The organism is Streptomyces sp. NPDC028722, from assembly GCF_040637655.1.
Classification (GTDB): domain Bacteria; phylum Actinomycetota; class Actinomycetes; order Streptomycetales; family Streptomycetaceae; genus Streptomyces.
In genome coordinates this window covers 115,344-342,938 of the sequence record NZ_JBEZWU010000003.1, presented here as the reverse complement: position 1 = coordinate 342,938, position 227,595 = coordinate 115,344, and the positions used below count along the sequence as shown (strand labels likewise).

Here is a 227,595-nt window from a genome sequence, read left to right as displayed (position 1 = left end):
GTGCCGGTCACGGTGGAGACGGTCAGGATGGTGCCGGTACGAGCGCCGGTGGCCTCGGACACGACTCGTACGAGTGATTCCGGCGGGCGGTGGGTGATGGTTCCGAACCCGAGTTCGGTGACCGGCAGGAAGCCGTCGGCGGTCTCGGCGCCGAGGTCGGCCACGGTGACCGCGTCGGCGACGACCAGGGAGCCGACGGGCGCGCCGGGCGGGAAGCCGCCGCCGATCCCGGCCGAGACCACCAGGCCGTAGGGCCGGCCGGCCAGCGCGGCGGCGGTGAGGGCACCGGCGGTGGACGCGGCGGCGAGCGCCGGGCCGACCCCGGCGGCCAGCAGATCCCAGCCGGCGGCCGTACGGGACAGCACCGCGCCCGGCAGCCGTATCTCCTCGGCCGCGGGCAGCGCCCGGGCCACCGCGTCCCGCTCGACGGGGACCGCGGTGGCGACCAGGACCCGTACCGCCGTCGTGATCAGGCCTTCTTCAGCTTGAAGGACCAGACGCCCTCGTTCGACTTGCCGCCCATGCGGATGGACACCGTGTTGGTGTCGCCCTGGGTGCCGTACTGCGTGTTGAAGAAGGCGCTGCTCGGGATGGTCCGGTACGTCTCCTTGCTGGTGTCGGTGAACTGGCGGCCGTTCACCAGGAGGATCCAGCCGGCGTCCGCGATCTTCGGGTCGACGCCGACGCGGACGGTCTCGTCCTGGCCGACCTTGATCGACTCGACGTCGCCGGCCTTCTTGACGCACTTCGCCAGCGACTTGTCGTCGAGGGCCTTGCCGTCGTTGTAGCAGAGAGCCTCGGCGTTGACCGAGCTCCTGCCGACGGTGATCGTCGCGACGGGTGTCGGCTTGTCGCAGGCCGACAGGGCGAGCAGTCCGGCGGAAACGGCGCCGGCGGCGGCGACGGCGCGGCGGCGTCGCACAACGGATTGCAGCGTGGTCATGGCCGAAGGCTATCGGGCGCCCGTGGCCGACCGCCCACGCGGGGTGCGGCGTGCCCGGTTCGTTACGCCGGGCGTGCCCGCGGCCGGGCGGCCCGTGCCCGGATCGTCACGCCACCCGGCGTCCGGGTCCGACCGCCGTGCCGGGACCGTCACGCCACCTGGGCCCGGGCCCGGGTGCCGTGCCGGGCCGACGCCAGCAGCCCCCGCAGGGTGCTCAGCCAGCCGACGGCCACGAACGCGGCGCCGGTCAGCAGCCCCACCGTGCCGTTGAGCGGCATCACGATGCCGACCGCGCCGCCGAACACCCACGCCATCTGGAGCAGCGTCTCCGAGCGGGCGAACGCCGAGGTCCGCACCGCCTCCGGCACGTCCCGCTGGATCAGCGCGTCGAGTGCCAGCTTGGCCAGCGCCTGCGCGAACCCGGCGACCGCGGCGAGGCAGGCCACCAGGAACGCCCCGAAGAACACGGCGGCGATCACGGCGGCACCGACGACCACCGCGACCACGGTCACGATGATGATCTCCGGGGCGCGGGACTTCAGCCACGCCCCCACGGCCGTCCCCAGCGCGTTGCCCGTGCCCGCCGCGACCCCCACCACGCCCAGCGACACCGCCGCGCTCTCCCCGGTCAGCGGGTGCTCGCGCAGCAGGAACGCGAGGAAGAAGATCAGGAAGCCGGACAGGCAGCGCAGGCCGGCGTTGGCGCCGAGCGCGTGCGTGACGGCCGGCCCGACGGTCCGCAGCCCCGGCCGCTTCGGCGGGGTGCGGCACGAGCCGTGCCGATGCTCCTCGTCGGCCGCGAGCAGCGCCCTGCCCTCGCCCTTGGCCGAGTCGACCGTGGGCGGCAGGGAGAACGACAGGATCGTTCCGCCCACGAAGATCACGAAGGCGCCGTACAGCGGCCACGGGTCTCCTATGGCGTGCAGTCCCGCCGCGACCGGCGCGGCGGCACCCGTGGCCAGCAGCCCGGCGAGGGTCACCCGGGAGTTGGCCTTCACCAGCGAGAACCCGCGCGGCAGCAGCCGGGGCACGACGGCACTTCTGACCACGCCGTACGCCTTCGACGCCACCAGCACGCCCAGCGCCGCCGGATACAGCTCCAGGCTGCCGGTCGCCACCGCGCCCGAGATGATCAGCGCGAGCAGCGCCCGCGCGAGCATCGCCCCGGCCATCGCCGCCCGCCGCCCGTGCGGCAGCCGGTCCAGCAGGGGCCCGATGACGGGGGCGAGCACCGTGAACGGCGCCATCGTGATGGCGAGGTACAGCGCGACCCGCCCGCGCGCCTCGTCGGTGGGCACGGAGAAGAACACGGTGGAGGCGAGCGCGACGGTGATCATCACATCGCCGGCGCCGTTCACCGCGTGCAGTTCGATCAGCTTGCCCAGGCCCGACTCGCCGGCCCCGTGCGCGTGCGTCACCTTGCGGATGCCGCGCGCCGTACCGGTGACCGGAAGGTGCAGGGCACGCCCCACCGAGCGGACGGCACCTCCCACCCGGCCCGAACCGCCGCCCCGACCCTCTACCTTGTCCGCGGCTGCCACGACGTTCATAGTGCCCCGAGATCGGCATCGATAGTGCCCTCCGTACGCGTGTGGCGGCGTACAAGGCTCTGATCGGGGGCCGCCGGGGCTTCGGAACGGGGTCCCGCGACCCCCACTCGGCCGGGGCGGGTGGCCGGGTCGGGGAATCCACGAATCCCGCCCGGTGTAGCGTGCCTATCTCAGCCATAACGCAGAATGGATGGCAGAGGTGCGCCCGGGCGCGCGGATGCAGACGTCGATGCGGTCCCCTGGTCCGCTCCGTAGGCGAAACCGCCGGAGGCAGCCGCACTCGATGAGACGGCGTAGGAGAGAAGCGATACCTGTGAGCGCAGCGACCACGCGAAGCCGCACCCCCGACCGCCTGTGCGCCGAGGCCGTCGACCTCGCACGCGCCGCCGCCGAGGAGGCCGCCGCGCCCGGCGTGGTCGGTGAGCACAGCGGCGTGGTGTCCGAGGGCGACCGCGTTGTCACGCACTTCTTCGACTGCGAGGAGCTGGGCTACCGGGGCTGGCGCTGGGCCGTGACGGTGGCCCGCGCCTCCCGCGCCAAGGTCGTCACGCTCGACGAGGTCGTCCTGCTGCCCGGCCCCGACGCCCTCCTCGCCCCCGAGTGGGTGCCGTGGAGCGAGCGCCTGCGCCCCGGTGACCTCGGCCCCGGCGACCTGCTCCCCACCGACCAGGACGACCTGCGCCTGGAGCCCGGCTACACCGGCGAGGAGGAGCCGCTGCCCAGCGCGGCGGTCTCCGAGGAGATGCGGGAACTGGCCGAGGCGGAGGACGCCGACGTCACCCCCGGCACCCCCGCCGTCCAGCAGGCCGTTCCCGCCCGGGGGACGATCGCCGCCGTCGCCGAGGAACTCGGCATGCGCCGGGCCCGCGTCCTGTCCCGCTACGGCCTGCACAGCGCCGCCGACCGCTGGGAAGAGGCCTTCGGCCCCAAGACCCCCATGGCCCAGGCGGCCCCCGCCAGCTGCGTCAGCTGCGGCTTCCTCGTTCCCATCGGCGGCTCCCTCGGCCAGGCCTTCGGCGTCTGCGCCAACGAGTTCTCGCCGGCGGACGGCCACGTGGTCTCCCTCGCCTACGGCTGCGGCGGCCACTCCGAGGCGGCGGTCATGCCCAAGCCCCCGCAGCCCGCCGCGCCGGTCATCGACGAGACCCGCGTCGACCCCTTCCCGCTCCGCCCCGCCCGCGACTCCGGCTCCGTCCCGGACACCGGCGACGACGAGACGGCGGAACTCGGGCACTCCTGACCCACGGCCGCCGCCGGGCCGCCCCCTGACCGCAGGCACACCTCCGCCCACACGGTCTTCCTCGGCGACGGCCCCGGCGCCGTACCCCACCGCCGCGCCAGCGCGTCCACGAGCAGCAGCCCCCGGCCCGCGTCGGCATCCGGCGCGGGCCGCCCCGGCTCGGGCAGCCGGTCACCGCGCGTGTCGGTCACCTCGATACGGAGGGTGTCCCCGACGGCGTACAGCGTCAGCCGGAAGTCCCGGCCCGTGACCCGGCCGTGAGTGGCCGCGTTGGCGGCCAGCTCCGCCACGATCAGCGCCGCCGGGTCCAGCGGCAGCCCCCACGACCGCAGTTGCTCCGTCGCCAGCAGCCGGGCCAGCCGGGCCCCTCGGGGCGTGGGCGACAGCTGCACCGTGAAGTTCGGGATGGGGGTGGAGATTTGCTCGTTCACATCACTCAGAGTGGCTGCGCCTGCTACCTGTGAACAGTGACTACGCGGTTGCGTACGGTCACTGTCCATCGCTTGTCCGGGTGGGTCCGGGCTGTAGAGGAGGGGTGCGCTGTGAGCGAGGAAGAGGAGCCGGGGTGGGAGGTCGATCCCGATGACGAGTGGGGGCTCGCCGTCATCACCACGGTGGGGCGCCAGTTGAAACTGCGCCGCGAGGCGCGGGGGATGCGCGCGGGCGACTTCGGCAGGGCCGCGGGGTACGGCGAGGACATGGTGTACAAGATCGAGTCCGGCAAACGCATCCCCAGGCCGGAGTACCTCGACAAGGCCGACAGGATCCTCGACGCGGGCGGGCTGCTCGCCGCGATGAAGGAGGACGTGGAGAAGGTCCGCTATCCGAAGAAGGTCCGGGACTTGGCGGAGGTGGAAGCCAGGGCGGTCGAGTACGGGGTGTACGTCGGTCTCAGCGTTCACGGCCTGTTGCAGACACCGGAGCATGCCCGAGCCCTGTTCGAGGTGTCCCAGTCCGCCTACTCGGAGGCAGACCTCGAGAGGCTCGTAGCCGCTCGCATGGCGCGCAAGGCGATCTTCGAGCGAACTCCGGCTCCTGCGCTCAGTTTTGTGCAAGAGGAGGTGACGTTGTGCCGACAGGTGGGAGGCACAATGATGTGGCGTCAGCAGCTCGAACACCTGCTTGATGTTGCTCAACGCCGCAATGTCACCTTGCAGGTGATGCCGACCGACTCGGGAGCCCACCCCGGGCTGAGCGGCAAGATCGAGGTGCTGAAGTTCGGAGACGGAACGGCGGTGGGACGCTCCGACGGTGCGTTCAACGGCCGACCTACCTCTGACCCGAAACAGCTCCGCATTCTGGAGCTGCGATACGGCACTATCCGGGCGCAGGCGCTCTCCCCGCGGGAGTCGCTGGCCTTCATCGAGCACCTGCTGGGAGAGACATGATCCGCTGGTTCAAGAGCAGCTACAGCGACGGGCCTGAGGGTGACTCTTGCGTCGAAGTCGGCCTGGACTGGTTCAAGAGCAGCTACAGCAGCAGCAGCGAAGGCGACTCCTGCGTCGAGGTCGCCACCGCCCCCTCCACCATCCACATCCGCGACTCCAAGCAGACCGGCGGAGCCGTCCTCACCGTCGCGCCCGCGACCTGGACCGACTTCGTCCGGCACGCGGCCGCCCGCTGAACTAGCCCCGCGTCAGGGTGGTTTCGTGCGCCGTGCGCAACTCCGCCTCCGACGTGGCCAGTTCCAGGCGGAGGTGGGCCGCGCGGCCGCGCAGGGTCAGGGTCATGAGCTGGTTGCCGAACCACGGCCCGCCCTGCTTGCGCCACCTGACCGGAGGTCGCTCGCAGCGGCCGTGCCGGGCGAGGAGGCGTCCCAGCACGCGGGCCGGGGCGCTCCAGCCGAAGCGGAAGCCGACCCGCATCGACAGGGGCACGGAGTTGTGGACGGGTGAGCAGGTGAGCTGGACGACGGGGATGTTCGGGCCGTCGGTCGGCCAGGAGGCCCGGGCGAGGTAGCCGTGGTGCACGTCCCCGGAGAGCACGCACACGCTCGCGGGGGCGTCCGACGCGGTCCCGATCTCGGCGATCAGCGCGGCGAGGGAGGCGAAGGAGCGGGGGAAGGCGGCCCAGTGCTCCAGGTCGGCGCGGCGGCGCAGGTACTCGCCGAAGCGGGCCCAGCGCGCCCCGCGTTCCCCGGCGCACAGGGCGGCGTCCCAGTTCTCGGTGTCGTGCACGAGGTGCGGGAGCAGCCAGGGCAGGGAGGTGCCCAGGAGCAGGTGGTCGTACGCTCCCGGGTCGGACAGCACCTGTTCGCGCAGCCAGTCGGCCTCGCCGGGGGTGAGCATGGACCGGCGGTCCTCCTCCAGGACGCGGGCCGCCCGGGAGTCCACCATCACCACCCGGACCCGGCCGAAGTCGCGCCGGTAGCTGAAGCGGACCGCGGAGGGGTCGGCGTCGGCCCGTATCGCGAGGTCGCGCAGCGCGTCGGTGCCGTCAGGGGTGGCGCGTACGGCGGCGTAGGCGGGGTCCTCGGCCAGTTCGGCGGGGGAGAGGTTGCCGAGGTGCTGGTGGACCCAGTAGGACATCAGGCCGCTGAGGATCCGTTCCTGCCACCAGTCGGTGGCGCGCATGTCGGCGAGCCAGGCGGCGGAGGTGTTCCAGTCGTCCACGACGTCGTGGTCGTCGAAGATCATGAAGCTGGGCACGGTGGACAGCAGCCAGCGGATCTCCGGGTCGAGCCAGGACTCGTGGTAGAGGTGGCAGTACTCCTCGTAGTCCGTGACCTGGCTGCCGGGTGCCTGGTCCAGGTCGCGGCGGCCGGCCAGCCAGCGCCGGGTGTTCTCGGAGGTCTCGTCCGCGTACACCTGGTCGCCCAGCAGCAGCAGGACGTCGGGGCGCCGGGCGCCGGGATCGGCCGCCAGCCGGGTGGCGAGGGTGTCGAGGGCGTCCGGGCCGACCGGGTCGGTGCCGTCGGCCGGGGGCGCGGCCCAGCGGCATGACCCGAAGGTGACCCGGACGGCGTCGCCGGCGCCGGGTGCCCGGATCACCGAGGGCGGGAAGGGGGAGTCGGGCAGGGGCCACACCGCGGCGTCGTCCAGGAACACCTCGTACGACGGTGCGCCGTCCGGCCGCAGCCCGGTGACCGTGACGAGCGCGTAGTGGTGTCCGGCGACCTGGAAGGTGGGGGCCGTGCCGCCCGCGCCGTCCGAGCAGCGCACCCGCACCGTGCAGGGCCGGCTCGCCTCGACCCACACGGTCGCGCAGGAGTCGTCGGTGTACCTCAGCACTGGTCCCAGACGCAGTTCCGGCACGTGAGGGCCCTCCGGTCTCGCACTGTACGAATAGGAACGACCGTAGCGACCGTACAGGGCGCACCCGGCGGCGGTCGTCCCCCGGGTCAGGTCGTGCGTCTGGGTCCGCTCTGCGCGGGCACGTGGGAGGAGACCGCGACAGGGTCCGGCGGGACGGCCCCGGCGAGTGGCCAGGCGGGAGAGGCGGTCCATGGCCGAGCACGAGCAGGTGACGGAGACACGGGACACCCACGGCACGGTGCGGGAGGACGAGCTGCTGCGGGGTCTGGAGGTGGACGACCGGCAGCCGGAACGGCCGGTGCTCCTTGGAGCCGACGGCGGGCCGGTGGAGACCTGGCGGGAGAACCACCCCTACGACAGCAGGCTCGGCCGGCGCGAGTACGAGCGGACCAAGCGGATACTCCAGATAGAGCTGCTCAAACTCCAGCGCTGGGTGAAGGAGACGGGCCGGCGGGTCGTCGTGGTCTGCGAGGGCCGGGACGCGGCCGGCAAGGGCGGCACCATCAAGCGGATGACCGAGCGGCTCAACCCCCGCGGGGCGCGCGTGGTGGCGCTGGACAGGCCCACCGAGCGCGAGGCGGGACAGTGGTACTTCCAGCGGTACGTGACGCACCTCCCGGGCCGCGGCGAGATCGTCTTCTTCGACCGCTCCTGGTACAACCGGGCCGGGGTCGAACGGGTCATGGGTTTCTGCACGGACGCCGAGTACGAGCAGTTCCTCGCGCAGACCCCGATGTTCGAGCGGCTGCTCACCGACGACGGCATCCTGCTGGTGAAGTTCTGGTTCTCGGTGTCCCGCGCCGAGCAGCGCACCCGGTTCGCGATCCGCCAGGTCGACCCGGTGCGCCGCTGGAAGCTCTCGCCCACCGATCTGGCCTCCCTCGACCGCTGGGACGACTACACCGCGGCCAAGGTCGAGATGTTCCGGGCGACGGACACGGCACACGCGCCCTGGACGGTCGTGAAGAACAACGACAAGCGGCGGGGCCGGCTGGAAGCGATGCGCAGTCTGCTCGACCGCTTCGACTACCTCGCCAAGGACACCAAGGCGGTGGGCACCCCCGATCCGCTGATCGTCGGCGCGGCGGACACCCTGCTGGAGCCGGGCGAGGAACCCACGGCGCTGTCGCCGACACCGCTGGCCGGGCCCGGTAACGGCCCCGGGAACCATCCCGGCCCGCGGTGACGGCCGGCCGCTTCCACCACCACTGAGGAGACGCAGAGCATGGGGACGGTGGTCCACGTCCCGCAGACGCGGGACATGATCGGGGAGGAACTCTCCGGCGACGAGGCCTTCACCGCGCTGCGGCGCTACGGGGGCGTACGGCTGCTGCTCGACGCGTTCTCCCGGTTCCGCTACGCCGACGGTTTCACCAACGCGCGGGCCCTCGGCTTCCAGATCGTGCTGGGCATGGTGCCGCTCGTCATCGCGCTGGTCGGGCTCGCCACGGCCGCGCACACGGAGAGCGTGGGGCGCGTCATCGAGCTGACCCTGCGCGGGATCGTGCCGGGGGGCGGCTCGGACGTCATCCAGGACGCGCTGCGCGGCACCCGCCGCACCGCCGGCTCCGACCTGTGGGGCAAGGTCGCGCTCTGCCTGGGCCTGGCCTTCTCCGTCCTCAACCTCGCCTCGGCCATGGGCCAGGTCGAACGGGGCGCCAACCGCATCTACGGCATCGAACGGGACCGGCCCTTCCCCCGCAAGTACGGCAGGGCCGTGCTCCTCGCGTTCGCCGCCGGCGTGCCGATGGTCCTGGGCTTCCTCGTCCTCGTCGCGGGCGAGGCCGTCGGCGCCGCGACGACCGAGGCGCTGGGCATGCCCGCGCCCCCCGCGTGGTGGGGCGCCCTGGAGGTGCCCGTGGGCACGGCCCTCGCCTGGGTGGCGTCCGCCGTCATCCTGCGCTGGTCGCCGCGCCGGGACCAGCCCGGGTACACCTGGCTGGCGTTCGGTTCCGCCGTCCACCTGGTGCTGTGGGTCGTCGCGACCTGGCTGCTGGCCCTCTACGTCTCCCGGAGCGGCTCCTTCGGCGCCGTGTACGGGCCGCTGACCGCCTTCGTGGCCCTGCTGCTGTGGGCCAACCTCACGGCGGTCGCCCTGTTCCTGGGCATCGCGTTCGCCGCCCAGCTGGAAGCCGCGCGCGCCGGTCTGGGCCGTGCCGTCAACCCGGATCCAGGGCCGGGACCCTGACGCGGAGGCACGGCGGTGCGGAGGGGCGTTCCTCCTGGCCACCGGCGTTCCCGTGCCCGGGCGACCGGCCCCGGCCCCGCGCCCGCCCCGCCCCTTCGGTCTCCCGCCCGCCGGCGCTGTACCTTCGACCTCACGTCGACGAGGAGAGTGAACGTGAGCAAGTTCGTGCGGCCGGCGGCCGAGGGCGCCGACCCCTTCGGCACCGCCCGTCTGCGCCGCGGCGTTCTCGACGCCTGGGCGACCAGCCCCGCCCGGTTCCGTGAGGACGCCAACGCCGAGGAGGACCTCGTCCTGGGCGGCTACCGCGACCGGCTCGTGGTGGAGCTGGCCCAGAACGCCGCCGACGCCGCCGCCCGGGCGGGCGTGCCGGGGCGGCTGCGGCTCACCCTCCGCGACGGCGTGCTGGTGGCCGCGAACACCGGCGCGGCCCTGGACGCCGCCGGTGTCGAGTCGCTGTCCACGCTGCGGGCCTCCGCGAAGCGGGACGCCGGGAGCACGCACGGCGCCGTCGGCCGGTTCGGCGTCGGTTTCGCCGCCGTCCTCGCGGTGACGGACGAACCCGCGGTCGTGGGACGGCACGGCGGGGTGCGCTGGTCCCTCGCCGAGGCGCGGGAGCTGGCCGCCGGCACCGCCCGGCACAGCCCCGGACTCGGCGACGAGGTGCGGCGCCGCGACGGACACGTGCCGCTGCTGCGGCTGCCCTTCGCCGCCGAGGGCACGGCCCCGGACCCGTACGACACCGCCGTCATCCTGCCGCTGCGGGACGCCGCCGCGGCCGGTCTCGCCGAGCGGCTCCTCGACGCCGTCGACGACGCGCTGCTCCTCGCCCTGCCGGGCCTGGACGAGGTCGTGATCGAGGTGGACGCCGCGCCGGCCCGGACCCTGTGCCGGCGTGCCGAGGGCGCCCTCACCGTCGTGGAGGACTCCCGGGAGGGCGCGACGGCGTGGCGGACCGCGTCCGCGCACGGCCCGCTCACCCCCGACCTGCTCGCCGACCGGCCCGTGGAGGAACGGCTGCGGCCCCACTGGTCGGTGACCTGGGCGGTGCCCGCCGACGAGCAGGGGCGGCCGGTGCCGCCCCGCACGAGTGCCGTCCTGCACGCGCCGACCCCCAGCGACGAGCCGCTGGGGGTGCCCGCCCTGCTCATCGCCTCCTTCCCTCTCGACACCACCCGCCGGCACGCGGCACCCGGCCCCCTCACCGACTTCCTGGTGCAGCGCGCGGCCGACGTCTACACCGAACTCCTCGCCGGCTGGCGGCCGGTGACCGACGGGATCATCGGCCTCGTGCCCGGGCCGCTGGGCCGCGGCGAGCTGGACGGGGCGCTGCGGCAGGCGGTCCTGGAGCGGCTGCCGCGCACCGCCTTCCTGCCGCCGGCCGTCGAGCCGGACGGCGACGACGAACTGCCCGAGGCCCTGCGCCCCCGGGACGCCGAGATCGTGGAGGGCGCCGGGGCCGGCACCGTACGCGTCCTCGCCGAGGTGCTGCCCACGCTGCTGCCCGCCGGGCTGGAGCGGCGCGCCGAGCTGCGCACCCTCGGGGTCGCCCGGCTGCCGCTCGCCGATGCCGTCGACCGGCTCGCCGGTCTGGAGAAGGATCCCGACTGGTGGTGGCGGCTCTACGACAGCCTCGCCGGCATCGACCCCGACCGGCTCTCCGGCCTGCCGGTGCCCCTCGCGGACGGGCGTACGGCCGTCGGACCCCGGCAGGTCCTCCTGCCCACCCCCGACGCCGCCCTCGTCGACCCCGACGTCCTCGGGCGGCTCGGCCTGAAGGTCGCCCACGAGGACGCCGCGCACCCGCTGCTGGAGAAGCTGGGCGCGCTGCCCGCGTCGCCGCGCGCGGTGCTGACGACTCCGCAGGTGCGGGCCGCCGTGGCCGGTTCCCTGGACGAGGGTGGCGGGGCCGGCTGGGAGGAGGACGCGCCGGACGCCGAGGAACTGGCCGAGACCGTCCTCGCCCTGGTCCGCGACGCCGGGCTGGAGCCGGGCGACGAACCCTGGCTGGGTGCCCTGGCGCTGCCCGACGAGGACGGCGAACTCGCGCCCGCCGGTGAACTCGTTCTCCCCGGCAGTCCGTTCGCCCGGGTGATCCGGGAGGGCGAACTGGCCGCCGTGGACGCCGGACTGGCCGAGCGGTGGGGTGCGCAGCCGCTGGCCGCCTGCGGGGTGCTCGCCGACTTCGCGCTCGTGCGCGCCACCGACGTCGTCCTCGACCCGGACGAACTGGAGCCCCGCGAGGGCGACTACGCCGAAAGCGACGACCCCGGCCTGCTGGACGCCGTCGACGTGTGGTGCGAGGACATCCTCGACCGGTTCCCGGACAGCCCGGTGCCGCCGGTCGCCACCGAACTCGTCGCCGTGCGCGACCTGGACCTGGTGGACGACGCCCACTGGCCCGAGGCGCTGGCCCTGCTGGCCCGGCCGCCGCTGCGGGACGCCCTGACCCAGCCGGTGCGCGTCCTGCTGCCCGACGGCACCCACGAGGCCGTACGGCCGTACACCGCCTGGTGGCTGCGCGGGCACCCCGTCCTGGACGGGCGGCGCCCGGCCGGTCTGCTCGCCGCCGGCGGGGACCCGCTGCTGCGCGGGCTGTACGAAGAGGCCGACGCCACCGGGTTCGAGGACGAGCAGGTGCTGCGGGCGCTCGGCGTGCGCACCTCCGTCGGCGCGCTGCTGGACGAGCCCGGCGGCGCCGCCGAACTGCTGGACCGGCTCGCCGACCCGGACCGCCCGGTCACGGCCGCCCAACTGCACGGCCTGTACGGCGCGCTGGCGGACCTGGACCCCGAGCAGGTGACGCTGCCGGACGAGCTGCGGGCCGTGGTCGACGGACGGGTGGAGGTCGTGGACGCCGGTGCGGCCGTCGTGGTCGACTCCCCGGACCTGCTGCCGTTCACCGCCGGGGTGCCGCTGCTGCCGGTCCGGCCCGCGCGGGCCGCCGAGCTGGCCGAGCTGCTCCAGGTGCGGCGCCTGAGCGAGTCCGTCACCGGCGAGGTGCACTCGGAGGGGACCGAGCACGAGGTGCCCCGCCCGGTGCGGGTGCTGCTCGGGCCGCGGACGCCCGGCACCTACGTCGAGCACGGCGAACTCCTCGTGGACGGCGTCGAGATCGACTGGCGGCTCACCGACGACGGCGTACTGCACGCGGCCACGCTGGAGGGCGTCGCCGCGGGCCTGGCGTGGGCGGCGGGACAGTGGCCGCGGCGGTTCGAGGTGGCCGCGCTGCTGGAGGACCCGTCGCGGACGGAGGAACTGGCGCGGGACCGGTGGTTCGACTGACCGCGGCCGTGCGGGTCCCGAGGGTTCCCGACGGGCCGCTGGAAAAATCCGAGCAGTAGTACAACCTTTCACGATGTCCCCACGTCACATGTCCGGAGTCACACGACTCCCCCGATCTGAACGTGGGGACACCACATGCGCATCCGAGTCTCTGCCGCCGTCGTCGGCGGTGCTCTGGCCCTGTCCGCCCTCGCCGTGCCGGCCGCACAGGCCGACGGCAGCCAGGGCGACACCAAGATCACCAAGGTGGTCGTGGACGGTGACAACAAGGTGTCGATCGGCACCTCCAGCGCCGTCACCGTCAAGGTCAGCGTGACCGCCACGGACGCCTTGGGGATCAAGGGCGCCGACGAGTTCGACCTCTACGGCCCCGACAACGGGTACGCGACGACCGCCAAGCCCACCTGTGCCAAGGTGAACACCACCACCTCCACCTGCACCGCCTCGGTGACGATCGACCCGAAGACGGACTACCTCACCAACAAGAGCGCCGGCACCTGGTACGTGGACGCGTGGGTCGACGCCAACGACGAGGACTACATCTGGAAGGAGAAGGCCGGGTCCTTCTCCTTCCAGCGCGCCGCCAAGCTCACCGTCAACGCGGCCCCGGAACCGGTGACGAAGGGCAAGACCCTCACCGTCACCGGCGCCCTCACCCGCGCCAACTGGGAGTCGCTGAAGTACGGCGCCTACGGCTCGCAGGCCGTCAAGCTCCAGTACCGCAAGAGCGGCTCCAGCACGTACACCACGCTGAAGACGGTCACGGCGGACTCCGCGGGCAACCTGAGGACCACCACCACCGCCTCGGCCGACGGCTACTACCGCTACTCCTTCGCGGGCAGCTCGACCACGGCAGCGGTCAGCGCCGCCGGCGACTTCGTCGACGTGAAGTAGGCATCTGCGGCACGGTGACGGGCCCCCGGAGCGAGGTGCTCCCGGGGCCCGTCACCGTGAGGCGTGTCGTCTCAGGCCGGGAACCGCCGGTCCACCCACCGCCAGGCGAACTCCAGCAGTACCGCCGCCCCCGCCGCGACCCCCGCCGCCGTCCACGGCATCGGCACGCCGACCAGGTGGAGCGCGAAGAAGTCCCGCAGGGCCGGTACCACGAGGACGAGCACGAACGCCCCGCCCATCGCCGCCACCAGCGCCACCCGCCACCAGGTGTAGGGCCGCGCGATGATCGCCAGCACCCACAGGGAGACCAGGAACAGGGTCAGGGTGGCCGCGCTGGTCTCCGCCGCCAGGGCGCCCGGGCCGGTGTAGTGGTGGCGGGCGAGCAGGTACGTCACGAAGGTCGCTCCGCCGGCCACCACGCCGCCGGGGACCGCGTACCGCATCACCCGGCGCACGAAGTGGGGCTGTGCCCGCTCCTCGTTGGGTGCCAGGGCCAGGAAGAAGGCCGGCACGCCGATGGTGAGCGTGGAGAGCAGGGTCAGATGCCGGGGCAGGAAGGGGTACTGCACCTGCGCGCACACCACCAGCACCGCAAGCAGCACCGAGTAGACGGTCTTGACCAGGAACAGCGTCGCCACGCGCGTGATGTTGCCGATCACCCGGCGGCCCTCGGCGACCACCGAGGGCAGGCTCGCGAAGCTGTTGTCCAGCAGCACGATCTGGGCCACCGCCCGGGTGGCCTCCGAGCCCGAGCCCATGGCGACGCCGATGTCCGCGTCCTTCAGCGCCAGGACGTCGTTCACGCCGTCCCCGGTCATCGCGACCGTGTGCCCGCGCGACCGGAGCGCGCCGACCATGTCCCGTTTCCGGCGCGGGCCGACCCGCCCGAAGACGGTGCCCCGGTCCAGGGCCTCCGCCAGGGCCGGCCGGTCGTCGGGCAGCTGCCGCGCGTCCACCGCCGTACCGTTCAGGCCCACTCTCGCGGCGACCGCGCCGACCGACACCGCGTTGTCCCCGGAGACGACCTTCGTGCGGACGCCCTGCTCGGCGAAGTAGCGCAAGGTCTCGGCCGCGTCGGCGCGCAGCCGCTGTTCCAGCACGACGAGCGCGGTGGGGCGGGCGCCCCGGGCCGGCTCGGCGTCGTCCAGGTCACGGCTCGCCCGGGCCAGCAGCAGCACCCGCAGCCCTTGCTCGTTCAGCCGCCCGGTCTCGGCCAGGGCCGGGGCGCCGGGGCCGAGCAGGACGTCGGGGGCGCCCAGCAGCCAGGTGCTGACCTCGCCGTCGCCCTCGCTGAACGCGGCCCCGCTGTACTTGCGGGCCGAGGAGAACGGCAGCGACTCCACGCACCGCCACTCCTCGGTGTCGGGGCAGGCGTCGATGATCGCTCGCAGGGAGGCGTTGGGGCGCGGGTCGGACTCGCCGAGCGCGCCGAGGACCTTGAGTACGTACGTCTCGTCCGCGCCGTCCAGCGTCCGCAGCCCGCTGACGTTCATGCCGCCCTCGGTGAGCGTGCCGGTCTTGTCCAGGCAGACGGTGTCGACGCGGGCCAGCCCCTCGATGGCCGGCAGTTCCTGCACCAGGCACTGTCTGCGGCCCAGCCGGATGACGCCGACCGCGAAGGCCACGGAGGTGAGCAGCACCAGCCCCTCCGGGACCATCGGCACGATCCCGCCGACCGTGCGGGCGACGGCGTCCGCGAGGTCGTCGCTCTTGACGACGAGCTGGGTGACGACGAGTCCGAGGGCCGCGGGGACCATCATCCAGGTGACGTACCTGAGGATGGTGGAGATGCCGGTGCGCAGCTCGGAGTGGACGAGCGTGAACCGGGACGCCTCCTCGGCGAGCTGGGCGGCGTAGGCCTCGCGGCCGACCCGGGTCGCGGTGAAGGCGCCGCCGCCGGCGACCACGAAGCTGCCGGACATGACCCGGTCGCCGGGACGCTTGACCACCGGGTCGGCCTCGCCGGTGAGCAGCGACTCGTCGATCTCCAGGCCGTCCGCCTCCGCGCACACGCCGTCGACCACGACCCGGTCACCGGGGCCGATCTCGACGAGGTCGTCCAGGACGATCGCGCCGGTGCCCACTTCGGTCGCGGCCCCGTCCCGCCGTACCGTCGGCCGGGCCTCCCCGATCACCGCCAGCGAGTCCAGGGTCTGCTTCGCCCGCCACTCCTGCACGATGCCGATACCGGTGTTGGCGACGATCACGAAGCCGAAGAGGCTGTCCTGGAACGGCGCGACGCACAGCATGATCAGCCACAGGACGCCGATGATCGCGTTGAACCGGGTGAGGACGTTGGCCCGGACGATCTCCCGCAGCGACCGGCTGCCGCGCACCGGCACGTCGTTGACCTGCCCCCGGGCGACGCGTTCGGCGACCTCGGCCCCGGTCAGCCCGTCCGGCCGGCACACGGGCGCGGGGTGGGCGGGGTCGAGTTCCGCACCCGCGTCCATGGGGGTCATGTTCTCGACGGTACGTGCGGTCGTGTCCCGTCGCCCGCCGGACCGGGCGGGCCGGGCGGCTACCCGGCGGCCCGCTCGAGCGCCGCGTCCCGCCCGCGCACGTACCAGACGCCGATCAGGCCCAGGCCGCCGCCCGCCAGGCACGTCCACAGCCACCACAGGTGCCCGTGGTCCTCGAACCAGCCGTAGAAGGGCAGCTGGACGAGGAAGAGCACGAACCACACGATCGTGATGCCGGTGATGGTGGCGACCACGGGCCCCTCCAGGGGCTCCGGCGCTTCGTGCTGAGGGGTCCACTTGGCCATGGGGACAGCTTACGAGGCGGTGCGGACGCGGCGGCCGGCACGGAGGTGATCAGCGGACCCGATCAGTTCTACGCGCGGAGATAGCGATCTTCTCTCTCATACCTTCATACTGAAACCGTTTGTCTCTGACCACTTCCGCTCGTACGAAACTCCAACAGGGCTCGGGGGAACCCCGCTGGTGATGAGGTTGCGCATGTCCACCTCGGCCCCTGCCAAGGTCCCCACCCCCGAGAAGCCGGGCGGTGCGTCCGGCTTCGGTCCCCTCGACCGCTACTTCAAGATCTCCGAGCGCGGCAGCTCCGTCGCCCGTGAGGTCCGCGGTGGTCTCGCCACCTTCTTCGCGATGGCGTACATCATCGTGCTGAACCCGATCATCCTGGGCAGCGCGAAGGACATGTACGGCCACCACCTGGACAACGGCCAGCTGGTGACCGCCACGGCGCTGACGGCCGCGTTCACCACGCTGCTGATGGGCGTCATCGGCAACGTGCCGATCGCGCTCGCCGCGGGCCTCGGTGTGAACTCCGTCGTCGCGCTCCAGCTGGCACCCCGGATGTCCTGGCCGGACGCCATGGGCATGGTCGTCCTGGCCGGATTCGTGGTCATGCTGCTGGTCGCCACCGGTCTGCGCGAGCGGGTGATGAACGCCGTGCCGTTCGGCCTGCGCAAGGCGATCGCGATCGGCATCGGCCTGTTCATCATGCTGATCGGCCTGGTCGACTCCGGGTTCGTCACCCGGATGCCGGACGCGGCTCAGACCACCGTCCCGCTCCAGCTGGGCACCGGCGGTCACCTCACCGGCTGGCCGGTGCTGATCTTCATCCTGGGCGCGTTGCTCACCTTCGCGCTCATCGTCCGCAAGGTGCCGGGCGCCATCCTGATCTCGATCGTCGGCATGACCGTTCTCGCGGTCGTCATCAACGCGGTCGCCACCATCCCGTCCTGGGGCCTGACCGTCCCGAAGTGGCCGGGCAACCCGGTCTCCACGCCCGACTTCGGCCTGGTCGGCCAGGTCAGCCTGTTCGGCGGGTTCTCCAAGGTCGGCGTGCTGACCGGCATCCTCTTCGTCTTCACGGTCCTGCTGTCGTGCTTCTTCGACGCGATGGGCACGATCATGGGCATCAGCGACGAGGCCAAGCTGACCGACGCCCAGGGCTACATGCCCGGCATCAACAAGGTCCTCTTCGTGGACGGCCTCGCGGTCGCCGCGGGCGGTGCCAGCTCCTCCTCGGCCACCACGGCCTTCGTGGAGTCCACGGCCGGCGTCGGCGAGGGCGCCCGCACGGGCCTGGCGAACGTCGTCACGGGCGGCCTGTTCGCGGTGGCGCTGTTCCTCACCCCGATCGCCACGATGGTCCCCTCCCAGGCGGCCACCCCGGCGCTGATCGCGGTCGGCTTCCTGATCCTGTCGAACTCGGTCAAGGAGATCGACTGGGCCGACTACACGATCGCGATCCCGGCCTTCGTGACGATGCTGATGATGCCGTTCACGTACTCGATCACGAACGGCATCGGCATGGGCTTCATCACCTTCACGGTGCTGCGCCTGGCCGCCGGGCGGGCCCGGGAGATCCCGGTGGCGATGTACGTCGTCTCGGCCGTCTTCGCGTTCTACTACCTGATGCCGGCGCTGGGTCTCACCTGAGTGACCGCCTGCCTCAGGTGACCCCGTAGAACCTCTCCGTCTCCTCGACGGCGGCCCGGAACCGCTCGTCGAAGTCACCGCGAATGAGCGTCCGGACGACATAGTCCTGGACGCTCATTCCTCTTTTCGCCGCGTGGTGCCGGAGCCGCTCGAGCAGCTCCCCGTCTATCCGCAGGCTGAGCACGCTGGTCCCCATGCGTACGAGGGTCGCCACAGGCGGCCCGCCGGTGCGCCGCTTTCCACGACCGGCTCACCCGTACGGGTGATGGATACGCGCAGTGGCGGGCGTCACGGACGGCACGGCTGTTCCGAGTGGTCTTTAGCTAGAGTAATGAGTTACGCTAAAGAACATGCCGGACCTTACCCATGGCGACGACGCTGCCGCCGTGAACTCCCTGCGCTCCGCCGTGATGCGGCTGTCCCGTCGGCTCAAGCACCAACGGGTCGACGAGTCGCTGAGCCCCACCGAGATGTCGGTGCTCGGCACCCTCGCCCGCTGCGGCTCGGCCACCCCGGGCGAGCTGGCCCGCAAGGAGCACGTCCAGCCGCCGTCGATGACCCGCATCGTCGCGCTGCTGGAGGCCAAGGAGCTGGTCCGGCTGGAGCCGCACCCCGAGGACCGGCGGCAGAAGGTCGTCACCCAGACCGAGCAGGCCGAGGCCATGCTCGAGGAGAGCCGCCGCAAGCGCAACGCGTTCCTGGCAGGCCTGGTCGAGGGACTCGACGAGGACGAGTGGGCCGCCGTGCGCGCCGCCGCCCCCGTACTGGAGAAGCTCGCACATCTGTAAGCAAGCCACCGGAGGAGGCGAACCCTTTTGAGTACGGGATCCGGAGCACCTTCCGCCCCCGCACCGACCGCCACTACAACCCCAGCTCCCCGCGCGACGTCGATGTTCAGCTCCCTGAGGATCCGGAACTACCGCCTCTTCTTCATGGGCCAGGTCGTCTCCAACACGGGCACCTGGATGCAGCGCATCGCCCAGGACTGGCTGGTCCTCTCGCTCACCGGCTCCTCCGCGGCCGTCGGCATCACGACCGCCCTCCAGTTCCTGCCGATGCTGCTGTTCGGCCTCTACGGCGGCGTCCTCGTGGACCGCCTGCCCAAGCGGCCGACCCTGCTGGGCACCCAGTCCGCCATGGCCGTCACCGGTCTGGCACTGGCCGCGCTCACCCTCTCTGGCCATGTCCAGGTCTGGCACGTCTACGTCGCCGCGTTCGCCGTCGGCCTCGCCACCGTGCTCGACAACCCGGCCCGCCAGTCCTTCGTCTCCGAGATGGTCGGCCCCGACCAGCTCCAGAACGCGGTCAGCCTGAACTCCGCGAACTTCCAGTCCGCCCGGCTCGTCGGCCCCGCCGTCGCCGGCCTGATGATCACCGGCGTGGGCACCGGCTGGGCGTTCCTCGCCAACGGCCTGTCCTTCGCCGCGCCCCTCACCGGCCTGCTGCTGATGCGGGCCCGCGAGCTGCACGTGGTCCAGCGCGCGCCGCGCGGCAAGGGCCAGCTGCGCGAAGGGCTGGACTACGTCGCCAAGCGGCCGGAGCTGATCTGGCCGATCGTCCTGGTCGGCTTCATCGGCACGTTCGGCTTCAATTTCCCGGTGTGGCTGTCGGCCTACGCGGACGACGTCTTCCACGCCGGCGCCGGCGCCTACAGCCTCTTCAACACCCTGATGGCCGTCGGCTCCCTCGTCGGCGCCCTGCTGGCCGCCCGGCGCGGCACGGCCCGGCTGCGCGTCCTGATCGGCGCCGCGCTGGCGTTCGGCGCGCTGGAGACGGTGGCCTCGGTCGCCCCCCGGTACTGGCTGTTCGCACTGCTCATGGTGCCCATCGGCGTCTGCGGCCTGACGGTGAACGTCACCGCGAACACGGCGGTCCAGATGGCCACCGACCCGGCCATGCGCGGCCGGGTGATGGCCCTGTTCATGATGGTCTTCATGGGCGGTACGCCGCTCGGTGCGCCGGTCGTCGGCTGGATCACCGACACCTACGGCGCCCGGATCGGCTTCGCGGCCGGCGGTGTGGTGTCGGCCGTCGCGGCCGGCGCCGTCGGACTGGTCCTGTCCCGCATCGGCGGCCTGCGCCTGTCGGTGGGCTGGCACCACGGCCACCCCCGGGTCCGCTTCGTCCCGCGCGAGCGGGAACGGCTGGCGACGGCGGCCTGAGCGGACCGGGGACCCCGGGGGACGGCTGGGGGACCCCGGGGCCCTACAGGACCCGCCGGGCCAGCACCTGCCCCGGCCACGCGTCCTCACCGTAGGTGAAGGGCTCGGTCCGGATGAAGCCGTTGCGCTCGTAGTAGGCGACCAGCTTGCCGTCGTCGCCCGCGTAGCAGTCCACCCGCAGCAGGGAGACCCCCTCCGCCCGGGTCACCCGGGCCGCGTGCGCGAGGAGGGCGGACCCGGCGCCCTGCCCCTTGAAGCGGCGGTCGGAGGCGAACAGATTGATGTACCGCTCGGGTTCGTCGGCGGGTTCCAGGTAAGGGCTGGGGGCGTCGGTGAGGGTGAGGGTGGCGGCCGGGACGCCGTCCACCTCGGCCACGTACGGCCGGCCCTGGGTGGCGTACCGCTCGACCATGGCCACGGCCCGGGTATTCCCCGACCAGGGCTCGGTGCCCCACTGGCGGGTACGGCCCTGTGAGACCAGCCACTCCACGGAGCTGTCCAGCATGCCCAGGATCAGGGGGACGTCGTCGGGGCCGCCTTCGCGGATCGTGATCGGCATCGGATCATCATGCCTCCCGGAGTTTGGCATCGTGAAGACATGAGACTCTTCGCCGCCGTACTGCCCCCGGAGGACGTCACCGAGGAACTCGCCGTCGTGGCGGCCCGGTTGGGGGAACTGCCGGGTGCCGGCGGGCTGCGCTGGACCGGCCGCCCCGGCTGGCACCTCACCCTCGCCTTCTACGGCGAGGTCACCGACGACCTCGTACCCGCCCTGTTGGACCGCCTGGCCCGCGCCGCCCACCGTACGGCCCCCTTCGCCCTGAGCCTCGCGGGCGGCGGCCGGTTCGGGCAGGGCCGGGCGCTGTGGGCGGGCGTCCGGGGAGACGTGGAGGCCCTGCGGCTGCTGGCCGGACGGGCCGAGGCGGCGGCACGGAAGGCCGGGGTGCCGATGGGGGAGCACCGGCCCTACAAGGCCCATCTCACGCTGGCCCGCGGCCGGGAGGCGGTGGACGTACGGCCCTTCGTCACCGCGCTCGCGGAGTTCGCCGGCACCCCCTGGACGGTCGCGGACCTCGCCCTCGTGCGCAGCAGCCTGCCGAGGTCCGGCGTACCCGGCGAGCTGCCCCGCTACGAGGCGGTCGCCCGCTGGGCACTCGGCGCGGGCAGTTAGGCTCGACGGCGTGGACCCGAAGACGCGGAACCGGATCATGGCCGGTGTGCTGGTGCTGATGTTCGTGGTGGTGGCTTTGGCGGCGGCCGTCAAGTAGCGACCCCTGCGACCGCCGGGAGGCGGCGACCCCGCGGTGACCGCCCGGAGGCGATGGCCCCGCGGTGACCGCCGGGAGGCGGCGGCTGCCGGCCGTCCCAGGCCCCGCAGCCGCCGCCGATCCCCGTGCCCGCGCGGAGCGCCGGTGACTGCTACCGGGCGGATTCCCGTGCCCCGGCGATGCGCCGGTGACTGCTACCGGATGGATTGCCGTGCCCCGGCGGAGCGCGGTGACTGTTACCAGGCGAAGGCCTCCGGGGACGGCCCCGGGCCCGGGAAGATCTCGTCCAGGCCGGACAGCACGTCCTCGCTCAGCTCCAGCTCCACCGCCCGGAGCGCCGACTCCAGCTGCGCGGCCGTGCGCGGGCCGACGATCGGGCCGGTGACGCCGGGACGGGTCAGCAGCCAGGCCAGGGCGACCTCGCCCGGCTCCAGGCCGTGCTTGTCCAGCAGGTCCTCGTACGCCTGGATCCGCGCGCGGGCGGCCGGGTCCCCGAGGGTGTCCGAGGCCCGGCCGGAGCCGCGGCGACCGCCCTGGACCTCCTTCTTGAGGACCCCGCCCAGCAGGCCGCCGTGCAGCGGCGACCACGGGATGACGCCGAGGCCGTAGTCCTGCGCGGCCGGGATGACCTCCATCTCGGCCCGGCGCTCGTACAGGTTGTACAGGCACTGCTCACTGACCAGGCCGATGGTGCCGCCGCGGCGGGCGGCCGTCTCGTTGGCCTGGGCGATCTTGTACCCGGGGAAGTTGGAGGAACCCGCGTAGAGGATCTTGCCCTGCTGGACGAGGACGTCGACGGCCTGCCAGATCTCCTCGAACGGGGTGTTCCGGTCGATGTGGTGGAACTGGTACAGATCGATGTGGTCCGTCCGGAGCCGCTTCAGGCTGGCGTCCACCGCGCGCCGGATGTTCAGCGCGGAGAGCTTGTCCTGGTTGGGCCACACGGACGCGCCGTCCTGCCCCATGTTGCCGTACACCTTGGTGGCGATGACGACCTTGTCGCGCCGGTCACCGCCCTTGGCGAACCAGTTCCCGATGATGGACTCGGTCCGGCCCTTGTTCTCGCCCCACCCGTAGACGTTCGCGGTGTCGAAGAAGTTGATGCCCGCGTCCAGCGCCGCGTCCATGATCGCGTGACTGTCGGCTTCGTCCGTCTGCGGGCCGAAGTTCATCGTCCCGAGGACGAGCCGGCTGACCTTGAGTCCCGTGCGTCCGAGCTGTGTGTACCTCATGGTCCACCAGCCAACGACCTGGAGTGCGCTCCAGGCAAGCCCCCGAGTCGCGAGTCCGATGCCGCCGTCCGGGGGCACTCCTAGCCGCAGGGAAAGTCTTCGGTCCTGAGGACCAGGTCGACCACCGTGCCCGTGAGGTCGATGTCGGTGCCGAAGTCCACCCGCGTGCTGACCGCGTACTCGCCGTCCTTGGGGTCGGTGAAGACGTGGCAGCGCCCCTGGTAGGGGTCGGCGATGACGTACACGGGTACCCCGGCGACCGCGTAGGCGGTCTTCTTCGGGCCGTAGTCGTTGGCGGCCGTGCCCTGCGAGACGACCTCGGCGACGAACTCGACGTCCTGGTAGCGCCAGCGGCCCTCGTCGCTCCTCCCCGGCCGCCCACGGTCAGGTGCGGCCGCGCGGTTCAACGATGCGCACGGTGGCCGGGGAGCGCCGGAACCCGGTCAGGCCGTTTCGGCCGCGTACGGCTGTCCGACGCCCCACGCCTCCCACATCGCCCCCGCGAACGCCTCCGCGATCCGGTGTTCCCCGTGCGCGTTGGGATGGGTGCCGTCGTACGTGTCGGTGTGGATGTCGTACGCCTCCGGCGGCGAGGCCGACAGCAGGGGTGAGCGGGGTTCGTCCAGGTCGGCCACGGCCTTGGCGAGCAGTTCGTTGAACCGGACCACCTGCTCGGCGAAGGACGGGTCGGCCGCGGCCCGGACGTTCGGGATCACCGGCAGCAGCACCATGCGGATGCGCGGGTCGGCTTCACGGGCCGCGGTGACGAAGGCCCGTACGTTGTCCGCCGTCTGCTCGGCGTTGGTGTAGAAACCGAGATCGATCAGACCGAGGGAGACGAGGAGCACATCGGGGCGGTGGGTCCGCACGGCGTCGCCGATCAGCGGGACCATGTGCAGCCAGCCCTCGCCCCAGCCCGCCAGATGCGCGCGCGGGAAGTCGGGTTCGGCGTAGGCGAGGGACGTCGGGGCGTCGTCCTGTTTGTCGTACAGCGTCTCGCGCGGACCGACGAAGGTGAACGGGCCGCCGTGCGACGCGCACAGGTGCCGCCACAGCCGGTAACGCCACGTGTGGTCGCCCGCGCTCCCGATCGTCATGGAGTCGCCCACGGGCATGAACCTAAGCATCCGGTCATGATGGACGATCGCGGGAGCCCGCGGGATCCGGGGTGCGTGTGAGGCGGACCACGTCCCCCGAACACCCGCCGGTGATGGCAGGCTTGGGGCATGCGTCGATCGTTCGCCGTCCTCGCCGGGGTGCTGCTCGCCGGCGCCTGCGCGCTGCCCGCCTCCGCCGCCGACGGCCCCGGCGACCGGGGGTTCACCCTCAAGGACCCGCGGATCACCGAGTCCAGTGGACTCGCCGCCTCCCATCTGCACCCCGGCGTCTACTGGACGCACAACGACAGCGACGACGGGCCTTACCTCTACGCCGTCGACAGCGCCACCGGCAGGACCGTCGCCCGGATCACCCTGCGCGGCATCGGCTCCCCGCGCGACGTCGAGGCCGTCTCCATCGGGCCGCACAACGAGATCTACGCCGGTGACATCGGCGACAACTTCGGCGGCCGGTGGCCGTACGTGTGGATCTACAAGTTCCCCGAGCCGGAGCGGCTGACGGACCAGGCGGTCACGGCCACGCAGTACGTCGTGAAGTACGCGAACGGGCCCCGCGACGCCGAGTCGCTGCTCGTCCACCCGAAAACCGGGCGCGTCTACATCATCGACAAGAAGCAGGACGGCGGGCACCTGTACGAGGGCCCGGCCACCCTCTCCACCTCCGGCGCCAACGTCTTCCGGCCCGTCGCCGCCGTCGATCTGTGGGCCACCGACGCCGCGTTCTCCCCGGACGGCCGGCAGCTCGCCGTCCGCGGGTACTTCGGCGGCGTGTACTACGGCTTCGACCGCGGCCGGATCAAGCGCGCGGGCACCCTCGACGTGCCGTTGCAGGGGCAGGGCGAGTCGGTGTCGTACTCCGCCGACGGCACCAAGCTGATGTACGGCAGCGAGGGCGCCGACAGTGCCGTCCGGGCGGAGGACGCCCCGGCCCGCCCGGGCGCGAAGTCGCCGTCGGCGAACGGCGGTTCCGGCGCCTCGGAGGACAAAGGCGGCGGTGGGGGCATCAAGGTCGGCGCCGTGATCGTGGTGGTGGGACTGGCGGCCCTGTTCGGCCTGCGGCGGCTGCGGCGCGGCTGAACGCGGTGGGCGGAGGGAGAACAGCCCGTCCGGGTTCTCCTCCGCACGTCCATTTCCGCCTCCTCCGTGAGGTGGAGCAACACTGTTCCGCAGAGGGATCCGGTGACTTCCGCAACGCGAAATGCTGTTCGCGTCCCGGAAGTTGACGGAAAGGAACGGCTATCGTGCGGAAAGGACGCTTGGCGCCCATGCTTGCCGTGGGCGTCACGGCAACGCTGGTTCCCGCTCTCGCGCCGGCGCAGGCCTCCGCGGCGGAACCGCTGGGGAAGTACGAGCACCAGAAGCCCGCGTGGCACAGATGCGACGCGTCTGAGCCCGCTGCGTACCAGTGCGCGACGATCAAGGTCCCGCTCGACTACAGCCGCCCGGCCGGCAGGACGATCGAGCTGGCCATCTCCCGCTTGAAGACCGGCGTCCCGGGCAAGCGGCACGGCGCGCTCCTCTTCAACCCCGGCGGTCCCGGTGGCGAGGGCCTGGGCATGCCCCTCATGATGAAGGACGCACTGCCCAAGAAGGTCCGCGACCAGTACGACCTCATCGGGTTCGATCCGCGGGGCGTGGGGCGCAGCAGCCCGGTCACCTGCCGTCTCACGGAGACGGAGCAGAACTCCGAACACCCCTACAAGAGCGAGACCTTCAGCCACGACGTCAAGTGGGCCCGGACCGTCGCCGACAAGTGCCGTGCCCGCGACGGCGACAGGCTTCGGTACATCACCACCCGCAACACCGCCCGCGACATGGATGTCGTCCGCGCCGTCCTCGGCGAGAAGAAGATCTCCTACCTGGGTTACTCCTACGGCACGTACCTGGGCGCCGTCTACACCCAGCTGTTCCCCCGGCGCACCGACCGCTTCGTGCTGGACAGTGCGGTCGACCCGGCGCGTGTCTGGCGCGGCATGATCCAGATATGGGCGGAGGGCAGCGAGCCGGCGTTCACCCGCTGGACGAAGTGGACCGCGCAGCACCACCGCACCTACCAGCTCGGCACCACCCCGGCCCAGGTGCGGAAGACGTTCTGGGATCTGGTCGCCCGGGCCGACCGCACCCCCATCGACGACGGCGGCGCGAAGCTCACCGGTGACGACATCCGCGCAGGGCTGCGCGGTGCGTTCTTCAGCCCCAAGTACGCGGCCGAGGCGGTCGTCGAGCTCAAGAAGGCCGCCGACGGCCATGCGCCCTCCCGCCACGGCCTCCTCCCCGGCGGGCAGCAGGAGCCGCGCTGGTCCGCGGCCCACGCGGGTTCCAGGGCTGCCGCCGACTCCTCCGCCGCCCCTGCCTCCGCCGCCTCCGCCGCGCAGCCTCCGGCCGACAACGGCAGCGCTGCCTTCTGGAGCGTGGTCTGCGGCGACACCGGGGCCTGGCCGCGCGACCCGGAGCAGTACCGGCGTGACGCGATCCGGGACAAGGCCAGGTATCCGCTCTACGGCGACTTCGGTTCCAACATCACGCCCTGCGCGTTCTGGGACAAGCCGACCGAGCCCGTCACCGCCGTCCGCAACCACGTCGGCCTGCTCACCGTGCAGAACCAGTGGGACCCCCAGACGCCCCTGGCCAGCGGCCTGGGCATGCACCGCGCCCTGAGGGGATCGCGCATGGTGTACGTCAAGGGCGGCGAGGGCCACGGCGTCTACTCCATGGACCCGCGCTCCTGTGCCGACCGCACCGTCAACGCCTACCTGAGCACCGGGAGGCTCCCCGCACGGGACGTCACCTGCGCGGCGTCCGGGAGCCAGGGCCTCGGTGCGAAACCGCAGATCGTCCCGGCACCTCGCCCCACCCCCGGAGGCCCCCGCTTCTGACCCGCCGGTGCACACAGGGCGCCCGGTGTCCACCGGGCGCCCTTCCCCGTCAGACGCCCAGCGGGCACGGCAGGGCGGGGAGCCGATGGTTCGGGACACGGCGCACCGGCGCCAACCGGGGCGGCCGCACGGTCAGGCGGGCGGCTGTACCGGTACGCGTCGTAAGTCTTGACGTGCTCATGGTGGCTGAGTTTCCTGGGGGATGCGCGGCGTTGGGAGCGCTCCCATGATGTCCGGAGCCGCGCCTCCCGAGAGGAAGCAGACCCATGTTCCGCAGCTTACGAAGGGCGCTGTGCGCTGCCGCCGCCGCGCTCCTTCTGCCCCTGGCCGGGGCGTACACGGCACAGGCGTCCGGTCCGCCCACGGCCGCCGCCGCACCCGGCGCCGGGTACTGGCACACCAGCGGCCGGCAGATCCTCGACGCGGCCGGTCAGCCGGTACGCATCGCCGGGATCAACTGGTTCGGCTTCGAGACCGACAACCACGTGGTGCACGGTCTCTGGTCGCGCGACTACAAGAGCATGATCGACCAGATCAGGGCGACGGGCTACAACACCATCCGCCTGCCCTACAGCGACGACATCTTCAAGGCCGGCACGGTCGCGAACAGCATCGACTTCTCCGGCGGCAAGAACGCCGACCTCCAGGGACTCGACCCGCTCCACATCATGGACAAGCTCGTGGCGTACGCGGGGCAGGACGGCCTGAAGGTCATCCTCGACCGGCACCGCCCCGACTCCAGCGGCCAGTCCGCGCTCTGGTACACCGCGTCCGTGCCTGAGTCGACCTGGATCACCGACCTCAAGGCCCTCGCGAGCCGTTACCAGGGCCAGGACACCGTCATCGGGATCGACCTGCACAACGAGCCCCACGACCCCGCCTGCTGGGGCTGCGGCGACCAGGCCACCGACTGGCGCCTGGCGGCGCAGCGCGCCGGCAACGCCGTGCTGGGCGTCAACCCCAGCCTGCTGATCTTCGTGGAGGGCGTCCAGACCTACAACGGCGTCTCCGGCTGGTGGGGCGGCAATCTGATGGGTGTCGCCCAGTACCCGGTACAGCTCAGCGTGGCCGGCCGGGTCGTCTACTCGGCCCACGACTACGCCACCAGCGTCGCCCAGCAGAGCTGGTTCAGCGACCCGAGCTTCCCCGCCAACATGCCCGGCGTCTGGGACAAGTACTGGGGCTACATCTTCAAGCAGAACATCGCACCCGTGTGGGTGGGCGAGTTCGGCACCACGCTCCAGTCGACCGTCGACCAGAAGTGGCTGTCCGCGCTGGTGAGTTACCTGCGGCCGACCTCGACGTACGGCGCCGACTCCTTCCAGTGGACCTTCTGGTCGTGGAACCCGGACTCCGGTGACACGGGCGGCATCCTGAAGGACGACTGGGCGACCGTGGACACGGTGAAGGACGGGTACCTGGCGAGCGTCAAGGCACCGTCGTTCCCGAGCACCGGTGGCGGTGGCGGTGGCGGTGGCGGCGGGGGCGGCGCGGCCGCGTGCAGCGCCGCCTACACCGTCAGCAGCGACTGGGGCAGCGGCTTCAACGCCGACGTGAAGGTCACCGACACCGGCACGACCGCCCTGAAGTCCTGGACGGTGACGTGGAGCTGGAGCGGCTCCCAGAAGATCACGTCCATGTGGAACGCGAGCTACACCCAGTCCGCGTCCACGGTGACAGTGGTCAACGCCACCCACAACGGATCGGTCCCCGCGGGGGGTTCGGCGAGCTTCGGCTTCGGCGGAACGCCCGGGGGCGGCACGGCACCGTCGCTGACCTGCACGGCGACCTAAGACAGGGGCGCCCGGCGTGACACCGGGCGCCCTCATCCGGTCGACGGACAGGTCAGTTCGGGGCGTGTGCGGTTCGGGGAGCAGCCCACCAGGGCCAGGGACAGGAACGCGGGCCGTTCGAGGTAGAAGCCGAGCGACACGTCGCCGCCCGACCCCAGCCGTTCGACGGCGGCGGTGACGAGGGCGGCCCGGTGACCGGGGGCCCGGTACGCCTCGGACGCGAACCGGGCCGCGTACTCGGCCAGCCGGTCACCGAGCCAGACCGCGGCTGCCGATGGCTCCAGCCAGGTCCCCCGGACCAGCGAGCCCGGTTTGACCAGCCAGTACGCGGTCTCCAACGGGGGCAGGCCGGAGGCCGGGAACTCGGCGGCGGCCGTACGGTACCGCTCGATCAGCTCGGGGCTGCTGCCGGGCGGGGGCGGTTGGTGAGGGGGAGGCCGTCGCAGGGCCTCCCGGTCGAAGCGGGCCTTGGGCCCGGTCCAGAGGTAGGCGTGATGGTGCACGGGGTGTCCCACTCCGTGTGGAGGAGCCGGCCCCTGACGCGGCTGAGCCACGCGGGGACCGGCTGGTGGCTCAGACCGGCAGGCCGAACCGCGCCGGGTCGAGGCCGGCGGCGTCCAGCTCGGCCGAGGTGAAGCGCAACGGCTGCGCGTCGGGCCGCTTGCTGTCACCGAGGGCCCAGGCGTCCTCGCCGATACGGGCCAGGGTCACGCATGCCTCACCGTCCGGGTGAGTGCTTCCCCCGCACGCCCTCAAGAACGAGGCTCCGTCGAGGTCGAGCGCGTACAGGTCACTTCCGTTCACCATCGCTGCACCTTCCTGCTCCGCTGTGGGTGTGGCTTCGGGGATGACCGTAGGAGGGGGGCGCAACGCAAGGAGATGAATATTCTCGATTATTCGCGCGCGATCACTCTGGATGCATGGACATTCACTCAGAGGCACCGGAATGCTGGGCGCACGAACAAGGTTGGACCTGATCACCGAGCCCGCGGAGGTGGTGCGCTGCTGCATGGTGCGGGATGCTGCTTGGCACCACGCCGTACCGTGGGAGCAGTTCAAGACTGAGTTGCGCGGCGACGCATAGGGGCAAGAGCGGGTACCGGTGAGCACGGATTATCAGAGGGCGCGCGAGGAACTGGGGCGCAAGCTCAGGGAACTGCGAATCGAAAGCCCTGATGGCCGGCTCACCGGTACGGAACTGGGCCAGCGGCTGGGCTGGCCGCAGTCCAAGGTCAGCAAGCTGGAGAACGGCAGGCAGACCCCCACGGACGACGACCTACGAGCATGGACCGATGCCGTGGGGCAACCGGCCGCTTTCGGTGAACTCCGCGCCCGACTCAAGGGTTTCGAAAGCCATATCCGCTCCTGGCGGCGTCAGTTGGCGGCAGGTCACCGCCCGGTGCAGGAAACCTGGAATGCGCTCGTCGCGGAGTCCCGGGTCCTGCACATGTGGGAGAACAACGCCGTCAGCGGCATGCTTCAGACCGCCGAGTACGCCCGCTGCGTCTTTGAGCGCTACACGAATCTCCGTTCCTCGCCGCGGGACATGGACGAAGCGGTGAGGGCTCGGATGAAGCGGCAGGACTGGCTGTACCGACCCGGTAAACGACTCAACCTGCTCATGTGGGAGGGCGCCCTGTGCGCCCGGGTGTGTCCAGCGGAAGTTCTGGTTGCTCAACTGGACCGTCTGTCGGGCGTAGTCGGGATGGACACGGTGAACCTCGGCATCCTGCCTCTGGACGCAGAACTGCGCATCCCGCCGGGCAACCCTTTCTCCATGCTTGACGAGCGCTTGGTCGTGGTCGAGGACTGGCACGCCGAACTCTGGCTGGACGACGCAGAAACGATCGGCCTCTACCGTCGCGTCTGGGACACTCTCGCCGAGTCGGCCGTGTTCGGTGCCGAAGCCCAGCAGGTGATCGCCCGCGTCCGCCGGAGCATCAAGGTCTGAGGCGTACGGCCGTACGACGCCGTCGGTGGTCTCCCGCAGCGGCGCGGGTGCCGGGGCCGGAGCCCTGCCGGCACTCCTCGTCACGGAGGAACGCGAGCCGGTGGCCGGCGTCACGAGAACGCCTGGCCCAGCGGTGCCAGCGGGCGTCGTGGGGGTTCGGCAGTCGCCACACGTAGGGGCGGGGACGCGTACCTCCCGCGCAAAGGGTTACGACTGACGCAGAAACGGGTCGATCGCTGCCCAGGTCGCGTCCGGTGCCTCGAGGTGCGGCAGGTGTCCGGCCGCCTGGATCTGGATGAACCGCGCACCGGGGACCGCGTCGGCGACGGCTCGCCCGTACGCGGGTGTGACGATCCGGTCGCTTTCGCCCCACACCAGGAGCGTCGGGACGTTCACCGCACCGAGCCGTCCGAGCAGTGTCGGGTCGCTCATACCCGTACCGGCGACGACCGCCATGGTGTGACGGTTCGCCTGCTGGATCGCTCGCTGCTCGTCGGTGAACCGGGCCGGGTCCACGTACCCGCGCTCGGGGTCGTGCCAGGCGGCCTCCGCGAGCCCACGGGCGTCGAGAGCGAAGAAGTCCGCGACCGGCTCACCGGCGATGACCACGCCGACGCCGTCGATGTCGACCACGGCCCCGATCAGCCCGGCGTAACGCTCGTCGTGCGCTGCCTGCACCGCCATCTCCAGGGCGATCCAACCGCCGATCGAGGAGCCGATCAGCACGACGTCGTGTTCCTTGTGGTCGAGCAGCCGTGCGAGGTAGCCGGCCGCGAGGTCGGCGACGGAGGTGATGGAGTCGGGGCGCGGCGTGCCGTTCCAGCCGGGATGGGTCGGGGCGAACGCGTGCATGGAGGCTGCGAGATGTCCCACGATGGGCGCGACGGTCTGCGGACCGCCGCCGCCGTGCAGCACGAGCGCCGTACGCGACGCGGGGTCGCCGGCCTGGATGACAGGAAGGTCGTCGGGGAGGACGGTGTTCATGCTTACTCCTGCCTCAACATATTTATATAAGGGCATTGATAAGCTAGCACCATGACAACCGACCTGGAAGCCCTGGGGCAGGCGATCAAGCGGGCGCAGTACCGGAATCACCGCGCCGCTGATACGGCCCTGCGTGACATCGGGGTCAGCCTGGTGCAGTGGGACGCCCTACGCGCCATTGACCGGATGCCTGGCGCCTCCGGGCATGAACTCGCCGTCGCGACGTTCCAGAGTGACCAGGCGTTCGGCACGCTGGCGAGTCGGCTCGTCGCTCGTGGGCTCATCGCTCGGTCCGCAGGCCGCGGGCGCCGCTTGGAGCACACCCTCACCGAAACGGGGCGCACCACGCTGGCGGAGGGCCGACAACTGATGGCCGGCGTGCTGCGGGAGCTCTTCGCGCAACTCGACGAGGAGCAACGTCTGGCACTGCTCCAGACGCTGCTGGTCCTCACCGAGGACGCGTGACACGTCCGCCTCCGGTGGGCGCAGGGGAAACGTCCGCTTCGAGCCGCTGCTGGCCGGCCTCACGAGGCGGTGAGCGGGGTTCCCGGCTCACGCGGGGGCGTCGCCGACGCGGGTAGGGCCCGCTGTCCCGACTGAGGCTGGCTCGTTGGCACGTACTGGTTCGCCGTACCGGTCAGACGCGGGAGAGGCGGCGAGGCCGGCTGCTCGACACCCATGGGATGCGGCGCGGATGACACGCGAGGGGCGCCCGGTGATCACCGGGCGCCCCTCGTCGTCGTGAAGGTGACGGTTACAGCTTCTCGATGACGTAGTCGACGCACTTCGTCAGCGCCTCGACGTCCGCCGGGTCGATCGCCGGGAACATCGCGACGCGCAGCTGGTTGCGGCCCAGCTTGCGGTACGGCTCGGTGTCCACGATGCCGTTGGCGCGCAGCACCTTGGCGACGGCGGCGGCGTCGATCTCGTCGGAGAAGTCGATCGTGCCGATGACCTGCGAGCGCTCGGCCGGGTCCGTGACGAACGGGCTCGCGTACTTGGACTCCTCCGCCCAGCTGTACAGACGGGTCGAGGAGTCCTTCGTGCGGGCCGTGGACCAGGCGAGGCCGCCCTGGCCGTTGAGCCACTCCAACTGCTCGTTGAGCAGGAACAGCGTGGCGAGGGCCGGGGTGTTGTACGTCTGGTTCTTGCGGGAGTTGTCGATCGCCGTCGGGAGGCTGAAGAACTCCGGGATGTGACGGCCGGAGGCGTGGACGCGCTCGGCGCGCTCGATCGCGGCCGGGGAGAAGACGCCGATCCACAGGCCGCCGTCGGAGGCGAAGGACTTCTGCGGAGCGAAGTAGTAGACGTCCGTCTCGGCGATGTCGACCGGCAGGCCGCCCGCGCCGGAGGTGGCGTCGACCAGGACGAGGGCGCCCTCGTCGGCGCCGGCCACGCGCCGGATCGGCATGGCGACACCGGTGGAGGTCTCGTTGTGGGTGAGGCCGTAGACGTCCACGCCGGCTTCGGCCCGCGCCTCGGGGTGGGTGCCGGGGTCGGCGGCCACGACGGTGGGCTCGGCCAGCCAGGGGGCGAGCTTGGCCGCCTTGGCGAACTTGGAGGAGAACTCGCCGAAGGTCAGGTGCTGCGACTTGTTCTCGATCAGACCGTGGGTGGCGATGTCCCAGAAGGCGGTGGAGCCGCCGTTGCCGAGGACGACCTCGTAGCCCTCGGGGAGGGAGAACAGTTCGGAGATGCCCTCGCGGACCTTGCCGACCAGGTTCTTCACCGGCGCCTGCCGGTGCGAGGTGCCCAGCAGGGAGGTACCGGTGGCGGCGAGGGCGTCCAGCGCCTCCGTGCGCACCTTGGAGGGGCCCGCGCCGAAACGTCCGTCGGCGGGCTTGATGTCAGCGGGAATCTGGATGTCGGCCACGGCACGAGGTTAGCCCGTGGCCTGCACCGGGGGAGTGGCGTGTCCGTCGGATGAGACGAGTCGCACGCGACACGGACTTGTGAGGTTGTACGACGATACGGGTGGGGTTGTGGAAAAGAGGCGGTGACTGTGCGTGATCGGATGCATCCTGGACGCATGACAGATCTGGCGGATGAGCTGCGCGGGGCCGTCCGGGGCGAGGTCGGCTTCGACGCAGGCTCCCGGGCACTGGTGACCATGGACGCGTCCAACTACCGGCGCGTGCCCCTCGGGGTGGTGGCCCCCCGGGACGCCGACGACGTCGCCGCCGTGCTGGAGGTGTGCCGGACGCACGGGGTGCCGGTGGTGGCACGCGGCGGGGGCACGTCGATCGCCGGGCAGGCGACCGGCACGGGCGTGGTGCTGGACTTCACCCGGCACATGAACGGGCTGCTGGAGCTGGACCCGGGCGGCCGTACGGCCGTCGTGCAGCCGGGGCTCGTGCTCGACCGGCTCCAGGAGGCCGCCGCCCCGCACGGACTGCGCTTCGGCCCCGACCCGTCCACACACAGCCGCTGCACGCTCGGCGGGATGATCGCCAACAACTCCTGCGGCTCCCACTCGGTCGCCTGGGGAACGACCGCGGACAACGTACGGGAGCTGTCCGTCCTCACCGCGCGCGGGCAGCGGCTGCGGCCCGGCCGGGACTGGGCGGGCGCCCCCGACGGTCTGCGGGAGCTGGTGGCGGGCGAGCTGTCCCGGCTGCGCACGGGCTTCCCGGACCTGCCCCGCCGCATCTCCGGATACGCGCTGGACGCGCTGCTGCCCGAGCGGGGCGCGGACGTCGCCCGCTCCTTCTGCGGCTCCGAGGGCACCCTAGGCATCCTCACCGAGGCGGTGCTCGACCTGGTCGAGGTCCCGCGCGCACGTGCCCTGGCGGTCCTGTCGTACGCCGACGAGAGCGCCGCCGCCGAAGCCGCCGCGGGCCTGCTGCCGTACGGGCCGCTGACCGTGGAGGGCATGGCCGCCGACCTCGTTCCGCCCCGGGCCGGGCTCCCCCCTGGCGGTGCCTGGCTGTTCGTGGAGACCGGCGGCGAGACAGTGGCCGAGGCACACGCGCGTGCCCGGGAGATCGTGCGCGCCGCCGACGTCGTGGACGCCCTGGTCGTCACCGACCCGGCGGCCCAACGCACCCTGTGGCGCATCCGTGAGGACGCCGCCGGCACGGCCACCCGGATGCCGGACGGCACGGAGGCGTGGCCCGGCTGGGAGGACTGCGCGGTGCCGCCCGCCGGGCTCGGCGCCTACCTGCGCGACTTCCGCGCCCTGCTGACCGCCCACGGGCTGCGCGGCACGCCGTACGGCCACTTCGGCGACGGCTGCATCCACGTCCGCATCGACTTCGACCTGCTCACCGAGGCCGGTGTCGGACGCTTCCGCCGCTTCTCCGAGGAACTGGCCGACCTGGTGACACAGCACGGCGGCTCGCTGTCCGGGGAGCACGGGGACGGACAGGCCCGCGCGGAACTGCTGCCGCGGATGTACGGCGCGGAGACGGTCCGGCTCTTCGAACGCGCCAAGTCCCTCTGGGACCCGGACGACCTGCTCAACCCCGGCATCCTGGTCCGCCCCGCCCCGCTCGACAGCAACCTGCGCTTCTCCGTCCTGCCCCGCCGGCCGGTCGACGTGGCCTTCGGCTACCCGGCCGACGGCGGTGACTTCCGCGCGGCCGTCAGCCGCTGCGTCGGCGTCGCCAAGTGCCGTACGGCCTCCATGACCGGCCCCGCCGTCATGTGCCCGTCCTTCCGGGCCACCGGCGCGGAGGAGCACTCCACCCGCGGCCGGGCCCGCCTGCTGCACGAGATGCTCGCGGGCGAACTGATCACCGACGGCTGGCGGTCCACGGAGGTCCGGGACGCCCTCGACCTCTGCCTGTCCTGCAAGGGTTGCCGCTCGGACTGCCCGGTCGGCGTCGACATGGCGACCTACAAAGCGGAGTTCCTCCACCACCACTACGCCGGCCGCCGCCGCCCCGCCGCCCACCACAGCATGGGCCGGCTCCCCGAGTGGTTGCGCTGGGCCGCCCGCACCCGCACGGCCCCCCTGGTCAACGCGCTCGCCTCGATACGGCCGCTGGCGGCCCTCGGCAAACGGCTGGGCGGGATCGCGGCGGAACGGGAGATCCCCCGGCTGGCCGCACGGACGTTCACCGCGTGGTGGCGCCTCAGGAAGCCCACCCGGGGCACCGGGGACCTGGTCGTCCTCTGGCCGGACACCTTCACCGAGCACCTGACCCCGTCCGTCGGCCGGGCCGCCGTCCGCGTCCTGGAGGACGCCGGTCTGCGGGTGGCCCTCCCGCCGACGCTGCCACCACACCGGGGAGTCATCGGCGACGGCCGGACCAGGGCGGCGACCGCACTGCTCACGGCCCGCCGGGCCCGGGTCTGCTGCGGTCTGACCTACCTCTCCACCGGGCAGCTCGACCGCGCCCGCGCGGTGCTGCGCCGCACCCTGGACCTGATGGAACCGGTGCTGCGGGCCGGACTCCCGGTCGTCGTCCTGGAACCGAGCTGCGCCGCGGCCCTGCGCGGTGACCTCCCGGAACTCCTGCACGACGATCCGCGCGCCGCCCGGCTGGCCGCCGCGGTCCTCACCTTCGCCGAGGCGCTGGAGCGGCACGCCCCGCAGTGGACCCCGCCCGCCGTCGACCGCCCGGTGGCCGGCCAGACCCACTGCCACCAGCACGCGGTGCTCGGCGACACGGCCGACCGCCGGCTGCGCGCCGCCGCGGGCCTCACCGGCGACCTCAGCGGAGGCTGCTGCGGCCTCGCGGGCAACTTCGGTTTCGAGAAGGGCCACTTCGAGGTGTCCCGGGCCTGCGCGGAGGACCAGCTCCTGCCGGCCGTACGGACCGCGCCCGAGGGCACGGTGATCCTCACGGACGGCTTCTCCTGCCGGACCCAGCTGGACCAGCTCGCCGGAGTCCGGGGCAGACACCTCGCGGAGGTCCTGGCGGACGCACTGGAGAGAAGAACGGCGGAGTCCGAGCCGACGCCCTGACCGGCATACGGCCGGGCCGCCCGCCGGCCACCTGGTGCGGCCCGGCTGGGCTCGATCACCTGGGTTGTTTCGCCCGGGGTCGCTCGCCCGGGCTCGCTCGCCCCGGGGTCGGCCCGGGCGGCTCGGTCACCTGGTGGGGTCGGACGCGTGGCGTCACTGCCCCTCGACGGGGAGGGGCGGGAGTTTGCCCCGGGCTACCTGGGTGCGTACCGCGCCGATGCTTGCCGCGATGACCAGGGCGATCGCGGCGGCCTCCGTGGCGGACAGGGCCTGGCCGAGGATCAGGAAGCCGGCCGTGGCCGCGATCGCCGGTTCCAGGCTCATCAGGATGGCGAAGGTGGAGGCGGGCAGCCGGCGCAGGGCCAGGAGTTCGAGGGTGTACGGCAGGACCGAGGACAGCAGCGCCACCGCCGAGCCGAGGGCGATCGTGGTGGGGTTCAGCAGGCGGGTGCCCCCCTCGGCGATGCCGAGGGGGAGGAACAGCAGGGCCGCGACCGCCATGGCCAACGCCAGACCGTCCGCCTGGGGGAAACGGCGCCCCGTACGAGCGCTGAAGATGATGTAGGCCGCCCACATGGCGCCGGCGCCCAGGGCGAGGGCCACACCTGTGGGGTCCAGTTCGCCGAAGCCTCCGCCGCCGAGCAGGAAGACGCCCCCGAGGGCCAGGCCCGCCCAGAGCGCGTTGACGGCGCGGCGGGAGGCCAGGACGGACAGGGTGAGCGGGCCGAGGACCTCCAGGGTGACCGCCGGGCCCAGCGGGATGCGGGCGACCGCCGAGTAGAACAGCCCGTTCATCGCGCCCATCGTGACGCCGAAGACGATCACCGTCCCCCAGTCGGTGCGCGAGTGTCCGCGCAGCCGGGGCCGGCAGACCACCAGGAGGACGATCGCCGCCGCGAGCAGGCGCAGGGTCACCACACCCAGCGCGCCGGCCCTCGGCATCAGGGTCACCGCCAGCGCCCCGCCGAACTGCACCGAGATGCCGCCGGCCAGGACCAGCCCGACGGGGCCGAGCGTGCCGAGACGGCCCTGTCCCGGGGCGGGGGCGACCGGGGTCGGTGCGGCGGTGCTGGATCTGGCGGTCACGGGCGGTCCTGTGGCTCGGCTCGGGGCGCGGGTGCGTGCACGGAGGTGCATCGCGATGTACTTTCCCGTCCAGGGTAATGGACTTCGACAGGTGCGTGAACCTCTTTGGGAACTGTCCCGGATGCTGGGATCGGAGGCCGGGCCGCTGGGATCGGCTGCCCGGCGACCGAAGCCGGCTCTGATGCGGGCATCCATACCTATTTTCCCGCATATGCGGCACCATGCACGGCTCGCCCCTGCCCGGCACGGCGTTGTTCCGGCGGGGAGGGGCCTCAGCGCCGGGCCATGTAGACGTTCAGCGCCTTGTGCAGCAGGCGGTTCAGCGGAAAGTCCCACTCGCCGACGTACTCCACGGCCTCACCGCCCGCGCCCACCTTGAAGCGCAGCAGGCCGAGCAGGTGGTCGGACTCCTCCAGGGTGTCGGTGATGCCCCGGAAGTCGTAGACGTGGGCGCCGAGTTCATGGGCGTCGCACATCATGCGCCACTGCATGGCGTTGTTGGGCTGGACCTCGCGCTTACGGCTGGTGGAGGCGCCGTAGGAGTACCAGACATGGCTGCCGACGACCAGCATGGTGGCCGCGGCGAGCACGTCCCCGTCGTGGTGGGCGAGGTACAGCCGCATCCGGTCGGGGTGTTCCGCGGTGAGCGCGCGGAACATGCGCTCGAAGTACGGCAGCGGGCGCGGCAGGAACCGGTCGCGCCCGGCGGTCTCGGTGTACAGCTCGTGGAAGACCGGCAGGTCCTCCGCACCGCCCCGGACGACCTTCACGCCCGCCTTCTCGGCCTTCTTGATGTTGCGCCGCCACTGCTGGTTGAGCCCCCGCTGGATGTCCTCCAGCGGCCGTCCGGCGAACGGGACCTGGCACACGTACCGGGGCTGCCCGGCGGCGAAGCCGTCCTCGCCGCCCGGCTCGCTCTGCCGCCAGCCCATGCGGCGCAGCCGGTCGGCGAGATCGATGCCGGCGGGCTCCTCCGACGTCGCCGGCACATCGCGCAGCCGGTGCGCGTCCGGGTCGGTGATCGCCGCCTTCACCGCCTCGGGGCTCCACCGCCGGGTCACCACGGGCGGCCCCATCTTGACCGAGAAGGCGCCCCGGTTCCTGAGGTGGACCAGCATCGGTTCCAGCCAGCGTTCCAGGTCGGGCGTGTGCCAGTCGATGACCGGACCCTCGGGCAGATAGGCCAGGTACCGCTTCGTCCGGGGCAGCGGGCGCAGCAGCACCAGGCCGACCCCCACCAGTCGCCCGTCCGCCTCGAACCACCCCAGGCTCTCGGCCTGCCAGTCAGGCTTCACGTCTCCCCAGGACGGCACCTGCATATGGCTGGCCGAAGGGCGTCCCGCCACGAACGAGAGGTGTTCGGCGCGGGACACGGGGCGGACGGTGAGGCGCATGCGCGGGCTCCTTCGGTTCGGCTCTTCGCTCACTGTAGGAGCGCGTCGGCGCCGGCCCCGGTTGCGCTCGCCCACCTGGAGCACCGCCCGCGCCGCCGGGTGGCCGCGGCCGAATTCATGCAAGCATGCTTGATTGTTTCTGCTCCCGCTGCCATGCTCCCCCCATGTCCGATCCGACGCCCGTCTTCGCCGACCTGCGTGAGGAAAGCGAGCAACTCGACCTGCTGGTCGCCGAGTTGCCCGAGGAGCGGTGGGTGCTCGACACGCCCGCCCCACGCTGGACCATCGCCCATCAGATCGCCCACCTGCACTGGACGGACCGGGCCGCGCTGCTCGCCGTGACGGACGAGGACGGGTTCGCGAAGGTCCTCCGCACGGCCGTGACGTCACCCGACGCCTTCGTGGACGAGGCCGCCGAGGAGGGCGCCCGGCTACGGCCCGCCGACCTGCTGGCCCGTTGGCGGGAGGGCCGGGCCGCGCTCGACACGGCGCTGCGGGCCGCCCCCGGCGGCAGCCGCTTCCCCTGGTTCGGGCCACCCATGTCGGCCGCCTCTATGGCCACCGGTCGTCTTATGGAGACCTGGGCCCATGGGCAGGACGTGGCGGACGCCCTGGGTGTGGTCCGCACACCCACCGACCGGCTCCGGCATGTGGTCCGCATCGGGGTGCGAGCCCGGGACTTCGCCTTCGGTGCACGGGGGCTGCCCGTACCGGCGGAGGAGTTCCGCGTCGAGGTGACCGCACCGTCCGGACAGGTGTGGGCCTACGGGCCGCCGGACGCCGCCCAGCGCGTCACCGGCCCCGCCCTCGACCTCTGCCTCCTCGTCACCCAGCGCGCCCACCGCGCCGACCTCGCCCTGCGCGCCGAGGGTCCGGACGCCGACCGCTGGCTCGACATCGCCCAGGCCTTCGCGGGCCCCCCGGGCACGGGCCGCCCGCCGACACACCCCGACCGGTCCCACACCGCGCCCAGGGGTGCCGGCCGTTCCCCCGGTGCGTCCGGCCCTCGCCCGGACGAGGGGACGGCCCTGTGACCGTGTCCGACGGGTCCGAGCCGATGACTCCGGCCGTGCCCGGCGGGACCGGCCCGGTGGCGCCCCTGCGCGTCGGCAACTTCTCCGGCTTCTACGGCGACCGCTCCGCCGCCCTGCGCGAGATGCTCACCGGCGGCGACCTGGACGTCCTCACCGGTGACTACCTCGCCGAACTCACCATGCTCATCCTCGGCCGCGACCGCCTGAAGGACCCGGCCGCCGGGTACGCCCGCACCTTCCTGCACCGGCTGGAGGACTGCCTCGGCCTCGCCCACGAACGCGGGGTGCGGATCGTCACCAACGCGGGCGGCCTGAACCCGGCCGGACTCGCCGGGGAGATACGGAAGCTGGCGGACCGGCTCGGCATCCCGGTGCGGGTCGCCCATGTCGAGGGCGACGACCTGGGCGCGGCATACCCCGGGACGCTCGCCGCCCACGCCTACCTCGGCGGTTTCGGGATCGCCGCGTGTCTGCGGGCCGGCGCCGACATCGTGGTCACGGGCCGGGTGACCGACGCGGCGCTCGTCACCGGACCCGCCGCCGCCCACTTCGGCTGGCGACCGGGGGAGTACGACCGTCTCGCCGGTGCCGTCGTCGCCGGACACGTGCTGGAGTGCGGCACCCAGGCGACCGGCGGGAACTACGCCTTCTTCACGGAAGGCGACGTGCGCCGGCCCGGATTCCCGCTGGCCGAGATCCACGCCGACGGCACCGGCGTCGTCACCAAGCACCCCGGCACCGGCGGCTTCGTGGACGTGGGCACGGTCACCGCCCAGCTGCTCTACGAGACCGGCGGCGCCCGGTACGCCGGCCCCGACGTCACCGCCCGGCTGGACACCGTACGGCTCGTCCGGGAGGGGCCGGACCGGGTGCGGATCGAGGGTGTACGCGGCGAGGCGCCCCCGCCCACCCTCAAGGTCGGGCTCAACCGGCTCGGTGGCTTCCGCAACGAGGTCGTCTTCGTCCTCACCGGACTCGACATCGAGGCCAAGGCGGCCCTGGTGCGCGAGCAGCTCGCCGGCGTGCTCGCCGCGTCACCGCCGCAGGAGGTCCGGTGGGACCTGGTCCGCACCGACCGGGCCGACGCCGGCACCGAGGAGACGGCCAGCGCGCTGCTGCGGCTCGTCGTACGGGACCCGGACCAGCAGGTGGTCGGGCGGGGCCTGACCGGGGCCGCCGTGGAGCTGGCACTCGCCAGCTATCCCGGCTTCCACCTGCTGTCCCCACCCGGAAAGGGCGCCCCTTACGGGGTCTTCGAGGATGTGTACGTGCCCCATGGGGCCGTGGACCATGTGGCCGTCCTCCATGACGGGCGCCGGATCCCCGTGCCGCCGCCCCATCAGACGCGCCCCCTGGACGCCGTCCCGCCCCCGGCTCTCCCGGAGCCCCTCCCGCCCGGCCCGGTCCGGCGCGCGCCCCTCGGCCTGGTCGCCGGGGCCCGCAGCGGGGACAAGGGCGGCGACGCCAACGTGGGCGTGTGGGCGCGGACGGACGAGGCCTGGCGGTGGCTCGCGCACACGCTGACCACCGACCGCCTGCGCCGGCTGCTCCCCGAGGTCCAGGACCTGCCCGTCACCCGGCACGTGCTGCCGCACCTGCGCGCCGTGAACTTCGTCGTCGAGGGCGTCCTCGGCGCCGGCGTCGCCGCCCAGCACCGCTTCGACCCGCAGGCCAAGGCCCTCGGCGAATGGCTGCGCTCCCGCCACCTGGACATCCCGGAGACCCTGCTGTGACGGTTCTGCGAACGGCCCTCGACCCCACGGGACCCGACTACCGGGCCCACCGCGAGGCGATGCTCGCCAAGCTCGCCGACCTGGACGCCGAACACGCCAAGGCGCTCGCCGGCGGCGGCGAGAAGTACGTCCGGCGGCACCGGGAGCGCGGCAAGCTGCCGGCACGCGAGCGCATCGAACTGCTGCTGGACCCCGACACCCCGTTCCTGGAGCTGTCCCCGCTGGCCGCCTGGGGCAGCGACCACCCCGTCGGCGCCTCCCTGGTCACCGGCATCGGGGTGGTCGAGGGCGTGGAGTGCCTGATCACCGCCAACGACCCGACCGTACGCGGCGGCGCCAGCAACCCCTGGAGCCTGAAGAAGGCCCTGCGGGCGAACGACATCGCGCTCGCCAACCGGCTGCCCTGCGTCAGCCTGGTCGAGTCCGGCGGCGCCGACCTGCCCTCCCAGAAGGAGATTTTCATCCCCGGCGGCGCCGTCTTCCGGGACCTCACCCGGCTGTCTGCCGCCGGTATCCCGACGATCGCCGTCGTCTTCGGCAACTCCACCGCCGGCGGCGCCTACGTCCCCGGCATGTCCGACCACGTGATCATGGTCAGGGAACGGGCGAAGGTGTTCCTCGGCGGTCCGCCGCTGGTCAAGATGGCCACCGGTGAGGAGAGCGACGACGAGTCCCTGGGCGGCGCCGAGATGCACGCGCGCGTGTCCGGCCTCGCCGACCACTTCGCCCTGGACGAGCGGGACGCGCTGCGTCAGGCCCGGCGGGTCGTGGCCCGCCTCAACCACCGCAAGGCCCACCCGGACCCCGCCCCGGCCGAGCCGCCCCGCTACGACCCGGAGGAGCTGCTGGGCATCGTCCCCGGCGACCTGAAGGTGCCCTTCGACCCGCGCGAGGTCATCGCCCGGATCGTGGACGCCTCCGACTTCGACGAGTTCAAACCGCTGTACGGCACCAGCCTGGTCACCGGCTGGGCGGCCCTGCACGGCTACCCGATCGGCATCCTGGCCAACGCCCAGGGGGTGCTGTTCAGCGCCGAGTCCCAGAAGGCCGCCCAGTTCGTCCAGCTCGCCAACCAGCGCGACATCCCGCTGCTCTTCCTGCACAACACCACCGGCTACATGGTCGGCCGGGAGTACGAGCAGGGCGGGATCATCAAACACGGCGCGATGATGATCAACGCGGTCGCCAACAGCACGGTCCCGCACCTGTCGGTCCTCATGGGGGCGTCCTACGGTGCCGGGCACTACGGAATGTGCGGCCGGGCCTACGACCCCCGGTTCCTGTTCGCCTGGCCGAGCGCCAAGTCCGCCGTCATGGGCCCGCAGCAGCTCGCCGGCGTGCTGTCGATCGTCGCCCGGCAGTCGGCGGCGGCGAAGGGGCAGCCGTACGACGAGGACGCGGACGCGGCGCTGCGGGCCATGGTGGAGCAGCAGATCGAGGCGGAGTCGCTGCCCATGTTCCTGTCCGGGCGGCTGTACGACGACGGCGTCATCGACCCGCGGGACACCCGCACCGTCCTCGGCCTGTGTCTCTCCGCCCTGCACACCGCCCCCTACCAGGGCGTGCGTGGCGGCTTCGGCGTCTTCCGGATGTGAGGGATCCCGTGATTTCCAGTGTGCTCGTCGCCAACCGGGGCGAGATCGCCTGCCGCGTCTTCCGTACCTGCGCCGGACTCGGCATCCGCACGGTCGCCGTGCACTCGGACGCCGACGCGGACGCGCTGCACGCGCGCGTGGCCGACACGGCGGTACGGCTGCCGGGCGCGGCGCCCGCCGACACCTATCTGCGCGGCGACCTGATCGTGCGGGCGGCCCTGAGCGCCGGCGCGGACGCCGTGCACCCCGGGTACGGCTTCCTGTCGGAGAACGCCGGCTTCGCGCGCGCCGTCCACGACGCCGGCCTGACCTGGATCGGCCCGCCCCCGCAGGCCATCGAGGCCATGGCGTCCAAGACCCGCGCCAAGCGGCTGATGGGCCTCGCCCCCCTGGACGCGGACCGGGTCACCGGCGCCGACCTGCCCGTCCTGGTGAAGGCGGCGGCGGGCGGCGGGGGGCGCGGCATGCGGATCGTGCGCCGCGTGGAGGAGCTGCCGGCCGCGCTGGAGGGCGCACGCGCGGAGGCCGCGAGCGCCTTCGGGGACGGCGAGGTGTTCGTGGAGCCGTACCTGGAACACGGCCGCCATGTGGAGGTGCAGATCCTCGCCGACACCCACGGCACCGTGTGGCCGCTCGGCACCCGCGACTGCTCCCTCCAGCGCCGCCACCAGAAGGTGATCGAGGAGGCCCCGGCGCCGGCCCTGCCGGCCGCGCTCACCGAGGAGCTGTACGCGCTGGCGGTGCGCGCCGCGCGGTCCGTCTCCTACGTCGGCGCCGGCACGGTCGAGTTCCTGGTCGCCGACGGCCGCGCGCACTTCCTGGAGATGAACACCCGGCTCCAGGTCGAACACCCGGTCACGGAGGCGGTGTTCGGGCTGGACCTCGTCGCGGAGCAGATCCGGATCGCCGAGGGGCACGCCCTGGACACCGTGCCGCCACGCGCGAGCGGCCATGCCGTCGAGGCCCGCCTGTACGCCGAGGACCCCGCCCGCGACTGGACCCCCCAGACCGGCACCCTGCACCGCCTCGCCGTACCGGCCGGCGTCCGCCTGGACACCGGCTACACCGACGGCGACCCCATCGGCGTCCACTACGACCCGATGCTCGCCAAGGTCGTCGCCCACGCCCCCACCCGGGCCGAGGCGGTCCGCCGGCTGGCCGGCGCGCTGGAGCGGGCCTCCGTGCACGGCCCGGTCACCAACCGCGACCTGCTGGTGCGCTCCCTACGGCACGAGGAGTTCACGTCCGCCCGCATGGACACCGGCTTCTACGACCGCCACCTCGCCGCGCTGACCGCGTCCGCCCCCGACCCGTACGCCCCCCTGGCCGCCGCCCTCGCCGACGCCCACGGCCGCTCCCGCTTCGGCGGCTGGCGCAACGTGCCGTCTCAGCCCCAGACGAAGCGGTACCTAATGGGCGGCGAGGAGCACGAGGTCCGCTACCGGCACACCAGGCAGGGCCTCACGGCGGACGGGGTGGAGGTCGTGCACGCCGACGCCCGTCTGGTCGTCCTCGAAGTGGACGGCGTCCGGCGCCGGTTCGAGGTGTCCGTCCACGGCGACCAGGTCCACGTGAACGCCACCGCCCTCACCGCACTGCCCCGCTTCCCCGACCCCGCCGCCCGGCTCGCTCCCGGTTCCCTGCTCGCCCCGATGCCCGGCACGGTCGTACGCGTCGCCGACGGCCTCGCGGAGGGCGTGGCCGTCGAGGCGGGCCAGCCGCTGATCTGGCTGGAGGCGATGAAGATGCAGCACCGGATCTCCGCCCCGGCCACCGGAACGCTCACCGCCCTGCACGCCAGGCCGGGACAGCAGGTGGAGCCGGGCCTGTTGCTCGCCGTCGTCCGAGAATCCTAGGAGCGCCATGACTGCCGTCATCGAATCCGAAGAGCACCAGGCCCTGCGGTCCGCCGTCGCCGCCCTGGGCGGGCGCTACGGCCGCGACTACCTCACCCGGACCATCGCGGCGGGCCGCCACCCCACCGAACTGTGGTCCGAGGCCGGAAAACTCGGCTACCTCGGCGTCAACCTGCCCGAGGAGTACGGCGGCGGAGGCGGCGGCATCGCGGAACTGTCCATCGTGCTGGAGGAACTGGGAGCGGCGGGCTCGCCGCTGCTGATGCTCGTCGTCTCGCCCGCGATCTGCGGGACGGTGATCTCCCGCTTCGGCACGCGCGAACAGAAGCGGGCCTGGCTCCCCGGACTCGCCGACGGCACCCGCACCATGGCCTTCGGCATCACCGAACCCGACGCCGGATCCAATTCCCACCGCATCACCACCACCGCCCGCCGTGACGGCGCCGACTGGCTCCTGACCGGCCGCAAGGTGTTCGTCTCCGGCGTGGACCAGGCGGACGCGACGCTCATCGTGGGCCGCACCGAGGACGCCCGCACCGGCACCCTCAAACCCTGCCTGTTCATCGTCCCGCGCGACACCGCGGGGTTCGCGCGCCATCCGATCGACATGGAACTCACCGCCGCGGAGAAGCAGTTCGAGCTGGTCCTGGACGACGTACGGCTGCCCGCGGAGGCACTGGTCGGCGACGAGGACGCCGGACTGCTCCAGCTGTTCGCCGGGCTCAACCCCGAGCGGATCATGACGGCGGCGTTCGCGATCGGCATGGGCCGGTACGCACTCGCCAAGGCCGTCGCCTACGCCCGCGACCGCACCGTGTGGAAGTCGCCCATCGGCGCCCACCAGGCCGTCGCACACCCCCTGGCACAGGCGCACATCAGCCTGGAACTGGCCCGGCTGATGATGCAGAAGGCGGCCCGGCTGTACGACGCGGGCGACGACGCCGGCGCGGGCGAGGCCGCCAACATGGCCAAGTACGCGGCCGGCGAGGCGTGTGTGCAGGCCGTCGACCAGGCCGTGCACACCCTCGGCGGCAACGGGCTCACCCGGGAGTTCGGGCTCGCCTCCCTGATAACGGCCGCACGCGTGGCCCGTATCGCCCCGGTCAGCCGGGAGATGATCCTCAACTACGTCTCCCACCAGACCCTCGGCCTGCCCAAGTCGTACTAGGCGTCGTGGAGGAACCGTGTTCCGCAGCGAGTACCCAGACGTCCCGCCCGTCGACCTGCCCATCCACGACGCCGTCCTCGGCCGGGCCGCCGCCCACGGTGACCTTCCCGCCCTCGTCGACGGCATCGACGGCACCACCCTCACGTACGGGCAGGTGGACCGGCTCCACCGGCGCCTGGCCGCCGGGTTCGCCGAGGCGGGCGTGCGCAAGGGCGACGTCCTCGCCCTGCACAGCCCCAACACCCTCGCCTTCCCGACCGCGTTCTACGCGGCCACGCGCGCGGGTGCCACCGTCACCACCGCGCACCCGCTCGCCACCGCCGAGGAGTTCGCCGGGCAGCTCGGCGACAGCGCGGCCCGCTGGATCGTCACCGTCTCCCCGCTGCTGGAGACCGCCCGCCGCGCCGCCGGACTCGCCGGCGGCGTACGGGAGATCCTCGTGTGCGACAGCGCGCCCGGGCACCGTTCACTGACCGACCTGCTCGCCACGACCGCCCCCGGACCCCGCGTCGCCGTCGACCCGGCCGAGGACATCGCCGTGCTGCCGTACTCCTCCGGCACCACCGGCACCCCCAAGGGCGTCATGCTCACCCACCGGCAGATCGCCACCAACCTCGCCCAGCTGGAACCCGCCGTCCCGGCCGGCCCCGGCGACCGCATCCTCGCCGTCCTGCCGTTCTTCCACATCTACGGCCTGACCGCCCTGATGAACGCGCCCCTGCGCAACGGTGCCACCGTCGTCGTCCTGCCGCGCTTCGAACTGGAGACGTTCCTCGCGGCGATCGAGAAGCACCGCATCACCGGCCTGTACGTCGCCCCGCCGATCGTCCTCGCCCTCGCCAAGCACCCCGCCGTCACCCGCTACGACCTCTCCAGCCTGAAGCACGTCATCAGCGCCGCCGCCCCGCTGGACGCGCGGCTCGCCCTCGCCTGCGCCACCCGCCTCGGCCTGCCCCCGATCGGCCAGGCCTACGGCATGACGGAACTGTCACCCGGCACCCACGTCGTCCCCCTGGACCGGCTGCGCGAGGCCCCCGCGGGCACGGTCGGCAGGCTCATCGCCGGCACCGAGATGCGGATCGTCTCCCTGGACGACCCCGCCACGGACCTCGGCACCGGCGAAGCGGGCGAGATCCTGATCCGCGGACCCCAGGTGATGAAGGGCTACCTCGGCCGCCCCGACGCCACCGCCGCACTGATCGACGGCGACGGCTGGCTGCACACCGGGGACGTCGGGCACGTCGACGCGGACGGCTGGCTGTTCGTCGTGGACCGGGTGAAGGAACTCATCAAGTACAAGGGCTTCCAGGTGGCCCCCGCAGAACTGGAGGCCCTCCTGCTCACCCACCCCGGCATCGCCGACGCCGCCGTCGTCGGCGCCCGCACCGAGGACGGCAACGAGGTCCCGCACGCCTTCGTCGTCCGCCGCACCACCGCCGGCGACCTGAGCGAGAACGACGTCCTGCTGTACGTCGCCGAACGCGTCGCCCCCTACAAACGCGTCCGTCGCGTCACCTTCACCGGCACCGTCCCCCGCGCCGCCTCCGGCAAGATCCTGCGCCGGCAGCTCAGGGAGCACACATGAGCACACCGATCGGACGCACGCGCGCGCGTGGCGTCGACACCCTCAGCCTGGACGCCACCACCACCCGCAACGCCCTCTCGGCGCCCCTGGTGTCCGCCCTCGCCGAGGCCCTGGCCGACTGCGGCCGGGACCCCGACGTACGGGCCGTGGTCCTCACCCACACCGGTACGACGTTCTGCGCCGGCGCCGACCTGCGCGACCCGCCGCACCCCGACGCCCTGGTGGCCCTGCTCCGGCAGATCGTCGAACTGCCCAGACCGGTCGTCGCCCGCGTCACGGGACACGTCCGCGCCGGCGGCCTCGGCCTGCTCGCCGCCTGCGACATCGCCGTCTCCTCCACCGCGGCCACCTTCGCCTTCACCGAGGTACGCATCGGCGTCGCCCCCGCGGTGATCTCCCTGCCGGTGCTCCCGCGCACCGACCCCCGCGCCCTCGCCCGCCACTACCTCACCGGCGAACGCTTCGACCCCGCGGAGGCCGTCCGCACGGGCCTGCTCACCGCGTGCGCCGACGACGTGGACGACGCCCTCGCCCCCGTCCTGGACGGCCTGCGCCGCTCCTCCCCCGAGGCCCTGGCCGCGACCAAAGGGCTGCTCACGGCTAGGGTGCTGGAGACGTTCGACCGGGACGCGGCGGAGCTGACCGCGCTCTCGGCCCGGCTGTTCTCCTCCGCCCACGCCCGGGAGGGGATGACGGCCTTCCTGGAGAGACGGGACGCGGCATGGGTGGTGTGAGTACGACGGAACGCGAGCGCGTGCCCAAGCAGGACCGCAGCCGGGCCACCCGGCAGCGGCTGCTGGAAGCCGCCGTGGCCTGCCTCGCCGAGCACGGCTGGGCGGGCTCCACGGTCGCCGCCGTCGCCGAGCGGGCCGGTGTCTCCCGGGGCGCCGCCCAGCACCACTTCCCCACCCGCGAGGACCTGTTCACCGCCGCCGTCGAGTACGTCGCCGAAGAACGCTCCACCGCCCTCAGAGCCCTCTTCCCCGACGGCGCCGCCGACCGCCGCGCCGTCGTCGCCGCCCTCGTCGACCTCTACACCGGCCCCCTCTTCCGCGCCGCCCTGCACCTGTGGGTCGCCGCCTCCAACGAGGAGCAGCTGCGTGGCCGGGTGACCGAGCTGGAGGCCCGCGTCGGCCGCGAGACCCACCGCATCGCCGTCGACCTCCTCGGCGCCGACGAGACCCTTCCCGGCGTCCGCGAGAGCGTGCAGGGCCTCCTCGACATGGCCCGCGGTCTCGGCCTCGCCAACCTCCTCACCGACGACACCGCCCGCCGCCGGCGGGTGGTGGCCCAGTGGGGCGCCCTGCTGGACGAGAGCCTGGGCGCAGACGCGGGGTGAGGTCCGGTCCGACGGGCCCGGACGCACCTGCGGCGCCGGGGGTTACTCTTGGGCCCATGCCTCCGATGCTCGTCCGCCGCCGCCACGTGGACTACGTGCGCGTCACGAGCATGGGCTGTCGGCGCTTCTCCGCCTGACCCAGCCCCCTTCTCCCTTCCTTTTCCGGCACCCGGGGGCCGCTCTCCACCCCTCGGCGGCCACCCGTGCCCCGTACACCCTGCGGACGCACCATGACGATCCACCCGGCGACGGCGCACACCCCCGCGATCCCGTCGTACGACCAGCTCCCGATCATCGACCTGTCGGCGGCCGACCGCGGCCCCCAGGCCCGCGCCCTGCTCCACGCCCAGCTGCACAGCGCCGCCCACGACGTCGGCTTCTTCCAGCTCACCGGGCACGGCGTGACCCCGGCCGAGACCGACGCCCTGCTCACCGCCATGCGCGCCTTCTTCGCCCTCCCCGAGGCCGACCGGCTCGCCCTGGACAACGTCAACTCCCCGCACTTCCGCGGCTACACGCGTACCGGCGACGAGCGCACCGGCGGCTCCCGCGACTGGCGCGACCAGCTCGACATCGGCGCCGAACGCCCCGCCCGCGTCCCCGGCCCCGGCGAACCCCCGTACTGGTGGCTCCAGGGCCCCAACCAGTGGCCGGCCGCCCTGCCCGCGCTGCGCACGGCCGCCCTGGCCTGGATCGACCGGCTGAGCGCGGTCGCCGAGCGCCTGCTGCACGAACTGCTGACCGCCATCGGCGCCCCCGCCGGCTTCTACGACCCCGTCCTCGGCGCCCACGCCCACCCGCACCTCAAACTCGTCCGCTACCCCGGCAGCGCGGACGACGGCACCGGCCAGGGCGTCGGCGCCCACAAGGACTACGGCTTCCTCACCCTGCTCCTCCAGGACACCGTCGGCGGCCTCCAGGTGCAGCGCGAGGACGGCCGCTTCCACGACGTGCCGCCCATCGAGGGGGCCTTCGTCGTCAACCTCGGCGAACTCCTGGAGGTGGCGACCGACGGCTACCTCCTGGCCACGAACCACCGGGTCGTCAGCCCGCCCGGCGCCACCGAGCGGTTCTCCGTCCCGTTCTTCTACAACCCGCGCCTGGACGCGAAGGTCGAGCCGCTTCCCTTCCCGCACGCGTCGAAGGCCCCCGGTGTCACCGACGACCCGGCCAACCCGCTGCACGCCGAGTACGGCTACAACGAACTGAAGGGCAAGCTCAGGGCCCACCCGCTCGTCGCCGAACGGCACCACGCGGGCCTGCTGACACCGGCGTGACCCACCCTCCGCAGGACACGGAGCCGCACCGCCGGGCGGCTCCGCCCTCTAGCGGGTGGTGTCCGCGATATCCGCGTATCCCTCGATCTCCTGCGGGCCGCGCGGTCCCGGTCCCACATACCGGGCGGAGGGCCGCACCAGCCGCCCCGTGCGCTTCTGCTCCAGGATGTGCGCCGACCAGCCCGCGGTCCGCGCACACGTGAACATCGACGTGAACATGTGCGCCGGCACCTCGGCGAAGTCCAGCATGATCGCCGCCCAGAACTCCACGTTCGTGGCGAGCACCCGGTCCGGCCGGCGGTTGTGCAGCTCCTCCAGCGCGGCCTTCTCCAATGCCTCCGCGACCTCGAACCGCGGCGCCCCCAGCTCCCGTGCCGTACGCCGCAGCACGCGCGCCCGCGGGTCCTCGGCCCGGTACACCCGGTGCCCGAACCCCATCAGCCGCTCGCCGCGGTCCAGCGTCCGCCGGACGTACGCCGCCGCGTCCCCCGTCCGCTCGATCTCCTCGATCATGCCGAGCACCCGCGACGGCGCGCCGCCGTGCAGCGGCCCGGACATCGCGCCCACCGCGCCCGACAGCGCGGCGGCGACGTCCGCGCCGGTGGAGGCGATGACCCGGGCGGTGAAGGTGGAGGCGTTCATGCCGTGTTCGGCGGCGGACGTCCAGTACGCGTCCACGGCGGCGACGTGCTTCGGGTCCGGCTCCCCCCGCCACCGGATCATGAACCGTTCCACCACCGAGTGCGCCTTGTCGATCTCCCGCTGCGGCACCATCGGCAGCCCCTGCCCGCGCGCGGACTGGGCGACGTACGACAGGGCCATCACGGCGGCCCGCGCCAGGTCCGCCCGCGCCTGCCGCTCGTCGATGTCGAGCAGCGGCCGCAGCCCCCACACCGGAGCGAGCATGGCCAGCGCCGACTGCACGTCCACCCGGATGTCACCGGAGTGCACCGGGATCGGGAACGGCTCGGCGGGCGGCAGACCGGGGTTGAACGCGCCGTCGACCAGCAGTCCCCACACGTTCCCGAACGAGACGTGCCCGACCAGGTCCTCGATGTCGACGCCCCGGTAGCGCAGGGCGCCGCCCTCCTTGTCGGGTTCGGCGATCTCCGTCTCGAACGCGACGACTCCCTCGAGTCCGGGTACGAAGTCGGACATCTGGCGGCTCCTCGTGATGTGCGGCCGGCGGTCACCCCGGTGATGCCCCGATCGGCCGGTGGTCACCCGTGGTGAACCCAACCGCAAGGGGATCAGCACGATAGCTCCCGGTGCCGCACTTGGGGAGACCACACGACACCCGGTGCCATACCCGTTCGATACGGCAAGATGACCGGGTGACCGACCGCGACCCGTTCCTGGACCCCGTCCTCGATCCCGCCGCCATGCGCAAGCAGTACCGGGCCGACGGCCTCGCCGAGGAGGACCTCGCCACCCACCCCATGGACCAGTTCGCCCGCTGGTTCGAGGAAGCCGCCCGGGCGGCCGTCCACGGCACGCTCTACGAGGCCAACGCGATGGTCGTCTCCACCGTCGACCCGACGGGCCGGCCCAGCTCGCGCACGGTCCTGATGAAGCAGTACGACACCGACGGCTTCGTCTTCTACACCAACTACGACTCGCCCAAGGCCCGCGACCTCGCGCACAACCCGCGCGTCGGTGTGCTCTTCCCCTGGCATCCGCTGGCCCGCCAGGTGATCGTCACCGGCACCGCCCGCCGCACCGGCCGCGACGAGACCGCCGCCTACTTCCGCACCCGCCCGCACGGCTCCCAGCTGGGCGCCTGGGCCAGCACCCAGTCCGCGGTGATCGCCTCCCGCACCGAACTGGACACCGCCTACGCCGCGCTGGAGGCCCGCTACCCCGAGGGCGAACAGGTCCCGGTCCCGCCCCACTGGGGCGGCTTCCGGGTGGCGCCGGAGACCGTCGAGTTCTGGCAGGGCCGCGAGAACCGGCTGCACGACCGCCTGCGCTACGCCGCCCGGCCGGACGGCACCTGGCGCGTGGAACGCCTCAGCCCCTGACGTGAGCGGCACGGGGAACGCAGACGACCCGCGGGCTGGGTTCCTCAGGGAGGAGCCGGCCGGACGTAACCGGCAGCCCGCGGGTCGGGTGACTGCGTTGGATTGGCCGGCCGCGTGATGGACACGCCGGTCCGGCACCGCACTGGGTGTGGTGGCGGGCCGCTAGCCCGCAGCCACCTCGCGCGTCCGGGTTTCACTCATGTACCCGATCACCTCCTTTCCTACGTGGCTCCAGCGTAAGAATGCGGGCCCGGTGACTCAACTGTTTTTTCCGGCGTCTCGCGCGCCGGGGTGCGTGCACCAGGACCGGGCGACCTCCTGGGGCCGGGGGCCGGGATTTCCCCTGACAGGCGGGGGACACGGATGGTAGACGTGCTTGCGTGACCGGACTTCGGATCGTCGCCGTCGACGGCGACGACATGCTCGAACACTGGCGGTACGTCCACAACGCGGTCGTCCCGCCCGCCGCCCTGTCCCCGGAGGACGCCCGGCGGCGGTCGCAGTGGTACCGGCTGGCCAACGCCTACGTCGGGGACGTGGTCGTCGGATGTTCCACCGTGCGGCCCCCGACGGACCGGGGCGGCGTGGCGACCGTCATCGCGCGCGTGCTGCCCGCGTTCCGGGGGCGCGGATTCGGGACGGCGGTGTGGGAGGACGGGCGGGCACACGCGCGCGTGCTCGGCGCCGCCGTGATCGAGACGTGCGTGCTCGCGGCGAACACCGACGGGCTGCGGTTCGCCCTGCGGCACGGGTTCGTGGAGGTCGAGCGGTACGTGCTGGACGGGGAACGGGACGAGTGGGTGGATCTGCGGCTCCCGCCGGGCGGGACCGGGGATTGATTGCCGCAATCTTGTGGGAACAGGATGTGGGCTGTGTCACGTTCCAGTTGAATGAAGGCCAGTGAGCGGACCGAGCGCCGTACGTGCGCGGACGCAGCCTCCAGGGGGTCCAGGTGAGTGCTTCGCGGCGGAGTGGGACCACGGACGAGCTGGGGCCGGACGAGCCCGGTGAGCCCGGGGGGTCCGACCTGCTCGCCGCGCTGCTGGACGGCATGGACGCCGCGCTGTGCGCCTTCGACGCCGACGGCGTGGTGACCCACTGGAACCGGGAGGCCGAGCGGATCCTCGGCTGGACGGCCGGCGAGGCCGTCGGCCGGCACGGGTTCGCCGGCTGGGCGGTGCGCAGCGCCGACGCCGAGGACGTGCACGCCCGGCTGATGTCGGCGATGCGGGCGCCCGGGCGGCAGGTGCACGAGTTCGCGCTGGTGACCAAGGACGGCGGCCGGGTGCTGGTGCGGACCCAGTCCGCCGCCGTACGCGGACCCGACGGAAAACCCGCGGGCGTGTACTGCGCGTTCAGCGAGGTGCACGCGCAGATCGACCTGGAGCGGTCGATCGCGTTGAGCGAGGCCCTGTTCGAGACCGCGGCCTGGGGGGTCGTGCTCGTCGACGCCGACCTGCGGCCCGCCGTGGTGAACGCCCACGCGGCGCGGGCCCTGGGCGTGGGGCGCACGTCCGTGCTGGGGCGCCCGCTGGGCGAGTTGCTCGGGCGGGGCGTGGAGGAACTGGAGGCGGCGCTCACCCACGTGCTGGCCGAGGGCGCGCCGCCCGCGCCCGCCGACCTGTGGGTCGGTGTACGCACACCCGAGGGCGAGAAACGGCGCTGCTGGCGCAGCGGGTTCCTGCGGCTGGCGTCACCGCTCGCGGAGGAGCCGGTGCCGCTCGGCGTGGCCTGGCTGTTCCAGGACGTCACCGAGGCACGGCAGGGCGAGCAGGAGACCGCCCTGCTCCGGTTCCGGGCCAACCAGCTGCACCGGGCGGCCCGGGCCGCGGCCGAGTGCGAGGACCCGGCGGAGGCGGCGACCGTCCACCTGGACTTCGCCCTCGCCGGCTTCGCCGATCACGCGCTCATCGACCGGGTGGCGGGCACCCCGCGCGCGGACGGCGAGGGCGCGCCGGATCCGGTCCGGCTGGTCCGGACCGCCGCCACGCCCGCCGGAGCGCCGGGCCCGAGCGTGCCGACGGGCGCGGCGGGACTGCCCGTGCGGTACGGGGAGGGGCATCCGGCGCTCCAGTGCGTGGAGCGGGCCGGGATCGTGCGCGCGGACGCCGGGTCGGTGCCGGCGGCGCGGGCCCGGGAGTGGGCGCTGGAGCGGCGGTGGCCCGGTGACGCGGTGCACGCGCTGTGTGCGGTGCTGCGCAGCCGGGGGCGGACGCTGGGCGTGGTGACGTTCCTGCGCGGGGCCGGCCGGAACCGCTTCGAGCGGTCCGACACGGCCTACGCGGAGGACGTGGCCGTACGCATCGCGGCGGCCCTGGACCTGGCGGAGGCGCTGCGGGGACGGCCGCACGAGTAGGTTCCGGCTCAGCGGCGGTAGAAGATCCGGTCGCCGTACTCGTCCATCACCCGGCCGTTCCACTCGTGTCCGCCGTCGACGTTGCCGGAGCGCAGCAGCGGGGGTTCGATGCCGCGGTCGGCGAGGGCCGCGGCGGCGGTCGCCATGACCGCCTGCACGAGGGCCGTGGTGACGACCGTGGAGGCGGGGGCGAAGGGCGCCGGGATGGTGTCGAGGGTGAGTTCCGCGTCGCCGACGGCGATCTTCGAGTCGAGGACGATGTCGCAGTGGTCCTTCAGGAAGGTGCCGGAGGAGTGCCGGGACGTGGTGTCCGTGGCGTACGCGACGGAGGTGACGCCGATGACCTTCACACCGCGGGCGCGGGCGCCCTGGGCCATCTCCACGGGCAGGGCGTTGCGGCCGGAGAGGGAGATGATCAGGAGGGCGTCGCCGGCGCGGACCGGGGAGGTGCCGAGGACGGCGCTCGCCAGGCCGTCGACGCGTTCCAGGGCGGAGCCGAGGGTGGCGGGGGTGACGTCGACGCCGACGACACCCGGGACGGCGAGCAGGTTCATCAGGGCCAGGCCGCCCGCGCGGTAGACGACGTCCTGGGCGGCCAGGGAGGAGTGACCGGCGCCGAAGGCGAACAGGCGGCCGCCGGCCGCGACGGTGTCGGCGAGCAGGGTGCCGGCCGCGGTGATCGCCCCGGCCTCCTCGTCGCGGACCCGTTGCAGCAGGCCGACGGCGGCGTCGAAGAACAGGTCGGCAGGCGTGCCGTCGCTCATGCGGTGCCCCTTCGCAGCGTCTGTGTCGCGGATCACCGTGCGGTCTGGACCAGTGCGGTGTCAATACGGCCGACGGCGCCGGGTACCGGTGCCGGCCCCGGCCGGGCGGGCACCCGTTTCCGCGGCGCCGCACGCTTGTCAGTGGGATCCGGCAGAATTGGGTCCAGGGCCAGCGCACGCGTCGGGCTGCCGGCCGAGGTAATCGAGGGGCACGTATGTCCGGACTGATCGACACCACGGAGATGTATCTCCGCACCATCCTCGAACTCGAAGAGGAAGGCGTAGTCCCCATGCGCGCCCGCATCGCGGAGCGGCTGGACCAGAGCGGGCCCACGGTGAGCCAGACGGTGGCGCGGATGGAGCGCGACGGCCTGGTGTCCGTGGCCAGCGACCGGCACCTGGAGCTGACGGACGAGGGGCGCCGGCTGGCGACGCGCGTGATGCGCAAGCACCGGCTGGCCGAGTGCCTCCTGGTGGACGTGATCGGGCTGGAGTGGGAGCAGGTGCACGCGGAGGCCTGCCGCTGGGAGCACGTGATGAGCGAGGCGGTGGAGCGCCGCGTGCTGGAGCTGCTGCGGCACCCGACCGAGTCGCCGTACGGCAACCCCATCCCGGGCCTGGAGGAGCTGGGCGAGAAGGACGGGGCGGAGGCGTTCCTGGACGAGAGCATGGTGTCGCTGGCCGACCTGGACCCGGGTGCGGACGGCAAGACGGTCGTCGTGCGCCGCATCGGTGAGCCCATCCAGACGGACGCGCAGCTGATGTACACGCTGCGGCGGGCGGGTGTGCAGCCCGGTTCGGTGGTGAGCGTCACGGAGTCGCCCGGCGGGGTGCTGGTGGGCAGCGGCGGTGAGGCGGCCGAGCTGGCGGCGGACGTCGCCTCCCACGTGTTCGTGGCCAAGCGCTGAGACGGAGAGGCCCCGGCGCCGTGCGGCGCCGGGGCCCGACCTCCCCTGTGCTGACCCGGAGCCCCGAGCTCCCAGGGTCATTTCCCCTCGGACCGTTCTTCCCCGAGCGGTCCGCCTCCTGACAGAAGAGATCCCCTCGGCCGCGGCGATCATTCCTTGAGAGGTGTCACTCGAATGAGGGGTGTTGGCCGCAGAGACAGAATTTTCGAATAAGTATTCGATAGCCTGAAACAAGTGGACGACGAGGCAGGCGGAGCTGGGGGGTACCAGGCCGATGGCACGGCGTATCGACGTGACGGGGGCGGGCGGGGTGCGCCTGGCCGCCTGGGAGTTCGCGGACCCTCCGAAAGCGGATCCTCCGCCACCGGCGGGTGAGCCGGGCAAGGAAACGGAGTCTGGCGCTCCGGGTGTGCTGTTACTGCACGGCCTGATGGGCCGCGCCTCCCACTGGGCGGCCACCGCCCGCTGGCTCGCCGGGCGCCACCGCGCCGTGGCCCTCGACCAGCGCGGCCACGGCCGGAGCGACAAGCCCGCCCCGGCCGCCTACACCCGCGAGGCCTACGTCGAGGACGCCGAGGCCGCCGTCGAGCAGCTCGGCCTCGGCCCGGTCCTCCTCGTCGGCCACGCCATGGGCGCCCTCACCGCCTGGCAGCTCGCCGCCAAGCGTCCCGACCTGGTGCGCGGACTGATCATCTGCGACATGCGGGCCTCCGCGCTCGGCGCGGCCTCGCAGCGCGAATGGACCGACTGGTTCCGGACCTGGCCCCTGCCCTTCGCCAGCCTCGCCGACGTCCGCGCCTGGTTCGGCGAGCACGACCCCTGGGTGGAACGGCCGAACCCCGCGCGCGGCGCGTTCTACGCCGAGGTGATGCACGAGTGCGAGGACGGCTGGCGGCCGGTCTTCGAACCGGAGCAGATGCTCAGCTCCCGCGAGGCGTGGGTGTACGACGCCCACTGGGAGGAACTGGCCCAGGTCCGGTGCCCCGCGCTCGTCGTCCGCGGCCTCGACGGCGAACTGGGCCGCGCCGAGGCCCAGGAGATGGTCCGGGTCCTGCCCCGGGGCGCCTACGCCGAGGTGCCCGACGCCGGCCACCTCGCCCACTACGACCACCCGGAGTCCTGGCGCGCCGCGGTCGAACCCTTCCTCGGCCAGGTCCTCACCGGCTGACCCGCCGCGCCGCCCCCTACCCACAGGCAAGGACCGCGTATGAGCACCCAGGCCCAGGAGGGCTTCCTGAAGGGCTTCCACGCCGGCCGGCCGGCGGTGACCACCGAGGTGTTCGCCGCGGCCCGCGCCGCCGGGGCCCGCACCGGCTACGAGATCCTGCGGGACCGCGTCACCGGCCGCCGCCGGGTCCTGGACCTCGGCTGCGGCGACGGCCTGCTGCTGGAGCTGCTGGCCGGTACCCCGGGGCGTCGGCTCGCCGGAGTCGACCTCTCACCGCAGTCGCTGTCCCTGGCCCGCCGCCGTCCGGCGCTGTCCGCGGCGGCGCTGCTGGAGGCCCGGGCCCAGCGGCTCCCGTTCCGTACCGGCGCCTTCGACGCCTGCGTCTCGCACCTGGCGCTGATGCTGATGGCCGACCTGGACCAGGTCCTCGCCGAGCTGTCCCGGGTGCTGGCGCCGGGCGGCCTGCTGGCCTGCGCCATCGGGGCCGGCGGGGGCGGGACGGCGTACGAGCTGTTCGGCGAGCTGCTGCCGGAGGCGCTCGCCGGGGCGCCCGCCGGGCGCCGGATGCCGGCGCTGGGCGACCGCCGGGCCCGGGACCCCGAGGCGCTGGGCGCGCTGGTCACCGCGGCCGGTTTCACCGGCGAGCCGGAGTGGGAGACGGCGACGGTCGACATGAGCGGGCCGCCCGAGCGGGTGTGGAGGGCGCTGTCCGGCATGTACGACCTAGCCGCGCTGGACCCCGCGGCGCTGGCCGCGCTCGGGCGGACCTTCCACACCCGGGCCGTCGCCGTCACCGGCGAGGGCAAGGACCTGGACTGCCACTTCCGCCTACGCGTGCTGACGGCCCGACGCCCCTGACCCGCCCGGCCGGGCGGCTCCGACCCGGCCCGGCCCCCGACCGGCCGGGCGGCCCTGCCCCCGACCGGCCCGGAGGCCCTGACCCGGCCCGGTCGCGGCGTCCCTGACGTGTGATGGCCGCGGCGGCTCTGGCACGTCCTGGTCCACGCCGGCCGGGCAGCCCTGCCCCGGCCGGTCCCGGCCGGCCGGGTGGTTGCGGCGCTCCTGGCGCCGGGCGGTCGGGGCGATCTGGCACGGCCCGGTCCCGGCCGGCTCGGCGTCCTGACGCGGCCGGTCCGGGCCGGCCGGGCGGCTGCGACGCGGTCTCGGCGCTCCTGGCCCGGTGCGGTCGGGGCGGCTTTGGTACGGCGGGTTGCGGCGGCTCGAAGGGCCCGGTCCCGGCGGCTAGGCGGTTCTGGCACGGCACGGCCCTGGTCGGCTCGGCGGTTCTGGGTCGGGCCGGTCTCGGTCGGCTTGGCGTCCTGACGCGGCCGGTCCGGGTCGGCCCGGCGGTCCCGACGTGGGCCCGGCCTGGTCGGCGGTCCTGGTGCCGCACGGTCCCGGCCGCCGGCGCCGTGCCCTCCGGCGGGGCCGGGCGCCCCGCCGACGCCGCGGCTAGCGGTCCCGGCCGCACGCGTAGGTCAGCGGGGAGATCAGCTCCTCCGCGTCCGGCAGCCAGCGGTTCGCCGGGGTCGGCCGGCGGGCCCACTGCACGGCCCCCCGGGTGCCCACCCGGGTGGGCGGCGCGGCCACGTACGCGCCCTCGCCCAGCGCGGCCAGATCCAGGGACGACAGCGACCACCCCAGCTTCCGCACCAGGTCCGGCACCTTCGGGCCGGCCCCCGGCAGCACGAAGAAGTGCATCCGCCGGTCGGGAGTCAGCGTGACCGGCCCGAGCGTCAGCTCCATCCGCTCCATCCGGGCGAGGGCCAGGAAGCCCGTGCTCTCCGCAACGGACAGCGTGTCGAACGTCCGTCCGGTCGGCAGCAGGACCGACGCCGTCGGCTGCTGCTGCCACATCCGGCGCACGACGGTCGGGCTGCCGGTCGCCTGGGCCGCCCAGTCGGGGCGCGTGGGGTGCGCCCCCGGCGCAGGGCAGGAGAAGTCACGGCACGAGCAGTGCGGCACCCCGTCGACCGCTTCCAGCCAGCTGCCCGGGACCACGTCCCAGTGCCGCTCCTCGGCGTACCGTACGGCGGTCTCCAGCAGCGATTCCCCCCGCTGCTGCGGAACCTGACCGGCAGTCTGAGTGTCCTGGGCGTCCGCGATCGTCTCTTCCACGTTCCTCTCAACTCCCTCACCCATCCGGGGTTACGGCCGCGGCGCGCGCGGGGGAGGAGCACCGGTCCGCCGGTCGGGGCGCATGGGTGCACGTGCGGGGGCGCGCGGGAGGAAGCGGGGCGTGGGGTGGGTAGCCAAGGAGGGGGAGGGCAACCGTCGTTACCCCGGCAAACCGTACATGTCGTGCATTGACGGTATGTCAGCTGGGCAGTGATCTTCCCGGCCTGAACTTCACGCTCCAGGGGATCGCAACGCAGGGGGTAGCACATGGCCGCAAGGCCGCTCGTGGCGAGGCAGCCGAACGAACGCCTCCAGACACTCATCCAGGAAGCGGGGTGCTCGAACGCCGGGCTGGCCCGGCGGGTCAACATGTGCGGCGCCGAGCACGGTCTCGACCTGCGCTACGACAAGACGTCCGTGGCCCGCTGGCTGCGCGGCCAGCAGCCGCGGGGCCGGGCGCCGGCGATCATCGCCGAGGCGCTCGGGCGCAAGCTCGGCCGTACGGTCACGATCGACGAGATCGGCATGGCCAACGGCAAGAACCTCGCCTCGGGCGTCGGTCTCCAGTTCTCGCCGACGGTACTGGGAGCCATCGAGCAGGTCTGCGAGCTGTGGCGCAGCGACGTGGGGCGCCGGGACTTCCTGTCCGGCTCCTCCGTCGCCGCCTCCGCGCTGGTCGAACCCAGCCGCGACTGGCTGATCTCGGCGCCGGACGCCCAGGTCGCCCGGCAGGCGGGCCCGCGCGTGGGCCAGTCCGACGTCGCCGCCGTACGGGCCATGACCCGGTCGCTGACGGACCTCGACCACCAGTACGGCAGCGGGCACGTGCGCCCGGTCGTCGTGCACTACCTGAACAGCGTCGTCTCCGGACTGCTCGCGGGCTCCTACCGGGAGGCCGTCGGACGGGAACTCTTCGCCGCCGTCGCCCGGCTGACCGAACTGGCCGGGTACATGGCCGTCGACACCGGGCAACCGGGCCTGGCGCAGCGGTACTACATCCAGTCGCTGCGGCTCGCCCAGGCCGCCGGGGACCGCGGGTACGGCGGCTACGTACTCGCCGCGTCCATGAGCCACCTCGCCGCGCAGCTCGGGAACCCCCGGGAGATCGCCCAGTTGGCGCGGGCGGCGCAGGAGGGGACGCGCGGGCAGGTGACCCCGCGCGTGGAGGCGATGTTCCACGGGGCCGAGGCGCGCGGGCACGCCCTGCTCGGTGACGCGCGCGCGGCGCAGGCGTCCACCGGGCGGGCGGTCGCGGCGATGGAGCGGGCGGACGGCTCCCGCGACGACGACCCGGTGTGGATCCGGCACTTCGACGAGGCCTACCTCGCCGACGAGCTGGCGCACTGCCACCGTGACCTGGGACAGGCCGAGCAGGCGGCGCGGTACGCCGAGCAGTCGCTGGCCGGGCACCCCGAGTCCCGCGCCCGCCGGCGCGCCATCGGGTATGTGCTGCTGGCCACGGCCCAGGTGCAGCAGCGCGAGATCGAACAGGCCTGTGGCACGGGCATGAAGGCGGTCGAACTGCTGGAGACCCTGCGGTCCAATCGCGGCGCCGAGTACCTGGACGACCTCCAGCAGCGGCTGGAGCCGTTCCGGGACGAGGCGGTGGTGCGGGAGTTCGGGGCGCGCCTGGAACTTCCGCAGGCCGCGTGAACACCCGCCCGGCCAGGGGGTGAACGGACGGCGAACGGCGGCCGGGCGTGCGCCCGGTGCTGTGGGGCGCGCGCCGCGGGGCGTCGCTGTTACCGCCGTCACAGGAAAGGAGGTTGCGTCCTGAGCTGCGTGGCACCCGGCTCGGGGGACCCGGTAGCGTGAGCCGACGATTCACAAGGTCCCCCATTAGTAGGAGTCCCGGTGACGCAGAGTGGACAGGGCGAGGAGCCCTCGGCGCGGCCCGCGCGCGAAGGCATCGTGCTGCCCTCCGACGGAGGCGAGCCCCTGCTGCCGGGCGCGACCGGAACGCCCGCCCCCGCGGCCCCGGCCGGCGGCCGGGCGTGGGGCGGCGCCCGGAGCCCGGAGCAGCACGCACCCCAGCCGGGCCAGGGGCAGCCCCCGGCGGCCCCCCAGTGGGGCACCCCGGACGGGTCCGGCCCGCAGCCCCCGTCCGCCGGGAATCCGGGCCCGCTGCCCCCCGAGGGCGCCCCGGCCCCGTCGTACGGCGACCAGACCCCGTCCTACGGCGCCCAGCCGCCGTCGTACGGCCCCGGCGGCCAGCCACCGTCGTACGGCGCCCCGGCCGGCCCGGACGCGCAGTACTACGGCGGCCGGAGCGGCCCCGCCGGGCAGGGGGCGCAGCAGTACGGCGGCCAGGGCGATCCGGCCGGGCAGCAGTACGGCGGCCCGGACGGGCAGGGCGGGCAGTACGGCGGCCCGCAGAGCGGTGGCTACGGCGTGCCCCAGCAGCCCGCGTACGGCGCGCCCGACCCCTACGGGCAGCCCCAGCAGCCCGCGTACGGCGCGCCCGACCCCTACGGGCAGCCCCAGCAGCCCTCACAACCCCAGCAGCACCCCCAGTCCGCGCAGTACCCGCAGCAGTACCCGGCGCAGTCCGCGCCGGGCGCGCCGTTGCCGCCCGCCGTCCCGGGCGCCGGACATCCGGGCGCGGGAACCCCGCTGCCGCCCACGGCGGACGGTGCCACCCAGTACCTCCCGCCGGTGCCCGCCGCCCCCGCCGACGAGGGCGCCACCCAGTACCTCCCGCCCGTCCAGGCGGCCCCCGCGGACCAGGCCGCCACCCAGTACCTCCCGCCGGTGCCGGCCGAGTCGGCCGGTGAGCAGACGCGGTACCTCGGCCACGGGCCCCGGCCGGCGGCGCCCGCGCCCTCCGACGCGGAGGCCACGCAGTACATCCCGCCGTACGCCGGCCAGGCCCAGGCGGCCGACGGGGACCGGCAGCCGCCCGCCGAGTTCGACAACCTCTTCCGCGGCGGCCCGGCGGGCGACGACAGCCCGGCCGGGTCCACCCAGCAGCTCCCGCGCGTGCCCGACCCCCACCCCGGCCCGGCACAGGCCCCGTACCGCCCGGCGCAGCCGTCGTACGGACCCGAGGCGGACGACGAGGGCGGGCGGGGCCGGGGCCGGTCACGGCTGCCGCTGATCGCCGCCATAGGCATCGGCCTGATCGTGCTCGGTGTGGGCGCCGGCGCGCTGCTGAGCGGCGGGGGCGGCAAGGACGGGGGCACCGACGACAAGACGGCCGCCACGGCACCCCCCACCACCCAGGGCTCCGCCTCGCCCACCGTCGACCCCGCCCGGCAGCAGGCGGTCGACCTGGACAAGCTGCTCGCGGACAGCGGCAGCAGCCGTGCCTCGGTGATCCAGTCGGTGACCGACGTCCGGCGGTGCGACAACCTCGACCAGGCCGCCGCCGGTCTGCGGGACGCGGCCAAGCAGCGCGGCGGGCTGGTCACCCGGCTCGGCACGATCTCCGTCGACAAGCTGCCGGGCAGCGGCGACCTGACGGCCGCGCTGACCAGGGCCTGGCAGGCGTCCGCCGCGGCCGACAACCACTACGCGGCCTGGGCCGACCAGGCCAAGGGCCGCAAGATCTGCCACAAGGGCCACGCCCGCACCACGGGTGAGACCCTGGCCGGCAACCGGGAGAGCGGCACCGCCAGCGCGCAGAAGGCGAAGGCGGCGGCGCTGTGGAACACGATCGCGCGGAAGTACGGCCTGACCCAGCGCCAGCCCACCCAGCTGTGACCGGCGACGGGTCCCGGCCGCCGGGACCCGTCACGGCACGTCCGCGTGCTCCAGGGTCGACGTCATGTCGGTGATCCCGCGGTCGCCGCCGACGCCCTTGCGGGCCGCGACCAGCCTGCCGTCCCGCACGACCTGGAGGGTGACGTCGGCGTTGACCAGCCTCGGGAAGCCGACCGCGGCGAGCCTGCTCTCGTAGGGCCAGCGCAGGGTCGGGGTGAGGCCACCGGTGGAGACCCGCAGGCCGCCGCCGAGGGTGTGCCGCACGGTGTCGGCGCTCACCTCGCCGTCGCCGATCCGCTCCAGCGCGGCCCTGAGGACGGTGTAGGCGATCCAGGTGGTCTGCACACCGGCGTCCGCGGGGTCGATGCGGTTGTCGCCGAAGGCCTCCTCGTTGATCACCTTCTTCATCGGGGCCCACCGCGGGTCGGAGGCGACCGGGTACCAGCCGGTGATGTACGACCCCTCGTACGGCCCCGACGCCCCGCCGGTGGCGTCGATCACGGTCTGGTCGACGCTGCCCAGCACGGTCGCCGTGCGCACCCGCGGGAAGTCGTCGCGGGCCCGCCGGAAGGAGTCCATGAAGGTGTCGGTGCGGTCGCCGAGCGCGGGCACCACACAGCCCTTGCCCGCCGTGTCCCGGGTGGCGTACCGCAGCGCCCGCTCGGCCTGGCTTCCGTACTCGGTGGCGTCCTCCGCGGCCAGCTGGTCGCCGGCGTCGCGGTGTCCGCCCGCCCGCAGCCCCGAATCGAGCATCGCGGGCAGCTGGTCGCCGGCGATGCTGTCGGGGCGGACCAGGGCGACAGTGCCGCAGGCGTCCGCGAGGGCCTCGCCGAGACCGGCCAGGAGGGCGGGCTGGCCGCCGTTGACCGGATAGGACATGGAGCCGGTGAACTCGTCGTTGGTGACGCCGTACCCGCCGATGTAGGGGATGCCGGCGCCCTCCAGCGGAGCGAGGAAGGAGTCGCCGAACTGGCTGTAGGAGCCGACGACCGCGACCACGTTCTCGTCCACCGCGCGCCGCGCGCACTTCGCCGCGCCCACGCTGTCGTTGTGGTCGTTGCAGGTCAGCACCTGGAGCCTGCGGCCGTGGATGCCGCCGCGTGCGTTGACCCACCGGGCGTAGGCGCGGGCCATCGCCGGCATGCCGGGCTTGTTGGTCGCGTCGGTGTCCTGCGGTGCCCAGGTCATCACCTTGACCGGGCCGTCCCCGGAGCCCCCCGTGGCACCGGGGACGACCCCGCACGCGGCGGTGAGCGACGTACACAGGGCCACGGCGCCCGCCGCGAGGGCGGTGGCTCTGACGGCACGGGACGGTGCGGGAGGGAGGGTGCTGCGGGTGCGTCGCCTGCCGGTCATGCGCACACACGATTCCCTCACACCGCTAACCCGGAAGTGACCCGCGGTCGACAAAGGGTGACGACGGGATGAATTACGGGGGCCGGTGGGACCCGCGGCGCGCGGAACGTACGATCGATGACCGTGCAAGGTTCGGAGAACACTTCCCGTCGCGGCCGTCGCTCCTCCACCATGGGCGGCATGCCCTTGAACGACATGCCGTGGTGGCGGTGGCGCAGCAACGTGCGCTCGGCGCTGCACATGCTCTCCGACCCGGTGTTCCAGCGGGACGTCTGGCTGGCCGGCCTGGACGGCTTCGGTGACGTCACCGACGCCGTGTACCGGCTGGTGGAGGACACCTGGCTGGACAACTGGTCCGCGGAGAAATACGTCGGCACCGTCTTCCGCGACTCGCAGGAAGCGGCCCTCGTCGACACCGCCGTGCTGCGGGTGCTGCGCATCATGCACCAGGTCGGGCCGGACGCGCCGGTCGCCGCGTACCTGGAGCACGCCGGGTGGCCGGAGGCCGTGCGGGCGGCCCGCGACGCGCACGTGCGGATGTCGGTGAGCGACGGGGACGACCCGGAGTCGCCGCCGAAGAGCCTGGACGTCCTGCGCATCCAGACCCGGAGCGCGTAGCGCGGGTCCGGCTGGCGGACGGCCGGGGGCGGCGGGCCGCCGGTATGGGACCCTGTGGTGCATGAACGAGCAGTCCGCCTCCTCGGCCGCCGCGCCGGCCGACCAGTACGTCCTCACGCTCTCCTGCCCGGACAAGCAGGGCATCGTGCACGCCGTGTCCAGCTACCTGTTCATGACCGGCTGCAACATCGAGGACAGCCAGCAGTTCGGCGACCACGACACGGGTCTGTTCTTCATGCGCGTCCACTTCTCGGCCGAGGCGCCGGTGACGGTGGAGAAGCTGCGGGCGAGCTTCGCCGCGATCGGTGACTCCTTCCACATGGACTGGCAGATCCACCGGGCCGACCAGAAGATGCGGATCCTGCTGATGGTCAGCAAGTTCGGGCACTGCCTGAACGACCTGCTGTTCCGTGCGCGGACCGGGGCGCTGCCCGTGGACATCGTCGGCGTGGTGTCGAATCACACCGAGTTCCAGGAACTGGTGGGTTCGTACAACATCCCCTTCCACCACATCCCGGTGACGAAGGAGAACAAGGCGGAGGGCGAGGACAAGCTGCTCCGGATCGTCCGCGAGGAGAGCGTCGAACTCGTCGTCCTCGCCCGTTACATGCAGGTCCTCTCGGACGACCTCTGCAAGCAGCTCAGCGGGCGGATCATCAACATCCACCACTCCTTCCTGCCGAGCTTCAAGGGCGCGAAGCCCTACCACCAGGCGCACGCGCGGGGCGTGAAGCTGATCGGGGCGACGGCGCACTACGTCACCGCCGACCTCGACGAGGGGCCGATCATCGAGCAGGAGGTCGAGCGGGTCGGGCACGACGTGACGCCGGACCAGCTCGTGGCCGTAGGACGCGACGTGGAGTGCCAGGCGCTGGCGCGGGCCGTGAAGTGGCATGCCGAGCGCAGGATCCTGCTCAACGGCCGGCGGACGGTCGTCTTCGCCTAGGGCGCCGCGGTGGTCACTCGGCGACCGTGAAGTAGCGCGCGAACGCCGGTACGATCTCCGCCTCGCCGATCCTGCCGTCGCCGTCGGTGTCGAGGGCGGCGGCGACCTGCCGGGCGACCTCCTCCGGCACGTGCAGGACCCGCAGCACGCGCGCGGTGTCGGCGGTGCCCAGCCGGCCGTCGTCGTCGGCGCCGGCCACGGCCAGGGCCGCGTGCAGGAAGGGGCGGGCGATCTCGGCGAAGCGGCCGGGGTTGTCCCGCAGCCGCTTGACCGCCCCGGTGACGAACTCCTCGCGGGTGATGCGCTGGTCGCCGTCCCGGTCGGCGATGCCGGCCATGCCCTGCCAGAACGCCTCCGCGCCGGCGTACAGGGCCTGCCCCCGGTCGGAGCGGGCGGGCACGGTGAACTCGGCGAGCAGGGCCTTGGCCGCCGCGTTGAAGTCCGCGCGGTCGATGGAGCCGTTGCCGTCCTGGTCGAAGGTGGCGAACCGGGCGGCGATCCTGCGCTCGTACTCGGTGCTGACCATGTCTGTTCGGGCCGCCTTACGTGTGGGTCGTCCATGTGGGCCGCGCCTGTGGGTGGGGCCGGCCTGGCAGGGAGCGTACGACGCGGGTGGCCGCCGGGTAACGGGAAACCGGCAGTTGTGCCAGGACCGGGGGAATTCCGGGACAACGGTGCGGCCGAGTCACCCAGCCGTGCGGGCCGTTCAGGCGGAGAGGGGCCCGGCCTCGTCGGTGGTCGCCGTGTCGAGGTCGGGGCGCACGTCGAAGAGGCGGCGGACGCCGAGCGCGCCGAGGACGCGGTTGACGTGCGAGCCGTCCTCCGCGCCGCGGTCCGGCAGGATCAGCCGGAGCCGGCCCTGGCAGGAGCGGATCAGCCGGCGGGACGCGATGAGCACGCCGACCCCGCTGGAGTCGCAGAAGAAGACGTCGGAGAGGTCCACGACCAGGCTGTGGTGCCCCTCGGCGACGACGTCGTGCACCCGCTGGCGCAGCAACGGGGAGGTCATCAGGTCCAGCTCCCCGGAGACCCGGAGCACGGCCCACTCGCCCTGCTCGACGCCGGTCACGTTGAATGCCACGGCCCTGCCCCTCCGTTCGCCGGATCTCCCGGAACCGCCCGGAACCGGAAGCAGTTCCTACGTTTGCTTCGGGGCGGCTGCCCAGCGGCCGTTCCCTGAAACGCGAAGCGGTAAACGGCAGATGATCAACAGGAGGCTTGTTTCGGTCACCATCAATCATGTTCGATCAGAGTCGCACGCGGCGGGCGTGAAGGATGTGTGAAGAGGGCACTATCACCTGCGGTGCTCCGGGGGGCGCACATTGGCACAACAGGGCGTGCACTGTCGGACGTGCCGACTACATTCGGGACGGCAGGGACGACAGGCTGGTCGGGCCGGAGACGCGCGAGGGGAGGGGACGGCATGGCCGGGAAGGACGTACCACCCCGCTGGGACCGGAAGATGCAGCAGCGGCTCGCCCGCGGTGAGGCCGCGGCCCTCGGCGAGCTGTACGACCGGTTCGCCTCCCTCGTGCACGGCCTCGCCCACCGCGTCCTCGGCGCCGAGGAGGCCGCCGACGCCGTCACCCGCGAGGTCTTCACCCACGTCTGGGAACACCCCGAGACCTACGACCCCGGACAGGGGCCCCTGCGCACCTGGATCGCCGGCCTCACCCACCGGGCCGCCGTCCGGCGGCTGCGCGACCGGGAGGAACGGGACCGGTCGCGGCCCGAGGAACTGGAGAACACCGTCCGCCGTGCCTCGGTCGCCGCCCGCGCCGACTTCATCGTCCACTCCATGCCGGCCCCGCTGCGTGCCGCCCTGGACCTCGCCTACTCCCGGCGCCGCGACTACCGCCAGACCGCGGCCGACCTCGGCGTCACCGAGGAGGAGGCCCGCCGCCGGCTCCGCCTCGGCCTCCAGCTGCTGTCCACCGCGCACGACGCCGGGACACCGCCGGAACCCGGAGGTGCGGCGTGAGCGGCGCGGACCGGTCCGAGGCGCACGACGACCGCGCGGCGCGGGAGCGGCACGCGCGCGAGTCCGACGGCGAACAGCCTGACGACGGCACCGGCACCGGCGCCGACCCCGGACACCCGGTCCACGACGGCACGGACGCCGGGGGCGCCGCGGGGAGCACGTCGCCCGGCACCGGCGGTTCCGGGGGCGGTGCGGGGGACGCGCCGCACGGCACCGGCGCGCCCGGCCCCGCCCGGCGGCCCCGGATACCCACGCCCCGCGCCTCCGTCGAGGACAGCGGGGCCCGGCTGCCCGGCCTCACCGCCCCGGCGGACCACACCCCCGCGGACCACGTCCCCGCCCCGCCCGGCCTGTCGCACGGTGTCCTGAAGTCGCTCCTCGGCGCCTGGGCGCTGGCCGCCTGCTCGGCGGCGGAGACGGCGGCCGTCGAGGAACACCTGGGCGACTGCGGCGGCTGCGCCGACGAGGCCCGCCGGCTGCGCGAGGCGGTCGGCCTGCTGCACCAGCCGGAGAGCCTCGACCTGAACCCCGCACTGCGCACCCGCGTCCTGAAGAGCTGCCTGGGCCGCCGGCCGCCGCGCATCCCGGTGCCCGGCTGGGCCGTGCCCTACGACGCCGAGACCGCCCGCCTGGACGCGCTGCTCCAGGACTTCGGCGACGCGGAGTGGCACGCGCCGGTGCGGCTGCGCTGGTTCGACGACGACCGCCCGACGAGCCGCCGTACGACCGTCGCCGGAGTCATCGCGCACCTGCTGTCGGTCGACGGGCTGGTCGCGACGGCGCTCGGCCTGGAGGACCCGCTCCCCGCCGCGCCCGGGCGGGGCGCCAGCGCCGCCGGCCCGGCCGGGCGCACGGAGGCGTACTGGCGGGCCTCCCGCTTCCCGCCGACCCGTACGGTGCGCGGACCCTGGCGGGAGCAGAGCCACAGCCTGGTGCGGACGGTGTCCTTCACGGGCAGCCACGCCGGCGGACTGCCGGTGGCGTACGGCGACTTCACCCTGCCCCTGCGCGACGCGATGCTGGACCGCGCCTTCGAGTGCTGGGTGCACGCCGCGGACATCGCGGAGGCGGTGCACTACCCGTACGAGCCGCCGGCCCCGCACCACCTCAACCGGATGATCGACCTCGCGGCCCGGCTGCTGCCGGCGGTACTCGCCGGACGCCGCCGCGCGGGCCTGTCCGCACCGGGTGACCGGACACCCCACCTGGTCCCGGCCGGCGCCCCCGGACGCAGCCTGCGCCTGGAGATCGAGGGCGCGGGCGGCGGCGAGTGGCTGATCGCGCTCGACTCACCGGCGGCGGTGGGCTCCGCCGACCACGAGGTGGCCCATGTCGCCCTGGACGGCGTCGAGTTCTGCCACCTGGCCGCGGGCCACATCTCCCCCGAGGACGCCGCGGCGGGCCAGCACGGCGACCGCCGGGCGATCAGGGACGTACTCTTCGCCACGGCAAGCCTGAGCCGGATGTGACCGGAAGCAGTGGGAGAGACCGACATGAGCCGTCCGTCCGTCCGGCGAACTGTTCCGGCCTGCGCCGCCGTGGCCGCGTCGGTCCTGGCCCTCGCCTCCTGCAGCCAGGGTTCCGGCGGTCACGGTGCCGGTCGGTCCGCACCCTCGCCGCACACCACCACCCCCTCCCGGGAGGCGGGTTCCACGTCGGAGACCGCTCTGATGAAGCAGGCGACGTCCGTGGTGGCGGGCGTTCCCGGAGGCGTGCTCCTGGAGGGCGGCGCGGAGCGTGTCCGGGACGGCATCCATACCCGTCCGGTACTGGACGAGGCAAAGACCTACCGGCTCGTCCTGACCTGTCTCGGGCAGGGCGGTGCCCGGCTGACCGTCGGTCCCGCGACCACGGGTTCCGCGACCACCGGTGCCGGCATGGCGGTCCCCTGCGACCGGTCCGTGGTGCGGCGGCGGATCGGCGGCGACGGGCCGGTCCGTGTGGACGTCGTCGGCCTGAAGGGCGCCACGGGCGTTCTCGCCTGGCGGATCAACACCCTCTGACCGCCACGGCCGGGGTGGTCGGAGGCTGGGGCGAGCCAGAAGCTTTGGCCTTTGATGTTGCGGATCGTGGCGTGTCGGCATCACAGAGCGTTGATACCGGGTTGTGTCCATACCGCGACTTGTCACGGCCTGGAGTCGGGCGTCCGCTCCGGTACCTTGTGTGGGATGCGAGTGGCTGCGCGGACGAGCCGGGCCGGTGATGCCCCTGGGGCGATGCCGGGCCGCGCGGTGCGCGCCGCTGCTGGCGGGGCGGTCGGCCCTTCGGACGCCGCCTGTTCGACTCCCCGGCACGAGCGTCGCACAGTATGCCGCACGCGTACTCCTTCGCGCGGGAATATGCCCGAAGCGCTTGTTGGGGTGACTGTACGTCAACCATGCTGTCTCGCAAGGGAGTCACACAACGTGACCCCTGCTCTGGCCGTTGTCCTGGCCATGCAGAAAATGGCTACGATCGTGGCCCTCGTCGTGATCGCCGCCGCGGCTGACGCCGTGACGCGCGGCCGGCGCGGGGTCATGTGTCCGCCGGTTCGGATGGTGTGAGCGGTGCAGGTGCTTCAAGTGCAGCTGGAGATCCGGCCCGACCCCGCGGAGGTGGGACGGGCCAGGAAGTGGGCCCGCTCGCGGCTCGCCGGTTCGGGGATAACGGCCGACGAACCGCTGGCCGAGACCCTGATCCTGCTCGTCTCCGAGCTGGTGACCAACGCCGTCGTGCACACCGGCCGTCCGGCCGTGCTGCGCCTCTGCCTGCCGGGCCCGGTGGCCGGGAAGACCGCGTCGGCCACGGTGCGGGTGGAGGTGGCCGACACCAGTTCCCGCGCCCCCGTGCCCCGTTGCGTCGGCAGCGACGCCACCGGCGGCCGCGGCCTGGCCCTCGTGGACTGCCTCGCCGACCGCTGGGGCTGGAGCCCCGACGGTGCCGGGAAGAGCATCTGGTGCGAACTGGACCGCTGTTCCAAGCCCCGGGACAGCGCGGCGATGGCGTACGGGGGCGCACTGTCCGCGTACGACGGCTTCGCGTTCGAGGCGGTGTAGTCCGCCTGCGCGGTGGTGCGCCGGTGGTGCATCCGTGCGCGGGGTCGGCGCACAAGGCGCGGACGGCCCGCGGCCGTACCGGCGTTGACGTTCGCCGGCTCTCTGATCAGGCTGGTGTGCGTCGATTCGCCGCGAGGGGACGGCGAGGGCCCGGGTGACGGCGGCCCTCGTCGAGCGTGGGTCGCATCGGAGGGCGGCGCGCGCGGGACGCTGGGGGGCGCGCCGCCAACCACCCCCGTCAACCGCGTCCCGCCGCCCGAGCCTCCCCGACCGAGCCTCCCCGACCGCGCCTCCCCGGCTGCGTCCCGCCAACCGCGTCCCGCCAACCGCGTCCCGCCGCCCGCGCCTTCGCCCGCCCCTCGCTAACCGCACCCCGCCAACCGCGTCCCGCCGACCGCACCCCGTCAACCACGCATCGCCAACCGCCCCCGCCAACCGCACCTCCCCGCCCGCCCCTCGCTAACCGCACCCCGCCGACCGCGCCTCCCCGCCCCTCGCCGACCACACATCCCCGACCGCGCCCCGCCCCTCCGCACCCCCGCCGTCACGCGTGTGCCGGGCGTGGGCCGGCGTCCCAAGGGGCGCCGCCGGTGTCACCGGTGGCCTTCTCGGTGCCGCCGAACGCGAGCCGTCTCGTTTCTCCACAGGCTGTGGACAACTTTTCGCCGTTCGGCGGAGCAGTGCTCACGCCCGAGTGCCGCCCCCCGCCCGGAACGTCCGCCGGTACGCCGTCGGCGTCACCCCGAGCGTCTGCTGGAGGTGCTGCCGCATCGACTGGGCCGTGCCGAAGCCCGCCTCCCGCGCCACCTGGTCCATGGACAGACCGGTGGATTCCAGTAGATGCCGGGCGCGTTCCACGCGCTGCCGGGTGAGCCACTGGCCGGGGCTGACACCGACCTCCTCCCGGAAGCGGCGGGTGAACGTGCGTACCGACATGGCCTCCTGCCCGGCCATGTCCCGCAGCTGGATCGGTTCGTGCAGCCGGGCCAGCGCCCAGGCCCGGGCGGCGGTCGTCGTGGCCAGCTGCGGGTCGGGGACGGGGCGGTGGATGAACTGGGCCTGACCGCCGTCCCGGTGGGGCGGTACGACCGTGCTCCGGGCGACCTCGTTGGCGACGGCCGTGCCGAAGTCGCGGCGGACCATGTGCAGGCACAGGTCGATCCCGGCGGCCACGCCGGCCGAGGTCAGCACGTCACCGTCGTCGACGAACAGCACGTCCGCGTCCACCCGGATCCGCGGGAACAGCCGCTGGAGGTGTTCCGCGTGCGCCCAGTGCGTGGTCGCCGGGCGGCCGTCGAGGTAACCGGCGGCGGCGAGGACGTAGACGCCGGTGCAGATGGAGGCGAGCCGGGTGCCGGGGCGGACGCGGGCGAGGGCGGCGGCCAGGTCGTCGGTGAGCCGGCCCTCGTCGTGGACCGGGCCGAGTTCGTACGACGCGGGGACGATGACCGTGTCGGCCGTGGCCAGGGCCTCGGGGCCGTGGGCGACGTGCACGGCGAAGTCGGCGTCCGTCTCGACCGGGCCGGGCGGCCGTACGGAGCAGGTCACGACCTCGTACAGGTGTCGTCCCCGCGCGTCCCGCGGGCGGCCGAAGATCCGGTGCGGGATGCCGAGTTCGAAGGGCAGCAGGCCGTCCAGGGCCAGGACGGCGATCCGGTGCGGCCGGAATTCCCCTGTGGGTGTCATGGCCCGATCCTAGTGAAGGCTGTCCTCCGGGCCACTCGTTGCTCGCGCGCGGGGACCCGAGGCTGGGTGACGTGACTCGGACAAGCCCAGCCCCCGCCCCGGACGCCGTTCCCGCCCCGGACGCCGCGCCCGTCCCCGCCCCTGTCCAGGCCCCGCCCGCCCGGCACCACCGCGTGCACCGCGCCTGGTTCGTCGCCGCGGTCACCTTCGTCACGATCATCGGCGCGGCTGCCTTCCGCTCCCTGCCCGGCCTGCTCATCGACCCGCTGCACCAGGAGTTCGGCTGGTCGCGCGGCACGATCGGCGTGGCCGTCTCCCTGAATCTCGCGCTGTACGGCCTCACCGCGCCGTTCGCCGCCGCGCTGATGGACCGCTTCGGCATCCGGCGCGTGGTCGCCCTCGCGCTCCTCGTGATCGCGGCCGGCTCCGGGCTGACGGTGTGGATGACGGCGGCCTGGCAACTGTGGCTGTGCTGGGGACTGCTGGTCGGCCTCGGCACCGGCTCCATGGCACTGGCCTTCGCCGCGACCGTGACCAACCGCTGGTTCACCGAGCGGCGCGGCCTGGTCAGCGGCATCCTCACCGCGGCCTCCGCCTCCGGACAGCTGATCTTCCTGCCGCTGCTGTCCCGGATCGTCGAGCGGCACCACTGGCGTCCCGCCGCGGTGACCGTCGCCCTGGCCGCGCTCGCCGTGGTCCCCTTCGTCTGGCTGCTGCTGCGCGACCACCCGGCCGACGTCGGCGCGGCGCCGTACGGGGCGCGGGAGTCCGTGCCGAAGCCGCCGCCCGTCACCGGCGCCGCCCGCCGCACGCTCACCGTCCTGTCCGCCGCCGCCCGGACGGGCACCTTCTGGCTGCTCGCCGGCACCTTCGCGATCTGCGGAGCCTCCACCAACGGGCTGATCCAGACCCACTTCGTGCCCGCCGAGCACGACCACGGGATGCCCGTGACGACGGCGGCCTCGCTGCTCGCGGTGATCGGCGTGTTCGACGTCGTCGGCACGATCGCCTCCGGCTGGTTCACCGACCGCGTCGAACCGCGCCGCCTGCTCGCCGTCTACTACGCCCTGCGCGGCCTGTCGCTGCTCTTCCTGCCGATGCTGCTGGGCCCCGCCGTGCACCCGCCGATGCTCTTCTTCGTGGTCTTCTACGGCCTGGACTGGGTGGCCACCGTCCCGCCCACCCTGGCCCTGTGCCGCGAGCGGTTCGGCGAGGACAGCGCCATCGTCTTCGGCTGGGTCCTCGCCTCCCACCAGATCGGCGCGGCCCTCGTCGCCTACCTGGGCGGCCTCGCCCACGACGTCCTCGGCTCCTACGACCTGGTCTGGTACGCCTCCGGCACCCTGTGTGCGGCGGCCGCCCTCATGTCCCTGGTCATCCGCCGCGCCCCGGACGCCCGCACGGTCGCCGCGTGAGGGTGCCCGGCGGGGTCACCGCCGGGCGGAGAGGCTCTTGGCGACGGCCCGTGCGATCCGGCGCGCGTCGATCGCCAGCTCCCGCAGCATCCCGCTGATCGGGTTGGTGAAGCCGGTGAAGTACAGACCGGGCGCCTGCGCGGGCGTGCGGCCGCCGTGCACCACCGGCCGCCCGCGTTCGTCCAGCACCCCGAGATGCCCGACGAGCCCCTCCAGCGCGCGCACGTACCCGGTCGCCGCGATCACCGCGTCGGGCGTGATCCGGCTGCCGTCGGCGAGGACCACCTTCCCGTCGTCGAACGCCTCGACGGCGGCGACGATCTCCACCGTGCCCCGGCGTACGGCGTCGGTCAGGCCGACGTCCTGGACCGGGATCGCGCCCTGCCGCACCCTGCTGTACAGGCCGGTGTCGGGGCGCGGCAGCCCGTGCGCGGACAGGTCCGGGGTACTGATCCGGGTCACCGGTCCGGCGAGCCGGTCCACGAGCCGCACCGGCAGCCGCCGGACCAGTACGCCCGTGTACTGGGCGGCCCAGCCGAGGGTCGACCGGCGCAGGATGTGCGGCGCCGTGCGCACCGCCAGCCGCACCCGCGCGGCCCCGCCCTCCACCAGGTCGACGGCGATCTCCGCGCCGGTGTTGCCGATGCCGACGACGAGCACGTCCCGGCCGGCGTACGGCCCGGGGGCGCGGTACTCGCCCGCGTGCAGGAACTCCCCGGTGTACATCTCGCGGCCGGGCCAGTCGGGGACCCGCGGGGTGTGGTTGTAGCCGGTGGCGACGACCACCGCGGTGCCGGTCAGCTCCCGCCCGCCGGAGGCGTGCAGCAGCCAGCCGGTGCCGTCCCCGGTCCGCTCGACGCGGTGCACCTCCACCCCGGTGACGATCTCCAGCCGGTGGTGTTCGGCGTACTTCTCCAGGTAGCGCACCACGTTGTCCCGGGCCACCCAGCGCCCGAACCGGCGGGGGACGGCGAGGCCGGGCAGGGCGGACAGCCGCCGGGTGGTGTGCAGCCGCAGCCGGTCGTAGTGCCGGCGCCAGGAGGCGCCCACCTGGTCGGACTTCTCCAGCACCACGGCCCGTACGCCCCGCGCCCGCAGCGCGTGGGCGGCGGCCAGGCCGCCCGGACCCGCGCCGATGACGTAGACCGGGCGGTCGGCGGGGGTCGGCGAGAGGTGGGCGGGGGAGGGACGGGAGACGGCCATGAGCGGGAGCGTAATCACCCACCAGGTTGATGGGTCTCGGTCAAGACCGGAATCGGTTGCGACTTGATCACGAGGCCCGGTCCACGGCGGACCCGCAGCCGCCCGCAGGCCCCTGCGCCCCCCGCCTCAGCGCGCGGCCGGCGCCCTCACGGCCACAGCAGGCCCCTGCTCCAGCCGAACCCGGTGCTGCGGTACTCCAGCCGGACGTGCTGCCGTCGCGCGTCCCCCTGGAAGAACTCCACCGTCTCCGGGCGGACCCGGTACAGCGTCCAGGTCGGCGACGGCTCGTCCGGATTCTCCCGCGCCCTCTCCCACGCCGCCTCGGAGGCCTCCCGCAGCTCGGCCGCCGAGGACAGGTCCTCGCTCTGCCGCCCGGTCAGCGCGGCGGCCAGCGCGCCCGTGGAACGCGCGTGCAGATCGGCCTGGCTCTCCGGCGACGGCGCCGCCGCCACCGGCCCCCGCAGCCGCACCTGCCGCCCGAGCACCGGCCAGTAGAAGGTGAGGGCGGCGTACGGCCGGACGCTCAGGTCGCGGCCCTTGCGGCTCGTGGCGTGCGTGGCGAAGGACCAGCCGTCCGCGTCGGCGCCGTGCAGCATCACGATCCGCGCGTCCGGCCGGCCCTCCTCGTCCACGGTCGCCAGCGTCATGGTGTGCGGCTCCGGCTGCCCCGCCGCCACCGCCTCCGCGAACCAGTCCGTGAACAGGGTCAGCGGGGTGGGAGGTGCCGTGTCCGGATCGAAGGGGCGCAGCTCCGTCACCCCGGGGTCCCAGACGCGCAGCGAGCGGAGGAGTGCGTGGAGATCCTTTTGTGCCATGGGGCGAGTATCACCGGTGGGCGCGGTCTCACTCCCGCACGGCGCCACCGCCCCGGGGGGACCCCGCGGCGCGGGAACCCTAGAGCGTCGCCAGCCGTTCCGCCAGCAGCAGGGCGCCGATGCCCAGCATCGCCGCCCCGGAGGTGCGGGTCACCGCGCGCGCCGCCGCCGGGCGGGCGGCGAGCAGGGTGCGGGCGAGGACGCCGACGGTGAGATAGACGGCCGCGCAGCACGCCATGTGGAGCAGCCCGAGGGCCGCCGTCTGCGCGGGGACGGGGAGGTGGGCGCCCCGCAGGGTGAGGAACTGGGGAAGGACCGAGAGGTAGAGCAGCAGGCCCTTGGGGTTGAGGCCGCTGATCGTCGCGCCGCGCAGGAACGGCCGGCCGGCGGGCGGGGGCGCGCCGGCGGCGCCGGGGACCGCCGGGCGGCGCAGGACGCCCCAGCCCAGCCACAGCAGATAGCCGGCGCCGGCCACGGTCAGGGCCGTCAGCAGCCGGGGGGAGCCGGCCACCAGCACCGCGAGGCCGGCCGCCGCCAGCGCGGTGTGCAGGGCGTATCCGCAGACCAGGCCGGCCACCGCGCGCGGGACCGGGCTGCCGCGCAGGGCGCCCGCGATGACGTACGCCCAGTCGGCGCCCGGCACGCACACCAGCAGCAGGTCCACCACGAGGAAGGAGAGGAGCAGTCCCGAGTCCATGCCGGGGACATTAGGCGCGAATGGCCCGAAAGTGTTCCCGAAGTTTGCCCATGATCGCGCGATCTGAGCAAATATTTTCTTCATGGACGACGTAGACCGGAAAATCCTTGCCGAGCTGCAACAGGACGGGCGGCTGACCGTGACCGAGCTGGCCGCCCGGGTGCGGCTGAGCGTCTCGCCCTGCCACCGGCGGCTGCGGGAGCTGGAGCGGTCCGGTGCCATCCAGGGCTACCGCGCGGTGGTGGACGCGACGGCCCTCGGGCTGAACTTCGAGGCACTGGTCTTCGTGTCCATGCGGCAGGAGGACCGGGACACGGTCGCCGGGTTCGAGCGGGCGGTCGGTGAGCTGGAGCACGTGCTGGACGCCCAGCGGCTCTTCGGGGAGCCGGACTACCTGCTCCGGGTCGCCACCGCCGACCTGGCCGCCTTCCAGCGGCTGTACGACGAGCGGCTGGCGACCCTGCCGGGGGTGCAGCGGCTGACGTCGACGCTGGTGATGAAACACGTGGTGCGGGACCGGCCGTTGCCGGCATGACGAAACAGGCGGTGGTCCACCTCGGGTGGACCACCGCCTGCCGGACAGGACGTGGACGGGAAAAAGGGAGTGGGTGCTATTTGGTCGGCTTCCGGCCGGTCACACCCAGGTGTACCAACAGCGCCAGCGCGGGCTTGAGTTCGGCCGCCTTCACGCCCGAGGAGGGGCCCTTCTGGTGGCCCGCCACCGCCGCGAGCATCGCGACCAGCGCACCGGCCATCGCCGCCGGGCTGACGTCCTTGTCGACCCGGCCCTTGGACTGGAGTTCGGCGATGGAGCCGGCGAGGGAGGTGTTCACCGAGTTCAGGATCCTCGTGCGGATCTTGGAGAACCGTTTGTCCCCCTCGGCCGCGCCGAGGTCGATCACCCGCAGGATCGCGTCGTTGCGGCGCCAGAACTCCAGGAATCCGTCCACGAGTTCCTGGGCGGTCTGCCAGCCCGACCGGCCGGCCCAGGTGCGTCCCTCGAGCAGCTCGGTCAGTCCCGTGCTCTCGGCCGCCATCTGCTCGGCGACCTCCAGGACGGCGCCCTCGACATCCGGAAAGTACTGGTAGAAGGTCGCGGGCGACGTCCCCGCCTTCCGGGCGACATCGATGACCTTGACGTCCCGGTAGGGGGAGGAGCTGAGCATCTCGCTGAGGCAGTCGAGCAGCTTCTGCCGGGTCGCCTGCCCACGCCGGCCGGCCACGCGGCCGTCGACGGTACGCACTTGTCCTGTCATGTCGTCAGCTTACCGAGGGGCGATGGGAGCGCTATTCGGCCGACTGCAAATGGGGTGCGCGGGGTGATCGGGGAAGGTGTGCCTGGTCTGCGCGGTGCGCGCGGCCCGGTTACTTTGACCGCATGGCCGAAAACAGGGCATCCATGAACGAAGAGGTGTACGGGGAGGGCGTCCCCTGCTGGGTGGACGCCCAGCTGCCCGACGTGGCGGCCGGCAAGCGGTTCTACGGCGGCCTCTTCGGGTGGACCTTCGAGGAGGCGCACGGCTCCGGCGTGTGGGCGCGGCTGGACGGCGGCCTCGTCGCCTCGCTGGCCCCGAAGTCGGACGGCCGCATGCCCACCGTCTGGACCGTCTCCTTCGCCACCTCGGACGCGGAGGCTCTCGGCCGGCGGATCACGGCGGCCGGCGGGCAGGTGGTCATGGCCCCGTTCCCGGTGGGCGACCTGGGGACCGCCGCCCTGGCCGCCGACCCCGAGGGCGCGGTGTTCGGGCTGTGGCAGCCAGGCACCCACCGCGGGTTCGACCGGCGGCACGAGCCCGGCACCTTCGTCTGGGCCGAGCTGTACACCCGGGACACCGCCGGCGCCAACGCCTTCTACGGCGGCCTCTTCCACGACGCCCTGTTCGGCGGCGGCGAACCCGACTTCGGCCGCGCGGAGGTCACCGAGGTGTTCCCCGCCGAGATGCCCCCGCACTTCCTCACCCACTTCCGGGTCGCGGAGCTGGCGGAGGCCCTCGGGACCGTGGGGCGGCTCGGCGGACGGGTGCAGGCGCCACCCTTCGAGACGTCGTACGGACACGTGGCCGTCGTCACCGACAATCAGGGGGCGTCGTTCGCGCTGCTGGAGCGCTGACGCGTCCGCTTTGGTGTAAGACACCCCGATATCTGACCGGGTTCGCAACGAGCCGCCCGGCCAGGAAGAATCAGGGTGCGTGCCGCCACGGCGGTGCGGTGGTGAGACGCTGCACTTCGGTCGCGTACATATGTGGATGGCGCGGCTCGTACGGGGAGGTGGCAGGCAAGTGGTGGATCAGCTGACGCAGCACGATCCGCGGCGGATCGGGCCGTTCGAGGTGCTGGGCCGGCTGGGGGCCGGCGGCATGGGGCTGGTCTATCTCGCGCGCTCGGCGTCCGGCCGGCGCGTGGCGATCAAGACGGTGCGCACCGAGCTGGCCGAGGACCAGCTCTTCCGCGTCCGCTTCACCCGCGAGGTCGAGGCGGCCCGCGCGGTCTCCGGCTTCTACACCGCGGCCGTGGTCGACGCCGACCCGCGTGCCGCCGTGCCCTGGCTGGCCACCGCCTACGTGCCCGCGCCCTCGCTGGAAGAGATAGTGAACGAGTGCGGTCCCCTCCCGGCGCAGGCCGTGCGCTGGCTCGCGGCGGGCGTCGCCGAGGCCCTCCAGTCCATCCACGGGGCGGGCCTGGTCCACCGCGACCTCAAGCCGTCCAACGTCCTCGTCGTCGAGGACGGCCCCCGGGTGATCGACTTCGGTATCGCCTCCGGCGTCTCCAACACCCGGCTCACGATGACGAACGTCGCCGTCGGCACCCCCGCCTACATGTCCCCGGAGCAGGCCAAGGACTCCCGCAGCGTCACCGGCGCCAGCGACGTCTTCTCGCTCGGCTCCATGCTTGTCTTCGCGGCCACCGGCCACCCGCCCTTCCACGGCGCCAACCCGGTCGAGACCGTCTTCATGCTGCTGCGCGAGGGTCCCGACCTCACCGGTCTGCCGGACGAGCTGCGTCCGCTGATCGAGGTCTGCATGCAGATGGAGGCCACCGGCCGCCCCAGCCCCGCCGACCTCCAGGCGCAGCTCGCCCCGCACCTGTACGGCTCCGGCTCCGACGACAGCGGCACCGCCTCCGCCTGGCTCCCGGAGAAGGCGGTCGCGCTCATCGAGACCCGGCGCGGCGGCCGTACGGCCGTCAAGGCCGTCCCGGTCACCACCGGCGGCCCCCGCGGCGCCGGCCGGCCGGCCGTCCCCCCGCCGCCGCCCTACGACCCCCCGGTCCCGGCCCACGTGCCCACCCCGGCCGGCGCCCCCGACACCGGCCCGGTCCGGCTGGCCGGCGCCCAGGTGCCCATCGGTCCCGGCCCCCGGGTCGCCGACGCCCGCGCCGCCGCCGTCAAGGCGCCCCCGCCCGAGGCCGGGCTGGTGGCCGGCTGGTCCCGCCCCCGTCCCGGCGTGGCCGGCGCCGACCCCGCCGTACCGCCCGTGCCGCCGGCGCCCCCGGAGACGCCGGGCGGCTGGCGCCCCTGGCGGTTCCGCATGTCCAACGACGTCTGGGGCACCCCGTCGGTCGACGGCGACCTGGTGTACGTCACCTCCTTCGAGGTGCACGCCCTGGACGTGGCCACCGGCCGCCGCCGGTTCAAGACCCGGGACGTGGCCTGGTCCATGGCGGTGGCGGACGGCCGGGTCCACGCCTCCGACGGCCCCACCCTGTTCGCCCTGGACGCCCGCGAGGGCACCGACCTGTGGCGGTTGTCCACGGACGCCTGGGTGTACTCCCTGAACGCCGACCGCGGCACCGTCGTCACCGGCACCCGGGGCGGCGGCGCGCAGGCGTGGGACGCGTCCAACGGCCAGAAGCTGTGGGAGATCACCGGCTGCCAGACCGACTTCGAGTCTCCCGAGGCGGGCCCGGTCGTCCACGACGGCACCGTCTACGTGTGGCAGGACGCCCGGCTGCGCGCCCTGGAGGCCCGCACCGGCGAGGAACGCTGGTCGTACCCCATCGGCGACGCCGCCTCCTGCGGGGGTGTCCCGGTCCGTCTCGCCCCGGCCCCCGACGGCTGCGTCTACCTCTCCGCCGGCACCCGGGTCCTCGCCGTCGAGGCCGCGAGCGGCCTGGTCCGCTGGCACTTCGAGGCCCCCGCGGTCTTCCTGTGCCCGCCGGCGTACGCCCCGGGCCCGGCCGTCACCGGCGGCGGCGTCTACCTCGCCGACTACCTCGGCACGGTCTACGCCCTCGACGCCGCCGACGGCCGCGACCGCTGGCGCATCGCGACGGAGGGCCGCTCCTCGGTGGAACCCGTCCTGGTGGCCGCCGGGCACGTGCACGTCGGCAGCGGAAAGGGCCTGTACACCCTGGACGCGGTCACCGGCACGCCCAAGTGGCGCTTCCAGGCGGGCGGTGAGGTCGTGGGCGCGCCCGCCGTGGCGGAGGGCCGCATCCACTTCGGTTCCACCGACCACCTGCTGTACACCCTCAAGGCCGACGACGGCCGGCTGCGCTGGAAGCTCGCCACGGGCGGCGAGATCACCGGCTCGCCGGTCGTGCGGGACGGGGTGGTGTACGCGTGCAGCAAGGACCGGTGCGTGTACGCGCTGGACGCGGAGAAGGGCACGGGGACCGCGCGGACCGCATAGGGCGCGACGGCCGTCGCACCGGTGTGCACGGAAGGGATCCGGACGGCGGCCGTCCACGGCCGACGCTACCGCCGGCGTCCGGGACCCGCCAGGTGCGGCCGGTCCCGGACATGCCTCGGCCGCGACGGCTCCCCCTCCGCGCCGCCGCGGCCGATTCCCCCGTCGGATGAGAGGCCGGTCAGACCGTCTCGTCGGTGGCGTGGACGTTGTCCGTCGTGGCGGTGCCCGTGGGCTCGCCGGACAGCTTCAGCGGTTCGACGGTGGCGTGGACGTTCTTGACGGTGACGGGCTCGCTGGTGGCGTGCACGTTGTCGGTGGTGGCGACGCCGGTGGGCTCCCCCGTCGCGTGGACGTTGTCCGTGCTGGTCTGGTCGCTCATCTCGCTGGCTCCCCTGGCAGTGCTGTGCGATGAATAGGCGGGATCCGCCCGGCATCTTCCCCCGAGTGCTGTCGGGGGGATCCCGCTGGGCCGGTTCACCCTAGAGGGCCGGCCGCGTGCCGTACCGCCGGCCCCCCTCGTGCGACGGCTCGGCAAGGACGACAGTGCCGGACAGCGATAAACGAATGATGAACGTCTCTCTCCGGATCCCCGGCGCGGCGCGCGTCCCGGGGTGTGCGCGGGCCGTCCCTCAGGCCGCCGTCATCGGCTTGAGCAGGGTCCTGACGCGGTCCGCCTCCGGCGTGCCCAGTGCCTCGAAGATGCCGAGGGCCTCGCTCCAGCAGACCTGGGCGCGGTCCAGCTGGCCGATGCCGTTCAGGGCCTGGCCCAGCACCGTCAGGACGTTGCCGCACCGCCATTCCCCGCCGATGTCGCGGAGCACGGTCAGCGCCGACTCCGCGTTCACCGCGGCCTGGGCGGGGCGGTGCGCGGCGAGGTCGAGCTCGGCGAGGCGGAAGAGCGTCATGCCCTCCCACAGCCGCTGCCGGCTGTCCCGGAACACCTGTAGGGCCCGCTGGAGGCAGTCGGTGGCGTCGGCCAGCCGCCCGCTGTGGGTGAGCGCGAGGCCCAGCGCGTAGCGGCCGTTGGCGCCCTTGAGCGCATGCTCCATGTCGTCGTACATGGCGGTGCCCTGCCGTGCGAGTGCGACCGCACTGTCGGTCCGCCCGGTGGCCAGATGTATGCGGGACAGGTTGCACAGCGCGCTGGCCTCACCGGGGCGGTCCCGCAGGGCGCGGAAGTTGTCGATGGCGCGCTCGAAGTGCTCCTCGCCCACCTGGTGCCGGCTCTGGTACAGCGCGATGACGCCGCTGATGTTGGCCGCCCAGCAGCCGGTGAGCGGATCAGCGGTCTCCCGCGCCAGCCCTGTCGCCCGTTCCGCTTCCTCCAGTGCCACGTCGAACCGGCTCCCGGAGATGTGGTGCACGAACGCCAGCGTCGTGAGGGCCCGTCCCTCGCTCCGGCGGTCCCCGGCGTTGCGCGCGGCGTCCCGCAGCAGCTCCGCGACCGCCTCGTACTCCTTGGAGTTGGCGCCCGACTCGGCCAGGTCCACCGCGGCCCACAGGGCGTCGACCGCGCGGCGCAGCGTCCCCGGTCCGGCGGACTGCCGTACGCAGGCGAGGAGGGAGACGGCCTCCGAGTACAGCCAGTCCCGGGCCGCCCGCCGGTCCGGGAACCGCAGCCCGGCGTGCTCGGCGCGCTCGAGGTGGTCCACGAGGCGGTCACCGGGCCGTTCGATCAGATAGGCGTCGCCCGCCGTCGCCAGGTAGAAGTCCAGCAGCCGGGACAGGGCCGCCTCCCGTTCGCTCGCCGGCTGTTCGTCGCGCTCCGCGCAGGACCGGGCGTAGAGCCGGACCAGGTCGTGGAAGCGGTAGCGGCCGGGTGCCGCCGACTCCAGCAGGGACGTGTCCACCAGGGACTCCAGGAGGTCCTCGGTGTCGTCCGCGGGGAGGTCCAGGACCGCTGCCGCGGCCGCCAGGGAGAGGTCGGGGCCGTCGGCCAGGCCCAGCAGGCGGAACGCCCGGGCCTGGGCGGGTTCCAGCTGGCCGTAGCCCAGTTCGAAGGTGGCCTTCACGGCGAGGTCGCCGGCCTGGAGTTCGTCCAGGCGGCGGCGTTCGTCGGCGAGCTTGGCCGCCAGGACGGACACCGTCCAGGTGCGGCGGGCCGCCAGCCGGGAGGCGGCGATGCGGATCGCGAGGGGCAGGAAGCCGCAGGCGGCGACGACGTCCAGGGCGGCCTCGCGTTCCGCGGCGACCCGTTCCTCGCCGACGATCCGCGTGAAGAGGCACAGCGCCTCGTCGGGGGACATCACGTCCAGGTCGACCAGGTGGGCCCCGGCCAGGTCGAGCATGCGGACCCGGGAGGTGACCAGGGCGGCGCAGCCCTCCGTGCCGGGCAGCAGGGGCCTGACCTGGGCCGCGTCCTTGGCGTTGTCCAGCAGGACCAGGACCCGGCGGCCGTCCAGGACCGAGCGGTACAGGGCCGCCCGTTCGGCCAGGGAGTCGGGGATCGCCGAGTCGGCGGTGCCGAGGGCGCGCAGGAAGGAGCCGAGGACGGTCTCCGGTTCGGCGGGGCGGTGGCCCGCGCCCTGGAGGTCCGCGTACAGCTGGCCGTCGGGGAAGGCGGTGCGGGCCCGGTGGGCCACGTGGACCGCCAGGGTCGTCTTGCCGACACCGCCGATGCCGGCCAGCGCGGACACCGCCATCACCCGGCCCTCCGCCTCCGACGCCGAGGACAGCACCTCGCTCAGCTCCGACACGAACGCGGCCCGGCCGGTGAAGTCGGGCACGGACGCCGGGAGCTGGGCGGGGCGGACGGACACCGCGGCGGGCTCCGCGACGGGCGCCGAGGGCTCGGCGAGGGCCGGGTCCGCCCGGAGGATGCGCTGCTGGAGTTCGCGCAGGCCGGGGCGCGGGTCCACGCCGAGTTCCTCGGCCAGCAGGCGGCGGGTGTCGGCGTACACGGCGAGGGCCTCCGCCTGCCGGCCGCTGCGGTACAGGGCCAGCATCAGCAGCTCGCGCAGGCGTTCGCGCAGCGGATGGGCGGCGGTCAGCGCGGTCAGTTCCGAGACGGCCTCGGCGTGGCAGCCCTGTTCCAGGTCCATGTCCAGGCGCGCCTCCAGCAGGCCGAGGCGCCATTCCTCCAGCCGGGCCCGCTGGGCCTCGGCGTAGGGGCCGGGGACGCCCGCCAGCGGTTCGCCGTCCCAGAGCGCCAGCGCCTTGTTCAGCAGGGCGCGGGCGTGGAAGAGGTCTCCGGCGCCGCGGGCCTTCTCGGCCTCCGTCGCCAGGTCCTGCGCGACCGTCGCGTCCAGGGCGCCCTCGCGCAGCCCGCGCACGGCGTAGCCGCCGGACTCGCTGACCAGTACGTCGGGGTCCAGGCTCTTGCGCAGCCGGGACGCGTAGGTGCGGACCGCCGCCAGCGCCTGGGACGGCGGCTCGGACCCCCACAGCGCGTCGATCAGTTCCGCCGCCGTGGCGGTACGGCCTTCGCGCAGCAGGAGGGCGGCCAGCAGGGCGCGCTGCTGGGGGGAGCCCGTGCTGAGCGCCTCCTCGCCGCGCCAGGCCCGTACCGGGCCGAGCACGCCGAAGCGCAGCGGGGCCGCCTCCGCGGTGGTCACGGAGCCGGCGCGCCGCTGCTCGGGTACTCGCGGCCGACCGTCCATGCGTTCGTCCCCCTCGGCGTCACGGACAACCCCGTCAGTTTGCCTTGTTCCGGGGGGTTGCGTCAGCCGTGGGAGACGCCGATCACAGGTGACGGCTTCCGGTCCACAAGGCCCTCACACGGTCTTCGCATCCGGTCCGCCCGGCGGCCACCACTGACGTACCGTCAAAGGCGGCCGCCGGTGGCCGACATGGGGACTACGGGGTCTGCGGCCGGTCCGTCAGGTCCACCCGGATCGTCAGCAGGTCCGTGCCGAACGCCCGTACCGCCGTGCTGTTGAGGCGCGGCAGGGAGCGCAGTCGGGCCACGGCGTCGTCGTCGGGGAGGAGATGGGCGGTGCCGTGGTGCCAGCGGCCGGCGACGCGGACGCGGACGCGGGGGTCGGCCTCGATGTTGCGCACGTACTGCGACCTGCGGCCGAACTCCGAGACCAGCCAGAAGGAGTCGCCGATCCGGCGTCCGCCGACCGGGGTCGGCCGGGGCAGGCCGGACGTGCGGCCGGTGGTCTCCAGCAGGGTCTGGAACGGCAGGCGCCGGTTCAGCGGGTTGGCGACGTACCGCTGCAAGCGGGTCACGACGCGGTGCTTGAGATCGGCGCGGCCTGACATGTCCGACGGCTCTCCTGTTCTGCGCGGGCACGGGCCGCGCGCCGTGGGAACGCCCGGCCCGGCCCCGTGCGGGGCGTGTCACGCGCCGGCGGTCACGCGGCGCACGCCTGCCAGCGTCCCCCGCGGCACGGGCGAACGCAACGGGGGGAGCGGGACCGGCCCGCTCCGGCGCCGGCCCGGGTCCCGGAGGGGCGCGAGGGGGCAGCGGCACCGGCACGCCCCGGATGCCCGATTCCGACCGGTCGGTATGGACAGATGGGCCGGCGCCCGGTACAGATGCCCCATGCGTATCTCCGTCACGGTCTTCCTCACCGACGAGACCGTCACCCCCACCCGCCTCGCCCGTGAACTCGAGGCCCGCGGCTTCGCCGGCCTGTATCTCCCGGAGCACACCCACATCCCCGTGGAGCGCACCAGTCCGTACCCCGCCGGCGGTGAGCTGCCGCGCGAGTACGGCCGTACCCTCGATCCGTTCGTCGCCCTCGGCCAGGCCGCCGCCGTCACCGACCGCCTCGGCCTCGGCACCGGCATCACCCTGGTCGCCCAGCACGACCCGATCGGCCTCGCCAAGCAGATCGCCACCCTGGACCACCTGTCCGGCGGCCGGTTCACCCTCGGCCTCGGCTACGGCTGGAACGTGGAGGAGGCCGCCGACCACGGGGTGCGCTGGGGGACCCGGCGCGAGCTGGTCCGGGAGCGGATGGCGGTGATGCGCGCGCTGTGGACGCGGGAACCCACGGCGTACGAGGGGGAGTTCGCCGCTGTGCGGGCCAGCCTGGCCCACCCCAAGCCCGTCCAGGAGCCGCGCGGACCGGTCACCGGCCCCCGCACGCTGGTCGGCGGGGCCGCGGGGCCCAAGCTGTTCGCGCACATCGCCGAGTTCGCCGACGGCTGGCTGCCGATCGGCGGGCGCGGGCTCACCGAGGCGCTGCCCGTGCTGCGCTCGGTGTGGGCGGACGCGGGCCGCGACCCGGCCGCCCTCCAGATCGTCCCGTACGCCGTCCGGCCCACCCCCGGCAAGCTCGCCCACTACGCCGAGCTGGGCGTCGAGGAGGTCGTGGTCCAGTTGCCGCCCGCGGGGGAGGCGGAGGTGCTCCGGGCGCTCGACGAGTACGCGCCGCTGCTGTAGGTCCCGAGGGCCCCGTGGGGGTGATCAACGCGAACGTATGCTCAAGAGATGACGACTTCCGCGACCCCCGGAACCGGCCCCACCGAGAACTCCATGCGTCGCGCCCTCAAACGTGCCCGCGACGGCGTCGCCCTCGACGTGGCCGAGGCGGCGGTCCTGCTCCAGGCGCGCGGCGAGGCGCTCACCGGCCTCGCCGCGTCGGCCGCCCGCGTGCGGGACGCGGGTCTCGAGGCGGCGGGCAGGCCCGGCGTCATCACGTACTCGAAGAGCGTCTTCGTCCCCCTGACCCGGCTGTGCCGGGACAAGTGCCACTACTGCACCTTCGCGACCGTGCCGGGCCGGCTGCGCCGCGAAGGGCACGGGATGTTCATGTCCCCCGACGAGGTGCTGGACATCGCCCGCAAGGGCGCCGCCCTCGGCTGCAAGGAAGCCCTCATCACCCTCGGCGACAAACCCGAGGACCGGTGGCCGGAGGCGCGCGAATGGCTCGACGCGCACGGCTACGACGACACGATCGCCTACGTCCGCGCCGTCTCCATCCGCATCCTGGAGGAGACGGGCCTGCTGCCGCACCTCAACCCGGGCGTCATGAGCTGGACGGACTTCCAGCGGCTGAAGCCGGTCGCGCCGAGCATGGGCATGATGCTGGAGACGACGGCGACGCGGCTGTGGTCCGAGCCGGGCGGCCCGCACCACGGCTCCCCGGACAAGGAGCCGGCCGTACGGCTCCGGGTGCTGGAGGACGCCGGCCGCTCCTCCGTGCCCTTCACCTCCGGCCTGCTCATCGGCATCGGCGAGACCTACGAGGAGCGTGCGGAGTCCCTGTTCGCCCTGCGCAAGGTCGCCCGCGCCCACCACGGCATCCAGGAACTGATCATCCAGAACTTCCGCGCCAAGCCGGACACGGCGATGCGCGGCATGCCGGACGCCGAACTGGACGACCTCGTCGCCACCGTCGCCGTCGCCCGGCACATCATGGGCCCCACCGCGTGCCTCCAGGCCCCGCCGAACCTGGTCGACAGCGAGTACGAGCGGCTCATCGGGGCCGGCATCGACGACTGGGGCGGTGTCTCCCCGCTCACCATCGACCACGTCAACCCCGAACGCCCCTGGCCGCAGATCGAGGAGCTGGCGCGCAGGTCCCGGGCGGTGGGTTTCGAGCTGCGCGAACGGCTGTGCGTCTACCCGGAGTTCGTGCGCCGCGGCGAGCCCTGGCTGGACCCGCGGCTGCGCCCGCACGTCGACGCCCTCGCCGACCCGGCGACGGGCCTGGCCCGCCCCGACGCGGTCGTCGAGGGCCGCCCGTGGCAGGAGCCCGACGAGGTCTTCACGGCGACGGGCCGCACCGACCTGCACACGTCCATCGACAGCGAGGGCCGCACGGCCGACCGGCGCGGGGACTTCGACGAGGTCTACGGCGACTGGGAGGCCCTGCGCGAGGCGGCGGCCCCCGGCATGGTGCCGCAGCGCATCGACGCCGACGTGCGCGGAGCACTGCGCACCGCGGCCGACGACCCGACGCGCCTGACCGACGCCGAGGCCCTCGCCCTGTTCCACGCGGACGGCCCGGCGCTGGACGCGCTGTGCCGGGTGGCCGACGACGTCCGCAGGACGGTGAACGGCGACGACGTCACCTACATCGTCACCCGCAACATCAACTTCACCAACGTCTGCTACACCGGCTGCCGGTTCTGCGCCTTCGCGCAGCGCCGCACGGACGCGGACGCGTACACCCTCTCGCTGGAGCAGGTGGCGGACCGCGCGCAGCAGGCGTGGGACGTCGGCGCGGTCGAGGTCTGCATGCAGGGCGGCATCCACCCGGACCTGCCGGGCACGGCGTACTTCGACATCGCCAGGGCGGTGAAGGAACGCGTCCCCGGCATGCACGTGCACGCCTTCTCCCCGATGGAGGTCGTCAACGGCGCGAGCCGGACGGGGCTGTCGGTGCGCGAGTGGCTGACCGCGGCGAAGGAGGCCGGTCTGGACTCCGTCCCCGGTACCGCGGCCGAGATCCTGGACGACGAGGTCCGCTGGGTGCTGACCAAGGGCAAGCTGCCCACGGCCACCTGGATCGAGGTGATCACTACGGCGCACGAGCTGGGCATCCGCTCGTCGTCCACCATGATGTACGGGCATGTGGACCAGCCCCGCCACTGGCTCGGCCACCTGCGCACCCTGGCCGGGATCCAGCGGGAGACGGGCGGCTTCACGGAGTTCGTGACGTTGCCCTTCATCCACACGAACGCGCCCGTCTACCTGGCGGGCATCGCCCGCCCGGGCCCGACGACGCGGGACAACCGGGCGGTGACCGCGATGGCCCGCCTGCTGCTGCACCCGTGGATCCCCAACATCCAGACGAGCTGGGTGAAGCTGGGCACGGAGGGGGCGGCGGAGATGCTGCGCTCCGGCGCGAACGACCTGGGCGGCACGCTCATGGAGGAGACCATCTCCCGGATGGCGGGCTCCTCCTACGGCTCGTACAAGTCGGTCCGCGACCTGGTGGCGGTGGCGGAGGCGGCCGGCCGGCCGGCGAAACCGCGCACCACCCTGTACGGCGAGGTCCCCGGGGAGCGGCAGCGGGCGGCCGAGGCGTCCGACGGGCACCTGCCGGAACTGCTGCCCGTCCTGGACTGAGTACGATGATCCGACCCCCGATCCCAGAAGGGGCCCCGTAGCGGAGGAGATGCGTACCCGTGGCTGCCCTACTGCCCTCGTGGGCCTGGGTCACCGGTCTGACGGCGGGGGCGACCGCGGTCGTCATCGCCCTCGCCGTGCAGGCGGACCACGCGCCGCATCCCACGGCAGCGGCCCGGCCCGGCCCCTCGGCGTCGGCGAGCGCCCACGCCTCCCCGACCCCGAAGGCACCGGCCGCGCCCGCCCTGCCGGACGCGTCCGGCGAGGGCCGCCGGATCGTCTACTCGCTCGGCGCGAAGCGGGTGTGGCTGGTCGACGCGACCGGCCGGGCCGGCCGCACCTTCCCGGTGTGGCCGGGCACGGTCGACCCTCGGCCCGGCCGCTACTCGGTCACCCTGCGCACCCAGTCCCTCAAGGGCTCGGACGGCGTGGAGATCGAGCACGTCATGTACTTCACCAAGGCGTCCGGCGTGAACATCGCCTTCTCCAACGCCCTGGACGGCGCCTCGCCGCCGCCCGCGAACGGCCAGAAGCTGGGCGGCATACGCATGCACAAGGAGGACGGCGCCGCGCTGTGGGCCTTCGGCGACCAGGGCACCAGGGTCGCGGTCGTCAACTAGCGTCCGGCCGCCCGTCGCCGGGCAGGTGGTTGACGATGAGGGCGACCCCGCTGATCAGGAACACCCGCGTCGCCGCGTCCAGTCCGTTCCAGCTCTTCGACTGCCACATGGCGAACCACTCGCCGCCGATCGCGATGAACCCGGCACCGAAGAGCAGCAGCAGCATCAGCAGCCCGTAGGTGGACACGCGCCGCGCGAGACCGTGCCGCCCCCGCGCCCAGAGGTACGTGCCCCACACCAGGAGGACGGCCGCCACCGTCTCCCACGCGATGATCAGGACGTAGGCGGTGTCCTGGAGGCCGGTGCTCGTGATGGCCCGCCACATCAGGGCGTCGTCCCGGAATGTCGTGTCCATCGCCAATACATGCCGTACGAACTGCTGGTTCGTGCCGAAGTCGGTGATGTTCCCGACGGCCACCAGGGCGATGTACAGGGCGAGGATGCCGGTCACGATGCCGGCCGCGGTACTGGCGGTGCGCGAGGGGCGCGCGGTCATGTCCATGGCTGGCATCTTGCCCGACCGCGGGCGGCTCACGTGGGGGTGCCGCGATCCCCGCGCACGGAATGCGCCACCCCGCGCCGCCCCCGTCCCCTTCGGCCCGCTTCGCCCCGCTGAACGCACCGTCCCCGGTCGATTACAGTGCCTAGCGTCGTACGGATGGACGGTGCCGTGAGGAGGCCTGGTGGGTGCGACGTCCGGCGCCGTCTGGGGCCGTGCCGAACAGCAGGACTTCCGCAGCAGGGTGCGCGGCACCCTCCTCGGCACCGCCGTGGGCGACGCGCTGGGCGGCCCGGCGGACGCGCTGTCCCTGGACGAGATCCGGGCGGCCTACGGCCCCGAGGGGCTGCTCGACCTCGCCTTCGGACACGGGCGGCGGGGCACGGTCACCCACCACACCCAGCTGACCCTGTTCACCGTCGACGGGCTGATACGCGCCCAGGTGCGCCGTGACACCGGCACCTGGCACCCGCCGACCGACCTGCACCGGGCGTACCGGCGCTGGGCCGCCACCCAGACCGACTGGGGGCCCGACGAACGCCGCCAGGACGACGGGTGGCTGGCCCGCGAGGAGTGGCTCTACGCCCGCCGCGAGCCGACCCGGGCGCTGCTCATCGGGTTCGGCGACGCCGCCATGGGCACGTTGGAGCGGCCCAAGAACCCCGGTGAACTCGGGCCGGAGGCCGTCGCCCGGTCGACGCCGTTCGGACTGCTGGTCGGCTGGGAACCGCAGCTCGTCGTCCAGTTGGCGGTGGAGTGCGCGGCCCAGAGCCACGGCCACGCCCTCGCATGTCTGTCGGCGGGCGCGTACGCCGTGATCGTGCACGGGCTGGCCCGGGGCGAGAGCCTGGACGGCGCCGTACGGGGAGCCCTCGGCCTGCTCGCCGCCCGCCCCGGCCACCAGCCGGTCACGGACGCCCTCCGGCACGCCCTCGGCGCCGTACGGCAGGGCGTCCCGGGCCCGGACCGGGTGGAGGAGCTGGCCGGGGACGGCACGGCGGACGGGCTGCTGGCCGCGGCCGTGTACTGCGCGCTGGTCGGGGAGGACGTACGGCACGGGCTGTGCCTGGCGGTGAACCAGAGCGGCCCCTCGGCCGCCGCGGGCGCCCTGACCGGTGGCCTCCTCGGCGCCCTGCACGGCGAGACGGCCCTCCCCCCGGCCTGGCTGGCCGAGCTGGAGGGCCGCCCGACGATGCTGGAACTCGCCGACGACTTCGCGATGGAGATGACCCAGGGCCCCGCCCTGCACGGGCCCGCCGGCTCGTCCCCGGGCTGGCTGGCCCGGTACCCGAGGGCGTGAGCCGGCCCCGTGCTCCCCGACGCGGCGGCACGCCCTACGGCGCCCCCACCACGTCGTCCCCCGCCGCGGCCGGCGCCGGCACCGCCGCCACCGCGTCCCCGTCCGTGTTGACCTTCTCGATGACGGCCAGCCGCTCCGGGGTGTCCTCCGGCTTCAGGTGGCCGATCAGGACGTACAGGACCAGGGAGACCGCCAGCGGCACCGAGACCTGGTACTGGAGCGGAACGCCGCCGTCGATGTTCCAGTTGACCGGGTAGTTGACCAGCCAGAAGGCCAGCAGGCCCGCCGCCCAGCCGGTGAGGGCCGCCGTCGGGCCGGAGCGGCGGAACGGGCGGAGCAGACCGAGCATCATCGGGATCGCGATCGGCCCCATCAGACCGGCCACCCACTTGATGACCACCGTGATGATGTCCTTGAACGCGGGCGAGTTGACCTGCGTGGCCACCGCCATGGACAGGCCGAGGAAGACGACCGTGGTCACCCGGGCCGCGACCAGCCCCGACCGCTCGCCCCACGCCCGTGCCCGCGCCGACAGCACCGGCGCCACGTCCCGGGTGAACACCGCCGAGATCGCGTTGGCGTCGGAGGAGCACATGGCCATGGTGTGCGAGAAGAAACCGACGATGACCAGGCCCAGCAGGCCGTGCGGCAGCAGCTGTTCGGTCATCAGCGCGTAGGAGTCGGAGCCGTCCGGCTTCCGCGCGTGGACCAGCAGCGGGGACATCCACATCGGGAAGAACAGGACCACCGGCCAGACCAGCCACAGGATCGCCGACAGCCGGGCCGAGCGCTCGGCCTCGCGCGCGCTGCCCGTCGCCATGTAGCGCTGGGCCTGGTTGAGCATGCCGCCGTTGTACTCGAAGAGCTTGATGAACAGGAACGCCAGCAGGAACACCGTGGTGTACGGGCCGATCAGCGGCTTGCCGTGGCCGTGCAGGGCCGGCTGGTCCCAGGCGTCGAGGAAGCCGATGTGCCGGTCGCCGAGCTTCATCACGACCGCGACGAACATGGAGACACCGGCCATCAACTGGATGACGAACTGGCCGAGTTCGGTCAGCGCGTCCGCCCACAGCCCGCCGATCGTGCAGTAGACCGCCGTGATGGCGCCGGTGATCAGGATGCCCTGGTTCAGCGACACGCCCGTGAACACCGACAGCAGGGTGGAGATCGCCGCCCACTTCGCGCCGACGTCCACGATCTTCAGCAGCATGCCGGACCAGGCGAGCGCCTGCTGGGTGCGCAGGTCGTACCGGTTCTTCAGGTACTCGAGGGGCGAAGCCACATGAAGCCGGGAGCGCAGCCGGTTGACCCGCGGCGCGAACAGTTTCGAGCCGATGGCGATGCCGAACGCGATGGGGAAGGACCAGGTGACGAACGAGGTGACGCCGTAGGTGTAGGCGATGCCCGCGTACCCGGTGAACATCACCGCGCTGTAGCCCGACATGTGGTGCGAGATGCCGGACAGCCACCAGGGCATCCTGCCGCCGGCCGTGAAGAAGTCCGAGACGTTGTCCACGCGTTTGTGCGACCAGACACCGATCGCGACCATCACGCCGAAGTAGCCGATGAGCACGGCCCAGTCGAGACTGTTCATGTGCCCGATCGTGGGTCCGAGCACATGAACACGACAAGCGAGCGGTCGGTCAAGTCGAGGTAAAATCGTCCGCGATATTGACCTGAGTTCACTCACATGAACGCAATGGGGGCAGTCCAGCCCGGAAACGCCAACGGCCCGGCACCGCGCCACCACGGCGCGGGCCGGACCGCTCACGAGCGACCGCGGGACCTGGGTTCAGGCAGGCGGACGGACCCCTGCGCGGCCCACCGCCCCGGCCCTCACGGCCTCTTCAGCTCGTCCGGACACGGCGTACCGCGCGGCAGCTGATACGGCGCGGCCAGCCGGTACGTCCCGGTGTGCGGCGCCAGCAACACCGTCCACCGGTCCCCGTTCGCGTCCTCCGGCGTCTGCATCAGACACCCGTCGACGTTGCGGTACGTCTTCGGTGCGTCCGGGGACGGCTGCGGCGGCCGCACACTCTTGCCGTGCTCGTCGACGACGCTCAGCCACGGCGAGTACGGGATCCGGATCAGGATCCGCCCCGCCCTGCGCACCTCCAGCGTCATCTCCCCCTGCTCGGCCCGGTCCACCACCGCGTTCGGCTCGGCCAGCGGCGCCGGATCGGTCACCTTGAACAGCTGCCAGTTGGCGTCGCCCCAGACCTGCTCCAGATACGGCATCCCGCGCCGCAGCAGCTCCCGCTCGCGCTCACCGCCGTCCCCGTCCGGGTTGTCCCGGGGCAGCACCACGAAGTGGACGGCCCACCGCTGGAGCCACTCGTGGTAGTTCGCCGAGTTGAGCGTGTCGTCGTAGAAGAGCGGGTTGCGCTCCATGTCGGCCTGCCGGTTCCAGCCGCGGGCCAGGTTCACGTACGGGGCGAGGGCCGAGGCCTCGCGGTGGGAGCGGGCCGGGACCACCTCGACGCGGCCCTTCTCGGCGCCCGCCTTCTGCAACTCGTGGACCAGCGGCGCCAGCTCCCGCGCCCAGGACGCGGCCGGCGTCGTGTGGATGATGTCGTCCACCGTCTTGAAACCGAGCCAGCCGGTGAAGCCGAGCAGCGCGAGCACGGTCAGGTACCACGGACGCGACTTGCGCACCGTGTACGGCAGCACGGCGATCAGCGTCGCACCCGCGAACAGCATCGGCAGCCGGGAGATGTTCGACCCGATCTGCGAGTTGATCAGCCACACCAGGACGACACCGAGGCTGTAGACCGCCGCCGTCAGCCGGACGGTCACCCACTCCTTCGGCGCCAGGAACAGGCACAGCAGGCCGTACAGCAGCGGCAGGATCACCGAGCCGATGGCCATCGGCTGGGTGCCGGAGAACGGGAACAGCCAGGCCGACACCGCGACCACCGCCGTCGGCGCGAGCCCCAGCGCCCACGCGCCCGGCCGTCGCTTCTGGAGGAACAGCGCCGCCGCGACCAGACCCACGAACAGCCCCGCGACCGGCGACGCCATCGTGGCGAGCGCGGCCAGCGGGGCGGCGACCAGCGCCTTCGCCCAGCGTTTGAACCGCCACCGGTGCGGCCAGCAGAACACGGCCGCGACCGCGCCGAGCGCGAACATCATGCCGAGCCCGAAGGTGACCCGCCCGGAGATCGCGTTGCACAGGAACGCGACGACCCCGGCGAGCGAGGCCCACAACGGGTTCCGCACCCCCCGGCTGCGGATCAGCACCAGCGTCAGCAGACCCGCCGACACCGTCCCCGCGATCATCATCGTCGTACGGACACCGAGGACCGACATCAGATACGGCGACACCACGCTGTACGACACCGGGTGCATGCCCCCGTACCAGGCGAGGTTGTACGCCGAGTCCGGGTGCCGGCCGACGAACTCCGCCCAGGCGTCCTGCGCCGCGAGATCGCCACCACTGTTCGCGAACGTGAAGAACCAGATGATGTGCAGCACACCCGACAGCGCGGTGAGCGACAGCACCGGGTGCCGCAGCATCCGCTGCCTGAGGGCCTCGACGGCACCGGACGGGGTCCTCCCCGCCTGCGCCCCGGCGGCGGACCCGCCCGCGACGGTCGGCTCCGCACCGGGCGGCTGCGCGCCGGGCGTCTCCGCGTCAGTCGCCGGCCGGCGTATTCGCGGCCCGGGCCCCGGGCCCGGATCGGTGCTGTCGGCGCGTGTCGGCTCCACTGTGGCCACCTGAAGGCACTCCCCGTGTCCCGTCTTCTGTTCTCGGCCGCTTTCCACGGTGGTCCCGGCCGCTTCCCGTCCAGTTCGCCGTCGTGTCCCCCGACCGGCGGCCTGCCCCGATTCGCGACGCTAGCACGCACCCCGCCACGGGGCTCCCGGGCGGGGCTCCGTCGACGGGGTGCGGGCCGGGCCGGCCGGTACGGGTCAGCCGATACGGGTCAGCTTCGCGCCGAGTCCGGGCTCGGCCAGGTTCTTCGCCAGGGCCACCGGAACCTTCACCGCACCGGCCGAGCCGTCCCCGACGGTGAGCGAACCGACCTGGGTGCCGGCCTTCGCGGTGTGCGGCACCGTACCCGAGGTGAAGGACAGGCTCACCTTCAGACCCGACCAGCCGACGGCGGAGACGTCCCTGGTGACCACCACCGGGGTACGGCCGCCGAGCTGGTCGTCCACGTAACCGACCACGTCGCCCTTCTTCAGGATCCTCGACGGGGTCAGCGCCTTCTGGGCGGCGAGCAGCGCGGTCTTGCTGACCTCGTTCGCCGTGGTGAGGATCGGCGGCTTCTGCTGGTCCAGTATGGCGCCGACGACGGTGACCGTCTGCCCGCCGACCTGCTTGCGCGAGGCGAACAGCAGGTTGCCGCCGGCCGCGGTGGTGGTGCCGGTCTTGATGCCGATCGCGCCGATCCGGTACGGCAGCTCGTTGTAGTTGGGCCAGTTGTGGCCGGAGGGGTCCGTCCAGCTGGCCGCGCTGGTGATGTCGACCAGCGCCGGCACCTTCACGACCGCGCGGCCCAGCTTCACCTGGTCCTGGGCCGTCGAGACGGTCGTCTCCTTCAGCCCCGAGGGATCGGTGTACGTCGTCCCGGTCATCCCCAGCTGCCTGGCGGTGGCGTTCATCTTCTTGACGAACGCCGCCTCCGAACCCGCGTCCCAGCGCGCGAGCAGCCGGGCGACGTTGTTGGCGGAGGGGATCATGACGGCCGACAGGGCCTGCTTCTCGGTGAGGTGGTCGCCGGCCTTGACGGTGTTCAGCGTCGACTCACCGTCCTTGTCGTAGCCGCCCTCCTTCTCCGCCTTCGCGTCGACCTTGATCTTCGGACCTTCCTGCCCCCGCTTCAGCGGGTGGTCCCTGAGCACGATGTAGGCCGTCATCGTCTTGGCGACCGAGCCGATGGCCACGGGCGTCTGCTTGCCGAAGTGGCCCATCGTGCCGACGCCGTCCACGTCCACCCAGCCCTGGCCCTCGCCGGGCCAGGGCAGCCGCAGCGCGTCACCGTCGAACGTGTAGCCGTCCTCGGCGGTCAGCGCGAGCGCGGGGGGCGGCAGCGGGCGGAACGCCTGCACCACCGCGACCACGATCACCAGGAGCAGGACCAGGGGCGTCCAGATCTTCACCCGGCGCACCAGGGTACGGACCGGGGTCTCCGGGGGCGGCGGCGTGTTCGTCAGTTCCGCCAGCAGATCCAGCGGGGGCTTCGGCGGCAGGGGCTGCTGAGTGGTCCGCTCGGGGCCGACCTGGGGGACTGTGGTGGTGGCGTCGGAGGCGGCGGTGGGGGCCGGAGCGGCTGCCTCGGGGGCCGTGGCGGGTGCGTTCGCCTTGGCGGCCGGGCGCATGTCGTCCCGCAGCGCGACGAACTTGCTGGTGCGCTCGGACTCCGACTCCGGGGGCTTCGGCTTGCCGCCGAGCTTGAGCATGGTCGTCGGCTGATCGACGGCGGGCTTCTTCGGCCGTACGGCCTTGAAGACGGCGGTCGCCTGATCGAGACCCCCGGCCCCGGCCTCGCCTCCTGCCTCGGCTTCGCCGTCGGCCGGCTCCGATTTCCCACCCGCACCACCCGCGCGGCTCTCGTCGTCGGCTGCGGGTGGCCCCTGCGGGTCCTCCCCGCCGTCGGCGGCCTCGGGCTCGTCGTCGGCGGTGACGGCTTCCGACTCGCCTTCGACGCCGAGGGAGCTTGGCTCGTCCTTGGCGTCGGTAACTGCGGGCTCGCCCTTGGTGGCGGCGGCCTTGGGCTCGTCCTCGGCGTCGCTGGCTGCGGGCCCGGCGTCGGCGGGCTTGGCCTTGGCGGCGGCGGCTTCCGGCCTGTCCTCGGAGTCGGTGGCGTCGTCGTCGGCGGCGTCGGTGGTCTTCGGCTCGTCCTTGGCGGCGCTCGTCGCCGGCCCGTCCTCCGTGCCGGCGGAGACGGCGACGGCGGCCTTCGGCTTCGTTCCGGTGCTGTCCGCCTCGGCCACGTCTTCCGTGGCACCGGCCCGCACGCCGACGGCGTCGGCATCCGCGGCCTCGCCCTTCGAGGCGCTCCTGCTCGCGCCGGCCTGCGCCTTGGCGCCGGGCCGAGCCGTCGTGCCGGCCGTGCCCTCCGTGCGGGTCTTGGGGACGGTGACTTCGGCGTCCGGGGCAGCCTTCGCCTCGGCGGTTCCGGTGGCTTCGGGGGCCGTACCGGTCTTCGCGGCGGTCTTCGCCCGCGACGCGGCCTTCGAGGGCGCCTTGGAAGGGGCCTTCGCGCCGGCCCGGCGCTTCGGGATGGCCTTCGCTTCCGCGTCGGCCTTGGCGCCCGACCGGTCCCCGGCGCCCGCCTCGGCGTCCGCGCCAGCCTTCGCGCCCGCGGCCGTACCCGCGCCCGCGGCCGCGCCTGCGGCGGTCCCGGCCTCCGGGGCGCCCGCCTGCTTGCCCGTGGGGGCCCCGGAGACCGTGTCCTGCCCCCCGGCGCTCGCCGGCAGGCTCTCCGTGCTGGTGGGGTCCGGCTCGGCCGGAGCCGGGGACTTCACGGGGGTGGCGGGGCTGGGCTTCGGGGTCTCGGCGCCGCGGACCCATGCCGACACCGCCGTGCGGAGGTCGTTGTCCTCGTCCGGGGTCGTCGAGGACTCGGCTTCGGGTTCCGCCGGGTCGGTGCCCGCGGTCGGCCGTGCGCCCCGTATCGACAGGACCTTCGTCGCCGTGTCCACCCGGCTGCCGCCGGAGGAATCCTTTTCGCGGGACACCGCGACGCGCGGATCACGCGCCTCGGGAACCGAACCCGCACTCCCCGACGTCGGTTCCGCCGACGACTCGCGCTGCTTCGACCTGTCGGGGGACTCGCCCGCCACCGATGCCTCCTCCATGCGCCGCACGCCCACGGGCGCGCCCTGTCCGAACCATGTACCAGTGTCCTGTGTGAGGACTTGGCCCCTGCGGTAGACGAGAACGACATACGTGCCGGTTCCCTCACGAACCGGTCACGCGCCCTCGACAGACCAATGTGAGAGGGGTCACCCTGTCATTCATCCACGCGGGGAGGCATGGATGGGCAGGAGCCGCAGAACACTTCCGGAGGAGCTTCTGTTGCTCGCACTGGACCCGGCCACGGGTACCACTGCGCAGCCGCAGTCGCTCGACCTCGGTCTGGCCGGTGCACAGCTAGTGGAGCTGGCGCTGGCCGGACGGATAGCCCCAGACGGGGATCGTATCGCCGTGGTGGTACCACGGCCGACAGGAGATCCGACCTTGGACTGCGCGTTGGAGTTGCTGCGAAGGCGTGGCGCTCCGGTACGTGCCGTCCACTGGATCGGCGGGCCACGCCTGGGGCTCCGCCAGACCTACCTCTCGTATCTGGAGAGGTGCGGCATGGTCCATGCCGTGGCCGGCCAGATGTGCGGGGTGCTGCCGACGACGCGTTATCAGGCGACCGACAACGAGATCAGCCGGGAGATCCGAGCCCGGCTGGATTCCGCGATCCGCACCGGCGTACCGCCGGACCCGCGGACCGCGGCGCTCGCCGCGCTGGCGCACGCCGTCGGGCTCGGCAAGCACCTGTATCCGGGGAACGAGGGACGCTCGTCCCGGTCCCGGCTGCGGGACCTGATCCGCCACGACCCCATGGGCGGACTGGTCGCACACGCCGTGATGGACGTGCAGAACGGTGCGGGCGCGCAGCCGCGCCGTGGCCCGACGGCCCCGCCCGGCCGGCAGGCCGCGCCCGGCGTCCGGTCCGCGCCGGAACCCGCACACGGGGTTCCGATGCAGCCGCGCCACGGATCCATGGCGCGTGCCGTGGCCCACTGAGCCGTGACTCCGGTTCCTCCAGACCCGGTTCGGGAGCCGCTGGTCCGAGCGGGGCGGTGAGACCCTTGTGGTCCGCCGCCCCGCTCGGCTGTGTCCGGGTTTCCGCGACGGCACCCCGTGCGCCGCATATCCCTTGTTTCCCAGCGACGGAAAGCGCCTTGGTGGCAGTCTGCTGAACAGCAGATACGGAAAGTCAAGCAACAGGCAGGCAGCCGGAGGTGCACGTCCCGTGGCGTCCAATGTCAATCCCACCGTCAGGCGGCGCCGACTGGGCCAGGAGCTGCGCAGGCTCCGTGAGCTCAAGGGCATGACGGCCGAAGAGGTCGCGGAGCGGCTGCTCGTGTCGCAGTCGAAGATCAGCCGGCTGGAGAACGGCCGCAGGAGCATCAGCCAGCGCGACGTGCGCGATCTGTGCGGGGTGTACGAGGTCGAGGACCAGCGGATCGTCGACTCGCTGATGGAGATGGCCCGGGACTCGCGGCAGCAGGGCTGGTGGCACACCTTCGGGGACATCCCGTACAGCGTGTACATCGGCCTGGAGACCGACGCGGAGTCGCTGCGGGTGTACGAACCCCAGCTCGTCACGGGCCTGTTGCAGACCCGCGCCTACGCCGAGGCGCTGGTGCAGGGGGCGTTGCCGGAGACGTCGACGGCGGAGATCGACAAGCGCGTCGAGGTGCGGATGCGCCGACAGGAACGTATCACCGCGGAGAACAACCCCCTGCGGCTGTGGGTGGTGCTGGACGAGGCCGCCCTGCGCCGGGTCGTGGGCAGCAGGCTGGTGATGCGGGAGCAGCTGGAGCACCTGATGGAGATGTCCCAGCTGCCGCACGTCACCGTGCAGGTGCTGCCCTTCGAGGTGGGCGCGCATCCGGGGCTCAACGGCCAGTACGCGATCCTGGAGTTCGCCGACGCGGCCGACTCCAGCGTGGTGTACCTGGAGGGCGTCACGAGCGACCTGTACCTGGAGAAGGCGCAGGACGTGCAGAAGTACGCCGTGATGTACGAACATCTGCGGGCACAGTCCCTCAATGTGGAAGCTTCCCGGCAGTACATCGCGAAGGTGGCGAAAGGGTACGCCGACTGAGGCCTTCCCTGTGAAGGCGCCGGATCGTACACCACCGGTCCACTCCAGTGGAAGAGTTGCCCGGAATATGCCATCCGGTCGAGTGAACGGCTCCTCCGGCGGCGGCAGTTGCCCGGTAGCGTCGATCACGCCAAGCAGCCGACATGGTTGGCGTGAACCGCACTACCGCAACTCGCAACAGGAGTGGACATGGCACTGATTCAGGGCGCTTCGGAGACGTGGATGAAGTCTTCGTATTCCGCGGGCAACGGCGCGTGCGTCGAGGTCAAGTCGCCCACCGCCGCCGAACTCGCCGTCCGCGACTCCAAGGACCTCCAGGGCCCGGTCCTGGCGTTCCCTGCCACCGCGTGGAACGCCTTCGTGGCCTCCGTCAAGGCGTGAGGGGTTCTCCCTGACCCTGACCCGACAACTGCACAGCTCAAGAGCCCCAACAGCACCGAAGCAGCACGAGCGCCAAAGCATCACAGCACCACCAGCACCACCAGCGTCACCGGAAGAGCCCTCTCGACCAGTCGCCGTCCTAGCCGAGAGGGCTCACGCCTTTCCCCGCAGGCTCACAGGGTCCACAGGCTCCGCACGGACTCCGCCCCTCGTACGGGGCCCGGTGCGGCTCAGCTCACCGGGAAGGCGACGTCGCAGACCGGATCGTCGGCCCCCGCCGCCTCCCAGTCCGCGAAGTACACCTCCCGGCAGGGCCCCGCGATCCGCAGCCCCTGCCCGGCGACCCACCGCTCCACCGCCTCGAACGCGGCCAGGATCTGCGGATGCGCCACCTGCGCCTTGGTGACCCGGGTGCGAGCCAGCCGGGCCGCCGGCTGCACCCGCACCCCCGTCTCCAGGGCCCGCCCGTGCCGCCCGGCCCACGCCCGGGCCGCCACCTCGTCCGCCACGGGCACGCAGCACTCTGCCGGTCCGTCGCTGTCCATCGACACCTCGGAGTGGTAGACCACGAACGGCGGCCCGGTGACGCCGCCGCACTCCCGCGCGGCGCCCTCCAGCCGCCCCAGCGACGTCCCGATCCAGGTCGGCAGCTCGTCCGCCAGCGTGTGCCGCGACTCGGTGATCAGCACCTGCTCCGGCACGTCCACGGTCTCGATCACGAACTTGTCGTACATCTCGGAGTTCCTCCCCGACAGCCGTCCACGGAGGTACTCGGCGAGGGTCCGCTGCCCGGCCAGCCGGGCCTCCACGTCCGCCCAGTAGGCGCCGAGCGACTCGGCGGCCCGAACGCCCTCCGCCCCGGTCACCTCGGCGATCCGGGCGAGCGGCATGTCCAGCCGCCGTAGCAGGGCCACCAGCCGCGCGTGTTCCACCTGGCCGGCGCGGTAGTAGCGGTAGCCACTGGCCTCGTCGACGTGGGCCGGGGCCAGCAGGCCCAGCCGGTCGTACAGCCGCAGCGCCTTGGCCGACAGCCGGGCCCGCGCGGCGAACGCACCGATGCCGAGCAGTTCCTCGTCCACGCCGCGGGCCTCCTCGCTCACCGGCTCGGCCGACGGGGCGCCCGAGCCGGTGCCGGGGCCCCGAGCGTGCTCGGCCCTTCCGGACGTCGCGCGCTCGCGCCCCGTCACCGACGGGCCCCGACGGCTCCCTCACTCCTCCGTCACCGGGCGGTTCCGTTCCGCCCGGCACGCAGGACGCTCGTCCCTGCCCCTGGGGCAAGGTCAAGCCGTGCTCAGCCGAGCTGCGCCTCGATCGCGGCGGTGACGGCGTCCGAGTCCGGCTCGGTCTGCGGCGAGAACCGCGCGACGACCTGGCCGTCCCGCCCGATCAGGAACTTCTCGAAGTTCCAGCGGATGTCCCCGCTGTGCCCCTCGGCATCGGCGAAACCGACCAGCCGCTCGTACAGCGGGTGCCGGCCCGCGCCGTTCACGTCCACCTTCTCGGTCAGCGGGAAGGTCACGCCGTACGTCGCCGAGCAGAACTCCGCGATCTCCTCGGCGCTGCCGGGCTCCTGCCCGAGGAACTGGTTGCAGGGCACGCCCAGCACGGTGAAGCCCCGCTCGGCGTACCGCTCCTGGAGCTTCTCCAGCCCCGTGTACTGCGGGGTCAGCCCGCACTTCGAGGCCACGTTCACGATGAGCACGGCCTTGCCCGCGAACCGCGGCAGATCGGCGGAGCCACCCTGGAGGGCCCCGATCTCGACGTCCAGCACGGAGCTGTTGTGGTCAGTAGTCGTCATGGGCGGATGCTAGCCCCTGCGCTACGGCCGCCCGTCACTCTCCTGCGCCCGAGCGGGAGCCGGAGCCGGGACCGAGTCCGGAGCCGGGGCGGGAGCCGGAGCGGGAGCCGGGACCGAGACCGGAGCCGGGGCCGGAGCCGGGACGGCCTGGTCCTTGGCCTCCCGGGTCACACCGCGGTCGGCGTCGATCTTCTGCGCGGCCCGGTCGAAGTACCGCAGCAGTTCCACCGGGAACGGCATCACTAGCGTGGAGTTCTTCTCGGCGGCCACCTCGACGACGGTCTGCAACAGCCGCAACTGCATCGCCTCGGGAGTGTCCGACATGATCCGGGACGCGTTGGCGAGCTGCTGCGCGGCCTGGAACTCACCGTCCGCGGTGATGACCCGGGCCCGCCGCTCCCGCTCGGCCTCGGCCTGCCGCGACATGGACCGCTTGAGCGACTCCGGCAGCTGTACGTCCTTGATCTCGACCCGGTCGATGTGGACACCCCACCCGGCGGCCGGGCTGTCGATCATCAGGGCCAGCCCCTCGTGCAGCCGCTCCCGGTCACTGAGCAGGTCGTCCAGGTCGCTCTTGCCGATGATGGACCGCAGGGAGGACTGGGCGACCTGCCCGACCGCGAAGACGTAATCCTGCACCTCGATGGCCGCGCGCACCGGGTCGGTGACCCGGAAGTAGACGACGGCGTCGACCTTCACCGACACGTTGTCCCGGGTGATGCCCTCCTGCGTCGGCACGGGCATCGTCACGATCTGCACGTTCACCTTGCGCATCCGGTCGGCGAACGGGATCAGGAAGGTGATGCCGGGCTGCCGGTGGCTCGGCAGCGCCTTCCCCCAGCGGAACACCACCCCGCGCTCCACCTGGTTGACGACCCGCATGCCGCCCCTCAGCACGAGCAGCAGAACCCCGACCACGACCACCACTGCCACGACGGTGCCTTCCACGGCACTCCCCTCTCCGACGCGATCCGGACAACGGGAAGGACACCGCGACGGGGGCCGGTGGATCCGGCCCGGGCGTCAGGAAAGCGTCAAGAACGACGGCCTGATCCCCGCCGCCGTGTGATCCGGAGAGGCGGTCGTGCCCCGGCCACCATCGACCCGGGTGACCCCGGCGACGGGCACGCCGAACGGGCCGCCGGACGGCCTGGAGTCCGGCCCACGGTTCCCCCGGGACCCCGCCCCTGGCCCCGCACGTGGCCGGCGACCCCACGGCCGGCGTCCTTCTGTCGGCCGAGGTGAGGGAGACCGGCTACCGCGAGACCCTGTCCGGCGCGTGCGGCACGGAGGCACGGAGCGTCTCGGCACAGCAGCGCGTCGCCGTCCCGGGCGCCTCCCCGCAGACCTCGCACACCGGGTCAGGTCTGGGGTGCGCCGTCCGGCCGGACGTCGGCGAACTCCCACCAGGCGAGCGGCAGCCAGTCACCGTTGACGAAGCCGTCGACGGACCCACCGGTGCCTCGTATGGTCACCGGGGTTCCTGCCGGATAACTGGTGCCGGACAGCCCTGACACCGGGACGAGCAGCTTGCCGAGACGTGGCGTCAAGGTTCTTGATCCTCTCCGAACCGTACGGGAACAGGACTTCGCAGCCCTTAGGTGCAAATCATCTCATCATGCGCCAGTCTGGAATATGAGGAAGCACACAGAAGGCCGACCGAGCTGCATGGATCGAGCCCGTTTCCGCGATGGACGGCGAGGTTCTCCCGCCCGCCGGTCCCCTGCGTGATCGAGCAAACACACGTAGTGGAGGTGCTCGACGATGAGGGCTGTTGTGTACAAGGGACCGTTCGAGGTAGCGGTCGAGCAGGTGGAGGATCCCCGGATCCAGCACCCGAACGATGTGATCGTACGCGTGACGTCGACCGCCATCTGCGGCTCCGACCTGCACATGTACGAGGGCCGCACCGCCGCCGAGGCCGGGATCGTCTTCGGCCACGAGAACCTGGGGGTCATCGAGGAGGTCGGTGAGGGGGTGACGACGCTGAGCCGTGGGGACCGGGTCGTCATGCCGTTCAACGTCGCGTGCGGCTTCTGCAAGAACTGCACGGCGGGCTTCACCGGCTTCTGCGTGACCGTGAACCCGGGCTTCGCCGGTGGCGCCTACGGCTATGTGGCGATGGGCCCCTACATGGGAGGGCAAGCGGAGTACGTACGCGTGCCCTACGCCGACTTCAACTGTCTGAAACTCCCCGAGGGCACCGAGAAGGAGACCGACTTCGTCCTGCTCGCCGACATCTTCCCCACCGGCTACCACGGCAACGAACTGGCCGACGTGCGCCCCGGCGAGAGCGTCGCCGTCTACGGCGGCGGCCCGGTCGGACTGATGGCCGCCTACTCGGCGATCCTGCGGGGAGCGAGCAAGGTGTTCGTGGTCGACCGGGTGACCGAGCGGCTGCAGAAGGCCGAGGAGATCGGCGCCATACCGATCAACTTCACCGAGGGCAATCCGGTCGAGCAGATCCATGAGCAGACCGCGGGCGAAGGCACGGACAAGGGCATCGACGCCGTCGGCTACCAGGCCCAGGCGGGCGGCGAGGGCCGCGAGGAGCCGGCGACCGTGCTGAACTCACTGGTGGCGACGGTCCGGGCGACGGGCGCTCTGGGCGTGCCGGGCCTGTATGTGCCCCGCGACCCGGGCGGACCGGACGAGCAGTCGAAGCAGGGCATGCTGATGGTCGCCATCGGCCGCCTGTTTGAAAAAGGACTGCGCGTGGGCACCGGCCAGTGCAACGTCAAGCGCTACAACCGGCAACTGCGTGACCTGATCATCGAGGGCCGTGCGCAGCCCAGCTTCGTCGTGTCCCACGAACTGCCCCTGGAACAGGCGCCGACGGCCTACGAGAAGTTCGACAAGCGAGTGGAGGGCTACACCAAGGTCGTTCTCCACCCACAGGCGTAAGGGCAACCCATCGACGGCCGACGCCGGCACCCGGGAGCCGGTGACGGCACGCGAGTGGCACAGACCGGAAACGGCGGAGGGCCGGTCCGGGAGGAACTCCTCCCGGACCGGCCCTCCGCCACCTCCGACCCTTGGCCGGCTACGTGAACCCTTGGCCGGCTACGTGCCCCGACCGGATTCGAACCCTCCGTACCTGAACACGCCTGCCGCCACCCTCAGTCGACGTCCACCCGGCCGTCCTTCGGCTTCGGCTCCTTGCGGGCAGCCAGCTGAAGCAGACCGCCGTCCTCGCTCTCCTCGGAGCGGCGGCCGTCGGAGTCGTGACCGTTCAGGTTCTGTCGGACCGAGTCGAGGATCGTCAGACCCTGGGACACCAGGCCGGCGGCGATCTCGCCGAGACCGTCAGCGCCGTTGAGGACGTTGACGTTGGCGCCGGCGAGGCCACCGGCGGCCTCCTTGACGATCTGCGGGAGCTGGTCGATCAGCATCCGGTCGAGCGCGACCCGGTCGTACGAGGCCGCCGCCTCCGCCTGGATCTTCATCCGCTGCGCCTCGGCGGCCGCGAGGATCCGGACTCGCTCGGCCTCGGCCTCGGCGGGCTTCACGATCTCGGCCACCAACTGCTGCTGACGCAGCTTGGCCTGACGCAGGGCCAGCTCCGTCTGGGCGGCGAGCACCTCCTGCTGGGCGTCCGCCTGCGCCAGCGGTCCGGCCTGCGCGGCCTTCGCCTGGGCGCGGTCCACCTCGGCCGAGTACTCGGCCCTGACGATGGCGGTCTGCCGGGCGTACTCGGCCTGCTCACGGGCCGCCGCCTGCTCCGCCTGCGCCGCGGCCTGGGTGGCCTGCGCCTGGGCGATCTGGGCCTGCCGCTGGATGGCCGCCTTGTGCGGCGCCGACATCGCGTCGATGTAGCCGGTGTCGCCGTCGTCGATCGACTGGATCTGAAGGGAGTCGACGGTCAGGCCGATCTTCGCCATCTCGGTCTTGGAGGTGTCCAGGACCTCCGCGGCGAGCTTCTGCCGCTCGGTGACGATCTCCTCGACCGTCATCGAGCCGATGATGGCCCGCAGATGGCCGGCGAAGATCCGGCCGGTGAGCACCGACATCTGCTCCTGGTCGGAGAGGAACCGCTGGCCCGCGTTGATGATGCTCTCGTGATCGTTGCCGACCTTGAAGGCGATGACCGCGCGGACGTGCAACGCGATGCCCTGTCTGGTCACGCAGGTCTCGGTGACCTCGGACTCGCACATGGACAGGGTGAGGAACCGGACCTTGCGGAAAACCGGGAGCACGAACTTGCCGTGGCCCGTCACCACGCGAAACGGCGCACCCCCGAGGCCCCGCCTGCCTCCCGAGATCAACATCGCCTCGTCGGGGGCGGGGACGCGGTATCCGAACATGCCTGTACTCCTCAGTCGGCGTCGGCGATGTCCTCGCCGAGCGCGTCCAATGGATCCACCCACTCGATGACGCCGACCTCACGGCATCCACGCGATTCGATCACGAGTACGGTCGCGCCCGCGGACAGGGGGTTGTCCGACCAGGCGAGGAAGGTCTCGGAGCCGCCCCTGACCCGCACCAGGATCTCGCCGGGGCCCGCGGATCCGCGAGTCCCGATGAGCACCTTCCCGGTGCAGCCGACCACGGCCTCGTCCTGTGGCATCACCGGCGGCCCTCCTCGTCCTGACCCCATGATTCCGACGATAGCCCCAGCCCGGCCGGGACCCAACGGCCAGGAGGCCCCGCTCTGCATCACCGGAACGAACGCGCCCCCGGGCCATGCCGACGCCGCGCGCGAGGCACCCGGTCCGGCGCCGACTGCACGACCGCCCACCCGTCACCCGCACCCTCACCCGGCTGACGCCTCAGGACCGAGAGAGAACCTGTGGACCTGCCCGGCGAGGACGATCGCGGCGATCGATCCAGGCGCGCCGCCGCGCGTTGACGTCGCCGACGGTGCGCCGCCTCACCAGGACCACGGCCCGGGACCGCCACGTGCCGGGACATCCGCGCGGTGAGCACGCCCGGCCGGTAGTGTGTGCCACGAGCGGCCGGGTACTCGGGTGCACCACCGGGAGGGGCGCCCCGCAGGGACCGAGGCCGTCACGGCTCGACGGCTGCGGGCACCCGTCGTCCCCCATCCCTCCTGCGAGGCCTCCGATGAGCCGTCTCTTCTCGCCGCTCACCCTCCGCGGCACGACCTTCCCGAATCGGGCCTGGGTGGCCCCCATGTGCCAGTACAGCTCGGTCGACGGCTATCCGCAGGACTGGCATCTGGTCCATCTCGGCTCCCTGGCACGCGGCGGATCAGGCCTGGTCATGCAGGAGGCGACGGCAGTGGAACCTGAGGGCCGGATCACCCCCTCCGACGCCGGCATCTGGGACGACGGGCAGGCCGCCGCGTACAAGCGGATCACCGACTTCGTCCACGGGCAGGGGGCCATTGCCGGCATCCAGATCTCCCATGCCGGCCGCAAGGCGTCGACGGCACCACCCTGGGAGGGTGACGTGTACGTCGAACCTGAGGCCGGAGGATGGCAGACGGTGGGACCGTCACCGCTGCCGTTCGGCGACTGGCCGGCCCCACGGGAGCTCGGCGCGGGCGACATCCGCGATCTGGTCCGGGCCTTCGGCGAGGCCGCCGCGCGGGCGCTGTCCGCCGGCTTCGAGGTCCTGGAGATCCACGCCGCGCACGGCTATCTGCTGCACCAGTTCCTGTCACCCCTGTCCAACCACCGCGGCGACGAGTACGGAGGCGATCTCGACGGGCGCAGCCGTTTCCTCGTCCAGGTCACCGACGCCGTACGGGCGCAGTGGCCGGAGGACCGCCCGCTGTTCGTACGCTTCTCGGCCACGGACTGGGCCGACGGCGGCTGGACCCCGGAGGAGACGGTCGAACTGTCGCGGCACCTGGTGGGCCACGGCGTCGATCTGGTGGACGTCACCAGCGGCGGGCTCGTCCACAACGCCCGTATCGAAGTGGAGCCCGGCTACCAGGTGCCCTTCGCCCGAGCCGTCCGCGAGGGCGCGGCCCTGCCCGTCTCCGCGGTCGGCCTGATCACCGCACCGGAGCAGGCCGACCAGATCCTCGTGGACCGCTCGGCCGACGCGATCATGCTCGCGCGCGAACTGCTGCGCAACCCGACCTGGCCGCTCCGCGCGGCCCGCGTGCTCGGTGACGACGTCCCGTGGCCGAAGCAGTACCAGCGTGGCCGCCCGCGTCATCGCTGAGGCCGCGGTCACGCGAGCACCCGGGAATTCGGCACGAGGCAAGGAGGTTTCCTCCGATATGAGCGATCCATGCGGCAATGCCGCCTTTCTGGCACCCCGGAGCGAGTCGATGCGTGCGCTGCTCGCGGCCGACCGTGCCGGCACGCTCCAGCAGATATCCGCCCTGAGCCGTGAGTTCGAAGGGATCGTCGAGGCGAACGCACTGGTGGCCATTGACGACGAGCACGACCCGGAGGGGGCGAGCACGGCTTTCGAGCGGGCGCACGTCGCCGCCCTGCTGTCCCGGGCGAGCGAGCATCTGAACGATCTCGACCACGCCCTGGAGCGGTTGGAGAGAGGCGACTACGGCCGCTGCGAGCAATGCGGTGAGCCGATCCCGACGGAACGCCTCGAAGTTCGCCCGGCGGCGAAAACCTGCGTGCGCTGCGCGTCCGTGGCCCGTCGAAGCGCGCACAGTTGAGGGCGAGACATGTCGTACGTGGGCGGCAAGCACGAAGAACGACAGCGCGATGATCCTGGCCCATGCCGCCCTGTAGCGGTCCGGTCGCTCACGCATCGCTCACGAGCTGCCGGCTGCTGAGAAGCGCGTGGGTCAGATCGGGCCGAGGTCGATCTTCACCGAGTTCCAGAAGCGCGGCGCGCTAAACTTCCACGCCGCCGTACGCCTCAACGGTCCGGCGGGACCCGGGACGCTCCCGCCCGCCTGGGCCACGGTCGACCTCTCACGGACGCGATACTCGCCGCCGCCACGCACTCCTACACCTCGGTGTTGGTGCCGGTCGTCGAGGAACAGCCCGCTCGTACTTTTCGATGGGGCCGACAGCTCGATGTCCGGCCGGTGAAGGCCTTCGGTGACCGCTCCGACATCACCGAACAGGCAGTTGCCTCGTATGTGGCCAAGTACGCGACCAAGGCCGCAGAGAACACCGGCACCCTGGACCGCCGCATCGGCGAACTCGCCGAACTCGACCGCCACCAAGTCCCCGACCACACCCGGCGGCTCATCACCGCGTGCCGCGACCTGGACAGCCTGGCAGGAGTCCGTCTACGTCTTCACCACCCGCACCGGCCGCCCGGTCGAGCTGCGCAACCTCTACCGCTTCTTCACCCGCGTCACCCAGTCCGCCGGTCTCCGCGTCATCCGCCTCCACGACGCTCGCCACGGCACGGCCACGCTCCTGACGGCGGCCGGAGTCGCGCCCCGTGTCGTGATCGAGATCCTCGGGCACTCCCAGACCAGCATCACCATGGACGTCTACACACACGTCGTCCAGGACACCCAGCGCGAGGCCATGAGTGACATGGACCGGCTGCTGCGGAGGCGCCTCGGTCGCCAGTGACCACCGGTGTTGATGGCAGAAGCCCCGAACCTGATAGGTGCGGGGCCTTCTGCAGGTGCACCCGCCTCTGCTGGGGCGAAGCTGATGACTATGACTGTGTGTCCTGCGAGGTGCCTTCGGAGCCCCGCGCGCGACTGACCATTTCCTGTGCAAACTCGCGGTAGCGCGCCACCTCCTCGTCGAACTCTGAGTTGTCCATGTCCAAGCCCGAAGCTGGCCCAGGCAGCCGCGCAAGCTCGCGCAGGGTCGGCTCGTAGTCCGGAGCGAGGCCCTTATGACATGTGCTACAGAGGGTGACGAGATTTTCCTCGGCTGTCGGGCCGGCCATTCGCCAGGGCACCAGGTGGTGCACATGCAGCTCGATGTCCGTGTAATCGCTAGGTCTGCGACCACACACCACGCACCGAAAACCGTCACGCTTGATGACTTGCATCCATAGCTTCTTGCTGGGAGCCCGACGCTCAACCGCATCGTCCGAAAGGTGCTGAGTACCGAGATACCCGAATCCGCCCACCTCGATGGAGCCGTCATGCATGCACTCCGAGGGTGCGATCACATCGGGCAGGTGGTCTTCAGCAACTTGCTTGGCGACCAGAGCGTTCCCGCCGATCCGCAGATAGACCGCGAGGCTGGCGTCATCATGCACGGAGACCCAGTCCCGTCCCATCGCGGACCAGGCTTCGGCGACACCTGCGGGATTAACGAGGCTGGCGGCCCGTATCTCCCAGCGCGGGTTCCGTTCGGAGAACCCAACCCAGTAAGTCTGTGCCCCCCAGAATGGGCGCCCACGGCGATTGGCTCCGAGGGTGAGGGCGTAGTAGTCACCTGCGGGCTCAAACGTCTTCATGGTGCGAAGCACCTGCAACAGTTTTGTCCTAGCAGGGCTCTGCTCGTCTGTCATGGCATGACTGTGGCACGCAGGACTGACACAAACCCTGCTCGTCGAGCCCCTACATACTGGAATACGTCAGATGACGCCGTAGCTGGCCTTCGTGCCATCCGTTGGCATGACAACCGCTACGGCGCTGACTCCGTCGCGGTGGCCGGAGTCGCGCCCGTGTCGTGATGGAGATCCTCGGGCGCTCCCAGATCAGCATCACCATGGACGTTTACACGCACGTCGTCCAGGACACGCAGCGCGAAGCCATGAGCCACATGGACCGCCGGCTGAGGAGGCGCCCCGGTCGTCAGTGATCGCCGCCGTTGATGTCAGACCTGGATGTCAAAGAGCACCTACGGAGATCCGTAGGTGCTCTTTTGCCTGGTGCCCCCGGCAGGATTCGAACCTGCGACACCCGCTTTAGGAGTTCGCTCCGCCAGCTCAGTGGCCTAGTTCTCGTCGCTCAGACCTCGCCAGCGAGGTGCACGAAGGCTTTCCGGGGTACGGCGAAGTGCACGCTTGTTGCCGTCAACGACTGCCGTCAGTGCGTCGCCGACTGGGGAGTGAAGACACCCCTGACGTCGCCCGACGTCTCTGACCTAACTTGAAGTATAAAGTTTTTTCAGTTTTTCGGCCACAGCAGCATGAGCGTCCCAAATGCTGTCGCCGTAACCCTCCAGCACCTCTTGAGCCGGTATTACTCTAGGCCCGTCAGGGAATAGTTCGCGAGACATCGATTCAGTGACGAGCTCATTGAGCTCATCATCAAACAGCAATTCATTCAAGCGCCACACCTCCGCAGCCTCCGACTGTAGGCGAGAGCACAACTCTTCCGCTGCGCTTGAGTCTCTGTCGCCCTCGTGACTCCGGTGCCATCTCGCAAGCGCATCTGCCGCCGCCCTCAGCTTGTTAAGCGTTCCATAGACGTCAGATAGGACTTGTATCTCGAAGTTCTTTTTTCCTTCAAGGAAAGCCTTGCTCGTTTCATATTCCCTTGCTTCTCTCTCTCGCGCGTTCTGTCGCTTCTCGGCGAGGGAAGAATTGAGCTGCGCAAGAGCTGCACCGAATACAAATGATGCAACTGGCCATACGGTGTCGAAGTGCGGCATGCCAGTAGGGTACTTGTGTCAGCGCACACATCGGGCTGTTTTGGCCGATGTCATCAGGGCGCGAGGTGACTGAGTGGAACCCGTAATTGTAATCCTAACGTTGGGCAGGGCCCTTAAGATCCGAACTCCAATAAGTACCGTTCGTGATGATTTGCACCAGAGGCGGCTGGAAGGCGGCAAAGAGTGCGTCGCACACGCGACGAAAACCGGCCCTGCCTTATGCGCCGCCGGGGTCGGGCCTCTCCGCAGTGGTGGCGAGTCGTGGGAGCCTTGGCATGATGACTGGCGCACGGAATTAGGGGTTCATCCCGCCGGCTCAGTGGCCTAGTTCTCGTGGCTCAGACCTCGCCGGCGAAGTGCACGAAGGCTCACCGACGTTCGGCGAAGTGCACGCTTGTTGCCGTCAACGACTGCCGTCAGCGCGTCGCCGACTGGGGAGTGAGGACCTCTTGGCGCCACCGCCACACCACCGCGGCGGCCGAGGCCGATCGGCCGCCGCCATAGACGGCCCTAGGGCACGACCGACAGGTTTTACACGTAGCAAGCGCCGACCTACCTCAACTTTTCCGCTGGCCGACGTCCGGTGCCCCATGGATGCCCCATCTAGATACCGAGGGGATCACCGCAGGCATTCTAAGCATCGAAGCTGCGGCGACATGGCGGCTCGGACGTCGCCCTTAGTGAAGAAGCGACGTCGGGCCCGAGCGACCTCACAGGATCGACGTGGATGCAGAGCTGGTCTGTGTTGGAACGGTGGCCGATGGTGTTGTCGGCCGCTGAGGGCCACCCTGCGGCGGCCCACGGGCGACCCGACAGCCCAGGGCCTTCGGCCTCCGCGCTTCGCCCAGTCCCCACTGGCGTCGTGGGTGTCAACTCCACTGCCACTGGTAGAATTTGGGGCGACATCGGGCCCCATCACCGGGAAGGGGCAGCCTGTGCGGACGCCGAGTCCTGCCGCCGTACGGGTGCTAGGTCACTCACATGCGGACCGGCAGGAGCGGAAGACCCAAGCGTAACGAGAGGTTCATCCCCTCTCTTGGGGTGAAGCCGTTGAGTGCGGCCGGGACTTCGCCAGCCCGAACCCGACAGGTCATCTTTCGCAGGCGGTGGCGAAAGGTCTTCCGTGCCCCAGAACGTTGATGACGCCGCAGGCGCTGTCGACCACCCTGCGTACCTCTTCCACTACACGACCGAAGAGGGTCAGCGCAGGATCCTTGAGAGTCGACTCCTGCTTCCTTCCCTCCGGAGTAAGAACTCGAAGGACGCCCGACACGGAGACGGCCAGTACCTGACGGACATCGCCCCAGGTAGCCTGACCGGCTCCCACCTGTCCCAGGCTCTCGTGCGGATACCGTACTGTGCAGCCAAGTTCACTCACTTCATCCAGATCGAGACGACCGGACTGACAGTACGCTTTGGACGGGCCCATGTGTACGTGGTACCCGGAACCGATCCGCTCGACCTGACGGGACGGATCAAGGACTGGGGAATGAATTAACATGCGTTACCTCAAGGTTGCTTGGCATCACACATCTCCCGATGACCCAGTGATTATCTGGAGTGAAATCGGCGAGGACGGTTACGAGGTCCGCAAGGTGGAGCAATTTGCGGACGGGCGTTTGGGCTACGCAGATGCCAGCACTTCGGTAGGGGGTAGCGAGCTAGGTGAATTCCCTGTCCCCGAAGTGGCCACCATCGCGCAGCAAAAGGAATTCTCGCCAGAAACAATCAGCGCAAAAGCATTCGCGAGAAAATGGATTGCCGCCCGCAGCCCGAAGATGAAGAGCGCGAAAAGCAGCAATCGCGCAAAAGTTCGCTTGCGGACCAGCAAGGGTGCATCTAAGCGAAATCTCACTGTGCTCAAAACGCGTAGAGGATGGTCGGTTATGGCTGCTGGAAGTCGCAGGGTTATCGTCACGCTAAAGACGCGTGACGCCGCCCTTGAATGGGCAAGGGAAGCGCTGCGCACCACAAAATCATCATCAACGCGTATCGCAGTCACTGGCGAAAAGGTATCCAACGTAGCCCGTGAACGGAAGAAGTGATCGCCTGCCTTGGTCGCCTCGGCAGCAGGCGGGGCGGCACCCGTTCCGCATGCCGCCCTTCTGGTGTGCCTGGCCAGGCAGGCAGAGGCCGTAACTGGAATGAACCAGCGTAACTCGCTTTGCAGGTTTGTCCGGGCCGGTCAGGGGCTGATCCGGGGCCGTTCATCCTTGTTCAGCGCAGTACCCCGGAGCGGGGCGCGTACTTCAGTGAACGAGGGTGGACGGGGCTGAACGAGACGGAAACTGAGACGGACTCACCGCGCCTCATCAGGCACGATGGGTCGTCTCCGGGGCGAGTCGGCTCGTGAAACCGGCGTCACGGAGACGCTCGTAAGCCGCCTCGACGTCCCTCGGAGTCTCCTGCTCGATCATGAACCCCTGGCGGGGGTAGATCATGAGTCGTTGCTGAGCGCCGACCAGCATGTCCACCACAAGCCGTGGGTCCCTAATCGAGTCGACGTAGTCGCGGAACCCCATAAGAGTGGACGTGCTCACCCATTCGACGGTGGGCCACAGCTTGCGTGCCGTCGCGTACGCGCGCCGTTCCTCGTAGGGCTTGCTGACCAAGAGGACGGATGAAACAGGCACCTGTCGCTCTTCGAGAAGCGCGCGAGAGAACCGGATGTTCTCGCCGGTGTTCCGGGCCCTTGGCTCGACAAGGATGGCGGCAGCCGGCACCCCCAGCTCGACAGCGCGCTCGCGGTAGTGCTCAGCCTCACCGCGAGGCATCCGTTCCTGCGTCGTTCTGCTGGTCGCCCCGGTGAAGACGATGAGCGGCGCCATGCCACGGTGGAAGAGGTCCGCCGTGGTGTCGGCCACCCCGAGATCATGGCTCCCTAGGCCGATGGCTACCGAACACGGACGCACTTCGTGCCCCATCTGCTGGAAGTCCCAGAGACGCTGAGCGTCCGACCAGGACTGCTGCGAGATCACTTCCCTGTTCCGCCTTCCGCCGCCGAGTCTGGAACCTTGAAGTCGTACGTCCATGAGAAGCGCGTCGCCGCATGCACGCCCAAAGCAAATTCGACCACCGTGCCATCGGCCGTGAAGGTCGTTCGGTGTAGCTCTACGACCCACTCGCCGGGCGCAAGCTGCAAGAGCTGCACTTCGTCAGTGGTGGGGACCCGGGCAAACAGCGTCTCTCGCATGTGATCGATCTCGTAGCCCGCGTCGTACAGCACGCGGAACCCGCCGCCCTTGCCGGCCGGGCCCGGTTTGGGATCGACAATGCGCGTTCCCTCAACGTGCTCCGGCCGATAGTAGCTGGTCAGGGTGTGTGTGGGCTGCGTTCCTTCCTTGACCAGCCGCGCGCGGGCGTAGACGTCAGCTCCTTCGGGGAGGCCGTGCGCCGCCGCTGCTGCTGGTGGCGCCGGAACCTTGCTGACTGTCTGCGTCTGCTCATTACGCCGGTAGGAGCGGCCGGACGCGACCCGGTCGGCGATGAAGGCGACCTCGTCGCCATCCCTCCACTTGGCTTTGTCGTAACGCTCGATGCCGAGCCGCTTGAGCGGCGGTCTGTCGCGTACGACCGTGCCGTGCCCACGGGAAGACGTCACTAGCCCCTCGGCTTCCAGTGCCTTATATGCCGCGTGAACGGTGGACTTCGAGCCTTCGCCAGCCTCCACCAAGTCTCTGATCTGCGGCAACTGTTCACCCGGTGCGTATCCACCGGACCGAATCTTCTCCGCAATCCGATCCGCAAGCTCTCGCCACTTCGGTGCCATGCAGAACCTCCCGTCGACAGCGACCAGTGAAGCACAGTCCCAGGACTGTTGACTGTCCTGGGACTGCGTGCCATTCTCTTCCCAGGCCGCTCGCAGTCCTAGGACAGCGAGATGGGAGGTTCCTCTTTTGGTTGCCTTCCACGTCGGCTAGGGGTCCGGGACAGAGCGGGCCGAGGGCGCACCCGACCCTTTGCACTCGGGAGGGCTTAGACCGAAAGGTCATGTCTCCATACGCCTGAAACGGGAGCTCGTGTTCCCGAAGGAGACGCCGCACGAAAACGACCACAGCAGTGTTTGCCCGCTGCGGCCGGTTGCCTCCGTTGCTCGTCTCGTACGAGCAGCGCTGAGGGGAGCCGGAACAGGCCGGACCGGAACCGAGGGAGACCCTCGTGCCGAAGTACAGCTTCACCGCCGAGAAGCTCACCGACACCCTGACCCGTGGGGAGACCACGAGCGCGAGCGGCACGTTGAACGCGCCTTCGCCGCAGGCCGCCAAGAAGGCGGTAGAGCGCAGCTTGCGCAGCAGGGGATACGAGCCGACCGGCGACATCACGATCACCCAAAAGTAGACACATCTGCCTGTCCCACCGACACCCGATGAACGGCGCGCGCCCCCGGAGGTGCAACTCCGGGGGCGCTGTTCGGGCCGTTTCCACCTGCTAGGGAGACCACGACCCATGAACCACATCGTCACTGTTCAGGACGCTGTTACCGCGTTCGCCGAGTGGCTGGAGCCGACGGCCGCGGAGCTGGACGCCATCGAGCAGGAGATGCCGCTGATCCTGGCGGACGTCGACCTGGTCGACGCGCAGATCATCACCCTGGACCGCACCCCGTCCGAGCTGGACGCCCGCCGTATCCGCCGGGCCCGCCGTCGGGTGCTGGCGGAGCGGGCGGCCCTCGCCAACCGCACGGGCACGGTGAGCCTGCCCGGGGGTGCCGCATGAGTACGACGACCGGACGAGACCTGGCGGCCGCGCACGCCGAGGTGAAAGCGGAGATCGCACGGACCGACGGCAAGACCAGTCTTCTGCTGGCGTTCGTCGGCGCAGTCCTGGCCGGCGCCTGGAGCGTCGGTCACGACCTGCCCCTGAACTGGCCGGCCCGGATTGCGGGCGGTGCCGGCATGGTGGTGCTGCTGGTCGCGGCCGGGCTGCTGCTGCGCTCGGTCCGCCCGAACCTGCGCGGCCGGCACGGCTTCCCCTTGTGGGCCACGCTGACGGCCGAGGAGATCAGCGACGCCGTCACCCGGGACTTGGCCGCCGACATCGCCGGGCTGTCCCGCCTCGCGGTCGCCAAGTTCACCTGCCTGCGCCGCGCCGTCGACCTCACCCTGGCCGGCGGAGCACTGCTCATCCTCGCCGTCCTGATCACGGTCGGGGGTGCGCTGTGACGCTGGACGAACTCACCGTGCCGCTGCGGGCCCTGCGGCTGCTGGCCGTCGACTTCCCGCACCTGCCCGCCCCCGACGTGGACGTGTCACCCCTCTACCCGGAGTGGTTGCGGCTGTCCTTCCACGACACCTCGTGCGAGAGCCTCGCCGCGTTCGAGCAGTGGCGCACCGCGCTGCGGATCACCCCGGGCGCGGTCGACTCCTGCACCCAGAGCGACGGACGCACCCGCGTACTGAAGGCCGATGGCCTGTTCGCTGGTGCCGTCATCGTCCTGACCGCCTACGCCCATGAACCGGCCACCGACCGTGCCTCGGCCGGACAGGCGGGAGGTGCCCGGTGAAGGCGAAGACCGTTCTGCCGGCCGTCGCGATGACGGCCGTGTCCATGGTCCTCACCCTGGCCGTGGTCGTGATGTGGCTGGGCACGGCGATGCCGTGGCCCGTCGCCCTGATCGTCGGTGTGGGCATCGACGGGGGGTGGCTGGCCACCCTCGCCTACGAACGGCGGCTGGCGGCGCAGGGCGACCACAGCCGCGCGGTGACCGCCGTCGGATGGTGCTTCGGCACGCTGGCGACCGGCGTCCTCATCGCCCACGCGCTCACCGTCGACCAGTCCACGGGGGCGTGGCTGGCGGTGGCGTGGCTGCCGGTCGCGGCCAAGGCCCTGTGGCTGGTGCACGGGCTGTGGGAGCGCACCGCGCTCACCGCGTCCGCCTTGGGAGCGATCCGGGGTATTCAGCAGGAAGCGCGGGATGAGGCGGCCGTGGCCCGGGCCCGACTACGGGCGCAGGCGGCCACCGAGGAGACCCGGCTGACGGCCGTGACGGGCGCCGGGGCCCGCGTCGCCCGCGTCCAGGCACGCACCGCCCGCACCTTGTCGGAGGCGTGGTCGACGCTGGAGACGGCGCGGGACGGCGAGGGCACCGGCAGGGCCCTGGCCAGCGTGACGGCCCCCGTCACACCCGGCGTCACACCCTGCTGGGACCTGCCCGTGTGGGGGCCCACCGAACCGGTCGCGGCCCCGGCCCTGGAGGCGGGTCCGCAGCTGACCGACGCGGCCCTTGAGGCGTTGGTGGATGAGATCCGGAACAGCCGGACGCCCGCTCTGTCCTACCGGGAGATGGCGGCACGCTTCCGCGCGGCCGGCCACTCCGCCTCCGAGGTCCGCCTCCGCGCCGCATGGAAGCGCGTGGCGTGACGCGGTGCCGCCGGTTCCCCGACGGCGCCCGGCTCCGCTCAGCCCAAGACGCCCCACCAGCGCAGTGCACGCACGATCGCCAACACGACGAGCAGGGCCGTGAACGCGGCCTCCGCCGCATGCCGGCGCGAGCAGAACAGGCGGGGTATCCGCCGTCCGCTCTCCGGTAGCGGTCCCTCGCACTTCAGACACGTGCGGCCTTTGGCTTCTTGGGCGCCCTGCGCCCGATGTCCCCCACCCATGCGGGCGACCCTAACGCGCCCGCTCAAAGGCCGCTGCGCCCGTCGCATCCCACCAATCAGCCCCCGAGGAGGGCCTGACATGGGCAACCCCGACACCCGTCGCCTGGACAAGGCGATCCAGCAGACCCAGCGCAAGCTGGAAGCGGTCATGAACCGCGAGATGTGGCCCCTGGACAGCCGCGAGCGCCGCGCCGTCCTCGGCGCGGTGGCCGGCGGTTCCTACCAGATCGTGCGGGGCAACAGCCCCGCACGGGCGGAACGGCAGATCGACACCGCCTGGCAGTCCGCGCAGACCCGGCTGACCGCCGAGATCACCGCCTTGCAGAGCGAACGCGCCCGCCTCGTCACCGAGTCCGCCAAGGCCAAGGCCGCGAAGAAGTCCGGCGGGTGGTGGTGACCATGGCCGTCCCCGAGACGCCTCCCGGCGAGTGCCCGCAGTGCTGGCGGCACGCCTACGACTCCCGCAACGCACACCGCCACCTCGGCCCGCGCGAGGACTGCCCGGAGTGCGTGGACCACATGCGCAACGGCTGCCCCTACCTCGTCCCCGGCAAGCGGTCCCGCTGGTGGTGACCGCGCGCCCGATCCGCGCCGGCACCTAACCCCACATCCCACCCGCGTGGCCCGGTGACTCTCCCCATGGCGGATCGAGCCCCGGGCCCGCACACCCCCGCCCCTACCCCATGGGGCAGTCAGGAGTACCCCGCCATGAGCGGAAACGTCGTCCCCCTGCACAAGACCCCCGACCCCGACCCGGCCCCCGTGACCACCCTGACCGTGGTCCCCGACCCGCCCGCCGCGCCTCCCGTCCCGTTGTGGGTGCGCTCGGGCCGGGCCGTCCGCACGGCCCTCACGCACGAGACCACCCGCAGCACCGGCCGCGCGGTGGCCCGGCACTCCCTCTACGTCTACGGCGGCGCGAGGATCTTGACCCGCCGCGCGTGGGATGGCCGGACCGCCGCCCGCTACGAACGCATGCTCCGCACGGCGGAAGCCGCGGGGAACCTGGAGGCGGCCGCCGAGTGGGAGGAACGCGGGCAGCGCTTCCGCGAGGCCCGCCACCGCCGCCGCATGGACCTGCTGCACTCCCCGCTGGACGCGGCCAAGGGCGCGGCCGTCAGTGCCGGCATGGGCATCGGCGGCCTGGTCGTCCTCGGCATCGCCATGGCCGTGGCCACGAAGGACCCCACCGACGTCGTCACCCCGCTCATGGCGGTCGTCAAGTTCATCAACCTGATGATCACCATCGTACGAGTGGTGTGGGGACCGGCGCTCACCATCGGCCCGTTCCTGGCCCTGCTGGCCCTGTGGTCGGTCGGCGCCCACCAGAAGGCCGCACCGCAGTGGGCGCTGCCCGCCAGCGTCCGGACCGGTGAGGGAGAGCCCATCACCCCGTCCATCGTGGTCAAGGCCCTGCGCGACCTTGGCATCCCCGCCCTTCGCAACGCCATCAAGGAGATGGGCGACGCGGGCGCGTCGATGCTCGGGCCGATCCGGATCGCCGGATGCGGTGTCGAGGTGGACGTGACCCTGCCGTCCGGGGTGGCGACGAACGAGGTGCAGACGCGGCGCCGCAAGCTCGCCGAGAACCTGACCCGCCACGAGCACGAGGTGTTCATCACGATCCCCGAAGCGGCCCGCACGGTCAGGTTGTGGATCGCCGATTCCGGCGCCCTGGACGAGCCGATCGGCCCCTCGCCGCTGGTCACCGACCAGACGATGACCGCGAACTACAAGACCGGCAAGGCCCCGTGGGGGCAGGACCTGCGCGGGGACGCCGCCACGATCAGCCTGTATCAGCGCCACCTGCTGGTCACGGGTCTGTCCAACCAGGGCAAGACCGCCGCCCTGCGCGCGCTGGCCCTGTGGCTGGCGCTCGACCGCACGGTGCAGTTCTGGATCGCCGACCTCAAGGGCATCGGTGACTGGGCCATGTTCGACGGCATCGCGCAGGTGCTGATCGAGGGCCCCTCCGATGACCACGTCATCCAGGCGACCGAGATGGTCGAGGACGCGGTCGAGGAGATGAACCGGCGGATCGAAGAGCGGCGCCGCGACCCGAGCGCCGTGTTCGAGCCGCTGATCGTGCTGGTGGACGAAGCGCAGCTGGCGTTCATGTGCCCGGTCGTGGGCGAAGACAAGCGGCCCTACGGCGGCTCCAAGGCCACCTCCCGCTACTTCATGGCCGTCCGCAAGATTCACAACCAGGGCCGTGCGGTCGACGTCCTGATGTGGCAGGGCACCCAGGACCCCACCGACCAGAACCTTCCCAAGCTGGTCCGCGAGGGCGCCCACACCCGCGCATCCCTCGTGCTGGGCACAGAGTCACAGGCCCGGATGGCGCTGGGTGACAAGGCCGTCGACGGCGGCGCCGCCCCGCACCTGCTCAGGCAGGGACTCGACAAGGGAACCCTCGTGGTCGCCTCCGACGGCATCACGATCCCCGCCGGACAGGCATCCATCACGGTGCGGACCCACTTCATCGACGACGAGCCGGCCGCCGAGGTCGCCGACCGGGCCAAGGTCCTGCGCGACGGCGTCTCCACCCTGCGCGTGGTCGAGCAGGGCGAGGAGCGCGACGCGCTCGCCGACGTCGCCTCGGTCATCGGGGATGCGGCCCGGCTGCGGACCAACGAAGTCCTCAAGCGGCTGCACGCCCTGGACCCCAAGGTCTATGGCGACCAGTGGACCAACGACCGGCTCAAGGCACTGCTGGAGGAGCACGGCGAGGAGCCGAAGAAGTCGCACGGCGTCATGGTCGTCCACCGCGATCACGTCCTGCGAGCGCTCGCCAACCGTGATGCGGACGGTTCCACTTCCGCCGCCGAGTAGCGGGGAGGCACCCCCGTCCCGGCCGGGGAGGCGGGGAGAACTCCCCAACCCCCTCCCCGGGCCACCTCCCCCGCGTTGATCAGCGAAAACACCGATCCGGGGAGGCGGGGAGCCCACCTGCCCAGACCCCCGAAACACCCCTCTTCAGCACGCCCGGAAGGGTGTGTCTCTGCCTCCCCCGACATGCCTCGGAAGGGATTCCGCATGTACCCCGAACCCACCCGCCACGCCCCCGTGACGCGGGCCGTCGATGTCCACCAACCCGTCCCGCTCGCGCCCGCGCCGGTCGTCCACCCGGGCCCGGCCGTGGCCGTGCAGCCGCACGCGGCGCCGACGGTGGTGAGCATCGTCCTGCCCGACGGCCGCGTCATCACCGGCTACGCCGTGAGCCCCGTGCAGCCCGAACCCGTCCCGGCCAAACCGCCCGTCTCCCGCGCGGCCGTCAACGTCGCCCTCGGGGGCGTCGGGTTCCTCGCCGTGTGCGGCGGACTGCTGCTGCTGACCACGTTCATCGCCGCGCTCGCCGCGTTCATCCACCAGCTCGTCATCCTCGCCGCAGTCATCTTCGGCGGATGGATCGCCGTGCAGGTGTTCAGCACGAGCGGCCACCGGGGCGGGACCACGGTCAACATCCGCAAAGCCGTCATCAAGCGCAACCACTTCCACAGCTAGCTACGCCAAGGGCGGCCCCCTCGTCTCGCCAAAGTCGCGGGGCCGCCCTTGCTCAGCCAGCACCCGTTAAGGAACTGGAGACAACCAGCATGACCCAACCCACTGCCTTCCGGCGAGTGCCCGGCCGACGGCCGCGCCTGCTGGACCTGTTCTGCTGCCAGGGCGGCGCCGGCAAGGGCTACGACGACGCCGGGTTCGACGTGACCGGCGTCGACAAGAACCCCCAGCCCCGCTACCCCTTCCGGTTCATCCAGGCCGACGCCATCGCGTTCGTCCTGGAGCACGGCGCGCAGTTCGACTTCATCCACGCCTCCCCACCCTGCCAGCACGACACCGAATGCCAGCGCATCCAGAACAACGACCACCCTGACCTGATCGCCCCCACCCGCGCCGCACTGGAGACCACCGGGCGTCCGTGGGTGATGGAGAACGTGCGCGGGGCGGTGCCCAAGCTCCGCGCCCCGGTGATGCTGTGCGGGCAGATGTTCCACCTGGCCAACTACCGGCACCGGTTCTTCGAGACCGGCGGTGGCTTCACCCTCACCCAGCCGGACCACCCCGCCCACCTGGCGCCGCAGGCGAAGATGGGCCGCCCGGTCCCGCCCGGCCACTACGGGCAGTTCGTCGGCAACTTCTCCGGCGTCCCCCTCGCCCGCCGCGTGCTGGGGGTGCCTTGGATGAACCGCGACGGCATCCGCGAGTGCATCCCCCCGGCCTACGCACAGCACATCGGCCGCGCCGCCCTCGCCCAGCTCATCCCCGCGTGGGAGGTGGCGGCATGAGCACGCCCAGCCTCGTGGACACCGCCCTGAGCCTGGCCGCGTCCAGGGTGCCGGTGCTGCCGCTGCGGCGGGGCAAGATTCCGTTCGGCAACTGCCCCACCTGCGCCGGCAACGCGTGCGGCGGCCGGCCGAACATGAAGACCCCGGGCCCCTGCTCGTGCCCCGGCGTCTGCCACGCCTGGGCCGCCGCCACCACCGAGCGGTTCGTCATCACCTCGCCCCCGTGGTTGGCCGCGTGGGACCGGGCGGTGTGCGTCGGCTACCACCCCGGCGGCGCCGGACTGACCGTAGTCGACGTGGACGACGCCGACGCCATCGCCTGGGCCCGCACCGCCCTGCCCGCCACGCTCACCGTGCTGACGACGCGGGGAGAGCACTGGATCTACCGGGGCGCCATGATGTCCCGCAACGGGGTCCGGCCCGGCGTCGACATCAAGTCCCTTATGGCGTACGCGCGTTGGCTTGGAAACGGCACGGGCGTCATGGCCGCTCTCCCGGACGCTGTGCGCGCGCTGGCAGTAAAGGAACCGTCCACGGACCGCAGGGCGCCACACAGCCTTCCAGCGCCCCTGAGGGGCCATGGGGGCGACTGCCCGCACCGCACGCCGGCCTACCTGGAGCGTGGCATTGCCATGGCCGTGCAGCGCATCACCGACGCCCGCAGCGCCGTGCACGCCACGGTCTACCGGACGTTCCTCGCCGTGCTGTCCACGCACGGCCGGTGCGGCTGCCTCACCGACACCCATGTCGCCCGGCTGTTCACCGCCGCGCAGGCCAAGGGCGAGAGCCCGCGGCACTGCACCGACGCGTGGAACAACGCCCGCACCACGTTGGGACTGTGACCGTGTCCGACGACGAGAAGAACCCCGCACGCAAGGTCATCACCGAATACGCACAGTCCCACTTCCGGTACTTCCGCACCGTGGACGGGACCGTATACGCCCAGCGCACCGGCCACCCCGTGGCCCGCCCGATCCGCTCCCAGGGCACGACCGGCAGCCACCGGCAGGAACTCATGGTCGGCCTCTTCCGTGACGGGGTCGGCGTCTTCAACGGAACCGCCCTCAAGGAGGCACTGGACTTGATCGAGGCACTCGCCCTCACCGAGCAGGTACAGCCCACCCACATCCGCGTCGCCCCCGGATTCGACGGGGCCACCTGGCTCGACCTCGGCCGCGACGACGGCCGCTCCGTCCGCATCCACCCCACCGGCTGGGACATCCGCATCCCCGACCCCGAAGAGGTGTGCTGGCGGCGCACCCAGCTCACCGGGGAACTCCCGGTGCCCGCCAAGGACACCAACGGCAAGGGCATCGACCTGCTGATGCGGCTGTGCAACTTCGCCGACGCCCGCACCGAGGCCCTCGCCATCGCATGGCTCATCGGCTGCCTGGAGCCGTCCGTGCCCGTCCCCGCCCCCTTCCTCACCGGACCGCAGGGCGCGGGCAAGTCGACCGGTGGGCGGATGCTCGTGCGGATCATCGAGGGCATGACCGGCGACCTGCGCCGGGCGCCCAAGGACGAAGAGAACATGATCACGGCGGTTGCGGCCGGCTGGATCACCGCGCTGGACAACCTCTCCCACCTGCCCCCGGACCTGTCTGACCTCATGTGCTGCGTCATCACCGGGGCCGAGAGCATCAAGCGCGCGCTGTTCACCGACGGCGACGTGGTGCGCTCCCGCTACCGGCGGCCCATGCTGCTGACCGGCATCGACGTCGGCGTGATCCGCCCCGACCTCGCCGAACGGCTCCTCACCCTGCGCCTGGAGCGCCCCCGGGTGCGGCGCACCGAAGCGGAGCTGTGGGCGGAGTACGCCGAGATCCTGCCCGTCGTCCTCGGCTCCCTGCTCGACCTGACCGTGAAGGTCCGCGCGGTGCAGGCCGAGACCCCGACCGATCTGCGGATGGCCGACTTCGCGCACCTGTGCGCGCAGCTCGACGCGGCCACCGGATTCGGGACGCTGGAGGCGTACCGGGCCAGCCTGGACGACCTCAACGACGACGTGATCGAAGGCGACCTGCTGGCACAGACGGTCCTCAAGCGCGCCGAGGAACTGGCCCCGGGTGAGGACGTGCGGATGGCGTCGGCGGAGTGGCTGCACGCCCTCAGCACCCTCTACAGCGGCGAGGAATGCCGCCCCCTGCCCAAGGGCTGGCCCACCACCGGCAAGGTGCTGTCCGACCGGCTCAGGCGCATCCAGCCCACCCTTGCCGCGCGGGGCGTCCTGGTCGACTGGGGCCGCACCAGCGCCGCCCGCTACATCGAGATCACCCGCCAGGCCCCGCCCCCGCCGCCCGAGCAGCAGCCCGCGTTCTGACCGCCCCCGGGCGGGCGGACAAGCAAGAGGAGCACGCCTCGCCGGGCGGGGGTGCTCCTCTTGCTGTTCGGCGGCGCCAGCCGCCCTGCACAGGTCGCGCCGCGAAGCGGCTCGTTCTTCAAGCCCTGAGCGGACGTAAAAACCCACAGACACCACCCCTTTCCTTTTCCTAAGTAGGGAAGATCTGCGTCACTGCGTCACCACGGGCCCCATAGACGGCCGCTCACCTGCGGCGACAGCAGTGACGCAGACGGCAGGTCCTGCGTCATCCCGCGTCATCAACGTCACCCCGTGACGAGCGCCCGTGTCATCGGTGACACAGGGACCGCCCCGCTGCGTCACCAAAACCCGCAGGTCAGATGCCTGATTGACGCACGTGACGCGATGACGCAGAAATCCCCGCTTCGGACAGCACAGGTCACCCCGCCCCGAGGAGATCTCGCGTGAGCATCGCCGTGCCCCCGACCCCTCAAGCGCTCAAGGTCCCCGAGGTCATGACCGCCCTGCGCCTCAGCCGCAGCAAGGTCTACGACCTGATCCGTTCCAAGCAACTCCCGAGCTACACGTCTGGCCGCGCCCGCCGCATCCCGGTGGAGGCCGTCAACGAGTACATCCAGAACCGACTTGAGGAGAACGCAGCCTGATGGCAGCCCGGAAGAGAAACCCCAACGGCGCCGGCAGCATCTGGCAGCGCAAGGACGGCCGTTACGAAGCCCGTGTGTACGTCCCGCAGCCCGACGGCACCCGCAAGCGCAAGACGGTCTACGGCGCCACATGGGAGGAGTGCGACACCAAGCGCCAAGAGCTGGTGCGACGGGACCGTCAGGGCATCCCGACTCCTACCCGCTCCGCCAAGCTGTCCGAGTGGTTGCCGTACTGGCTCGCGCACTACGTCGAGCCGCGCCGGAAGCTCAGCACGTACGACAAGTACGAGACGCATGTGAGGCTCTACCTCGTGCCCCTGCTCGGAACCAAGCGGCTGGAGTCGTTGAGCGTCGCTGACGTGCGCCGGTTCATCACCCGCATGCAGAACGCCCATACGGCCGCCACCGCCAAAGAGGCACACCGCGTGCTCCGCACCGCGATCACGGCGGCTGTGCGCGAGGAACTGATCACCCGGAACGTCGCCTCACTCGTGGAGCCACCGCGAGTCAAGCAACGGGAGATCCGGCCGTGGTCCCTGGAAGAGACGCTGACCTTCCTGGAAGCCGCGCGACGAGACCCGTTGTACGCCGCGTTCGTGCTGGCCGTCGCCATGGGCCTGCGGCGCGGTGAGCTGGTGGGCCTGCGCTGGACGGACGTGGACCTGGACAACCGGGTGCTTCACGTCCGCCACCAGACCCAGCGACGCCGGGGCGAGCTGTACGACGACGACCCCAAGAGCCGTCGCAGCCGCGTAGTGCCGATGCCCGCACTGTGCCTCGCGCCGTTGCGCTGGCACCGGTTGCGGCAGCGCGAGGCGTTCAAGCGCACGGGCGTTGCCTGGTCGGAGAGTGGTTACGTCTTCGCCACCAGGAACGGGCGGCCGGTGGAGCCGCGGAACGTCTACCGATCGTTCACCAGGGTCGCGGCTGACGCCGGGCTGCGAGTGGTCCGGCTGCACGATGCCCGGCACGGCACCGCCACGCTGCTGACGGCGGCCGGCGTCGCCCCTCGGGTCATCATGGAGATCCTTGGCCACAGCCAAATCAGCATCACGATGGACGTCTACACGCACGTCGTGCAGGACACCCAGCGCGAGGCGATCAGTCACATGGACCGGCTGCTGAAGCGACGGCGGCCGGCCGCCTGAAAGACGACTGCCGTCAACGGGTGCCGTCAAAAGGCCCTGGACCGAGATCGGTCCGGGGCCTTTTGACTGGTGCCCCCGGCAGGATTCGAACCTGCGACACCCGCTTTAGGAGAGCGGTGCTCTATCCCCTGAGCTACGAAGGCGTGGGTGGGCGTCCTGGTGGGCGCTCGGTCCACAGGGTACCGGATCGGGGCCGGATGGGGTGGGGCTGGTTGATCAGGAGGGTGGGACGCGTCCTGTCCGGGCCCCTCTCAGGCCCGCGTTATCCGCACCCGGTAGTTCCCTTCCTCGTCCTTGCTCAGCACCTGCACCGTTATCCCGTGGCGCGGGTCCCTGAAGCTCTCGCCGGGGGTGAAGGGGGCGTCGGAGAGTTCCGCGTGGACATTGGGGTTGCGGGTGCAGCCGCCGCTGGAGCGGTGGCTGTCGTAGACGGTGACGGGGCCGCGGCCGGTGTCGACCGTGGCGTCGATCTTGTAGATCAGCAGGCCGGGACGGCACACCATCTCGTCGTTGCCGCCCTGTGCGCGTATCTCCAGCGCGTAGTCGCTGCGGGCGTCGACGGGCACGAGGATCAGCTTGCCGCCGCCCACTTTGTACAGCGGTGACAGGGTGTACTCGACGCTGCCCCGCGCCACCGCGCAGCCGACCTGGTTGTCGTCCAGCCAGCCCAGTTTCCACTTGTGCCAGCCGAGAAGGTCGTTGTCGGCGCCCCAGTCCTCGCTCATGATGTCCCAGTGCCCGACCGCGCCCCCGCCCTCCTGGGTGTACAGGTCGGGCAGTCCGAAGGTGTGGCCGTTCTCGTGCGGCAGCACCCGGAAGCCGGTGCGGGCGTAGGAGCCGGAGCCGTCGTCCTGTCGGGAGTAGACGAAGGACGCGTTGGCGACGCGGACGCCGTCGGCGACCGGGGCGTCGGCGTTCCCGGCGAAGGTCACGGACAGCACGGTGTCCAGGGCGGAGGGGCCGGCGTTGGGGGTGACGAGCACGTTCAGCAGGTCGTAGTCGCGGAAGTCGACCGTGGGATCGGCGGCGGCCACGATGTCCTGCACCAGACGCCGGTAGCCGGGGTCGAAGGGGGCGCCGCGCTCTATGCCGTACGCCCGGAAGGTCTTCGGCATCCGCAGCCAGCTGGTGACGGGGGTCTCGGGGCGGTAGTCGAGACGGCCGTACGACGCGGTGCGGAACCATTCCTGGGTCTGCGGGAAGAACTCGTGGAAGCGGTCCATGGCGCCGCCCTGGCCGGGTGCGTCGGGGAAGTCGACCATCAGGGTGAGGGCGTGGACCGTGCCGGTGGAGCGGGAGTAGCCGGTCGGGGTGGGCAGGCCTTCGGTCATCTGCACCCCCAGGCCGCCGTGGACCATGCACGGCAGCAGCGCGGAGGAGCGGCCCAGGGCGGCCGGCCCGGCGGTGGTGGGCGCCGTCAGATGTCCGGTCCCTGCCGAGGTGCTGACCGCGAGGGTCAGCACGGTCACCACGGCGAGGGCGGCCACACGGCGCGGGCGTATGCGGCGGCGGGGCGGCTGCGGCTGCATACATGGACCTTTCGCTCCACGGCAGCCGCGGGTTTCCGGCTGCACCCTTGCGATCACCCTGGAGCGGCGGGAGGCCGGGCGCGCGCTGGCGGAGCCGATCGTGGGAATGCCGGTCCGCAGAGGGGTGAAACCCGGGGGAGGGTGCGTGTGGCTCAGGTCACAGCATTTTCCGGGAAGGCGGGAAATAACCGGGGAGGCTCTCCCCGTTTAGCCCTGTGTCGGAGCGAAGCGGGGACCGGCTCCCCGGATCGGCCACCCGGCCCCGGCAGGCAACAACCGGTGCAACCACCGGTGACACAACGAACAGCGCCACAGCGACACAGCGGTACGAGAGCACCGGCTCGAACACCGACCCACGCATCAACTCAGGCCCCGCGCCTCAGATCTCAAGGAGTACACCGTGACGGCCACGACCGCCTCCACCGTGCGCAAGGTGTCCCGGCCCCGCGCCGACGCCCTGCGCAACCGGGAGCGGATCGTCACCGCCGCCCAGGAGATGTTCGTCGAGCACGGGCCGGATGTGCCGCTCGACGAGATCGCCCGCCGGGCCGGCGTCGGCAACGCCACGGTGTACCGGAACTTCCCCGACCGGGACGCCCTCGTCCGCGAGGTCGTCTGCACCGTGATGGACCGTACGGCCGAGGCGGCCGAGCGGGCCCTCGCGGAGACGGGGGACGCCTTCACCGCCCTGGAGCACTTCGTGCACACCGCCGCTGACGAGCGGATCAGTGCCCTGTGCCCCATGGTGGCGAGCACCTTCGACCAGCACCATCCCGACCTGGAGGCCTCCCGCAAGCGCATCGAGCAGCTCGTCGAGGAGGTCATGGGCCGGGCCGAGGCGGCCGGACAGCTCCGGTCCGACGTGGGGGTCGGCGATCTGCTGATCGTCGTGGCCCAGTTGAGCCGGCCCCCGGCCGGCACGGACTGCGTCCGTGGCGACCGCTTCGTCCACCGTCACCTGCAACTCTTCCTGGACGGCCTGCGGGCCCCCGCCCACTCCGCCCTGCCGGGCCAAGCCGTCAGCATCACCGAGCTGCGCAACTGCTGACGCGATCAACGATCAAGGATCAGCAATCAGCGATCAGCGATCACCGGGCGACGGTCGAAGCGATCGATGATCAGTGATCGGTGATCAGTGATTCGTGCTCAGTCCGACCGATCAGTTCGGCCCCCGACCACAGTCCACCCACCGCACCCCGCTGCACCGGAACGCACTCCACCGCACGCTCCCTTTTCTCGCTTCCGAGTTCACGGCTGCGTCCGCGCATCTCCGTTTTCTCGTCATTTTCCGTTTACAAGCCGTCTTTTCCGTCACGAAGTCCCGAAGTGGGTATCCCCATGTCAGAAACAGCCCTCAAGGCTCCCGGCCTCGCCGCCCCGCGCGGTGACGCCAACCGCTGGAAAGCGCTCGTCTTCATCGCGCTCGCCCAGCTGATGGTCGTCCTGGACGCCACCATCGTGAACATCGCCCTGCCCTCCGCCCAGCAGGACCTCGGCATATCCGACGGCAACAAGCAGTGGGTCGTCACGGCCTACGCCCTCGCCTTCGGCGGTCTGCTCCTCTTCGGTGGCCGCATCGCCGACCTGTGGGGCCGTAAGCGCGCCTTCGTGCTGGGGCTCGTCGGTTTCGCCGCCGCCTCCGCGCTCGGCGGTGCCGCCACCACCGGCGGGATGATGTTCGGCGCCCGCGCCCTCCAGGGTGCCTTCGGCGCGCTGCTCGCTCCGGCCGCGCTCTCCCTGCTGGCGGTGATGTTCACCGACGCCAAGGAGCGCGCCAAGGCGTTCGGCATCTACGGCGCCATTGCGGGCGGCGGCGGCGCCGTCGGCCTGATCCTGGGCGGTTTCCTCACCGAGTACCTGGACTGGCGCTGGACCTTCTTCGTGAACGTCCCGTTCGCCGTCGTCGCCGCGGCCGGTGCCTACTTCGTCATCCGGGAGCCGGAGGGCGGCCGTAACCGCTCCCCGCTCGACATCCCCGGCGTGATCCTCTCCACGCTCGGCCTGGTCGCCCTGGTGTACGGCTTCACCCGCGCCGCGTCCGACGGCTGGGGCGACAGCGTGACCGTCGCCATGTTCGTCGCGTCCGTGGTGCTGCTGGTGACGTTCGTGATCGTCGAGGCCCGGGTCAAGGCCCCGCTGCTGCCGCTGCGCGTGGTGACCGACCGCAACCGCGGCGGTATCTACCTCTCCCTCGGTCTCGCGATCATCGGCATGTTCGGCCTGTTCCTCTTCCTGACCTACTACCTCCAGATCGTGAAGGGCTACTCCCCGGTCAAGACCGGCTTCGCGTTCCTGCCGATGGTCGCCGGCATGATCACCGGTTCCACCCAGATCGGCACCCGGCTGATGACCCGCGTCCCGGCCCGCCTGCTGATGGGCCCGGGCTTCCTGGTCGCCGGTCTCGGCATGCTGCTGCTGACCCAGCTGGAGATCGGCTCCTCGTACGCCGGCCTGCTGCTGCCCGCGATCATGCTGCTCGGTCTCGGCATGGGTACGGCGTTCATGCCGGCGATGTCCCTGGCCACCCAGGGTGTCCAGGCCCGGGACGCCGGTGTGGCCTCCGCGATGGTCAACACCTCGCAGCAGGTCGGCGGCGCGATCGGCACCGCCCTGCTGAACACGATCGCCGCCTCGGCGACCACCTCGTACGTCCGGGACCACATCGCCGGTGCCGCGGCCAAGCCGCAGCAGGAGCTGGTGAAGCTCCAGGGCATGGTGCACGGCTACAGCACCGCGATCTGGTTCGCCGTCGGCATCCTGGGGCTCGCCTCCCTGATCGCCTTCACCTTCGTCAACGCGGGCCGTGCCGGTGGCACCGTCGTGGCCGCCGGTGAGGGCGCGGAGGACGAGCTACCGGTGCCGGTGATCGCCCACTGACGGCCCGCCGTCCGCACCCGCTTCGGTACGTGAGCTGTCCGCTCGGGTAAGTGAGCCGGCGGAGCCGGGGCGGGCGCGCGCCCGCGGCGTCGCGCTGACCCGTGCGGGGGTCAGCGGAGCCAGGGCAGGTCCGCACCCGTTCCGTCGGGCTGGAGGCCCTCGGCGACGATCTCCATGATCTCGCCGAGGGCCTTCTGCTGTTCGGGGGTCAGTCGTTCGAACAGCGCCTGCCGTACGGCGGTCACATGGCCCGGTGCGGTGCGCCGCAGCACCTCCTGGCCCTCGTCGGTGAGTACGGCGAACTGGCCGCGCTTGTCGGAGGGGCAGTCCTCACGCCGTACCCAGCCGTTCTTCTCCAGCCGGGCGATCGCGTGCGAGAGCCGGGAGCGGGTGATCTTGGCCTGCATGGCCAGCTCGGTCATCCGCAGCCGGCGGCGCGGTGCCTCGGCGAGGCCGACGAGGAGGCCGTAGTAGACGTGCGGCATGCCCGCGTCGCGCTGCAGCTGCCGGTCGAGGTGGTCCTCGAGCAGGGTGGTGGCGTGCAGGTACGCGCGCCAGACGCGCTGTTCCTCGTCGGTGAGCCAGCGGGGCGGTGCGGCGGTGTCCGGTGCCGTGTTCATGGGTCCACTGTACGAGTCGGCTGCTTGAAACTTGAACAAGTCGGGCGTAAAGTCGGTTCTGCGAGCTTGAGAGTTAAAGTATCTGGCTCGGGACCGCAGTCTCTGGACCACTGGGAGCCGCCGATATGTCCGCCATCACCCAGGAGCGCATGCCCGCCCTGTACCTCAGCCACGGCGCCCCGCCGCTCGCCGACGACCCCGTCTGGCCCGGCCAGCTCGCCGCCTGGGCCGCCGGCCTGCCCCGCCCCCGGGCCGTCCTCATGGTCTCCGCCCACTGGGAGGAGGCCCCGCTCGCCCTCGGCGCGGTCGAGACCGTCCCCCTGGTCTACGACTTCTGGGGCTTCCCGGAGCACTACTACCAGGTGCGGTACGCCGCCCCCGGCGCCCCCGCGCTCGCCGACTCCGTCCGCAAGCTGCTGCGCGCCCCCGGCATCCCCGTCCAGGACATCCCCGACCGCGGCCTCGACCACGGCGCCTACGTCCCCCTCGTCGAGATGTTCCCGGCCGCCGACATCCCCGTCCTCCAGATCTCCCTGCCCACCCTCGACCCGGTCCGCCTGATGGACATCGGCCGCAAACTCGCCCCGCTCCGCGACGAGGGCGTACTGATCGTCGGCTCCGGGTTCTTCACCCACAACCTCGCCGCCCTGCGGTACACCGGTCCGGGCGTGCCGAGCTGGTCCTCCGAGTTCGACGACTGGGGCAGGCGCGCCCTGGAGGCCCGCGACTGGGACGCCCTGCTCGACTTCCTCGACAAGGCCCCGGCCGGCCGCTACGCCCACCCGCGCACCGAACACTTCGCCCCGCTCTTCGTCACCATGGGCGCGGCGGAGGCGGGCGGCGAGCTGGACGCGCAGCAGTCGGTGATCGACGGCTTCTGGATGGGCATGGCGAAGCGGTCGGTGCAGTTCGGCTGAGTCCGGCCCCGCTACAGCCGCTTCTCGTACCAGGCCACGTCCCAGTAGCGGCCGAACTTGCGCCCGACCTCCTGGAAGGTGCCGACGCGCCGGAAACCGAAACGCTCGTGGAGCCGGACGGACGCCTCGTTGGGCTGGGCGATGCCCGCGTAGGCGCGGTGCACGTCCTCCCCGGCGAGGGCCTCGAACAGGGCGCCGTAGAGCAGCGTGCCGATCCCGCGCCGGCCGGACTCCGGGGCGACGTACACCGACGTCTCGACGGACGTCACGTACGCGGGCTTGGACCGGTGCGGGCCGGATGTGGCGTACCCCAGAATCCGCTGTGAGTCCGCGGCCGTGGCAACCAACAGCCGGTGCGGGCCGTCTTCCGGGTGGGAGAGCAGCCAGGGGCGGCGCTCCTCGGGGGTGAGGGCCACGGTGTCGAATGTGATCGCCGTCTCACGCACGTAAGAGTTGTAGATCGCCGTGAGGCTCTCCAGATCCCTCTCGATCCCCGGCCTGACCTGCACCTCAGCGGTCTCCGACGGCATCTCGCCCCCTCACGTGGTGGCACAGGGTACTGCATGATCAGAAAAATCGGGGGGCGGGTTGGGAATTCTGTCCGGATTCCAGTCGTTGTTTCCCACGGATGCAGGGCACTCGGAGAGAGTCCCGGAGACAGTCCTCGGAGTGCTGAGCGTTCACCAGAACCACCCGCCAGCCCACCACCGCAAGGGAGCACGCATGGCAACCCGTGCCGTCGCCCGTCGTAAGTCCGCCACTGGCGAGACGGCCGACTCGGCAAGCAGTGTTCGCGCTCATGGCGGCGAGATCGCAGACCGCGACCTGGTCGGCATGTACCTCGACGAGATCGCGCGCACGCCGCTGCTCGATGCCGCCAAGGAAGTCGATCTCTCCCAGACCATCGAGGCGGGTGTGTTCGCGAGCCAGGTCCTCGACGGCTCCGAGGAGACCAGGGCGGATGCCACCCGCGAGGAGCTTGAGGCACTGGTCGCCGAGGGAGAACGGGCCAAGGACGTCTTCATCCGCTCCAACCTCCGCCTGGTCGTCGCCGTCGCCCGGCGTTACCCGCGCAGCGGCCTGCCCCTGCTCGACCTGATCCAGGAGGGCAACGCGGGCCTGGTGCGCGCCGTCGAGAAGTTCGACTACCGCAAGGGCTTCAAGTTCTCGACGTACGCCACCTGGTGGATCCGCCAGGCGATCACCCGCTCCATAGCCGACCAGTCCCGCACGATCCGGCTCCCCGTCCACCTCGTGGAGGAGCTGGGCCGCATCCGCCGCGTCCAGCGCGAGTTCAACCGCGAGAACGGCCGCGACCCGGAGCCGGCCGAGATCGCCGCGGAGCTGGGCTCGACGCCCGAGCGCGTCATCGACGTCCTCGACTGGGCCCGCGACCCGGTGTCCCTCAACATGCCGGTGGACGACGAGGGCGAGACCCAGTTCGGCGACCTGCTGGAGGACACCTCGGCGGTCTCCCCCGAGCAGTCCGTCATGACCCTGCTGCGCAGCGAGGAACTCGACGACCTGATCGGCCGCCTGGACCAGCGCACGGCCTCCATCATCAAGATGCGGTACGGCATCGAGGACGGCCGTGAGCGCACCCTGACCGAGGTCGGCAAGGAGCACGGTCTGACCCGCGAACGCATCCGCCAGATCGAGAAGCACGCCCTCCTCGAACTGAAGAAGCTGGCCCGTGACACCGGGTTCGACGCGGCGGCGTAGCGGAGACGGCGGAGACACCGGGGGTCGTCGGCCCGGCGGACGCGGGGGTGTGGCGGCGCGCGGGCGTGGGGATGATCGTCGTGACCGCTGTCCGCCCGTGGCCGGTGTCCTTACCCGAACGGCGTGCGTCGGTGGGCAGCGTCCATCCGCGAACGCGGCGCTCCGTCCGTGACCGACGTCCGTCCGCGGACGCGGCGCGGCGGCACCGTCCGGCCGTGGCCGAAGGGGTCGTGCGTACCCGGCGTACGGCGCGGTGGGGTGCCGGCCGTACGCCGTCACGGCGAAAACGGCGTACCGGATGTACGGCTTCCGCGCGGCGCGCACGCCCGGTGGCGAAAGACGGCGCAAACATGGCGTGGTCCGATCGCTTCAACGGTGGAGCCCGAGGGAACAACCCATGCGGGCCCTTCAGCGGGCCTCAGGACCGCACTCCCCACCCCCACGGCACCACCTCCGGCTGACCCTGGCCGACCCCACGTGAACCACGTCCCGACGCAATCCCCCCCGGCGCCGGGACTTCCCCGCCGGGCTCCGGCGCCCTCCCCCCCCGGGCGTCCGGAGCCCGGCTTCTTCCTGTCCTCGCGGGGGAGTCCGGGGGCCCGTGGGTGGCCATCGGGCGGTCTGCCGGCTGGTCGTCAGGGCTGTGCCGGGTGCCCGGGCACTGGAACGGCGGTCCACCCCGTACCTGAACACCGGGGTGGACCGCCGGATGGCAGATTCTGTCACACAGGCATAAATTGCCGGGATGAGCACCACCCCTACCCCCGCCCACCAGCCGTTTTCCGCCTCCGCGCCGGTATCGCTCACCGAACGCCGCAAGGCCGAGACCCGGATGGAGATCGCCCGGGCGGCGGCGGCCCTCTTCGTCCAGCAGGGTTTGCGCGCGACCCGCGCGGAGGACATCGCCCAGGCCGCAGGCGTCGCACCGCGGACGTTCTACCGCTACTTCGCCACGAAGGAGGAGGCGGTGGCCCCGCTCTACGCGGCCGGCGCCCAGCGCTGGACCGAGGCGGTCCGCACGGCCCCGGCCGGCCTCGGCCTCCCGGACGCCCTGGAACACGCCGTCCGGCACACCCTCACGCCCGGCGTCGGCGTCTCGGCCGCGTCCTGGGAATGGGTCCGCACCCTCATCCGCCTGGCCGACACGAGCCCGGCCCTGCGCAAGGTCTGGGCCGAGGTCTGCCAGACATCGGAGCGGGCGCTGGCGGAGATCCTGACGTGGCGGGCACCGGCCGAGCCGGCGCCGGCCGAGCCGACGCCGGCTTCTCCGGGCGCGGGGGAGCGCGCCATGGGCCCGGTGGCGGTCACCGCGGATCTCCGGTTCGCCGCGGCCGTGGCCGGTTCCGCCGTCCGCGTGGCTGTGGAGTGCTGGGCGGCCACGGCGGCCCCGCCCGGTGGGCCCCAGGGCCCGGCGGCCCTCGCCCTGCGCCACCTGGCGGCCGCGCGGGACTTCGGCTGGGGCCGGGAGCGGCGGACGACGCGGTAGCGGCGCGAGGGCCGGCCGGTTCGGGCCGGCGGGAAGCGGCAGGGGGCGGCGCGGGGCGGGCCGGTGCCGGATTCAGGCGTGGCCGTGCGGGGCCGGGTCCGTGGCTCTGGTGAGGCGTTCGCCCAGTTCACGTACGCCGTCCACGAGGTCTGCCGGGCCCCGCACGGTGAACTCGCACCCGACCATGGCCAGCCGCACCGCCAGCCACTCGACGGGACCGCCGGTGGTGCCGCGCAGGACGCAGCCGCCCGTGCCGTCGTCCTCGATCGTCCCGGCCCACGCCGGTATCCGCGCGGAGACCTGCTCCGCCGGCGCGGCGAACCGCACGTCGAACGTGTACGTCTCCTGGTGCCGGTGGATGGACTGCCGCAGATACTCGGCGGCGCTCCCCGTCGGCAGTTCCCTCGGCGCGAACCGGACCCCGGTCGAGAACGGCCGGCTGACCCGGTCCACCCGGAACGTGCGCCAGTCCGCCCGGTCGAGGTCGTAGGCGACGAGGTACCAGCGCCGCCCGGTGGACACCAGCCGGTGCGGCTCGGTCAGCCGGTGGGACGCGCTGCCGTCCTTGTCGCGGTAGGCGAACCTCAGCCGTTCCCGCCCCGCCACGGTCGACGCCATCACGGTGAGTGTCTCCGGCGCGATGCTCGGCCCGTCTCCGCTGGTCAACAGCGTCGTCGCGGCCCCCAGTGTGGACACCCGGTGGCGCAGCCGGGCCGGCAGCACCTGTTCGAGCTTGGCCAGGGCCCGTACGGACGCCTCGTCCACCCCTGCCACGGCGTGGCCGGCGCCGGCCCGCAGTCCCACGGCGATCGCGACCGCCTCCTCGTCGTCCAGCACCAGCGGCGGCATGGCCTTGCCCGCCACCAGCCGGTACCCGCCGTCCGCGCCCTTCGTGGCCTGCACCGGATATCCCAGCTCGCGCAGCCGGTCGACATCCCGCCGCACGGTACGCCGGGACACGCGCAGCCGCTCGGCCAGCTCCCCGCCGGGCCACTCGCGGGGGGTCTGGAGGAGGGAGAGGAGCTGGAGCAGCCGTGCCGGGGTGTCGGTCGTCATGAGGACCAGGATGCCGTGGATATAGGACATGATCTGACCTAGTGGAGGTCTAACTTGCTCGCATGACCTCGATCGACCGCAACGCCGAGAAGATCCGCGGCACCGGCACCGGCACCGGCCCGCTCCCACCCACGCCTCCGGCGTCCGGTGACAGGACCCGCTGGCTGGCTCTGGCCATCGTCATGACCGCGGCCTTCATGGACCTGGTCGACGTGACGATCGTCAACATCGCCATCCCGTCCATCCAGCGCAGCGCCCACGCCTCGGTCAGCCAGATCCAGTGGATAACCGCCGGCTACGCCCTCGCGTTCGCCGCCGGCCTCATCACCGGCGGCCGGCTCGGTGACATCCACGGACGCAAGCGGCTGTTCCTGGTCGGCGTCGGCGGCTTCACCCTCGCCTCCGCCCTGTGCGGCTTCGCCGTGAACCCGGAGATGCTGGTCGCCTCCCGCATCCTCCAGGGCGGCATGGCGGCGCTGATGGTGCCGCAGGTGCTGTCGATCGTGCACGCCACCTTCCCGGCCCACGAACGCGGCAAGGTCTTCGGCCTGTTCGGCGCGATCGTCGGTCTCGGCGCGGTCTCCGGCCCGCTGCTGGGCGCGCTGCTGACGGAGTGGAACCTGTTCGGCCTGGAGTGGCGGCCCATCTTCCTCATCAACCTGCCGGTCGGCGTCGTCTCCTTCCTCCTCGGCCGCCGTTTCATCACGGAGTCGCGGGCGCCGAAGGCCCTGAAACTGGACCTGGTCGGCGTCGCCCTGGTCACGCTGGGCCTGCTGATGCTGCTGTACCCGCTCACCCGCGGGCGCGAGCTGGGCTGGCCGCTGTGGGGGTACGTGTGCATGGCCGGCGCCCTCGTCGTCTTCGCCGGGCTGGTGGCCTACGAGCGGCGCAAGGGAGCCCGGGACGGTTCCCCGCTGATCGAGCTGTCGCTGTTCCGCGTGAAGAGCTTCGCCGCCGGCATCGCCGTACAGACCGTCTTCGGCGTCGCGCTCGGCATCTTCTTCCTGGTCTGGACGCTCTACATGCAGATCGGCCTGGGCTGGAGCCCGCTGCGGGCCGGCCTGACCGGGGTGCCGTTCTCGATCGCCGTGTCGATGGCGGCCGGACTGTCGGTGCAGCAGCTCGTCCCGAGGTTCGGCCGCAAGGTGCTCCAGGCGGGCGCGCTGCTGATGGGCGCGGGCGTGCTGCTGTACCTGTGGGAGGCCCACCACTACGGCCTCGCCATCGCCTCCTGGCAGATGGCCCTGCCGCTGGTCGTGATGGGCGCGGGCATGGGGCTGATCGTCGCCCCGCTGACCGACGCGGTGCTCTCGGAGGTGCCGCGTGAGCACGCCGGTTCCGCCTCCGGGCTGATCAACACCGTGCAGCAGATGGGCAACGCGCTCGGACTGGGTCTGGTGTCGGTCGTGTTCTTCGGGGAGATCGGCGACCGGCTGACCCCGGACCGCGTCGGCCCGGCCTTCGTGCACGCCTTCCAGCACGCCCTGTGGTGGGTCGCCGGGATCATGGCCGTGATCTTCCTGCTGATGTCCGCCCTCCCCAAGCGCCCGGCGCAGCACCTGGAGGGCGCGGAGCCGGCGGCCGCCGAGGACGGCGCGGGGCAGGACGCGCCGGTGGCCGGGGCGGAGCCCGAGCTGGTGCCGTGACCCCGTAGGCCGCGGCGCCCCCATGGGGGAGGGGTGAGACACACGCGGCACACGCCCGTACGACGACAGGCCCGGCGCCGGAAAGGCGCCGGGCCTTGCGCTGCCCGTGGACGTCTCTCGCCGCCGCCCCCGCTCATGCCCATTCATGTCCACTCGTGCCCACCTTGCGCCCGTATCTGTTTACTTCCTCGAAATCCCGGCGTAGTCTCGGCTGAGAACCACACATTCGGGCATGGCATCGGAAGTGGCCGGACATCGAGGCGGAGGCAGACGGACATGTACGCACCGGAGCGGCAGCAGGAGATCCTCCGGCTCGCCCGTGACGGCGGCCGGGTCGACGTGCTGTCGCTGGCCGAGGAGTTCCAGGTCACCGCGGAAACGATCCGCCGCGACCTGAAGGCCCTCGACCGCGCCGGCCTCGTCCGCCGGGTGCACGGCGGCGCCATCCCGGCCGGCCGGCTCGACTTCGAACCGGACCTCGCCGAGCGCGAGACCACCGCCGCCGACGAGAAGGACCGCATCGCCAAGGCCGCCCTCGCCGAACTGCCGGCCGAGGGCACGATGATCCTGGACGCGGGGACGACGGTCGCCCGCCTGGCCGCGGCCCTCCCGCTGGAGGCCGACCTCACCGTCGTCACCCACTCCCTGCCCATCGCGGCCCGCCTCGCGGACCACCCCGGCCTCCAGCTCCACCTCATCGGGGGGCGCGTACGGCACCGCACACGCGCCGCCGTGGACGCCTGGGCGCTCCGCGCGTACGGCGAGATCCGCGCCGACGTCCTGTTCCTCGCCGCCAACGGCTTCTCCGCCGAGCACGGCCTGACCACCCCCGACCTCGCCGAGGCCGCGGTCAAGCGCGCGGCGATCGCCGCCGCCCGGCGCGTGGTGCTGCTGGCCGACTCCGCCAAGCACGGCCAGGAGCACTTCGCCCGCTTCGGGGGCCTGAGCGATGTGGACCTGCTGATCACCGACAGCGGGCTGAGCCCGGAAGACACCGCCGTCATCGAGCGCGGCGGCACGGAGGTAGTGCGCGCATGATCCTCACCGTCACCCCCAACCCGTCCCTCGACCGCACGTACGAGGTGCCCGCCCTGGAGCGCGGTGAGGTCATCCGCGCCACCGGTGAACGCATGGACCCCGGCGGCAAGGGCGTGAACGTCTCGCGCGCCGTCACCGCCGCCGGCCGGCGCACCGTCGCGGTCCTGCCCCTGGGGGGCGCGCCGGGCGCGCTCGTCGCCGAGCTGCTCGACGCGCAGGGCATCGAGGTCGCACCGGTCCCCGTCGCCGGCGCCACCCGCTCCAACATCGCGCTCGCCGAGGACAACGGCGTACTCACGAAGATCAACGCGCCGGGCCCGGACCTGTCGGCGGCGGAACAGGAACTGCTCCTGGAGACGGTCCGCGTCCAGTCGCGCGACGCCGACTGGATCGCGTGCTGCGGCAGCCTGCCCCGGGGGCTCACCCCCTCCTGGTACGCCGACGTCGTCACGCGGGCGCACGCCGGCGGCGCGCGCATCGCCCTGGACACCTCCGGGCCCGCGCTCCTGGAGGCGCTGCGCGCGCGGCCCGACGTGGTCAAGCCCAACGCCGAGGAGCTCGCGGAAGCGGTCGCCCGCCCCCTGGCGACCGTGGGCGACGCCCTCAAGGCGGCCGAGGAGGTGCGCGCGATGGGCGCGGGCGCCGTGCTCGCGAGCCTGGGCGCCGACGGCCAGCTGCTGGTGTCCGACGCCGGCTCGTGGTTCGGCAGCGCGCGCGTGTCCGCCGTCCGCAGCAACGTCGGCGCCGGTGACGCCTCCCTCGCCGGCTTCCTCATCGCCGGCGGCACCGGACCCGGCGCCCTCGCCTCCGCCGTCGCCCACGGCGCCGCCGCCGTCCAGCTCCCCGGCAGCGTGATGCCGGGCCCCGCCGACCTGGACCCCACAGCGGTGACGGTCACGGCCGACATCCCCCTCGACCGCGAACTGACGGAGCCGGCGCCATGACCCTTCTCCCCGCACCCACCCCGCCCCGCTCCCCCCACATCACCCCCGTCCCCACCACCGCCCACCCGTCCCCCCGGGCGGTACGCGTGCAGAGGAGCCCGCGATGAGCGACATGATCACCGCGGACCTGGTCGACCTCGACCTGTCCGCCGACACCAAGGAAGCGGCGGCCCGTGCCCTCGCCGAGCGCATGGCGGCCCAGGGCCGGGTGACCGACCTGGAGGGCTTCCTCGCCGACGTCGCCGCCCGCGAGGCCCAGATGCCGACCGGCCTCGACGGCGGCATCGGCATCCCGCACTGCCGCAGCACCCACGTCACCGAGCCGTCCCTCGCCTTCGGCCGCAGCGCCGCCGGTGTCGACTTCGGTGCCGCGGACGGCCCGGCCGACCTGATCTTCCTGATCGCGGCACCCGCCGGGGCCGACGACGCCCACCTGACGATCCTGTCCTCCCTCGCCCGGCAGCTGATGAACGCCGAGTTCACCACCGCGCTGCGGACGGCGGGCGCCCCGGAGACGGCCGCGGCGCTGATCCGCGGGGACGAGGTGCCGTCGGAGGAGACGGGCGCCGCACAGGACGCCGAGGGCACCGGCCCGAGCACCGGTGACGGCGGTGCCCAGGGCGCCGCCCAGCGCACCGCGGGCGCCTCCACAGACACCGCTGCGGCGCCGGCGGCGGCCTCCGCCGGCGCCGCAGCGGCCACCAGCACGGTACCCACCCCGCCCACACCCCCCGACAGCGGCGCCGACGAGCGTCCCTTCCGTATCGTCGCCGTCACCTCCTGCCCCACCGGTATCGCCCACACCTACATGGCGGCCGAGTCCCTGGAGAACGCGGGCCGTGCGGCGGGTGTGGAGCTGGTCGTCGAGACGCAGGGCTCGGCCGGCTTCACCCGGCTGGATCCGGCGGTGATCGCGGCGGCCGACGGCGTGATCTTCGCGCACGACGTCCCCGTACGCGACAAGGACCGCTTCGCGGGCAAGCCGACCGTCGACGTGGGCGTGAAGGCGGGCATCAACCGTCCCGCCGAACTCATCGCGGAGGCCCGCGAGAAGGCGGTGCGCGGCGAGGCGAGCGCCCCGGCGCACGCGTCGGCCGGTACGCCGGTCGAGCGCGCGGGCGACTCCACCGAGGGGTACGGCAGCAAGCTCCGCACGTGGCTGATGTCCGGCGTCAGCTACATGGTCCCGTTCGTCGCCGCGGGCGGTCTCCTCATCGCTCTGGGCTTCGCCATCGGCGGCTACGGCATCAAGAACGCGCCCTCGGTCATGAACCACTTCGTGTGGAGCCAGGCGGACAGCTGGGGTGCGCTGCTGTTCCAGATCGGCGGCGTGGCCTTCGGCTTCCTGGTCCCGGTCCTGGCCGGCTACATCGCCTACGGCATGGCGGACCGCCCCGGCCTGGTCCCCGGCTTCGTCGGCGGCATGATCGCCTCGACCATCAACGCCGGTTTCCTGGGCGGTCTGGCGGCCGGTCTCCTCGCCGGTGGCGTGGTGCTGGCGATCCAGAGGTACGACGTACCGGCGGCGCTGCGCGGCATCATGCCGGTGGTGGTGATCCCGCTGATCTCCACGGCGATCGTCGGCTTCCTGATGTTCGTCGTGATCGGCAAGCCCATCGCGACGGCCCAGAAGGCTCTCACCGGCTGGCTGGGCGGCCTCACCGGCACCAACGCCGTCCTGCTCGGCGCGCTGCTCGGCCTGATGATGTGCTTCGACCTGGGCGGGCCGGTCAACAAGGTCGCCTACACCTTCGCCACCGCCGGTATCGCCGTCGCCGACCCCAGCGCCTCCGCCATGCAGATCATGGCCGCGGTGATGGCGGCCGGCATGGTCCCGCCGCTGGCGATGGCCCTGGCCACCACCGTGCGCGGCAAGCTGTTCACCCGGACCGAGCGCGAGAACGGCAAGGCCGCCTGGGTCCTGGGCGCGTCGTTCATCACCGAGGGCGCGATCCCCTTCGCGGCGGCCGACCCGCTGCGGGTCATCCCGTCCGCCATGGTGGGCGGCGCGCTCACCGGTGCCCTGTCGATGGCCTTCGGTGCGACTCTGCGCGCCCCGCACGGCGGGATCTTCGTGGTCCCGCTGATCGGCAACCCGTTCCTGTACCTGGTGGCCGTCGCGGCCGGCGTCTGCGCCTCCACCGCCCTGGTCGTCGTCCTCAAGGGCATGCGCAAGCAGGCCCCCGAGCCCCCGGCCACCGACCCCGCCGCCGACCCGGCCACCGCACCGGAGGGGAGCAGGCAGCCGATAGCCGCCTGACCGCCGCACCACCGCGCGCGGCGCCTTGTCCCTTTAGTTCGCTGTGAGTTGTTCACGGCACCTGCGAGATACGTCACGGTCCGGGCCCGAAGTCCCGGACCGTGGTGTGTACTGGGATGCATGCCTGACCACGCCCCGACCCTCCAGCTGATCGGCGTGGCCGTCCTCGCTGTGGCGGCCGTCGCCTGGGCCGTCGTCCTGGTGCGTCTGCTCCGCCTGCTGCGCCGCACCGGCCCCCGGGCCACCGCCCGGCGCTCCACCGCCCGGCGCGGCCCCGCGCGGCTCCCGGCCCTGCCGCGTCAGACCCGGGTCGGCCCCCCGCTGGAGTCCGTCGAGCTGACACCCGCGGAACAGGACGCGTTCGCCGGCCTGGTGCGGCAACTCGCCGGCGGCTGACCGGGGGGCGGTTTCCGCCCCCGCCGCCGCTACCCCTGTCGCGCCGCGCGCCTCTCCATGGCCTCACGGGCCGCGTCCTCCGACATGTACACCTCGCACATGTGCCGCCCGTCGGGGGTCGCCGTGTGCTCGACCTCCCACAGCGAGAGCTCGGTGCCGTCCGGCAGCAGGAAGGCGTGCTCGTACAGCGTGTAGCTCAGCCCCGCCCGTCCGGCCCGGCCGGGCCGTCCGAAGGCCTGGGTGATCCCGTGAGCGGTCGCCGTCGCCAGCAGCGCCGCCGTGTCCGCGCCGGGCCGGTCGGCGTTCTCCGCGCGGCGCAGCAGCCGGCGGGCGTGGTCCGCCGAGTCACCGGAGGCGAACACGTGCCGGGGCTCGGGAACCGCCCACAGCCGCATCAGCGCGGGCAGCTCGAACTCCCGGGTGTCCGGCGGCATCCCCAGCCGTGCCGTGGCGGCCTGTAGCTCCTCCTCGTCGGCGTACACCTCGTGCTCCGGCGCGCTGCCGGGCATGGGGTTGTGCGCCAGCTCCCACAACGTCACCGCCGTGCCGTCGGCGAGCAGCCAGGTGTGGCGGTACGTCTCCCGGTGCAGCCCCGCGCTGTGGTACGCGGAGTGCAGCGAACTGTCGTGCGCCAGCGCGCAGTCCAGTCGCCGTATCACCTCGTCGGGCAGTTCGAAGGAGTTCAGGGCACGGCCGAGGAGTCGCGCGAGATGCTCCTCAGGAGACTCGGGCGACTCGGCTGGTTCGTACGCTGCGGTCTCGTACGGAACGCTCAAGGCATCTCCCGGCGTTGCTGCATGTCACCTTGTGGGTGCATACCGTAGCCCCTCGGTCGGACATCATGCCCGGGAACCCGGAAAACGTGCGCCGGGAAAACGCGCGGGCCGCGCGAAATGTTCCCGCGCGGCCCGTCGTACCGTCAAAAGCCGCCGGTCAGAGGGCACTCCCGGCGGTCCAGGCGCTCCATGACATGTTCCAGCCGTTGAGGCCGTTGTCGGGGGCGACCGTCGCGTCGGGGGAGTTCTTGACGATCACGACATCCCCGACGAGCGTGTTGTCGTAGAACCACTTGGCGGAGGTGTCGCCCTGTGCTCCCTGCACGTCCGCGAGCCCGACACAGCCGTGGCTGGTGCCCTCCCGGCCGAAGGGCGGGTTGCCCTTGTTGTACCAGTAGTTGCCGTGGATGAACGTCCCCGACGACGTCAGCCGCATCGCGTGCGGGACGTCCGCGATGTCGTACTCCCCGCCGAACCCGACCGTCGAGCCGTTCATGCGGGTCTGCACGAACTTCTCGGAGATCACCATCTGCCCGTTGTACGTCGTGTGCTGCGCGCTGCCCGCCGATATCGGCACCGACCTGAAGGTCTTGCCGTCCCGCACCACCGTCATGGTCTGCGTGCCGGCGTCGACCGTGGAGACCTGCGAGCGCCCGACGGTGAAGGAGACGTTCTTCTTCTGCACCCCGTAGACGCCCTTCGCGCCCTCGACCCCGTCCAGGTCGACCTTCATCGTGACCTTGGACCCGGCCTTCCAGTACTCCTGCGGCCTGAAGTCCAGGCGCCGGTCCCCGAACCAGTGCCCGACCACCTGCTGACCGCTGCTGGAGTTCACCGCGATGTGCGACTGCACGGCCTTCTTGTCGGTGATCGCCTTGTCGAAGGTGAACGACACCGGCATGCCCACGCCGACGGTCGTGCCGTTGTCCGGCGTGTAGGTGCCGATGAAGCTGTTCGACGTGGTGACGGTGGTGAAGATGGAGTTCGCCGCCGCCGTACGGCCCCGGGAGTCCTTCGCGGTCGCGGCTATCCGGTACTTCGTCCCGCGCTCCAGGTGCTCCTTCGGCTTCCAGCTGCCGCCGTCCGCCGATATCGCCCCCGGCACGGTCTGCCCCGACCCGGCCACGGTCATCTTCACGTCGGTCAGCCTGCCGTCGCTGACCTTCACCCCGGTGGCGTTGATGGACGCGCCGGTCGAGCCGTCCTTGGCCGATATCGCTATCTCCGCCGTCGACGTCTTCGGGGAGCCCTGGGTGCCCTTGCCGTCGTCGTCGCCGCCGTCGGCGCCACCGCAGGCGGTCAGGGTGAGGGCGCCGACCATCAGGGCGGCACAGGCCCCGAGTGCGCGCCGCGCTGCAATGTCCGGCGTTGTCACGGGCTGCTCCAGTTCGTGTGATGTGCGTGGTCCGTTCCAGTGCGTGGAGAAAGAGGGGACCGACGCCGGTCGAGGTTCCCTCCGGTCCTCATGAACGCCATCACGTGACAGAACCGCGACAAAACACCGCCGTCAGCCGCACCCCCCGCCCCGGCCGGCCCTCCTGCGAACCGGCACGCGGCGACCGCCCGCGCGGCGACCACCCGTGCCCTACGCCTGCCCGTACAGCTCCCCGTACGCCGGCCACCCCCCTCCCGGCCCGTCGACCGACTCGGCGGCGCGCACCGCCCGTACGATCGCGCGCGTCACCAGATCCGCGCCGGCGGCCAGGATGTCGTTGAGCGCCAGGGGATGCGCGTCGAGCGCTCGGGTGCCGGTCGCCAGCGCGAACACCGTGTCCCCGTCGTGCAGGAGGTGCACGGGCCGCACCGCGCGCGCGATCCCGTCGTGCGCCGTGCCGGCCAGCTTCTGCGCCTGCGCCTTGGAGAGGCCGGCGTCCGTCGCGACCACCGCCAGCGTCGTGTTGAGCGGCGCCGGCGCGTCCCGGCCGGCGATCTCGTCGAGACGCCGGCGCGCGGCCTCGTGCACACGCCGCTCCGGATACGCCACCCGTCCCTGGAACAACTCCCCGTACAGCACGCCCGTGTCGGGGTCCGCGACCGACCCGGCCGCGTTCACGACCACCAGCGCCGCCACGGTGACGCCCGAGCCGAGCACGGTGCTCGCGGTGCCCACCCCGCCCTTGAGCCGCCCCGCGACGGCGCCCGTGCCGGCGCCCACGCACCCCTGCGGCACCCGGGCGCCGGGCGGACAGGCCGCCGCGGCCTCCACCGCCGCGCGTCCCGTCGCCGCGTCCGGACGTGCCCGGAAGTCACCGCCGCGCCCCAGGTCGAAGACGCACGCGGCGGGCACCACCGGCACGACGTGTGCCGGATCCGTCCCCACCGGCACCCCACGCCGCTGTTCCTCCAGCCAGGCCATCACCCCGGAGGCCGCGTCGAGGCCGTACGCGCTGCCTCCGGTCAGCACGACGGCGTCGACCTTCCGCACCAGGTTGCGCGGGTCGAGCGCGTCGGTCTCCTTGGTGCCGGGGCCGCCGCCGCGCACGTCCACGGCGGCGACGGCACCGCCTTCGGGGGCGAGGACGACCGTGGTGCCGGTGAGCCAGCCGCCACCGCTGCGGGTCGCGTGCCCCACCCGCAGTCCGGCGACGTCGGTCAGTGCGTCAGCTGTCATGGACGCCAGTCTGGCCCAGCCCGTCTCCGTCGAGGAGTGACGGCGGGAACACCGCGCCCGGCCGCTCCGGCCGGAGCCGTACCCTGGTGGCATGAGCACCGCCCCCGAACCCGCGCCGCGTGACCCGAAGCCCGCGCTGGTCTTCGACGACCCGCTGGAGCAGCAGTCCTCGGACGACACCGACCGCGGGTGGGGCGAGCGACCGGACGGTGACAGCGCCGCCGACCTGAAGCGCTTCCTCGACGAGAAACCGCCCCACCACCTCTGAGCCGGCCGCGCGGGAACCGCTAGCGCTCGTGGTTCCCGGCGCCGCGCTGCGCCACCAGCGCGTCGCGGATCTCCTTGAGCACCTCCAGCTCGGACACCTGCACGACCTCCTTCGTGCCCTCCCGTGCCGCCCTGCGCGCCGCCTGCCGCGCGAGGTACTTCGACATGGGCAGCACCATCAGGAAGTACACCACCGCGGCGGTGGTCACGAAGGTGAGCGTGGCCCCGAGGACCGACCCCCACAGGATCGGCACGCCGCTCCTGACCGTGCCGTTCGCGCTCACCTCGCACGGGGCTTTCAGGCAGGAGCTGTAGTTGTCGAGATTCTGGGTGCCGATCGCTCCGACCAGCGGGTTGATGATTCCCTTCACCACCGCGTTGACGATGTTCGTGAAGGCCGCGCCGATCACGACCGCCACCGCCAGATCGACGACGTTGCCGCGCATCAGGAAGGCCTTGAAGCCGTGCCAGACGCTCGGTTCCCTCTTCGCGCTCACCTGGGGGACTCTCCTCGCATGCACAGGATGTGGAACAAAACCCTCCGCAACCTACGGCACGGTGCGGCCCTGGTGTCCAGTCCCGTAGCTTGATCGATACCCGCGACAGGAGGCCGCCGAGCACGCGGGCGAGCCGGGTCAGCACAGTGTCACCGCCAGGCGGGCCGTGGCGCTGGCGCCGGCCAGCCGGGCCGCCGTGGCCCGCGGCGCCGCCAGCACGACCAGGGCCCCGCTCCCGGCCGTGCCGTCCAGCGACTCCGGCACCTCGGTCACCCGCACACCGCGCGCGAGCACCCGGGCGCCGCCCCCGGCCGACGGGTCCTCGGCGGCGATGACGTCGACCCGGTCACCGGGCCGCAGGAGCCGCACCGTGGCGGCGTCGGCGATCCGCACGGGTGCCGCCACCATGTCCACCGCCGCGTGCCGTCGTACGGGTTCCGCCGGCCGGTGTCCGCGGGCGCGGTCGGTGCCGTGCGGTTCCGGTGCGGTCCGGGGGCCGGCGGCCACGAGTGCCGCCGCGGTCACCGCGAGGCCGGCCGCGACGGCCCTCCTGCGGTGCCGCACCAGCCGTTGCAGCTGGTACCGCCCGCCGCGCACGCGCACCGGATCGAATGCCGGCACCTCACGGGTCGCCGGGGCATCCGTGCCGAGCGGGAGCGGGGGCCGGAGCGGGGCCGGCAGCGCGGCGCGAGCGGGTGGGCGGGCAGGAGAGGAGCGGGAGCCCGGAAGAGGGGGCGGGGTGGACGCGTACGGGGTGGGCGAGGGCGAGGGCATGGGGATCACCGCCTGCGACGAGGAATTCGGCTTGCCCTGCCACGATGAGGCCTGGCGCCGGATCCCGCCGGAGTCGGTGGATCACCGGCCGACTGTGGACAACTCGCTCACTCGAACGGGCAGTTCCGCCCGCCGCCGCCCCCCCCGGCCTCCGCACGCCGCCCCAGCCGCCCCCCACGCGTCACGGCAGTTCGAACCCCGGGTCCATCCCGCCGAGCCCGGTCACGCACAGGCAGTCCCGCGCCCCGGTGTCCGGCAGTGCCGCCACCGCGTCGAACAGGACGCCGCGCAGCCGGTCCACGTTGGCCGCGAACACCCGCAGCACCTCCTCGTGGGAGACGCCCTCGCCGGTCTCGGCGCCCGCGTCGAGGTCGGTGACCAGGGTCAGCGACGTGTAGCACAGCTCCAGTTCCCGGGCGAGCGCCGCCTCGGGGTGGCCCGTCATGCCCACCACCGACCAGCCCTGTGCCTGGTGCCACAACGATTCCGCACGCGTGGAGAAGCGCGGTCCCTCGACCACCACCAGCGTGCCGCCGTCCACCGGCTCCCAGTCCTGTCCGCGCGCCGCCTTCAGCGCGGTCGCGCGCCCGGTGGGGCAGTACGGGTCGGCCATGGACACGTGCACCACGTTCGGCACGGTGCCGTCGGGCAGCGGCAGCCCGTCGAAGTACGTCTGCGCCCTGGACTTCGTACGGTCCACGAACTGGTCCGGGACGAGCAGGGTGCCGGGGCCGTACTCGGGGCGCAGACCGCCCACCGCGCAGGGGGCGAGAACCTGCCGGACACCCACCGAGCGCAGGGCCCACAGGTTGGCGCGGTAGTTGATGCGGTGCGGCGGCAGATGGTGGCCCCGGCCGTGCCGGGGCAGGAAGGCGACCCGCCGGCCGGCGATCTCGCCGAGGAAGAGGGAGTCGCTGGGCGCCCCGTAGGGGGTGTCGACCTGGACCTCGGTCACGTCCTCGAGGAACGAGTAGAAGCCCGAGCCGCCGATTACACCGATCTCTGCGTTCGCCATGACCAGCACACTAGCTGGCGGCTGACGCCTGGGGGAGCCGGTGCCGGAGAGCGCCGAAGACCCCGCCGTCGTACGACGGCAGGGTCCGGGTGAGAGGTCTCAGGCGGCGGAGCTGCTGGACGAGCCGGAGCCCGACGCGGACGAGCCGGCAGAGGACGACGTCGTCGACGAGGTCGCCTTCGAGTCGGACGACGAGCCCGACGACGGCTTCGACGCCGGCGCGCTGCTCGACGTGGAGCCCCGCGAGTCGTTGCGGTAGAAGCCGGAGCCCTTGAAGACGATGCCGACCGCGGAGAACACCTTCTTCAGGCGGCCCTGGCAGTTGGGGCACACGGTCAGAGCGTCATCGGTGAACTTCTGCACCGCCTCGAGGCCCTCGCCGCACTCGGTGCACTGGTACTGGTAGGTCGGCACTGTCTTCCTCCTGGCACTCTCACTCAATGAGTGCTAACGACGGTCCATAGTGACGTATTCCCGGGGATCAGTCCACCGTGACCGGCACGCGGTGACCGACGCCACGCGCGACCGTACGGTTGCGGGGCCGCGCGATCAGCCGTGAGCGCAGCGCCAGCAGGGTGATCAGCGCGAGTACGGTGCCGGCCATGGGCACCAGGAATCCCGCGCCGTCCCACAGCCGGTCCTCCAGCTGTCCGGCGACCGTCACGGCGGCGGCCTGGCCGAGCGCGACCGCGCCGGTCAGCCAGGTGAAGGCCTCCGTGCGGGCACCGGCCGGGACCAGGCCCTCGACCAGCGTGTAGCCCGTGATCAGCGCCGGTGCGATGCACATGCCGACCAGCAGGCCGAGCGCGGCGAGCAGCAGCACCGAGTGCGCCGTCCACAGGGCGGACGCGGCCAGCGCGAGCGCCGTGTAGCCGACGACCAGGCGCTTGTGGGGGGCCACCTTCCAGGCGATCGCGCCGCAGACGATGCCGGACAGCATGTTGCCGGTGGCGAAGGTGCCGTAGAGGACGCCGTTCAGGCCGGGCTCGCCGATCGACTCGGTGAACGCCGCGAGCGACACCTGCATGCCGCCGAAGACCGAGCCGATCCCCAGGAAGGTCACGACCAGCACGCGTACGCCGGGAATGCGCAGGGCGGAGACGTGCTGCACGCGCGCGTGCCCGTCGCCGCCGGTCACCGGTGGCTGCGTGCTCTTCCGGGCCGCGAACAGCAGGCCGCCGACGAGGGTCAGGGCGGCCTCCGTGACCAGGCCCGCCGCCGGTGCCACGGCCGTGCTCAGGGCGGTCGCCAGCAGGGGGCCGAAGACGAAGGTCAACTCGTCGGTGACCGACTCGAACGCCGCCGCGGTGGTCATCAGGGGCGAGTCCTGGAGCTTCACGCCCCAGCGGGCCCGCACCATCGGGCCGACCTGCGGCACCGAGGCGCCCGTCGGGACGGCCGCGAGGAACAGGGCCCACAGGGGTGCGTGCCCCAGGGCGAGTGCCGTCAGCGTCAGGCCGGCGAGGGTGTGCACCAGGACGCCGGGGATCAGCACGGCACGCTGTCCGTGGCGGTCCGCGAGACGGCCGCTGTAGGGCGCGAACAACGCCATGGAGACGCCGGTGGCGGCAGCGACGGCGCCCGCCGCGCCGTACGAGCCGGTGGTGTGCTGCACGAGCAGCACGATGGAGATGGTGAGCATCGCGAACGGCTGACGCGCCGCGAAGCCGGGGACCAGGAATGTCCAGGCGCCGCGGGTGCGCAGCAGCTGTCCGTATCCCGGGCGGGACGACGCCTGCGGGTTCTCCGCCGGCTCGCTGGTGACCGTGGACGCCACGGCCCGTGCCTTTCTTCCGCCTGGTAGCGCGCCCGTGCGGGGGCGCCGAGAGCTGTCCTCTTGCGCGGAACTGCGGTAGATACCGGGCCTCTGCGAAAGGGCGTTTCCGGCCGCCATACGGTCGCGCCAGCTCTGCATCAGGCAGAGTTGGTTCGATCAGTGCGCCTTTATCCTACAGGGATCATGTCCTTGTGCTCCTGTGAAAGAGAGCACCGTCGGGCATGTTCGCCTGTGTTTGGCGCGGGTGCGCCTCGTACGCGACGTGGCCGTAACGCGCTGCGCCGGCGCGTCACCGCCCGCCGTCCGTCTCCTCGATGCCCAGCCAGCTCGCCAGCTTGCCGCCGCGGGCGACCGCGCGCAGCCGGCGTTCGGCCGCGTCGCGGACCGGATCGGTGGCGACGACCAGCAGTTCGTCGCCCCGCCTGAGCACCGTCGAGGGCAGCGGAACGAACGACTTCTCCGCCCGCACCACGAGGGTGACGGCGGCGCCGGCCGGCAGCCGCAGCTCGTTGACCTCCACGCCGTGCATCCGTGAGCCCTCGGGGATCGAGACGGACAGCAGGTGCCCGCGCAGCCGCTCCAGGGGCGCCGACTCGATGCCGAGGTCGGAGGCCTCGCCCTGCTCGCCCAGGCGCAGGGTGCGCGCCAGCCACGGCAGGGTCGGTCCCTGGACGAGGGTGTAGACGACGACCAGCACGAAGACGATGTTGAAGATGCGGTGGCTGCCGGTGACGCCGTTCACCATGGGGATGGTCGCCAGGATGACGGGCACGGCGCCGCGCAGTCCGGCCCACGACATCAGGACCTGTTCCTGCCACGGCACCCGGAACGGGGCCAGGCTGGACACCACGCTCAGCGGCCGGGCCACCATGGTCAGGATCAGCCCGATGACCAGCGCGGGCCAGACGTCGTCGCCCAGCTCGTGCGGGGTGACCAGCAGGCCGAGCACGACGAACATGCCGATCTGGGCGATCCAGCCGAGCCCCTCGGCGAAGCCGCGCGTGGCGGGCCAGTGGGGGAGCTTGGCGTTGCCGAGCACCATGGAGGCCAGGTAGACGGCCAGGAAGCCGCTGCCGTGCGCCAGGGCGCCGGCGGCGTACGCCGTGACGGCGATCGCCAGCACGGCGATCGGGTAGAGGCCGGAGGCGGGCAGGGCCACGTGCTTGAGCCCCCAGGAGCCGAACCAGCCCACCGCGAGCCCCAGGACCGCGCCGATGGCCAGCTCCAGGAATATCTCGCCCAGCAGCACGTACCAGTGGTCGACCGGACCCGCGGTGGAGAAGGCGACGACGAGGATGACCACCGGGGCGTCGTTGAAGCCGGACTCCGCCTCCAGCGTGCCCGTCACGCGCGCGGGGAGCGGGATGCGCCGCAGTACGGAGAAGACCGCCGCCGCGTCCGTCGACGACACCACCGCCCCGATGATGAGCGCCTGCCGCCATTCCAGGCCGACCAGGTAGTGCGCGCCCGCCGCGGTGACCCCCACACTGACCGCGACTCCCGCCGTGGCCAGGACGGAGGCGGAGGGCAGGACGGGCCGGACCTCCTTCCACTTCGTGCCCAGGCCGCCCTCGGCGAGGATCACGACGAGGGCCGCGTACCCCATGACCTGGGTCACCTCGGCGCTGTTGAAGTGGATGTCGCCGATGCCGTCCTGGCCCATGAGGACGCCGATGCCGAGGTAGACGAGCAGGCTGGGGAGCCCGCTGCGCGAGGAGATCCGGACGGCCGCGACGGCGACCAGCAGGACGAGGGAGCACACGAGCAGGAGCTGGTTGAGGTGGTGAACAGTCAGCGGGCGTTCCTCCTCCGGGATGTCCGGTTACTTCGTTACCTTACCTAACTCTTGACGCTTTCTTGACGTTCCACAAGGCAAGATCGAACGCCCGTGCACGCCGGTTCCCGACTCCGCGTCAAGCGGCACATGGCCCTGCGCCTATGGTTGCTCCAGCGCTCATTCGAAGTCACAGCCCGACCTGCCGCTCGCGTTAGGACAGCAAGGACAGCGATGCCCCCCAACACCACCGCCACAACGGGTGACAAGCCCGCCAAGTCCGGCAGGAAGAAGGGGCGCAAAGCCCGACTCGTCGTGCTCTTGCTGGTTCTGGCCCTCATCGGAGGCATCGCCTACGGGGCGTACTGGTCGATCAGCACCGTCCGCGCCTCCTTCCCGCAGACCACGGGTTCGATCAGGCTCGAGGGCCTGTCCGGGCCGGTCGACGTCAGGCGGGACGGCCACGGCATCCCGCAGGTCTACGCCTCCTCCGACGAGGACCTGTTCATGGCGCAGGGCTATGTCCAGGCGCAGGACCGGTTCTACGAGATGGACGTGCGCCGGCACATGACCTCCGGCCGCCTGTCGGAGATGTTCGGCAAGGGCCAGGTCAAGAACGACGAGTTCCTGCGCACCCTCGGCTGGCACCGGATCGCCCAGCGGGAGTACGACACCAAGCTGTCGCCCGCCGCGAAGAAGTACCTCCGGGCATACGCCGAGGGCGTCAACGCCTACCTCAAGGGCAAGGACGGCGCGGATCTCTCCCTGGAGTACGCGGCCCTGGGGCTGACCAACGACTACACGCCGGAGAAGTGGACCCCGGTCGACTCCGTGGCCTGGCTGAAGGCGATGGCCTGGGACCTGCGCGGCAACATGCAGGACGAGATCGACCGCGCCCTGATGACCAGCCGTCTCGGCCCGCAGCAGATCCAGGAGCTGTACCCGCAGTACCCCTACGGCCGCCACAAGCCGATCGTGCAGGAAGGCCAGTACGACGAGCTGAGCAAGAGCTTCCAGCAGAGCGGCGGCACGGGCACCTCGCAGCCCACGGGCACGACGGGCACTACGGGTACCACAGGCACGACCGGCACCACGGGTACGACGGGTGCGACCGGCACGACCGGCACCACGGGTGCGAGCGGCACCACGGGCACGACGGGCACGACCGGTACCTCGGGCACCACGGGCACCACCACCGGCGCGAGCGGTTCCGGCCTCACGAGCCAGCTGGGCGGCCTCTACAACGTCCTGGACAACGTGCCCGCGGCGGTCGGCGTGAACGGTCAGGGCATCGGTTCGAACTCCTGGGTCGTCGCCGGGAAGTACACCGTCAGCAAGAAGCCCCTCCTCGCCAACGACCCGCACCTGTCGGCGTCCCTGCCGTCCGTCTGGTACCAGATGGGCCTGCACTGCCGGACCGTGTCGAGCAAGTGCCAGTACGACGTCGCCGGCTACACGTTTGCCGGGATGCCCGGTGTGATCATCGGCCACAACGCGAAGATCGCCTGGGGGCTGACCAACTCCGGCGTCGACGTCACCGACCTGTACCTGGAGAAGGTGACCGCGAACGGTTACCTGTACGACGGCAAGGTGCGGCCCTTCAAGACCCGCGAGGAGACCATCGAGGTCGCCGGCGGCCAGTCCAAGACGATCGTCGTCCGGCAGACCCAGGACGGCATGCCCCTGCTGTCCGACCGCGACGACGAACTCGTCCAGGTCGGCAGGAAGGCCGCCGTCAACACCGCCGCGCCCGACCGCGGCGACGGCTACGGCATCGCCCTGAGGTGGACCGCGCTCGACCCGGGCACCACCATGGACGCGGTGTTCGCCCTCGACAAGGCGTCGGACTGGAGCGAGTTCCGCTCGGCGGCGGCCCTGTTCGACGTGCCCTCGCAGAACCTGGTCTACGCCGACACGGACAACCACATCGGCTACACGCTGCCCGGCAAGATCCCCACGCGCTCCGCCGCGGACGACGGTTCCGTCCCGGCGCCCGGCTGGGAGTCGAAGTACCACTGGACCGGCTTCGTCAAGCAGGACGAGCTGCCCTACGAGTACGACCCCGCGCGCGGCTACATCGTCACCGCCAACCAGGCCGTCGTCGGCAAGGACGCGTACCCGTACACGCTCACCGCCGACTGGGGCTACGGCACCCGCAGCCAGCGCATCACCGACCTGATCGAGTCCAAGATCAAGGACGGCGGCAGGATCTCCACCGACGACATGCGGCAGATGCAGCTGGACAACAGCAGCGAGATCGCCAAGCTCCTGGTGCCCAAGCTGCTGAAGCTCGACCTGGACGACCCGGACGTCCGTGAGGCGCAGAAGCTGCTGGAGGGCTGGGACTACACCCAGGACGCCGACTCCGCCGCGGCCGCCTACTTCAACTCGGTGTGGCGCAACATCCTCAAGCTCGCCTTCGGCAACAAGCTCCCCAAGGAGCTGCGCGTCAAGGGGCAGTGCCTGTGGGTCGACAAGATCGACAGCACCGGCCCGGTGGACGACGACACCAAGGTCCGCGAGTGCGGCCAGCGTGACGCCGACCAGGCACAGCCGGATGGCGGCGACCGCTGGTACGAGGTCGTGCGCACCCTGATGGACAAGCCGGACAGCGACTGGTGGAAGACGCCCAGGTCGGGCACCCGCCCCGGCGCGGCCAACCGCGACCAGCTCTTCGCCCGCGCGATGATCGACGCCCGCTGGGAGCTGACCGCCAAGCTCGGCAAGGACATCGACACCTGGAGCTGGGGCCGGCTGCACCGCCTGTTCCTGAAGAACCAGACGCTCGGCACCGAGGGCCCCAAGGCCGTGCAGTACCTGCTCAACCGCGGCCCCTGGAAGCTCAGCGGCGGCGAGGCGGCGGTGAACGCGTCCGGCTGGAACGCCGCCGGCGGCTACAACGTCGTGTGGGTGCCGTCCATGCGGATGGTCGTCAACCTCGCCGACCTCGACAAATCCAAGTGGATCAACCTGACGGGTGCCTCCGGGCACGCCTTCAGCGCGCACTACACGGACCAGACGGGCATGTGGGCCAAGGGCGAACTGCTGCCCTGGTCGTTCTCGGACAAGGCGGTCGGCAGGAGCACGAGCGACACCCTCGTCCTGAAGCCGTGAGCCGCTGACGGCACCGCACGGGAAAAGGCCCTCCACGCGCGCGTGGAGGGCCTTTTCCCGTGCGCGAAGCCCGGTGGACCTGCGGGGCGCCGGTCAGGCGGGCGCGAAACGGTGTACGCCGCGAGGCGTCACCGCCGCGTGCACGGGCTTGTCGTGCGCCTCGGCCGGGACGCGCGCGACGATCTCCGTGTCGTACAGCAGCACCACGAGCCGGGGGCGGGCGCCCGCTCCCTCGAGACGGGCCAGCACCCGGTCGTACGAGCCTCCGCCGCGCCCCAGGCGCATCCCGCGCCCGTCCACCGCGAGTCCCGGCAGCAGGACGACGTCCGCGTCCGTCACGGCGTCCGGGCCGAGGCGCGCGCCGGACGGCTCGGACAGCGTCATCCGCCCGCCGTGCCGGACCCGCGCGAGGGAGTCCGGGCCGGTGTACTCGCCCCAGTCCAGATCGTTGTCGGGCAGCAGCACGGGGAGCAGCACGCGCACCCCGCGGGCGCGCAGCGCGTCCAGCAGCGCGAGGGTGCCCGGTTCGCCGCCCACGGAGACGTACGCCGCCACCGTGCGCCCGCCCGCCAGCTCGGGCAGCTCCAGCGCGCGTTCCGCCAGCGCCCGCCCCGCCGTGCGGACGTCATCCGCCGTCAACCTGTTCCTCACCGCGAGGATCTCCCGCCGCAACGTGGCCTTGTCAGGCTCGCCCGTACGTCCGCCGTGTTCCACTGGTCGTTCTCGCACCCTTCTCTTAATGCAGGCGATATGAGGGTCAACCAACCGGAGCCACAGATCTCCCACAAAGGCACCGGATATGGTTGCGGGCATGACTCAGTCCCACCCCAGGATCAGCAAGGCTGTCATCCCCGCGGCAGGCCTCGGCACCCGGTTCCTGCCGGCGACCAAGGCCACTCCCAAGGAGATGCTGCCGGTCGTAGACAAGCCGGCGATCCAGTATGTGGTCGAGGAGGCCGTGGCGGCGGGACTCGACGACGTCCTCATGGTCACCGGGCGCAACAAGCGCCCCCTGGAGGACCACTTCGACCGCAACTACGAGCTGGAGTCGGCGCTCGGCAAGAAGGGCGACGCCGAACGCCTCGCGAAGGTGCAGGAGTCCAGCGACCTGGCCACCATGCACTACGTGCGCCAGGGCGACCCCCGCGGGCTCGGGCACGCCGTGCTGTGCGCCGCCCCGCACGTCGGCCACGAGCCGTTCGCCGTCCTCCTCGGTGACGACCTCATCGACCCGCGGGACCCGCTGCTCCAGCGCATGATCGAGGTCCAGGAACGGCACGGCGGCAGCGTGATCGCCCTCATGGAGGTCGCGCCCGAGCAGATGCACCTGTACGGCTGCGCGGCCGTGGAGGCCACCGTCGACGGCGACGTGGTCAAGGTGACCGGACTGGTCGAGAAGCCGGACCCGGCGGACGCCCCGTCGAACTACGCGGTCATCGGCCGCTACGTCCTCGACCCGCACATCTTCGGCATACTGCGCACCACCGAGCCGGGCCGCGGCGGCGAGATCCAGCTGACCGACGCCCTCCAGCAGCTCGCCCAGGACGAGAAGGCCGGCGGCCCCGTGCACGGCGTCGTCTTCAAGGGCCGCCGCTATGACACCGGCGACCGTGGCGACTACCTCCGTGCCATTGTCAGACTCGCATGCGAACGTGAGGACCTGGGCCCGGACTTCCGGACCTGGCTCCGCAGTTACGTAGCCGAGGAGATGCAGCAGCCTTGACCAGCGCCGCGACCCGCCCCGCCGGCCCGGACGACCTGTGGTCGGTGGACGAGCACCTGGAGGACATCCTCTCCACCGTCCGCCCCCTGGAACCCATCGAGCTGCAACTGCTCGACGCCCAGGGCTGTGTCCTGGTCGAGGACGTCACGGTGCCGGTGTCCCTGCCGCCGTTCGACAACAGCTCCATGGACGGGTACGCGGTGCGGGTCGCGGACATCGCGGGCGCCGGCGAGGAGTTCCCCGCCGTCCTGGAGGTCGTCGGGGACGTCGCGGCGGGCGCGGCCGACCCGGTCCGGGTCGGCCCCGGGCAGGCCGCGCGCATCATGACCGGCGCGCCGCTGCCGCCCGGCGCCGAGACCGTCGTCCCCGTCGAGTGGACCGACGGAGGACTCGGCGAGGGCCCGGTGAGCGGCATGCGGTCACGCAGCCTGGCTCCCCAGGGCGCCGAGGGGCAGGTGTGCGTGTACCGGTCCGCCGCGGCACGCGCGCACGTACGCGCCAGGGGCAGCGACGTGAAGGCCGGTGACCTGGCCCTGGAGGCGGGCACGGTCCTCGGCCCGCCGCAGCTCGCCCTGCTCGCCGCGATCGGCCGCGGCACGGTCCGGGTGCGCCCGCGCCCGCGCGTGGTCGTCCTGTCCACCGGCAGCGAACTCGTCCAGCCCGGTGAGGAACTGGGCCCCGGCCAGATCCACGACTCCAACAGCTTCGCGCTCACCGCCGCCGCGCGGGACGCGGGCGCCATCGCCTACCGGGTCGGTGCCGTCGCCGACGACGCCGAGACCCTCCGCTCCACCATCGAGGACCAGCTGATCCGCGCGGACCTGCTGGTGACCACGGGCGGGGTGAGCGTCGGGGCGTACGACGTCGTCAAGGAGGCGCTGTCGTACGCCGCCGACGCGGACGAGGCGGGCAGCGGTGTGGAGTTCCGCAGGCTCGCCATGCAGCCCGGCAAGCCCCAGGGCTTCGGCTCCATCGGCCCCGACCACACCCCGCTGCTGGCCCTGCCCGGCAACCCGGTGTCGTCGTACGTCTCCTTCGAGCTGTTCGTCCGTCCCGCGATCCGCACGCTGTCGGGCCTCAAGGACATCCACCGGCCCCGCGCGCGGGCAGAGCTCACGGCGGACGAGGCGCTGCGCTCGCCCCGGGGGCGCCGCCAGTTCCTGCGCGGCGTCCACGCCGGCGGGAAGGTCAGCCCCGTGGGCGGCGCGGGCTCCCACCTGATCGCGGCGCTCGCGCGGGCGAACGCGCTGATCGTCGTGCCCGAGGACGTGGAGTCGGTGGAGCCCGGCACCGAGGTGGAGGTCGTCCTCCTCGGCTGACGCACGCGCGCGTGCCCGTCCACAGGTGGATCCTCGTCGGCTGCGCGTCCCGGCTTGGCGGTAGCGTGTCGGGCACAGCAGGCCCGCGCACCGCACCGCGCCGGGCCCGGACCGGGAGCGCCACACCATGACTGTGCCTTCCCGGGGGGAGACCCCCGGACGCCCTGTGCAGGACCGACTGACGCACATCGACGAGGCGGGCGCGGCCCGCATGGTCGACGTGTCCGGGAAGGACGTGACCGAGCGCACCGCCCGCGCCGGCGGCCGGGTCCTCGTCTCACCGCGCGTGGTCGAGTTGCTGCGAGGTGAGGGGATGCCCAAGGGGGACGCCCTCGCCACCGCCCGCATCGCGGGGATCATGGGCGCCAAGCGCACCCCCGATCTCATCCCGCTGTGCCACCCGTTGTCGGTGTCCGGTGTGAGACTGGACCTGTCGGTCGCGGACGACGCCGTGGAGATCCGGGCCACCGTGAGGACGACGGACCGCACGGGCGTCGAGATGGAGGCCCTCACCGCGGTGACGGTCGCCGCGCTCACCGTGATCGACATGGTCAAGGCGGTCGACAAGGGAGCGGTCATCACGGACGTACGGGTGGAGGAGAAGACGGGCGGCGCGTCGGGCGACTGGAGCCGGTCATGACCGGCGACGGCACGACCGGCGGGGCGCTGCGGGCGCCGTACGCCGCGCTGGTCGTCACCGCGTCCAACCGGGCCGCCGCCGGGGTCTACGAGGACAGGGGCGGCCCGCTGGTCGTGCAGGGCCTGGAGGGCTTCGGCTTCGCCGTGGACGGGCCGCGGGTGGTGCCCGACGGTGATCCGGTCGAGGCGGAACTGCGGGCGGCCGTGGAGGCCGGGTACGACGTGGTCGTCACCACCGGCGGTACGGGCGTCTCGCCCACCGACCGCACCCCCGAGGCGACCCGCGCGGTCATCGACCACGAGGTGCCGGGCATCGCGGAGGCCGTCCGCGCGTACGGGCGGGACAAGGTGCCCACCGCCGCGCTGTCCCGGGGACTCGCGGGCGTGGCCGGCGGAACGCTGATCGTCAACCTGCCCGGGTCCACCGGAGGGGTGCGGGACGGCCTCGCCGTCCTGGAGCCCCTCCTCGTGCACGCCGTCGACCAGATCCGCGGCGGTGACCACCCCAGACCCGGCAGCGGTGGGGGTGCGAGCTGAACAGCCCTGCCTGGCCCGCCGTGCTGGCGGACGGCGAGGTCGTCCTCCGGCCGATAAAGCTGCGCGACCAGCGGGTCTGGCGCGAGGTGAACCGGCGCAACCGCGACTGGCTGCGGCCCTGGGAGGCGACCATCCCGCCGCCCACGCCGAGCGGGCCGGTCGCGCACCGGCCGACCTACCGCCAGATGGTCCGGCATCTGCGGGCGGAGGCCGGCGCGGGCCGGATGCTGCCGTTCGTCATCGAGTACCAGGGGCGGCTCGTCGGACAGCTGACGGTCGCCGGGATCACCTGGGGGTCGATGTGTTCCGGACACGTCGGTTACTGGGTGGACCAGGGGGTGGCCGGCCGCGGGGTGATGCCGACGGCCGTCGCGCTCGCGGTGGACCACTGTTTCCGCACCGTCGGACTGCACCGCGTCGAGGTCTGCATTCGCCCCGAGAACCGGCCGAGCCGCCGGGTCGTGGAGAAACTCGGATTCCGCGAGGAGGGGGTCCGGCCGCGTTATCTGCACATCGACGGGGCCTGGCGCGACCACCTGGTCTTCGCGCTCACCGCGGAAGAGGTGCCCGACGGGCTGCTCAGCCGCTGGCACCGGGCGCGCTCGCGCGAGGCCCGGCGCGCCGAGGGCTCGGCCGGCGCCCCGGGGAATCCCGCCGAGCGCCCGAGGAATTGAATATGTGTTCGAAATTGATCGGGTGTTGACCGTTCGTGCGGCGCATAATTCGCGCCTACGGCGGTCCGCTGATCGCATCGGTCCCAAAAAATGCTGGAAATATCAGCCGGATCGTGCGACACACCGGCCCAATTGGCGGATGGCCCCACGCAAACCCCTCTACCGTGTGAGGCGTGAGCAGCAGCGGCCTCATCTACGCAGTCATTGTCGGGGCCTGGGCCGCCTACTTGGTGCCGATGTGGCTCCGTAGGCAGGACGAGCTGAACGAGGCCCGTCCGACGGAACGCTTCAGCACCGCCATCCGGCTGCTGTCCGGACGGGCGGGGATGGAGCGCCGGTACGCCAGGGACCTGCGGGCGCGCTCCACCCAGGAGGGGGAGCCGGACGCCGGCGATCCGGACGCGGTCACCGACTCGGTGGACGTCCGGGCCTTCGCCATGCCTCCGACCCGCCGTCAGACCGCCCCGGACGCCGGGCCCGAGACACCCGGCACCGCCGAACCGGCACGCGACCAGGCCGCCGGGCCGGCGGCCGGACCGGCGGCCGGACCGGCGGCCGGGCCTGGATCCGGCCACCCGCCCGGGATCCCGCCCCAGCGGGAGCCGGCCGTCCGGCGCGAACCCTCGGCACAGGCGGCCGAGGCGCGCGCCCGGCGCTCGAAGGTGCTCGCGCGCCGGCGGCGCACCACCGTGATGCTCTTCCTCGCCTTCACGCTCGGCGCGATCGTCGCCGCCGTCGGCGGGCTCGCCTTCCTGTGGGTGCCCGCCGTGCCGGCCGTGACGCTCAGCGGCTACATCGCCTATCTGCGGGCGCAGGAGCGCCGCCGGTTCGCCTACCAGATGGACCGCCGGCACGCCGAGGTGGCCGCCCAGCGCCTGCGCGAGCGCCAGCCGCGCCGCCGGGCCCCGCTCGACGCCGGCCCCGGCGCGGACCAGCCGGAGGAGGGTCCGGACAGCGGCACGGACACCGGCCTGTCCGCGCTCGCCGCGGACCGCCGTGCGCTCGTCGAGCAGACCGACCACGCCGAGTGGGTCGACCAGCAGCGGGAGCGGCAGCGCAGGCCCGGGCACGGGGACAGCTGGGACCCGGTGCCGGTTCCCCTGCCGACGTACGTCACCGCGCCGGTCGCTCCGCGCGCCACCTCCGACGTGGATCTGGGGGCGCCCGACACCTGGAGTTCGGCGCGCTCCAGCGCGGTCGCGCCGGAGCGCGAGGCGGGCCACGCGCCGCAGGGCGAAGCGGACGAGGCGGCCTCCGCGTCCGGGGAGAAGCCGGTGGCCGGCCGCAGCGACGTCCGCCGTGCGGCCTCCGCGCGCCGGGCGCGGGAACGCGGCCGTACGCCTCTCTTCGACCAGTACGACGAGGGTGGGCGCCCGCGCGCGGCCAACGAGTGACCCCGGCCGCCCGCACCCCTCCCGGCCCGCCCTGACCAGTCAGGGAGCGGATTTCCGGGCACCGCGATCGGGATGCTAGAGTTTCACTCGTTGCAAGGGCCTGTGGCGCAGTCCGGTAGCGCACCTCGTTCGCATCGAGGGGGCCAGGGGTTCGAATCCCCTCAGGTCCACGCACAACTGTCCCCGAGTCAGCTCGGGACGGTGAACGAAGATCCCGCCGATCATCACGATCGGCCGGGATCTTCGTCGTTTCACGGGCATGGCGCGTGGCCGGGTCCGCGCCGCCGGGGAAGCGGTGCGGGGGCGGGGCGGGACCCGGCGCGTGGATGGCTCACAGGCGCTTGGCGTAGCAGCGGCTGTCCTCGTAGTGGCGGTAGTAGCCGAACTTCACGCAGGGCTCGTAGCCGCTGGAGGTGTACAGCGCGATCGCCTCGGGCTGCTTGGTGCCCGTCTCCAGGACCATGCGCAGCCGGCCGGCCGCGCGGGCGTCCTCCTCCAGGGCCGCGAGGATGCGGCGGGCCAGGCCGCGGCCCCGCATGCCCTCGACGACGTACATGCGCTTGAGTTCGGCGTCGCCGTCCTCGTTGCCCTCCTCGTTGCGGTCCTGGCCGCGCCAGCCGCCGGTGGCCACGGGGCGGTCGTGCTCGTCGTACGCGATCAGGTACAGGCCCCGGGGCGGGTCGAAGTCGGCGGGGTCGAGGGCAGTGGCGTCGCCCCCGTCGCCGTAGCGCAGGTGGTACTCGGCCTGGACCTCGTCGTTGAGCTTGGTGGCGTCGGGGTGATCGAACCGAACGCGACGTATATTCATTCTGGGTATCGTACTTCTATGCAGTAGGCGGCAGGGGTCGGGCTCGTGCGGACCCTGACCAGTGTGCCGGTAGGGTGCCCGGGTGCTGACTGTGACCTCCGTGAACGTGAATGGACTGCGGGCCGCCGCGAAGAAGGGCTTCGTGGAGTGGCTCGCCGGGACCGGGGCGGACGTCGTCTGCCTCCAGGAGGTCCGCGCCGAGCCGCACCAGCTCCCCGAGGAGGTCCGCGGCCCCGACGGCTGGCACGTCACCCACGCCCCGGCCGCCGCGAAGGGCCGCGCGGGCGTCTCCCTCTACACGCGCCGCGAACCCGACCGGGTCCGGGTCGGCTTCGGCTCGGCCGAGTTCGACGGCAGCGGGCGCTACGTCGAGGCCGACCTGCCCGGCGTCACCGTCGCCTCCCTCTACCTGCCCTCCGGCGAGGCCGGCACCGAGCGGCAGGACGAGAAGGTCCGCTTCATGGACGAGTTCCTCACCTACCTGAAGGACCTGCGGGAGCGGGCCGCCGCCGACGGGCGCGAGGTGCTGGTCTGCGGCGACTGGAACATCGCCCACCGGCAGGCCGACCTGAAGAACTGGCGCGGCAACACCAAGAACTCCGGCTTCCTGCCCGAGGAGCGCGCCTGGCTCGGCCGGGTCCTCGAACCGGCGGACGGCGGCTACGTCGACGTCGTCCGCGCGCTCCACCCGGACACCGAGGGCCCGTACACGTGGTGGTCGTACCGGGGGCGGGCCTTCGACAACGACTCGGGGTGGAGGATCGACTACCAGATCGCCACGCAGGGGCTCGCCGGCCGGGCGGTCAAGGGTTTCGTCGAGCGCGCGGCCACGCATGCCGAGCGGTGGTCGGACCACGCGCCGGTCACCGTCGTGTACGACCTGTAGCGGGCCTACGGGTGCCCCTGGCCGCGCTCGGCCATGCGGCGGTCCAGGGCCAGGGAGAGTTCCGCCTCCACCACGCTGCGGGCCAGCGGGCGCAGGCGGTGGAGGTCCTCCTCGGGGGCGTGGCGCAGGATCAGGCCGGTGAAGAGGGCGGCCAGGGTGTCGGCGTGTTCGCGGACGCGGGCGCCGGCCGCCAGGACCTCGGCGAGCGGTATGCCCTCGCGGACCAGGGCGGAGGAGACGTCGAGCAGGCGCCGGCTGATGTGGACGATCTCGTCGCCGTCGGTGCCGAGGTAGCCCAGTTCCATGGCGGCGGCGAGGTTGTCGGGGGTGACCTCGCCCTCGAAGCGGGCGGCGAGCTCCTCGGGGGTGAGGCGGACCGGCTCCTCCTCGCTGGGGGTGCCCACGCCGAGCAGGTCGGCGACGTCGCGTCCGTGGTCGAAGGCCTCGGCCAGCTCGGCGATGCCGGTCAGGGTGTGGCCGCGCTCCAGGAGGGCCGCGACGGTGCGCAGCCGGGCCAGGTGGTGGTCGTCGTACCAGGCGATGCGGCCCTCGCGGCGGGGTGGCGGCAGCAGTCTGCGCTCGCGGTAGAAGCGCAGGGTGCGCACGGTGATGCCGGCCAGCCGGGCCAGTTCCTCCGTGCGGTACTCGCGGGGCGCCGGGGGGTGCGCCGCCCGGGGGCCGGCCTCGAAGTGCTCTGCGTCCTCTGCCACGACCGCAGCCTATGGCGTACCGCCGGTAACTTCCTTCTCCCGCCCCCTACCGCTCGGTACGGAGCTGCTCTACAGTCCCATTGCGCCAGTGTTCACTGGCAGGGTTTCTAGGTGATGCGTGGAGGTCTCGGGATGACCGAGCACGAGCATGTGCGGGTGGCGGTGATCGGGTCCGGCTTCGGCGGTCTCGGGGCCGCCGTGCGGCTGCGCCGGGAAGGGATCACCGACTTCGTCGTCCTGGAACGGGCCGACAGCGTCGGTGGCACCTGGCGGGACAACAGTTACCCCGGGTGCGCCTGCGACGTGCCCTCCCACCTCTACTCCTTCTCCTTCGCGCCGCACCCCGACTGGCCGCGCACCTTCTCCGGGCAGCGGCACATCCGGGCCTACCTGGAGCACGTCACCGACCTGTTCGGACTGCGCCCGCACCTGCGTCTGGGCTCCGAGGTCAAGCTGATGACCTGGGACACCGAGAAGCTGCGGTGGACCGTCGAGACCACGCGCGGCACGCTGACCGCCGACGTCGTCGTCTCCGCCACCGGGCCGCTGTCCGACCCGAAGATCCCCCGCATCCCGGGCCTGGAGTCCTTCCCGGGTGAGGTGTTCCACTCCGCTCGCTGGGACCACGACTACGACCTGCGCGGCAAGCGGGTCGCCATGGTCGGCACCGGCGCCTCCGCCATCCAGATCGTGCCCGCCATCCAGCCGCAGGTCGGCCGGCTCACCCTCTTCCAGCGCACCCCGCCGTGGGTGCTGCCCCGCGTCGACCGGGCCATCAGCGGCGCCGAGCGATGGCTGCACCGGCGGCTGCCGGTCACCGCCCAGGTCCGGCGCGGGCTGCTGTGGGGCATCCGCGAGCTCCAGGTCCAGGCGTTCACCAAGCGCCCCGACGAACTCGGCGTCGTCGAACAGCTCGCCAAGCGCAACATGGCCCGTGCCGTCAAGGACCCGGCCCTGCGTGCCAGGCTCACCCCCGACTACCGCATCGGCTGCAAGCGCATCCTGCTCTCCAGCACGTACTACCCGGCGCTCGCCCGGCCCAATGTGGACGTCGTCGCCAGTGGGCTCAGCGAGGTCCGCGGGTCGACGGTCGTCGCGGCCGACGGCACCCAGGCCGAGGTCGACGCGATCATCTTCGGTACGGGCTTCCACGTCACGGACATGCCCATCGCCGAGCGTGTGGTCGGCGCCGACGGCGTGACGCTCGCCGAGTCCTGGAAGGGCGGCATGCGGGCGCTGCGCGGCGCCGCGGCGGCCGGGTTCCCGAACTTCATGACGGTCATCGGGCCCAACACCGGCCTGGGGAACTCCTCCATGATCCTCATGATCGAGTCCCAGCTGAACTACCTGGCCGACTACCTGCGCCAGCTCGGCGTCCTGGGCGACGGCACCGCCCTGGACGCCCGGCCCGCCGCCGTCGAGGCCTGGAACGAGCGGGTGCAGGAGCGCATGAAGCGGACCGTGTGGAACACCGGTGGCTGCACCAGCTGGTACCAGGACGCGAGCGGTCGCAACACCACCATCTGGCCCGGTACGACGACGGAGTTCCGGCGCGCGACCCGGCGGGTGGACCTCGCGGAGTACGAGGTCGTGCGCGCCGCCGGGCGGTCCGCGCCGGCGCGGACCGACGGGACCCGGCAGAGCGAGGCCGCCGCATGAGCCGGCGCACTCCGGTCACCTCCGTGACCTCCGGCCCCTACGCCCCGCCCACCCCCGCCCGCACCCTCACCGTCACGTCCGCCGACGGCGCGCGCCTGCACGTCGAGGTGCACGGCCCGCAGGACGCGCCGCCGGTCGTCCTCTCCCACGGCTGGACCTGCTCGACGGCGTTCTGGGCGGCCCAGATACGGGACCTGGCGGCCGACCACCGGGTGATCGCCTACGACCAGCGGGGCCACGGGCGCAGTCCGTCGAGCCCCGCCTGCACCACCGACGCGCTGGCGGACGACCTGGAAGCGGTGCTCGCGCGGACACTCGCCCCCGGGGAGAAGGCGCTGGTCGTCGGCCACTCCATGGGCGGAATGACGGTCATGGCCGCCGCCGGGCGCCCCCGCTTCCGCGAACACGCCGCCGCCGTCCTGCTGTGCAGCACGGGCAGTTCGCGGCTGATCGCCGAGTCGCTCGTGGTGCCGATGCGCGCCGGGCGCGTGCGCACCTGGCTCACCGGGCGCGTCCTCGGCTCGCGCGCGCCCCTCGGACCGGTCACGCCCCTCGCCCTGCGCGTCCTCAAGTACGGCACCATGGGCGCCGGTTCGGCCCGGCACATGGTGGAGGCGTGCGCGCGCATCGTGCACGGCTGCCCGCGCGCCGTCCGCCACGCCTGGGCCGGGGTGCTGGGCACGCTCGACCTCGACCACGGCGTACGGGAGCTGCACGTGCCGACCGCCGTCCTGTTCGGCACGTCGGACCTGCTCACGCCCCCGGTGCACGCCCGGGCGCTGGTCGCCGCGCTGCCGCGCTGCGTCGGCCTCACCGAGCTGCCCGGCATCGGCCACATGACCCCGATCGAGGCGCCGGAGCCGGTGACCGGCCGCATCAGGGAACTGGCCGGCACGTACGTCACCGGGGCCGACTCCCCGAACTCCCCGGCAGGTTCCCCTGTCACACCCGTACAGCAGGTCAAGGAGGGCGCATGAGCAGGGTCAGCCTCGAAGGACAGGTCGCGGTCGTCACGGGAGCGGCGCGTGGCGTCGGTGAGCTGCTGGCGCGCAGGCTGTCCGCGCGCGGGGCGAAGGTCGCGCTGGTGGGGCTGGAGGAGGAGATGCTCAAGGAGGTCTCCGGGCGGCTGCACGGCGAGAGCGCGCACTGGTACGCCGACGTCACCGACCACGAGGCGATGAGCCGGGTCGCGCGGGAGGTGAAGGAACGGTTCGGGAAGGTCGACATCGTGGTCGCCAACGCCGGTGTGGCGGCCGGCGGTCCGTTCGCCGACTCCGATCCGCAGGCGTGGCGGCGGGTGATCGAGGTGAACCTGATCGGTTCGGCGGTGACCGCGCGGGCCTTCCTGCCGGTGCTGGCCGAGAGCCGCGGCTATCTGCTCCAGGTCGCCTCGCTCGCCGCGCTCACGCCGGCGCCGATGATGTCGGCGTACTGTGCGTCCAAGTCGGGTGTGGAGGCGTACGCGCACAGTCTGCGCGCCGAGGTCGGCCACCAGGGCGTGGGCGTCGGGGTCGCCTATCTGTCCTGGACCGACACCGACATGGTGCGCGGCGCCGACCAGGACGACGTCATGCGGGAGCTGCGCCAGCGGCTGCCGTGGCCGTCGAACAAGACCTACCCGCTGGGTCCTGCCGTGGACCGGCTCGTCGCCGGGATCGAGCGGCGCTCGGCGCATGTGTACGGACAGTGGTGGCTGCGCGGCATGCAGGGCGTGCGCGGCTACCTCCCCGCACTCATCGCCACGGTCGGGCAGCGCGAGATGAAGCGGTTCGCACCCCGGCTCCAGGGGATGCGCTCCGGACTCGTCGGCGCAGGTGGGGCGGCTGACGAGACCGCTCGCGCCACGCACCGTAACTGATCGACATGCACTCCGTGTTCGCCCGTGTGAATCTGGTCGAGGCCCCACCGAGGGGCCGAATCCCCACCCACTACGGGAGTGAACCCACATGGGTATGAAGGACCAGTTCCAGGAGAAGTCGGGCCGGCGGCCGGAGCAGGCCGAGGAGAAGCTCGGCCAGTCCCGCGAGAAGGCAGGCCAGCGCGGTCCGCAGGACCGCCAGGGCCGCCAGGGCCGTCAGGACCGTCAGGGTCAGCAGCCTGAGCGGACCCGCCCGGGCCACCGTGACATCGAGGACACGGAGCAGCAGGCGGAGGACCGCTTCGACCAGGACTACGACGCCTAGTCGAGGCCCGGCCCGACCGGCGTGGGGTGCCCTTCTCGCGAAGGGTGCCCCGCGCCGCTGTCCTGGGGACGGCCCCTCAGGAGGCGTGCCTCGGGGGCAGTTTCGGCCGGGAACGGTCCGGGACGTCGCGGTAGCCCGGTGGCGTCGCCGCGGGGGTGACCGCCAGGAGGTCCAGGGCCAGCCGGACGGCGTCGGCCAGTTGGGCGTGGCGGCCCTCGGCCCAGTCCAGCGGGGTGCGCGTGATGTCCAGGTCCGGGGAGACGCCGTGGTTCTCGACGGACCAGCCGTAGGCGTCGAACCAGGCCGCGTTCATGGGGACGGTGATGACCGTGCCGTCGCCCAGCCGGTGCCGTCCGGTCATGCCGACGACCCCGCCCCAGGTGCGCTGGCCGACCACCGGGCCGAGCCCCAGCAGTTTGAAGGCCGCCGTGATCATGTCGCCGTCGGACGAGGTCGCCTCGTCGGCCAGGGCCACCACCGGGCCGCGGGGGGCGTTCGAGGTGTACGACACCGGTTGCGCGTCCCGGGTCAGGTCCCAGCCCACGATCTTGCGGGTCAGTTTCTCGATGACGAGTTCGCTGATGTGGCCGCCCGCGTTGCCGCGCACGTCCACGATCAGCGCGGGCCGGGAGACCTCCATGCGCAGGTCGCGGTTGAACTGGGCCCAGCCGGAACCGCCCATGTCGGGGATGTGCAGATAGCCGCACTTTCCGTCGCTCAGCTCCCGGACGACCTCACGGCGCTTGGCCACCCAGTCCTGGTAGCGCAGCGGGCGTTCGTCGACGAGCGGGACGACGGCGACCCGCCGGGCCCGCCCGGGTTCGCCGTCGGCGGGGGTGAACGTCAGCTCCACGGTCGTACCGCCGGAGCCGGCGAGCAGGGGGTAGGGGCCGGTGAGCGGGTCGACCGGGCGGCCGTCGACGTGGGTGAGGACGGCGCCCTCGCGGATGCCCGTGCCGGCCAGCGGTGAGCGGGCCTTGGAGTCGGAGGAGTCGCCGGGCAGGACGCGTCCGACCAGCCACCGGCCGTCGCGGCGGACGAGGTTGGCGCCGAGCAGGCCCTGCCGGCGCTGGTAGTGGGGCGGACCCTCGTTGCGGCGGGCGGCGGTGACGTAGGCGTGGGAGGTGCCGAGTTCGCCGAGGACCTCGCGGAGCAGGTCCGCGAACTCGTCGGGGGAGGAGACCCGTTCGACCAGGGGACGGTACTGGGCGAGCACCGCGTCCCAGTCGATGCCGCACATGCCCGGGTCCCAGAAGTAGGCGCGGATCAGGCGTCCCGCCTCGTCGTAGGCCTGGCGCCACTCGGCGGGCGGGTCGGCCTCGTGCAGGATGCGGCGCGTGTCGATCCAGACGGTCGTGTCGCTGTCGCCGGGCTCGGCCGACGGTACGGCCCGCAGGTCGCCCTCGTCGACGACGACCAGCCGGGTGCCGTCGCCGCTGACGGCGAACCAGTCGAGGTGGCCGACGAGTTCGGACTTCTTCGCCTTGCCGATGCCGAAGTGTTCGAGGGTCGGGCGGCCGGTGGTGTCGTCGGGGCTGGCGAAGGTCTCGCCGAGCGCGCCGGAGATCGGCCAGCGCAGCCAGACCAGGCCACCGCCGGCGACCGGGTACAGCGCGGAGTACTTGGAGGCGATGACCGGGAACGGCGTGACCCGGCTCTCCAGCCCCTCCACCTCGACGGTCACCGTGCCGGCCTCGCCGGTGTCCTCGTCGTCCACCAGCGGGTCGAGTCCGCCGGCGGCGGGGCGGCCCTCGGGGTTCAGGGCGAAGGGGGAGGGGGTCGCCGAGGAGAGCGGGACGAGGTACGGGCGGCAGCCGAGCGGGAAGGACAGGTCGCCGGTGTGGACGTCGTACACCGGGTCGAAGCCGCGCCAGGAGAGGAAGGCGAGGTAGCGGCCGTCGCGGGTGAACACCGGGTTCTCGTCCTCGAAGCGGCCGTTGGTCACGTCCACGATGAGCCGGTCCTTGATCCGGGCCAGCTTGATCTGGCGCAGGGTGCGGCCGATGCCGGGGTGGGACCAGGTGAGCCAGGCGCCGTCGGGGGAGAAGGCGAGGTCCCGCACAGGTCCGTTCCCGGACCGCACCAGCTCGGTCACCCGCCCACCCGGACCACCGGCCTCTGTGTCCGTCGTGCCCGTCCCTTCCTCCTCCGGCACGTCGATCAGCAGCAGCCGTCCGTCGTGCGAGGCGACGGCCAGCCGTTCGCCCTGCGGGTCGCAGACCAGCTCCCGGACGCGGCCCAGTGCGCCGGAGGCGAGCCGGCGCGGCGGGCGGTCGCCGGTGGCGCGGGGCAGGCGGGCGATCTCGACGGCGTCCTCGCCCTCGGCGTCGGTGACGTAGGCGACCTGCCCGGTGGAGCCCAGCATCTCCGGCAGCCGTACCCGGACGCCGGGCGTGTCGGCGAGGGTGCGGGCGGGGCCGTCGCGGTGGGTGAGCCAGTACAGGCTGCCGCGGACGACGACGGCGCTGGCCCGGCCGGTCTCGTCCACGGAGATGCCGTCGATGTCCTGCGCGGCCGGCACCTGGTGGCGGCGGCGGCCGGTGCGCGGTCCGGCGAGCCGGACGTCGAGTCTGCGCGGTACGCCGTCGGGGGAGAAGTCGTCCACCAGCCACAGGTCGCCCGCGCACTGGTAGACCACGCGGCTGCCGTCGCCGGCGGCGTGCCGGGCGTAGAAGGTGTCGTGGTCGGTGTGGCGGCGCAGGTCGCTGCCGTCATAGGCGCAGGAGTAGAGGTTGCCGATGCCCTCGTGGTCGGAGAGGAACGCGATCCGGCCGGCGACGAACACGGGGGAGGACAGATGGCCGCCGAGGTCCGGCAGGAGCCGCTGCCCGTGCAGCCACAGCCGGCCCATGGCGCCGCCGCGGTACCGCTTCCAGGCGGCCGGTTCGTGCGGCGGGGTACCGGTGAGCAGCAGCGTCCTGCGCTCACCGGCGAGGTCGGTGGCCTGGATGTCGGCGACCGGCCCCCAGGGCAGCCGTCCGCCCGGGTCGCCGTCGGCAGGGACCTTGTAGGCCCAGGTGAAGTGCGAGAAGGGCTGGCCGTGGGAGGCGACGGCCAGGATGTCCGTGGTGCCGTCCGGGTCGGGGGGCGTCCAGCCGCACACCTGGGTGTCGGCGCTGCCCCAGTACGTCAGCTGTCTCGCGGGCCCGCCGTCGACGGCGACGAGGTGGATCTCGGGGGCGAGGCTGCGCCAGGTCGTGTACGCGATGTGCCGGCCGTCGGGCGAGAAGCGCGGGGGCCCGGTCTTGGTGCGGTCCACGGTGAGCCGCCAGGCGCGGCCCGGGGTGTCGAGGGGGGCCAGCCAGAGGTCGTCCTCGGCCACGAAACACAGCAGGTCGCCGCTGAGGTGGGGACAGCGCAGATAGCTCACCTCCCCATGCTTTTCCCGTCCCACGGCACCAGCAACTCGTGAGCCCGCGCCGGGCGGGCCCTTACGGGCTCTTCACCTTCGTGACCCAGCACACGTACGAAACCGTTTCGTTTCGCAGATGGCCGGGGTATCTTCAGTCAGGTACGACGACGAAAGTTCCGGAAGCGGGGAAGGTGACAGGCATGACCGAAGCCGTCTCGACGGCGCGTCGCAGCCGGATCACCCCCGAGCGGGAGGCCGAGCTGTACGAAGCCGTCCTCGACCTGCTCCGGGAGGTCGGCTACGACGCCCTCACCATGGACGCCGTGGCCGCCCGCACCCGGTCCAGCAAGGCCACGCTCTACCGCCAGTGGGGCGGCAAGGCCCAGCTGGTCGTCAAGGCGCTGCGACACGGCAAGCGGATCCACACGGGGGACATCGACACCGGTTCCCTCCGCGGCGACCTGCACGCCGTCGTGGCGCTGGAGGACGACTGCACCATGGAGCGGAACTCCGCGCTGATGCGGGGCGTCGCCATGGCGATGCACCACAACGCCGATCTGCGCGAGGCCTTCCGGGACCAGATGGTCGACCCCGAGATGGGCGGCTTCCGGCAGGTGATACAGCGCGCGATCGACCGGGGCGAGGTCCATCCGGACTGCCCGGCGATCGAGTTCCTGCTGCACATGATGGTCGGCGGCTTCGCCACCCGGGCCCTGCTGGACGACCAGCCGCCCACCCAGGCCTTCCTCACCTCGTACATCGACGCCGTGGTCCTCCCCGCCCTCGGCGTGCGGACCGACTGACACTCCCCTCGAACCAGCCCCGAACCAGCCTCCACCTGACGTCACCGCTCACGTCGTCGGGCTGATCACCCCTGCCCAGCTGAATCCACGACCTGACCGGGAGTACGCCTCCGTGGCCACGTTCCTCTACAAACTCGGCCGGCTCGCCTTCCGGCGACGCCACTTCGTCGCCCTCCTATGGGTCGCCCTGCTCACCCTCGCGGGGGTGGGCGCCGCCTCCGCGCCGGCGGCCGGCAACACCTCCTTCTCCATCCCCGGCACCGAGGCCCAGAAGGCCTTCGACCTGCTGGAACAGCGCTTCCCCGGCATGAGCGCCGACGGCGCCACCGCCCGGGTCGTCTTCAAGGACGGCCACGGCGGGAAGATGACGGACGCCGGCAACAAGGCGACCGTCGAGAAGACCGTCAAGGAGCTGGGAAGCGGCTCCGAGGTCGCCTCCGTCGCCGACCCCTACCGCGGCCACGCCGTCAGCAAGAACGGCACCGTCGCCTACGCCTCGGTGAAGTACAAGGTCTCCGGCATGGAACTGGAGGACTCCTCCCGGGACGCCCTCAAGGCCGCCGCCCAGCACGCGCGGGACGCCGGACTGACCGTCGAGGTCGGCGGCGACGCCCTGAACGCCACGCCCGAGACCGGCTCCAGCGAGGTCATCGGCATCGCGATCGCCGCCGTCGTCCTCGTCATCACCTTCGGCTCCCTGCTCGCTGCCGGGCTGCCCCTGCTGACCGCGCTCATCGGCGTCGGCATCGGCGTCTCCACCATCACCGCGCTCGCCTCCACCCTGGACCTGGGCTCCACGACCTCCACCCTGGCCTCCATGATCGGCCTCGCCGTCGGCATCGACTACGCCCTGTTCATCGTCTCCCGCTACCGCGCCGAACTCACCGAGGGCCACGAACGCGAGGAAGCCGCCGGCCGCGCCGTCGGCACCGCCGGCTCCGCGGTGGTCTTCGCCGGCCTGACCGTCCTCATCGCCCTCGTCGGCCTGTCCGTCGTCAACATCCCGATGCTGACGAAGATGGGCGTCGCCGCCGCGGGCACCGTCGCCATCGCCGTCCTGATCGCCCTCACGCTGATCCCCGCGCTGCTCGGCTACGCCGGCCGCAAGGTCAAGCCGACCGGTGAGAAGAGCAGGCTGCTCGGCGGCGGCCGGGCCCCGAAGAACCCCGGCCGCCCCAACATGGGCACCCGCTGGGCCCGCTTCGTCGTCCGCCGGCCGGTCGCCGTGCTCCTGCTCGGCGTCGTCGGCCTCGGCGCGGCGGCCCTTCCGGCCACCTCCCTGGAGCTGGGCCTGCCCGACGACGGCTCCCAGCCCGTCTCCACCACCCAGCGCCGCGCCTACGACCTGCTCTCCGAGGGCTTCGGCCCCGGTTTCAACGGCCCCCTGATGGTCGTCGTCGACGCCAAGGGCAGCGCCCGTCCCAAGGCCGCCTTCACCGAGGTCCACGACCAGATCAAGGGCCTGAAGGACGTCGTCACGGTCACGCCGGCGACGCCGAACAAGGCCGGCGACACCGCGACCATCACCGTCGTCCCCAAGTCCAAGCCGTCCTCCGCGACGACCGAGGACCTGGTGCACGCCATCCGTGACAAGGGCACGGACATCGCGCGGGACACCGGCTCCACGGTCCTCGTCACCGGCTCGACGGCGATGAACATCGACGTCTCGCAGAAGCTGAACGACGCCCTGCTGCCCTACCTCGCCCTGGTCGTCGGCCTGGCCTTCCTCCTGCTGATCGTGGTGTTCCGCTCGGTCCTGGTGCCGCTGAAGGCGGCCCTCGGCTTCCTGCTGTCGGTGCTCGCCGCCCTCGGCGCCGTCGTCGCCGTCTTCCAGTGGGGCTGGCTGTCCGGCCTGATGAACGTCGAGCAGACCGGACCGGTCATGTCGATGATGCCGATCTTCATGGTGGGCGTCGTCTTCGGCCTCGCGATGGACTACGAGGTGTTCCTCGTGACCCGCATGCGGGAGGCGTACGTCCACGGCGAGAGCCCCGGCCAGGCCGTGGTGACGGGCTTCCGGCACGGCGCGCGCGTCGTGACCGCCGCCGCCGTCATCATGATCGCCGTCTTCTCCGGCTTCATCGGCTCCAGCGAGTCGATGGTCAAGATGATCGGCTTCGGCCTCGCGATCGCCGTCTTCTTCGACGCGTTCATCGTCCGCATGGCCATCGTCCCGGCCGTCCTCGCCCTCCTCGGCCGGCGGGCCTGGTGGCTGCCGAAGTGGCTGGACCGCGCACTGCCCAACGTCGACGTCGAGGGCGAGGGGCTGCGCACCGCCGCCGACCCCGACGCGGAGAAGGAACTGGTACGCGCCTGACGCGGCGCCTCCGACAACGGCCGGTGAGGGTCACCCCGTGGGAACGGGGCCACACCCTCACCGGCCTTCCCTTGTCCCGCCTCTGTCCCGTGCTGTCCCGGCTGTCCCTCGCGTTGTACGGGTACGGCTGCGACTGGAGGTGGGACGTTGAACGAGGATGTGGACGAGGCGGGTTGGGACGTCGAACCGGGGGACGAGATCGAACCCGTGGTGCAGGCGGTGGGACGCCTGCTGAAGGTGTGCCGGGAGTCGGCGGGGATGCGGGTCCCGGACCTGGGCGAGGTCACCGGGTACGGCGAGGACATGATCCGCAAGATGGAGCGGGGCCAGCGGATTCCCCGGCCGGAGTTCCTGGACCGGGCGGACCAGGTGCTGCGGGCGCAAGGTCACCTGCGGGCGTTCACGGAGGACATGCGCAAGGCGCGGTATCCCAAGAAGGTGCGGGAACTGGCCCACATGGAAGGCCGCGCGGTGGAGATGCTGCTGTACAGCACCCACAACATCCACGGCCTCTTGCAGACACCGGAGTACATGAGAGCGCTGTACGAGGTACGGCATCCGCCGCTGTCCGAGGACGTCATCGAGCGGGAGATCGCCGGACGCGTGGGACGCCAGTCCGTCTTCGACCGGGAACCGGCCCCCTCGCTCAGCTTCATCCAGGAGCAGGTGACGCTGGAACGGCCCATCGGGGGGAAGGCGGTGCTGCGTCGACAGCTCGAACACCTGCTGGCGGTCAGCCGGTTGCGCAGCGTATCGCTCCAGGTCATGCCCACCGAAAGGGAAGAGCACGCCGGGATGCACGGTCTGGTCGAGGTGCTGAAGTTCTCCGACGGCACCGCGATCGGCCGATCCGAAGGCGCCTTCAACGGACGTCCGGTCGAGAGCCCCAGGGATCTACGGATCCTCGAATCGCGCTATGGGATGATCCGGGCGCAGGCTCTTCCGCCGAGGGAGTCGCAGGCCTTCATCGAGCGAGCGCTGGGGAGACTATGAGCACGCCGGAACTCCATTGGTTCAAGAGCAGCTACAGCAGCAGCAACGAACCCGGCGACTGCGTCGAAGTAGCCACCACCCCCACCGCCGTCCACATCCGCGACTCCAAGACCCCGGACACCGCCCGGCTGAAGGTCACGCCCTCCGCCTGGGCACAGTTCCTCACGCACGCCTTCAGGTGAGCGCGGGACGGAACTTCGGGCAGACGTCAGGGTCGATGTCCTCGTAGAGAGGTCAGTTGAGACGCGAGATGCCTACATGGGGGGATACGGCATGGGTGCACCAGGCACCAGCATGGGTGAGGACGGCGGTCCCGACCTGCGGGTGTCGTCCGAGGGCCTGACCAAGCTCGCGGGCGACCTCGGCGAGATGCAGGACCACCTCGACAAACAGATCAGGCGCATGGACGAACTCGTCGACCGTGTCGAGGCCGGCTGGCGGGGGCCGGCGGCAACGGCGTACCGGGAGTTCCATCGTGCCGCCGCGGGCGACGCCGTACGTATCCGGGAAGTGGTGAAGGGCCTGGAGCAAGCCGTCCGGATGAGTCGTGACGGCTTCAGCGCCGACGATCTGCAGGTGCTCGAACAGATGCGTCGGATCCACGTGGACGTCGACAGTGAGGTCGACAAGCTCTCCACGCCGAATGCAGGACCGGACGACGATCCGGCTCGTCCGCGCAGCAACCTGGACGGTTTCTGACGTTCGCAGTGCCAGGTGCGGCCTCGCAAACACGGTCACCGACTCCAAGGGGGGAATCATGCCGACTGGTGCCGACGGCGACCACATCTCTGTTTCGTTCGCCACGCTCCATGAACTGGCCGTCGAGCTGGAAGACATCCTCAAACAGCTCAACGGCAAGCTGGACGACCTCTACGAGCGCGTCGAACCGGTCGTCCTGTCCTGGAAGGGCGAAGCCCGCGAGGTCTTCGTCGAGAAGCTCGACGAGTGGGACCGCTCCGCACAGGACCTGCAAGCGGCACAGAAGTGGCTGCACCAGTACGTCACCACCGGCCATGCCAATTACGCGGCAGCACACAAAGCGGTCCTGCGCGGCTGGGGAGCCGCCTGATGGCCACCCCGGCGGCCCCCGGGCACGGGAAGATCGATGTGACGCCTTCGGTCCTCTACCAGGTCTCCTCGGACGTGGCCGGCCAACAGGACCCTCTCGACCGGGGCATCAAGGCGTTTGTCGACGAGTTGGCACGGTACCCCGACGGCGGCGGCAACGGCTCGGCCATGAAGGACTTCACCCAGGCATACGTGGAAGTCGCCAATCGATTCCTCGAGGTGTGGGCCAAGGCCGTGGTGAGCGTCGGTGGTGCCGGCGTCGGATTCACCAGCACTGCCAACAACTACGCCGCGGCTGACGCCGCCACCCATCCTTCATCAACAGGCCATGCGCCCCAGCGCCCCCTTCCGCATGTGATCGACACACCACCCAGGTACGGGCCGGTCACCGATTTCAAGTGGGGGGACTTCGACGCCGGCCAAGACTTCGCGCAAAAGGCCCTGGAAGGGCTGGAGGCCGTAGTGCTCGCCATCCTGCGTCCTCTGCTGGAACACGAGTGCCGTTGGGGCAAGGCGGCGAAGATCCTCCCACTGCCCGATCACCTGCGGCTGTACAAGGTCTCTGAGACCTGGAGGATGCCGCAGACCACGCTCAGCATGGTGGACGGGATGCTGACCAGCTTCATCGGCGGCATCACCGACCAGTCCGACCAGGAGTGGTACGACGCCATGCGGCAGTTCTGCAGCACGCTGTGGGGCACGTCCGCCTGGGGGCAGAACCGAGACGGCTACGACTGGGCGAACGACGGCGCGCGCAAGAGAGGCACCAGCCACCCGGTCTTCGCCGTCCTGTTCGACACCTGTGAGGCCATGGTCGATGCCGTGTACAACGTGGCCCAGGCGGCGGAAGACGTTCGCGACGACCTGCACCGGATCTATCGGCAGGCCGTGCTGGACAGCATCAAGCAGCTCGATCCGCGAGAATTGGACGTCACGGACGCCAAGAGCCTGGTGAAGGGGCTGTGGCACGTAGGGAAGGGGCTGGTCGCGGACGTGTCGGTCGGTATCGTCCTGAACATCGACGAAGACGCCATGAACGACGCCGTCGCCACCTACGACAACCGGGTTCACCGTCAGGTCCGAGGCATCAATGACCTGATGTCGGCGCTGGACGAGGCGTACACGAGCGCGCCGACTTTCAATGCGGAATCCGCCAGAGCCGAGGCATTCGGTGCGCGAGCTCTGACCGACTTCAAGGGCGACCCGCTGTACACGGTCGCAGGAGATGACGAGTCCCATCACCGGTATCCTGTGGATCTTGCCAATCAGGAGGGGCTCGCAGGCGCGCACGTGATCGACAAACACGTAGGAAAAACGGATGCGCAGCTGGAACAGAGACTTCGCGATCAGGCAAAGATTCGCCCGGATGGTACGGTCGCCCCGATCGCCGCATCGACATTCACCGACCTGGCCTCAGCGCAGCGTTACACGCAGTCCGTCCTAGATGACCCGCGCAACCAGCAAAAGATCGCCAACTGGCTGGCGAGCAACCCGAACCCGGACCGATCCACGCGCACGGTAGGCCTCACCTTCAATGATGTCGTCGGCAGGACCTGGACCCGGGGCAACTCCTCCGCCCACGACTCGCATATCGTGAATGTGGCGTTGCGGCCCCGACCAGGGGGTCATCCGCCATTTGTCGTCCTCACTTCCATGCCGAGCGACACGGTTCAGCAGTGAAACGACTCACCGTGAGCAGTTGCATCTGTCACGGACCATCGACCATGGAGGACATCGGGTGATCGATTCGACTTCTTGGCAGTCGGCTCTGCTGGAACTCTTCGGCGGGACTTTCGCCTTTGCGGCAGCAGGCCCCCGGAGGCATGAGGACTGGCGCCGCGATGTGCAGGCCGTCATGGCGCTGGAGGCCTCCGACCCGCGGAAATGGGGGTTCATCAACTGCCCGCCCCCCACCTCGAACATTGAAAAGACCGAAAAGAAACCGTTCGCCGATCTGCGCGTCGAAGAATTCGATGCACTGCTGTACAGAGTCGGGTGGAGATCAGCGACTCAACTACTTGTCGCTCTACAAGGCCTGTACTACCAGGCGGCGAACATTCCGGATTTCGAGGCTCGCAAACGGCGACTTTTCGATTGCGCTGAACTGATTCTTTCCCGGTTCCAACAGGAGGCCGCCTACTACACCAACGCGGCCGAGGCTCGAGGCAATTCGGACCCGGACCTGCTGAACCCGGACACGGAATGGAATCGCTTGTCCGACTTCACCACCGACTGTGGTCTGATTGTCGTAGCAGACTCCGAAGTAGGGGTCTTCTGGGCATTTGACGAGGATTGAAAGCGATTCATAGATGCGCACCCGTTCCGCAACCTACCCCGACCGAGAGACCGCCCAGTGGGCCACTCAGCAGGTTGTCACCGCCAATGAGCAGCTGGTCCACCGCTGGCTCGCCCAGTCGACACGCTCGCGCCTGACCATCGAGGCATCCTGGCCGTCCCGGTCCGAGCCGGTCGGACGCGTCCTGCTGCAAGCGATGATGCTGGCCGGGCGGGAGCCCGTCGATGTGCGGGCCGCCCGCGTCACTCTCAAGCGGGATGCCTCCCTCCCGCACGGCTTCGCCGTCCACGCCACGTTTCCCGTCCATCTGTAGCGATCGCAGAGGCTGACCACCGTGCCCCTGAGCCCTCTCGAACACGACCGCCGCTACGGCGAGCTCGACCAGGTCATGCGCGCCTACCTCGGACATCCGGCGGACGACACCCCGGACAGGCCCGGCGCAGCCCTGACCGCGTACCTCCGGCAGACCTGGCACAGCCGACCGTGGGCTCTGGCCATCGCGGAGCGACAGTTGCGTGACTACGCGGAGAATCCGCCGGGGCGGCTGCGGTTGCGACTCGGGGAGTTCTACGCAGTCCCGGACATCGGCCTTGCCGAGGGCGAGGTCCAACAGTGGCTCCTCTGCCTCGCCGACCACATCAAGCGCAGCATCGAGGCGGGTGAGGTCCCGCCGCCGGCCCTCCCTGCCACCCACTGGGAGTGGCAAGCCCGTTTTCCGGAGCTGGGCCAGTTCCTCGGCGGCTGGTTCTCGCAGGACATGCTCGACGAGTTCACCGACCACGCCTCGGCCGTCGAGGACTACCGCGGCTCGACAGACCCGCATCTCGTCGCCCGGCTGATCGGGGAACTGCACGAACTCCTCGCGCTCGATCTCGACGAGTCCGGCTACGCCATCGCGGTCGCCGAGTTGGGCATGGAGGTCGATCCCCCGGCCCCGTACTCACCGGACGCCTGGCTCGCACTTGTCGCCGACCTGCTCATCGGGCCGGGCTCGCGGGGCGTCGCCGGGCAGGAGCCCCGCGGCCCTCTGTAGCTCCTCCGAGAGGGCTGGGAGATCCTGACCGTCGGGGAGGTGGGCGGCGCCCGACATGACGGGCCGGGGTGCTGGGGCGCACCCTGGGAGGAGTGGTTCTCGGAGGTGGTCCTCATGATGCACACCACTGTGGGATGGCACGTGGAGCTGGAGTTCCTGGAGGACGATCAGCACACACGCGCGGTGGCCATGGTGCGCCTGCCCGACGGCAGCGAGATACGGGCGCACGGCCGCGCCAGCCGGCACCGCGTGGACGCGAACCAGCCCCGGGTCGGCGAGGAGGTCGCCGGTGCCCGGGCGCTCAACGAACTGGCCATGCGGTTGCTGACCAAGGCGCACGAGGAGATCGACGAGGACTCCGGGCGGACCTCGCACCCGATCAACGTGTGACCGCGGCGCCCGCCGATCGGGCCAGGGCGGTGCGTACCGCCCGTACGAGCGCCTGCGCCCTCGGGTCCGCCGTCACGCTCTTGCGGAAGCCGTTGGTGACGTAGCCGAAGGCGATGCCGGTGTCCGGGTCGGCGAACGCGAGGGCGCCGCCCCGGCCCGGGTGGCCGAAGGAGCCGGGGGAGAGCAGCGGGGACGCGGCGCCGTGCAGCATGTACCCGAGGCCGAAGCGGGTGTTCACCACCAGGACCCGGTCCGCCCCGGCCGACTGTTCGGCGCGGGCCAGTTCCGTCGTCCCGGCGGTGAACAGGCGGGTGCCGCCGTCCACCTCGCCGATCAGCGAGGCGTAGAAGCGGGCCAGCCCGTCGGCGGTGGCGATGCCGTTGGAGGCGGGCAGGGCGGCGGCGCGGTAGGCGGGATCGTTCTCGTCGGGCAGCGGGGTGATCGCGGCGAACGCGCGGCGGGTCAGGGAGCCTGGGTCGGCGTAGGCCTCGGCCACCGCCCGCTTGGGACGTGTCCTGAGACCGCCGGCGGTCGCGGGCGCGTCCAGCGGGCCGACCCGGCCCACGCGCGCGTGCTCCGCTTCCGGCAGGCCGAGCCACAGGTCCGCGCCGACGGGCCCGGCGATCTCCTCGGCGATCCACTCGCCCACGGGACGGCCGGTGACCCGGCGGAGCAGTTCGCCGGTGAGCCAGCTGTAGGTCTGGGCGTGGTAACCGTGGTCCGTGCCCGGCTCCCACACCGGGGCCTGGGCGGCGACGGCCGCGGCACCCGTGCCGGGGTCGGCCGCCTCGGCGGGGGTCAGCGGGCGGTCCAGGACGGGCACGCCCGCACGGTGCGCGAGCAGGTGCCGGACGCGCGTGTGATCCTTGCCGGCCGCCTTGTACTCCGGCCAGTACGTACCGACCGGGGCGTCCAGGTCCAGTTCGCCGCGCTGGTGCAGGAGCAGCAGCGCGGCGGCGGCGACGCCCTTGGTGGCGGAGCGCACGATCTGCGCGGTCCCGGCCTCCCAGGGCGCCGCGCCGGCCGCTGCATCGACGTCCTTGGTGCCGGCCCACAGGTGGACGACCCGGTGTCCGTCGCGGTAGACGGTGACGGCGGCGCCGCGCTCGCCGAACTGCGCGAAGTTCGCTGCGAACGCCTCCCCGACCGGCTCGAAGCCCTCGGCCACAGTGCCGTGCACGTCCACGCCCGCCGTCCTTCCCTCGCCTGCGACAGAGGGTGCAACATCGGCCGCGGACCTGCGATTCCTCGGCGGCGGCGGGCTGGAACGTGAGGTGTCTCTCAGCCCGGGGGGCACGCGCCGGTCGTCACGGTCTTCGGGTCGAAGCCGAAGGGCAGTTCCAGCCGGTGTGCCCGCATCAGCGTGTCGTCGGAGAGCAGCTCGCCGGTCGGGCCGTCCGCGACGATCACGCCGTCGCTGAGGATCAGGGAGCGCGCGCACAGCTCCAGCGCGTACGGCAGGTCGTGGGTGACCATCAGCACCGTGACGTCCAGCGAGCGCAGGATGTCGGCGAGTTCGCGGCGGGAGGCCGGGTCGAGGTTGGAGGACGGCTCGTCCAGGACCAGAATCTCCGGTTCCATGGCGAGCACGGTGGCCACCGCGACACGGCGGCGCTGGCCGAAGGACAGGTGGTGCGGGGGCCGGTCGGCGAACTCCCGCATGCCGACCTGTTCCAGCGCGGTGCGCACCCGCTCCTCCAGCGCGGCTCCCTTCACCCCGGCGGCGGCCGGCCCGAACGCCACGTCCTCCCGCACGGTCGGCATGAACAGCTGGTCGTCCGGGTCCTGGAAGACGATGCCGACCTTCTGCCGGATCGCCGCCATGTGCCGCTTGCCGACGGGCAGCCCGGCCACGGTCACCGTGCCGGTGCCGCCGCCGAGGATGCCGTTGAGATGCAGCACCAGGGTGGTCTTGCCGGCGCCGTTGGGGCCGAGGAGCGCGACCCGTTCGCCGCGGGCGAGGGAGAAGTCCACGCCGAACAGGGCCTGATGCCCGTCCGGGTAGGCGAAAGCGAGGCCGGAGACCTCCAGAGAAGCAGTCACAGTACCCATCCCAGCAGACAGACGACGAGGGCGGCGCAGGGGAGGGTGAGGGCGTGCCGCCACTGTGCGCGGGACGCGGTCACCTCGTCGATGACCGGCATCGCGCCGGCGTATCCCCGGCTCACCATGGCCAGGTGGACGCGCTCCCCGCGCTCGTAGGAGCGGATGAACAGCGCGCCGGCGGACTTGGCGAGCACGCCCCAGTGCCGCACGCCCCTCGCCTCGAAGCCGCGCGACTCACGGGCGATCCGCATCCGGCGCATCTCGTCGGTGATGACGTCGCCGTAGCGGATCATGAAGGACGCGATCTGCACGAGCAGCGGCGGCAGCCGCAGCCGCTGGAGCCCGAGCAGCAGTTCCCGCAGTTCGGTGGTGGCGGCCAGCAGCACGGAGGCGGCGACACCGAGGGTGCCCTTGGCGAGCACGTTCCAGGCGCCCCACAGCCCGTTGACGCTGAGCGAGAGCCCCAGCACGTGCACCCGTTCGCCCTCCGCGACGAACGGCATGAGCACCGCGAACGCGACGAACGGCACCTCGATCAGCAGCCGTCCGAGCAGGAACCGGGCGGGCACGCGCGCGTGGTGTGCGACGGCGGCGAGCAGCACGGCGTACCCGGCGAACGCCCACATCGCCTCGCGCGGGGTCGACACGACGACCACCACGAACAGGAACGTGGCGGCGAGCTTGGTGTGCGGCGGCAGGGCGTGCACGGGCGAGTGCCCGTGCCGGTAGAGCCTGTGCGCGTGTCCGGCGCCCACGTCAGACGACCGTGTTCGCGGGGGAGACGTCGTCGGTGCGCCGCCTGCGCACCACCCAGAACACCGCGCTGCCCGCGACGACGGTGACGCCGACGCCGATGACGCCCGCGAGGCCGCCGGACAGCCGGGAGTCGCTGACGTCCTTGACGCCGTAGCCGGCGAGCGGCGAGCCGGACGCGGTGTGCTTCTGCGCCTTCCGGTCGATCCCCTTGTCGTGCGCGACCTTCTCCAGGCCGTCGGGGCTGGCGGAGGCGTAGAAGCTGACGAAGCCGGCGAGGACGAGGGAGGTGACGAGGCCGGTCACCCACAGCGTGCGCCGCGAGGTGCGCGCCGCCACGGGCGCAGCGGGAGCCGGCGCGTCCACGAGCACGCCGTCCACGCGCAGCCGGAGCCGCTGGTGCAGGCCGCGCGCGCCGTGCACCAGGTCGGGCCGTACGGCGATGACGGCGCCGACGGTCAGCGCGGTGATGACCGCCTCACCGATGCCGATCAGCACGTGGACGCCGATCATGGCGGTCGCGACCTTGGTGAGGGACACGTCGGTGGTGCCGCCGACCGCGTAGATCAGGGTGAAGGCGACCGCGGCGGCCGGCACGGACACCAGCGCGGCGACGAAGGAGGCGACGGTCACCGAGCGCCGCTTGCGGGGCAGCACGGCGAGCAGGCCGCGGAAGACGGCGTAGGACACGACGGTGGTGACGATCGCCATGTCGGTGATGTTGACCCCGAGCGCGGTCAGCCCGCCGTCGGCGAACAGCACGCCCTGCATGAGCAGCACCACCGACACGCACAGCACGGCGGTGTACGGGCCGACGAGTATCGCGGCGAGGGCGCCGCCCAGCAGATGGCCGCTGGTGCCACCGGCGACGGGGAAGTTGAGCATCTGTACGGCGAAGATGAACGCCGCCACGAGACCCGCGAGCGGTGCCGTCCGCTCGTCGAGTTCGCGGCGGGCGCCGCGCAGGCTCACCGCGAGGGCGCCGGCGGCGACCACAGCGGTGACCGCGGAGGTGGGGGCGTCGATGAATCCGTCAGGTACGTGCACCGTACGATTTTAGGCCCTTGTTGCGAACGCTTTGCAAGAGAGACTCGGTCTCGTCTCTCGTCGGGGCGAAATCCGGAAAGTGTGCGACGCTGGATAGAAAGCGGATGCACAGCTTTCGCATACGTCACGATGCGTGAGAGGGCGGTCCGATGTCGGTAGTCGAACAGTACGCGCGCGCCCATATCGTCACGGACGAGGAGGACCCGGGGGCCGTACCCGTCATGCTGCGCTACGACCCCGACGGCGACCCCCGCTCCGTCCGCGTCGGCCTTCCCGGACCGCACGAGTGGACCTTCTCCCGCGCCCTCCTCGAACAGGGGCTGCGGACGCCGGCCGAGAGCGGCGACGTCCGGGTCTGGCCCTGCGGACGCGTCCAGGCCATCGTCGAGTTCCACACCGACCACGGCGTCGAAGTGGTGCAGTTCGAGTCCAAGACCCTGATCAGGTTCCTGCGCCGGACGTACAGCGCCGAGCCCGTACGGGTCTGACCGGCCGAGGCCCGCACGAGTCCGACCGGCCGAGCCCGTACCGATCCGGCCGGCTCAGCGGCCCGTGCGCAGCAGCGTCGCCACGATCGGGCCGGCCGTGTCGCCGCCGTGCCCGCCCGCCTGGACCACGCCCGCGGCGGCGAGGTCGCCCCGGTAGGCGGTGAACCAGCCGTTGGGCTTCTTCTGCCCGTCGACCTCCGCCGAGCCGGTCTTCGCGCCGAAGTCCGGGCCGAGCCCCGACATCGCCTCGGCGGCGGTGCCGGAGGCGGCCGTGTACCGCATCAGCTCGCGCAACTGGGACAGCGTCCCGGCGGACAGCCGGCGGGACGCGGTGGCCGGCGTGCGGTGGTCCACGGCCGGGGACACCAGGTAGGGCTGGTGGAAGGTGCCCGACCTGACCGTGGCGGCGACCGAGGCCATGTTCAGCGGGTTCATGCGCACCCCGCCCTGCCCGATCAGCGAGGCCGCCATCTGGGCCGCCGACTGCACCGGCACCGAGCCGTCGAAGGTGGGCACGCCTATCTGCCAGTTGTTCATGGACAGGCCGAAGACCTGCTGGGCCTGCCGGGTCAGGTCGTCGTTCTTCAGCTTCTTCGCCTGGCTGACGAAGGCGGTGTTGCAGGAGCGGGCGAAGCTCGCCTTGAATGTGCCGCCCTTGATCTGGAAGTCGTCGTCGTTGTGGAACTTCCAGCCGCCGTAGGTGACCGTCTTCGGACAGGGATGCGTCCGGTCCGCGGCGGCCAGCCCCTTGTCGATCAGCAGCGAGGACGTGATGATCTTCATCGTGGAGCCGGGCGCGAGGGCGCCCTGGAAGGCGGTGTTGAAGCCGTGGCCGCTGTTGGCGACCGCGAGGATCTCACCGGTCGAGGGCCGCAGGACGACCACCGAGGCACGCGCGCGCCGGGCCACCTGCCGCTCGGCCACCGCCTGGAGCGCCGGGCTGAGCGTCGTGCGCACCGTGCCCGGAGTGCCCCGGCTCAGCTCCACCAGCGTCCTGTCGGACAGCTCGGCCGCCCGGGACGCCTTGCCGCGCACCACGCGCAGCTCGACGCCCGCGGTGCCGCCCGCCTTCTTGCCGTACTTCTCCCGCAGGCCGTCCAGCACCGTGCCCAGCGACGGGTAGCGGGCGGCCGTCACCTCGCCGCCGTCGCGGTCGAGCGCCTTGACGGGCGGGGTGCCGGACGCGCCGGTGACGAGCGTGTCGCCGTCCTTCAGGTCGGGGTGGACCACGGAGGCGTGCCAGTCGACCAGCGGCCTGCCGTCGCTCGCCCGGCGCACGACGGTGAGCGAACTGCCGTAGGACAGCGGTTTGCTGAGGTGGTGGTAGGCCACCGTCGCCCTGACGGAGAACGGCACCGCGGCGCCCTTCGCCGGGCCGGGGGTGAGCGTGACGTCCTTCAGGTGGGCGTCCTTGCCGTAGCCGGTGAGCAGCCTGCGCGCGGCGGACGGGTCGTCGGTGGCGGCGGCGGCCTCGGAGATCCGGCCCCGGTGCCAGGCGGTGAGGAAGCGGGTGGTGGCCGTGCGTATCTCGGTGGCGGTGAGCGGGCCGGCCGGTACGGGCTTGTGGCCGGCCGTGGCGGCGGGCCGCTCGTCGGCCGCGGCCCCGCCGCCGTAGAGCGCCCAGGCGCCGAGTCCGGCGCCGCCGACCACCACGGCGATCATCCCGCCGAGTACGGCCGGACGGGTCTTCCGTCCCTCGGCGACACGCCTTCTCTTGCCCACAGCCCCAGTTCCTCCGCGCCTTCCGCAGGCTGCCCGCAGCCTTCACACATCCCAACGACCGCATTCACCTTAGAGTCCCCGTTTTCGCGGGTGACATCAGCCGGCGTTCCGTAGCACGCTTGCGACAATCGGCCCGGCCGCGTCGATGCCGTGGCCGCCGTCCTCCACCATCGCCGCCGCGGCCACGTCGTCGCGGTATCCGGCGAACCAGCTGTCCGGCCTGGTCTCCCCGTCGACCTCCGCCGAACCCGTCTTCGCGCCCACGTTCCCGCTCAACCCGGCCATCACGCCCGCCGCGGTACCGCTGCGCGCGGTGCGGTTCATCATGGCGCGCAGCTGCGCGACCGTGCGCGGCGGCAGCCCACGCGCGCGTGCCGGTTCGCGGCCGTCCAGGGAGAGCGGCACGAGCACCGGCTGCCGGAAGGTGCCGGTCATCGCGGTCGCCGTCACGGAGGCCATGTTCAGCGGACTCATCTGGACCTGGCCCTGGCCGATCAGCCCGGCCGCCTTGTCGGAGCCGCCGGCGGCGGGTACCCGGCCGTCGAAGGAGGGCACGCCGATCTGCCAGTTGTCCCGCCCGAGCCCGAACCGCTCCTCGGCCTCCCGGGTGAGGGTGTCCGGCTTCACCTCGTCCGCGAACTTCACGAACGCCGTGTTGCAGGAGCGGGCGAAGCTCTCGGAGAGGGTGGCGTGGTCGTCCGGCGCCAGGCCCTTGAGGTTGCGGAAGGTCTGGCTCATCGAGACGGCGGACGGCGGGCAGGGGGCCGGGCCGTTCGCGGTGGTCGTGCCGGTGTCGATGAGGGCCGCCGCGCTGATGATCTTCATGGTGGAGCCCGGCGCGCGTTCGCCGAGCAGGGCCGCGCTGAAGCCGTCGTTGCGGTGGTCGGCGACGGCCAGGATCTCGCCGGTGCTCGCCTCGACGGCCACGACGGAGGCGTCCGGGTACTTCCCCACGGCCTTCTCGGCCGCCGTCTGCGCCCGCGCGCTGAACGTCGTACGGAGCCGGCCCGGCCTGCCCTTGACCAGGGTGAGCAGCGGCGTGTCGGCCCGGTCCGCGCCGTCCGCGCCCGCGTGACGGATGGCCAGCTCCACACCGGCCCGGCCGCCCGCCCTGTCGCCGTACCGCTTGCGCAGCTCGTCCAGCACGGGGCTGAGGGAAGGGTACTTCTGCTTCGTCAGGACACCGTTGTCGCGGTCCACGGCCTCGATCGGCGGGGCCGCCGACTCGCCGGTCACGAGCGTGTCCCCCTTGCGCAGCCGGGGATGCACCACGGACGGCTGCCAGTCGACCAGCGGGCGGTGCGAGGTCTCCCCGCGGACGACGGTCAGCCTGCTGCGGTAGGTGAGCGGTCGCGACCTGCCGCCGTACGACACCGCGGCCGTGACCGTGAACGGCACGGTCCGGCCGGCGGTCGTGCCGGGGGTGACGCGCACCTCGGTGATGTGCGCGTCACCGCTGTAGGCCGTCAGCAACTGCCGGGCCGCCTCCGGGAAGGTCGTGTACGAGGCGGCGGTCGCCGCGTCGCCCTTCTCCCAGGCGGCGAAGAACCGCGCGGTCGCCTCCTTGACCTCGGCGGCGTCGGGCGGCCCGGTCCTCACCGCCACGGCACCGCCGCCCCCGTCGCCGTCCAGAGCGGTCAGCAGGCTGTAGGCCCCGTAACCGCCACCGCCCAGCACCACCGCGCACACGCCGCCTATGACCCCGGCCTTGACTCCCCTGCGCACCGCGCGCTCCTCCCCGTGTCCCCGTCGGGCCCCTGCCGCGCCCGGTTTCCTGAACGCGTTCAAAAACAGGTTGCCGGAGGCACTCTATGCGGCGGGGAAGCCTCCGCAACGGATCGTGTCAGAACCGTGACTCAGACCCACGTGTCCAGCCACATCCGCGACCGCCAGGAGTCGAGGGGGATCGCCGTGCCCGTGTACAGGGGCCAGAAGTAGATGAAGTTCCAGGCGATCAGCAGGACCAGGACGCCCGCCGCCGACGCGCCGATCACGCGGCGGGTGTCGGTCGAGCCCGGTGGGCCGATCACCGCGCCGGTCATCATGGCCACCGCCAGGCACAGGAAGGGCAGGAAGACGACCGCGTAGAAGAGGAAGATCGTGCGCTCCTGGTACAGGAACCAGGGGAGGTAGCCCGCCGCGATGCCGCAGGCGATGGCGCCGGCCCGCCAGTCCCGGCGGAACGCCCACCGCCACAGGACGTAGGCGAGCGCGAAGCAGCCCGCCCACCACAGCAGGGGCGTGCCGAGCGCGAGGACCTCGCGGGCGCACTTCTGGCCCGCGTCCACGGGGCAGCCGTCGGCGCCGGGGGAGGGGGACTCGTAGAAGTACGACACCGGGCGGCCCAGCACGATCCAGCTCCACGGGTTGGACTGGTACGTGTGCGGCTGCGACAGGTGCAGGTGGAACTCGTACACCTCGTGCTCGTAGTGCCACAGGCTGCGCAGCCAGTCCGGCAGGAAGGACCAGGTGCCGCCCCTGCCCTCGGTGGCCGCCCAGTTGCGGTAGTAGCCGCCGGTGCCGTCGGTCGCGGAGAGGATCCAGCCCGTCCAGGAGGCCACGTAGACGACGAGGGCCACCGGGACGGTCGCCACGAAGGCGAGGCCGGTGTCGTACTTGAGGACGGCGGCGTACGGGCGTCGGGCGCCCGCCACCCTGCGGGTGCCGACGTCCCACAGGACGGTCATCACACAGAACGCGGCCAGCACGTACAGGCCGTTCCACTTGGTGCCGACGGCCAGGCCCAGCATCAGCCCGGCGGCCCAGCGCCAGGGCCGCAGACCGAAGCGGAAGGTGTCGGCGACGTGCCCGTCGGGGCGGACCCGGCCGTCCGGGTCCACGGGCAGCGCGGCGGCCAGCCGTTCCCGGGCCCGGTCCCGGTCGATGACGAGGCAGCCGAACGCGGCCACCACGAAGAACATCAGCACCCCGTCGAGCAGCGAGGTCCGGCTCATCACGAAGTGCAGCCCGTCCACCGCCATCAGCGCGCCCGCGAGGCAGCCCAGGAACGTCGAGCGGAACATCCGGCGCCCGATCCGGCACAGCAGCAGCACGCTCAGCGTCCCCAGCAGTGCCGTCATGAACCGCCAGCCGAACGGGTCGAACCCGAACACCAGCTCGCCCAGCCCGATGACGTACTTGCCGACCGGCGGATGCACGACGTACGACGGATCCGTCGGGAGCCCGATCCGGTCGTGCTGTTGCAGCACCAGGTCGTTGGCGGTCTTGCCGTACTTGTCCCAGCTGACCTCGAAACCGCGGTGGACGATCGCCCAGGCGTCCTTCGCGTAGTACGTCTCGTCGAATATCACCTGATCCGGCCGGCCCAGGTTCCAGAACCGCATCAGGCCCGCCATCAAGGTCACCAGCAGCGGCCCGCCCCAGCCCGACCAGCGGGTGATCCGGTCGGCCAGGACCGGCGGCACGCCGAACACCCGCCACAGCCGGGGGCCCGGCCCGGCGTACGGCGGCACCAGCCGGTCGCGTACGTCGCCCGTGGGCGCGTCCGCGGGCGGCGCGTACCCGAAGCGGCGCAGCCGCTGCTGCCACGACGGCCGCCGGTCGTGCGGCGCCTGCCCCTGCCGGAGGTCCATGGAGGACGCGGTACTGGTCACCGCGCCATCGTAGGGAACCGTGCTGTGGGAGTCCCGTGCAAGCGCGGTACCGGTCGGGACACGGTCGTGCTCCCCGGCCGCCGGGCGCCCGGAACCGGGCCCGCGACTCCTGGGAGGATGGGGGCGTGACTGGAACCCTTGTCCTCGCAGGTACCCCCATCGGCGACGTCGCGGACGCGCCGCCCCGGCTCGTCGCGGAACTGGCCGGCGCCGACGTCGTCGCCGCCGAGGACACCCGGCGGCTGCGCCGGCTCACCCAGGCGCTGGGCGTCACCCCCAAGGGCCGCGTGGTCTCCTACTTCGAGGGCAACGAGTCCGCCCGCACCCCCGAGCTGGTCGAGGATTTGCTCGGCGGGGCCCGCGTCCTGCTGGTGACCGACGCCGGCATGCCGTCGGTGTCCGACCCGGGGTACCGGCTGGTCGCCGCGGCCGTCGAGCGGGACATCCGGGTCACCGCCGTACCCGGTCCGTCCGCCGTGCTGACCGCGCTCGCCCTGTCCGGGCTGCCCGTCGACCGGTTCTGCTTCGAGGGCTTCCTGCCGCGCAAGGCCGGCGAGCGGCTGTCCCGGCTGCGCGAGGTCGCGGACGAACGGCGGACCCTCGTCTACTTCGAGGCCCCGCACCGGCTCGACGACACCCTCGCCGCGATGGCCGAGGTCTTCGGCGCCGGCCGGCGGGCCGCCGTCTGCCGCGAGCTGACCAAGACGTACGAGGAGGTGCGGCGCGGCCCGCTGGACGAGCTGGCGCGGTGGGCCGCGGAGGGCGTGCGCGGTGAGATCACCGTCGTGGTCGAGGGCGCCCCCGACACCGGGCCCGAGGAGGTCGGCCCCGCGGAGCTGGTCCGCCGGGTCCGGGACCGCGAGGAGGCGGGCGAGCCCCGCAAGGAGGCCATCGCGGCCGTCGCGGCGGAGGCGGGGCTGCCCAAGCGCGTGGTCTTCGACGCCGTGGTCGCCGCCAAGCGCGCCGGGGAATGAGCCGGTCCGCGCACTTCACGCCCCATAGGACGGCAAAGGGCTGACGGGCCAGGCAAAGCCCACGCGCCTCATCCGCGGTGCTTGGGCAAGCCCCGCCCAAATCGGCTCCAACACTCGGCAGACCCGATGCGTTCAGGCCGGTGGCGCAGTCCACTGGTCGCAAGGACGCACCCGTCCACAAGGGAGCTGGCATGAGTGAGAACGCGGGGCTGACCGGCCTCCACGGCACGGCCACGGCGGTCGTTCACGAGTCGTACTCGTTCGCCTGCATGCGCTGCGGGCACGGCTGGGAACAGTCGTACGAGATAGAGCACCACACGGACGCGCAGGGGGAGAAGTTCGTGCGGTACGTGGCCGACGGGCGGGTCGTGCCGTCGCCGCTGAGCCGGCCGGGCTGCCAGAACTGCGACGGCCACGTCGTACGGATCATGCGCGCGGGCCAGGTCTCCTCGGTGCGCAGCGCGGCCGAGCGGCAGCAGCACCAGGTGCCGCAGGCCGGTCCGGCCGAGGCGCCGCACATGCCCGGACAGGGGGCGCCGGCCGGGCAGCCGCACCACTGGCACCTGTCCGACCTCCTGCACCCGTTCCAGCGCAGGGCGAGCTGACCGGAGCAGCGGCCCGCACGGGGCCGCCCCTTTCGTAGGATCGGGGCATGCCTTCGAACACCGGCCGCGGCCCCACGGACGACCGCAACGCGGCACCACCGCTTCCGGCACCCCTCCAGGTGCCCGTCGCCGACTCGCACACCCATCTCGACATGCAGTCCGGCACCGTCGAGGAGGCTCTGGCGAAGGCCGCCTCGGTGGGGGTCACGACGGTCGTCCAGGTCGGCTGCGACATCAAGGGTTCGCAGTGGGCCGCCGAGACCGCGGCGGCGTTCGAGTCCGTCCACGCCACCGTCGCCCTCCACCCCAACGAGGCCCCGCGGATCGTCCACGGCGACCCCGACGGCTGGTCCCGGCAGGGCGCCCGCACCCCGGGCGGCGACGCGGCGCTGGACGAGGCCCTCGCCGAGATCGACCGGCTGGCCGGGCTGCCCCAGGTCAAGGGCGTCGGCGAGACCGGCCTGGACCACTTCCGCACCGGACCCGAGGGCAAGGCCGCGCAGGAGCGGTCGTTCCGCGCCCACATCGAGATCGCCAAGCGGCACGGCAAGACACTCGTCATCCACGACCGCGACGCCCACGCCGACGTCCTGCGCATCCTCAAGGAGGAGGGCGCCCCCGAGCGCACCGTCTTCCACTGCTACTCCGGCGACGCCGAGATGGCCGGGATCTGCGCCCGCGCGGGCTACTACATGTCCTTCGCAGGCAACGTCACCTTCAAGAACGCCCAGAACCTGCGGGACGCGCTCGCCGCCGCCCCGGCGGAGCTGGTCCTCGTGGAGACCGACGCCCCCTTCCTGACCCCGGCGCCGTACCGCGGACGGCCCAACGCGCCGTACCTCGTCCCGGTCACGGTCCGCGCCATGGCCGCCGTGCGTGGCACCGACGAGGACACGCTGGCGACGGCCCTGAGCGCGAACACCGCCCGTGCCTTCGGGTACTGAACCACCCGCCCGCCGCGACACACTGTAGTCGCGCCGCTTTGGAGAGTGACCGGCGCTCCGCTAGGTTCTGGGGGCCCGATCCGGACCCCTGTGGCCCTCTGGAGCGTGTCGGCGTGAGCACATCGCAGTACGAGACCCAAGAGGCGTACGGCCCCAGCGGCGCGCCGCCCGGCGCGCCCGGCGGCGCGTGGCCCGGCCCGCACGACGCGAAGACGGTGACGTACGGGGTCCCGGTCCCGGTCTACGGGGTCGCGTACGACGACACCTACCGGCCCGCGTACGAGACCCGGACGGCCCCGCCCCCGGCGGCGCCCACGCCCACCCTCACGCTCCCGCCGGCGCCGGTGGACGAGCCGGGCGCGCGCGCCGGAACGGACGGGCGGGCCACGCGCCGGCGCAGGGCCCGCTACACCGAGCGCCCCGACTCCGCCATGCGCCGCCTGCTGCCGCAGGCACTGGTCGTGGCCTTCCTGGCCGGCGGCACCACCGCCTTCGTCGCCGAGGACAAGGCCGTCGACCTGCGCGTCGACGGCCGACAGCGCGTCCTGCACACCTTCGCCGACGACGTGGGCGGCCTCCTCGCCGAGGAGGGCGTACGGGTGGGAGCGCACGACATGATCGCGCCCGCCCCCGGCACGGCCCTCCACAGCGGCGACGCGGTCGCGGTGCGGTACGGCCGCCCCGTCCGGCTCACCCTGGACGGCCGGCCACGCGAGGTGTGGACGACGGCGCACACGGTGGAGGGCGCGCTGGACGAGCTGGGGGTGCGCGCCGAGGGCGCCTACCTCTCGGCCTCCCGCTCTCGGCCCATCGGACGCACCGGGCTCGCCCTCGACGTGCGCACCGAGCGCGCCGTCACCGTCCTCGCGGACGGCCGGACCCGGACCGTCCGCACCAACGCGGCCACCGTCCGCGAGGCGGTCGAGGAGGCCGGGATCACGCTGCGCGGCCAGGACGCCCTCTCCGTCCTGCCGGACAGCTTCCCGCGCGACGGGCAGACGGTGACCGTGCTGCGGATCAGCGGCGTCCGGGAGGTCCGCGAGGAACAGATCGCGTTCGGCGTCCGGCGCGTGGAGGACCCCACCCTGTTCCGGGGCACCGAGGTCATCGCCCGGCCCGGCCGGCCCGGGCTGCGCCGGACGACGTATCTGCTGCGCACCGTCAACGGGGTGCGGGAGAGACCCCGCCGGGAGCGGACCGAGCTGGTGCGCGGGCCGCGCCCGCAGGTGGTGCGGGTGGGCACCAGGGCGCGGCCCGCCTCCGTGGCCGGCGCCGACCGCCTGAACTGGCACGGCCTCGCCGCCTGCGAGTCCGGCGGCCGGCCACACGCGGTCGACCCCTCGGGGACGTACGGCGGCCTGTACCAGTTCGACGCGCACACCTGGCACAGCCTCGGCGGCAACGGACGCCCGCAGGACGCACCGGCGGAGGAGCAGACGTACCGCGCGAAGAAGCTGTACCTGAACCGCGGCGCGACCCCCTGGCCGCACTGCGGAGCACGCCTGCACACGTAGGCGGCGGGGGCGGGCACGAGCGGGCACCGGGCGCCTGGTGAGAGGGCCGGTGCCGCCCCCGTACCCTTGTCCCGTGAGCAGCCCCCTCCCCGACGCCCTCCTCGGCCCGGCCGACATCCGTGAACTCGCCGCAGCACTCGGTGTCCGTCCCACCAAGCAGCGCGGCCAGAACTTCGTGATCGACGCCAACACGGTCCGCCGGATCGTCCGGACCGCCGGCGTCCGCCCCGACGACGTGGTCGTCGAGGTCGGCCCCGGGCTCGGCTCCCTCACCCTCGCCCTGCTGGAGGTCGCGGACCGCGTCACCGCCGTCGAGATCGACGACGTCCTGGCCGCCGCGCTGCCCGCCACCATCGCCACGCGCATGCCGGAGCGCGCCGACCGGTTCGCGCTGGTCCACTCCGACGCGATGCACGTCACCGGACTGCCCGGCCCCGCGCCGACGGCCCTGGTGGCGAACCTGCCGTACAACGTCGCCGTCCCCGTGCTGCTGCACATGCTCGACACCTTCCCGAGCATCGAGCGGACGCTGGTGATGGTGCAGTCCGAGGTCGCCGACCGGCTCGCCGCCGCGCCGGGCAACAAGGTGTACGGCGTGCCGTCCGTGAAGGCCAACTGGTACGCCGAGGTGAAGCGGGCCGGGGCCATCGGGCGCAACGTCTTCTGGCCCGCGCCGAACGTGGACAGCGGGCTGGTCTCCCTCGTCCGGCGGACCGAGCCGGTCCGGACGACCGCCGCCAAGGACCAGGTCTTCCGGGTGATCGACGCGGCCTTCGCCCAGCGCCGCAAGACGCTGCGGGCGGCGCTCGCCGGCTGGGCCGGGTCCGCGGCGGCGGCCGAGGCGGCCCTGGTCGCGGCCGGGGTGTCGCCGCAGGCCCGCGGGGAGGCCCTGACGGTGGAGGAGTTCGCCCGCATCGCCGAGCACCGCGACGCCGGGGACGCCGCCCGGCAGGCCGGTTAGCGCCCACGGCACCCGACGCCGGCGGCGCGCGGCGACCCCTCAGCCGCCGGCACCCTCGGCGACACCGGGCGGCCCCGGCACCGCCGCACCGCCCCGCGCCGCCCCGTACGGCCCGCACCGCCTACAGCCCGCACAGCCCGCACCGCCCCGTACAGCCTTCGTCCCTCAAGGAGCCCGGTCAGCAGTGAGCGTCACGGTCCGTGTCCCCGCCAAGGTCAACGTCCAGCTAGCGGTGGGCGCCGCCCGCCCCGACGGGTTCCACGACCTCGCCAACGTCTTCCTTGCCGTCGGCCTGTACGACGAGGTCACCGTCACCCCGGCCGACGAGCTGCGCGTCACCTGCGCCGGCCCGGACGCCGACCAGGTACCGCTGGACCGCACCAACCTCGCCGCGCGCGCGGCCCTCGCCCTCGCCGGGCGCCGGGGCATCGAACCGGCCGTGCACGTCCACATCGCCAAGGACATCCCGGTGGCCGGCGGCATGGCGGGCGGCAGCGCGGACGGCGCGGGCGCGCTGCTCGCCTGCGACGCCCTGTGGGGTACGGGCGCCTCCCGCACCGAGCTCCTCGACCTCTGCGCCGAACTCGGCAGCGATGTGCCGTTCAGCCTGGTCGGCGGCGCCGCCCTCGGCGTCGGGCGCGGCGAGCGGCTGACCGCCCTGGAGGTCGGCGGCACCTTCCACTGGGTGTTCGCGATGGCCGGGCGGGGCCTGTCCACGCCGGCGGTCTTCCGGGAGTTCGACCGGCTGGCACACGGCCGGGACATCCCCGCACCGGTCGCCTCCGCGGACCTCCTGGAGGCGCTCGCCAAGGGCGACCCGGCGGCGCTGGCGGCGGCCGTCTCCAACGACCTCCAGCCCGCGGCCCTGTCCCTGTTCCCCGGACTGGCCGACACCCTGGCCGCGGGCCGCGCGGCGGGCGCGCTCACCGCGCTGGTCTCGGGCTCCGGGCCCACGACCGCGTTCCTGGCGCGCGACACCGAGTCGGCGGAGCGGATCGCGCGGGCGCTGCGCGCCTCGGGAACGTGCCGGTCGGTACGGACGGCGGCGGGCCCCGTGCCGGGGGCGACCGTCCTCTGAATGAGGCTCGAAGGAGCATCCCCGCGCACCACGCATCCACCCCCCGAAGGCCTACGCTAGAAGGCTGACCGACCCCCGCGCACAGGAGTGAAATGGCCGTCAACCTGGTCAATGTCGAGAACGTCAGCAAGGTGTACGGCACCCGTGCCCTGCTGGACGGCGTCTCGCTCGGTGTGTCGGAGGGGGACCGGATCGGCGTCGTCGGACGCAACGGCGACGGCAAGACCACCCTCATCCGGATGCTCGCCAAGCTGGAGGACGCCGACACCGGGCGGGTCACGCACTCCGGCGGGCTGCGCCTGGGCGTACTCACCCAGCACGACTCCCTCGACCCCGCCGCCACCGTCCGCCACGAGGTCATCGGCGACCTGGCCGACCACGAGTGGGCCGGCAACGCCAAGGTCAGGGACGTGCTGACCGGGCTGTTCGGCGGGCTCGACCTGCCCGGGTTCCCCAAGGGCCTCGACACCGTGATCGGGCCGCTGTCCGGTGGCGAGCGGCGCCGGATCGCGCTCGCCAAGCTGCTCATCGAGGAACCGGACCTGGTCGTCCTCGACGAGCCCACCAACCACCTCGACGTCGAGGGCATCGCCTGGCTCGCCGAGCACCTGCGCAACCGGCGCTCGGCGCTCGTCTGCGTGACGCACGACCGGTGGTTCCTGGACCAGGTCTGCACCCGCATGTGGGACGTGCAGCGCGGTGACGTGTACGAGTACGAGGGCGGCTACTCCGACTACGTCTTCGCGCGCGCGGAACGGGAGCGGATCGCCGCCACGGAGGAGACCAAGCGGCAGAACCTGGTCCGCAAGGAGCTGGCCTGGCTGCGGCGCGGCGCGCCCGCGCGGACGTCCAAGCCCCGCTTCCGCGTCGAGGCCGCCAACGAGCTGATCGCGGACGTGCCGCCGCCCCGGGACAGCAGCGAGCTGATGAAGTTCGCCTCCTCCCGGCTGGGCAGGACCGTCTTCGACCTCGAGGACGTCACCGTGCAGGCCGGACCCAAGGTGCTGCTCAAGCACATCACCTGGCAGCTCGGCCCGGGCGACCGGATCGGCCTCGTCGGCGTCAACGGCGCCGGCAAGACCTCCCTGCTGCGCGCGATGGCGGCGGCGGCCCGCACGGAGGGCGAGACCCAGCCGGCGGGCGGCCGTGTCGCCGTCGGCCGGACCGTCAAGCTCGCCTACCTCTCCCAGGAGGTCTCCGAACTCGATCCGGCCCTGCGGGTCCTGGAAGCGGTGCAGCAGGTCCGCGAGCGCGTCGACCTCGGCAAGGGGCGCGAGATGACCGCCGGGCAGCTGTGCGAGACGTTCGGCTTCAACAAGGAGAAGCAGTGGACCCCGGTGGGGGACCTCTCCGGCGGTGAGCGCAGGCGGCTCCAGCTGCTGCGGCTCCTCATGGACGAGCCCAACGTCCTCTTCCTGGACGAGCCCACCAACGACCTCGACATCGAGACCCTCACCCAGCTGGAGGACGTCCTCGACGGCTGGCCCGGCTCGATGATCGTCATCTCCCACGACCGGTTCTTCGTGGAGCGCACCACGGACCGCGTGTTCGCCCTCCTCGGCGACGGCGCCCTGCGGATGCTGCCGCGCGGCATCGACGAGTACCTGGAGCGGCGCCGGCGCATGGAGGAGACGGTCGCCGCGCAGACCGCCACCGCGGCGCCCAAGCCGGTCACCACGGAGCGCAGCGCCGCCGACCAGCGCGTCGCCAAGAAGGAACTCCAGAAGATCGAGCGCCAGTTGGACAAGATCTCCGAGAAGGAGTCCACGCTGCACGCCCAGATCGCCGACAACGCCACCGACTTCGCGAAGGTGGCCGAACTCGACACCCGGCTGCGGGACCTCGCCGGGGAGCGCGAGGAACTGGAGCTGCGCTGGCTGGAACTGGCCGAGGACGCGTAGCGCGCCCGCACGGTGCGTGGCGCGTACGCGCGGTGCGTACGCACGGCGCGATCCAGCCGCGTGCCGGCCGCGTACGACGCCGTCGCGCGCCCTGCGTGAAGGGCGCGTGAAGGCGCATAACAAGGGCGTCACGGGCCCGTCCTCCCTTGGGAACAGCGGGGGGCGCGGGCCCGTGCGCTGTCGGTGCCGGGTGATAGAAAGAGCCGTCCGAGAACCGACTCAGTACGACCTTGGGTCCGTCACGAACCTCAGGGCGTGGCTAAAAATCAGTGAACGAGGGGGAAGAGCGCTGATGACTCAGCCGCCCGACCAGCCGCCGCAGGGCGGGTTCGGAGCACCGCAGGACCAGCCGCCGCAGCCCGGCGGTTCCGGCCCTCCGCAGACTCCACCGACCCAGGGCGCCCCCGGCACCCCCGAAGCCCCGCCGGCCCAGGGCGGTTTCGGTGCTCCTGAGGCCCCGCCGGTCCAGCGCGGCGCCGGAGCCCCGCAGACTCCGCCCGCGCAGGGTGGTTTCGGTGCCCCGCAGACTCCGCCCGCGCAGGGTGGTTTCGGTGCCCCGCAGACTCCGCCCGCGCAGGGTGGTTTCGGTGCTCCGCAAGCCCCGCCGCCGCAGGGCGGGTTCGGTGCTCCGCCGCCGCCCGCCGGTCCCCCGCCGCAGCCCCAGCCGGGGTACGGCTACCCCCAGCAGCCGGGCCCGTACGCCGGTGCCCCGGGCCCCTACGGCTACCCCCAACCCCCGCAGCAGCCCGGCCCGTACGCCGGACCGCAGCCCGGTTACGGGCACCCGCAGCAGCCGCCGTACCCCGGCGCACCCGGCGGGCCCTTCCCGGGCGGCCCGGGCAAGCCCGCCTCCCGGAAGAAGACGGCGCTGATCATCGGCGCGGCGGTCGCGGCGCTGCTCGTCATCGGCGGCACGGTGTACGCGGTCACCTCCGGCGACGGCGGTGGCGGAGGCCCGAAGAAGCCCGTGGCCCAGGGCAGCGACGACCCGAAGCAGTCCGCCTCCGGCACGCCCACCGCGGCCGTGGCCGGTGACGACCCGGAGCACCTCAACGAGGGCCGGCAGGCCGGTGACGCGAAGGTGCTCTGGTACAAGCCGGCGCCGGACGCCCCGGCGTCGGGCGCCGACGCGCCCGGCCTGTGGGTCAGCGGCGACACGGTGGTGAAGGCGGCGTACAAGCAGGTCTTCGCCTTCGGCACGCAGGACGGGAAGACCGCCTGGGGGCCGGTCGCCTTCCCGCAGAAGATATGCGCGGTCACCCCGCAGAAGTCGGCCGACGACAAGGTCGTCGTGGCGTACATGAGCGGCGGCAGCGACCGCGCCAAGTGCAACCAGCTCCAGCAGCTCGACCTCGCCACCGGCGAGAAGGGCTGGAGCGGCGAGGTGGCCGACGGCGGGCTGTTCGACAGTGCGCTCACCGTCGAACTGAGCGTGAGCGGCAGGACGCTGATGGTGGGCCGCTCCCAGTCGGGCACGGCGTACGACATCGACAGCGGCAAGAAGCTGTACGACAAGAAGCGGTACGGCGAGGCCTGCTTCCCGGCCGCGTTCGCGGGCGGCACCGGGCGGCTGATCCAGGTGGCCTCCTGCGGGGTGGGCACCGGTGACGAGCACGAGGAGATCCAGGAACTCGACCCGGCCACCGGCAAGGTCCGCTGGACCCGGCCGGTCAAGAAGGGCTGGGAGGTCTCCCGGGCCTACTCCGTGGACCCGCTCGTGGTCTATCTGACCAACCGGGAGAAGAAGGCCTGGAACATCTCCACCTTCACCAAGGGCGGCGCGTTCCGTTCGGAGGTCAAGGTGGACGAGAAGTTCGCCCCCCGCTGCGGCTGGGCGATCCTCGAACGCGAACTCCAGGGCTGCCAGGGTGTCGTGGCCGACGCCGACACGCTGTACCTGCCCACCGACACCACCACGAGCGCCAACGAGATCGTCGCGATCAGCCTCTCGGACGGCAAGGCGAAGTGGCGGGTCAAGTCCCCGGCGAACGAGCCGATGACCCCCGTGAAGATCGAGGACGGCAAGCTCGTCGCGTACGTGCGGCCGTCGTACGACGCGGGCGGCCAGGTGGTCTCGGTCCCGCTCACCGGTTCCTCCCACAGCACGACCAGGCTGCTGCGGAACCCGCAGGGCGGCGCCGACGCCGAGAACTCCTTCTACGACGGTGTCGTCGACTGGTCCGGCGGGCGGCTCTTCGTCTCCTCGGGCCGGCTGTCCGGCAACGACGCCTCGAAGGAGAAGCTGATCATGGTCTTCGGCAACTGAGCCCGGTGCCTGTTCCCGGCGTCCCGCCCGTCCTGCCCAGTTCCCCTGCGCCGTCCGGCCGCCCGACCGTCCCCGAGGTACCCGCGCCATGACCCAGCCGCCCCCGCCGCCCCCCAACCAGCCCCCGCAGCCGCCGAACCAGCCCCCGCAGGCCCCGCCGCCCGGCTACGGCTACCCCCAGCCGGCGCCCCCGCAGCCACCGGCCCAGCCCGGCTACGGCTATCCCCAGCCACCGGCCCAGCCCGGCTACGGCTATCCCCAGCCACCGGCCCAGCCCGGTTACGGCTACCCCGGCGCACAGCACAACCCGTACGCCCAGCCCACGCCCCCGGGCTACGGCTATCCGGGCCAGCCCGGCTACCCCGGCCAGCCGGTGACCGTGCCGATGCAGCCCCAGCCCGGGAAGGGCGGCGGGCGGAACAACACCGCGCTGCTCATCGTCGTCGCGGCGGTCGTCGCCATCGCGCTGATCATCGGCGGCGGCGTCTGGTACGCCCGGTCCTCCGGCGACGACGGCAAGAAGCACGACACCGCCTCCTCCGGCGGCAAGAACGGTGCGGGTACCTCCGGGGGCACCTCGGGCGGTGGCGGCAAGGAGAAGGCGCCGGCGGACACCGCGGCCAAGGTGCTCTTCCAGGTGCCGATGCCCCGGACCGACGACACGATCGGCACCACCGGCTCGTGGCTGACCGACACGGTGTACGCCAAGAGCGGCATCGCCGAGATCGTCGGCTACGACCCGGCCAAGGGCACGAAGCTGTGGACGCTCAAGCTCCCGGGGCCGGTCTGCGCGGCCAGCAGTCATGTCACCTCCGACGGCCTGACCGCGATCACGTTCCAGCCGAAGATGCCCACCAAGGACAGGACGGCGGGATGCAGCGAGGTCGCCGCGGTCGACCTCACCGCGGGCACCAAGCTGTGGACGAAGTCGATCAAGACCGGTGACATCCCGATCACCTTCCAGAACGTGACGGTCGCCCAGCACACCGTCGCGGTCGGCAGTTCCGACGGCGGTGCCGCGTTCGACATCGGCTCCGGCAAGGTCCTGTGGCAGCCCAAGCCGGACGACACCTGCTACGACGCGGGCTACGGCGGCGGCACCCGGCTGGTCGCGGTCCGCAAGTGCGGCGCGTACGACAACCGGCAGCTGCACATCCAGACCATCGACCCGAAGACCGGGAAGGTGATCTCCGAGTACAAGATGCCCGCGGGCGTCGAGTACGCCTCCGTCGTCTCCACCGACCCGCTCGTGATCGCGGCCGACGTCGGCGACAGCGCGGGCGACGGCAGCGGCGTCTCGGACTACTTCTCCATCGACGGCAGGACCGGCCGGCTCCTCGCCCGCATCTCCGCGCCCGGCGACACGTACGGCGGCCACTGCGACGGCATCACCCGCATCGAGGGGTGCCGGCAGATCGCCGCCGGCCACGGCAGGCTGTACCTGCCGACCGAGGTCCACGACGGCTCCGGCCAGTACGACAAGACCAACGAGATCGTCGCCTTCGACCTGACCACCGGCAAGCCGGCCCGCGGCCGCGCCGAGGCCGGCGACGGCTACACGCTCTCCCCGCTGCGCATGGACGGCGGCAACCTCCTCGCCTACATGGCGCCGCCGTGGAACAAGGGCGGCCAGGTCGTCAGCATCGACGGTGATTCGCTGAGCACGACCAAGCTGCTGGAGAACCCCGGCACGCGCAGCGTGCACCAGGGCGAGAGCGGCCTGCTGCCCGAGTACGCGGAGATCCTCTTCGGCAAGGGCCGCCTGTACATGTCGGCCGTCTTCGCCCACAAGACGGACTCGGCGTACGGCAAGGAGTACCTGCTGATGGCGTTCGGCACGGACGGCTGACCCGGCCCCGACCCCGTCATCCGCGTCACCCGAATGAGTGACTTGCCGAGAAGTGCCCCGGATTTCATCGATCCGGGGCACTTCTCGGTGAGACGGGCAGCGCGACGTCGAACAAGCGTGTAGCTTCCGGGGGCATGAAGGGCGGGGGTGCCTGGGGGTCTGGGGGGTTTGCTCTATGGGAGTGCGGCTCGTGGTCGTCGACGACCACCGCCTGCTCGCGGAGGCGCTGGCGTCGGCACTGAAGCTGCGCGGTCACCGGGTGCTGGCCGCGGCGGCACCGGCCGCGGGCGCGGCTGATCTGGTGATCGCACGGGTGCCCGAGGTGTGCCTGCTGGGCACGGCGGCCCCGGCCGAGCCGGGGATCTTCGACCCGGTGGTGAAGATCAAGCGGGAACGGCCGCAGGTGGCGGTGCTGGTGCTGGGCCCGGTGCCCTCACCGCGCGGGATCGCGGCGGCCTTCGCCGCGGGCGCGTCGGGATACGTGCGGCACGACGAGCGGATCGAGGGCGTCGAGCGGGCCATCGGCAAGGCCCGGGCCGGTGAGGCCGCGGTGGCTCCGCAGCTGCTCCAGCAGGCCTTCGCCGAGCTGCTGAACCCCGCCGCACAGCCCGACGACGAGGCGCAGCGGCTCCTGGAGATGCTGACGCCGCGGGAGGTGGAGGTGCTCGTCAGGGTGGCCGACGGGGAGGACACCCGGCTGATCGCGGCGGGCATGGGCATCGCCCCGAGCACCGCGCGGACGCATGTGCAGCGGGTGCTGATGAAGCTCGGGGTGGGGTCACGCCTGGAGGCGGCGGCCCTGGCCGCCCGCACGGGCCTGCTGGACCGCGCGGCCGCTTTCCGCCCCGCCCCGGACTCCCACCCCTGACACCGACGCCCCGGAAGGGGCGCGGGGAGCTGCGCGCCCAGCGCCCACGCACCCGCGCCCGGGAGACGGCCGGTGATTACTCCTTCTCCTCCGGCAGCCCCTCCGGGGGAACCGCCGGAGGAGTCGGCCGCAGCTTCAGCCAGCCCAGGAAGAAGATGCCCAGCAGCAGCATGCCGATGCCGGTCCACAGGTTGATGTTGACGCCCTCGGCCTTGTCGATCGCGGCCTGGGAGTCGGTGATTCCGGTGATCGTGACGATGATGCCGTAGATCACGAACAGGCCGCCGATGATGCGGCGCAGGTCGAAGATGCGGGCCGCCGTGGCGGACTTGCCCTCCAGCTCGGTGACTTCCCGCTGGACGTCCTCCTCCGAGTAGCCGTGGCGCTCGGGGTGACGGTCGGAGTGCTCGGTCATGGTTTCCTCGATCCTCCCGCGTCAGAACGAGAACGGGATGTAGCAGGCGGCGGCCAGGACGACCGCGCCCCAGCCCAGCAGGGCCGGCCTGCGGTACCAGGCGTCGTCGCCCGCGGCGGGCGGTTCGGACATGCCGGGGGAGCGGGTGCCGTAGACCAGGCCCTGGAGCTGCTCCGCCGGCTTCGGCTCGGTGAACAGGGACACCGCGACCATCACGACCGCGCCGGCGACGAAGCCCGCGATCGCGGAGACGAAGTTGGCACCCTGGTCGGTGGGGATGGAGATGATGTCCTTCTTGTAGAGGACGAAGTAGTTGACCATCGCCGTCACGGTGCCGGCCAGCAGGCCCCAGAACCCGGACTTGGCGGACGCGCGCTTCCAGAACATGCCGACGATGAAGACGACGAACATCGGCACGTTGAAGAAGGAGAACAGCGTCTGGAGGTAGCTCATGATGTTCGAGAACGACGACGCCAGGAACGCCGTGCCGACGGACGCGGCCACGCCGACCGCGGTGATCAGGCGGCCGAAGCGGACGTAGTAGGCGTCCTCACGGCCGCGCACCACGTACTTGGCCCAGATGTCGTTGGTGAACACCGTGTTGAACGACGACACGTTCGCGGCCATACCGGCCATGAAGGCCGCCAGCAGACCGGTGACGGCGATGCCGAGCACGCCGTTGGGCAGCAGCTCCTGCATCAGGTAGGGGATGGCGTCGTTGTACTGGTAGCCGGAGGCGGCGGAGCCGAAGTTCGGGATGAGCGCGGCGGCGACCAGGCCGGGGATCATCACCAGGAAGACGATGAAGATCTTCGGGTAGGCGGCGATCAGCGGGGTCCGCTGCCCGGCGGAGAGGTTCTTCGCGGACAGGGCGCGCTGCACCTCGGCGAAGTTGGTGGTCCAGTAGCCGAAGGAGAGCACGAAGCCGAGACCGAGGACGATGGTGAGCCAGTTGGCACCCAGCGGGTTGGTGCTGCCGATGCCGGTGCCGCCCCAGGCCGTGGTGAAGTTGCCGCCGTGGGTGGCGGTCAGCTTGTCGGTCAGCCCGCCCCAGCCGCCGACCTTCTTCAGGCCGAGGATGGTGATCGGGATGAGGGCGGCGAGGATCACGAAGAACTGGAGCACCTCGTTGTAGATCGCCGAGGACAGGCCGCCCAGGGTGATGTACGCGAGCACGAAGGCGCCGGCGACGACGATGGCGACCCACTGCGGCCAGCCGAGCAGGGCCTCGACGACGATCGCGAGGGCGTAGAGGTTGACGCCCGCGATCAGGATCGCGGCGAACGCGAACAGGATCGAGCTGAGCAGGTGGGCGGCCCGGTCGAAGCGCAGCAGCAGGAACTCGGGGACCGAGCGGACCTTGCTGCCGTAGTAGAAGGGCATCATCACCAGGCCGAGGAAGACCATGGCGGGGATGGCGCCGACCCAGTACCAGTGCACGGTGTAGGCGCCGTACTGGGCGCTGTTGGCGGCCATGCCGAGGATCTCGGTGGCGGCCAGGTTCGCGGAGATGAAGGCCAGGCCCGTGATCCAGGCGGGCAGCGAGCGGCCGGAGAGGAAGAAGTCGAGGCTGGTCTTCACGGACCGGCGGGCGGCGAAGCCGATGCCGAGGACGACGACGAAGTAGATCGCCAGGATCGTGTAATCCAGCCAGTTGGTGGGGAGCCGTAGCTCCGCCGCCAGGTAGGTGGGGGACTCTGTGGGGGTTTGCATGAGAACTCGCTTCGTTGCGCGAACTGATCCAGAGCGGAACCTACGCCGCCGTGTTCATGATTTGAACACTCTGACTGGTGTTCTTTGTTTGATTGTGATCGAGCGAGTGCTGTCGACTTATGCTCTGTTATGTTTGATTGTGTTGAGTCATTGGGTGCGGGCACGCCCCCGCAGGGCGTCGAGCAAGGAGTCCGGCGTGAAGAAGACCTCGACCCGGCTGGCCGACGGTCGTGAGCTGATCTACTACGACCTCGGTGACGACACCGTGCGCGACGCGGTGGACCGCCGCCCGCTGGACCGTACGGTCACCACCTCCGAGATCCGCCGCGACCCGCTGCTCGGCGACGCGGTCGCCGTGGCCTCCCACCGCCAGGGCCGCATCTACCATCCGCCGGCCGACGAGTGCCCGCTGTGCCCGACCCGGGGCGAGCGGCTCAGCGAGATCCCGGACTCCTCGTACGACGTCGTCGTCTTCGAGAACCGCTTCCCGTCCCTCGCCGGCGACTCCGGCCGCTGCGAGGTCGTCTGCTTCACCTCCGACCACGACGCCTCCTTCGCCGCCCTGACCGAGGAGCAGGCGCGCCTGGTGCTGGACGCGTGGACGGACCGCACCTCGGAGCTGTCGCATCTGCCCTCCGTCGAGCAGGTGTTCTGTTTCGAGAACCGTGGCGCCGAGATCGGTGTGACCCTCGGTCACCCGCACGGACAGATCTACGCCTACCCCTTCACCACCCCGCGCACCGCGCTGATGCTCCGCTCGCTCGCCGCGCACAAGGAGGCGACCGGCGGGGAGAACCTGTTCGACGTCGTCCTGGAGGGGGAACTCGCCGGGGAGCGGGTCGTCCTCGAGGGTGAACATTGGGCGGCCTTCGTGCCGTACGCGGCGCACTGGCCGTACGAGGTCCACCTGTACCCCAAGCGCCGCGTCCCCGATCTGCTGGCGCTCGACGAGGCGGCGCGCACAGAGTTCCCCCAGGTCTATCTGGAACTCTTGAGGCGTTTCGACCGGATCTTCGGCGAGGGTGAGCCTCCGACGCCGTACATCGCGGCCTGGCACCAGGCCCCGTTCGGCGCGCTGGAGGAGTTCGACGGTGTCACGCGCGACGACTTCGCGCTCCACCTCGAGCTTTTCACCATCCGCCGCACTTCCGGCAAGCTGAAGTTTCTCGCGGGTTCCGAGTCCGGCATGAACGTGTTCATCAACGACGTGCCGCCGGAGCGCGCGGCCGAGCGACTGCGAGAGGTAGCGAGTTCATGAAGTACCTGGTGACGGGTGGCGCGGGTTACGTCGGCGGGGTCGTGGCCCAGCATCTGCTGGAGGCCGGGCACGAGGTCACCGTCCTCGACAACCTCTCCACCGGCTTCCGCGCGGGCGTACCCGCCGGCGCCGTCTTCGTCGAGGGCGACATCCGCGACGCCGCCAAGTGGCTCGACCCCTCCTACGACGGCGTGCTGCACTTCGCCGCGTCCTCGCAGGTCGGCGAGTCGGTGGTGAAGCCGGAGAAGTACTGGGACAACAACGTCGGCGGCAGCATGGCCCTGCTCGCCGCGATGCGTGACGCGGGCGTGCGCTCGCTGGTCTTCTCCTCCACGGCGGCCACCTACGGCGAGCCGGAGCAGGTCCCGATCACGGAGAACGCGCCGACGCGGCCGACCAACCCCTACGGCGCCTCCAAGCTCGCCGTCGACCACATGATCACCAGTGAGGCGCACGCCCACGGCCTGGCCGCGGTCTCGCTGCGCTACTTCAACGTCGCCGGCGCCTACGGCACCCAGGGCGAGCGCCACGACCCCGAGTCGCATCTGATCCCGCTGGTCCTCCAGGTCGCCCAGGGCCGCCGCGAGGCGATCTCCGTCTACGGCGACGACTACGCGACCCCCGACGGCACCTGCGTGCGCGACTACATCCACGTCGCCGACCTTGCCGAGGCCCACCTGCTGGCCCTGACGGCGGCCCGGCCGGGCGAGCACCTGATCTGCAACCTCGGCAACGGCAACGGCTTCTCCGTCCGCGAGGTCATCGAGACCGTCCGCCAGGTCACCGGCCACCCGATCCCGGAGGTGACCGCCCCGCGCCGGGGCGGCGACCCCGCGGTCCTGGTCGCCTCGGCGGACACGGCCCGCGAGAAACTGGGCTGGAACCCGTCCCGCGCGGACCTCGCGGGCATCGTCGCGGACGCGTGGGAGTTCGCGCAGAGCATCACGAGGGAGCACTAGTGGGGGCACAGCAGGTCGCGGAGCGCTACGCCGAGCTGTACGGGGCGCCGCCGGAGGGCGTGTGGGCGGCCCCCGGACGGGTCAACCTGATCGGCGAGCACACCGACTACAACGACGGCTTCGTCATGCCGTTCGCACTGCCGCACCAGGCGCTCGCGGCGGTCTCCCGCCGGGACGACGGTCTGCTGCGACTGCACTCGGCGGACGTCGAGGGCGGGGTCGTGGAACTGCGGCTGGACGCCCTCGCGCCCGGCAGCGACGAGAACTGGACGGCGTACCCGGCGGGCGTGGTGTGGGCGCTGCGGGAGGCGGGCCACGAGATCACCGGTGCCGACGTCCACCTGTCGTCCACCGTGCCGACGGGCGCCGGACTGTCCTCGTCCGCCGCGCTGGAGGTCGTCATCGCCCTGGCGCTGAACGACCTGTACGGCCTCGGCCTGAAGCGCTGGAAACTGGCCCGCCTGTGCCAGCGCGCCGAGAACGTCTACGTCGGCGCGCCCACCGGCATCATGGACCAGACCGCGTCGGCGTGCTGCGAACAGGGCCACGCGCTCTTCCTCGACACCCGTGACCTGTCCCAGCAGCAGATCCCCTTCGATCTCGCGGCCGAGGGCCTGCGCCTGCTGGTCGTGGACACCCAGGTCACCCACGCCCACAGCGGCGGCGAGTACGGCAAGCGCCGGGCCGGCTGCGAGAAGGGCGCGGCCCTGCTCGGCGTCGACGCCCTGCGGGACATCCCCTACGGCGGTTTGGACGCGGCCCTGGCCCGCCTGGGCGACGAGGAGGAGGTCGTCCGCCTCGTCCGCCATGTCGTCACCGAGGACCACCGGGTCGAACGCGTCGTCGGCCTCCTCCGCTCCGGCGAGACCCGCGCGATCGGCCCCGTCCTCACCGAGGGCCACGCCTCCCTGCGCGACGACTTCCGCATCTCCTGCCCGGAGCTGGACCTGGTCGTCGACACCGCGCTGGCCCACGGCGCGCTGGGCGCCCGCATGACCGGCGGCGGCTTCGGCGGCTCGGCGATCGTCCTGGCGGACGCGACCGACGTGGACGCACTGACCAAGGCGATCGAGGAAGCCTTCGTCACGGCGTCCTTCACAGCCCCCCGCGTCTTCGAGGCGGTCCCGTCCCCGGGAGCCCACCGGCTCCCCTGACCCGGCGGGGAACGCTCCGTCAGGCCAGGCGCTTGGTCAGCGTGTACTCCGTGATGCCCGGGGGGTGGTCGGGGACCGTGCCCACCACCTCGTAGCCCTGGCGGCGGTAGAAGTGCGGGGCCTGGAAGTCCCAGGTCTCCAGGCGGGCCGCCGTGCAGGCGCGGTCGGTGGTGGCGAGGTGTTCGGCCTCGGCGAGGAGGCGGGTGCCGAGGCCCGTGCCGCGGTGGCGGGCGTCGACCCACAGGTAGGTGATGTGCAGCCAGGTCGCCCAGGTGTGGCCGACCAGGCCGCCCGCCAGGTCGCCGGCGCCGTCCAGCGCCCACACGTGGAGCGGTGTCTCGCGTTCGGCGGGGGTGCCGCGCAGTGCGGCGAGTACCGGGGACGCCGCGGCGTTGGTCTCCCGCAGCCGTGAGCGGAGCAGATCACGTCGGTCTCCGTCGACTTCCGCCTCAATACGAAACATGCGGCACACGATAAGCGCGCCGGACGGCCAGTTCTGCAAATCGTCTTCCGCTGTGTGCGCGCATCCGTACTCTGAGGAGCAGCACCGGTGGGGGCCGGTGCCGTTCAGGGGGCGAGACAGGCGGGTACGGCGCCCGCGGTGGGGTGGCGGACGCCGCGACGGCGGCGGCCGTGCGGCGTGCGGACCTCGGCCGCGGGTGCCGTGCCCGCGTATGCCGTCGTGCTCCGCACCTTTCCGGGCTTTCCGGACCGGCTCATCCGGAGTCTTCCGGACCTTGGTATCCCCTGCTCCGCGCGGAGCCTGGGGAAGGGGGTTTCGTGGTTCGCATCCGAGTCCTGGTCGTGGACGACCACCGCATCTTCGCCGAGTCGCTCGCCGCCGCCCTGGCCGCCGAGCCCGACGTCGAGGTCTCCGCCGCCGGCAGCGGCCCGGCCGCGCTGCGCTGCCTGGAGCGCGCGGCCGGCGAGGGCCGCCGTTTCGACGTCCTCCTGGCCGACGCCGACCTGGGCGGCAACCTGCCCGGCGCCGGCCCGGCCGTGCCGGTGCGGGACGGTGACGCGGACGGCCTGGTCGACGGGATCTCGCTCGTCGCCGGGGTCCGGGCCGCCCAGCCGCGGGTACGGATCGTCGTGCTCGCCGAGAAGGACGACCCGCGCCGCGCGGCCCTCGCGTTGCAGGCGGGCGCCGCCGGCTGGGTCGCCAAGGACTGCTCGCTGTCCCGCCTGCTGACGGTGATACGCGGAGTGCTGCGCGACGAGACCCATCTGCCGCCGGCGCTGCTGACCGGCGTGCTCCGGGAGCTGACGGCCGCGCGCCGGCACCGCACCGAGAGCGAGCGGCTGGTGGAGTCCCTCACCCCGAGGGAGCGGGAGGTGCTGCGCTGCATGGTGGCCGGGCTCGGCCGCAAGGCCGTCGCCGAGCGGCTGTTCCTCTCCCCGCACACCGTCCGCACCCATATGCAGAACGTCCTCGGCAAACTCGGCGTCCACTCGACGCTGGCCGCGGTGGCGCTGGCCCGGCGGGCCGGGGTGGGGCCGGCGAACCTAGCCGGGGACGTTGTCGAACGGGGCGGTCAGCTGGCGTAGCAGGCCGGCGAGTTCGCCGCGCTGGGCGCGGGTCAGCTCGCCGAGGATCGCCCGCTCCTGCTCCAGCAGGCCGGCCAGCGCCTGGTCGGCGCGGTCCCGGCCCTCGTCGGTCAGCCGGACCAGCACGCCGCGCCGGTCACTGGGGTCGGGCAGCCGTTCCACCAGGCCCTTCTTGGCCAGCCGGTCGATCCGGTTCGTCATCGTGCCCGAGGTGACCAGGGTCTGGGTCAGGAGCTGGCCGGGGGAGAGCTGGTACGGCGTTCCGGCGCGCCGCAGCGCGGTCAGCACGTCGAACTCCCAGGGCTCCAGCTGATGCTCGGCGAAGGCGAGCCGGCGGGCGCGGTCGAGGTGCCGGGCGAGTCGGCTCACCCGGCTGAGTACTTCCAGCGGCTCCACGTCGAGGTCCGGACGCTCCCGGCGCCACGCTGCGACCAGCCGATCGACCTCGTCCTCCATGGAGATCAGTGTAGTGGTTGTGTCGACATGAAGTCTCTTGATGTCGAGTCTCTTGACGTTGAGATAATCACCCGGGGAGAGTGACCCCATGACGACGCCCGCCTGGGACCCCGCCCAGTACCTCCGCCACGCCGGCCACCGGGCCCGCCCCTTCACCGACCTCCTCGCCCGGATCCCGGACCCGCCCGCCGGCCGGCCGCGCATCGCCGACCTCGGCTGCGGCCCCGGCAACGTCACCGCCCTGCTCGCCGGCCGCTGGCCCACCGCGCACATCACCGGCTACGACAACTCGCCCGCGATGCTCGACCGCGCCCACGTCGAACACGAGGGACCCACCGCCCATGGCGGCCGGCTCGACTTCACCCACGCCGACGTACGCACGTGGACGCCCGCGGAGCCGTACGACCTGATCGTCTCCAACGCCACCCTCCAGTGGGTGCCCGGACACGCCGACCGCTTCGCCGGCTGGACCGCCGCCCTGAACCCCGGCGGCACCCTCGCCTTCCAGGTGCCCGACAACACCGACGCCCCGCTGCACGCCCTGATGCGCGACCTCGCCGCCACGCCCCGCTGGCGGGCCCGCCTCGCCGGCGTCCTGCGCCGCCCGGACTCCGTCCACACCCCCGAGGTCTACCTGGACCGCCTGGCCCGCCTCGGCTGCGCCACCGACGTGTGGCGGACGACGTACCTCCACGTCCTCGCGGGGGAGGACCCGGTGCTCGACTGGGTCAAGGGCACCGGCCTGCGGCCCGCCCTCACCGTGCTCGCCGACGACCCCGGGGCGCGCGACGCGTTCCTCGCCGAGTACCGCGACCTGCTGCGCACGGCCTATCCGCGCGCGCCGTACGGCACCGTCCTGCCGTTCCGGCGGCTGTTCGCCGTCGCCCGGAAGCCGGCCTGAGCGCGGCCCCGGACGCGGCGGGAGCGCCCCGGCCCGCGCACGGTCAGCATTTGCGGTGGCCAATCAGCCGCGGCTTCTGCTCCAGCCCGTCCAGGCCGTGCCAGGCCAGGTTCACCAGATGCGCCGCCACCTCCGCCTTCTTCGGGCGGCGCACGTCCAGCCACCACTGGCCGGTCAGCGCGACCATCCCGACCAGCGCCTGCGCGTACAGCGGGGCCAGCTTCGGCTCGAAGCCGCGGGACTTGAACTCGCGGCCCAGGATGTCCTCCACCTGCGTGGCGATGTCCGAGATCAGCGAGGCGAAGGAACCCGTGGACTGGGGAATGGGGGAGTCGCGGACCAGGATGCGGAAACCGTCCGTGTACTCCTCGATGTAGTCCAGGAGCGCGAAGGCCGCCTGTTCGCACAGCTCACGCGGGTGGCCGGCGGTGAGCGAGCTGGTCACCATGTCCAGCAGGCGGCGCATCTCGCGGTCGACCACCACCGCGTACAGGCCCTCCTTGCCGCCGAAGTGCTCGTACACCACCGGCTTGGACACCCCGGCCTTGGCCGCGATCTCCTCCACGGACGTGCCCTCGAAGCCCTTGGCCGCGAAGAGGGTGCGACCGATCTCCAGCAGCTGCTGGCGGCGCTCCGCACCGGTCATACGGGTCCGGCGGGTCCGCCGCTGCTTGTCGTTGCCCGGATTACCCGGATTACTGCTGGAGTCGGTCGCCACGGCGTCAATCATGCCGCCTCGGCGGTTTCCTTCCGGCGCCGGGAACCGTCCTCCCCGGTGTCACGGCGGGAATCGATACGCGAGCGTGACGGCCAGCGCACGTCGTACGCCCAGCCGAGCCGCTCGAAGATGCGGATGAAACGGGCCGACGAGTCGATCTGGCCGCGCATCACCCCGTGCCGCGCCGAGGTGGGGTCGGCATGGTGCAGGTTGTGCCAGGACTCACCGCAGGACAGCACCGCCAGCCACCACACGTTGCCCGACCGGTCCCGCGACTTGAACGGCCGCTTGCCGACCGCGTGACAGATCGAGTTGATCGACCACGTCACATGGTGCAGCAGCGCCACCCGCACGAGTGAACCCCAGAAGAACGCGGTGGCCGCGCCCCACCAGGACTGCGTCACCAGACCGCCGATCAACGGCGGCAGCCCGAGGGACACCAGGGTCCACAGGATGAACTGGCGGGAGATCATCCGGATCGCCTTGTCCTTGATCAGATCCGGCGCGTACTTCTCCTGCGAGGTCCGCTCCTCGTCGAACATCCAGCCGATGTGGGCCCACCACAGCCCCTTCAGCAACGCCGGCAGGGTCTCACCGAACCGCCACGGCGAATGCGGGTCGCCCTCGGCGTCGGAGAACTTGTGGTGCCTGCGGTGGTCGGCCACCCAGCGCACCACCGGGCCCTCCACCGCCATCGAGCCCGCGATCGCCAGCGCGATGCGCAACGGCCGCCGGGCCTTGAACGAACCGTGGGTGAAGTACCGGTGGAAACCGATGGTGATGCCGTGGCATCCGAGGAAGTAGAAGAAGACCAGCAGGCCCAGGTCGAGCCAGCTCACCCCCCGGCCCCAGGCCAGCGGCACGGCCGCCACCAGTGCCACGAACGGCACGACGATGAACAGGAGCAGCGTGATCTGTTCGATCGAACGCTTCTGCTCGCCGCCCAGCGTGGCGGGGGGAGAGGGTGTGTCGGTGGCCTTACGGGCTTCTTCGATCACATCGGAACGTGAGGTCATGCGGTCCCCTGTGGGGTCGAGGGTCAAGACAGGCAGGCTCGGGCCGCCGGCACCGGGTGGACTCGCCGGTACTCCCTACGGTTCCGTAACCTACGGCGTCGTAAGTATGGCAGTGTGCCGCGCCGCGGCAAGAGCCCCGGCCCCTGCGCGTCCACACGGGCACCTATCCTTGGATGCGGTCGGACAGCGCGGTCCGCTGACGTTTCCTTCCCGGACGCTCCGGCCCGTATGCGGCGCCCGCCGCCTGGCAGCCGGCCGGGTTCCCCGCCAGACGAGCTTCAACACTGCAAGGAGCCGCACCTGTGAGCAGTGCCGACGACCAGACCACCACGACCAGCACCGAACTGCGCGCCGACATCCGCCGCCTGGGTGATCTCCTGGGAGAGACCCTCGTCCGGCAGGAGGGCCCCGAACTCCTCGTACTGGTCGAGAAGGTGCGCCGCCTCACCCGGGAGGACGGCGAAGCCGCCGCCGAGCTGCTGCGCGGCACGGAACTGGAGACCGCCGCCAAGCTGGTCCGCGCCTTCTCCACCTACTTCCACCTGGCCAACATCACCGAACAGGTGCACCGCGGCCGGGAACTGCGGGCCAGGCGCGCCGCCGAGGGCGGCCTGCTCGCCCGCACCGCCGACCGGCTGAAGGACGCCGACCCCGAGCACCTGCGCGAGGCCGTGCAGCACCTCAACGTCCGCCCGGTGTTCACCGCCCACCCCACCGAGGCCGCGCGCCGCTCCGTCCTCAACAAGCTCCGGCGCGTCGCCGCGCTCCTGGACACCCCCGTCCTCGACTCCGACCGCCGCCGCCACGACATCCGCCTCGCCGAGAACATCGACCTGGTCTGGCAGACGGACGAGCTGCGCGTCGTACGGCCCGAACCCGCCGACGAGGCCCGCAACGCCATCTACTACCTCGACGAACTGCACGCCGACGCCGTCGGCGACGTCCTGGAGGACCTCACCGCCGAACTCGAACGCGTCGGCGTCAGGCTCCCCGACGACACCCGCCCCCTCACCTTCGGCACCTGGATCGGCGGCGACCGCGACGGCAACCCCAACGTCACCCCCCAGGTGACCTGGGACGTCCTCATCCTCCAGCACGAACACGGCATCAACGACGCCCTCGCCACGATCGACGAGCTGCGCGGCCTGCTCTCCAACTCCATCCGCTACGCCGGAGCCACCGAGGAACTGCTGGACTCGCTCGGCACCGACCTGGAGCTGCTCCCCGAGATCAGCCCCCGCTACAAGCGCCTCAACGCCGAGGAGCCCTACCGGCTCAAGGCCACCTGCATCCGGCAGAAGCTGGAGAACACCAAGGAGCGCCTCGCCAAGGGCACCCCGCACGAGCCGGGCCGCGACTACCTCGGCACCGGCGAACTCCTCGCCGACCTGCGGATCATCCAGACCTCCCTGCGCGAGCACCGCGGCGGCCTGTTCGCCGACGGCCGCCTCGCCCGCACCATCCGCACCCTGGCCGCCTTCGGCCTCCAGCTCGCCACCATGGACGTCCGCGAACACGCCGACGCCCACCACCACGCCCTCGGTCAGCTCTTCGACCGGCTCGGCGAGGAGTCCTGGCGCTACGCCGACATGCCCCGCGACTACCGCGGCAAGCTCCTGGCGAAGGAACTGCGCTCCCGCCGGCCCCTGGCGCCGACCCCGGCACCCGTGGACGCGGCCGGCGAGAAGACCCTCGGCGTCTTCCGGACCGTCAGCAAGGCCCTGGAGGTCTTCGGCCCCGAGGTCATCGAGTCCTACATCATCTCCATGTGCCAGGGCGCCGACGACGTCTTCGCCGCCGCCGTCCTCGCCCGCGAGGCCGGCCTCCTCGACCTGCACGCCGGCTGGGCCAAGATCGGCATCGTGCCGCTCCTGGAGACCACCGACGAGCTGCGCGCCGCCGACACCATCCTCGAGGACATGCTCTCCGACCCGTCCTACCGGCGCCTGGTCGCGCTGCGCGGCGACGTCCAGGAGGTCATGCTCGGCTACTCCGACTCCTCCAAGTTCGGCGGCATCACCACCAGCCAGTGGGAGATCCACCGCGCCCAGCGCCGCCTGCGCGACGTCGCCCACCGCTACGGCGTCCGGCTGCGCCTCTTCCACGGCCGCGGCGGCACCGTCGGCCGCGGCGGCGGCCCCTCCCACGACGCCATCCTCGCCCAGCCCTGGGGCACCCTGGAGGGCGAGATCAAGGTCACCGAGCAGGGCGAGGTCATCTCCGACAAGTACCTCATCCCCTCCCTGGCCCGCGAGAACCTGGAACTGACCGTCGCGGCCACCCTCCAGGCCTCCGCCCTGCACACCGCGCCCCGCCAGTCCGACGAGGCCCTCGCCCGCTGGGACGCCGCCATGGACGTCGTCTCCGACGCCGCCCACCAGGCCTACCGCAAGCTGGTCGAGGACCCCGACCTGCCGACGTACTTCCTGGCCTCCACGCCGGTCGACCAGCTCGCCGACCTGCACCTGGGCTCCCGGCCCTCCCGCCGCCCCGGCTCCGGCGTCTCGCTCGACGGCCTGCGCGCCATCCCGTGGGTGTTCGGCTGGACCCAGTCCCGGCAGATCGTCCCCGGCTGGTTCGGCGTCGGCTCCGGCCTCAAGGCCCTGCGCGAAGCCGGCCTGGACACCGTCCTGGACGAGATGCACCAGCAGTGGCACTTCTTCCGCAACTTCGTCTCCAACGTCGAGATGACCCTCGCCAAGACCGACCTGCGGATCGCCCAGCACTACGTCGACACCCTGGTCCCCGACGAGCTGCGGCACGTCTTCGACACCATCAGGGCCGAGCACGAGCTGACGGTCCGCGAGGTCCTGCGGGTCACGGGCGAGACCGAGCTCCTCGACGCCCACCCGGTCCTCAAGCAGACCTTCACCATCCGCGACGCCTACCTCGACCCGATCTCCTACCTCCAGGTCGCCCTGCTCAAGCGGCAGCGCGACGCCGCCGCGGCCGGGGCCGACCCCGACCCGCTGCTCTCCCGCGCCCTGCTCCTCACCGTCAACGGCGTGGCGGCCGGCCTGCGCAACACCGGCTGACAGCCCCCGCCCCGGCACAAGGACGCCCCCGAGGCCGCAAGGCTCCGGGGGCGTCCCCAGGTCCGCCGCCGGCGCGTGCGCCGTCAGCGGGGGCTTCTACGTCACTGCAAGGCCACGAACGCCGCCGTCAGCAGCCCCGCCCCGCACAGTCCCAGCACCCACGCCGCCCGGACCAGCCGCATCCCGCCCGCCACCACCACCGAGGCCAGCAGCAGCGCACCGCCCAGCGGCACCCAGGAGTACAGGACCCCCGCCGGCCCGCAGCGCACCGCGTCCCCGGTGCCGGGCTTCAGCACGACGTCGTACGTCTCCCCCGCACGCACCGCCACCGAGTCCTCGATCTCCACGCGCGCGCGTGCCCGCGCCCCCGCCGACACCGGCGCGAACGGGCCGCCGCACGTACCCCGCACACACTCCGTCACCCGGACCGTGCCCCGCTCACGCCCCTTGGTCAGCATCACGTGCTGCGCGGTCCCCCAGGAACCCCACACCCCGGCGAACAGGATCAGCGCGGCGACCGCGCCCGTCACCGCGACCCGCCCCCACCGCAGAGCGGTCGCGGAGGCCCGGCGGGCGGAGGTGGTGGCGGCAGGCATGGCCGGGATCATTGGCCATACCACTGCGGCCGGTCAACTCCCGGGACGCCCCGGCCGGACATGCCGGAAATCGCACGACACCCGGAGCCCGCGTCCGCGGCCTCAGGAGTTGTACGTGCTCTGCGCCCGCTCCAGCCCCTCGATCACCAGGGCCTCCACCGCGTCCGCCGCACGGTCCACGAAGTAGCCCAGCTCCTTGCGCTCCCCCGGGGAGAAGTCCTTCAGCACGAAGTCCGCGACCTGCATCCGCCCCGGCGGCCGGCCGATCCCGAACCGCACCCGGTGATAACCCGGCCCCATCGCCTTCGTCATCGACTTCAGACCGTTGTGCCCGTTGTCGCCGCCACCCAGCTTCAGCCGCAGCGTGCCGTAGTCGATGTCCAGCTCGTCATGGACCGCCACGACGTTCGCCGGCGGCACCTTGTAGAAGTCCTTCAGCGCGTTCACCGGACCGCCGGACAGGTTCATGTACGACATCGGCTTCGCCAGGATCACCCGGCGGTTCGCCGGCCCCACCGGACCGATCCGCCCCTCCAGGACCTGCGCCTGCGCCTTGCCCGCCCGCTTGAACTTCCCCCCGATCCGCTCCGCGAGCAGGTCGGCCACCATGAAACCGACGTTGTGCCGGTTCATGGCGTACTCCGGCCCGGGATTACCGAGCCCGACGATGAGCCAGGGCTCGCTGGCGGGAGTGGTCACGTCCATCTCTCCTCGATACACGCCAGCCGCCGCTCCCGGCGAGGGAAGCGGCGGCTGACCGGTTGACGACGACGGCGAGGATCAGGCCTCGGCCGCCTCCTCGCCCTCGGCCTCGCCCGCGGACTCCTCGGCCTGCGCGGCCAGGACCTGGAGGACGACCGTGTCACCGTCGACGGCCAGCGTGGTGCCGGACGGGAGCGGGATGTCCTTGGCGAGGACGGAGGCACCGGCCTCCAGGCCCTCGATGGAGACGGTGACCGACTCGGGGATGTGCGTGGCCTCGGTCTCCACCGGCACGGTGTTCAGCACGTGCTCCAGCAGGTTGCCACCCGGGGCCAGCTCGCCCTCGGTGTGCACGTAGATCTCGACGTTGACCTTCTCGCCCCGCTTCACCAGCTGGAGGTCGACGTGCTCCAGGAAGCCCTTGACCGCGTCACGCTGCACGGCCTTCGGGATCGCCAGCTCGTTGGACTTGCCGTCGATGTCCAGGGAGATCAGGACGTTCGGCGTACGCAGCGCCAGCAGCAGCTCGTGGCCCGGGAGGGTCAGGTGCAGCGGGTCGGAACCGTGGCCGTACAGCACACCGGGAACCTTGTTGTCACGGCGGATACGACGGGCGGCACCCTTGCCGAACTCGGTGCGGGTCTCGGCGGCGAGCTTGACCTCGGACATACGGATCACTCCTCGTAGAACTAGGAACGGACGTGGTCACCCGGCCACGAACGGCCTGCTACGAAGAGCGCGTCGATAACGGACCACCGTGTTCGCGGAAACGGACACGGCCTCCCTCGCCGAGCAACTCGTGCAGTTTACTCGGAAAGGGAGGCCGCACCCAAAAGGATCAACGGCTAACGCCGGCGACGACCGTGCAGAAACCTCACTGCTCGTCGAAGAGGCTGGTCACCGAGCCGTCCTCGAACACCTCACGCACCGCGCTCGCGATCGTCGTGGCGATCGACAGCACCGTGATCTTGTCCAGATCCACCGCCAGCTCACCCGGCGTCGGCAGCGTGTCCGTGAAGATGAACTCACTCACCCGCGAGTTCTTCAGCCGGTCCGCCGCCGGACCCGACAGCACACCGTGCGTCGCCGTCACGATGACGTCCTCCGCACCGTGCGCGAACAGCGCGTCCGCCGCCGCACAGATCGTCCCACCCGTGTCGATCATGTCGTCGACCAGGACACACACCCGGCCCTCGACCTCACCCACGACCTCGTGGACGGTCACCTGGTTCGCCACGTCCTTGTCACGCCGCTTGTGCACGATCGCCAGCGGCGCACCGAGCCGGTCGCACCACCGGTCCGCCACCCGCACCCGGCCCGCGTCCGGCGAGACCACCGTCAGCTTGTTCCGGTCCACCTTGCGGCCCACGTAGTCCGCCAGCAGCGGCAACGCGAACAGATGATCCACCGGACCGTCGAAGAAGCCCTGGATCTGGTCCGTGTGCAGATCCACGGTCAGGATCCGGTCCGCACCCGCCGTCTTCATCAGATCGGCGATCAGACGCGCCGAGATCGGTTCACGGCCCCGGTGCTTCTTGTCCTGCCGCGCGTAACCGTAGAACGGCACGATCACCGTGATGGAACGAGCCGACGCACGCTTCAGCGCGTCGATCATGATCAGCTGCTCCATGATCCACTTGTTGATCGGAGCCGTGTGGCTCTGGATCAGGAAGCAGTCCGCACCACGAGCCGACTCCTGGTAACGGACGTAGATCTCACCGTTCGCGAAGTCGAAGGCCTTCGTCGGGACGACCCCGACACCCAGCTGCTGGGCGACCTCCTTGGCAAGCTCGGGGTGGGCGCGGCCGGAGAAGAACATCAACTTCTTCTCGCCGGTCGTCTTGATCCCGGTCACAGCACTGTCTCCTCAGAGGTTGTCTCAGCCAGCCGGCTGCTCTTCGACCTCTCGGCTGGGCGTGAGAAGCCGTATCAGCTGGTAAGGGTGGGGGCGCACGTGTGCGGATGTGCACTTATCACGGTACGCCGTGTTCGGGGCACCCGTTCGCGCTCAGTCCTCGCCCTCACCCCGCCGCGACGCCGCCTCGGCCGCCTTCGCCGCCGCACTCCCCGGACGCTTCCGCGCCACCCAGCCCTCGATATTCCGCTGCTGGCCCCGGGCCACGGCCAGCGAACCCGCCGGCACATCCTTCGTGATCACCGACCCCGCAGCGGTGTAAGCACCGTCCCCGACCGTGACAGGAGCCACAAACATGTTGTCCGAACCCGTCCGGCAGTGCGACCCGACCGTCGTGTGGTGCTTGTCCTGACCGTCGTAGTTCACGAACACACTCGCCGCCCCGATGTTCGTGTACTCACCGATCGTCGCGTCCCCCACGTACGACAGATGCGGAACCTTGGTCCCCTCACCGATCGACGCGTTCTTCGTCTCCACGTACGTCCCGATCTTGCCCTTCGCACCCAGCCGCGTCCCCGGACGCAGATACGCGTACGGCCCCACGACCGCCCGCGCACCGATCCGCGCCCCCTCCGCCACCGAGTTGTCCAGGCGCGCCCCCGCACCCACCAGCGTGTCCCTCAGCCGGCTGTTCGGCCCCACCTCGCACCCCTCACCGAGATGCGTCGACCCGGCCAGCTGCGTCCCCGGATGCACGACGACGTCCCGCTCGAAGGACACCGTCACATCCACCCACGTGGTCGCCGGATCCACCACCGTCACCCCGTCCAGCATCGCCCGCGTCAGCAGCCGGTCGTTCAGGATCCGCCGCGCCTGCGCCAACTGCACCCGGTTGTTGATCCCGGCGATCTCCCGGTGATCACCGGCCACCGACGCCCCCACCCGGTGCCCGGCCTCCCGCAGGATCCCCAGCACGTCCGTGAGGTACTCCTCACCCTGGCTGTTGTCCGTCCGCACCCGCTTCAACGCGTACGCCAGCAACGGCCCGTCGAACGCGAACACCCCGCTGTTGATCTCCTGGATCGCCCGCTGCTCCACGGTCGCGTCCTTGTGCTCCACGATCGCGGTGACCGCCCCCGTCGCCCCGTCCCGCACGATCCGGCCGTACCCGGTGGCGTCCGGCACCTCGGCCGTCAGCACGGTCACCGCGTTGCCGTCCGCCCGGTGCGTCTCCGCGAGCCGCCGCAGCGTGTCCCCCGTGAGCAGCGGGGTGTCCCCGCACACGACGACGACCGTGCCGTCCACGGTCCCGCCCAGCTCCTCCAGGCCCATCCGTACGGCGTGTCCGGTGCCGTTCTGCTCCGACTGCACGGCCGTACGCACATCCGGGTCGATCTCCGTCAGATGCGCGGTGACCTGCTCCCGGGCGTGGCCCACCACGACGACCAGGCTCTGCGGGTCCAACTCGCGCGCGGAGGCCAGCACATGTCCGACCAGGGAGCGGCCGCAGAGCTGGTGGAGGACCTTGGGTGTGGCCGACTTCATACGGGTGCCCTCACCCGCGGCGAGAACGACGACGGCGGCCGGGCGGATGGCGCTCACGGGGTTGCCCTTCGGCTCTGGATGGGTGGGGGTGACAGCCGCAGGATACCGGGGCGGGTTGGGGGAGAAATGAGTGCGGGCCCTGACGGTGAGGTCAGGGCCCGGTCGTGCGTGGCTCCCCTGCCAGGACTCGAACCTGGAACAAATCATCCAAAGTGACCCGTGTTGCCGATTACACCACAGGGGAGTGTGTAAGCCTCCCGAGCGGACATTTGGTCAGTCCGTGGAGGCCGCGGCACCTACTATGCCGCACCACGAGCCCTCGATGCGACGGTACAAGTCGGCACCCTTCAGGACTTTGATCACGAGACAGCCGCGGTAGCCCTCACCGGTGTTCTTGCGGACCGTCCTGGGGTTGTGCTTCTTGAGGGTGGTCTTGTTGAAGGCGGAGGTGCCGGCGCCGACGAGGTCGGCCCAGTACCGCTCGGCCCCGGCCACGTCGGCGTTCTCATGGATCGTCACCGTGTAGCGGATGCGGTCGCGCTCCACTCCGACGAGGCGCAGCCAGGCGAGGAACACCCTGATCATGCCGGGGTCGCTGTTGACGAAGACGACGCACTCCCGGCGGTCGTAGGGCTTGTCCTTGCCGCCCTCGGCCCAGTAGAGGCCGACGCCGATCAGGAACAGCTCGCGGTCGGAGAGTTCGCCGACGGCTGCCGCGGCCCGCTGTTTGGTCGCGGCGCGTTCGCGGTCCCGCGCCGCCCGCATGGCCGCGAGGCCCTCGTTCATCAGGGCCCGCTGCTCCTCGGGCGTGTAGCGCGGTTCCGGCTTCGGCAGGTCCCGTACCCAGAGGGAGGCCGAGCTGCGCGAGCACCCCAGCTCCGCCTGGATCCGGTCGTACGTCCAGCCTTGGCGCCGCAGCTCCCGCGCCCTCTCCCGCAGGCCGTCCTTCGCGTTCGGGCGCCGCGTCCGTTCCGGCGGCGGTTCCCCCTTCACCAGCTGGTTGAGGGTGTCGTTGTTGAAGACCTTCAGCTCGTCCCGGATCTGCCGGAGGCTGTGACCCGCCCGTCGCAGGGCGACCGCCCGCTCGCGCAGGGACTCGAAGTCGGTGGGTGTGCCGGGTGTGGGTGTCATATGCATACCGTCCGGGTGGAATGTCGGGTTCCGGGGGCGGGCGGGGACGGTTCACCAGTTCGGGGGATAGCGGTCGGTTTCGAGGGTCGTTCGGTTACGGAGTGTGGTGTGTGGAGGTAGGGGAAACTCACCGGAAAAGCCGCACCTCCCGCCCGTAGGCTGGGTGTATGACCATGACGGGGGAAGACCACGCCAGGGCCCTGACCGGCCCCTGGTGGTGGGCCAGGTGGCGCAGCGCGGTGCTCGACGGGAGTGTCGCGCTGGTGTCCGCCGTGGAGTGCGGTGCGGAGGGGATCCCGTTCGCCCGGGACGCGGGTGTCCCGGTGTGGGTGGGGATCGTGTTCGGGGTGATCGCCGGGTCGGTGCTGTTGCTGCGGCGGAAGTGGCCGATCGCGGTGGTGCTGGTGGCGATCGCGATCACGCCGGCGCAGATGGGGTTCCTGCTGGGGGTCGTGGGCCTGTACACGCTCGCCGCGTGTGAGCTGCCGCGGCGGGTCCTCGCCGCGCTGGCGGGGATGTCGCTGCTGGGGACGGCGGTGGTGACGTTCGTGCGGGTGCGGCAGGACATGGCGCGGGGGGATCTGACGCTCGGTGACTGGTTCCTGCCGTTCGCCTCGGTGACGACGGCGCTGGGCCTGACGGCTCCGCCGTTGCTGCTGGGTCTGTACGTGGGGGCGCGGCGGCGGTTGATGGAGAGTCTGCGGGAGCGGGCGGATTCGCTGGAGCGGGAGTTGCAGCTGCTCGCGGAGCGGGCGGAGGAGCGGGCCGAGTGGGCGCGTAACGAGGAGCGGACGCGGATCGCGCGGGAGATGCATGACGTGGTCGCGCACCGGGTGAGTCTGATGGTGGTGCACGCGGCGGCGCTTCAGGCGGTGGCGCGGAAGGATCCGGAGAAGGCGGTGCGGAATGCCGCGCTGGTGGGGGACATGGGGCGGCAGGCGCTGACCGAGTTGCGGGAGATGCTCGGGGTGTTGCGGGCGGGGGAGGGTGTGGGCCGGCGGGCCGCTTCGGCGTCGTCGCTGGCGGCGGTGGGGGAGGCGGCCGCGGCGGCGGCTTCGCGGGTGGCGGAGGCGGAGGGGGCGATGGAGGGTCCCTGGCTGTCGGAGCTGGAGGAGTTGGTGGGGCAGTCGGCCGCGGCGGGGATGGTGGTGGATCTGTCGGTGCAGGGGGAGGTGCGGTCGTACGCGGTGGAGGTGGAGCAGACGGCGTACCGGGTGGTGCAGGAGGCGCTGACGAACGTCCACAAGCACGCGGCGGGCGCGAAGACGTATGTGCGGCTGGCGCACCGGGTGTCGGAGATCGCGATGCAGGTGGAGAACGAGCCGCCGCCGGAGCCCGCGTCGGCGTCGGCGGGGCTGCCGTCGGGTGGGAACGGGCTGGTGGGGATGCGGGAGCGGGTCGCGGCGCTGGGCGGGGTGTTCGTGTCGGGGCCGACGGACGGGGGCGGGTTCCGGGTGTCGGCGGTGATTCCGGCGGTGTAGGGCGGGCCGCCGGCGGGGTTTCCGGCGGTGTGCGGTGTGCCCTGCGGGTGTGCGTGTGCGTGTGCGTGTGCGGTGCGGCGGGCGTCGGCCGTGGTGCCGGTGGTGCGGGGCGGGTACGGGTGTTCAGCCCGCGGTGAGGCGTACGGGCGGGATGCCGGTGATGAGGGTGGTCAGGGCGTGGTCGATGTCGGGACCGAGGTACCAGTCGCCGGTGTGGTCGACGGTGTAGACGCGGCCTTCGCTGTCGATGGCGAGGACGGCGGCGGTGTCGGTCTCCTCGCCGAGGGGGCACAGCTCGGTGCCGAGGGCGCGCCCGAGGTCGCCGAGGGTGCGGGCGAGGTGGAGGCCGTGCAGGGGGTCGAGGCGGAGGGCGGCGGGGGCGATCTGCCGGCCGGGGCCGGCGGGGGTGATGTCGAGTCCGCCGAACTCGGCCCAGGCCTCGACGGCGGCGGGGAAGACGGCGTGCCGGTGGCCTGCGGGTGAGGCGTGTTCGCGCAGGGTGTCGGCCCAGATCTCGGCCTGCACTATGTCCCAGCGTCCGGGGTGCCAGCCGGCGGCGCGCAGGGCGGCGTCGACGGGCACGGAGAAGCGTGTGGAGGACCCCGCCGGGGTGCGGGGGGCCGGGGGCTGGGGGGTGGAGGCGCGGTCGGGGTGCATCTGCCCTTAGTTCGTCGTGCTCGCGGGGTCGTGCCGGTGCGGCGGGTTGGCGGCGGTTCTGGCGGCGGGTTCTGTCGTGGTGGGCCGGGGTGGCCGGCCGTCGGTCGTGGCGGGCGGGGTGGTCAGCCGTCGGCCGGGGTGGGGTCGACGATGCGGACGCCGAAGTGGGCGCTGAGGGCGGTGCAGGCGCGGCAGGGGGCGGCGAAGCTGCCGTGGAGGGGGTCGCCGTCCTCGCGTATGCGGCGGGCGGTGAGCTTGGCGTGTCTGAGGGCCTTGCGGGCCTCGCCGTTGGTCATGGGTCTGCGGGCGGCGCGTTTGCTGCGGGCGGCGTCGGCGGTGGTGAGGTGCCGGGAGATGAGGATGGTCTCGGCGCAGCGTCCGGTGAAGCGGTCGCGCTGGCCGCTGGTGAGGGTGTCGAGGAAGTCCTGGACCAGGGGGTGCAGGGCGGCGGGCCGGTCGCTGCGGGTGGCGGTGCCGGTGAGGGTGGCGCCGCGGACGGAGAGGGCGGCGGCGACGGTGGGCAGGATGCCGTCGCGGCGGTGCTGGAGGGTGGGGGCGGGGGGTGTGCCGGTGGCGCTCCAGCCGATGCGGGGGTCGCCGGCCCGTACGTCGGCACTTCCGGTCTGCAACGCGTTCATGATCGTTCTACCTCCCCTGGCGTCCCCTGGAGGACACAGGGTGCCAAATGCCGTGGCTCGTGGGGAAGCTGGGGCGGCGCGACACGCCCGTGGGGAGGTGTGCGGTGACGGTGGGGTGACGGCTGGTCACTCATCCGGATGAGAGGCCCCGGATGCGCGGGGTGCGGGGGTGGTGGCGGGGATGCGGTGGGCCGGTGACCGTGGTGGGCGCACCGCATAGGCTGTCGCCGTCCGCGATCGACACCGCCGTTCAGGCGCACAGACAACGCCGCAGGGGGCAACCGCCATGACGACAGGTCGGCTCGGGCTGGGGGCTCCGCCCAGCCGCCAGGCCGGGGGACGGGCCGCGCCGCCGAACGCGGCCTACGCCGGGCAGACCGTGCACTTCCCGGATCCGGTGCGGGCGGCGCGTCACCCGAGAGGAGTACGGGTCAACGAGCACGGCTATCCCGATTTCTCGCCGTACGCGCGCGTGGCGGTGGAGATCGCCGAGCCTCCGGAGGGGTTCGGGGTGGACGAGCTGCGGCTGACGGACTACGTGTCGGCGAACGCCGCGCTGGCGGCGCAGGGCCACGCGTTGTGGGACACGGTGCCGGCTGTGGCGACGCCGCACGGCTGGACGTGGCATCACGTGGCGGGCACGCGGCGGCTGGAGCTGGTACCGGTCGAGGTCAAGGCGTTGCTGCGGCACCACGGTGGGGTGGCGACGGCGCCGGTGGACCACGGCAAGCGGGGGACGCGGCCGTTGCAGGAGGTGCGGCCGGCGCACTTCCGCCTGCCGAAGTCGGGTGTGGCGGTGCCGGAGGCGCAGGTGCAGGGGCTGGAGGAGGACCTGGGCTACCGGCTCCCCGGCGCGTACCGCTCGTTCCTGAAGGCGGCGGGCGGTTGCGCGCCCGTCGGCGCGGCGCTGGACGCCGAGCTGGGGCTGCTCCTGGACCAGCCGTTCTTCACGGTGCGGGACGAGGCGGCGGTCAACGACCTGGCGTACGTGAACAAGTGCCTGCGCGACCATCTGACGAAGGACTACCTGGGTGTCGTCTTCGTGCAGGGCGGTCTGCTCGCGGTGAAGGTGAAGGGCGAGCGGGCCGGTTCGGTGTGGTTCTGCGCGTACGACGATGTGCGGGACGTGGATCCGTCGTGGTCGCCGGCGGAGCGGGTGGAGCGCCTGCTGCTGCCGTGCGGTGACGACTTCGACGCCTTCCTGTCCCGGCTGGCCGGCCATCCGCCGGAGCTGGAGACGGTGGCGGACCTGATGGTCGACGGCGGTTTCGCGCGTGCCGTCCCGGTGTCTTCCGGTCCGGCGTCGCCGGGCCCGGCGGGGGAGTGAGCTGACGACGATGGTGACGTACGCGCAGGCGCAGGAGCGCGCCGAGGAGTGGGTCAACGGCGATGTGCCGGCGTACCAGCACCGTGAGGTGCGGGTGCGGGAGTTCGAGCTGGGTTTCGTGGTGTGGGGTGAGGACCGGGCGGAGGGGCCGCGGTCCGACGCGGGCGGCCAGCGTCTGGTCATCGCCCGGGACAGCGGGGAGGCGACGCTGTGGCCCGCTCTGCCGGTGGGTGAGGTGATCCGCCGGTACGAGGAGGAGTACGGCCGCCCCGACGGGCCCGAGGACGCGGTGCCGGCGGCTGCCGCCCGGGTGGACCTGAACCAGACGTCGTTCCTGCTGACTCCGCCGGAGTGGTTGCAGGAGGCGGCGGACAAGCTGGGCGTGGGATCCGGCTCCGGTGCGGATGCGGCGGGTACCGCGGGTGCGGCTCCGGGTCCGGCTTCTGCCGCGGTGGGTTCTGGAGCGGTGGGTTCTGACGGGGCGCCGGGTGCGGTGTCCTTCGGTGGGGACGCGCCGGCGCGGACCCAGGCCGGGGTGCCCGGGCCGGTGGACGTGCCCGCGGGGGCCA

207 protein-coding genes, 3 tRNA genes, 6 pseudogenes and 1 riboswitch (2 of these 217 running past the window's edge) are annotated in these 227,595 nt (G+C 72.2%); of the genes and pseudogenes, 130 read left to right on the top strand and 86 right to left on the bottom strand.

Annotated features, from left to right (window positions below; translation table 11 throughout):
* The 3 genes from AB0F03_RS06825 to AB0F03_RS06815 form a co-directional block, all read right to left on the bottom strand.
* On the bottom strand, positions 1-497 hold the 5' portion of the coding sequence (locus AB0F03_RS06825) for a futalosine hydrolase (protein WP_361987513.1). Its footprint begins 247 nt before the window's first position; 497 of the gene's 744 nt are visible here — the first part of the coding sequence; its start codon is at positions 495-497; its stop codon lies off the left edge, out of view.
* A complete protein-coding gene (locus AB0F03_RS06820; protein WP_361987232.1) occupies positions 470-943 on the bottom strand; it encodes a DUF2771 domain-containing protein in 474 nt (157 codons plus the stop codon). The genes AB0F03_RS06825 and AB0F03_RS06820 overlap by 28 nt, the downstream gene beginning before the upstream one ends.
* Positions 944-1,092: 149 nt before the next feature.
* Entirely contained in the window at positions 1,093-2,436 is a 1,344-nt protein-coding gene (locus AB0F03_RS06815) for an MFS transporter (RefSeq protein ID WP_361987511.1), read from the bottom strand.
* A gap of 370 nt (positions 2,437-2,806) precedes the next feature.
* Here AB0F03_RS06815 and AB0F03_RS06810 point away from each other — a divergent pair, with 370 nt between their 5' ends.
* Positions 2,807-3,733, top strand: coding sequence for a DUF3027 domain-containing protein (locus AB0F03_RS06810; protein ID WP_361987230.1), 927 nt, complete (start codon positions 2,807-2,809; stop codon positions 3,731-3,733).
* A 38-nt stretch (positions 3,734-3,771) separates the two neighbouring features.
* Here the strand turns inward: AB0F03_RS06810 and AB0F03_RS06805 are convergent.
* A pseudogene (locus AB0F03_RS06805) lies at positions 3,772-4,164 on the bottom strand (ATP-binding protein); the annotation flags it as partial.
* 111 nt (positions 4,165-4,275) lie between these two features.
* Here AB0F03_RS06805 and AB0F03_RS06800 point away from each other — a divergent pair.
* Together AB0F03_RS06800 and AB0F03_RS06795 are read left to right on the top strand one after the other, a co-directional pair.
* Complete coding sequence (locus AB0F03_RS06800; protein ID WP_361987228.1) at positions 4,276-5,121, top strand: helix-turn-helix transcriptional regulator; 846 nt, start codon at positions 4,276-4,278, stop codon at positions 5,119-5,121.
* Entirely contained in the window at positions 5,118-5,357 is a 240-nt protein-coding gene (locus AB0F03_RS06795; protein ID WP_361987226.1) for a DUF397 domain-containing protein, read from the top strand. Before AB0F03_RS06800 ends, AB0F03_RS06795 begins: the two co-directional genes overlap by 4 nt.
* A 1-nt stretch (position 5,358) precedes the next feature.
* Here AB0F03_RS06795 and AB0F03_RS06790 read toward each other — a convergent pair whose 3' ends face one another.
* On the bottom strand, positions 5,359-6,987 hold the full coding sequence (locus tag AB0F03_RS06790; RefSeq protein ID WP_361987224.1) for an alkaline phosphatase D family protein: 1,629 nt from the start codon (positions 6,985-6,987) through the stop codon (positions 5,359-5,361).
* A gap of 190 nt (positions 6,988-7,177) precedes the next feature.
* Between AB0F03_RS06790 and ppk2 the strand changes: the two genes are divergently transcribed.
* The 4 genes from ppk2 (at position 7,178) to AB0F03_RS06770 (ending at position 13,351) form a co-directional block, all read left to right on the top strand.
* On the top strand, positions 7,178-8,173 hold the full coding sequence (gene ppk2 / locus AB0F03_RS06785) for a polyphosphate kinase 2 (protein WP_361987222.1): 996 nt from the start codon (positions 7,178-7,180) through the stop codon (positions 8,171-8,173).
* A 39-nt stretch (positions 8,174-8,212) separates the two neighbouring features.
* On the top strand, positions 8,213-9,175 hold the full coding sequence (locus AB0F03_RS06780) for a YihY/virulence factor BrkB family protein (protein ID WP_361987220.1): 963 nt from the start codon (positions 8,213-8,215) through the stop codon (positions 9,173-9,175).
* 153 nt (positions 9,176-9,328) lie between these two features.
* Complete coding sequence (locus AB0F03_RS06775) at positions 9,329-12,457, top strand: molecular chaperone Hsp90 (protein WP_361987218.1); 3,129 nt, start codon at positions 9,329-9,331, stop codon at positions 12,455-12,457.
* Between the two features lie 135 nt (positions 12,458-12,592).
* On the top strand, positions 12,593-13,351 hold the full coding sequence (locus tag AB0F03_RS06770) for a calcium-binding protein (protein WP_361987216.1): 759 nt from the start codon (positions 12,593-12,595) through the stop codon (positions 13,349-13,351).
* Between the two features lie 71 nt (positions 13,352-13,422).
* On the opposite strand, the gene AB0F03_RS06765 is transcribed toward AB0F03_RS06770, so the two are convergent.
* Positions 13,423-15,813 (bottom strand): HAD-IC family P-type ATPase, encoded by a 2,391-nt coding sequence (locus AB0F03_RS06765; protein ID WP_361987214.1) that lies wholly within the window; start codon positions 15,811-15,813, stop codon positions 13,423-13,425.
* Between the two features lie 59 nt (positions 15,814-15,872).
* A complete protein-coding gene (locus tag AB0F03_RS06760; protein ID WP_361987212.1) occupies positions 15,873-16,118 on the bottom strand; it encodes a DUF2530 domain-containing protein in 246 nt (81 codons plus the stop codon).
* Between the two features lie 193 nt (positions 16,119-16,311).
* Here AB0F03_RS06760 and AB0F03_RS06755 point away from each other — a divergent pair, with 193 nt between their 5' ends.
* Positions 16,312-17,763, top strand: a complete 1,452-nt coding sequence (locus AB0F03_RS06755; RefSeq protein WP_361987210.1) for an NCS2 family permease — start codon at positions 16,312-16,314, stop codon at positions 17,761-17,763.
* Positions 17,764-17,776: 13 nt separating this feature from the next.
* Here the strand turns inward: AB0F03_RS06755 and AB0F03_RS06750 are convergent, their stop codons facing one another.
* Positions 17,777-17,959, bottom strand: a complete 183-nt coding sequence (locus AB0F03_RS06750) for a ribbon-helix-helix protein, CopG family (protein WP_356817864.1) — start codon at positions 17,957-17,959, stop codon at positions 17,777-17,779.
* A gap of 154 nt (positions 17,960-18,113) precedes the next feature.
* Between AB0F03_RS06750 and AB0F03_RS06745 the strand changes: the two genes are divergently transcribed.
* Both AB0F03_RS06745 and AB0F03_RS06740 read left to right on the top strand, forming a co-directional pair.
* Entirely contained in the window at positions 18,114-18,551 is a 438-nt protein-coding gene (locus AB0F03_RS06745; protein ID WP_361987208.1) for a MarR family transcriptional regulator, read from the top strand.
* Positions 18,552-18,653: 102 nt separating this feature from the next.
* On the top strand, positions 18,654-19,925 hold the full coding sequence (locus AB0F03_RS06740; RefSeq protein WP_361987206.1) for an MFS transporter: 1,272 nt from the start codon (positions 18,654-18,656) through the stop codon (positions 19,923-19,925).
* Positions 19,926-19,968: 43 nt separating this feature from the next.
* On the opposite strand, the gene AB0F03_RS06735 is transcribed toward AB0F03_RS06740, so the two are convergent.
* On the bottom strand, positions 19,969-20,484 hold the full coding sequence (locus AB0F03_RS06735) for a GNAT family N-acetyltransferase (RefSeq protein WP_361987204.1): 516 nt from the start codon (positions 20,482-20,484) through the stop codon (positions 19,969-19,971).
* Between the two features lie 39 nt (positions 20,485-20,523).
* Between AB0F03_RS06735 and thpR the strand changes: the two genes are divergently transcribed.
* Positions 20,524-21,096: an RNA 2',3'-cyclic phosphodiesterase gene (thpR, locus tag AB0F03_RS06730; protein WP_361987202.1), complete on the top strand. Its 573-nt coding sequence runs from the start codon at positions 20,524-20,526 to the stop codon at positions 21,094-21,096.
* A gap of 333 nt (positions 21,097-21,429) precedes the next feature.
* Here the strand turns inward: thpR and AB0F03_RS06725 are convergent, their stop codons facing one another.
* The 3 genes and pseudogenes from AB0F03_RS06725 to AB0F03_RS06715 all read right to left on the bottom strand — a co-directional run bounded on the left by AB0F03_RS06725 (position 21,430) and on the right by AB0F03_RS06715 (position 23,552).
* A complete protein-coding gene (locus tag AB0F03_RS06725; protein ID WP_361987200.1) occupies positions 21,430-22,425 on the bottom strand; it encodes an aldo/keto reductase in 996 nt (331 codons plus the stop codon).
* A gap of 80 nt (positions 22,426-22,505) precedes the next feature.
* A pseudogene (locus AB0F03_RS06720) lies at positions 22,506-22,784 on the bottom strand (Uma2 family endonuclease); the annotation flags it as partial.
* 84 nt (positions 22,785-22,868) lie between these two features.
* Positions 22,869-23,552 carry an SGNH/GDSL hydrolase family protein gene (locus tag AB0F03_RS06715; protein ID WP_361987198.1) on the bottom strand — a complete coding sequence of 228 codons (684 nt, stop codon included), beginning with the start codon at positions 23,550-23,552 and terminating at the stop codon, positions 22,869-22,871.
* A gap of 99 nt (positions 23,553-23,651) precedes the next feature.
* Here AB0F03_RS06715 and AB0F03_RS06710 point away from each other — a divergent pair, with 99 nt between their 5' ends.
* The 3 genes from AB0F03_RS06710 to AB0F03_RS06700 all read left to right on the top strand — a co-directional run bounded on the left by AB0F03_RS06710 (position 23,652) and on the right by AB0F03_RS06700 (position 28,212).
* Entirely contained in the window at positions 23,652-24,620 is a 969-nt protein-coding gene (locus AB0F03_RS06710) for a WD40 repeat domain-containing protein (RefSeq protein WP_361987196.1), read from the top strand.
* A 188-nt stretch (positions 24,621-24,808) separates the two neighbouring features.
* Positions 24,809-26,419, top strand: a complete 1,611-nt coding sequence (locus AB0F03_RS06705; RefSeq protein WP_361987194.1) for an alpha/beta hydrolase — start codon at positions 24,809-24,811, stop codon at positions 26,417-26,419.
* A gap of 266 nt (positions 26,420-26,685) precedes the next feature.
* A complete protein-coding gene (locus tag AB0F03_RS06700) occupies positions 26,686-28,212 on the top strand; it encodes a cellulase family glycosylhydrolase (RefSeq protein WP_361987192.1) in 1,527 nt (508 codons plus the stop codon).
* 32 nt (positions 28,213-28,244) lie between these two features.
* Here AB0F03_RS06700 and AB0F03_RS06695 read toward each other — a convergent pair whose 3' ends face one another.
* Together AB0F03_RS06695 and AB0F03_RS06690 are read right to left on the bottom strand one after the other, a co-directional pair.
* Positions 28,245-28,715, bottom strand: a complete 471-nt coding sequence (locus tag AB0F03_RS06695) for a hypothetical protein (protein WP_361987190.1) — start codon at positions 28,713-28,715, stop codon at positions 28,245-28,247.
* A 70-nt stretch (positions 28,716-28,785) separates the two neighbouring features.
* Positions 28,786-29,019 carry a DUF397 domain-containing protein gene (locus AB0F03_RS06690; protein ID WP_361987188.1) on the bottom strand — a complete coding sequence of 78 codons (234 nt, stop codon included), beginning with the start codon at positions 29,017-29,019 and terminating at the stop codon, positions 28,786-28,788.
* 160 nt (positions 29,020-29,179) lie between these two features.
* Here AB0F03_RS06690 and AB0F03_RS06685 point away from each other — a divergent pair.
* Together AB0F03_RS06685 and AB0F03_RS06680 are read left to right on the top strand one after the other, a co-directional pair.
* A pseudogene (locus AB0F03_RS06685) lies at positions 29,180-29,296 on the top strand (DUF6879 family protein); the annotation flags it as partial.
* Positions 29,297-29,314: 18 nt separating this feature from the next.
* On the top strand, positions 29,315-30,163 hold the full coding sequence (locus AB0F03_RS06680) for a helix-turn-helix transcriptional regulator (protein WP_361987186.1): 849 nt from the start codon (positions 29,315-29,317) through the stop codon (positions 30,161-30,163).
* A gap of 207 nt (positions 30,164-30,370) precedes the next feature.
* Here AB0F03_RS06680 and AB0F03_RS06675 read toward each other — a convergent pair whose 3' ends face one another.
* The gene (locus tag AB0F03_RS06675) at positions 30,371-31,147 is read right to left on the bottom strand and encodes an alpha/beta fold hydrolase (RefSeq protein ID WP_361987184.1); all 777 of its coding nucleotides are present in this window, start codon (positions 31,145-31,147) and stop codon (positions 30,371-30,373) included.
* Positions 31,148-31,198: 51 nt separating this feature from the next.
* On the opposite strand from AB0F03_RS06675, the gene AB0F03_RS06670 reads away from it, so the two are divergent.
* Entirely contained in the window at positions 31,199-31,612 is a 414-nt protein-coding gene (locus tag AB0F03_RS06670) for a MarR family transcriptional regulator (protein WP_361987182.1), read from the top strand.
* A gap of 289 nt (positions 31,613-31,901) precedes the next feature.
* On the opposite strand, the gene serC is transcribed toward AB0F03_RS06670, so the two are convergent.
* Complete coding sequence (serC, locus tag AB0F03_RS06665; protein WP_356817828.1) at positions 31,902-33,020, bottom strand: phosphoserine transaminase; 1,119 nt, start codon at positions 33,018-33,020, stop codon at positions 31,902-31,904.
* Positions 33,021-33,176: 156 nt separating this feature from the next.
* On the opposite strand from serC, the gene AB0F03_RS06660 reads away from it, so the two are divergent.
* Positions 33,177-36,059, top strand: coding sequence for an FAD-binding and (Fe-S)-binding domain-containing protein (locus AB0F03_RS06660; RefSeq protein WP_361987180.1), 2,883 nt, complete (start codon positions 33,177-33,179; stop codon positions 36,057-36,059).
* A 153-nt stretch (positions 36,060-36,212) separates the two neighbouring features.
* On the opposite strand, the gene AB0F03_RS06655 is transcribed toward AB0F03_RS06660, so the two are convergent.
* Both AB0F03_RS06655 and AB0F03_RS06650 read right to left on the bottom strand, forming a co-directional pair.
* A complete protein-coding gene (locus tag AB0F03_RS06655) occupies positions 36,213-37,145 on the bottom strand; it encodes an EamA family transporter (RefSeq protein ID WP_361987178.1) in 933 nt (310 codons plus the stop codon).
* Positions 37,146-37,417: 272 nt separating this feature from the next.
* The gene (locus AB0F03_RS06650) at positions 37,418-38,539 is read right to left on the bottom strand and encodes a peptidoglycan bridge formation glycyltransferase FemA/FemB family protein (RefSeq protein WP_361987176.1); all 1,122 of its coding nucleotides are present in this window, start codon (positions 38,537-38,539) and stop codon (positions 37,418-37,420) included.
* 164 nt (positions 38,540-38,703) lie between these two features.
* Between AB0F03_RS06650 and AB0F03_RS06645 the strand changes: the two genes are divergently transcribed.
* From AB0F03_RS06645 to AB0F03_RS06605, 9 genes are all read left to right on the top strand, one after another.
* Positions 38,704-39,573 (top strand): TIGR03084 family metal-binding protein, encoded by an 870-nt coding sequence (locus AB0F03_RS06645; RefSeq protein ID WP_361987174.1) that lies wholly within the window; start codon positions 38,704-38,706, stop codon positions 39,571-39,573.
* A 23-nt stretch (positions 39,574-39,596) separates the two neighbouring features.
* The gene (locus AB0F03_RS06640; protein ID WP_361987509.1) at positions 39,597-41,306 is read left to right on the top strand and encodes an acyclic terpene utilization AtuA family protein; all 1,710 of its coding nucleotides are present in this window, start codon (positions 39,597-39,599) and stop codon (positions 41,304-41,306) included.
* Entirely contained in the window at positions 41,303-42,901 is a 1,599-nt protein-coding gene (locus AB0F03_RS06635) for a carboxyl transferase domain-containing protein (protein ID WP_361987172.1), read from the top strand. Before AB0F03_RS06640 ends, AB0F03_RS06635 begins: the two co-directional genes overlap by 4 nt.
* 8 nt (positions 42,902-42,909) lie before the next feature.
* Entirely contained in the window at positions 42,910-44,757 is a 1,848-nt protein-coding gene (locus AB0F03_RS06630) for a biotin carboxylase N-terminal domain-containing protein (protein WP_361987171.1), read from the top strand.
* Positions 44,758-44,764: 7 nt separating this feature from the next.
* On the top strand, positions 44,765-45,925 hold the full coding sequence (locus tag AB0F03_RS06625; RefSeq protein WP_361987169.1) for an acyl-CoA dehydrogenase family protein: 1,161 nt from the start codon (positions 44,765-44,767) through the stop codon (positions 45,923-45,925).
* Between the two features lie 16 nt (positions 45,926-45,941).
* On the top strand, positions 45,942-47,510 hold the full coding sequence (locus tag AB0F03_RS06620; protein ID WP_361987167.1) for a 4-coumarate--CoA ligase family protein: 1,569 nt from the start codon (positions 45,942-45,944) through the stop codon (positions 47,508-47,510).
* Entirely contained in the window at positions 47,507-48,244 is a 738-nt protein-coding gene (locus AB0F03_RS06615; protein WP_361987165.1) for an enoyl-CoA hydratase family protein, read from the top strand. Before AB0F03_RS06620 ends, AB0F03_RS06615 begins: the two co-directional genes overlap by 4 nt.
* Positions 48,232-48,849: a TetR/AcrR family transcriptional regulator gene (locus AB0F03_RS06610; protein WP_361987163.1), complete on the top strand. Its 618-nt coding sequence runs from the start codon at positions 48,232-48,234 to the stop codon at positions 48,847-48,849. Before AB0F03_RS06615 ends, AB0F03_RS06610 begins: the two co-directional genes overlap by 13 nt.
* 230 nt (positions 48,850-49,079) lie before the next feature.
* Positions 49,080-50,126 (top strand): 2-oxoglutarate and iron-dependent oxygenase domain-containing protein, encoded by a 1,047-nt coding sequence (locus AB0F03_RS06605; RefSeq protein ID WP_361987161.1) that lies wholly within the window; start codon positions 49,080-49,082, stop codon positions 50,124-50,126.
* 48 nt (positions 50,127-50,174) lie between these two features.
* Here the strand turns inward: AB0F03_RS06605 and AB0F03_RS06600 are convergent, their stop codons facing one another.
* Positions 50,175-51,284: a citrate synthase 2 gene (locus AB0F03_RS06600; protein WP_361987159.1), complete on the bottom strand. Its 1,110-nt coding sequence runs from the start codon at positions 51,282-51,284 to the stop codon at positions 50,175-50,177.
* Positions 51,285-51,460: 176 nt separating this feature from the next.
* Here AB0F03_RS06600 and pdxH point away from each other — a divergent pair, with 176 nt between their 5' ends.
* From pdxH to AB0F03_RS06585, 3 genes are all read left to right on the top strand, one after another.
* Entirely contained in the window at positions 51,461-52,147 is a 687-nt protein-coding gene (gene pdxH, locus AB0F03_RS06595; protein WP_361987157.1) for a pyridoxamine 5'-phosphate oxidase, read from the top strand.
* A 380-nt stretch (positions 52,148-52,527) separates the two neighbouring features.
* Complete coding sequence (locus AB0F03_RS06590; protein WP_361987155.1) at positions 52,528-52,986, top strand: GNAT family N-acetyltransferase; 459 nt, start codon at positions 52,528-52,530, stop codon at positions 52,984-52,986.
* Positions 52,987-53,099: 113 nt separating this feature from the next.
* Entirely contained in the window at positions 53,100-54,503 is a 1,404-nt protein-coding gene (locus AB0F03_RS06585; RefSeq protein ID WP_361987154.1) for a PAS domain-containing protein, read from the top strand.
* Between the two features lie 8 nt (positions 54,504-54,511).
* Here the strand turns inward: AB0F03_RS06585 and AB0F03_RS06580 are convergent, their stop codons facing one another.
* Positions 54,512-55,267: an SIS domain-containing protein gene (locus AB0F03_RS06580; RefSeq protein WP_356817801.1), complete on the bottom strand. Its 756-nt coding sequence runs from the start codon at positions 55,265-55,267 to the stop codon at positions 54,512-54,514.
* 215 nt (positions 55,268-55,482) lie between these two features.
* On the opposite strand from AB0F03_RS06580, the gene AB0F03_RS06575 reads away from it, so the two are divergent.
* From AB0F03_RS06575 to AB0F03_RS06565, 3 genes are all read left to right on the top strand, one after another.
* Complete coding sequence (locus AB0F03_RS06575; protein WP_361987152.1) at positions 55,483-56,175, top strand: metal-dependent transcriptional regulator; 693 nt, start codon at positions 55,483-55,485, stop codon at positions 56,173-56,175.
* A gap of 274 nt (positions 56,176-56,449) precedes the next feature.
* Positions 56,450-57,343 (top strand): alpha/beta hydrolase, encoded by an 894-nt coding sequence (locus AB0F03_RS06570; RefSeq protein WP_361987150.1) that lies wholly within the window; start codon positions 56,450-56,452, stop codon positions 57,341-57,343.
* 39 nt (positions 57,344-57,382) lie between these two features.
* Positions 57,383-58,201, top strand: coding sequence for a class I SAM-dependent methyltransferase (locus tag AB0F03_RS06565; protein ID WP_361987148.1), 819 nt, complete (start codon positions 57,383-57,385; stop codon positions 58,199-58,201).
* A 594-nt stretch (positions 58,202-58,795) separates the two neighbouring features.
* Here the strand turns inward: AB0F03_RS06565 and AB0F03_RS06560 are convergent.
* Positions 58,796-59,461, bottom strand: a complete 666-nt coding sequence (locus tag AB0F03_RS06560; RefSeq protein ID WP_361987146.1) for a bifunctional DNA primase/polymerase — start codon at positions 59,459-59,461, stop codon at positions 58,796-58,798.
* Positions 59,462-59,728: 267 nt separating this feature from the next.
* On the opposite strand from AB0F03_RS06560, the gene AB0F03_RS06555 reads away from it, so the two are divergent.
* Both AB0F03_RS06555 and AB0F03_RS06550 read left to right on the top strand, forming a co-directional pair.
* The gene (locus tag AB0F03_RS06555; protein WP_361987145.1) at positions 59,729-61,114 is read left to right on the top strand and encodes a transcriptional regulator; all 1,386 of its coding nucleotides are present in this window, start codon (positions 59,729-59,731) and stop codon (positions 61,112-61,114) included.
* 201 nt (positions 61,115-61,315) lie between these two features.
* Positions 61,316-63,163: a hypothetical protein gene (locus tag AB0F03_RS06550; protein ID WP_361987144.1), complete on the top strand. Its 1,848-nt coding sequence runs from the start codon at positions 61,316-61,318 to the stop codon at positions 63,161-63,163.
* 30 nt (positions 63,164-63,193) lie between these two features.
* Here AB0F03_RS06550 and AB0F03_RS06545 read toward each other — a convergent pair whose 3' ends face one another.
* A complete protein-coding gene (locus tag AB0F03_RS06545) occupies positions 63,194-64,519 on the bottom strand; it encodes an ABC transporter substrate-binding protein (protein WP_361987142.1) in 1,326 nt (441 codons plus the stop codon).
* Between the two features lie 117 nt (positions 64,520-64,636).
* On the opposite strand from AB0F03_RS06545, the gene AB0F03_RS06540 reads away from it, so the two are divergent.
* Together AB0F03_RS06540 and purU are read left to right on the top strand one after the other, a co-directional pair.
* The gene (locus AB0F03_RS06540; protein WP_361987140.1) at positions 64,637-65,137 is read left to right on the top strand and encodes a hypothetical protein; all 501 of its coding nucleotides are present in this window, start codon (positions 64,637-64,639) and stop codon (positions 65,135-65,137) included.
* 61 nt (positions 65,138-65,198) lie between these two features.
* A complete protein-coding gene (gene purU / locus AB0F03_RS06535; protein WP_361987138.1) occupies positions 65,199-66,083 on the top strand; it encodes a formyltetrahydrofolate deformylase in 885 nt (294 codons plus the stop codon).
* Between the two features lie 13 nt (positions 66,084-66,096).
* Here the strand turns inward: purU and AB0F03_RS06530 are convergent, their stop codons facing one another.
* Positions 66,097-66,609 carry an EF-hand domain-containing protein gene (locus AB0F03_RS06530; protein WP_361987136.1) on the bottom strand — a complete coding sequence of 171 codons (513 nt, stop codon included), beginning with the start codon at positions 66,607-66,609 and terminating at the stop codon, positions 66,097-66,099.
* A gap of 180 nt (positions 66,610-66,789) precedes the next feature.
* A complete protein-coding gene (locus AB0F03_RS06525) occupies positions 66,790-67,164 on the bottom strand; it encodes an STAS domain-containing protein (protein ID WP_361987134.1) in 375 nt (124 codons plus the stop codon).
* Between the two features lie 342 nt (positions 67,165-67,506).
* Here AB0F03_RS06525 and AB0F03_RS06520 point away from each other — a divergent pair, with 342 nt between their 5' ends.
* The 5 genes from AB0F03_RS06520 to AB0F03_RS06500 all read left to right on the top strand — a co-directional run bounded on the left by AB0F03_RS06520 (position 67,507) and on the right by AB0F03_RS06500 (position 71,099).
* Positions 67,507-68,064, top strand: a complete 558-nt coding sequence (locus AB0F03_RS06520; protein ID WP_361987132.1) for a sigma-70 family RNA polymerase sigma factor — start codon at positions 67,507-67,509, stop codon at positions 68,062-68,064.
* A gap of 245 nt (positions 68,065-68,309) precedes the next feature.
* Positions 68,310-69,533, top strand: coding sequence for a maleylpyruvate isomerase N-terminal domain-containing protein (locus AB0F03_RS06515; RefSeq protein ID WP_361987507.1), 1,224 nt, complete (start codon positions 68,310-68,312; stop codon positions 69,531-69,533).
* A gap of 24 nt (positions 69,534-69,557) precedes the next feature.
* Positions 69,558-70,067 (top strand): hypothetical protein, encoded by a 510-nt coding sequence (locus AB0F03_RS06510; RefSeq protein WP_361987130.1) that lies wholly within the window; start codon positions 69,558-69,560, stop codon positions 70,065-70,067.
* A 402-nt stretch (positions 70,068-70,469) separates the two neighbouring features.
* The gene (locus AB0F03_RS06505) at positions 70,470-70,607 is read left to right on the top strand and encodes a hypothetical protein (RefSeq protein ID WP_361987129.1); all 138 of its coding nucleotides are present in this window, start codon (positions 70,470-70,472) and stop codon (positions 70,605-70,607) included.
* 18 nt (positions 70,608-70,625) lie between these two features.
* Positions 70,626-71,099: an ATP-binding protein gene (locus AB0F03_RS06500; RefSeq protein WP_361987505.1), complete on the top strand. Its 474-nt coding sequence runs from the start codon at positions 70,626-70,628 to the stop codon at positions 71,097-71,099.
* Between the two features lie 684 nt (positions 71,100-71,783).
* On the opposite strand, the gene AB0F03_RS06495 is transcribed toward AB0F03_RS06500, so the two are convergent.
* The gene (locus AB0F03_RS06495) at positions 71,784-72,785 is read right to left on the bottom strand and encodes a helix-turn-helix domain-containing protein (RefSeq protein WP_361987127.1); all 1,002 of its coding nucleotides are present in this window, start codon (positions 72,783-72,785) and stop codon (positions 71,784-71,786) included.
* A gap of 173 nt (positions 72,786-72,958) precedes the next feature.
* Between AB0F03_RS06495 and AB0F03_RS06490 the strand changes: the two genes are divergently transcribed.
* A complete protein-coding gene (locus AB0F03_RS06490; protein WP_361987503.1) occupies positions 72,959-74,200 on the top strand; it encodes an MFS transporter in 1,242 nt (413 codons plus the stop codon).
* Between the two features lie 15 nt (positions 74,201-74,215).
* On the opposite strand, the gene AB0F03_RS06485 is transcribed toward AB0F03_RS06490, so the two are convergent.
* From AB0F03_RS06485 to AB0F03_RS06475, 3 genes are all read right to left on the bottom strand, one after another.
* Complete coding sequence (locus AB0F03_RS06485) at positions 74,216-75,403, bottom strand: NAD(P)/FAD-dependent oxidoreductase (protein WP_361987125.1); 1,188 nt, start codon at positions 75,401-75,403, stop codon at positions 74,216-74,218.
* A 146-nt stretch (positions 75,404-75,549) separates the two neighbouring features.
* Complete coding sequence (locus AB0F03_RS06480) at positions 75,550-76,218, bottom strand: pyridoxal 5'-phosphate synthase (RefSeq protein ID WP_361987123.1); 669 nt, start codon at positions 76,216-76,218, stop codon at positions 75,550-75,552.
* Between the two features lie 79 nt (positions 76,219-76,297).
* Positions 76,298-76,915: a LysE family transporter gene (locus AB0F03_RS06475; protein WP_361987121.1), complete on the bottom strand. Its 618-nt coding sequence runs from the start codon at positions 76,913-76,915 to the stop codon at positions 76,298-76,300.
* 82 nt (positions 76,916-76,997) lie between these two features.
* Here AB0F03_RS06475 and AB0F03_RS06470 point away from each other — a divergent pair, with 82 nt between their 5' ends.
* A complete protein-coding gene (locus AB0F03_RS06470; protein ID WP_361987119.1) occupies positions 76,998-77,450 on the top strand; it encodes an Lrp/AsnC family transcriptional regulator in 453 nt (150 codons plus the stop codon).
* Between the two features lie 76 nt (positions 77,451-77,526).
* On the opposite strand, the gene AB0F03_RS06465 is transcribed toward AB0F03_RS06470, so the two are convergent.
* The gene (locus AB0F03_RS06465; RefSeq protein ID WP_361987501.1) at positions 77,527-78,159 is read right to left on the bottom strand and encodes a TetR family transcriptional regulator; all 633 of its coding nucleotides are present in this window, start codon (positions 78,157-78,159) and stop codon (positions 77,527-77,529) included.
* A 134-nt stretch (positions 78,160-78,293) separates the two neighbouring features.
* Here AB0F03_RS06465 and AB0F03_RS06460 point away from each other — a divergent pair, with 134 nt between their 5' ends.
* Positions 78,294-79,025, top strand: a complete 732-nt coding sequence (locus AB0F03_RS06460) for a VOC family protein (RefSeq protein WP_361987117.1) — start codon at positions 78,294-78,296, stop codon at positions 79,023-79,025.
* 169 nt (positions 79,026-79,194) lie between these two features.
* Positions 79,195-81,546, top strand: coding sequence for a serine/threonine-protein kinase (locus tag AB0F03_RS06455; protein ID WP_361987116.1), 2,352 nt, complete (start codon positions 79,195-79,197; stop codon positions 81,544-81,546).
* 178 nt (positions 81,547-81,724) lie between these two features.
* Here the strand turns inward: AB0F03_RS06455 and AB0F03_RS06450 are convergent, their stop codons facing one another.
* The 3 genes from AB0F03_RS06450 to AB0F03_RS06440 all read right to left on the bottom strand — a co-directional run bounded on the left by AB0F03_RS06450 (position 81,725) and on the right by AB0F03_RS06440 (position 85,752).
* Positions 81,725-81,925 carry a hypothetical protein gene (locus AB0F03_RS06450; RefSeq protein ID WP_361987114.1) on the bottom strand — a complete coding sequence of 67 codons (201 nt, stop codon included), beginning with the start codon at positions 81,923-81,925 and terminating at the stop codon, positions 81,725-81,727.
* A 250-nt stretch (positions 81,926-82,175) separates the two neighbouring features.
* Positions 82,176-85,145: a BTAD domain-containing putative transcriptional regulator gene (locus AB0F03_RS06445; RefSeq protein WP_361987112.1), complete on the bottom strand. Its 2,970-nt coding sequence runs from the start codon at positions 85,143-85,145 to the stop codon at positions 82,176-82,178.
* Positions 85,146-85,341: 196 nt separating this feature from the next.
* Positions 85,342-85,752: a nitroreductase/quinone reductase family protein gene (locus tag AB0F03_RS06440; RefSeq protein WP_361987110.1), complete on the bottom strand. Its 411-nt coding sequence runs from the start codon at positions 85,750-85,752 to the stop codon at positions 85,342-85,344.
* A 283-nt stretch (positions 85,753-86,035) separates the two neighbouring features.
* On the opposite strand from AB0F03_RS06440, the gene AB0F03_RS06435 reads away from it, so the two are divergent.
* Genes AB0F03_RS06435 through AB0F03_RS06425 form a run of 3 tightly spaced genes read left to right on the top strand, consistent with a single transcriptional unit; the run spans position 86,036 to position 90,135 of the window.
* Positions 86,036-86,881: an LLM class F420-dependent oxidoreductase gene (locus tag AB0F03_RS06435; protein ID WP_361987108.1), complete on the top strand. Its 846-nt coding sequence runs from the start codon at positions 86,036-86,038 to the stop codon at positions 86,879-86,881.
* A gap of 48 nt (positions 86,882-86,929) precedes the next feature.
* Positions 86,930-89,515, top strand: coding sequence for a bifunctional FO biosynthesis protein CofGH (locus tag AB0F03_RS06430; RefSeq protein ID WP_361987106.1), 2,586 nt, complete (start codon positions 86,930-86,932; stop codon positions 89,513-89,515).
* Positions 89,516-89,574: 59 nt separating this feature from the next.
* Entirely contained in the window at positions 89,575-90,135 is a 561-nt protein-coding gene (locus tag AB0F03_RS06425; protein WP_361987104.1) for a hypothetical protein, read from the top strand.
* Here the strand turns inward: AB0F03_RS06425 and AB0F03_RS06420 are convergent.
* Complete coding sequence (locus tag AB0F03_RS06420) at positions 90,128-90,631, bottom strand: DUF2165 domain-containing protein (protein WP_361987499.1); 504 nt, start codon at positions 90,629-90,631, stop codon at positions 90,128-90,130. The genes AB0F03_RS06425 and AB0F03_RS06420 overlap by 8 nt on opposite strands.
* 187 nt (positions 90,632-90,818) lie before the next feature.
* Between AB0F03_RS06420 and AB0F03_RS06415 the strand changes: the two genes are divergently transcribed.
* Positions 90,819-91,934, top strand: coding sequence for an ADP-ribosylglycohydrolase family protein (locus AB0F03_RS06415; protein ID WP_361987102.1), 1,116 nt, complete (start codon positions 90,819-90,821; stop codon positions 91,932-91,934).
* Between the two features lie 34 nt (positions 91,935-91,968).
* Here AB0F03_RS06415 and AB0F03_RS06410 read toward each other — a convergent pair whose 3' ends face one another.
* The 3 genes from AB0F03_RS06410 to AB0F03_RS06400 form a co-directional block, all read right to left on the bottom strand.
* The gene (locus AB0F03_RS06410; protein ID WP_361987100.1) at positions 91,969-93,528 is read right to left on the bottom strand and encodes a sodium:solute symporter family protein; all 1,560 of its coding nucleotides are present in this window, start codon (positions 93,526-93,528) and stop codon (positions 91,969-91,971) included.
* 242 nt (positions 93,529-93,770) lie between these two features.
* The gene (locus tag AB0F03_RS06405) at positions 93,771-95,651 is read right to left on the bottom strand and encodes an MFS transporter (protein ID WP_361987098.1); all 1,881 of its coding nucleotides are present in this window, start codon (positions 95,649-95,651) and stop codon (positions 93,771-93,773) included.
* Between the two features lie 195 nt (positions 95,652-95,846).
* On the bottom strand, positions 95,847-98,726 hold the full coding sequence (locus tag AB0F03_RS06400; RefSeq protein WP_361987096.1) for a D-alanyl-D-alanine carboxypeptidase: 2,880 nt from the start codon (positions 98,724-98,726) through the stop codon (positions 95,847-95,849).
* A 196-nt stretch (positions 98,727-98,922) separates the two neighbouring features.
* On the opposite strand from AB0F03_RS06400, the gene AB0F03_RS06395 reads away from it, so the two are divergent.
* The 3 genes from AB0F03_RS06395 to AB0F03_RS06385 all read left to right on the top strand — a co-directional run bounded on the left by AB0F03_RS06395 (position 98,923) and on the right by AB0F03_RS06385 (position 101,149).
* Positions 98,923-99,681 (top strand): GPP34 family phosphoprotein, encoded by a 759-nt coding sequence (locus AB0F03_RS06395; protein ID WP_361987094.1) that lies wholly within the window; start codon positions 98,923-98,925, stop codon positions 99,679-99,681.
* 229 nt (positions 99,682-99,910) lie between these two features.
* Entirely contained in the window at positions 99,911-100,768 is an 858-nt protein-coding gene (locus AB0F03_RS06390) for a helix-turn-helix transcriptional regulator (protein WP_361987092.1), read from the top strand.
* A gap of 189 nt (positions 100,769-100,957) precedes the next feature.
* Positions 100,958-101,149 carry a DUF397 domain-containing protein gene (locus AB0F03_RS06385; protein ID WP_121788261.1) on the top strand — a complete coding sequence of 64 codons (192 nt, stop codon included), beginning with the start codon at positions 100,958-100,960 and terminating at the stop codon, positions 101,147-101,149.
* 230 nt (positions 101,150-101,379) lie between these two features.
* On the opposite strand, the gene AB0F03_RS06380 is transcribed toward AB0F03_RS06385, so the two are convergent.
* From AB0F03_RS06380 to AB0F03_RS06365, 4 genes are all read right to left on the bottom strand, one after another.
* A complete protein-coding gene (locus AB0F03_RS06380) occupies positions 101,380-102,228 on the bottom strand; it encodes a MerR family transcriptional regulator (RefSeq protein ID WP_361987090.1) in 849 nt (282 codons plus the stop codon).
* Positions 102,229-102,440: 212 nt separating this feature from the next.
* Entirely contained in the window at positions 102,441-102,947 is a 507-nt protein-coding gene (locus AB0F03_RS06375; RefSeq protein ID WP_361987088.1) for a glutathione peroxidase, read from the bottom strand.
* 21 nt (positions 102,948-102,968) lie between these two features.
* Positions 102,969-103,895 (bottom strand): slipin family protein, encoded by a 927-nt coding sequence (locus AB0F03_RS06370; protein WP_361987087.1) that lies wholly within the window; start codon positions 103,893-103,895, stop codon positions 102,969-102,971.
* 413 nt (positions 103,896-104,308) lie between these two features.
* Positions 104,309-104,497, bottom strand: a complete 189-nt coding sequence (locus AB0F03_RS06365) for a hypothetical protein (RefSeq protein WP_361987085.1) — start codon at positions 104,495-104,497, stop codon at positions 104,309-104,311.
* 214 nt (positions 104,498-104,711) lie between these two features.
* On the opposite strand from AB0F03_RS06365, the gene AB0F03_RS06360 reads away from it, so the two are divergent.
* Complete coding sequence (locus AB0F03_RS06360) at positions 104,712-105,851, top strand: glutathione-independent formaldehyde dehydrogenase (RefSeq protein WP_361987083.1); 1,140 nt, start codon at positions 104,712-104,714, stop codon at positions 105,849-105,851.
* Between the two features lie 215 nt (positions 105,852-106,066).
* Here AB0F03_RS06360 and AB0F03_RS06355 read toward each other — a convergent pair whose 3' ends face one another.
* Together AB0F03_RS06355 and AB0F03_RS06350 are read right to left on the bottom strand one after the other, a co-directional pair.
* Positions 106,067-107,251, bottom strand: a complete 1,185-nt coding sequence (locus tag AB0F03_RS06355; RefSeq protein ID WP_361987081.1) for an SPFH domain-containing protein — start codon at positions 107,249-107,251, stop codon at positions 106,067-106,069.
* 11 nt (positions 107,252-107,262) lie between these two features.
* On the bottom strand, positions 107,263-107,514 hold the full coding sequence (locus AB0F03_RS06350; RefSeq protein ID WP_356946171.1) for a hypothetical protein: 252 nt from the start codon (positions 107,512-107,514) through the stop codon (positions 107,263-107,265).
* Positions 107,515-108,011: 497 nt separating this feature from the next.
* Between AB0F03_RS06350 and AB0F03_RS06345 the strand changes: the two genes are divergently transcribed.
* The 4 genes and pseudogenes from AB0F03_RS06345 to AB0F03_RS06330 form a co-directional block, all read left to right on the top strand.
* A complete protein-coding gene (locus AB0F03_RS06345) occupies positions 108,012-109,082 on the top strand; it encodes an NADH:flavin oxidoreductase/NADH oxidase (protein ID WP_361987079.1) in 1,071 nt (356 codons plus the stop codon).
* Between the two features lie 58 nt (positions 109,083-109,140).
* Entirely contained in the window at positions 109,141-109,542 is a 402-nt protein-coding gene (locus tag AB0F03_RS06340) for a TraR/DksA C4-type zinc finger protein (protein ID WP_361987077.1), read from the top strand.
* Positions 109,543-109,702: 160 nt separating this feature from the next.
* Positions 109,703-110,115: pseudogene (locus AB0F03_RS06335) on the top strand (replication initiator); the annotation flags it as partial.
* Positions 110,114-110,422: pseudogene (locus AB0F03_RS06330) on the top strand (tyrosine-type recombinase/integrase); the annotation flags it as partial. The pseudogenes AB0F03_RS06335 and AB0F03_RS06330, both read left to right, overlap by 2 nt.
* 88 nt (positions 110,423-110,510) lie before the next feature.
* On the opposite strand, the gene AB0F03_RS06325 reads toward AB0F03_RS06330, so the two are convergent.
* On the bottom strand, positions 110,511-111,323 hold the full coding sequence (locus tag AB0F03_RS06325; protein WP_361987075.1) for an HNH endonuclease signature motif containing protein: 813 nt from the start codon (positions 111,321-111,323) through the stop codon (positions 110,511-110,513).
* An 81-nt stretch (positions 111,324-111,404) separates the two neighbouring features.
* Between AB0F03_RS06325 and AB0F03_RS06320 the strand changes: the two are divergent.
* Positions 111,405-111,616 (top strand): annotated as a pseudogene (locus tag AB0F03_RS06320) (site-specific integrase); the annotation flags it as partial.
* A 285-nt stretch (positions 111,617-111,901) separates the two neighbouring features.
* On the opposite strand, the gene AB0F03_RS06315 reads toward AB0F03_RS06320, so the two are convergent.
* Positions 111,902-112,411, bottom strand: a complete 510-nt coding sequence (locus AB0F03_RS06315; RefSeq protein ID WP_361987073.1) for a hypothetical protein — start codon at positions 112,409-112,411, stop codon at positions 111,902-111,904.
* A 956-nt stretch (positions 112,412-113,367) separates the two neighbouring features.
* Positions 113,368-113,532, top strand: a riboswitch (cyclic di-AMP (ydaO/yuaA leader).
* 2 nt (positions 113,533-113,534) lie between these two features.
* Here AB0F03_RS06315 and AB0F03_RS06310 point away from each other — a divergent pair.
* Positions 113,535-113,909, top strand: a complete 375-nt coding sequence (locus tag AB0F03_RS06310) for an HYD1 signature containing ADP-ribosyltransferase family protein (protein ID WP_361987071.1) — start codon at positions 113,535-113,537, stop codon at positions 113,907-113,909.
* Between the two features lies 1 nt (position 113,910).
* Complete coding sequence (locus AB0F03_RS06305) at positions 113,911-114,456, top strand: hypothetical protein (protein ID WP_361987069.1); 546 nt, start codon at positions 113,911-113,913, stop codon at positions 114,454-114,456.
* A gap of 267 nt (positions 114,457-114,723) precedes the next feature.
* On the opposite strand, the gene AB0F03_RS06300 is transcribed toward AB0F03_RS06305, so the two are convergent.
* Both AB0F03_RS06300 and AB0F03_RS06295 read right to left on the bottom strand, forming a co-directional pair.
* Positions 114,724-115,389, bottom strand: a complete 666-nt coding sequence (locus tag AB0F03_RS06300; RefSeq protein WP_361987067.1) for a YdcF family protein — start codon at positions 115,387-115,389, stop codon at positions 114,724-114,726.
* On the bottom strand, positions 115,386-116,180 hold the full coding sequence (locus tag AB0F03_RS06295; RefSeq protein WP_361987065.1) for a GntR family transcriptional regulator: 795 nt from the start codon (positions 116,178-116,180) through the stop codon (positions 115,386-115,388). The genes AB0F03_RS06300 and AB0F03_RS06295 overlap by 4 nt, the downstream gene beginning before the upstream one ends.
* Positions 116,181-116,569: 389 nt before the next feature.
* On the opposite strand from AB0F03_RS06295, the gene AB0F03_RS06290 reads away from it, so the two are divergent.
* The 14 genes from AB0F03_RS06290 (at position 116,570) to AB0F03_RS06225 (ending at position 127,411) form a co-directional block, all read left to right on the top strand.
* A complete protein-coding gene (locus AB0F03_RS06290) occupies positions 116,570-116,749 on the top strand; it encodes a hypothetical protein (protein ID WP_361987063.1) in 180 nt (59 codons plus the stop codon).
* A 108-nt stretch (positions 116,750-116,857) separates the two neighbouring features.
* Positions 116,858-117,127, top strand: coding sequence for a DUF6284 family protein (locus AB0F03_RS06285; protein ID WP_361987061.1), 270 nt, complete (start codon positions 116,858-116,860; stop codon positions 117,125-117,127).
* Positions 117,124-117,573 carry a Pycsar system effector family protein gene (locus AB0F03_RS06280; protein ID WP_361987059.1) on the top strand — a complete coding sequence of 150 codons (450 nt, stop codon included), beginning with the start codon at positions 117,124-117,126 and terminating at the stop codon, positions 117,571-117,573. Before AB0F03_RS06285 ends, AB0F03_RS06280 begins: the two co-directional genes overlap by 4 nt.
* Positions 117,570-117,914, top strand: a complete 345-nt coding sequence (locus AB0F03_RS06275) for a hypothetical protein (RefSeq protein ID WP_361987057.1) — start codon at positions 117,570-117,572, stop codon at positions 117,912-117,914. Before AB0F03_RS06280 ends, AB0F03_RS06275 begins: the two co-directional genes overlap by 4 nt.
* Positions 117,911-118,771, top strand: coding sequence for a protein spdB (locus AB0F03_RS06270; RefSeq protein WP_361987055.1), 861 nt, complete (start codon positions 117,911-117,913; stop codon positions 118,769-118,771). Before AB0F03_RS06275 ends, AB0F03_RS06270 begins: the two co-directional genes overlap by 4 nt.
* A gap of 321 nt (positions 118,772-119,092) precedes the next feature.
* A complete protein-coding gene (locus AB0F03_RS06265; protein WP_361987053.1) occupies positions 119,093-119,410 on the top strand; it encodes a hypothetical protein in 318 nt (105 codons plus the stop codon).
* Between the two features lie 2 nt (positions 119,411-119,412).
* Entirely contained in the window at positions 119,413-119,586 is a 174-nt protein-coding gene (locus AB0F03_RS06260) for a pRL2-8 (protein WP_361987051.1), read from the top strand.
* A 135-nt stretch (positions 119,587-119,721) separates the two neighbouring features.
* Positions 119,722-121,845 (top strand): FtsK/SpoIIIE domain-containing protein, encoded by a 2,124-nt coding sequence (locus tag AB0F03_RS06255; protein WP_361987049.1) that lies wholly within the window; start codon positions 119,722-119,724, stop codon positions 121,843-121,845.
* Between the two features lie 204 nt (positions 121,846-122,049).
* Positions 122,050-122,517 (top strand): hypothetical protein, encoded by a 468-nt coding sequence (locus AB0F03_RS06250; protein WP_361987047.1) that lies wholly within the window; start codon positions 122,050-122,052, stop codon positions 122,515-122,517.
* A gap of 89 nt (positions 122,518-122,606) precedes the next feature.
* Complete coding sequence (locus tag AB0F03_RS06245) at positions 122,607-123,299, top strand: SAM-dependent methyltransferase (RefSeq protein ID WP_361987045.1); 693 nt, start codon at positions 122,607-122,609, stop codon at positions 123,297-123,299.
* Positions 123,296-124,141 carry a bifunctional DNA primase/polymerase gene (locus AB0F03_RS06240; RefSeq protein ID WP_361987044.1) on the top strand — a complete coding sequence of 282 codons (846 nt, stop codon included), beginning with the start codon at positions 123,296-123,298 and terminating at the stop codon, positions 124,139-124,141. Before AB0F03_RS06245 ends, AB0F03_RS06240 begins: the two co-directional genes overlap by 4 nt.
* 2 nt (positions 124,142-124,143) lie before the next feature.
* Positions 124,144-125,619 (top strand): ATP-binding protein, encoded by a 1,476-nt coding sequence (locus AB0F03_RS06235; protein WP_361987497.1) that lies wholly within the window; start codon positions 124,144-124,146, stop codon positions 125,617-125,619.
* Between the two features lie 443 nt (positions 125,620-126,062).
* Complete coding sequence (locus AB0F03_RS06230) at positions 126,063-126,263, top strand: helix-turn-helix domain-containing protein (protein ID WP_361987042.1); 201 nt, start codon at positions 126,063-126,065, stop codon at positions 126,261-126,263.
* On the top strand, positions 126,260-127,411 hold the full coding sequence (locus tag AB0F03_RS06225) for a site-specific integrase (RefSeq protein WP_361987495.1): 1,152 nt from the start codon (positions 126,260-126,262) through the stop codon (positions 127,409-127,411). Before AB0F03_RS06230 ends, AB0F03_RS06225 begins: the two co-directional genes overlap by 4 nt.
* Positions 127,412-127,478: 67 nt before the next feature.
* Here the strand turns inward: AB0F03_RS06225 and AB0F03_RS06220 are convergent.
* Both AB0F03_RS06220 and AB0F03_RS06215 read right to left on the bottom strand, forming a co-directional pair.
* Positions 127,479-127,554: transfer RNA gene (locus AB0F03_RS06220), tRNA-Arg, on the bottom strand.
* Positions 127,555-127,662: 108 nt separating this feature from the next.
* Positions 127,663-128,940, bottom strand: coding sequence for a M6 family metalloprotease domain-containing protein (locus tag AB0F03_RS06215; protein ID WP_361987040.1), 1,278 nt, complete (start codon positions 128,938-128,940; stop codon positions 127,663-127,665).
* Positions 128,941-129,340: 400 nt separating this feature from the next.
* Here AB0F03_RS06215 and AB0F03_RS06210 point away from each other — a divergent pair, with 400 nt between their 5' ends.
* Both AB0F03_RS06210 and AB0F03_RS06205 read left to right on the top strand, forming a co-directional pair.
* The gene (locus AB0F03_RS06210) at positions 129,341-129,988 is read left to right on the top strand and encodes a TetR/AcrR family transcriptional regulator (protein WP_361987038.1); all 648 of its coding nucleotides are present in this window, start codon (positions 129,341-129,343) and stop codon (positions 129,986-129,988) included.
* A gap of 290 nt (positions 129,989-130,278) precedes the next feature.
* On the top strand, positions 130,279-131,817 hold the full coding sequence (locus AB0F03_RS06205; protein WP_361987036.1) for an MFS transporter: 1,539 nt from the start codon (positions 130,279-130,281) through the stop codon (positions 131,815-131,817).
* 110 nt (positions 131,818-131,927) lie between these two features.
* On the opposite strand, the gene AB0F03_RS06200 is transcribed toward AB0F03_RS06205, so the two are convergent.
* A complete protein-coding gene (locus AB0F03_RS06200) occupies positions 131,928-132,437 on the bottom strand; it encodes a MarR family transcriptional regulator (RefSeq protein WP_361987035.1) in 510 nt (169 codons plus the stop codon).
* Positions 132,438-132,562: 125 nt separating this feature from the next.
* On the opposite strand from AB0F03_RS06200, the gene AB0F03_RS06195 reads away from it, so the two are divergent.
* Complete coding sequence (locus tag AB0F03_RS06195) at positions 132,563-133,354, top strand: class III extradiol ring-cleavage dioxygenase (RefSeq protein ID WP_361987033.1); 792 nt, start codon at positions 132,563-132,565, stop codon at positions 133,352-133,354.
* 11 nt (positions 133,355-133,365) lie between these two features.
* Here the strand turns inward: AB0F03_RS06195 and AB0F03_RS06190 are convergent, their stop codons facing one another.
* Positions 133,366-133,884: an N-acetyltransferase family protein gene (locus AB0F03_RS06190; RefSeq protein ID WP_361987031.1), complete on the bottom strand. Its 519-nt coding sequence runs from the start codon at positions 133,882-133,884 to the stop codon at positions 133,366-133,368.
* Between the two features lie 193 nt (positions 133,885-134,077).
* Between AB0F03_RS06190 and AB0F03_RS06185 the strand changes: the two genes are divergently transcribed.
* Positions 134,078-135,076 (top strand): sigma-70 family RNA polymerase sigma factor, encoded by a 999-nt coding sequence (locus AB0F03_RS06185; RefSeq protein WP_361987029.1) that lies wholly within the window; start codon positions 134,078-134,080, stop codon positions 135,074-135,076.
* An 832-nt stretch (positions 135,077-135,908) separates the two neighbouring features.
* Positions 135,909-136,562 (top strand): TetR family transcriptional regulator, encoded by a 654-nt coding sequence (locus AB0F03_RS06180; protein WP_361987494.1) that lies wholly within the window; start codon positions 135,909-135,911, stop codon positions 136,560-136,562.
* 72 nt (positions 136,563-136,634) lie between these two features.
* Here the strand turns inward: AB0F03_RS06180 and AB0F03_RS06175 are convergent, their stop codons facing one another.
* Positions 136,635-137,618: a WYL domain-containing protein gene (locus AB0F03_RS06175; protein ID WP_361987492.1), complete on the bottom strand. Its 984-nt coding sequence runs from the start codon at positions 137,616-137,618 to the stop codon at positions 136,635-136,637.
* Between the two features lie 182 nt (positions 137,619-137,800).
* On the opposite strand from AB0F03_RS06175, the gene AB0F03_RS06170 reads away from it, so the two are divergent.
* From AB0F03_RS06170 to AB0F03_RS06150, 5 genes are all read left to right on the top strand, one after another.
* A complete protein-coding gene (locus AB0F03_RS06170) occupies positions 137,801-139,264 on the top strand; it encodes an MFS transporter (RefSeq protein WP_361987490.1) in 1,464 nt (487 codons plus the stop codon).
* Between the two features lie 276 nt (positions 139,265-139,540).
* Complete coding sequence (locus AB0F03_RS06165) at positions 139,541-140,302, top strand: DeoR/GlpR family DNA-binding transcription regulator (protein WP_361987027.1); 762 nt, start codon at positions 139,541-139,543, stop codon at positions 140,300-140,302.
* The gene (pfkB, locus tag AB0F03_RS06160; protein WP_361987025.1) at positions 140,299-141,246 is read left to right on the top strand and encodes a 1-phosphofructokinase; all 948 of its coding nucleotides are present in this window, start codon (positions 140,299-140,301) and stop codon (positions 141,244-141,246) included. The genes AB0F03_RS06165 and pfkB overlap by 4 nt, the downstream gene beginning before the upstream one ends.
* A gap of 103 nt (positions 141,247-141,349) precedes the next feature.
* Complete coding sequence (locus tag AB0F03_RS06155) at positions 141,350-143,506, top strand: fructose-specific PTS transporter subunit EIIC (RefSeq protein ID WP_361987024.1); 2,157 nt, start codon at positions 141,350-141,352, stop codon at positions 143,504-143,506.
* A gap of 120 nt (positions 143,507-143,626) precedes the next feature.
* The gene (locus AB0F03_RS06150) at positions 143,627-143,902 is read left to right on the top strand and encodes a hypothetical protein (RefSeq protein ID WP_361987022.1); all 276 of its coding nucleotides are present in this window, start codon (positions 143,627-143,629) and stop codon (positions 143,900-143,902) included.
* 29 nt (positions 143,903-143,931) lie between these two features.
* On the opposite strand, the gene AB0F03_RS06145 is transcribed toward AB0F03_RS06150, so the two are convergent.
* From AB0F03_RS06145 to AB0F03_RS06135, 3 genes are all read right to left on the bottom strand, one after another.
* The gene (locus tag AB0F03_RS06145; RefSeq protein WP_361987020.1) at positions 143,932-144,678 is read right to left on the bottom strand and encodes a DUF6227 family protein; all 747 of its coding nucleotides are present in this window, start codon (positions 144,676-144,678) and stop codon (positions 143,932-143,934) included.
* Between the two features lie 157 nt (positions 144,679-144,835).
* The gene (locus AB0F03_RS06140) at positions 144,836-146,053 is read right to left on the bottom strand and encodes an Ig-like domain-containing protein (RefSeq protein ID WP_361987018.1); all 1,218 of its coding nucleotides are present in this window, start codon (positions 146,051-146,053) and stop codon (positions 144,836-144,838) included.
* Between the two features lie 210 nt (positions 146,054-146,263).
* Positions 146,264-147,289, bottom strand: coding sequence for a P1 family peptidase (locus AB0F03_RS06135; RefSeq protein ID WP_361987017.1), 1,026 nt, complete (start codon positions 147,287-147,289; stop codon positions 146,264-146,266).
* A 91-nt stretch (positions 147,290-147,380) separates the two neighbouring features.
* Here AB0F03_RS06135 and AB0F03_RS06130 point away from each other — a divergent pair, with 91 nt between their 5' ends.
* Positions 147,381-147,557 (top strand): hypothetical protein, encoded by a 177-nt coding sequence (locus AB0F03_RS06130; RefSeq protein ID WP_361987015.1) that lies wholly within the window; start codon positions 147,381-147,383, stop codon positions 147,555-147,557.
* A gap of 19 nt (positions 147,558-147,576) precedes the next feature.
* On the opposite strand, the gene AB0F03_RS06125 is transcribed toward AB0F03_RS06130, so the two are convergent.
* From AB0F03_RS06125 to AB0F03_RS06100, 6 genes are all read right to left on the bottom strand, one after another.
* Positions 147,577-148,053: an MscL family protein gene (locus AB0F03_RS06125; protein WP_361987013.1), complete on the bottom strand. Its 477-nt coding sequence runs from the start codon at positions 148,051-148,053 to the stop codon at positions 147,577-147,579.
* A 138-nt stretch (positions 148,054-148,191) separates the two neighbouring features.
* Positions 148,192-148,827: a hypothetical protein gene (locus AB0F03_RS06120; RefSeq protein ID WP_361987012.1), complete on the bottom strand. Its 636-nt coding sequence runs from the start codon at positions 148,825-148,827 to the stop codon at positions 148,192-148,194.
* A gap of 181 nt (positions 148,828-149,008) precedes the next feature.
* Positions 149,009-149,842, bottom strand: a complete 834-nt coding sequence (locus AB0F03_RS06115) for an S-methyl-5'-thioadenosine phosphorylase (protein WP_361987011.1) — start codon at positions 149,840-149,842, stop codon at positions 149,009-149,011.
* Positions 149,843-149,941: 99 nt separating this feature from the next.
* A complete protein-coding gene (locus tag AB0F03_RS06110; protein WP_361987009.1) occupies positions 149,942-150,256 on the bottom strand; it encodes an FmdB family zinc ribbon protein in 315 nt (104 codons plus the stop codon).
* 67 nt (positions 150,257-150,323) lie between these two features.
* On the bottom strand, positions 150,324-151,619 hold the full coding sequence (locus AB0F03_RS06105; RefSeq protein WP_361987007.1) for an MFS transporter: 1,296 nt from the start codon (positions 151,617-151,619) through the stop codon (positions 150,324-150,326).
* Positions 151,620-151,908: 289 nt separating this feature from the next.
* Positions 151,909-153,435, bottom strand: coding sequence for a potassium/proton antiporter (locus tag AB0F03_RS06100; RefSeq protein WP_361987488.1), 1,527 nt, complete (start codon positions 153,433-153,435; stop codon positions 151,909-151,911).
* Positions 153,436-153,627: 192 nt separating this feature from the next.
* Here AB0F03_RS06100 and AB0F03_RS06095 point away from each other — a divergent pair, with 192 nt between their 5' ends.
* Entirely contained in the window at positions 153,628-156,507 is a 2,880-nt protein-coding gene (locus AB0F03_RS06095; RefSeq protein WP_361987005.1) for a penicillin acylase family protein, read from the top strand.
* A gap of 93 nt (positions 156,508-156,600) precedes the next feature.
* Here AB0F03_RS06095 and AB0F03_RS06090 read toward each other — a convergent pair whose 3' ends face one another.
* Positions 156,601-157,221: a 5-formyltetrahydrofolate cyclo-ligase gene (locus AB0F03_RS06090; protein ID WP_361987486.1), complete on the bottom strand. Its 621-nt coding sequence runs from the start codon at positions 157,219-157,221 to the stop codon at positions 156,601-156,603.
* A gap of 97 nt (positions 157,222-157,318) precedes the next feature.
* Here AB0F03_RS06090 and galU point away from each other — a divergent pair, with 97 nt between their 5' ends.
* The 7 genes from galU to AB0F03_RS06055 all read left to right on the top strand — a co-directional run bounded on the left by galU (position 157,319) and on the right by AB0F03_RS06055 (position 162,963).
* Positions 157,319-158,230, top strand: coding sequence for a UTP--glucose-1-phosphate uridylyltransferase GalU (gene galU / locus AB0F03_RS06085; protein ID WP_361987003.1), 912 nt, complete (start codon positions 157,319-157,321; stop codon positions 158,228-158,230).
* Positions 158,227-159,549 carry a gephyrin-like molybdotransferase Glp gene (gene glp, locus AB0F03_RS06080; RefSeq protein ID WP_361987001.1) on the top strand — a complete coding sequence of 441 codons (1,323 nt, stop codon included), beginning with the start codon at positions 158,227-158,229 and terminating at the stop codon, positions 159,547-159,549. The genes galU and glp overlap by 4 nt, the downstream gene beginning before the upstream one ends.
* 127 nt (positions 159,550-159,676) lie before the next feature.
* Entirely contained in the window at positions 159,677-160,189 is a 513-nt protein-coding gene (gene moaC, locus AB0F03_RS06075; protein WP_361986999.1) for a cyclic pyranopterin monophosphate synthase MoaC, read from the top strand.
* A complete protein-coding gene (locus AB0F03_RS06070; RefSeq protein ID WP_361986997.1) occupies positions 160,186-160,725 on the top strand; it encodes a molybdenum cofactor synthesis domain-containing protein in 540 nt (179 codons plus the stop codon). Before moaC ends, AB0F03_RS06070 begins: the two co-directional genes overlap by 4 nt.
* Before the next feature lie 20 nt (positions 160,726-160,745).
* Positions 160,746-161,399: a GNAT family protein gene (locus AB0F03_RS06065; RefSeq protein ID WP_361986995.1), complete on the top strand. Its 654-nt coding sequence runs from the start codon at positions 160,746-160,748 to the stop codon at positions 161,397-161,399.
* 173 nt (positions 161,400-161,572) lie between these two features.
* Complete coding sequence (gene glpR / locus AB0F03_RS06060) at positions 161,573-162,793, top strand: gephyrin-like molybdotransferase receptor GlpR (RefSeq protein ID WP_361986993.1); 1,221 nt, start codon at positions 161,573-161,575, stop codon at positions 162,791-162,793.
* 96 nt (positions 162,794-162,889) lie between these two features.
* Positions 162,890-162,963 (top strand) — tRNA-Ala (locus tag AB0F03_RS06055).
* Between the two features lie 161 nt (positions 162,964-163,124).
* On the opposite strand, the gene AB0F03_RS06050 is transcribed toward AB0F03_RS06055, so the two are convergent.
* Positions 163,125-163,601 carry a GNAT family N-acetyltransferase gene (locus AB0F03_RS06050; protein ID WP_361986991.1) on the bottom strand — a complete coding sequence of 159 codons (477 nt, stop codon included), beginning with the start codon at positions 163,599-163,601 and terminating at the stop codon, positions 163,125-163,127.
* An 82-nt stretch (positions 163,602-163,683) separates the two neighbouring features.
* Here AB0F03_RS06050 and AB0F03_RS06045 point away from each other — a divergent pair, with 82 nt between their 5' ends.
* Positions 163,684-164,487, top strand: coding sequence for an exodeoxyribonuclease III (locus tag AB0F03_RS06045; protein WP_361986989.1), 804 nt, complete (start codon positions 163,684-163,686; stop codon positions 164,485-164,487).
* 5 nt (positions 164,488-164,492) lie between these two features.
* On the opposite strand, the gene AB0F03_RS06040 is transcribed toward AB0F03_RS06045, so the two are convergent.
* The gene (locus tag AB0F03_RS06040; protein ID WP_361986987.1) at positions 164,493-165,197 is read right to left on the bottom strand and encodes a MerR family transcriptional regulator; all 705 of its coding nucleotides are present in this window, start codon (positions 165,195-165,197) and stop codon (positions 164,493-164,495) included.
* Positions 165,198-165,329: 132 nt separating this feature from the next.
* On the opposite strand from AB0F03_RS06040, the gene AB0F03_RS06035 reads away from it, so the two are divergent.
* From AB0F03_RS06035 to AB0F03_RS06020, 4 genes are all read left to right on the top strand, one after another.
* Positions 165,330-166,856 (top strand): NAD(P)/FAD-dependent oxidoreductase, encoded by a 1,527-nt coding sequence (locus AB0F03_RS06035; RefSeq protein ID WP_361986986.1) that lies wholly within the window; start codon positions 165,330-165,332, stop codon positions 166,854-166,856.
* Positions 166,853-167,833: an alpha/beta hydrolase gene (locus AB0F03_RS06030; RefSeq protein ID WP_361986984.1), complete on the top strand. Its 981-nt coding sequence runs from the start codon at positions 166,853-166,855 to the stop codon at positions 167,831-167,833. The genes AB0F03_RS06035 and AB0F03_RS06030 overlap by 4 nt, the downstream gene beginning before the upstream one ends.
* Positions 167,830-168,714 (top strand): SDR family oxidoreductase, encoded by an 885-nt coding sequence (locus AB0F03_RS06025; RefSeq protein ID WP_361986983.1) that lies wholly within the window; start codon positions 167,830-167,832, stop codon positions 168,712-168,714. Before AB0F03_RS06030 ends, AB0F03_RS06025 begins: the two co-directional genes overlap by 4 nt.
* A gap of 88 nt (positions 168,715-168,802) precedes the next feature.
* A complete protein-coding gene (locus AB0F03_RS06020) occupies positions 168,803-169,039 on the top strand; it encodes a hypothetical protein (RefSeq protein WP_361986981.1) in 237 nt (78 codons plus the stop codon).
* 76 nt (positions 169,040-169,115) lie between these two features.
* On the opposite strand, the gene AB0F03_RS06015 is transcribed toward AB0F03_RS06020, so the two are convergent.
* A complete protein-coding gene (locus AB0F03_RS06015) occupies positions 169,116-172,409 on the bottom strand; it encodes a S41 family peptidase (protein ID WP_361986979.1) in 3,294 nt (1,097 codons plus the stop codon).
* Between the two features lie 182 nt (positions 172,410-172,591).
* Here AB0F03_RS06015 and AB0F03_RS06010 point away from each other — a divergent pair, with 182 nt between their 5' ends.
* The 11 genes from AB0F03_RS06010 to AB0F03_RS05960 all read left to right on the top strand — a co-directional run bounded on the left by AB0F03_RS06010 (position 172,592) and on the right by AB0F03_RS05960 (position 181,291).
* Entirely contained in the window at positions 172,592-173,194 is a 603-nt protein-coding gene (locus AB0F03_RS06010) for a TetR/AcrR family transcriptional regulator (RefSeq protein ID WP_361986977.1), read from the top strand.
* A gap of 112 nt (positions 173,195-173,306) precedes the next feature.
* Positions 173,307-175,511 carry an MMPL family transporter gene (locus AB0F03_RS06005; protein WP_361986976.1) on the top strand — a complete coding sequence of 735 codons (2,205 nt, stop codon included), beginning with the start codon at positions 173,307-173,309 and terminating at the stop codon, positions 175,509-175,511.
* Between the two features lie 147 nt (positions 175,512-175,658).
* A complete protein-coding gene (locus AB0F03_RS06000) occupies positions 175,659-176,504 on the top strand; it encodes a helix-turn-helix transcriptional regulator (protein ID WP_361986974.1) in 846 nt (281 codons plus the stop codon).
* Positions 176,501-176,686: a DUF397 domain-containing protein gene (locus AB0F03_RS05995; RefSeq protein ID WP_361986973.1), complete on the top strand. Its 186-nt coding sequence runs from the start codon at positions 176,501-176,503 to the stop codon at positions 176,684-176,686. The genes AB0F03_RS06000 and AB0F03_RS05995 overlap by 4 nt, the downstream gene beginning before the upstream one ends.
* 112 nt (positions 176,687-176,798) lie before the next feature.
* Positions 176,799-177,203 (top strand): WXG100 family type VII secretion target, encoded by a 405-nt coding sequence (locus AB0F03_RS05990; protein WP_361986971.1) that lies wholly within the window; start codon positions 176,799-176,801, stop codon positions 177,201-177,203.
* A 58-nt stretch (positions 177,204-177,261) separates the two neighbouring features.
* Complete coding sequence (locus AB0F03_RS05985) at positions 177,262-177,573, top strand: WXG100 family type VII secretion target (RefSeq protein ID WP_361986969.1); 312 nt, start codon at positions 177,262-177,264, stop codon at positions 177,571-177,573.
* Positions 177,573-179,252 carry an RNase A-like domain-containing protein gene (locus AB0F03_RS05980; RefSeq protein ID WP_361986967.1) on the top strand — a complete coding sequence of 560 codons (1,680 nt, stop codon included), beginning with the start codon at positions 177,573-177,575 and terminating at the stop codon, positions 179,250-179,252. The genes AB0F03_RS05985 and AB0F03_RS05980 overlap by 1 nt, the downstream gene beginning before the upstream one ends.
* Positions 179,253-179,310: 58 nt before the next feature.
* The gene (locus tag AB0F03_RS05975) at positions 179,311-179,868 is read left to right on the top strand and encodes a hypothetical protein (protein WP_361986966.1); all 558 of its coding nucleotides are present in this window, start codon (positions 179,311-179,313) and stop codon (positions 179,866-179,868) included.
* Positions 179,869-179,881: 13 nt separating this feature from the next.
* Positions 179,882-180,181, top strand: a complete 300-nt coding sequence (locus tag AB0F03_RS05970) for an RNase A-like domain-containing protein (protein WP_361986964.1) — start codon at positions 179,882-179,884, stop codon at positions 180,179-180,181.
* 21 nt (positions 180,182-180,202) lie between these two features.
* Entirely contained in the window at positions 180,203-180,901 is a 699-nt protein-coding gene (locus tag AB0F03_RS05965) for a contact-dependent growth inhibition system immunity protein (protein WP_361986962.1), read from the top strand.
* A gap of 114 nt (positions 180,902-181,015) precedes the next feature.
* On the top strand, positions 181,016-181,291 hold the full coding sequence (locus AB0F03_RS05960) for a DUF1876 domain-containing protein (RefSeq protein WP_361986961.1): 276 nt from the start codon (positions 181,016-181,018) through the stop codon (positions 181,289-181,291).
* Here the strand turns inward: AB0F03_RS05960 and AB0F03_RS05955 are convergent.
* From AB0F03_RS05955 to AB0F03_RS05940, 4 genes are all read right to left on the bottom strand, one after another.
* The gene (locus AB0F03_RS05955) at positions 181,281-182,477 is read right to left on the bottom strand and encodes a serine hydrolase domain-containing protein (protein WP_361986959.1); all 1,197 of its coding nucleotides are present in this window, start codon (positions 182,475-182,477) and stop codon (positions 181,281-181,283) included. The two genes, AB0F03_RS05960 and AB0F03_RS05955, sit on opposite strands and share 11 nt — an antisense overlap.
* Before the next feature lie 95 nt (positions 182,478-182,572).
* The gene (locus AB0F03_RS05950) at positions 182,573-183,343 is read right to left on the bottom strand and encodes an ABC transporter ATP-binding protein (RefSeq protein ID WP_361986957.1); all 771 of its coding nucleotides are present in this window, start codon (positions 183,341-183,343) and stop codon (positions 182,573-182,575) included.
* Complete coding sequence (gene cbiQ, locus AB0F03_RS05945; protein WP_361986955.1) at positions 183,331-184,092, bottom strand: cobalt ECF transporter T component CbiQ; 762 nt, start codon at positions 184,090-184,092, stop codon at positions 183,331-183,333. The genes AB0F03_RS05950 and cbiQ overlap by 13 nt, the downstream gene beginning before the upstream one ends.
* Before the next feature lies 1 nt (position 184,093).
* Positions 184,094-185,137, bottom strand: coding sequence for an energy-coupling factor ABC transporter permease (locus AB0F03_RS05940; RefSeq protein ID WP_361986954.1), 1,044 nt, complete (start codon positions 185,135-185,137; stop codon positions 184,094-184,096).
* 149 nt (positions 185,138-185,286) lie between these two features.
* On the opposite strand from AB0F03_RS05940, the gene AB0F03_RS05935 reads away from it, so the two are divergent.
* Entirely contained in the window at positions 185,287-185,625 is a 339-nt protein-coding gene (locus tag AB0F03_RS05935; protein WP_361986952.1) for an SsgA family sporulation/cell division regulator, read from the top strand.
* 54 nt (positions 185,626-185,679) lie between these two features.
* Here the strand turns inward: AB0F03_RS05935 and AB0F03_RS05930 are convergent, their stop codons facing one another.
* The 3 genes from AB0F03_RS05930 to AB0F03_RS05920 all read right to left on the bottom strand — a co-directional run bounded on the left by AB0F03_RS05930 (position 185,680) and on the right by AB0F03_RS05920 (position 190,961).
* A complete protein-coding gene (locus AB0F03_RS05930; RefSeq protein WP_361986951.1) occupies positions 185,680-187,347 on the bottom strand; it encodes a penicillin-binding transpeptidase domain-containing protein in 1,668 nt (555 codons plus the stop codon).
* Positions 187,348-187,443: 96 nt separating this feature from the next.
* Positions 187,444-189,072: a penicillin-binding transpeptidase domain-containing protein gene (locus tag AB0F03_RS05925; RefSeq protein WP_361986949.1), complete on the bottom strand. Its 1,629-nt coding sequence runs from the start codon at positions 189,070-189,072 to the stop codon at positions 187,444-187,446.
* A gap of 131 nt (positions 189,073-189,203) precedes the next feature.
* Positions 189,204-190,961: a phospholipid carrier-dependent glycosyltransferase gene (locus AB0F03_RS05920; RefSeq protein ID WP_361986947.1), complete on the bottom strand. Its 1,758-nt coding sequence runs from the start codon at positions 190,959-190,961 to the stop codon at positions 189,204-189,206.
* A 125-nt stretch (positions 190,962-191,086) separates the two neighbouring features.
* Here AB0F03_RS05920 and rsmI point away from each other — a divergent pair, with 125 nt between their 5' ends.
* From rsmI to AB0F03_RS05870, 10 genes are all read left to right on the top strand, one after another.
* Complete coding sequence (gene rsmI, locus AB0F03_RS05915) at positions 191,087-191,935, top strand: 16S rRNA (cytidine(1402)-2'-O)-methyltransferase (protein ID WP_361986945.1); 849 nt, start codon at positions 191,087-191,089, stop codon at positions 191,933-191,935.
* 191 nt (positions 191,936-192,126) lie between these two features.
* Entirely contained in the window at positions 192,127-192,540 is a 414-nt protein-coding gene (locus AB0F03_RS05910; RefSeq protein ID WP_361986944.1) for a hypothetical protein, read from the top strand.
* Positions 192,541-192,587: 47 nt separating this feature from the next.
* Entirely contained in the window at positions 192,588-193,484 is an 897-nt protein-coding gene (locus AB0F03_RS05905) for a TatD family hydrolase (RefSeq protein WP_361986942.1), read from the top strand.
* A 113-nt stretch (positions 193,485-193,597) separates the two neighbouring features.
* A complete protein-coding gene (locus tag AB0F03_RS05900) occupies positions 193,598-194,998 on the top strand; it encodes a ubiquitin-like domain-containing protein (protein ID WP_361986940.1) in 1,401 nt (466 codons plus the stop codon).
* A 73-nt stretch (positions 194,999-195,071) separates the two neighbouring features.
* On the top strand, positions 195,072-195,959 hold the full coding sequence (gene rsmA / locus AB0F03_RS05895) for a 16S rRNA (adenine(1518)-N(6)/adenine(1519)-N(6))-dimethyltransferase RsmA (RefSeq protein ID WP_356817605.1): 888 nt from the start codon (positions 195,072-195,074) through the stop codon (positions 195,957-195,959).
* A 184-nt stretch (positions 195,960-196,143) separates the two neighbouring features.
* The gene (locus AB0F03_RS05890; protein ID WP_361986938.1) at positions 196,144-197,037 is read left to right on the top strand and encodes a 4-(cytidine 5'-diphospho)-2-C-methyl-D-erythritol kinase; all 894 of its coding nucleotides are present in this window, start codon (positions 196,144-196,146) and stop codon (positions 197,035-197,037) included.
* Between the two features lie 92 nt (positions 197,038-197,129).
* Entirely contained in the window at positions 197,130-198,938 is a 1,809-nt protein-coding gene (locus tag AB0F03_RS05885; protein WP_361986936.1) for an ABC-F family ATP-binding cassette domain-containing protein, read from the top strand.
* 292 nt (positions 198,939-199,230) lie between these two features.
* Positions 199,231-201,204 carry a PQQ-binding-like beta-propeller repeat protein gene (locus AB0F03_RS05880; protein WP_361986934.1) on the top strand — a complete coding sequence of 658 codons (1,974 nt, stop codon included), beginning with the start codon at positions 199,231-199,233 and terminating at the stop codon, positions 201,202-201,204.
* Positions 201,205-201,292: 88 nt separating this feature from the next.
* A complete protein-coding gene (locus AB0F03_RS05875; RefSeq protein WP_361986932.1) occupies positions 201,293-203,053 on the top strand; it encodes a PQQ-binding-like beta-propeller repeat protein in 1,761 nt (586 codons plus the stop codon).
* Between the two features lie 175 nt (positions 203,054-203,228).
* Positions 203,229-203,921 (top strand): response regulator transcription factor, encoded by a 693-nt coding sequence (locus tag AB0F03_RS05870; protein ID WP_361986930.1) that lies wholly within the window; start codon positions 203,229-203,231, stop codon positions 203,919-203,921.
* 76 nt (positions 203,922-203,997) lie between these two features.
* Here AB0F03_RS05870 and AB0F03_RS05865 read toward each other — a convergent pair whose 3' ends face one another.
* Together AB0F03_RS05865 and AB0F03_RS05860 are read right to left on the bottom strand one after the other, a co-directional pair.
* On the bottom strand, positions 203,998-204,336 hold the full coding sequence (locus tag AB0F03_RS05865; protein ID WP_361986928.1) for a hypothetical protein: 339 nt from the start codon (positions 204,334-204,336) through the stop codon (positions 203,998-204,000).
* Positions 204,337-204,357: 21 nt separating this feature from the next.
* Positions 204,358-206,049, bottom strand: coding sequence for a sodium:solute symporter family protein (locus AB0F03_RS05860; RefSeq protein ID WP_361986926.1), 1,692 nt, complete (start codon positions 206,047-206,049; stop codon positions 204,358-204,360).
* Positions 206,050-206,245: 196 nt separating this feature from the next.
* On the opposite strand from AB0F03_RS05860, the gene galT reads away from it, so the two are divergent.
* From galT to galK, 3 genes are read left to right on the top strand one after another with little or no spacing between them, the layout of a single operon-like run.
* Positions 206,246-207,307, top strand: a complete 1,062-nt coding sequence (gene galT / locus AB0F03_RS05855) for a galactose-1-phosphate uridylyltransferase (RefSeq protein ID WP_361986924.1) — start codon at positions 206,246-206,248, stop codon at positions 207,305-207,307.
* On the top strand, positions 207,304-208,266 hold the full coding sequence (gene galE, locus AB0F03_RS05850) for a UDP-glucose 4-epimerase GalE (protein ID WP_361986923.1): 963 nt from the start codon (positions 207,304-207,306) through the stop codon (positions 208,264-208,266). The genes galT and galE overlap by 4 nt, the downstream gene beginning before the upstream one ends.
* Positions 208,266-209,420 carry a galactokinase gene (gene galK / locus AB0F03_RS05845; protein ID WP_361986921.1) on the top strand — a complete coding sequence of 385 codons (1,155 nt, stop codon included), beginning with the start codon at positions 208,266-208,268 and terminating at the stop codon, positions 209,418-209,420. The genes galE and galK overlap by 1 nt, the downstream gene beginning before the upstream one ends.
* Positions 209,421-209,439: 19 nt before the next feature.
* On the opposite strand, the gene AB0F03_RS05840 is transcribed toward galK, so the two are convergent.
* Positions 209,440-209,883: an N-acetyltransferase gene (locus AB0F03_RS05840; protein WP_361986919.1), complete on the bottom strand. Its 444-nt coding sequence runs from the start codon at positions 209,881-209,883 to the stop codon at positions 209,440-209,442.
* 317 nt (positions 209,884-210,200) lie between these two features.
* Here AB0F03_RS05840 and AB0F03_RS05835 point away from each other — a divergent pair, with 317 nt between their 5' ends.
* Positions 210,201-210,968 (top strand): response regulator transcription factor, encoded by a 768-nt coding sequence (locus tag AB0F03_RS05835; protein ID WP_361986918.1) that lies wholly within the window; start codon positions 210,201-210,203, stop codon positions 210,966-210,968.
* On the opposite strand, the gene tamR is transcribed toward AB0F03_RS05835, so the two are convergent.
* Positions 210,927-211,424 carry a MarR family transcriptional regulator TamR gene (tamR, locus tag AB0F03_RS05830; RefSeq protein ID WP_356817578.1) on the bottom strand — a complete coding sequence of 166 codons (498 nt, stop codon included), beginning with the start codon at positions 211,422-211,424 and terminating at the stop codon, positions 210,927-210,929. The genes AB0F03_RS05835 and tamR overlap by 42 nt on opposite strands.
* 88 nt (positions 211,425-211,512) lie before the next feature.
* Between tamR and AB0F03_RS05825 the strand changes: the two genes are divergently transcribed.
* Complete coding sequence (locus AB0F03_RS05825; protein ID WP_361986916.1) at positions 211,513-212,325, top strand: trans-aconitate 2-methyltransferase; 813 nt, start codon at positions 211,513-211,515, stop codon at positions 212,323-212,325.
* A 43-nt stretch (positions 212,326-212,368) separates the two neighbouring features.
* On the opposite strand, the gene AB0F03_RS05820 is transcribed toward AB0F03_RS05825, so the two are convergent.
* The gene (locus AB0F03_RS05820) at positions 212,369-213,055 is read right to left on the bottom strand and encodes a TetR/AcrR family transcriptional regulator (protein ID WP_356817574.1); all 687 of its coding nucleotides are present in this window, start codon (positions 213,053-213,055) and stop codon (positions 212,369-212,371) included.
* Complete coding sequence (locus tag AB0F03_RS05815) at positions 213,052-214,059, bottom strand: acyl-CoA desaturase (protein ID WP_361986914.1); 1,008 nt, start codon at positions 214,057-214,059, stop codon at positions 213,052-213,054. The genes AB0F03_RS05820 and AB0F03_RS05815 overlap by 4 nt, the downstream gene beginning before the upstream one ends.
* A gap of 302 nt (positions 214,060-214,361) precedes the next feature.
* Here AB0F03_RS05815 and ppc point away from each other — a divergent pair, with 302 nt between their 5' ends.
* Positions 214,362-217,094: a phosphoenolpyruvate carboxylase gene (gene ppc / locus AB0F03_RS05810; protein WP_361986912.1), complete on the top strand. Its 2,733-nt coding sequence runs from the start codon at positions 214,362-214,364 to the stop codon at positions 217,092-217,094.
* 101 nt (positions 217,095-217,195) lie between these two features.
* Here ppc and AB0F03_RS05805 read toward each other — a convergent pair whose 3' ends face one another.
* The 7 genes from AB0F03_RS05805 to AB0F03_RS05775 form a co-directional block, all read right to left on the bottom strand.
* On the bottom strand, positions 217,196-217,702 hold the full coding sequence (locus AB0F03_RS05805) for a hypothetical protein (protein WP_361986911.1): 507 nt from the start codon (positions 217,700-217,702) through the stop codon (positions 217,196-217,198).
* Positions 217,703-217,792: 90 nt separating this feature from the next.
* The gene (gene pth, locus AB0F03_RS05800; RefSeq protein WP_361986910.1) at positions 217,793-218,395 is read right to left on the bottom strand and encodes an aminoacyl-tRNA hydrolase; all 603 of its coding nucleotides are present in this window, start codon (positions 218,393-218,395) and stop codon (positions 217,793-217,795) included.
* 75 nt (positions 218,396-218,470) lie between these two features.
* Positions 218,471-219,061, bottom strand: a complete 591-nt coding sequence (locus AB0F03_RS05795) for a 50S ribosomal protein L25/general stress protein Ctc (RefSeq protein ID WP_361986908.1) — start codon at positions 219,059-219,061, stop codon at positions 218,471-218,473.
* A 205-nt stretch (positions 219,062-219,266) separates the two neighbouring features.
* Complete coding sequence (locus AB0F03_RS05790; protein ID WP_361986907.1) at positions 219,267-220,247, bottom strand: ribose-phosphate diphosphokinase; 981 nt, start codon at positions 220,245-220,247, stop codon at positions 219,267-219,269.
* Between the two features lie 153 nt (positions 220,248-220,400).
* Positions 220,401-221,849, bottom strand: a complete 1,449-nt coding sequence (glmU, locus tag AB0F03_RS05785) for a bifunctional UDP-N-acetylglucosamine diphosphorylase/glucosamine-1-phosphate N-acetyltransferase GlmU (protein WP_361986905.1) — start codon at positions 221,847-221,849, stop codon at positions 220,401-220,403.
* A gap of 112 nt (positions 221,850-221,961) precedes the next feature.
* A tRNA-Gln gene (locus tag AB0F03_RS05780) sits at positions 221,962-222,036 on the bottom strand.
* A gap of 29 nt (positions 222,037-222,065) precedes the next feature.
* Positions 222,066-222,923, bottom strand: a complete 858-nt coding sequence (locus tag AB0F03_RS05775; RefSeq protein ID WP_361986903.1) for a hypothetical protein — start codon at positions 222,921-222,923, stop codon at positions 222,066-222,068.
* 167 nt (positions 222,924-223,090) lie between these two features.
* On the opposite strand from AB0F03_RS05775, the gene AB0F03_RS05770 reads away from it, so the two are divergent.
* Positions 223,091-224,404: a histidine kinase gene (locus AB0F03_RS05770; RefSeq protein ID WP_361986902.1), complete on the top strand. Its 1,314-nt coding sequence runs from the start codon at positions 223,091-223,093 to the stop codon at positions 224,402-224,404.
* Positions 224,405-224,527: 123 nt separating this feature from the next.
* On the opposite strand, the gene AB0F03_RS05765 is transcribed toward AB0F03_RS05770, so the two are convergent.
* Positions 224,528-225,061 (bottom strand): SUKH-3 domain-containing protein, encoded by a 534-nt coding sequence (locus tag AB0F03_RS05765; protein WP_361986900.1) that lies wholly within the window; start codon positions 225,059-225,061, stop codon positions 224,528-224,530.
* Between the two features lie 122 nt (positions 225,062-225,183).
* A complete protein-coding gene (locus tag AB0F03_RS05760; RefSeq protein WP_361986898.1) occupies positions 225,184-225,699 on the bottom strand; it encodes a YwqJ-related putative deaminase in 516 nt (171 codons plus the stop codon).
* Positions 225,700-225,985: 286 nt separating this feature from the next.
* On the opposite strand from AB0F03_RS05760, the gene AB0F03_RS05755 reads away from it, so the two are divergent.
* Positions 225,986-227,026 carry an SMI1/KNR4 family protein gene (locus AB0F03_RS05755; RefSeq protein ID WP_361986896.1) on the top strand — a complete coding sequence of 347 codons (1,041 nt, stop codon included), beginning with the start codon at positions 225,986-225,988 and terminating at the stop codon, positions 227,024-227,026.
* Positions 227,027-227,036: 10 nt separating this feature from the next.
* Positions 227,037-227,595: the 5' portion of an SUKH-4 family immunity protein gene (locus tag AB0F03_RS05750; RefSeq protein WP_361986894.1), read on the top strand. Its footprint extends 2,201 nt past the window's final position; only the first 559 of its 2,760 coding nucleotides appear in the window; the start codon lies at positions 227,037-227,039; the stop codon falls past the right edge of the window.

Excerpts from the sequence above, each read along its gene's own strand:
- AB0F03_RS06820 (WP_361987232.1), bottom strand. The coding sequence starts at position 943 with ATGACCACGCTGCAATCCGTTGTGCGACGCCGCCGCGCCGTCGCCGCC.
- AB0F03_RS06795 (WP_361987226.1), top strand. The coding sequence starts at position 5,118 with ATGATCCGCTGGTTCAAGAGCAGCTACAGCGACGGGCCTGAGGGTGAC.
- ppk2 (WP_361987222.1), top strand. The coding sequence starts at position 7,178 with ATGGCCGAGCACGAGCAGGTGACGGAGACACGGGACACCCACGGCACG.
- AB0F03_RS06780 (WP_361987220.1), top strand. The coding sequence starts at position 8,213 with ATGGGGACGGTGGTCCACGTCCCGCAGACGCGGGACATGATCGGGGAG.
- AB0F03_RS06770 (WP_361987216.1), top strand. The coding sequence starts at position 12,593 with ATGCGCATCCGAGTCTCTGCCGCCGTCGTCGGCGGTGCTCTGGCCCTG.
- AB0F03_RS06765 (WP_361987214.1), bottom strand. The coding sequence starts at position 15,813 with ATGACCCCCATGGACGCGGGTGCGGAACTCGACCCCGCCCACCCCGCG.
- AB0F03_RS06760 (WP_361987212.1), bottom strand. The coding sequence starts at position 16,118 with ATGGCCAAGTGGACCCCTCAGCACGAAGCGCCGGAGCCCCTGGAGGGG.
- AB0F03_RS06755 (WP_361987210.1), top strand. The coding sequence starts at position 16,312 with ATGTCCACCTCGGCCCCTGCCAAGGTCCCCACCCCCGAGAAGCCGGGC.
- AB0F03_RS06750 (WP_356817864.1), bottom strand. The coding sequence starts at position 17,959 with ATGGGGACCAGCGTGCTCAGCCTGCGGATAGACGGGGAGCTGCTCGAG.
- AB0F03_RS06745 (WP_361987208.1), top strand. The coding sequence starts at position 18,114 with ATGCCGGACCTTACCCATGGCGACGACGCTGCCGCCGTGAACTCCCTG.
- AB0F03_RS06740 (WP_361987206.1), top strand. The coding sequence starts at position 18,654 with ATGTTCAGCTCCCTGAGGATCCGGAACTACCGCCTCTTCTTCATGGGC.
- AB0F03_RS06735 (WP_361987204.1), bottom strand. The coding sequence starts at position 20,484 with ATGCCGATCACGATCCGCGAAGGCGGCCCCGACGACGTCCCCCTGATC.
- thpR (WP_361987202.1), top strand. The coding sequence starts at position 20,524 with ATGAGACTCTTCGCCGCCGTACTGCCCCCGGAGGACGTCACCGAGGAA.
- AB0F03_RS06725 (WP_361987200.1), bottom strand. The coding sequence starts at position 22,425 with ATGAGGTACACACAGCTCGGACGCACGGGACTCAAGGTCAGCCGGCTC.
- AB0F03_RS06715 (WP_361987198.1), bottom strand. The coding sequence starts at position 23,552 with ATGCTTAGGTTCATGCCCGTGGGCGACTCCATGACGATCGGGAGCGCG.
- AB0F03_RS06710 (WP_361987196.1), top strand. The coding sequence starts at position 23,652 with ATGCGTCGATCGTTCGCCGTCCTCGCCGGGGTGCTGCTCGCCGGCGCC.
- AB0F03_RS06705 (WP_361987194.1), top strand. The coding sequence starts at position 24,809 with ATGCTTGCCGTGGGCGTCACGGCAACGCTGGTTCCCGCTCTCGCGCCG.
- AB0F03_RS06700 (WP_361987192.1), top strand. The coding sequence starts at position 26,686 with ATGTTCCGCAGCTTACGAAGGGCGCTGTGCGCTGCCGCCGCCGCGCTC.
- AB0F03_RS06690 (WP_361987188.1), bottom strand. The coding sequence starts at position 29,019 with ATGGTGAACGGAAGTGACCTGTACGCGCTCGACCTCGACGGAGCCTCG.
- AB0F03_RS06675 (WP_361987184.1), bottom strand. The coding sequence starts at position 31,147 with ATGAACACCGTCCTCCCCGACGACCTTCCTGTCATCCAGGCCGGCGAC.
- AB0F03_RS06670 (WP_361987182.1), top strand. The coding sequence starts at position 31,199 with ATGACAACCGACCTGGAAGCCCTGGGGCAGGCGATCAAGCGGGCGCAG.
- AB0F03_RS06660 (WP_361987180.1), top strand. The coding sequence starts at position 33,177 with ATGACAGATCTGGCGGATGAGCTGCGCGGGGCCGTCCGGGGCGAGGTC.
- AB0F03_RS06650 (WP_361987176.1), bottom strand. The coding sequence starts at position 38,539 with ATGCGCCTCACCGTCCGCCCCGTGTCCCGCGCCGAACACCTCTCGTTC.
- AB0F03_RS06645 (WP_361987174.1), top strand. The coding sequence starts at position 38,704 with ATGTCCGATCCGACGCCCGTCTTCGCCGACCTGCGTGAGGAAAGCGAG.
- AB0F03_RS06640 (WP_361987509.1), top strand. The coding sequence starts at position 39,597 with ATGACTCCGGCCGTGCCCGGCGGGACCGGCCCGGTGGCGCCCCTGCGC.
- AB0F03_RS06625 (WP_361987169.1), top strand. The coding sequence starts at position 44,765 with ATGACTGCCGTCATCGAATCCGAAGAGCACCAGGCCCTGCGGTCCGCC.
- AB0F03_RS06615 (WP_361987165.1), top strand. The coding sequence starts at position 47,507 with ATGAGCACACCGATCGGACGCACGCGCGCGCGTGGCGTCGACACCCTC.
- AB0F03_RS06610 (WP_361987163.1), top strand. The coding sequence starts at position 48,232 with ATGGGTGGTGTGAGTACGACGGAACGCGAGCGCGTGCCCAAGCAGGAC.
- AB0F03_RS06605 (WP_361987161.1), top strand. The coding sequence starts at position 49,080 with ATGACGATCCACCCGGCGACGGCGCACACCCCCGCGATCCCGTCGTAC.
- AB0F03_RS06600 (WP_361987159.1), bottom strand. The coding sequence starts at position 51,284 with ATGTCCGACTTCGTACCCGGACTCGAGGGAGTCGTCGCGTTCGAGACG.
- AB0F03_RS06580 (WP_356817801.1), bottom strand. The coding sequence starts at position 55,267 with ATGAGCGACGGCACGCCTGCCGACCTGTTCTTCGACGCCGCCGTCGGC.
- AB0F03_RS06575 (WP_361987152.1), top strand. The coding sequence starts at position 55,483 with ATGTCCGGACTGATCGACACCACGGAGATGTATCTCCGCACCATCCTC.
- AB0F03_RS06570 (WP_361987150.1), top strand. The coding sequence starts at position 56,450 with ATGGCACGGCGTATCGACGTGACGGGGGCGGGCGGGGTGCGCCTGGCC.
- AB0F03_RS06565 (WP_361987148.1), top strand. The coding sequence starts at position 57,383 with ATGAGCACCCAGGCCCAGGAGGGCTTCCTGAAGGGCTTCCACGCCGGC.
- AB0F03_RS06555 (WP_361987145.1), top strand. The coding sequence starts at position 59,729 with ATGGCCGCAAGGCCGCTCGTGGCGAGGCAGCCGAACGAACGCCTCCAG.
- AB0F03_RS06545 (WP_361987142.1), bottom strand. The coding sequence starts at position 64,519 with ATGACCGGCAGGCGACGCACCCGCAGCACCCTCCCTCCCGCACCGTCC.
- AB0F03_RS06540 (WP_361987140.1), top strand. The coding sequence starts at position 64,637 with ATGACCGTGCAAGGTTCGGAGAACACTTCCCGTCGCGGCCGTCGCTCC.
- purU (WP_361987138.1), top strand. The coding sequence starts at position 65,199 with ATGAACGAGCAGTCCGCCTCCTCGGCCGCCGCGCCGGCCGACCAGTAC.
- AB0F03_RS06530 (WP_361987136.1), bottom strand. The coding sequence starts at position 66,609 with ATGGTCAGCACCGAGTACGAGCGCAGGATCGCCGCCCGGTTCGCCACC.
- AB0F03_RS06520 (WP_361987132.1), top strand. The coding sequence starts at position 67,507 with ATGGCCGGGAAGGACGTACCACCCCGCTGGGACCGGAAGATGCAGCAG.
- AB0F03_RS06510 (WP_361987130.1), top strand. The coding sequence starts at position 69,558 with ATGAGCCGTCCGTCCGTCCGGCGAACTGTTCCGGCCTGCGCCGCCGTG.
- AB0F03_RS06495 (WP_361987127.1), bottom strand. The coding sequence starts at position 72,785 with ATGACACCCACAGGGGAATTCCGGCCGCACCGGATCGCCGTCCTGGCC.
- AB0F03_RS06485 (WP_361987125.1), bottom strand. The coding sequence starts at position 75,403 with ATGGCCGTCTCCCGTCCCTCCCCCGCCCACCTCTCGCCGACCCCCGCC.
- AB0F03_RS06480 (WP_361987123.1), bottom strand. The coding sequence starts at position 76,218 with ATGGCACAAAAGGATCTCCACGCACTCCTCCGCTCGCTGCGCGTCTGG.
- AB0F03_RS06475 (WP_361987121.1), bottom strand. The coding sequence starts at position 76,915 with ATGGACTCGGGACTGCTCCTCTCCTTCCTCGTGGTGGACCTGCTGCTG.
- AB0F03_RS06470 (WP_361987119.1), top strand. The coding sequence starts at position 76,998 with ATGGACGACGTAGACCGGAAAATCCTTGCCGAGCTGCAACAGGACGGG.
- AB0F03_RS06460 (WP_361987117.1), top strand. The coding sequence starts at position 78,294 with ATGGCCGAAAACAGGGCATCCATGAACGAAGAGGTGTACGGGGAGGGC.
- AB0F03_RS06450 (WP_361987114.1), bottom strand. The coding sequence starts at position 81,925 with ATGAGCGACCAGACCAGCACGGACAACGTCCACGCGACGGGGGAGCCC.
- AB0F03_RS06445 (WP_361987112.1), bottom strand. The coding sequence starts at position 85,145 with ATGGACGGTCGGCCGCGAGTACCCGAGCAGCGGCGCGCCGGCTCCGTG.
- AB0F03_RS06440 (WP_361987110.1), bottom strand. The coding sequence starts at position 85,752 with ATGTCAGGCCGCGCCGATCTCAAGCACCGCGTCGTGACCCGCTTGCAG.
- AB0F03_RS06435 (WP_361987108.1), top strand. The coding sequence starts at position 86,036 with ATGCGTATCTCCGTCACGGTCTTCCTCACCGACGAGACCGTCACCCCC.
- AB0F03_RS06430 (WP_361987106.1), top strand. The coding sequence starts at position 86,930 with ATGACGACTTCCGCGACCCCCGGAACCGGCCCCACCGAGAACTCCATG.
- AB0F03_RS06420 (WP_361987499.1), bottom strand. The coding sequence starts at position 90,631 with ATGACCGCGCGCCCCTCGCGCACCGCCAGTACCGCGGCCGGCATCGTG.
- AB0F03_RS06410 (WP_361987100.1), bottom strand. The coding sequence starts at position 93,528 with ATGAACAGTCTCGACTGGGCCGTGCTCATCGGCTACTTCGGCGTGATG.
- AB0F03_RS06395 (WP_361987094.1), top strand. The coding sequence starts at position 98,923 with ATGGGCAGGAGCCGCAGAACACTTCCGGAGGAGCTTCTGTTGCTCGCA.
- AB0F03_RS06385 (WP_121788261.1), top strand. The coding sequence starts at position 100,958 with ATGGCACTGATTCAGGGCGCTTCGGAGACGTGGATGAAGTCTTCGTAT.
- AB0F03_RS06375 (WP_361987088.1), bottom strand. The coding sequence starts at position 102,947 with ATGACGACTACTGACCACAACAGCTCCGTGCTGGACGTCGAGATCGGG.
- AB0F03_RS06360 (WP_361987083.1), top strand. The coding sequence starts at position 104,712 with ATGAGGGCTGTTGTGTACAAGGGACCGTTCGAGGTAGCGGTCGAGCAG.
- AB0F03_RS06355 (WP_361987081.1), bottom strand. The coding sequence starts at position 107,251 with ATGTTCGGATACCGCGTCCCCGCCCCCGACGAGGCGATGTTGATCTCG.
- AB0F03_RS06350 (WP_356946171.1), bottom strand. The coding sequence starts at position 107,514 with ATGCCACAGGACGAGGCCGTGGTCGGCTGCACCGGGAAGGTGCTCATC.
- AB0F03_RS06345 (WP_361987079.1), top strand. The coding sequence starts at position 108,012 with ATGAGCCGTCTCTTCTCGCCGCTCACCCTCCGCGGCACGACCTTCCCG.
- AB0F03_RS06340 (WP_361987077.1), top strand. The coding sequence starts at position 109,141 with ATGAGCGATCCATGCGGCAATGCCGCCTTTCTGGCACCCCGGAGCGAG.
- AB0F03_RS06325 (WP_361987075.1), bottom strand. The coding sequence starts at position 111,323 with ATGACAGACGAGCAGAGCCCTGCTAGGACAAAACTGTTGCAGGTGCTT.
- AB0F03_RS06315 (WP_361987073.1), bottom strand. The coding sequence starts at position 112,411 with ATGCCGCACTTCGACACCGTATGGCCAGTTGCATCATTTGTATTCGGT.
- AB0F03_RS06305 (WP_361987069.1), top strand. The coding sequence starts at position 113,911 with ATGCGTTACCTCAAGGTTGCTTGGCATCACACATCTCCCGATGACCCA.
- AB0F03_RS06295 (WP_361987065.1), bottom strand. The coding sequence starts at position 116,180 with ATGGCACCGAAGTGGCGAGAGCTTGCGGATCGGATTGCGGAGAAGATT.
- AB0F03_RS06285 (WP_361987061.1), top strand. The coding sequence starts at position 116,858 with ATGAACCACATCGTCACTGTTCAGGACGCTGTTACCGCGTTCGCCGAG.
- AB0F03_RS06280 (WP_361987059.1), top strand. The coding sequence starts at position 117,124 with ATGAGTACGACGACCGGACGAGACCTGGCGGCCGCGCACGCCGAGGTG.
- AB0F03_RS06265 (WP_361987053.1), top strand. The coding sequence starts at position 119,093 with ATGGGCAACCCCGACACCCGTCGCCTGGACAAGGCGATCCAGCAGACC.
- AB0F03_RS06260 (WP_361987051.1), top strand. The coding sequence starts at position 119,413 with ATGGCCGTCCCCGAGACGCCTCCCGGCGAGTGCCCGCAGTGCTGGCGG.
- AB0F03_RS06255 (WP_361987049.1), top strand. The coding sequence starts at position 119,722 with ATGAGCGGAAACGTCGTCCCCCTGCACAAGACCCCCGACCCCGACCCG.
- AB0F03_RS06250 (WP_361987047.1), top strand. The coding sequence starts at position 122,050 with ATGTACCCCGAACCCACCCGCCACGCCCCCGTGACGCGGGCCGTCGAT.
- AB0F03_RS06245 (WP_361987045.1), top strand. The coding sequence starts at position 122,607 with ATGACCCAACCCACTGCCTTCCGGCGAGTGCCCGGCCGACGGCCGCGC.
- AB0F03_RS06240 (WP_361987044.1), top strand. The coding sequence starts at position 123,296 with ATGAGCACGCCCAGCCTCGTGGACACCGCCCTGAGCCTGGCCGCGTCC.
- AB0F03_RS06215 (WP_361987040.1), bottom strand. The coding sequence starts at position 128,940 with ATGCAGCCGCAGCCGCCCCGCCGCCGCATACGCCCGCGCCGTGTGGCC.
- AB0F03_RS06205 (WP_361987036.1), top strand. The coding sequence starts at position 130,279 with ATGTCAGAAACAGCCCTCAAGGCTCCCGGCCTCGCCGCCCCGCGCGGT.
- AB0F03_RS06200 (WP_361987035.1), bottom strand. The coding sequence starts at position 132,437 with ATGAACACGGCACCGGACACCGCCGCACCGCCCCGCTGGCTCACCGAC.
- AB0F03_RS06195 (WP_361987033.1), top strand. The coding sequence starts at position 132,563 with ATGTCCGCCATCACCCAGGAGCGCATGCCCGCCCTGTACCTCAGCCAC.
- AB0F03_RS06190 (WP_361987031.1), bottom strand. The coding sequence starts at position 133,884 with ATGCCGTCGGAGACCGCTGAGGTGCAGGTCAGGCCGGGGATCGAGAGG.
- AB0F03_RS06185 (WP_361987029.1), top strand. The coding sequence starts at position 134,078 with ATGGCAACCCGTGCCGTCGCCCGTCGTAAGTCCGCCACTGGCGAGACG.
- AB0F03_RS06180 (WP_361987494.1), top strand. The coding sequence starts at position 135,909 with ATGGAGATCGCCCGGGCGGCGGCGGCCCTCTTCGTCCAGCAGGGTTTG.
- AB0F03_RS06175 (WP_361987492.1), bottom strand. The coding sequence starts at position 137,618 with ATGACGACCGACACCCCGGCACGGCTGCTCCAGCTCCTCTCCCTCCTC.
- AB0F03_RS06170 (WP_361987490.1), top strand. The coding sequence starts at position 137,801 with ATGACCGCGGCCTTCATGGACCTGGTCGACGTGACGATCGTCAACATC.
- AB0F03_RS06165 (WP_361987027.1), top strand. The coding sequence starts at position 139,541 with ATGTACGCACCGGAGCGGCAGCAGGAGATCCTCCGGCTCGCCCGTGAC.
- pfkB (WP_361987025.1), top strand. The coding sequence starts at position 140,299 with ATGATCCTCACCGTCACCCCCAACCCGTCCCTCGACCGCACGTACGAG.
- AB0F03_RS06155 (WP_361987024.1), top strand. The coding sequence starts at position 141,350 with ATGAGCGACATGATCACCGCGGACCTGGTCGACCTCGACCTGTCCGCC.
- AB0F03_RS06150 (WP_361987022.1), top strand. The coding sequence starts at position 143,627 with ATGCCTGACCACGCCCCGACCCTCCAGCTGATCGGCGTGGCCGTCCTC.
- AB0F03_RS06135 (WP_361987017.1), bottom strand. The coding sequence starts at position 147,289 with ATGACAGCTGACGCACTGACCGACGTCGCCGGACTGCGGGTGGGGCAC.
- AB0F03_RS06130 (WP_361987015.1), top strand. The coding sequence starts at position 147,381 with ATGAGCACCGCCCCCGAACCCGCGCCGCGTGACCCGAAGCCCGCGCTG.
- AB0F03_RS06120 (WP_361987012.1), bottom strand. The coding sequence starts at position 148,827 with ATGCCCTCGCCCTCGCCCACCCCGTACGCGTCCACCCCGCCCCCTCTT.
- AB0F03_RS06115 (WP_361987011.1), bottom strand. The coding sequence starts at position 149,842 with ATGGCGAACGCAGAGATCGGTGTAATCGGCGGCTCGGGCTTCTACTCG.
- AB0F03_RS06095 (WP_361987005.1), top strand. The coding sequence starts at position 153,628 with ATGCCCCCCAACACCACCGCCACAACGGGTGACAAGCCCGCCAAGTCC.
- galU (WP_361987003.1), top strand. The coding sequence starts at position 157,319 with ATGACTCAGTCCCACCCCAGGATCAGCAAGGCTGTCATCCCCGCGGCA.
- moaC (WP_361986999.1), top strand. The coding sequence starts at position 159,677 with ATGACTGTGCCTTCCCGGGGGGAGACCCCCGGACGCCCTGTGCAGGAC.
- AB0F03_RS06070 (WP_361986997.1), top strand. The coding sequence starts at position 160,186 with ATGACCGGCGACGGCACGACCGGCGGGGCGCTGCGGGCGCCGTACGCC.
- AB0F03_RS06050 (WP_361986991.1), bottom strand. The coding sequence starts at position 163,601 with ATGAATATACGTCGCGTTCGGTTCGATCACCCCGACGCCACCAAGCTC.
- AB0F03_RS06035 (WP_361986986.1), top strand. The coding sequence starts at position 165,330 with ATGACCGAGCACGAGCATGTGCGGGTGGCGGTGATCGGGTCCGGCTTC.
- AB0F03_RS06030 (WP_361986984.1), top strand. The coding sequence starts at position 166,853 with ATGAGCCGGCGCACTCCGGTCACCTCCGTGACCTCCGGCCCCTACGCC.
- AB0F03_RS06025 (WP_361986983.1), top strand. The coding sequence starts at position 167,830 with ATGAGCAGGGTCAGCCTCGAAGGACAGGTCGCGGTCGTCACGGGAGCG.
- AB0F03_RS06020 (WP_361986981.1), top strand. The coding sequence starts at position 168,803 with ATGGGTATGAAGGACCAGTTCCAGGAGAAGTCGGGCCGGCGGCCGGAG.
- AB0F03_RS06010 (WP_361986977.1), top strand. The coding sequence starts at position 172,592 with ATGACCGAAGCCGTCTCGACGGCGCGTCGCAGCCGGATCACCCCCGAG.
- AB0F03_RS05995 (WP_361986973.1), top strand. The coding sequence starts at position 176,501 with ATGAGCACGCCGGAACTCCATTGGTTCAAGAGCAGCTACAGCAGCAGC.
- AB0F03_RS05990 (WP_361986971.1), top strand. The coding sequence starts at position 176,799 with ATGGGTGAGGACGGCGGTCCCGACCTGCGGGTGTCGTCCGAGGGCCTG.
- AB0F03_RS05985 (WP_361986969.1), top strand. The coding sequence starts at position 177,262 with ATGCCGACTGGTGCCGACGGCGACCACATCTCTGTTTCGTTCGCCACG.
- AB0F03_RS05980 (WP_361986967.1), top strand. The coding sequence starts at position 177,573 with ATGGCCACCCCGGCGGCCCCCGGGCACGGGAAGATCGATGTGACGCCT.
- AB0F03_RS05970 (WP_361986964.1), top strand. The coding sequence starts at position 179,882 with ATGCGCACCCGTTCCGCAACCTACCCCGACCGAGAGACCGCCCAGTGG.
- AB0F03_RS05960 (WP_361986961.1), top strand. The coding sequence starts at position 181,016 with ATGATGCACACCACTGTGGGATGGCACGTGGAGCTGGAGTTCCTGGAG.
- AB0F03_RS05950 (WP_361986957.1), bottom strand. The coding sequence starts at position 183,343 with ATGGGTACTGTGACTGCTTCTCTGGAGGTCTCCGGCCTCGCTTTCGCC.
- AB0F03_RS05935 (WP_361986952.1), top strand. The coding sequence starts at position 185,287 with ATGTCGGTAGTCGAACAGTACGCGCGCGCCCATATCGTCACGGACGAG.
- AB0F03_RS05910 (WP_361986944.1), top strand. The coding sequence starts at position 192,127 with ATGAGTGAGAACGCGGGGCTGACCGGCCTCCACGGCACGGCCACGGCG.
- AB0F03_RS05905 (WP_361986942.1), top strand. The coding sequence starts at position 192,588 with ATGCCTTCGAACACCGGCCGCGGCCCCACGGACGACCGCAACGCGGCA.
- AB0F03_RS05885 (WP_361986936.1), top strand. The coding sequence starts at position 197,130 with ATGGCCGTCAACCTGGTCAATGTCGAGAACGTCAGCAAGGTGTACGGC.
- AB0F03_RS05880 (WP_361986934.1), top strand. The coding sequence starts at position 199,231 with ATGACTCAGCCGCCCGACCAGCCGCCGCAGGGCGGGTTCGGAGCACCG.
- AB0F03_RS05875 (WP_361986932.1), top strand. The coding sequence starts at position 201,293 with ATGACCCAGCCGCCCCCGCCGCCCCCCAACCAGCCCCCGCAGCCGCCG.
- AB0F03_RS05870 (WP_361986930.1), top strand. The coding sequence starts at position 203,229 with ATGGGAGTGCGGCTCGTGGTCGTCGACGACCACCGCCTGCTCGCGGAG.
- AB0F03_RS05865 (WP_361986928.1), bottom strand. The coding sequence starts at position 204,336 with ATGACCGAGCACTCCGACCGTCACCCCGAGCGCCACGGCTACTCGGAG.
- AB0F03_RS05860 (WP_361986926.1), bottom strand. The coding sequence starts at position 206,049 with ATGCAAACCCCCACAGAGTCCCCCACCTACCTGGCGGCGGAGCTACGG.
- galE (WP_361986923.1), top strand. The coding sequence starts at position 207,304 with ATGAAGTACCTGGTGACGGGTGGCGCGGGTTACGTCGGCGGGGTCGTG.
- AB0F03_RS05840 (WP_361986919.1), bottom strand. The coding sequence starts at position 209,883 with ATGTTTCGTATTGAGGCGGAAGTCGACGGAGACCGACGTGATCTGCTC.
- tamR (WP_356817578.1), bottom strand. The coding sequence starts at position 211,424 with ATGGAGGACGAGGTCGATCGGCTGGTCGCAGCGTGGCGCCGGGAGCGT.
- AB0F03_RS05825 (WP_361986916.1), top strand. The coding sequence starts at position 211,513 with ATGACGACGCCCGCCTGGGACCCCGCCCAGTACCTCCGCCACGCCGGC.
- AB0F03_RS05820 (WP_356817574.1), bottom strand. The coding sequence starts at position 213,055 with ATGATTGACGCCGTGGCGACCGACTCCAGCAGTAATCCGGGTAATCCG.
- AB0F03_RS05815 (WP_361986914.1), bottom strand. The coding sequence starts at position 214,059 with ATGACCTCACGTTCCGATGTGATCGAAGAAGCCCGTAAGGCCACCGAC.
- AB0F03_RS05805 (WP_361986911.1), bottom strand. The coding sequence starts at position 217,702 with ATGATCCCGGCCATGCCTGCCGCCACCACCTCCGCCCGCCGGGCCTCC.
- pth (WP_361986910.1), bottom strand. The coding sequence starts at position 218,395 with ATGGACGTGACCACTCCCGCCAGCGAGCCCTGGCTCATCGTCGGGCTC.
- AB0F03_RS05795 (WP_361986908.1), bottom strand. The coding sequence starts at position 219,061 with ATGTCCGAGGTCAAGCTCGCCGCCGAGACCCGCACCGAGTTCGGCAAG.
- AB0F03_RS05775 (WP_361986903.1), bottom strand. The coding sequence starts at position 222,923 with ATGACACCCACACCCGGCACACCCACCGACTTCGAGTCCCTGCGCGAG.
- AB0F03_RS05770 (WP_361986902.1), top strand. The coding sequence starts at position 223,091 with ATGACCATGACGGGGGAAGACCACGCCAGGGCCCTGACCGGCCCCTGG.
- AB0F03_RS05765 (WP_361986900.1), bottom strand. The coding sequence starts at position 225,061 with ATGCACCCCGACCGCGCCTCCACCCCCCAGCCCCCGGCCCCCCGCACC.
- AB0F03_RS05760 (WP_361986898.1), bottom strand. The coding sequence starts at position 225,699 with ATGAACGCGTTGCAGACCGGAAGTGCCGACGTACGGGCCGGCGACCCC.
- AB0F03_RS05755 (WP_361986896.1), top strand. The coding sequence starts at position 225,986 with ATGACGACAGGTCGGCTCGGGCTGGGGGCTCCGCCCAGCCGCCAGGCC.